General features: G+C 57.6%; 153 protein-coding genes, 6 tRNA genes, 1 pseudogene, 1 CRISPR repeat array and 2 riboswitches (2 of these 163 cut by a window edge). Of the genes and pseudogenes, 75 read left to right on the top strand and 85 right to left on the bottom strand.

The genetic code is table 11. The features are described from left to right. From RIKMI_RS13205 to RIKMI_RS0105885, 4 genes are all read right to left on the bottom strand, one after another. A protein-coding gene (locus tag RIKMI_RS13205) for an Eco57I restriction-modification methylase domain-containing protein (RefSeq protein WP_051214380.1) crosses the window boundary here: on the bottom strand, nt 1-1,412 show its 5' portion. Its footprint begins 1,366 nt before the window's first position; the window shows 1,412 of its 2,778 coding nt (coding positions 1-1,412); its start codon is at nt 1,410-1,412; the stop codon falls past the left edge of the window. Nucleotides 1,413-1,436: 24 nt separating this feature from the next. Further along, the gene (locus RIKMI_RS13200; protein ID WP_051214379.1) at nt 1,437-4,856 is read right to left on the bottom strand and encodes a helicase-related protein; all 3,420 of its coding nucleotides are present in this window, start codon (nt 4,854-4,856) and stop codon (nt 1,437-1,439) included. 160 nt (nt 4,857-5,016) lie between these two features. Then, nucleotides 5,017-6,135, bottom strand: a complete 1,119-nt coding sequence (locus RIKMI_RS0105890) for a serine/threonine-protein kinase (protein WP_084135199.1) — start codon at nt 6,133-6,135, stop codon at nt 5,017-5,019. Then, the gene (locus tag RIKMI_RS0105885) at nt 6,132-6,689 is read right to left on the bottom strand and encodes a hypothetical protein (protein WP_027290844.1); all 558 of its coding nucleotides are present in this window, start codon (nt 6,687-6,689) and stop codon (nt 6,132-6,134) included. The genes RIKMI_RS0105890 and RIKMI_RS0105885 overlap by 4 nt, the downstream gene beginning before the upstream one ends. A 426-nt stretch (nt 6,690-7,115) precedes the next feature. Here RIKMI_RS0105885 and RIKMI_RS0105875 point away from each other — a divergent pair, with 426 nt between their 5' ends. From RIKMI_RS0105875 to RIKMI_RS0105830, 10 genes are read left to right on the top strand one after another with little or no spacing between them, the layout of a single operon-like run. Beyond that, nucleotides 7,116-7,697, top strand: coding sequence for a DUF4352 domain-containing protein (locus RIKMI_RS0105875; RefSeq protein WP_169715499.1), 582 nt, complete (start codon nt 7,116-7,118; stop codon nt 7,695-7,697). Nucleotides 7,698-7,720: 23 nt separating this feature from the next. Beyond that, nucleotides 7,721-8,509, top strand: coding sequence for a hypothetical protein (locus tag RIKMI_RS0105870; protein WP_027290842.1), 789 nt, complete (start codon nt 7,721-7,723; stop codon nt 8,507-8,509). Nucleotides 8,510-8,523: 14 nt separating this feature from the next. Continuing rightward, on the top strand, nt 8,524-8,802 hold the full coding sequence (locus RIKMI_RS0105865; RefSeq protein ID WP_027290841.1) for a hypothetical protein: 279 nt from the start codon (nt 8,524-8,526) through the stop codon (nt 8,800-8,802). A 28-nt stretch (nt 8,803-8,830) separates the two neighbouring features. Further along, nucleotides 8,831-9,373 (top strand): hypothetical protein, encoded by a 543-nt coding sequence (locus RIKMI_RS14280; RefSeq protein WP_051214378.1) that lies wholly within the window; start codon nt 8,831-8,833, stop codon nt 9,371-9,373. Nucleotides 9,374-9,387: 14 nt separating this feature from the next. After that, entirely contained in the window at nt 9,388-10,167 is a 780-nt protein-coding gene (locus tag RIKMI_RS0105855; RefSeq protein ID WP_027290839.1) for a DUF4384 domain-containing protein, read from the top strand. A 13-nt stretch (nt 10,168-10,180) separates the two neighbouring features. Then, on the top strand, nt 10,181-11,890 hold the full coding sequence (locus tag RIKMI_RS13190; protein ID WP_037291590.1) for a caspase family protein: 1,710 nt from the start codon (nt 10,181-10,183) through the stop codon (nt 11,888-11,890). Between the two features lie 16 nt (nt 11,891-11,906). Then, a complete protein-coding gene (locus RIKMI_RS15025) occupies nt 11,907-12,713 on the top strand; it encodes a hypothetical protein (RefSeq protein ID WP_169715498.1) in 807 nt (268 codons plus the stop codon). A 17-nt stretch (nt 12,714-12,730) separates the two neighbouring features. Then, the gene (locus tag RIKMI_RS0105840) at nt 12,731-13,807 is read left to right on the top strand and encodes a WG repeat-containing protein (RefSeq protein WP_027290836.1); all 1,077 of its coding nucleotides are present in this window, start codon (nt 12,731-12,733) and stop codon (nt 13,805-13,807) included. Further along, entirely contained in the window at nt 13,755-14,471 is a 717-nt protein-coding gene (locus RIKMI_RS0105835) for a hypothetical protein (RefSeq protein WP_115356396.1), read from the top strand. The genes RIKMI_RS0105840 and RIKMI_RS0105835 overlap by 53 nt, the downstream gene beginning before the upstream one ends. Nucleotides 14,472-14,473: 2 nt before the next feature. After that, nucleotides 14,474-14,860 (top strand): DUF6232 family protein, encoded by a 387-nt coding sequence (locus tag RIKMI_RS0105830; protein ID WP_027290834.1) that lies wholly within the window; start codon nt 14,474-14,476, stop codon nt 14,858-14,860. 62 nt (nt 14,861-14,922) lie between these two features. Here RIKMI_RS0105830 and RIKMI_RS14585 read toward each other — a convergent pair whose 3' ends face one another. From RIKMI_RS14585 to RIKMI_RS0105815, 3 genes are all read right to left on the bottom strand, one after another. Continuing rightward, nucleotides 14,923-15,792: a PriCT-2 domain-containing protein gene (locus RIKMI_RS14585; protein WP_169715497.1), complete on the bottom strand. Its 870-nt coding sequence runs from the start codon at nt 15,790-15,792 to the stop codon at nt 14,923-14,925. A 110-nt stretch (nt 15,793-15,902) separates the two neighbouring features. Next, complete coding sequence (locus RIKMI_RS0105820) at nt 15,903-16,307, bottom strand: DUF6291 domain-containing protein (RefSeq protein ID WP_147288418.1); 405 nt, start codon at nt 16,305-16,307, stop codon at nt 15,903-15,905. A gap of 98 nt (nt 16,308-16,405) precedes the next feature. Beyond that, entirely contained in the window at nt 16,406-16,750 is a 345-nt protein-coding gene (locus tag RIKMI_RS0105815) for a helix-turn-helix domain-containing protein (RefSeq protein ID WP_037291587.1), read from the bottom strand. Between the two features lie 349 nt (nt 16,751-17,099). Between RIKMI_RS0105815 and RIKMI_RS0105810 the strand changes: the two genes are divergently transcribed. Continuing rightward, nucleotides 17,100-17,516, top strand: coding sequence for a hypothetical protein (locus RIKMI_RS0105810; RefSeq protein ID WP_027290831.1), 417 nt, complete (start codon nt 17,100-17,102; stop codon nt 17,514-17,516). Nucleotide 17,517: 1 nt separating this feature from the next. On the opposite strand, the gene RIKMI_RS0105805 is transcribed toward RIKMI_RS0105810, so the two are convergent. From RIKMI_RS0105805 to RIKMI_RS0105795, 3 genes are all read right to left on the bottom strand, one after another. Next, nucleotides 17,518-18,525, bottom strand: a complete 1,008-nt coding sequence (locus RIKMI_RS0105805; protein WP_027290830.1) for a virulence RhuM family protein — start codon at nt 18,523-18,525, stop codon at nt 17,518-17,520. A 15-nt stretch (nt 18,526-18,540) separates the two neighbouring features. Beyond that, nucleotides 18,541-20,370, bottom strand: a complete 1,830-nt coding sequence (locus RIKMI_RS0105800) for an RNA-binding domain-containing protein (protein ID WP_245584942.1) — start codon at nt 20,368-20,370, stop codon at nt 18,541-18,543. A gap of 84 nt (nt 20,371-20,454) precedes the next feature. Further along, the gene (locus RIKMI_RS0105795) at nt 20,455-21,678 is read right to left on the bottom strand and encodes a site-specific integrase (protein ID WP_027290828.1); all 1,224 of its coding nucleotides are present in this window, start codon (nt 21,676-21,678) and stop codon (nt 20,455-20,457) included. 153 nt (nt 21,679-21,831) lie between these two features. Between RIKMI_RS0105795 and RIKMI_RS14855 the strand changes: the two genes are divergently transcribed. The 5 genes from RIKMI_RS14855 to RIKMI_RS0105775 all read left to right on the top strand — a co-directional run bounded on the left by RIKMI_RS14855 (nt 21,832) and on the right by RIKMI_RS0105775 (nt 32,331). Next, a complete protein-coding gene (locus RIKMI_RS14855; RefSeq protein WP_156877455.1) occupies nt 21,832-22,434 on the top strand; it encodes a hypothetical protein in 603 nt (200 codons plus the stop codon). A 637-nt stretch (nt 22,435-23,071) separates the two neighbouring features. Then, nucleotides 23,072-24,577 carry a TolC family protein gene (locus tag RIKMI_RS0105790; protein WP_027290827.1) on the top strand — a complete coding sequence of 502 codons (1,506 nt, stop codon included), beginning with the start codon at nt 23,072-23,074 and terminating at the stop codon, nt 24,575-24,577. Nucleotides 24,578-24,590: 13 nt separating this feature from the next. Next, nucleotides 24,591-25,688, top strand: coding sequence for an efflux RND transporter periplasmic adaptor subunit (locus tag RIKMI_RS0105785; RefSeq protein WP_037292248.1), 1,098 nt, complete (start codon nt 24,591-24,593; stop codon nt 25,686-25,688). Between the two features lie 415 nt (nt 25,689-26,103). After that, nucleotides 26,104-29,163, top strand: coding sequence for an efflux RND transporter permease subunit (locus tag RIKMI_RS0105780; protein WP_027290825.1), 3,060 nt, complete (start codon nt 26,104-26,106; stop codon nt 29,161-29,163). Next, entirely contained in the window at nt 29,164-32,331 is a 3,168-nt protein-coding gene (locus RIKMI_RS0105775) for an efflux RND transporter permease subunit (RefSeq protein ID WP_027290824.1), read from the top strand. A 30-nt stretch (nt 32,332-32,361) separates the two neighbouring features. Here the strand turns inward: RIKMI_RS0105775 and RIKMI_RS0105770 are convergent, their stop codons facing one another. From RIKMI_RS0105770 to RIKMI_RS0105760, 3 genes are all read right to left on the bottom strand, one after another. Next, nucleotides 32,362-34,599, bottom strand: a complete 2,238-nt coding sequence (locus tag RIKMI_RS0105770; RefSeq protein ID WP_245584941.1) for a hypothetical protein — start codon at nt 34,597-34,599, stop codon at nt 32,362-32,364. 110 nt (nt 34,600-34,709) lie between these two features. Beyond that, nucleotides 34,710-36,896 (bottom strand): hypothetical protein, encoded by a 2,187-nt coding sequence (locus RIKMI_RS0105765; RefSeq protein ID WP_027290822.1) that lies wholly within the window; start codon nt 36,894-36,896, stop codon nt 34,710-34,712. A 34-nt stretch (nt 36,897-36,930) separates the two neighbouring features. After that, on the bottom strand, nt 36,931-39,885 hold the full coding sequence (locus RIKMI_RS0105760; RefSeq protein ID WP_037291582.1) for a LamG domain-containing protein: 2,955 nt from the start codon (nt 39,883-39,885) through the stop codon (nt 36,931-36,933). 426 nt (nt 39,886-40,311) lie between these two features. Between RIKMI_RS0105760 and RIKMI_RS13180 the strand changes: the two genes are divergently transcribed. Continuing rightward, nucleotides 40,312-42,474: a right-handed parallel beta-helix repeat-containing protein gene (locus RIKMI_RS13180; RefSeq protein ID WP_051214374.1), complete on the top strand. Its 2,163-nt coding sequence runs from the start codon at nt 40,312-40,314 to the stop codon at nt 42,472-42,474. Nucleotides 42,475-42,505: 31 nt separating this feature from the next. Then, on the top strand, nt 42,506-44,236 hold the full coding sequence (locus RIKMI_RS0105745) for a family 43 glycosylhydrolase (RefSeq protein WP_051214373.1): 1,731 nt from the start codon (nt 42,506-42,508) through the stop codon (nt 44,234-44,236). 56 nt (nt 44,237-44,292) lie between these two features. On the opposite strand, the gene RIKMI_RS13175 is transcribed toward RIKMI_RS0105745, so the two are convergent. The 11 genes from RIKMI_RS13175 to RIKMI_RS0105675 all read right to left on the bottom strand — a co-directional run bounded on the left by RIKMI_RS13175 (nt 44,293) and on the right by RIKMI_RS0105675 (nt 68,229). Next, on the bottom strand, nt 44,293-46,446 hold the full coding sequence (locus RIKMI_RS13175) for a hypothetical protein (RefSeq protein ID WP_051214372.1): 2,154 nt from the start codon (nt 46,444-46,446) through the stop codon (nt 44,293-44,295). Between the two features lie 95 nt (nt 46,447-46,541). Continuing rightward, on the bottom strand, nt 46,542-48,431 hold the full coding sequence (locus RIKMI_RS0105735; protein ID WP_027290818.1) for a glycoside hydrolase family 97 protein: 1,890 nt from the start codon (nt 48,429-48,431) through the stop codon (nt 46,542-46,544). A 605-nt stretch (nt 48,432-49,036) separates the two neighbouring features. Further along, a complete protein-coding gene (locus RIKMI_RS13170) occupies nt 49,037-51,259 on the bottom strand; it encodes a glycoside hydrolase family 3 C-terminal domain-containing protein (RefSeq protein ID WP_084135194.1) in 2,223 nt (740 codons plus the stop codon). Between the two features lie 27 nt (nt 51,260-51,286). Continuing rightward, nucleotides 51,287-51,997, bottom strand: coding sequence for an NUDIX hydrolase (locus RIKMI_RS0105725; protein ID WP_037291576.1), 711 nt, complete (start codon nt 51,995-51,997; stop codon nt 51,287-51,289). Between the two features lie 386 nt (nt 51,998-52,383). Further along, nucleotides 52,384-54,852 (bottom strand): glycoside hydrolase family 31 protein, encoded by a 2,469-nt coding sequence (locus tag RIKMI_RS0105715; protein WP_027290816.1) that lies wholly within the window; start codon nt 54,850-54,852, stop codon nt 52,384-52,386. Nucleotides 54,853-55,039: 187 nt separating this feature from the next. Further along, nucleotides 55,040-57,613, bottom strand: a complete 2,574-nt coding sequence (locus tag RIKMI_RS0105710; protein ID WP_027290815.1) for a beta-N-acetylglucosaminidase domain-containing protein — start codon at nt 57,611-57,613, stop codon at nt 55,040-55,042. 1,057 nt (nt 57,614-58,670) lie between these two features. Beyond that, on the bottom strand, nt 58,671-60,461 hold the full coding sequence (locus tag RIKMI_RS0105700; protein WP_027290814.1) for a DUF4091 domain-containing protein: 1,791 nt from the start codon (nt 60,459-60,461) through the stop codon (nt 58,671-58,673). A 127-nt stretch (nt 60,462-60,588) separates the two neighbouring features. Beyond that, the gene (locus tag RIKMI_RS0105695; protein WP_027290813.1) at nt 60,589-62,919 is read right to left on the bottom strand and encodes a glycoside hydrolase family 20 protein; all 2,331 of its coding nucleotides are present in this window, start codon (nt 62,917-62,919) and stop codon (nt 60,589-60,591) included. 641 nt (nt 62,920-63,560) lie between these two features. After that, entirely contained in the window at nt 63,561-64,820 is a 1,260-nt protein-coding gene (locus tag RIKMI_RS0105685; RefSeq protein ID WP_037291572.1) for a phosphoglycerate kinase, read from the bottom strand. Between the two features lie 222 nt (nt 64,821-65,042). Beyond that, the gene (locus RIKMI_RS0105680) at nt 65,043-66,968 is read right to left on the bottom strand and encodes a glycoside hydrolase family 97 protein (RefSeq protein ID WP_027290811.1); all 1,926 of its coding nucleotides are present in this window, start codon (nt 66,966-66,968) and stop codon (nt 65,043-65,045) included. Nucleotides 66,969-67,308: 340 nt separating this feature from the next. Next, nucleotides 67,309-68,229: a mechanosensitive ion channel family protein gene (locus RIKMI_RS0105675; protein WP_027290810.1), complete on the bottom strand. Its 921-nt coding sequence runs from the start codon at nt 68,227-68,229 to the stop codon at nt 67,309-67,311. A 316-nt stretch (nt 68,230-68,545) separates the two neighbouring features. Between RIKMI_RS0105675 and RIKMI_RS0105670 the strand changes: the two genes are divergently transcribed. The 3 genes from RIKMI_RS0105670 (at nt 68,546) to RIKMI_RS0105660 (ending at nt 70,689) form a co-directional block, all read left to right on the top strand. Next, complete coding sequence (locus RIKMI_RS0105670; RefSeq protein WP_027290809.1) at nt 68,546-69,958, top strand: ATP-binding cassette domain-containing protein; 1,413 nt, start codon at nt 68,546-68,548, stop codon at nt 69,956-69,958. A 148-nt stretch (nt 69,959-70,106) separates the two neighbouring features. Next, the gene (locus RIKMI_RS0105665; RefSeq protein WP_027290808.1) at nt 70,107-70,499 is read left to right on the top strand and encodes a hypothetical protein; all 393 of its coding nucleotides are present in this window, start codon (nt 70,107-70,109) and stop codon (nt 70,497-70,499) included. Beyond that, nucleotides 70,483-70,689, top strand: coding sequence for a helix-turn-helix transcriptional regulator (locus tag RIKMI_RS0105660; protein WP_027290807.1), 207 nt, complete (start codon nt 70,483-70,485; stop codon nt 70,687-70,689). The genes RIKMI_RS0105665 and RIKMI_RS0105660 overlap by 17 nt, the downstream gene beginning before the upstream one ends. A 70-nt stretch (nt 70,690-70,759) precedes the next feature. Here RIKMI_RS0105660 and RIKMI_RS0105655 read toward each other — a convergent pair whose 3' ends face one another. Together RIKMI_RS0105655 and folB are read right to left on the bottom strand one after the other, a co-directional pair. Beyond that, nucleotides 70,760-73,288, bottom strand: a complete 2,529-nt coding sequence (locus tag RIKMI_RS0105655; RefSeq protein WP_027290806.1) for an adenosylcobalamin-dependent ribonucleoside-diphosphate reductase — start codon at nt 73,286-73,288, stop codon at nt 70,760-70,762. Nucleotides 73,289-73,535: 247 nt separating this feature from the next. Continuing rightward, nucleotides 73,536-73,901 carry a dihydroneopterin aldolase gene (gene folB, locus RIKMI_RS0105650; protein ID WP_027290805.1) on the bottom strand — a complete coding sequence of 122 codons (366 nt, stop codon included), beginning with the start codon at nt 73,899-73,901 and terminating at the stop codon, nt 73,536-73,538. A gap of 288 nt (nt 73,902-74,189) precedes the next feature. Here folB and RIKMI_RS0105645 point away from each other — a divergent pair, with 288 nt between their 5' ends. Continuing rightward, nucleotides 74,190-75,857: a glutamine--tRNA ligase/YqeY domain fusion protein gene (locus RIKMI_RS0105645; protein WP_027290804.1), complete on the top strand. Its 1,668-nt coding sequence runs from the start codon at nt 74,190-74,192 to the stop codon at nt 75,855-75,857. 127 nt (nt 75,858-75,984) lie between these two features. After that, entirely contained in the window at nt 75,985-78,162 is a 2,178-nt protein-coding gene (locus tag RIKMI_RS0105640; protein WP_027290803.1) for a protein-disulfide reductase DsbD family protein, read from the top strand. Between the two features lie 379 nt (nt 78,163-78,541). Here the strand turns inward: RIKMI_RS0105640 and radA are convergent, their stop codons facing one another. The 3 genes from radA to RIKMI_RS13160 all read right to left on the bottom strand — a co-directional run bounded on the left by radA (nt 78,542) and on the right by RIKMI_RS13160 (nt 82,114). Beyond that, nucleotides 78,542-79,933 carry a DNA repair protein RadA gene (gene radA / locus RIKMI_RS0105635; RefSeq protein WP_027290802.1) on the bottom strand — a complete coding sequence of 464 codons (1,392 nt, stop codon included), beginning with the start codon at nt 79,931-79,933 and terminating at the stop codon, nt 78,542-78,544. A gap of 77 nt (nt 79,934-80,010) precedes the next feature. Further along, nucleotides 80,011-80,658, bottom strand: a complete 648-nt coding sequence (locus RIKMI_RS0105630; protein ID WP_169715529.1) for a WbqC family protein — start codon at nt 80,656-80,658, stop codon at nt 80,011-80,013. A gap of 13 nt (nt 80,659-80,671) precedes the next feature. Next, nucleotides 80,672-82,114, bottom strand: coding sequence for an arylsulfatase (locus RIKMI_RS13160; protein WP_084135192.1), 1,443 nt, complete (start codon nt 82,112-82,114; stop codon nt 80,672-80,674). Between the two features lie 127 nt (nt 82,115-82,241). On the opposite strand from RIKMI_RS13160, the gene rdgB reads away from it, so the two are divergent. Then, entirely contained in the window at nt 82,242-82,832 is a 591-nt protein-coding gene (gene rdgB / locus RIKMI_RS0105620; protein ID WP_027290800.1) for an RdgB/HAM1 family non-canonical purine NTP pyrophosphatase, read from the top strand. Between the two features lie 273 nt (nt 82,833-83,105). After that, entirely contained in the window at nt 83,106-85,358 is a 2,253-nt protein-coding gene (locus RIKMI_RS13155; RefSeq protein ID WP_051214371.1) for a DUF4838 domain-containing protein, read from the top strand. Nucleotides 85,359-85,590: 232 nt separating this feature from the next. Here the strand turns inward: RIKMI_RS13155 and RIKMI_RS0105610 are convergent, their stop codons facing one another. Then, the gene (locus RIKMI_RS0105610; RefSeq protein ID WP_027290799.1) at nt 85,591-87,882 is read right to left on the bottom strand and encodes a patatin-like phospholipase family protein; all 2,292 of its coding nucleotides are present in this window, start codon (nt 87,880-87,882) and stop codon (nt 85,591-85,593) included. Nucleotides 87,883-87,944: 62 nt separating this feature from the next. On the opposite strand from RIKMI_RS0105610, the gene RIKMI_RS13150 reads away from it, so the two are divergent. The 3 genes from RIKMI_RS13150 to RIKMI_RS0105595 all read left to right on the top strand — a co-directional run bounded on the left by RIKMI_RS13150 (nt 87,945) and on the right by RIKMI_RS0105595 (nt 92,253). After that, on the top strand, nt 87,945-88,709 hold the full coding sequence (locus tag RIKMI_RS13150) for a peptidylprolyl isomerase (RefSeq protein ID WP_084135312.1): 765 nt from the start codon (nt 87,945-87,947) through the stop codon (nt 88,707-88,709). 333 nt (nt 88,710-89,042) lie between these two features. Next, nucleotides 89,043-90,077, top strand: coding sequence for a phenylalanine--tRNA ligase subunit alpha (pheS, locus tag RIKMI_RS0105600; protein WP_027290798.1), 1,035 nt, complete (start codon nt 89,043-89,045; stop codon nt 90,075-90,077). A gap of 1,006 nt (nt 90,078-91,083) precedes the next feature. After that, on the top strand, nt 91,084-92,253 hold the full coding sequence (locus tag RIKMI_RS0105595; protein WP_027290797.1) for a sensor histidine kinase: 1,170 nt from the start codon (nt 91,084-91,086) through the stop codon (nt 92,251-92,253). Between the two features lie 35 nt (nt 92,254-92,288). Here the strand turns inward: RIKMI_RS0105595 and recO are convergent, their stop codons facing one another. The 3 genes from recO to RIKMI_RS0105580 all read right to left on the bottom strand — a co-directional run bounded on the left by recO (nt 92,289) and on the right by RIKMI_RS0105580 (nt 96,036). Beyond that, nucleotides 92,289-93,077, bottom strand: a complete 789-nt coding sequence (gene recO / locus RIKMI_RS0105590) for a DNA repair protein RecO (RefSeq protein WP_051214367.1) — start codon at nt 93,075-93,077, stop codon at nt 92,289-92,291. A 21-nt stretch (nt 93,078-93,098) separates the two neighbouring features. After that, nucleotides 93,099-94,694: an aspartate:alanine exchanger family transporter gene (locus RIKMI_RS0105585; protein WP_027290795.1), complete on the bottom strand. Its 1,596-nt coding sequence runs from the start codon at nt 94,692-94,694 to the stop codon at nt 93,099-93,101. A 640-nt stretch (nt 94,695-95,334) separates the two neighbouring features. Continuing rightward, entirely contained in the window at nt 95,335-96,036 is a 702-nt protein-coding gene (locus RIKMI_RS0105580; RefSeq protein ID WP_027290794.1) for an energy transducer TonB, read from the bottom strand. A gap of 138 nt (nt 96,037-96,174) precedes the next feature. Here RIKMI_RS0105580 and RIKMI_RS0105575 point away from each other — a divergent pair. Together RIKMI_RS0105575 and rlmN are read left to right on the top strand one after the other, a co-directional pair. Beyond that, nucleotides 96,175-96,248 (top strand) — tRNA-Ala (locus tag RIKMI_RS0105575). 560 nt (nt 96,249-96,808) lie between these two features. After that, entirely contained in the window at nt 96,809-97,846 is a 1,038-nt protein-coding gene (gene rlmN, locus RIKMI_RS0105565; RefSeq protein WP_027290793.1) for a dual-specificity RNA methyltransferase RlmN, read from the top strand. A gap of 1,190 nt (nt 97,847-99,036) precedes the next feature. Here rlmN and RIKMI_RS0105560 read toward each other — a convergent pair. Further along, nucleotides 99,037-101,211 carry a TonB-dependent receptor gene (locus tag RIKMI_RS0105560; RefSeq protein WP_084135189.1) on the bottom strand — a complete coding sequence of 725 codons (2,175 nt, stop codon included), beginning with the start codon at nt 101,209-101,211 and terminating at the stop codon, nt 99,037-99,039. Between the two features lie 8 nt (nt 101,212-101,219). Then, entirely contained in the window at nt 101,220-102,344 is a 1,125-nt protein-coding gene (locus RIKMI_RS0105555) for a YncE family protein (protein WP_370447797.1), read from the bottom strand. Between the two features lie 109 nt (nt 102,345-102,453). Next, nucleotides 102,454-102,679, bottom strand: a riboswitch (cobalamin riboswitch). 599 nt (nt 102,680-103,278) lie between these two features. Here RIKMI_RS0105555 and RIKMI_RS0105550 point away from each other — a divergent pair. Both RIKMI_RS0105550 and RIKMI_RS0105545 read left to right on the top strand, forming a co-directional pair. Continuing rightward, entirely contained in the window at nt 103,279-103,959 is a 681-nt protein-coding gene (locus tag RIKMI_RS0105550; protein WP_027290790.1) for a response regulator transcription factor, read from the top strand. After that, complete coding sequence (locus RIKMI_RS0105545) at nt 103,956-105,230, top strand: sensor histidine kinase (protein ID WP_027290789.1); 1,275 nt, start codon at nt 103,956-103,958, stop codon at nt 105,228-105,230. The genes RIKMI_RS0105550 and RIKMI_RS0105545 overlap by 4 nt, the downstream gene beginning before the upstream one ends. Nucleotides 105,231-105,322: 92 nt before the next feature. On the opposite strand, the gene RIKMI_RS0105540 is transcribed toward RIKMI_RS0105545, so the two are convergent. The 4 genes from RIKMI_RS0105540 to RIKMI_RS0105525 all read right to left on the bottom strand — a co-directional run bounded on the left by RIKMI_RS0105540 (nt 105,323) and on the right by RIKMI_RS0105525 (nt 113,147). Further along, entirely contained in the window at nt 105,323-106,183 is an 861-nt protein-coding gene (locus RIKMI_RS0105540; RefSeq protein WP_037291568.1) for an AAA family ATPase, read from the bottom strand. A 1,543-nt stretch (nt 106,184-107,726) separates the two neighbouring features. Next, nucleotides 107,727-109,031, bottom strand: a complete 1,305-nt coding sequence (locus RIKMI_RS0105535; protein ID WP_027290787.1) for a TolC family protein — start codon at nt 109,029-109,031, stop codon at nt 107,727-107,729. Beyond that, nucleotides 109,021-112,110 (bottom strand): efflux RND transporter permease subunit, encoded by a 3,090-nt coding sequence (locus RIKMI_RS0105530; protein ID WP_027290786.1) that lies wholly within the window; start codon nt 112,108-112,110, stop codon nt 109,021-109,023. The genes RIKMI_RS0105535 and RIKMI_RS0105530 overlap by 11 nt, the downstream gene beginning before the upstream one ends. Beyond that, nucleotides 112,107-113,147 (bottom strand): efflux RND transporter periplasmic adaptor subunit, encoded by a 1,041-nt coding sequence (locus RIKMI_RS0105525; RefSeq protein WP_115356397.1) that lies wholly within the window; start codon nt 113,145-113,147, stop codon nt 112,107-112,109. Before RIKMI_RS0105525 ends, RIKMI_RS0105530 begins: the two co-directional genes overlap by 4 nt. A gap of 170 nt (nt 113,148-113,317) precedes the next feature. Here RIKMI_RS0105525 and RIKMI_RS0105520 point away from each other — a divergent pair, with 170 nt between their 5' ends. Beyond that, the gene (locus tag RIKMI_RS0105520) at nt 113,318-114,202 is read left to right on the top strand and encodes a helix-turn-helix domain-containing protein (protein WP_037291564.1); all 885 of its coding nucleotides are present in this window, start codon (nt 113,318-113,320) and stop codon (nt 114,200-114,202) included. A 443-nt stretch (nt 114,203-114,645) separates the two neighbouring features. On the opposite strand, the gene RIKMI_RS0105510 is transcribed toward RIKMI_RS0105520, so the two are convergent. The 6 genes from RIKMI_RS0105510 to metK all read right to left on the bottom strand — a co-directional run bounded on the left by RIKMI_RS0105510 (nt 114,646) and on the right by metK (nt 118,896). Further along, a tRNA-Leu gene (locus RIKMI_RS0105510) sits at nt 114,646-114,727 on the bottom strand. A 79-nt stretch (nt 114,728-114,806) separates the two neighbouring features. Further along, nucleotides 114,807-115,061: a 30S ribosomal protein S20 gene (rpsT, locus tag RIKMI_RS0105505; protein ID WP_027290782.1), complete on the bottom strand. Its 255-nt coding sequence runs from the start codon at nt 115,059-115,061 to the stop codon at nt 114,807-114,809. Between the two features lie 31 nt (nt 115,062-115,092). Further along, a tRNA-Glu gene (locus tag RIKMI_RS0105500) sits at nt 115,093-115,164 on the bottom strand. Nucleotides 115,165-115,276: 112 nt separating this feature from the next. Next, complete coding sequence (gene argH, locus RIKMI_RS0105495; protein WP_027290781.1) at nt 115,277-116,608, bottom strand: argininosuccinate lyase; 1,332 nt, start codon at nt 116,606-116,608, stop codon at nt 115,277-115,279. Nucleotides 116,609-116,753: 145 nt separating this feature from the next. Continuing rightward, the gene (locus RIKMI_RS0105490; RefSeq protein WP_027290780.1) at nt 116,754-117,326 is read right to left on the bottom strand and encodes an L-threonylcarbamoyladenylate synthase; all 573 of its coding nucleotides are present in this window, start codon (nt 117,324-117,326) and stop codon (nt 116,754-116,756) included. A 346-nt stretch (nt 117,327-117,672) separates the two neighbouring features. Beyond that, nucleotides 117,673-118,896 carry a methionine adenosyltransferase gene (metK, locus tag RIKMI_RS0105485; RefSeq protein ID WP_027290779.1) on the bottom strand — a complete coding sequence of 408 codons (1,224 nt, stop codon included), beginning with the start codon at nt 118,894-118,896 and terminating at the stop codon, nt 117,673-117,675. 647 nt (nt 118,897-119,543) lie between these two features. Here metK and pepT point away from each other — a divergent pair. The 3 genes from pepT (at nt 119,544) to RIKMI_RS0105465 (ending at nt 123,276) form a co-directional block, all read left to right on the top strand. Beyond that, complete coding sequence (gene pepT, locus RIKMI_RS0105480; RefSeq protein WP_037292229.1) at nt 119,544-120,776, top strand: peptidase T; 1,233 nt, start codon at nt 119,544-119,546, stop codon at nt 120,774-120,776. 209 nt (nt 120,777-120,985) lie between these two features. Beyond that, a complete protein-coding gene (locus tag RIKMI_RS15020; protein ID WP_169715496.1) occupies nt 120,986-121,144 on the top strand; it encodes a hypothetical protein in 159 nt (52 codons plus the stop codon). 1,157 nt (nt 121,145-122,301) lie between these two features. Then, nucleotides 122,302-123,276, top strand: coding sequence for an ROK family protein (locus tag RIKMI_RS0105465; protein WP_027290776.1), 975 nt, complete (start codon nt 122,302-122,304; stop codon nt 123,274-123,276). A gap of 657 nt (nt 123,277-123,933) precedes the next feature. Here RIKMI_RS0105465 and RIKMI_RS0105455 read toward each other — a convergent pair. Further along, nucleotides 123,934-125,919, bottom strand: coding sequence for an LTA synthase family protein (locus RIKMI_RS0105455; RefSeq protein ID WP_115356398.1), 1,986 nt, complete (start codon nt 125,917-125,919; stop codon nt 123,934-123,936). A gap of 266 nt (nt 125,920-126,185) precedes the next feature. On the opposite strand from RIKMI_RS0105455, the gene RIKMI_RS0105450 reads away from it, so the two are divergent. From RIKMI_RS0105450 to RIKMI_RS0105430, 5 genes are all read left to right on the top strand, one after another. Further along, nucleotides 126,186-127,397, top strand: a complete 1,212-nt coding sequence (locus RIKMI_RS0105450; RefSeq protein ID WP_147288420.1) for an ABC transporter permease — start codon at nt 126,186-126,188, stop codon at nt 127,395-127,397. A 129-nt stretch (nt 127,398-127,526) separates the two neighbouring features. After that, the gene (locus tag RIKMI_RS0105445) at nt 127,527-129,536 is read left to right on the top strand and encodes an OPT family oligopeptide transporter (RefSeq protein WP_115356456.1); all 2,010 of its coding nucleotides are present in this window, start codon (nt 127,527-127,529) and stop codon (nt 129,534-129,536) included. Between the two features lie 1,355 nt (nt 129,537-130,891). Then, entirely contained in the window at nt 130,892-131,299 is a 408-nt protein-coding gene (locus RIKMI_RS0105440; RefSeq protein ID WP_027290771.1) for an acyl-CoA thioesterase, read from the top strand. Nucleotides 131,300-131,364: 65 nt separating this feature from the next. Continuing rightward, nucleotides 131,365-132,240 carry a menaquinone biosynthetic enzyme MqnA/MqnD family protein gene (locus RIKMI_RS0105435; RefSeq protein ID WP_245584939.1) on the top strand — a complete coding sequence of 292 codons (876 nt, stop codon included), beginning with the start codon at nt 131,365-131,367 and terminating at the stop codon, nt 132,238-132,240. Between the two features lie 388 nt (nt 132,241-132,628). After that, nucleotides 132,629-133,582 carry a CorA family divalent cation transporter gene (locus RIKMI_RS0105430; protein WP_027290769.1) on the top strand — a complete coding sequence of 318 codons (954 nt, stop codon included), beginning with the start codon at nt 132,629-132,631 and terminating at the stop codon, nt 133,580-133,582. Between the two features lie 89 nt (nt 133,583-133,671). Here the strand turns inward: RIKMI_RS0105430 and RIKMI_RS0105425 are convergent, their stop codons facing one another. The 5 genes from RIKMI_RS0105425 to thrS form a co-directional block, all read right to left on the bottom strand. Then, the gene (locus tag RIKMI_RS0105425) at nt 133,672-134,439 is read right to left on the bottom strand and encodes a CDGSH iron-sulfur domain-containing protein (protein WP_027290768.1); all 768 of its coding nucleotides are present in this window, start codon (nt 134,437-134,439) and stop codon (nt 133,672-133,674) included. Between the two features lie 926 nt (nt 134,440-135,365). Continuing rightward, nucleotides 135,366-135,710, bottom strand: a complete 345-nt coding sequence (gene rplT, locus RIKMI_RS0105410) for a 50S ribosomal protein L20 (RefSeq protein ID WP_027290767.1) — start codon at nt 135,708-135,710, stop codon at nt 135,366-135,368. Nucleotides 135,711-135,914: 204 nt separating this feature from the next. Then, on the bottom strand, nt 135,915-136,109 hold the full coding sequence (gene rpmI, locus RIKMI_RS0105400; RefSeq protein ID WP_027290766.1) for a 50S ribosomal protein L35: 195 nt from the start codon (nt 136,107-136,109) through the stop codon (nt 135,915-135,917). Nucleotides 136,110-136,173: 64 nt separating this feature from the next. Next, on the bottom strand, nt 136,174-136,695 hold the full coding sequence (gene infC / locus RIKMI_RS13145) for a translation initiation factor IF-3 (RefSeq protein ID WP_051214365.1): 522 nt from the start codon (nt 136,693-136,695) through the stop codon (nt 136,174-136,176). Nucleotides 136,696-136,806: 111 nt separating this feature from the next. Next, nucleotides 136,807-138,759 carry a threonine--tRNA ligase gene (gene thrS / locus RIKMI_RS0105390; RefSeq protein WP_027290765.1) on the bottom strand — a complete coding sequence of 651 codons (1,953 nt, stop codon included), beginning with the start codon at nt 138,757-138,759 and terminating at the stop codon, nt 136,807-136,809. Nucleotides 138,760-139,062: 303 nt separating this feature from the next. Here thrS and RIKMI_RS0105385 point away from each other — a divergent pair. Further along, nucleotides 139,063-139,147: transfer RNA gene (locus RIKMI_RS0105385), tRNA-Leu, on the top strand. Between the two features lie 148 nt (nt 139,148-139,295). After that, a CRISPR array of direct repeats spans nt 139,296-140,119; the repeat unit is 36 nt; unit sequence GTTGTATCTTATTAAAAATCTACATCAAACCACAAC. Nucleotides 140,120-140,249: 130 nt separating this feature from the next. Here RIKMI_RS0105385 and cas2 read toward each other — a convergent pair. The 7 genes from cas2 to RIKMI_RS0105350 form a co-directional block, all read right to left on the bottom strand. Next, nucleotides 140,250-140,555, bottom strand: coding sequence for a CRISPR-associated endonuclease Cas2 (gene cas2 / locus RIKMI_RS0105380; RefSeq protein ID WP_245584938.1), 306 nt, complete (start codon nt 140,553-140,555; stop codon nt 140,250-140,252). Between the two features lie 37 nt (nt 140,556-140,592). Beyond that, the gene (cas1, locus tag RIKMI_RS0105375) at nt 140,593-141,480 is read right to left on the bottom strand and encodes a type II CRISPR-associated endonuclease Cas1 (RefSeq protein WP_027290763.1); all 888 of its coding nucleotides are present in this window, start codon (nt 141,478-141,480) and stop codon (nt 140,593-140,595) included. Further along, a complete protein-coding gene (gene cas9, locus RIKMI_RS0105370; protein ID WP_027290762.1) occupies nt 141,474-145,172 on the bottom strand; it encodes a type II CRISPR RNA-guided endonuclease Cas9 in 3,699 nt (1,232 codons plus the stop codon). Before cas9 ends, cas1 begins: the two co-directional genes overlap by 7 nt. A 362-nt stretch (nt 145,173-145,534) precedes the next feature. Further along, nucleotides 145,535-146,194, bottom strand: coding sequence for a hypothetical protein (locus RIKMI_RS0105365; protein WP_147288421.1), 660 nt, complete (start codon nt 146,192-146,194; stop codon nt 145,535-145,537). Between the two features lie 38 nt (nt 146,195-146,232). Further along, entirely contained in the window at nt 146,233-146,886 is a 654-nt protein-coding gene (locus RIKMI_RS0105360; protein ID WP_027290760.1) for a hypothetical protein, read from the bottom strand. Beyond that, nucleotides 146,870-147,664: a hypothetical protein gene (locus RIKMI_RS0105355; protein ID WP_147288423.1), complete on the bottom strand. Its 795-nt coding sequence runs from the start codon at nt 147,662-147,664 to the stop codon at nt 146,870-146,872. The genes RIKMI_RS0105360 and RIKMI_RS0105355 overlap by 17 nt, the downstream gene beginning before the upstream one ends. A 44-nt stretch (nt 147,665-147,708) precedes the next feature. Further along, on the bottom strand, nt 147,709-148,905 hold the full coding sequence (locus tag RIKMI_RS0105350; protein ID WP_169715495.1) for an O-antigen ligase family protein: 1,197 nt from the start codon (nt 148,903-148,905) through the stop codon (nt 147,709-147,711). 102 nt (nt 148,906-149,007) lie between these two features. On the opposite strand from RIKMI_RS0105350, the gene RIKMI_RS15015 reads away from it, so the two are divergent. Then, nucleotides 149,008-149,448, top strand: a complete 441-nt coding sequence (locus tag RIKMI_RS15015; RefSeq protein WP_037291558.1) for a hypothetical protein — start codon at nt 149,008-149,010, stop codon at nt 149,446-149,448. A 115-nt stretch (nt 149,449-149,563) separates the two neighbouring features. Here RIKMI_RS15015 and RIKMI_RS0105340 read toward each other — a convergent pair whose 3' ends face one another. The 4 genes from RIKMI_RS0105340 to RIKMI_RS0105325 all read right to left on the bottom strand — a co-directional run bounded on the left by RIKMI_RS0105340 (nt 149,564) and on the right by RIKMI_RS0105325 (nt 153,406). Continuing rightward, nucleotides 149,564-150,436: a helix-turn-helix domain-containing protein gene (locus RIKMI_RS0105340; protein WP_051214362.1), complete on the bottom strand. Its 873-nt coding sequence runs from the start codon at nt 150,434-150,436 to the stop codon at nt 149,564-149,566. 144 nt (nt 150,437-150,580) lie between these two features. Continuing rightward, the gene (locus RIKMI_RS0105335; protein ID WP_027290755.1) at nt 150,581-151,840 is read right to left on the bottom strand and encodes a Y-family DNA polymerase; all 1,260 of its coding nucleotides are present in this window, start codon (nt 151,838-151,840) and stop codon (nt 150,581-150,583) included. 193 nt (nt 151,841-152,033) lie between these two features. Continuing rightward, nucleotides 152,034-152,894: a type I methionyl aminopeptidase gene (gene map / locus RIKMI_RS0105330; protein ID WP_027290754.1), complete on the bottom strand. Its 861-nt coding sequence runs from the start codon at nt 152,892-152,894 to the stop codon at nt 152,034-152,036. A 50-nt stretch (nt 152,895-152,944) separates the two neighbouring features. Then, on the bottom strand, nt 152,945-153,406 hold the full coding sequence (locus tag RIKMI_RS0105325; protein WP_027290753.1) for a single-stranded DNA-binding protein: 462 nt from the start codon (nt 153,404-153,406) through the stop codon (nt 152,945-152,947). Nucleotides 153,407-153,977: 571 nt separating this feature from the next. On the opposite strand from RIKMI_RS0105325, the gene sppA reads away from it, so the two are divergent. From sppA to RIKMI_RS0105265, 11 genes and pseudogenes are all read left to right on the top strand, one after another. Beyond that, nucleotides 153,978-155,765: a signal peptide peptidase SppA gene (gene sppA / locus RIKMI_RS0105315; RefSeq protein WP_169715494.1), complete on the top strand. Its 1,788-nt coding sequence runs from the start codon at nt 153,978-153,980 to the stop codon at nt 155,763-155,765. A gap of 254 nt (nt 155,766-156,019) precedes the next feature. Then, nucleotides 156,020-157,093, top strand: coding sequence for a tetraacyldisaccharide 4'-kinase (gene lpxK, locus RIKMI_RS0105310; protein ID WP_027290751.1), 1,074 nt, complete (start codon nt 156,020-156,022; stop codon nt 157,091-157,093). After that, nucleotides 157,050-157,934, top strand: coding sequence for a purine-nucleoside phosphorylase (locus RIKMI_RS0105305; protein WP_027290750.1), 885 nt, complete (start codon nt 157,050-157,052; stop codon nt 157,932-157,934). The genes lpxK and RIKMI_RS0105305 overlap by 44 nt, the downstream gene beginning before the upstream one ends. A 347-nt stretch (nt 157,935-158,281) precedes the next feature. Further along, nucleotides 158,282-159,190: an HlyD family secretion protein gene (locus tag RIKMI_RS0105300; RefSeq protein WP_027290749.1), complete on the top strand. Its 909-nt coding sequence runs from the start codon at nt 158,282-158,284 to the stop codon at nt 159,188-159,190. 205 nt (nt 159,191-159,395) lie between these two features. Further along, a complete protein-coding gene (locus RIKMI_RS0105295) occupies nt 159,396-161,369 on the top strand; it encodes a family 20 glycosylhydrolase (protein ID WP_027290748.1) in 1,974 nt (657 codons plus the stop codon). Nucleotides 161,370-161,481: 112 nt separating this feature from the next. Further along, on the top strand, nt 161,482-162,435 hold the full coding sequence (locus RIKMI_RS13135) for an ABC transporter ATP-binding protein (RefSeq protein WP_037291554.1): 954 nt from the start codon (nt 161,482-161,484) through the stop codon (nt 162,433-162,435). Nucleotides 162,436-162,452: 17 nt separating this feature from the next. Continuing rightward, nucleotides 162,453-163,202: pseudogene (locus RIKMI_RS13130) on the top strand (ABC transporter ATP-binding protein); the annotation flags it as partial. Then, entirely contained in the window at nt 163,199-164,335 is a 1,137-nt protein-coding gene (locus tag RIKMI_RS0105280; RefSeq protein WP_027290747.1) for an ABC transporter permease, read from the top strand. The pseudogene RIKMI_RS13130 and the gene RIKMI_RS0105280, both read left to right, overlap by 4 nt. 747 nt (nt 164,336-165,082) lie before the next feature. Next, nucleotides 165,083-166,012, top strand: a complete 930-nt coding sequence (locus tag RIKMI_RS0105275) for a tyrosine-type recombinase/integrase (RefSeq protein WP_027290746.1) — start codon at nt 165,083-165,085, stop codon at nt 166,010-166,012. An 11-nt stretch (nt 166,013-166,023) separates the two neighbouring features. Beyond that, a complete protein-coding gene (locus tag RIKMI_RS0105270) occupies nt 166,024-166,311 on the top strand; it encodes an HPF/RaiA family ribosome-associated protein (protein ID WP_027290745.1) in 288 nt (95 codons plus the stop codon). Nucleotides 166,312-166,762: 451 nt separating this feature from the next. Then, entirely contained in the window at nt 166,763-167,233 is a 471-nt protein-coding gene (locus tag RIKMI_RS0105265; RefSeq protein ID WP_027290744.1) for a deoxycytidylate deaminase, read from the top strand. 79 nt (nt 167,234-167,312) lie between these two features. Here the strand turns inward: RIKMI_RS0105265 and fsa are convergent, their stop codons facing one another. The 4 genes from fsa to RIKMI_RS0105245 form a co-directional block, all read right to left on the bottom strand. Further along, nucleotides 167,313-167,972, bottom strand: coding sequence for a fructose-6-phosphate aldolase (gene fsa, locus RIKMI_RS0105260; RefSeq protein ID WP_027290743.1), 660 nt, complete (start codon nt 167,970-167,972; stop codon nt 167,313-167,315). Between the two features lie 508 nt (nt 167,973-168,480). Next, the gene (locus tag RIKMI_RS13125) at nt 168,481-170,787 is read right to left on the bottom strand and encodes a family 20 glycosylhydrolase (RefSeq protein ID WP_084135186.1); all 2,307 of its coding nucleotides are present in this window, start codon (nt 170,785-170,787) and stop codon (nt 168,481-168,483) included. A 29-nt stretch (nt 170,788-170,816) separates the two neighbouring features. Then, on the bottom strand, nt 170,817-171,164 hold the full coding sequence (gene rbfA, locus RIKMI_RS13120; RefSeq protein WP_037291551.1) for a 30S ribosome-binding factor RbfA: 348 nt from the start codon (nt 171,162-171,164) through the stop codon (nt 170,817-170,819). A 1,084-nt stretch (nt 171,165-172,248) separates the two neighbouring features. After that, entirely contained in the window at nt 172,249-173,529 is a 1,281-nt protein-coding gene (locus RIKMI_RS0105245; protein WP_027290742.1) for a TolC family protein, read from the bottom strand. A gap of 119 nt (nt 173,530-173,648) precedes the next feature. Here RIKMI_RS0105245 and RIKMI_RS0105240 point away from each other — a divergent pair, with 119 nt between their 5' ends. The 3 genes from RIKMI_RS0105240 to lacZ all read left to right on the top strand — a co-directional run bounded on the left by RIKMI_RS0105240 (nt 173,649) and on the right by lacZ (nt 179,740). Continuing rightward, the gene (locus tag RIKMI_RS0105240) at nt 173,649-174,401 is read left to right on the top strand and encodes a porin family protein (RefSeq protein ID WP_027290741.1); all 753 of its coding nucleotides are present in this window, start codon (nt 173,649-173,651) and stop codon (nt 174,399-174,401) included. Between the two features lie 170 nt (nt 174,402-174,571). Then, complete coding sequence (locus RIKMI_RS0105235; protein ID WP_027290740.1) at nt 174,572-176,245, top strand: putative transporter; 1,674 nt, start codon at nt 174,572-174,574, stop codon at nt 176,243-176,245. Nucleotides 176,246-176,590: 345 nt separating this feature from the next. Beyond that, the gene (lacZ, locus tag RIKMI_RS0105230; protein ID WP_027290739.1) at nt 176,591-179,740 is read left to right on the top strand and encodes a beta-galactosidase, LacZ type; all 3,150 of its coding nucleotides are present in this window, start codon (nt 176,591-176,593) and stop codon (nt 179,738-179,740) included. A 112-nt stretch (nt 179,741-179,852) separates the two neighbouring features. Here lacZ and RIKMI_RS0105225 read toward each other — a convergent pair whose 3' ends face one another. After that, nucleotides 179,853-180,254 carry a DUF2721 domain-containing protein gene (locus RIKMI_RS0105225; protein WP_027290738.1) on the bottom strand — a complete coding sequence of 134 codons (402 nt, stop codon included), beginning with the start codon at nt 180,252-180,254 and terminating at the stop codon, nt 179,853-179,855. A gap of 430 nt (nt 180,255-180,684) precedes the next feature. Next, nucleotides 180,685-180,914, top strand: a riboswitch (cobalamin riboswitch). 123 nt (nt 180,915-181,037) lie between these two features. Between RIKMI_RS0105225 and RIKMI_RS0105220 the strand changes: the two genes are divergently transcribed. The 10 genes from RIKMI_RS0105220 to rnr all read left to right on the top strand — a co-directional run bounded on the left by RIKMI_RS0105220 (nt 181,038) and on the right by rnr (nt 199,711). Further along, nucleotides 181,038-183,185 carry a ribonucleoside triphosphate reductase gene (locus RIKMI_RS0105220; protein ID WP_027290737.1) on the top strand — a complete coding sequence of 716 codons (2,148 nt, stop codon included), beginning with the start codon at nt 181,038-181,040 and terminating at the stop codon, nt 183,183-183,185. Then, nucleotides 183,176-183,799, top strand: coding sequence for an anaerobic ribonucleoside-triphosphate reductase activating protein (locus RIKMI_RS13115; protein WP_037291546.1), 624 nt, complete (start codon nt 183,176-183,178; stop codon nt 183,797-183,799). The genes RIKMI_RS0105220 and RIKMI_RS13115 overlap by 10 nt, the downstream gene beginning before the upstream one ends. 394 nt (nt 183,800-184,193) lie before the next feature. Beyond that, nucleotides 184,194-185,738, top strand: coding sequence for an acyl-CoA carboxylase subunit beta (locus RIKMI_RS0105210; protein ID WP_027290736.1), 1,545 nt, complete (start codon nt 184,194-184,196; stop codon nt 185,736-185,738). A gap of 351 nt (nt 185,739-186,089) precedes the next feature. Beyond that, nucleotides 186,090-187,574 (top strand): acetyl-CoA carboxylase biotin carboxylase subunit, encoded by a 1,485-nt coding sequence (locus RIKMI_RS0105205; RefSeq protein WP_027290735.1) that lies wholly within the window; start codon nt 186,090-186,092, stop codon nt 187,572-187,574. Between the two features lie 18 nt (nt 187,575-187,592). After that, nucleotides 187,593-188,132 (top strand): acyl-CoA carboxylase biotin carboxyl carrier protein subunit, encoded by a 540-nt coding sequence (locus RIKMI_RS0105200; protein ID WP_027290734.1) that lies wholly within the window; start codon nt 187,593-187,595, stop codon nt 188,130-188,132. Between the two features lie 397 nt (nt 188,133-188,529). Beyond that, complete coding sequence (locus RIKMI_RS0105195; RefSeq protein WP_027290733.1) at nt 188,530-189,822, top strand: O-acetylhomoserine aminocarboxypropyltransferase/cysteine synthase family protein; 1,293 nt, start codon at nt 188,530-188,532, stop codon at nt 189,820-189,822. Nucleotides 189,823-190,849: 1,027 nt separating this feature from the next. Next, on the top strand, nt 190,850-194,053 hold the full coding sequence (locus RIKMI_RS0105190) for a SusC/RagA family TonB-linked outer membrane protein (protein ID WP_051214359.1): 3,204 nt from the start codon (nt 190,850-190,852) through the stop codon (nt 194,051-194,053). A 21-nt stretch (nt 194,054-194,074) separates the two neighbouring features. After that, nucleotides 194,075-195,895, top strand: a complete 1,821-nt coding sequence (locus RIKMI_RS0105185; protein ID WP_027290731.1) for a RagB/SusD family nutrient uptake outer membrane protein — start codon at nt 194,075-194,077, stop codon at nt 195,893-195,895. A 227-nt stretch (nt 195,896-196,122) separates the two neighbouring features. After that, nucleotides 196,123-196,629, top strand: coding sequence for a 3'-5' exonuclease (locus tag RIKMI_RS0105180; RefSeq protein WP_027290730.1), 507 nt, complete (start codon nt 196,123-196,125; stop codon nt 196,627-196,629). Between the two features lie 706 nt (nt 196,630-197,335). Next, the gene (gene rnr / locus RIKMI_RS13105) at nt 197,336-199,711 is read left to right on the top strand and encodes a ribonuclease R (RefSeq protein ID WP_245584937.1); all 2,376 of its coding nucleotides are present in this window, start codon (nt 197,336-197,338) and stop codon (nt 199,709-199,711) included. Nucleotides 199,712-200,865: 1,154 nt separating this feature from the next. Here rnr and RIKMI_RS0105170 read toward each other — a convergent pair. Next, the gene (locus RIKMI_RS0105170; protein WP_027290729.1) at nt 200,866-202,488 is read right to left on the bottom strand and encodes an ABC-F family ATP-binding cassette domain-containing protein; all 1,623 of its coding nucleotides are present in this window, start codon (nt 202,486-202,488) and stop codon (nt 200,866-200,868) included. 370 nt (nt 202,489-202,858) lie between these two features. Here RIKMI_RS0105170 and RIKMI_RS13100 point away from each other — a divergent pair, with 370 nt between their 5' ends. Further along, nucleotides 202,859-203,602: an ion channel gene (locus RIKMI_RS13100; RefSeq protein ID WP_051214358.1), complete on the top strand. Its 744-nt coding sequence runs from the start codon at nt 202,859-202,861 to the stop codon at nt 203,600-203,602. A 343-nt stretch (nt 203,603-203,945) separates the two neighbouring features. Here the strand turns inward: RIKMI_RS13100 and RIKMI_RS0105150 are convergent, their stop codons facing one another. The 10 genes from RIKMI_RS0105150 to RIKMI_RS0105095 form a co-directional block, all read right to left on the bottom strand. Next, a complete protein-coding gene (locus tag RIKMI_RS0105150; protein ID WP_027290727.1) occupies nt 203,946-204,545 on the bottom strand; it encodes a DUF3575 domain-containing protein in 600 nt (199 codons plus the stop codon). Nucleotides 204,546-204,595: 50 nt separating this feature from the next. After that, nucleotides 204,596-206,884: a hypothetical protein gene (locus RIKMI_RS0105145; protein WP_245584936.1), complete on the bottom strand. Its 2,289-nt coding sequence runs from the start codon at nt 206,882-206,884 to the stop codon at nt 204,596-204,598. A gap of 19 nt (nt 206,885-206,903) precedes the next feature. Further along, nucleotides 206,904-207,845: a FimB/Mfa2 family fimbrial subunit gene (locus tag RIKMI_RS0105140; protein ID WP_245584935.1), complete on the bottom strand. Its 942-nt coding sequence runs from the start codon at nt 207,843-207,845 to the stop codon at nt 206,904-206,906. 100 nt (nt 207,846-207,945) lie between these two features. Then, nucleotides 207,946-209,025, bottom strand: coding sequence for a fimbrial protein (locus tag RIKMI_RS0105135; RefSeq protein WP_245584934.1), 1,080 nt, complete (start codon nt 209,023-209,025; stop codon nt 207,946-207,948). 284 nt (nt 209,026-209,309) lie between these two features. After that, entirely contained in the window at nt 209,310-210,680 is a 1,371-nt protein-coding gene (locus RIKMI_RS0105125; protein WP_027290723.1) for a dihydroorotase, read from the bottom strand. Between the two features lie 553 nt (nt 210,681-211,233). Then, nucleotides 211,234-211,722: a pyridoxamine 5'-phosphate oxidase family protein gene (locus RIKMI_RS0105115; RefSeq protein WP_037291541.1), complete on the bottom strand. Its 489-nt coding sequence runs from the start codon at nt 211,720-211,722 to the stop codon at nt 211,234-211,236. After that, nucleotides 211,719-212,330 carry a hypothetical protein gene (locus tag RIKMI_RS0105110; protein WP_027290720.1) on the bottom strand — a complete coding sequence of 204 codons (612 nt, stop codon included), beginning with the start codon at nt 212,328-212,330 and terminating at the stop codon, nt 211,719-211,721. The genes RIKMI_RS0105115 and RIKMI_RS0105110 overlap by 4 nt, the downstream gene beginning before the upstream one ends. A gap of 94 nt (nt 212,331-212,424) precedes the next feature. Beyond that, entirely contained in the window at nt 212,425-214,032 is a 1,608-nt protein-coding gene (locus tag RIKMI_RS0105105) for a sulfatase family protein (RefSeq protein ID WP_037291539.1), read from the bottom strand. Nucleotides 214,033-214,086: 54 nt separating this feature from the next. Beyond that, nucleotides 214,087-214,566 (bottom strand): NanQ anomerase/TabA/YiaL family protein, encoded by a 480-nt coding sequence (locus tag RIKMI_RS0105100; RefSeq protein WP_027290718.1) that lies wholly within the window; start codon nt 214,564-214,566, stop codon nt 214,087-214,089. Nucleotides 214,567-214,790: 224 nt separating this feature from the next. Further along, a tRNA-Pro gene (locus RIKMI_RS0105095) sits at nt 214,791-214,865 on the bottom strand. 64 nt (nt 214,866-214,929) lie between these two features. On the opposite strand from RIKMI_RS0105095, the gene RIKMI_RS0105090 reads away from it, so the two are divergent. The 3 genes from RIKMI_RS0105090 (at nt 214,930) to RIKMI_RS13095 (ending at nt 217,862) form a co-directional block, all read left to right on the top strand. Continuing rightward, entirely contained in the window at nt 214,930-215,790 is an 861-nt protein-coding gene (locus RIKMI_RS0105090) for an alpha/beta hydrolase (protein ID WP_027290717.1), read from the top strand. 208 nt (nt 215,791-215,998) lie between these two features. Then, nucleotides 215,999-217,096, top strand: coding sequence for a sensor histidine kinase (locus tag RIKMI_RS0105085; protein ID WP_027290716.1), 1,098 nt, complete (start codon nt 215,999-216,001; stop codon nt 217,094-217,096). Beyond that, nucleotides 217,068-217,862 carry a LytR/AlgR family response regulator transcription factor gene (locus RIKMI_RS13095; protein ID WP_051214357.1) on the top strand — a complete coding sequence of 265 codons (795 nt, stop codon included), beginning with the start codon at nt 217,068-217,070 and terminating at the stop codon, nt 217,860-217,862. Before RIKMI_RS0105085 ends, RIKMI_RS13095 begins: the two co-directional genes overlap by 29 nt. Nucleotides 217,863-218,278: 416 nt before the next feature. On the opposite strand, the gene RIKMI_RS0105075 is transcribed toward RIKMI_RS13095, so the two are convergent. Next, nucleotides 218,279-218,351, bottom strand: a tRNA-Thr gene (locus tag RIKMI_RS0105075). Nucleotides 218,352-218,701: 350 nt separating this feature from the next. After that, nucleotides 218,702-219,481 (bottom strand): radical SAM protein, encoded by a 780-nt coding sequence (locus RIKMI_RS0105070; RefSeq protein ID WP_027290715.1) that lies wholly within the window; start codon nt 219,479-219,481, stop codon nt 218,702-218,704. Nucleotides 219,482-219,907: 426 nt separating this feature from the next. Between RIKMI_RS0105070 and aspS the strand changes: the two genes are divergently transcribed. Together aspS and ftsY are read left to right on the top strand one after the other, a co-directional pair. Further along, nucleotides 219,908-221,677, top strand: a complete 1,770-nt coding sequence (gene aspS, locus RIKMI_RS0105060; RefSeq protein WP_027290713.1) for an aspartate--tRNA ligase — start codon at nt 219,908-219,910, stop codon at nt 221,675-221,677. Between the two features lie 337 nt (nt 221,678-222,014). Beyond that, complete coding sequence (ftsY, locus tag RIKMI_RS0105055; protein WP_027290712.1) at nt 222,015-223,007, top strand: signal recognition particle-docking protein FtsY; 993 nt, start codon at nt 222,015-222,017, stop codon at nt 223,005-223,007. A 194-nt stretch (nt 223,008-223,201) separates the two neighbouring features. On the opposite strand, the gene RIKMI_RS0105050 is transcribed toward ftsY, so the two are convergent. The 5 genes from RIKMI_RS0105050 to RIKMI_RS0105030 form a co-directional block, all read right to left on the bottom strand. Continuing rightward, nucleotides 223,202-224,422: a DUF4857 domain-containing protein gene (locus tag RIKMI_RS0105050; protein WP_027290711.1), complete on the bottom strand. Its 1,221-nt coding sequence runs from the start codon at nt 224,420-224,422 to the stop codon at nt 223,202-223,204. A 159-nt stretch (nt 224,423-224,581) separates the two neighbouring features. Next, the gene (locus RIKMI_RS0105045; protein ID WP_027290710.1) at nt 224,582-225,253 is read right to left on the bottom strand and encodes a hypothetical protein; all 672 of its coding nucleotides are present in this window, start codon (nt 225,251-225,253) and stop codon (nt 224,582-224,584) included. 144 nt (nt 225,254-225,397) lie between these two features. Next, the gene (locus RIKMI_RS0105040; RefSeq protein ID WP_027290709.1) at nt 225,398-226,285 is read right to left on the bottom strand and encodes an ABC transporter ATP-binding protein; all 888 of its coding nucleotides are present in this window, start codon (nt 226,283-226,285) and stop codon (nt 225,398-225,400) included. Between the two features lie 127 nt (nt 226,286-226,412). After that, nucleotides 226,413-226,973, bottom strand: a complete 561-nt coding sequence (locus RIKMI_RS0105035; protein WP_027290708.1) for a PepSY-associated TM helix domain-containing protein — start codon at nt 226,971-226,973, stop codon at nt 226,413-226,415. 388 nt (nt 226,974-227,361) lie between these two features. Next, nucleotides 227,362-227,961, bottom strand: coding sequence for a hypothetical protein (locus RIKMI_RS0105030; RefSeq protein WP_027290707.1), 600 nt, complete (start codon nt 227,959-227,961; stop codon nt 227,362-227,364). Nucleotides 227,962-228,299: 338 nt separating this feature from the next. On the opposite strand from RIKMI_RS0105030, the gene RIKMI_RS0105025 reads away from it, so the two are divergent. Both RIKMI_RS0105025 and RIKMI_RS0105020 read left to right on the top strand, forming a co-directional pair. Further along, complete coding sequence (locus RIKMI_RS0105025; RefSeq protein ID WP_027290706.1) at nt 228,300-229,748, top strand: DUF4932 domain-containing protein; 1,449 nt, start codon at nt 228,300-228,302, stop codon at nt 229,746-229,748. 144 nt (nt 229,749-229,892) lie between these two features. Continuing rightward, a protein-coding gene (locus tag RIKMI_RS0105020) for a TonB-dependent receptor (protein WP_051214356.1) crosses the window boundary here: on the top strand, nt 229,893-230,686 show its 5' end (the start). The gene runs 1,942 nt beyond the window's last position; the window shows 794 of its 2,736 coding nt (coding positions 1-794); it begins with the start codon at nt 229,893-229,895; its stop codon lies beyond the right edge, outside the window.

Here is a 230,686-nt window from a genome sequence, read left to right as displayed (position 1 = left end):
GGGTCAAAATCCTCGGAGAACAAGGTCCGTAATTCCGGAGTGTCGCCCAGATAGGCGATCAGGCTCTCATCGACCATGTATTCCACGATTTCACGGGGCGTATAGAACGAACCGCTTTGATTCCGGGCTGTCTCTTGGGTCTCCGGGTTGTAAACACCCAGTAGATTTTCGAATACTTTACCGAGGAGTTCCGGATCGAGCGCGACTTGTTGTTCTTGAGGGGTGCTCTCTTCGATGGTGAAGTTATAACGTTGCAAAATCGGAAACAGGCCTCGTTCCGGATCGAAAAACAAGTTGTTCGGGATAAATGCCCGATGCCGATAACGACCGTCGGCAAAGGTCTCTGTGTTTCGGCTGAAACCGTCGTAATTATAGGCGACTCCGTCGATCGTCCGCGTCTTGTCCAGACACTCGAACAGACCTCCGTTCAGAAACGGGACTTCGGCAAAGAGAGCGATCGCTTCGTCTTCTGTCAGCGCGAAAAGTTCGTTGTACCGGTACAGGGTTTTTACATCCCTGCTTTTTCCTTTCGCAAATTCCCGTTTCTGTCCCTCTTCATCCATGATGGCCCGGTTTAATGTGGCAAAGAAGAGGTTCTGTAAGATTGCGTTGTAATAATTTCCGGACGTCCGGCTTCGGGGATCGAAATCGCGAAGGATGGACTGCAATGCTTCGGGGTCGAAGAGTCGGTCGGGTACCAAGTTTTTCTGTTTGATAAACCAGACGAACATCAGACGGGTAATCAGTCGGATGATTTTCGTTTCGATCTGTTCGCGGTCGTCCGTCGGGGTCTTCGTATTGTTCGGGAATGTGACTCCGGTTGATTCGTCGATCGCCCATTGGTACCAGTCGAAGAGTTCCCGGTAGAACTCTTTGGTAAGCGATTCGACCGAGAAGGCTTCCAGTAACGCCTTGTCGTCCTGTTCCTTATCGGCCAGCAGGGAGAAGCGGTCGACGGCCGTACGACAGTGATGCCTGGATCCGAACAGATAGGTATAACGTTTGGCCGATGTCGTATGCCCTGCGGTATCTTCCTTAAACAGATAGGAGAACCGCCATTCGCGACCGCAAGGGTTTTCGTAATGGAAGACCATAAAGGCATGGGAATAGGGGAACAGGTTACTTCGGACAAGACGTTGAATGCCGATGCGGGAGCGGGTCAGATCGGCCGAGTCACGTAAGGTGATATCGAAGATCTGAATCGGATTGAGCAGTTCCACGGTTCCGACTCGTTGGATTTTTACGATATTGGCTTTGTCGGCCAGAGCCGTTTGGCGGGCATCTCTCAATATATCTTCAGCAACCGGAAATTCTCGATAGCTCGCTCCGAAGATCGGAGTAATCACTTGGGTTGTAAACGACCGGATTCCGCTAAAGTCGTTTTCAAAAATATTTTTCAGCTGGGCTTTCATGGCTGCGGTTGGTTATGGTCGTACTTACTGTATTTCAAACAGGGCTACGTATGGCTTTCCGTATTGTTTGACCGTCTGTTCGGCGATGGATCCGAAAGCCGATTCTATCCAGGTATCGATCTCAAAATCGGCACCGAACAAAGATCCTTGTCCGCTATTGTAGGTTTTATCGTACTGCAACAGTACTTTCATGACGGTCGTATTACCGTGTTCAACGGCATATCTGGCGGCCTGCAATGCTTTTCGGGCCGATTGTGTCGTCAGTTGCTTGTTGATTTGCTGGATAATCCCCAGTGCCATCGTCATCTGTTTGGTTGCGTCGTGTGACGACAGCATCCGGGTGACATGCAGGTTGTAATGCGTGATGGCCGCTTGTTTCAACCGGGAGAAATTATCCTGTGCAACAGGTGCTTCGAATACAGCATCGTCAGGACAGCGCAGGCAGGCCATAAAATCCAGAGAAGAAACTGTTTCCGGTTTTCCGGAGGGTGGAATTTTGATATTCAACAGGCCGCGTTGTTCGGTCTTCACAGCCACCCAACCCACTCCGTCCTGTTGTCCTCGGATTTGTCCTCCGAGTTCCCGGAATTCCAAGTCCATGAGTTCCTTATAGCGTTCCGGATGGTCTTTTTGGAATGTTTTCAGATCGGCGATATACGTACTGAACGGCGACTCTTCGTCTTCCATCAGGTTGTTGAAGTCGGCCTCCGAGAGTTGTTCCAGTTCGCTAAATACACGATTGTCTTCGCCGAACATGGTGTGGAAGGCCTGTAACTTGGCATAGGCATTTTCGATCAGCCGGATCTGTTCATTACCTTGTACCGTCGGATAGAAATTGAAGACGTGGACAAATTCTTCTTTCGATCCGATTCGATTAACCCGTCCGATCCGTTGCATCAGTCGCGTGGCGTTCCACGGAGTGTCGTAGTTGAGAATGACATTCGCCCGATGCAGATTGACTCCCTCGGCAAGCACTTCGGTGGTGACGATGACATCGTAGTCGTCGCGTCGAACGGTGGCATTCGCATCGAAATTGGCTTTGATCTCCTGTTGTAACTCGTCGCGGTTGGCCGCCGAAACTTTCAGCACCCGATAACCTTTGCTCTCGATGTGTCGGGCCAAGGAGTCGAGTGTATCCAGCGCTTCGGTAAAGATGACCAGTTTGGGCCGGTCGTATCCGCCGGGATTATTGATCCGGGGATTGAACAATTCGGATTGCAGGTGCTCCTTAAAGGCATCTAATTTGGGGTCGAAGTCGTTGCGGTCCCACAGGGCGCACAGTCGGTCGATCCGTTTTTTATCTTGCAGCAGCAGGCTGAAATATTCCTCGTGCAGGTCGGAGCGTCTGAATTGTCGACTTTTCCCCTTCTTTTGAGCGATCTTTGTGCGAATGTTCCGACAGGCCGTTTCGAAGTCCGGAGCTTTGGCGAACTCAGCATTGACATCGATATCCGGACAGATGAATACACAGTCGGCCTCGAGCATGTCGATCATATTCTGCGTATACCGTTGTAGATTATGTAGCGAACGTCTGAAAGCCGTGAAACTGCTTTCGAGTCGTTTGACCAACAGGATTTGCATGATCCGGGCCAGTCGTTTCGAAATGGTCTCGACCGTCAGGTTCCGTTTTTCGTACAGCTTCTTATGTTCTTCGGATTTAAAAAACATAATAGCGGCATAGCGATAAAAGCCTAAACAATCTTTCGGATCCTGAATGCGATTGTTATCGGGTAAAATGGCGTTCATCGTTTCGGCAAAAAGTCGACATAACGAGGCATCCATCCGATATTCGAGTTTATAGGGCCCTTTGACCGTCGGGAACTTCAGCTTTTTACTATCTTCGCCATAGTGCGCCGCGATGTCTCGGCGTGTGCGGCGAATGACTAAATCGTTGAGTACATTGATCCGGATATTTCGAGCCACCTGCTGTAAAGCGGCTTGTCCGACGGGTGTGTTGCTGATCGGACGGTTGGCCTGGAATTGTCGTTGTTGCTCGGCAAAGAACGAATCCAATCGACCCCCGGGAATATTGGGCAGGGTGCTGTGATTCGGTTCTCGCTGAAAGAGATAAATCTGGTTTCTTATGTCTTGCGGCGAGTTGTTCTGAGGGGTTGCCGACAATAACCCGACATAAGGTACTCGCCCGGTTCGAATCTGAATAACGCCGATCAGATGATTCAGATCCTGATATTTTTTCGTATCGCTATTCCGGAAGTTGTGGCTCTCATCGACCAAAATCAAACCGTAGGGCTCGTATGGCAAGGGGGCTTCAAATTCATCGGCTACATCTTCCGGGAGGGTAGTATTTGTCTCTTCGTTATTCGGTATTAATGTCTCGATACTACCGGTCGTTATAAAATCCACATAGTCTGCGATGCGTTCGGGAGCTTCTTTATCGAAAGTCTCGATCGTCTGTTGCCAGGTGCTTTTGACGGCAGGCGGTGTGACAATCAACACTTTTCGTCCTCGATTCATCGCGGTGGCCTCGGCTAAGAATTTACGGACGATCAGGATTCCGACAACGGTTTTTCCCAAACCGACAACGTCTGCCAGAATGAAACCCCCGTGTTGCTTCATGATGAAGAAACATTGTTTGACGGCATCCAATTGGTACTCCAGGGCATCGTATCCGTCTGGTAAATAAGATTTTAATAGAGCGTCGGTCGACGGGTCGGCAATGTCGCCGAACTGAACTTGCAGGTATTTGATGTAGAGTTCATAGGGGGTGAGGACGCTTTGTTCGACGCGAATGGCTTCCCATCCGGCTCGACCGATAGGGCTGGGCTTTAATATCTCTTCCCGAAATTCGAAGTTCCAGTCGACGGATTGTGCCCACAGATGATCGAACCAACAAAGATGCCCTTTGCTTGCATTTCCCTCCTGAGGGCGTGCCGTGACGATGGCACCGTCGGTCTCGAGATAATTCAGCTCGGCATTGCCTTCCAACCCTTGTTTCGTGAAATTGCTGCTGCCGATAATGCCGATGCTTTTATGCTGACTTCTGAATATGTAACATTTAGCATGAAGGAAGCGGGCATCTCCCGTCTCGTCCTGTCGGTAGATCCGAATATGAAATTTCGGACTCTCTTTGTCGTCGGTACAGTATCGGATCAGTAGTTTTACGACAGCGACATACTCTTCGGCCACTTGCAGTTCTCCGATATCTCGCCGAATGAAATCTTGGGGGAAACGAGCATCATGCGTCCGGGGGTGCTGCAATTGATAGGCTCGTACGATTGGATCGCTCCCGATCAGTAATTGCACCGAGGTGCCGTCTCGTTCCAAAAAACTTTTCAGCTCATCGAATACCAGTGTCATCCCCGGGATATCCCAATATCCGGTGGCAATTTTGATGGTCGTACATTCCGGATCGGCGATACACTTTTTCAATGTATCGACCATCATGAATTTTTGCTCGGAATTGTCGATAAGTGTATTATTCATAGAGTGTTGTAGATTGACAGGCTCTACGTTTTTCGAAATATTAGTCTCAATCGGAAAACAATATAACAAATATCGTAAATTATAAGCACAAAAGATTCCTGATTTTTAAACCGCAAGCAGAATCGGAGGCTTAAAAATTAAACATTCAAACTCATAAAGTTCATAACAGTCCTGATTCTTCGTATAATTTATTGCCCACAGACTGTCGGTTCGGATTCTCATAGCGATCCCACATCTCGTGACGCATATCACTCTTCAGCCGGTCGAGCCGCTCATTTACCCGTCGGTCGATCTCCTGGATGTACCAGTCTGAGATAACCGTGTCACGTCGAATCCGATACAGTGTATCCTGCCGGACCAGCAACACCGTATCCAATCTGCGGAGCGTATCCAGCCTGACGATCGTATCGCGGGTCGCTACCGGATCTTTACCCAACGGCCCCATAAACAAGAGACCGCTCAAAAATAGTGCGAGTCCTGCAAAACCGACCCATCCAGTCCATCTTTTGTTGCGACGTTCCAGTCTCGCATCGACCCATTGGGCACTCGCCGGACGCTTTGAGCGGTCCGGCGCCGTGCACCGGCGGGCAAGCCGACGCACCGCAGGCGAAGCTAACCCCACAGCCCGGAAATCCTCCATAATTCGCCCCAGCGCATAGATGTCCGCACGATTATCGATCGCCCCATCGGCCACTTGCTGTTCCGGCGCCGCATAATGACGCGTCCCCGCCGCCCCCTTCAACACGGCATACGAACCCGCATCCGCCAGGCTGAAGTCGATCACCTTTACCTGACCGCCGTTACGGGTCAGAAGAATATTCTCCGGCTTGAGGTCCCGGTGGATGATCTGTTGTGCGTGGAGGCACTCCAGTGCCGCGCAGAGCTGGCGCAGTATCTGCACCGCTTGATTCCGGGAGAGTTTCCTGTCATCCAGCCCTTCGCGCAACGTTTGACTGTCGATATACTCCAGCACGATAGCCTGCCCCACCTCCGGCACCTGCTCCAGCCCCAGCGTCTGAATGATGTTCGGATGCTGGAGCCGGTAGCCGATCTCGAACTCCTTGAACAGCAGTTGCCGATAAAAAGGATCGGCGGCCAAGTCCGTTCGCAGAGCCTTGAGCAAATGCCAACGCCCATAGCGCAATGCCTTGTAAAACCGGTAGATCCCCGCCGGTGTTTCGAACTCGGACAGAGGGAATATCTCGGAAAAATCCCCCGAGGGGAACTGCCCCCGCATATCCCCGGGGATCATATCCGAATCGGTCACCAGAGTAGTCATACTGTGATGATTTGCACCGAGGAGAGCCCTTGACTGCGCCCGGCAATGTAGGTAAAAGGCTCGCCCGCAGGTAATGTCCCGCTGAGGTAAAGCGGATGGCCGGCGGTAAAGAGTGTCGCCCGAAACCGCGCGCCGACGGGCAGCTTGGCATGGCGAATATCCCGGACCACAAAATTCTCGCAGCCCCGATATTCGATGACACACCACCGGTCAGGCCGCCAAGTCAGTTCAAGCCGATCGCCTGCAACCAACTCTGCGGCAGTAAAAGTTTGTTCGACGATAAATCCGGAGTCCTCCTTTCGGAGCCAATCCTCCCAGTCGCACGTCCCCAGGAACCGCGCCAGAGACGAAAGCGTCGAGAGACGCGGTGCGTGCCCCTCGTTCAGATAACCCCACAGTCGTTTGAGGGTCGTCGGGCTGATGCGTTCACCTGTCTGTTCGGCAATCCGCAACGAGCACCAATCGAAATCCGTCGGCGACTGCAACCGGCGGCCAACGTGATTTTCGATAGCCTGCCGCAGACGTTCTATATCGCTGGGAATGACTATTCTCATCCATACAAAGATAGAATCATTTTCCGACTACCGGGTTTATGGACCGTTTTGGACTAATTTTCTTGCAGGATATATTTGCTCAAAATGTTTTCTTTGTACCACTGTTCAACAGCCTGCATATTTGCGATTGCGGAAAAAACGCTATATTTACGCTGAAAATATAGAGAAGACGCTTGCTCGGCTCTCTTTGAGTAACGAAACGACCAAATTCTAAACACTCAAAGCCAAAAGAGACCACAGAGCAACGAGTCTGCATCGCAAGGTGTGGGCTGTTGTTTTGTATTCCTTAGGCTTTAGGTGCTTGGTCGTACCTGTTACTCGGGAATTCTGACAACGGTACCACGCCTTCTTCTTTTTCAACCACTCTCTTTTTTACACACCCGTTCCGGGTGGTACCGACCGGACACATACAACATGTGTGTCGCTATGAAATCTTGGAATATTGTCGGCTGGGGATTAGGTATTTTGCTGATGATCTCGATTATCGAATCCCAGTGCAGCAGCTCAGGATCGAGATCGGAGAGTACATCATCTTCTTCTTATCACAAATCGTCTCGTCCTGCACCTCGAGAGGAGCCCCCGAAAACATTTCGGATGGGGGAGGCTTTTCAATTCGGCAACTATCTGTACCAAGTACACGACATCTCATACCGGGAATCGATCAGTACAGGCTGGTTTGACACCGAACGTCCACTGGGTGTCTTTTTAGTGGTTGACATAACGGTATATAACCGGAGTGGAAAAACACAAAATGTTTCTTCCACTTTATTTAAACTGAAAGATAATAACGGAAATGAATATAAAACAACCCACAGCAATTTTAAGGCCTACGAGCTTTCACCTGAAATGGAAGTGACCGGACAAGTAGTCTTCGATGTCCATTTTGGTCGAAATTACACCCTGCTATTAGCCGAAGATGACGACTTGCATTTTAACGAACGTAAGTATGCTCGCGTAAACCTCGGCGCTGCTACTGCTGATGATGGCATGCCGATGAACGAAGACTAACAAACCTAACGATTACTGATACTATGAAAACACTTTACACGCTTGCCCTTTTGGGCGTATCCTTGCAGACCCTTACGGCCACAGCCCAGCGGCCAAATGACTGGCAACGCTATGAAGAGAGTGGGCATCCGATGCCTCTGAAAGGCAAAGTCTCCGTAATCACGGCTCGCACGTACAATATGTACAACGAATCTCCGACCAGCGAAATCGAGAAAGAGCGTAAAACAGTTAGATTCAATGAATTCGGAATGATTGTTCGGGACAAAGCCGGCGCTTACTATTACGACGGGCAAAATCTCCGCACTCAAAAAGTCGTCGATGGTACTCCTATCGAACGCTACGAATACACCGTTGGGGACCGGGGACAGATACTAACGCAAACCACCCTGAAAAATAATGTAGAGAGCAGTGTGGCCAAGTACAGCTATGATGCTCAAGGGCGATTGGCGTCGATCAAGACCTACTCCGACGGTGTCCTTTTTGCCGAAGAGGGGTACACATGTAATCCGGCGGGACGATTGATCCGCAAAACCATAAAAGGCTATATGGGACCAACATGTATCATGGAAATATCTTCCACGTACACATATAACAGTCAGGGATTACCGTTACAGATCGTCTCGAAGATGAATGGCTTCAACGGTGGAGGTACGATGGCTGAAGAATGGAAATACTTGGAGTTTGACAAACAGGGTAACTGGACAAAAGCCGTTGTCTCTAAGGGTGGATTGGGGTACAATGCCCAGACTTCTCATACCCAGGCAAACAAAGAGTCCACGATGATTATTCGTGAGATTGCTTATTACGATTAACACCTTTTATTATCATGTTACTGGTTATTTTGGGCGCCGTCTTCGGCCTGATCGGCGGGTTGGCGCAAACCGCGGGAGGTTTCCTGTTGTTCAATCCTGTTGTCGGCGGAGCCGGAGCTATTGCCACCACGCTTTCGGGAGTCTGCCTCGTGCTCGGCATCCTGCAAGGGCTGCTCGCACCGAAACTATGCGGTGTCCTGAACCTGATTCTCGGCATCGTCTGCGTCGTACTCGGAAATGTCATCTCCGGCATCCTGATCGCCCTCGGAGGACTCTTGGGAATACTCAAATAATACTCACAAATCACTAAAAAACAATCCGATGAAAAAACTTTTTACCATTCTCTCACTCTTGTTGGTCATTACTGCTGCCGTTCAGCCCGCGGCTCAGGCCGGAAACAAAAACAAACAAAAAGAGGTGAAACTGCCTTTCAAAGGGAGTAAATACGAAACGGACAAGAAATATTTCCGCGCCTTCGAGAGCGGCACCAGCACCAACCAGTCCACCGCCAAGAAAATGGCCCTGCACAACGCCAAAGTGGTTTTGGCCGGCAATCTCGACGCCACCGTGAAAGCCGTCACCGACCAGTACATCAACCAGATGAACACCTCCGAGGGGATCGAAGACGCCAGCACCTTCCAACAGCAGTCTCGCGAAGCTGTTAAACAGTTGATCGGCGAGGTGACTGTTATCGACGAAAAACTCTTCGCCACCAAAGATGGCAGGTACACCTACTGGATCGCTATCGAGATGCCCAAAGAGGCCCTGCGGCGCGGCATTTCGAAGCAGATGAAAGAGAATACCAAGATCAATCAGGCCGAGTTTCAAAAGATCTTCGATCAGGAGATGGACAAACTCGACTAAATACTCCGGACGGTATGGCCAAGTTACTCCTGTTGTTGATACTGCTCGTTTTTTCAGTTTCCGCCGGGGCCCAAATCATCGAAACTTTAGGTGAGGCTCGGGTTCCCGTGGTGCATATCACTCCGGAACAGGCTCGCACACGGGCGATTCGACAGGCCAAGGAAGAGGCCTTGCAGCGGGCCGTGGGCGAGGAGGTGCTCACCTCCGAGAGCGTACTTACCGGCGGCGGGGAGCAACGACTGAGCAGCCTCAGCTCCGTGGAGAGCCGTGGCGGTATCGTCAGCGTCGAGATGCTTGAAGACCGGTTGGTCACCACCGGCAGTATGCCGACTTATTGCGTGCGGCTGCGCGCCGTCGTTCAACCCTATACGACCCGGGCCGATCCTTCGTTCGGAGTGGCAGTGACCGGTGTGCGGGGCGTTGGCTACCGTTCCGGCGAACCGCTCGGTTTCGCGCTGACACCTACCGACGGCTGCTATTTGAACATCTTCCTGTTCGATGACAGCGGAGGTGGAGCGCGGCTCTATCCCAACGCCTACGAACCGGAGCGGTTCTTCTCCGGCGGCGAAACCGTGACGTTCCCGACCAATCGGGCCATTCAATACACTCTTGAATTGGGACAACTGCAAGCAGCGGAGGAGGTCAATACGTTGGTCGTCGTTCAGACGCGCCGACGAGTGACCTATACATCGCCGAAAGTCGATTACGAAAGCGTCAGCGAGTGGGTCAGTCGCCTCGAGCCCGCCGTACGCCAAATTGTCACCGTGCCGGTGCGGATCGTCTCCGACCGGTAGAAATCGAAAAACTATGAAGCAATTATACTATCTCCTGCCCGCCCTTTGCGTGGGACTTGCCCTGCAATTCAAGCAGGCTCAGGCCCAATGGGTCTCCTCCTCGAGCTCCAGGCAATCCGTAGTCTGGCACCCGGCCGTGCCCCGACCTACGGCTCCTGCACAACTTGAAATTCGCAATATCTCTTTCGCCGATGATAATGGCAACCGAAAAATCGACGCCCGCGAATCGTTTACGATCGGCTACACCCTATGCAACACCGGGCAGGGAACAGCTTATCAGATTCGACCTCGGATTACGGTCCCTCCGACGATTGGCGGCATTTCGATTCCTGAGCCTGCCGACATTCGGGCGCTCAACGCCGGTGATACCCTGCGGATTACGCAGCGAGGATATGCCTCGGAGGAGTTGCAGGACGGCACGCTAACCGTGACGATCGCGGCAACCGAAGGGAACGGATTTATCCCTTCACCTCAAATGCTACAAATCGAGACCTACGCCTTCCGGCCGCCGCAGGTGCTGGTGGCTCAGACCCGGTTCTCGAACCGGAACGGTGGGGTACCCAAGAGTGGCGAAGTGATTACGCTCCAGATGCTGATCGAAAATCGGGGTGAATCGCCCGCTACAGCTGTTACGGCGCGATTCACGCTGCCCGAGAATATCTTCCCGGGAGATAAGACTGACTTTACGGTCGGTACGTTAGCTCCCGGCGAGCAGCGGATCGTCGAATTCCCATTCTTCACCAACCAGAAGTACACCGCCTCCAGCGTCCCGATCACCGTATCGCTGAGCGAGAGCTATGGGCGCTATGCCCAGGGAACGACCGCGACGGTGGATCTGGCCCGGTCGCTGGCCCGCAGCGAGCCGATGGTGATCACCGGCGCGGCGGCATCGGCGGTGCAGATGGGCGGCAAGTCGCTCTACTCGGACGTTGATCTGGACATCCCGCAGACCCGACGGCAACAGCCGAATCTCTTTGCTCTGGTGATCGGTAACGAGCGATACGGAGAGTACAGCCGCGAGGTGGACGTACCGTTTGCCCGGGCCGATGCCTCGGTTTTCAGGGACTACCTGACGCAAACTTGTGGGGTGAGGCCGGAAAACATCATCCTGTTGCAGGATGCCACGCGGGCGGCGATGGAGAATGCGGTAGAGCGGATCGCCGGACTGGCCGAAACGTATCCGGATCGCGAGAAACAACCGGCTGAAATCGTCTTCTATTATGCCGGTCATGGGTTGTGTGACGACCGCAAGGACGGCTACCTGATGCCGGTCGATGTGCCGGGGACGCAGGTGCGGCAGGGGATTCGCTCGGCGGATGTGTACAACAGGCTGTCGCGCAGCGGCGCGGCGCGAGTGACGGTCTTTTTAGACGCCTGTTTCAGCGGCGGGGCCCGCGGCGAACAGCTGCTGGCAGCTCGTGCGGTGAAGATCGAGCCGAACCGCGACCTGATCGCAGGCAACACGGTGGTCTTTGCGGCGGCCAAGAGCAACCAATCGGCACACGCCTATGCGGACAAGCAACACGGGATGTTCACCTATTTCCTGTTGCGCAAGCTCAAGGAGAGCAAGGGCCAGGCGACGTATCGCGAGCTGGGCGACTACCTGATCTCAGAGGTGGCGCACTATTCCTTGCGGGAGAACAATGCGGCACAGACGCCGGACATATTGGTGAGTCCCGAGGCGCAGGAGATGTGGAACGACTGGAGGCTGTCTGGAAACTAATGCGATGATGAAACTTATGCGAAAATTTCTACTGATTCTATTGCTGATATTGGGCGCGGGTTTTCGGGTCTCGGCCCAGATATCGAATGTGTCGTTCGTCCTGCGTAACGACAAGATATACGTCACTTATCAGGCCTCTATTCCGGCCTACCATTACCTCAAGGGAGTAACCCTGTCCATGAAGCTCAACGACCAGCCATTACGCCCGCTGACCCTGAATGTCAGTGGCGACTTGGGCCGCGTCGAGACGAGCGGCCTGAAAACGATCGTCTGGGACTGCTTTGCCGAGAACGGGAACCAACCGATCGAGGGTGATGTACAGTTCTACGTCGAAGGTACGATGATCGAGCGTCCGGGCTATGCGCTTCATCAAAAGGTTTATTTCGGTGAGTATATCTGGTCGCCATCGGCATTTTATGGCATTGGCTTCGGCTTTGGAAAGCGCTGGGGTGCTTATATGCGTTACCGTTTTTCCGCAGAAGAAGTTATCCCGCTGACGCGGGACTCTCCGAATACCCCGAACGGCAGCTATACGACTTACGAAACGGTTCGGCCGGGGATGACAATCGCGGCGGGGACATTCGTGCGGGCCACGAAATGGCTGCGTTTCAACGCGGGGTTGGGCTACGGCGAGAAGACGGACTTAGGTACGGCGGAACAGCTCAAGGGGTTGGCGTACGAAGTCGGAGGGACGATCCTCTTTTTCCGCAAGAAATGGCTGGGGTTCAATTTCGGCTATGCCGGTATCCTGGGGTCGAAACCCTCGGGTTCGATGCTCAAGGCCGGGGAGTTCACCCTCGGTGCTACGCTCTCTTTTCAATAACCATAATCCAGAAAACCATGAAACATCTTTTACGTTTAGTTCTTGCAGGGATCTGCCTCGTGCTCGTGGGGTGCAGCGGCCATACAGCCTCAGAAATTACACATCTTCCGTTCAAGGCGGATGAGGAAGATCGCTGGGGTATGATCGGTGTGGACGGCAAGGTGCTGTTTGAGAACGAATTCGAAAATGAGCCTTCGGCGGTTCGTAACGGCATTTTCTTTGTCAAAAACTTGGATGGTCTATACGAGTATTATACCGCCGAAACGAAGCCAAAGAGAATCAATAACAAAGCTTATTTAGCAGCCGGAGCTTTTATTGAGGATGTTGCTCCCGTCGTAGAGCCGGAGCAACCGATCTCTTTCATTCGCAGGGATGGCACTACGGCTTTTGTGCTGGATAAATACAAAAATGAACCGATTAAGGGAGCTTGGAACTTTAACGATGGCATGGCCATTATCCACACAGCCGGGGGGGAGGGGTTTATTAACCCCCAAGGAGAAATTGTAATTGAACCTCGTTATAGACAAGTACAGCCTTTTTCCGAAGGTGCGGCGGTGGTGTGGAATGAAGATAATACCGGAGCTGTAATTGATAAAACAGGCAAGAAATTATTTGATCTGAAAGATCAAAAGATCCGTTACCTTGATTATCATAATGATTTGATGGCCTGCGTTGATGTGCAAAATTTCGGAAAATATGCAACATCAGGTGAATTCCTTAAAGCCGTAGCAATTGATTACTTTTTGGATAAACAAGGCAAAAAAGTAATGAGTATTCCGTCTAACATAATTGTTTCTGGTGGGGTCGTCCATAACCATATGGTTTGTTATCAATCCTCAGAAGATAAAACATTTGCCGGGATCATGGACAAAAAAGGGCAAATGATTATCCGACCGAAATACGACGTTTCTCAATCTGGTAGTGCAGAAGTGTGTATCGAGAAAGGATTTATTTGTATGGCCGATAAAGGTAAGTGGGGGCTTATTGATTTTGACGATAACATTATCTGTCCTTTTGAGTTCGATCAGATTTTACCTTTCTATGATGGTCAACACGCTTTTTGCCAAGAAAGGGAAATATTGGCAACTGATTAATAAAAAAGGGGAAAAACAAGACCGGTCAGAGTATAGTTCGGTATCCGCAGATGCGTATTTTGCGAACCAAGTTTTTCTGAGCGACTGGATCGATACTCAGACATTTATCGAGAATCTATTCCAAAAACTGACTCCCGAGGGCTTCGGAACCCTGAAACTGGGGGCACCACTCGCCAAAGTGGCTACGCAACTAGGATTGAAAGCTGAGGATTGCCGCCAGTACAACGACGCCATAGAACTCTCTGACAAAATAGAAGATACTTACAGCGAGATAACCGTTCTCCTCTCATCGAAAACGACTCCGGTGGTACAGCCCGTCACCGAACAGGTATATCGAGGTTGGTGGGAGGGCTGGCAAACCAAGACGACAGGCTATAAATTCAATCCTCGAGCTTCGGCAGACTATATTTTGCTGAAAATAAACGCCCGGTGGCCTTTTAGTAAACATAACGGGACGGAACGACTACACCGTGCGATTGCAGAATATCTTGACACGCATAAATTTGAGCAAAGGGATTGGAATGAGGCTGTGAATGCGTATAGTTTCCCGGCTCCAAATGAAAATAGAGTATTGCTATTGCCTAAAAAAGAACAACTGGAAGAACTCGGATTGCAATTGTGGCTGATGCTTGACCTCCGAAAAGAACAAAATACCTCGAAATAACCATGACCGACGAAAAGATTTTCTTTCAACAAGGTGACGTAGCCGTCACCTCCACCCGGTTTATTACCCCGACTAAGACACACGTGATCGCCGGGATTACGGCTTTCTGCGCACAGGAGAAAAAATTAGATGCCTCATGGGCCGTTATCCTGATGGTTGCAGGTACCCTCATTTTAGCATCGGAGAGCGGTCGGAATTTCATCCCCGGTTTGGGGGCCATTTTATTGTTAAGCGGTCTGATCTGGTTGGCAATCTTGTTTTTCAACAGAACGTACGTTGTGCGGATTGAAGGTGCCTCCGGCAAATCCAACGCGTTGGAATCCAAAAATAAAGATTTCATTCTGAGCATAGTCGCGGCACTAAACGAAGCCATCGTGCACAGAGGATGACGACAACCAACGAAAAGCCCGGATAGAATGTCTATCCGGGCTTTTCACTTGAAATGTGACTTCTACTTCAACCGGATGTTGTATTTATCGCAAAGGTAGAAGAACGACCCTATCGTAGTTTTGCGATTGTTCAGACACTTCCGGTACTGCTCGTCGCATTCATCCCGATCGTACCCCGGATAGAACCGGCATACCCGGTGATAATACTCCCGACCGGCCTCGCCAAACTCCGCCGCCAGAGCATAACCCGTCTTCAGCCAATCCCGATATTCCGCCGTAATATCCGTGCGCGTCTGCTCGATCTGTTCGATCAGCCGCTCCACATTCCGGTTCGTTACCAACGGATTGGAAGACCGGTTTGTTGTCTCCGTATCTTCCACATATTTCGCGAACGGTTCGGCCTTCGTGTTGATGTAAGGATGGGGATCATACGAGCAACCACGCAGCCGGGCCACATTCCCGCACGAAGGATCGATGTGATATCCTGCGCGTTCGAACACTTCGGCCAGGGCCAGGAAATGCCCCTTGTGTCTCTCCGGGTAGAGGACTGGCACCAATACGAACAACCCCTCTCCGCTGACGGATAACGAAATGTAGGCTGCAAATCTGGCTTGGGCGATGTGGCCTTTAGCCCGCTCCCAGTCTGTGATTTGGGGATTGTCTTTGGCGTCGATATCCATGCAGATTAAGCCGCTGTGCTGTACCAGATCGTCGTTGTTGCGACCGCTGAATATTCCGCTGGGGGTGATGCACGGTAAGCGTGATTTGATCGCCTTGCGAACCTCCCCTTTCCCAGCCTGACGATAATTCCGGATGTCCCTTAGGTGAGTCGGATTCTGCAAATAACCGAATAGGTTGACCTGTTTCGGTATTTTGTCATAGTAGTTGGCAAAGTAGGATACCGTAGTATCCAAGCAATTAATTGTGTTCATTTCTTTTCTGTATTTAATGAATTCCGACAAAACCGCCGGATTAGCCGGTTTTAGTCTGTTTTTCATACACAGCCCCATTGAGGTTGTCTTCGGCATTGCCATTAGGGGGGTTATTTACCCCCCGTCTCTTTAGGTGGACGCCCTCCCTTTTTACCATGCTCGGCTCCCAGATAGCCGTATTTGGCGCCTTTCAAAGCATTCAGGTACTTCTTGTTGTTAGCATCGAGAAGCGGTTTAACGCACGTGAAAAGGGCTTGGGCGACAGCAGATAGCCCTGCCGGCGCTATGCCATTGAGCCCATATTGGAATGTGGCTTCGTAGAGCGCTAACCGTTCTTCCGGGGGGAGCACTTGTGCCGCTTCGTAATGTGATCGATAGATGACGCAGCTCTCGCGTAGGATCGGTTCGGTCGGGTTATCGGTTGTTTTCGTTTCCATCATGTTGGTTTTTAAAGAGTTTGTGTTTTTGACTGGTTCAAGGAGCGCCTCGGGGGCGTCGGTTAAGGATTTTTTCATCTGAAGAGATTTTTGAAAATGAAACTTTAGTTGATTGTTGAGGACACATCGCCAAGGCGGTGGCCGGATGCAAACCGGGTTCATAGTCTGGTATCCGGTTAGCGTTTATCCTTTTTCCGGGCACTTTGCGCAATGGCGGCACGGGCCTCGGAGCCATCCGGTCGGGACCGAAGCTGTGCTTCGGCCCATGCGATCAACTCGTCCCGACTAAAAATCAAACGCTTGCCGAACTTTCGATGAGGGATTTTTCCGTCGGCGGTCAGTTTATAAATTTTGGACGAGGAGATGGAAAATCCCGCTTGACATAAAAAGTCGATTGCACTTGGTAAATCCAGGTGATTGGAGGCTGGAGTGTCGACCGCCGGCGGCTGTCTTTGGCATTTCCGCATGGCCTGTTCCACGATCTCGGCCAGCGCCTCCGGGGTAGTCAAAATGAGTTCCATATATGAGCAGAGTTTATGATTTATTCTATCTCATATATAATTGCTAAGGAAAGTGCTACAACTGCTAAGAAACGTGATCCTGAAATTTGCAGATATTGATTATCAATGTATTATAAATCAGTCAAGCTTAATAATATCTTAATATCTATATGTACATTATTTCAGGTATAGATATTATCTTTGAAAACTAAAGAATGTAACGATGGGAACCGTACAACGTCGATTTTGTCCACACTGTGACAGATTGGTTAATTCGGTCAAAGACGGGTACGTCATGCAAGACCAACGACAGAGATACAGATGCAAGGTCTGTAACCGGACTTGGACAGACGAGAGACGTAAACCTAATTTGAAAAAAGAAACACCGGAGGAGAGAAAGAGCTATCAAGCTCAGATTTTGAGGGCTGCCGGAGTGAGTGATAAAAAGATTACGAGACTCCTTCCCGGTGTCCGGTTCCATGGTGAGGAAAAAGGGCCGAATAAGATTAATCCGAAGACTCGAGTGCTACACTGCGAACGACCAACGGCACTTGAACTTATCAATCGCCATAGCACGCTTCAGTTTGAAAATTCGAAGATAGAAATGGTGATTGTGGTTACCGAGAATGATACATTTGTCGCTACACCCAAGCGACCTCGGGAAAAACGAAAGAAATCGTATTTCAGTATGGATGATTACGAAGCCGGACCGCTTCCGAGGGAGGCGGAAGACGCAACATTTGTCTTGCAGATCGATTATCTGCGCAAAAAAGAGGAGGATGAGTGATTTACCTGTGCTGTTTCACTACGGTTTCCAGCTGCTTTAGCTCCTCGATGTCCTGCTCATCGGCCAGCCGCGCCTCATAAACTTTCCGGGTCGCATCGAACTGCTTGTACACCTGTTCCGCAGTCCGCTCCATCTGCGCATTGCTCACCGAACCACTACCGGTCAGTAACAGCTGGTCATTGAATTCAAGAATCCGATCGACGTTCTCACGCCAAAAATCCATCGTGATCACCTGCCTGTTCTTAGCCCGTAGTTCCGCTGTCTCCAGGAAGACTACCACCAGCCGATTCAGCGAGTCCAGCTCGTCCGCTGTCAGGTAATTCTTGGCTGTATAGATATCCTGCTTGCGTACTACGACTCCTTTCCAAGAGGTCAGTCCCATGTTCGGTTTCGAGGCGTCGGCCCGTTCTACGATCAGTTCCGCCGCCGTGTGTCCGGTCACGGCAAAGAGCAGTTTATTCTGCGTGGCTGCAAAAAACATTTGGGTCGCCTTGTCCGTCTTGTCATAGTCGCTGCTCAGGGCGAAGAGGTCGCGTACTTTCTGATAGAACCGCTTTTCCGAGGCCCGAATATCCCGGATCCGGGCCAGCAACTCGTCGAAATAGTCCGGCCTGCCATTCGGATTCTTCAGCCGTTCATCGTCCATCACAAACCCTTTGACCAGATAACTGCTCAGATTACGATTCGCCCACTGTCGGAACTGCGTTCCCCGCGGGCTCCGCACCCGAAAACCGATCGCGAGGATCATCTCCAAGGAGTAGAATGTAACGTTATACTGCTTGCCATCTTGAGCAGTTGTCAAGTAATCCTTGACAACTGAATCCGGACTCAATTCTCCTTCTTTCAGTATGTTAGATGTATGCAAGCTTATGTTTTGCTTCGAGGTGGCAAAAAGTTCGGCCAGTTGCGCCTGGTTCAGCCAGACATTGCCATCGCGGGCATACAACGCCACAGCGCTACGCCCGTCGTCGGTGCGATAGAGGATAATATCTTGATGGGTATCAGTCATAACATGTTAGAAAAATTATCGTTTCGCGCGGTAGCGTTGTGACGGATGTCTGGGTACATTCGGATACTCCCGTTCCAATAATCCCCGGGCAACCATTTCCGGAATAATACTATTTTTCAGATACCTTAATCCTTTGCCTACTTGTTCTGCGATTTCCTCTAATGAAAGATAATCTGTACATACTCGTAAAATCATATTTTGCAACTCATTGGGACTCAATCTAGTTCTCTTTCCGGAAGGCAAGTTAGCAACATTACTAGCAACATTACTAGCAACATTACTAGCAACATTACTAGCAACATTACTAGCAACATTACTAGCAACATTACTAGCAACATTACCAGTAACGTTTGCAAAAAAATGCTGATTGATTTTATAGCGGGTACCTCGTCCGGAGCCATGAGAGATCAAATAGCCCCCTTTGCACAAGAGTTGCAGCAATTTGGTAATATCCGAACGATGCAAGTCCAGCATCAGACGCAGACGTTCATTCGAAATCTCTCCTTCGGCACAACAGGTAGCCAGTGCCAGCAATTCATTGTTATTCAGAGTGTCCGGCTCCTCCCCGAATAATCGTTTCAATTCGTCCAGCGTTTCTTGCGACAACAGGCTCACCAAAGGCAACTCCAATACCACTTTATCGGGACGGGATATTTCCGACACGTATGGGTGTGCCAATCTGGCCTCGTTCCAGCCTGCAATGATCTTATCGACTCCACTGCCTGCCTTTTCTGCCCGGCCGATCTGCATGAACATTTTCTGTAACGACTTATTTCGGCAAACACTCTCCCCTCCGCGGTAATATTGGGTTTGAGAGATCAATAACGTTCCGGGATTCGAGAACGTAAACCGATCCTTCGTATAGGAAACCACGATATTGGCATCTTCCGTATAGTCGCAGTGAACCAGCGTATTAACCAGTGCCTCCCGAAGTGCCGTATGAGTCGGTGAGTCTTCTCGTCGGATGCCCTTCTCCAGTTTAAACGGTTTCGGCAAAAAGGCTGCTAATTTAGTATACACCTTATGGTAGAACTGGAATAAATTCGCCTCCCAGGTACCGTCCGGATACACGCGATCGGTCCACCGAACGGCCGGATCATCGCTTTGGCACTCCCGATAGTCCGGGAAATAAGCTGGTGCGCAGGCCGGATCCTGAATACTGGCCACTTTACCGAACATCAGTAACCCGGCTAATGTAAATCCTTTCTGACCGGTTTGGCGATCCGTCCGATAGCCGCCGAGTTTTTCCAACAATTGCAGGTCATCCAGCAACAGCCAGGGGTGGTGGGGATGCGACGTGGCAAATAATTGTCGATATTGCTTCAATGACTCTGCGTCGATGTCGTCCATGGAGAAGCCTTCCAGAATGCGGGCATCCTGAGGGTGCGCATTGTCCGAGTCCGCGATCATTCTCCGGATTTCACTTTCCGTGCATTTGTAATCTCCCTCGTGGTTGCGTTTGTAGGTGTTTCCGAACGGATTGGTTGTCCGATAGACCGGCATCTGCTTGCGATCCGCCCGCGGCACATTGAACAATAACAGATTGGTACCTTTATACTCCACCTCTTGCACGTCGTCATTTTTCAGTAGATTCGTGCTGATACACTGCCGATTATTGACCTGATTCCAGAAATCTTTTTTGTATTTGGCGATCTGTTCCGTCGAAAGTCCATCCGGTATAAAATGGTCTTTTTTCTCCCGAACACCCAGAATGATCGTTCCTCCCTGCGTGTTGGCAAAGGCAGAATAAGTCTCCCAAAAACTCTCCGGGAATCCATTTCGAGCCGACTTGAACTCGATGTCATAAGACTCCGAATCCTCGAACAGTCGGTCGATCTGTTCCATAAGTTCCAGATTATCGAATAAAGTAGGCTCCTGTATGGTTAATTCCGCTGCCATGAAAAAGAGATTTATACAAAACTAATCAAATTATATATCCGCCACCAAGGCCGCATTCTTCTGCCGCTCCTCCTTTTCGAACGACGCCAGATAATTCTCCGTCGTCTTCAGGTCGCTGTGCCCCAGACTTTCCGAGATGTAGGCGATATTTGCCCCGCTGCGTTTGAGCACCGTCGCATAGCTGTGCCGCGCCGTGTAAGTCGAAATCGAACCGAAGCCCAGCTCCTTGCCGATCCGGCCCATATGCAGATTGATCGCCCGCGTGAGGTATTGCGTTTTGTGCTTGCGCGTCAGCGCATCCTCGTCGCCCGACAGTACCGGAAAAATAAATGCATCCGGGGCTTGCGGGCTCCCCCGACGGTCGATGATACGCTGCATCGGCTCAGTAACTGCCACTCGAATCTCTTTGCGCACTTTCGTCGTCCGCTCCGTCTTCTGGCGAACGAAACACAACTCTCCATCTACGATATTCCGGTACCGGAGTTTCACGAAATCCGCCACATTGATCCCGTTGCAAAGGTAGAGAAACAGCCAGTAGTCCCGATACCTGGATGTCGCCTCGCTGCCGTTGTCGTAGCGGGCTATCTGCCGGATTTGGTCCAACGTCAAAGCCATTTTGCGCCCCTCGCCCTCCTGAATCTCGAATTTACCTCGGCCGAAAGGATAATCCGCCTCCCGGATCAGCCCCTCCCGTTTCGCCTGATTGACAATCGCCCGGATTGTCCGAAAATGAATACCCATCGTCGTGGCGCTCTTTTCCTCACCGATCAAGAAACGGTTATAACGCCGCAGCCATTCGACCGTCACCCGCTCCAGCGCAATTTGGCCACCAGCGAATCGCTCTACACCCTTCAGCACATTGTCATATACCAGCATATTCCCCACATTCCCGTCCGCCCGCAACGCCTCGATCTTTGACCGAAACAAATCGTTCAACGTCTCCACATCTGCTCGTTTGAGCCGGGTATTCAGAGCCTCCAGCGAAAAGCCTCCGCCCGTCAGCAGTTCCTGTACCATCGATCGGACATATTCGAACGACGCAGACAATTCTTCCCGCAGCTCCACCAAAGCTCGGGTTTTGGATTCCGCGAGCCGATCCCACTCCTCCGGCATTAGATATTTGCCCGTCGGATAATATTTCCGTTCCCGGCGATACGTAACACGCACTTTGGCCGGATAATCGCCCTTTCGGGTCGGTTTCCGGGTATCGAGGATCAGTGCGAGCACGACTCCGTCACGTGTATAATGGAACATATCAATTTGTTAGATTCTTTTGTGTGCAAAATTTTCGTTGCACACAATTTGCACACAAACATAGCGAATCCGGGGCGAAAATGAAAATCAGGATCAAAAATAATTTCATCTTATCTGTTGATAATAAATTAATTAAATAAGAAATGAAAAATGATGAAAAAGAAAGAAAATCCGGATATTCTGCCTTACAAGCAGAGGGTCGGGGGTTCGAATCCCTCAGCTCCCACAGATCAGAATAAAAAACCACTCCTTAAAGAGTGGTTTTTTGTTTTTCGGCAATGCCTGCAAATCTGTTTGCGGAAGGCTTTGCGAAAAACGAAAAATAATCTTCAGATTGAATTTTGCTTAGCTCTGTCGCCATGGACAGAGCCATCAGGGAAAACCAAGCCGGCAGCCGCAGGTAATCCTTCGGCTCCCACGGTCGATTGGCTGAAAGTCACGCTTCTCCGAAGCGTGACTTTTTGTTGGCGATTATATACAACTTTACACAAGCTTCCCGATACTCCCGTTTCGGCTCTGCGCCGGACGGCTTTCAGCCGTCGGGAGGGGGCGGCACGAGCCGAAAAATTACCAGAGTGTAAAGTATATACTTACCTTTTTGTTTTACCCGTCGCTGGCGGTTCTTGCCAAAATTCGGATGATCCTAACCGCTCCCCGCGGAATAATTTTGTTTTCTGTTCGGTAAATATTTTGTCCGAGTCGGATAAAGGCCGATCTCCTTACCCGGTCCGGTGGAGCCTGAATACAGCGCCCTGAATACGGGCAAAAGCTCCGTTTCCCTGTTCCGAACGGCGCCGTAGCGCCGACCGGGGAAGCTCGCGTTTTCATAGATCCGATCATCAGTGTATGTAGTCGGGTTCCGTTGGGGGCGTACTTGCTGTTGCCGGCAGATACGAACCCGTATAGGCCGATTCTATGAAAATCATTATAACTACCCTGTGTTTTGTCCGAAATGTCTGGATAATGATGCGAAAGGGCGGGCGGAAAATTTGTAATATCGGTTTTAAATGATTAATATCGCATATGTTTAAGAGTAAGTGTATGCGACTTTATCCCAAGCCGTGCAACGACCTCCCCGAACGGCCATGCGTTCAAACGGCTCTCTTGGGGCGATGCAAATCCTCGCAAAAACCCCGAAGGGGGCTGATCCGGGGGTGGGCGCGGGCCGAGATATACTAATATAAATAGGGTAAAGCCGTATATTATTGCTTGTTTAAGTAGGTATATACGATATTATCCCGTTTTATCAGGGAATCCGGTTTTCAATTTTTCGACCTGCACACGCTCTCCGAAACCGCAGAGCGGCATGGATGCGAAATCGGGGGGAGGAGATCGCGACCTGTTTCGGATAAAGCCGTATAACTTACCGTATTTAATTTCAATCCATATCGTTGTGAAATTTTCCCGTATCCAGTTATTTCTTTCCGGTACGGCGGTCCTCGTTGCGATTGTCGGGTGCGGCGGGCGGGTCTCGGCGCAGCCTGTCCGGCTGACCCTGCGGGAAGCGATCGACCGCGCCCAGGCCTATTCGATCGATGCCATGACGGCCAAGCATACCTACCTGAGCCAGTATTGGCAATACCGCTCCTACAAGGCCCAGATGCTGCCGTCGCTGTCGCTGAGCGGGACGATCCCGGACTTCGACAAATCGTACACTTCGCTCCAGAATGCGGTGACGGGCGAGTATAACTATGTGGACAATTACGCCATGCAGAATTCGCTGGGACTGTATCTCCAGCAGAACATCACGGCGACGGGCGGCAATATCCAGCTCTATACGGGGCTGAACCGGCTCGACCAGTTTTCGCCGGACCGCGACGTGACGTGGAACTCTGCGCCGGTGAGCCTGATCCTGAACCAGCCTATCGGCGGATTCAACCAACTCAAATGGGACAAACGCATCGAACCGGTTCGGTATGAAAAGGCCAAGTACGAATACCTCGAATCGATGGAAACGGTTACGGCCAATGCCGTGACCCTGTTCTTCAACCTGCTGGTCGCCCAGCAGGATCTGGCCATCGCCCGGCAGAACTATGCCAATACCGACACGCTGTATAAGATATCGCAGGAACGGTTCCGGATCGGCGCCATCTCCAAAAACGACCTGATGCAGCTCGAACTGCAATTGCTGAACGGGGGAATGTCGATCAATACCAGCAAACTCCGGCTGGACATGGCGGCGGCCGAACTCAAGTCCTATCTGATGTATGAGGAGCAGGATTCGGTGGTGCTGGAGATTCCCGAAAATGTGGCCGAAATCGAAATTCCGATCGACGAGGCCTACCGGCTGGCATTCACGAACACTTCGTTCGAGTACCGCAACCGGATCAGCCAGCTCGAAGCGGAAATGAACGTGGCTCAGGCCAAAGCGAACCGCAGGCCGCAGGCCACGGTGTATGCCCGTTTCGGCCTGAATCAGGTGGCCGGCACGATCGGGAATGCCTACCGTAACCCGCTGGATCAGGAGACGATCCGGATGGGAATCACCGTTCCGATTTTCGACGGCGGGGTCGCCAAAGGAAAAGTACGCACGGCATTGTCGTTGCAGGAGGTGACCCAGGCGGAGATCGACAAGGAGCGTATCGACCGGAAACAGGATATTTACCTCAAGGTCATGCAGTTCAACAACCAGAACGTGCAGTGCTCGATCTCGGCGAAGGCGGATTCCGTCGCCCAGGAGCGGTACGACCTTTCGCTGCGCCAGTTCGCCGGCGGTAAAATCAGCGTGCTGGACTTCAATACGGCCCAGAGCGAACGGAACACGGCGCATACGAGCTATCTGACGGAATTGCAGAATTACTGGAATTATTATTTCGCCATTCAGCGTTATACGTTGTTCGATTTTCTGCACCAGCGGAATATCGCCGCCAGTTTCGATGCCACTTCGCTTGAAAAATAATTATATTCTTTTTATGATGAATCCATTTCGTTACGCATACCTGCTGTGCGGGGGGATGTTGCTGGCTTCCTGTTCCGGAGGTTCCGGAAGCGGGGACGATGCCGACACGTCTGTCAATAAGAAGGCCCAGATGCAGCTCTCCAATCCGGTCGATACGATTCTGCTGAGGCGCGGCACGTTCCGTTCGCAGCTTATCAGCAACGGTAAATTGCGGGCGCAGCAGAAAAGCGACCTGAAATTCGCCGCGTCGGGCACGGTGACGTGGCTGGCTGGCGGGAACGGCGATCCGGTCGCTTCGGGCGCGGCCCTCGCGCGGGTCGATGACCGGGAGGCGCGGCTTCAGCTCGAACAGGCGCGGCAGACGATGCAAAAGGCGGATATCGATTTGCAGGATGCCCTGCTGGGGTTCGGTTACGACATCGCGGATACGTCGCGGGTGCCGGGCGAGACGATGCGGATCGCCCGGCTGCGGTCGGGTTACGACGCTGCGGCGACGAGTCTCGAAAGCGCCCGGATGGCGGTGGAAAATTGTGTCCTGAAGGCGCCGTTCGCGGGCAAGATCGCTAATCTGCAAACCAAATTGCATGAAAATCCGAAGGGGGATTTTTTCTGTTCGGTCATCAACGACCGCTCGTTCGACGTGGAATTCAACATTCTGGAGAGCGAATTGGGCAGCGTGCGGCCGGGGCAGGAGGTGACGGTGGCGACGTTCGTCGAACCTGCCCGGCGGCATAAGGGGCGGATTACGAACATCAATCCGACGGTGGACGACAAGGGACAGATTGCCGTGACGGCCAATATCCCGAATTCGGGGGCGCTGATCGACGGCATGAATGTCAAGGTGTATGTCGAAAGTTCGGTGCCGGACAAGTTGGTCGTCCCGAAAAGCGCGGTGCTGGTGCGCGACGACCGGGAGGTGCTGTTCCGCTATGACGCGCAAACGGGCAAGGCGATGTGGACGTATGTGCTGATCGAAATGTCGAACAGCGATTCCCACGTGGTGTCGGCCAATACGGACCGGGGGGCGGAACTGAACGAGGGCGATGCGGTCATCGTCTCGGGCAACCTGAACCTGGCCGATGGATCCGATGTCGAAATCAAAACCCATTAATAACCGTTCGTTTATTTGTACTGTTCAGGTTCGAGGTGACTGTTCTCTTTAACTTCGCTACGCTCGTTTTCCTCCTCGCCGCTTACCATAGCCCGTAAACGGTCTCTGGATTCGCTGGCAGCGTCGGTTGTGAACAAAGAGAACCAGAAAAACTTTTTGAGATGCCTCACGCATCTCCTGAGCCTGGCGGATGACTTATCCTTTGACGATTTGTTTTGTAAGAACAGGGGGCTGTCCTTTGTATTTGCATGAATGCCCCCTGTTCTTACAAAACAAAAAACACAGTGCAAAGGGGCATCGACAAACTGAGGAATCGCAAACCTGCTCGAAAGTTTCTTTGGTTCTTTCTTTTCAAAGAAAGAACAGTGGACTCTACACTATACGTACAAATAAACGAATGATTATTCGATAAGCTATGATTCGGAAGTTGATAGAGCGGCCGATAGCCGTAACGATGTGCACCATAGCCGTGATCGTGTTAGGGATCGTGGCGTCTCGGATGCTGCCCATATCGTTGATGCCCGAAGTGGACATTCCCCAGATCACCGTGCGCGTCAACGCCCCCAACACCTCCGCCAGGGAGTTGCAAGCCTCCGTGATCAGCCCCCTCAGGTCTCAGCTCATGCAGACCGGCCACCTGCGCGAGATCACCGCCGAAGCCAAAGACGGCGCCGGGATCATCTTCCTGCAATTCGATTACGGCGCAGACATCGATTATATCTTCATCGACGTCAATGAACGTATCGACCGCGCCATGGGGTCCCTGCCCAAAGAGGTCGAACGTCCCACCGTCGTCAAAGCCAGCGCCACCGATATTCCCGCCTTCTATCTCAACCTCACCCTAGCCGACAGCGAAGCGACCGGACGGCTCAGCGACCGCGCCCGGGAAAACAAACTGATCGAGATGAGCAACTTCGCCGCCACGGTGATCGCCAAACGGCTCGAACAGCTCCCCCAGGTCGCATTCGTGGACATGAGCGGGCGGCTCTATCCCGAGCTGGCCGTCATTCCCGACATGGCCCGGCTCGAAGCCCTCGGCGTCGAAATCTCCCAGATCGAAACGGCCATCGAAGCCAACAACATCAACATGGGCAACCTGACCGTGCGCGACGGCCAGTACCAGTACAACATCCGTTTCAACTCCACCCTCTCCGGCCGCAAAGATATCGAACAGATCCCCCTCAATATCGAAGGGCGCATTTTCCGGCTCAGCGAACTGGCTACCGTCGTCGAAAGGCCCCAGCAGCGGCAGGGCCTCGTCCTCTCCGACGGCCGGGAAGCCATCACCCTGGCCGTCATCAAGCAATCCGACGCCCGGATGGGAGACCTTAAACGCGAAGTGAGCAGGCTTGTCGATAACCTGCGGTGGGACTACCCCGACATCGACTTCACCGTCACCCGCGACCAGACCCAGCTGCTCGACTACTCGATCGACAACCTCGAAAGCAACCTGATCGTCGGCGCCGTGCTGGCCTGCCTGGTCATTTTCCTTTTCATGCAGGACTTCCGCGCCCCCGTGCTGATCACCCTGACCATCCCGCTGTCGCTGCTCGTATCGCTCCTCTTCTTTTTCATACTCGGCATATCGATCAACATCATCTCCCTGTCCGGCCTGATCCTCGGCCTCGGTATGATGGTCGATAACTCCATTATCGTGATCGACAACATCTCCCAGCGGTGGGACCGCGGCGAAGCCCTGAAAGATGCCGTCTCCACGGGCACCGGCGAAGTCTTCGCAGCTCTGCTCAGCTCCGTGATGACCACCTGTTCGATCTTTATTCCGCTGATCTTCCTGAGCGGCATCGCCGGGGCCATGTTCTACGACCAGGCGATGGCCGTGACCATCGGTCTGGTCTCGTCGCTCATCGTGGCGATGACCATTATTCCCGTCTATTACCACCTGTTGTACCGGAAACAGCATCGCCGGGGCCGCAACCGCATCCTTCAAAAAATCGGCGTGCGCGATATGGCCGGCGCCTACGAGCGGAGCCTCGTCTGGGTCTTCCGCCACCAGCGTCTGGTACTGGCCCTGGTACTCGGTTTTACCGCCGCCGGCATCTTCTTTTATTACGAATTGGAGAAGACCACGATGCCCGCCATAGACAAGGAAGACATCATCCTGCACGTCGATTGGAATCGGCCGATCACCGCCGCCGAAAACCGGCACCGTACCGAACGCCTGGTGGCGGCCCTGGGGGAAGCCGTGACGCACGCCACCGTGATGGCCGGGCAACAACAGTTCGTGCTGTCGCATACGACCGAAACGGCCGGCAACGAGACGCTGACCTATATCCGCGTCAGCGATCCCGACTCGCTGGCTCCCGTCGTGGCACGGGCGCAGGCGTTCGTCCGGTCGGCCTACCCGGAAGCGGCCTTCCGGACAGAAGAGGCCGGCAACATCTTCGACATGATTTTCGCCGACAACTCGGCCATGCTTACGGCCCGGCTGAGGCCGACCAGCGGCAGCGCCGAACCCGACAAACTGAATCCCCTGCTGGCCGCCGTGCGGGACAGCCTGCCCGGAATCCGGATCGAACCCGTCGTCTGGCAGGAACACGTCACGCTGTATGCCGACCGCGACCTGATGTCGCTCTACCGGGTCGATTACGCCGCGCTTTATTACGCCCTGAAAAGCGCGTTTAACGAAAACCGGATCATGGAGATCAACCAGGGGCAGTATTCCCTGCCGGTGTCGCTCGGGGCCGGGGAACGTACCGTGAGGGAGATTCTGGCCTCGCACACCGTCCTTTCCGACGACAAAGTGGAGATTCCCGTCAGCCTGTTGCTCACCGAAAGCCCGGACCGGGACCTGCGGAACATCGTTTCGGGAGCCGAAGGGGAGTACTACCCCCTGAACCTCGACATGCCCGACAGCCAGGTGCCCGGAGCCATGACGGCCGTGCGGAACGCCGTGGAACGCAACGACGATTTCGAAGTCAGCTTTTCCGGCGGCTGGTTCGACAGCCGGGACACCCTCCGGCAGCTCGCGATGGTGCTGACCGTCTCCCTGTTGCTGCTCTATTTCATCCTGGCCTCCCAGTTCGAATCGCTCGTCCAGCCGTTCATCATCATGTCCGAAATCGTGGTGGATATTTCGGGAGCGTTGCTGATCCTTTGGGTCTGCGGATCGAGCATCAACCTGATGTCGTTGATCGGACTGGTGGTGATGAGCGGGATCGTTATCAACGACTCCATCCTGAAGGTGGATACCTTCAACCGGCTGCGCAAGGAGGGTTACGGCGTCCTGCGGGCCGTGCTGACCGGCGGCGACCGCAGGCTCAAGCCGATCATCATGACCTCGCTGACCACGATCCTGGCCATCGTGCCGTTCCTCTTTTCGGGAGGGATGGGCAACGACCTGCAACGCCCCCTGTCGCTGGCCATTATCGGCGGTATGGTCTTCGGGACTATTGTGAGCGTCTATTTCATTCCGATATTCTATTATTACATCTATCGCAAACGTTCCGGAAAATAGATGAGCCGACAGCCGCATAATTCCGCCTTCCGGGTGATACTGGTCATGGCGACCCTTATGCTGATCGGGGCCGCCATGATCCCGTTGCTCAATATCCAGTATTCGCCCGGCATCCGCCAGAAGCAGATCACCGTGTGGTTCAACTGGCCGGGCGCGTCGGCGCGGGTCGTGGAACAGGAGGCCACCTCGAAGATCGAAGGGGCGCTGGCCGCCATTTCCGGCATCCAGGAGATGTACTCCGCCTCGTACAAGGACGGCGGTTCCGTTTCGCTCGCTTTCAAGAAAGAGGCCAATATGGACGCCGTGCGGTTCGACATATCGTCCCGCATACGGCAGCTCTACCCGTCGCTGCCCGAAGGGGTCTCCTATCCCAGCCTCTCCACCGGCATGGACGGCGAGAGCGCTTCGCCCGTGCTGACCTATACGATCAACGCCGACCTGCCCACGTGGCAGATCGAACAGTACGTCGAGAAGAACATCGCCGGGCCGCTGTCCCGCGTGGAGGGCGTCAATACCGTATCGGTTGCCGGGGCGACGCCGCGCGAATGGGTCGTGACTTTCGACCCGAACCGCTGCGCCCCGCTCGGCATCGCCGGCAGCGACATCGTCGCCGCGTTCAACACCCGGAACCGGAACGATCAGCTCGGCCTGGGCATGATGCCCCAAAACGGATCGGATACGCTCCGACAGATACGCATCGGGCTGAAACAGGCTCCGCTCCCGCCCGGCGAATGGGATCGGATGGCCGTCAAGAGCGTCGGCGGGCGGATTGTCCGCCTGGGCGACATCGCCACCGTCGAACACCGGCAGAAACTGCCCGAAACCTATTACCGCATTAACGGCCTGAACAACATCAACCTGACCGTTTATGCGGAGAAGCATGTCAATACCCTGGTACTGACGGATATTCTCAAAGAGAAAGTCGGACAGATCCGGACCGGGCTGCCGCCGGGCTACTCGATTACGCTGGCGGACGACACTTCGGTCTATATCCGGGGCGAACTGAGTAAGATATACTGGCGCACCGGGCTGTCCATTCTGATTCTGCTGCTTTTCGTCTTTCTGACCAGCCGGAGCTGGCGCTACCTGTGGATGATCGTGCTCACGCTGGGCTGCAATGTGCTGGTGGCGTTCATTTTCTACAACCTGTTCGGGCTGGAGATACACCTCTATTCGCTGGCGGGCATCACCGTCTCGCTGGGGATGATCATCGACACCTCGATCATCATGATCGATCATTACGGCCGGTTCCGGAACAGGCGCGTGTTCCTCGCCATCATGGGCGCCCTGCTCACTACCATCGGGGCGCTGAGCATCGTGCTGTTCCTGCCGGAGAGCCAACGCGAAAACCTGGTGGATTTCTGCGCCGTTATCGTCATCAATCTGGTGGTGTCGATGTTCATTTCGGTGCTGTTCATTCCCGCTCTGCTCGACAAATGTCCGGTCTATGCCGGCGCGAAATCCGGCCGGAAAAGGTTTCGGACACGTGCTAAACGGCGCGTGGCGCGGTTCACGGCCCTCTATGCCCGTTTCCTGCGGCGCAGCCGGCGGCTCAAATGGGTCTATATCGTCGTCGCCGTGCTGGGATTCGGTCTGCCGGTACAGATGCTGCCGGCCAAAATCGAGCACAAGAACGCCCCCGAACGGGATTCGACCGTCTGGGTGCGGGCCTACAACGCCACGATCGGAAGCGATTTCTACCAGCAGAAGGCCAAGACTTATGTGGAAGCGGCGCTGGGCGGGGCGCTGCGGCTGTTCGCCAAAGACGTTTACAGTTCCGATTTCTACAACGATCCGGAACGCACCAAGGTCATCATCAACGCTTCGCTGCCCGAAGGTTGTACGGTGCACCAGCTGAACGAGACGATGCGCGACATGGAGAATTTCCTGAGCGGTTTCGACGAAATCGACATGTTCCGCACCAGCATCACGGCTTACGACAACGGGCAGATTACCGTCACTTTCAAACCGGAGGCCGAAAAAACGGGATTCGCTTTCCGGCTCAAAGATTTGGCCACCACGAAGGCCATCAGCCTCGGCGGAGCCGACTGGGGGATTTACGGCGTGGGGCAGGCGTTCAACAACAGCCTCAACTCCGGCTGGAAATCGAACCAGATCGTGCTGCGCGGCTATAACTACGAACAACTGTACCGTTACGCGGAGGAGCTGGTCGATTCCATATCGGTCAATCCGCGCGTGTCGGAACCGGAGATCATGGGGCGTATCAGTTATCGGGGCGGCGACAACCGCACGGAGTTTTACCTCGACCTCAATTTCGACCGGTTCGCCCTGTACGGCCTCAGTCCGTCGGAGTACTACCGGACGCTCAGCCAGCAGGTGTACCGCAGCTCGCTCCCCTCGTTCTACAACGACGGCCAGATGGAACAGGCGGTGCTGGTTTCGTCCGAAGCGGACCGTTTCGACGCCTGGCATATGCGGAACGACATCCTCGCCGTGGGAGACCGGGATGTCAAACTCTCCGAACTGGGGACGCTGGTCAAGCGCAAGTCGGGCAACAACATCTACAAATACAACCAGCAGTACTCCCTGATCGTGGCGTTCGATTTCGTAGGTTCGTACGAACTGGCCTCCCGGTTCACCGAACGCCATGTCGAACGCCTCAAAGCGGAGCTGCCGGTCGGATACAGCGTCGTGAACAACCGGGGCGGAGGCTGGTGGGGCGACAGCGGCGGATCGCCCTACTGGCTGTTGGTGCTGGTGATCGCCATCATCTATTTCATCTGTTCCGTCCTGTTCGAATCCCTGCGGCAACCGCTGGTCATTATCGTGATGATTCCGATTTCGTTCATCGGCGTGTTCCTGACTTTCTATCTCTTCGAGCTGAAGTTCGACCAGGGCGGATTCGCCTCGTTCGTCCTGCTGAGCGGGCTGGTGGTCAATGCGGGGATCTACCTCATCAACGATTACAATATTTTCCGTCGCGGCGGCGTCGCCCCCGGGCTCGGCACCTATCTGAGGGCCTACAACCGGAAGATCGTTCCGATCATGCTCACCGTACTTTCGACAGTATTGGGGCTGGTTCCGTTCGTGGTCATCAGCCGCGAACCGTTCTGGTTTTCGTTCGCGGCCGGGGCGATGGGCGGCATGCTGTTCTCAATCGTCGCCATCCTGTTCTTCCTGCCCGTATTCCTGCCCATGAAACGGTAAACGGAGCATAAGTACGGGCCGGTCGCGGCGTTACCGGGCAATTTTGACTTTGACGGTCCGACCCGCTTTGACTTCCGCCTTGTCCTGCCACCGGAGGAAGGCGTTCTCGCCCAGCGGACGTGCGGCCTGCGTTCCGTTTTCGGCCAGGATCGTGACCGTGGCGTCGTAAGGCGTCGGATTGTAGAGGGTCAGCGTAATCGCGCGTCCGGTCGTTTCGTATTTTCGTACCACGACGTGATCGAATACATACAGGCTCGGCCGGTCCGTGCGGAGATAGATGCCCGGAATTTCGACGGCCATCAACGCGCCGTTCGTCTCGTTCCAGCCGGTCTGTCCTCCGTCGCCGCGCGAACCGCGGCTGTCGGCATCGCAATAGGTGAGGCGTTCCGTAATTTTGCCGTTGGGCTGCACTCCCTCCGCATGGGCATGGACAATGTCCCGCAGCAGAGCCGCGTAAAGCGTGTCGCCCGTGGCCCGGTAGAGCTTGAAAAGCGCGTCGCCGGACTGGGTGCAGAATCCCGGCGCGCCGTGCTTGTTCTGCGTGCTGGCCCATACGGCCCCGGTCAGGTCGGCTCCCAACTGCGCCAGCGGCGTATTTTCCGGCAGCCGGTAGCGGAACGACACCGTCCATGTGGCGCAAAGGTTGGCTAGGTCGCGGCATTGTTCCAGATAACGTGTTTCGCCGGTCGTTTCGTAAAGGGTCATCAGCGAGGTCATCAAGGCCGCGGCGGTTTCCGAATCGGCATTCTGGAGAATGTCGCCGCATCCGCCGGAGGTAAAGCCCCGCAGGGCGAAATCCCGGTAATAGCTTTCGGCGGCCTGCCGGGCGACGGTCAGGTATTCGTCGTTGCCGTAATATTTCGAGGCGAGCGCGAGTCCCCCTACGGCCATGGCGCCGCCCGTCGTGTTATACACCGCTATCCTCCCCGTTTTCAGGTCGAGATAATTCCCCCAGGTACCCTCCTTTCGCCAGGTTTCGACGAACGCGTCGGCCAGTTTCGCGACCCGCTGTTCCCATTCGGGCCGGATAGCGTCGCCGCGTCCCTGTTTTTGAAGCAGGTCGAATTGTTTGACCGTCCAGTAGAGCAGGTCGGCGTTTTTGCGGGTCAGGCCGATCCCCGGCCGCAAAGCGGCCGCATCGCGCAGCACCGGTTTGCCGTCGGCCCCCAGCACGTCGTAATAGTACCCGCTTTCGCCGTAACCCTGCGTCAGGGCGAAGTCGAAAGTGTTGGCGACGCGCCTCAGGTGCATCGTGTCGTCCAACGCCAGCATCGGCCAGGTATTGATCAGCCCGCCGACCCAGCCGTAGGACATCCAGTCGGCGTTTTCCGGGCAATAATATTCGCCCGTCGGCCCGACGTGGTAACGCTCTTCGATGTTCCGGATCATGCGTTCGTGCACCTCGCTCATCGGCATCAGGTTGCGCGGTGTGGCGGGCGGGGTATGCCGCTTGCGTTCGCGCATGAAACGCGCCAGCAGTGCCGGGACGTCCGCGGCGGGGAAATCGAGCCGCGTAACCCGGATGACGAGCGAATCGCCCTTGCGGAACGAGAGGCCCCGGTCGGGGCTGGGGCTGAAGCCGATAAACTCCGGTTTCTTTTCCCGGACACCGGGCGAGCTGATGACGAACGACGCGATGTCGCGTGCCGGCGACTCTTCGACGATCAGGCCGTGGTCTTTCGTTTCGCCGTCCGCCTCGAATCCCTGGTCGGTCAGCAGGATCGTCCCCTGGCGCCGGCCCCGGTCGAGCCAGGCGATGGCGGGCGTGGCGGCGTTGCAGACGAGCAGTTCGAGCCGCGAAGAGTCCCCGAATTCGGGGGAGAGTTGCGGAATGGGGTTCGAAGTGAGGGCCAGCTCGCGCCGGTAATAATCCGTCGCGTCCAGCCCGGTGGCATATTCGCGGTTCACGATCCGCTGACGGTTGCCGCCATAAACCGCCGAAGGGATCATGACGTAATTGTCGCTCGTCCAGCCGTAACGGTCGAAAGCGACTGCTACCCCGGCATTTTGAAGGGATTGCCGGGCGCGGAACGTGAATACGTAGACCGAATCCCCCCGGTTGGCGACGGTGGTTTCCCAGGCTTCCGAGGCGGGGTCGATCTCGTCGGCGCGGAGCAGCCTCGGCCCGTCGTAGCGGCAGTCCAGCAGCCGGAATTTCTTATCCGGGTCGGGATGCCGGGGCAGCCAGTTGTCCTGCGCCGCAGCCGGGCAGGCAAAACCGCAGGCGATACACAATAAGGCGAGACGTCCGCATATACCTTTACGCAATCGGGAACTGCGGTCGCGAAAACCGGCGCCGGCTCCGCGTCGGACGGTCTCCGGCTGTCGGGGGGAACCGGCAGGGAAAGCGGGGTAAAAACTGTTTGAATTCATGATATTCAGGCGGCTTTGAGCGTTTTGTATTTCACCGGCCGTCCGCCGGGGACCATGCGGTATAATCGCCACGTCCGGTCGTCGAGCCGTTCGAGGTGGTAACGGATTCCCGGTTTCCGCATCTCCTTTTTCAGGTTTTCCGGGAATACCTGTGCCGCGCGGGCCTCTTCCCAGGTGCGGAACGCCCGGAACAGCTCCTTTTTCAGCGGATGTTTCTCGACCACAGCTTCGCTCAGCCCCAGCATGAAGGTGGCATCCCAGGCGACGGCCTGCGACTGGAGATTCTCGACGGTCTGCACGTCCCATTCCGGGGCGAGGGTCTGGATGCCGAACGTGCAGGGAAAGTAGCTGCTGGTGAAAGCGTAACGGATATCTTTGCCTTCGATGCCCCATTCGCAGGTTTGCGGATTGAACATATGGTTGCCGCCGCCGACGTTGCAGACGCTCATGTAAAGCCATGTGCCTTCGAAAACGCACGACCCCATCACGCGCAGGTAGGTTCCTCCCATCCGGCTATACCGGTCGAACAGCCGCCGCATGAACCGTTTGAACGAATATTGTCCGTGACCCTGATAGGTGCAGCTTTCGTATCCGTCGAAATCGATGTAGCCCATGCCTCCGTCGGTCAGCCAACGGGCGTAGAAATCGGCGTACCGGTCCTGCAATTCCAGGCCGGGGACGAACCCGCTGTAACAGTTCACCTGGAGCTTGACGACCTCTTCCCCCGCCGGATGGGACGTAGCTTCGGTACCGTAGGCGCCGCGTTTCACGCCCCGCAGCGTGTAGGGTTTCGTCGGCGTTACCCCTTCGTAAACGAGCAGTTCGTCGCCGATACGCAGCACGTTGGTACGGTTGTCGTCCCAGCCTCCGGATTCGTTCAGCCAGCTCGTGTCGGCCACGCAGAGCGACGTATCGGCGGGGCCGGCGCTTTCCGTCAGCGCGGTACGTAGCACGGTGCAGAGGCCCCGGTTCGGGATCGGATGCACGTCGCTGCTGCGGGGCTGTACGAATTCGGTCAGCGTGTGCAGCCCGTAGTCGATTCCGGCGGCACGGACCATACGGGTATATTCGCTGATAGGGATCCGTCGGCCGCCGTATGTGATTTGTTTCCCGCCCCAGCGGTCGGCCGGATCGACATAGTATTCGCCCATGCCTTCGTCCTGTACGCCGCGCACGTGCAACTGCCGGGCATACGAAATCAGGCTGTCCTGCGGCCCGTACCAGGCGATGTCGGCGCAGAACGACCGCGGGTCGCGTATCCAGATGCCGTCGCGCGTCACATAGGGCAGTCCTTCGGCCAGCACGATCCGTTCGATCGTCTTCAATCCTTCGCTGTCCGGGCAGCCGTAGAGGGCGACGGCCGACCCGATGTAATCTTCGCCCGGCACCGTCTCCAGCTCCATGTGCCGGGGGGCTTTGACGGACGGGAAATCGTTGAATTCGGGGAAAAAGATCGTTTTCGGCAGCGATCGGTCGCGGGAATGGAGCGTGATCGACGAACCGAAAGCCGGTTCCAGTTTGGCGCCGTTGCCGAGCAGGTAACGGTAATACGCTTCGGGACGCGAGAAGAAGGCCACGTCGTTGATCCCGTCCCCTCCGATCCGGAACCGCTGCCCTTCCCGCAGCGAATCGGGCACCGGGAACCGTTCCGGATCGGGCGAGTGGATGATATAACTGGCTTGCGCCATCTCCCCGTCGCAGGGCGGGCCGCTGGTGGTATTGTCGTCGAGGGCGACCAGACCGATGGCGAATTCGTCGTCGCGCACGACGGAGAAGACGTCGCCGATGTATTTGGAAATGGTCGTGTTGTAGGGACCCCACGCGATGTTGTCCACTCCGTTCCGCGGGGTCAGCGACTGTAATTCCAGCCGCAGGTATTCTCCTTTCGCTTCGGCCTTGAGCACCGCTTCGGAACCATTGTCGTAAAAAAGGCTGATTTCGTCCGAGTCGGGCCGGTAGCAGGCACGCACCGGCGCGAAAACGGTCGAATCCCGCCACAGGCTCAGCAAGGCCGAAGCATGGCCTTCGGGAGCGTAGTCCCTGCCCGTGCGTACGTCCCGGAGAGTTTCGATGCAGCCCCGGCCGTCGATGCCGACGGACAGATACCGGGTGCGTAGTTCGATGTCGGCGGCGCGTGTGCCGCCCGCCGACAGGCCGAGAACCAGAATACCGGCGATCACGTATTTGAACATGGTTTGAAAGTTGGGTTAGTTTTCTGAGCAAGGGTTATTCTTCGAGCAGGAACCAGGCGTGGCCGCCGGCTTCGATGCCGACCGGCAGCGACAGCTCCTGCCGGTCGTTCAGCGGGTGGACGACGGTTTTTCCGTCGGCTCCCGAAACGCGGACTTTACGTTGCAATCCGGTGTAATAGAGCGGCAGGCGGAGGGTCTTCTCGATCTTCCTGCCGGTCGGATTGAAGACGATGACCATCCCCTTGTGGCGGATGAACGGATTGACGTGCATCATGCAATCGAGGTCGCGGCCGGTGGGCCGGCTCACATGGATGATCTCGGAAGTCAGGATGTCCCGGTATTTGCGGAACCAGTCCAGGTGCCGTTGTACCATTTCCCGGGTCTGCGGCGTATCGTACAGCCGGTTTCCTCGGACGGTGAGGTGGCAGCCGCTGGCCAGGTACTGGAACAGCTGCGCTTCGTAGCGTTCGAGGTTTTCGCACAGCGGCTCCAACCCTACGCGGGGGTCGTCGGTATAGAATCCGACCAGCTGGAGGGTCATCCAGCCCATGGTCGGCAGTTTGTGCCAGGTTCCGTCGTAGATATACTGGCGGCCGAGCAGCAGTTGCTGCTGCGGGGGCAGGTTGGCGCTGGCTTCGCGGTAGCCCATGCCGGTGGCATTCTGGCCGTTCAGGAAATACCAGTCGGGAATGGGGATATAGACCCCGCGCCGCCGCAGTTCGCGGAGTACGGCGACCTGGGCCGACCATTGCCGCCACTGCGAATCTTCGAGGCCGTCGTGGTGGGGATGGGCGGTCGAGGCGCAGGGGTCGCCGTGGTAGGGGCCGTCCATGTTGTAGGTCCGGAATCCCGTGCGGTCGAAAAATTCCCACATTTTCGGGAAATAGTCGTCCTGCCACCGGCTCGCCACGCAGACGCTCTGCCCGAAAAGGCTGCCGGGCCGTCCCGTTTCGGGGTGTACGCAATCCACCGAGTCGCCTCGTCCGCGCGAAGCGATCTGCAATTCGTATCCGCCTATGACGATCCCTTTCGAGGCCGCGTAGGCGGCGATTCCTCGCCAGTGACGGACATAGGCCGAGTCGAGATTGTCATGGCTCACGCCCGGCCATGCCTGAATGTCGAGTTGTTCGAAGCCCAGGCTGTCCATTTGGTCGATAAGGGCCGTCAGGCGGATCGAATCGTGGGAGGTGATTCCGGCGGCGATCAGCGATTCCGTTACCTGCGGGGCCAGTTTCCGGTACATCCGCCGGTGGGCCAACGACTGGCGTTCGCGGTCGTCGCTGTCGTGGAGCAGTTCGAAGGTGACGTAGGAACGGAATGCCGAATCGGGAGCGATTCGGGTGCAGGGCCCCATCGGCAGTTTGCTCACCAACAGGTTGTGGTGGGGGAACCCGAGGAATTTGTCTTCGGCCTGATTATGACTGGCCCACGTGTTGTAGTCGGGATCGGGAATCCACCGGGTGGTCGAGCCGCCCACATGGTACGCTTTCGGCGTGCCGGCGTAATGCATCAGGGCGCTGCCGCGCAGGTCGGCATTGACCAGCGCGAACGAATAGTCGCTTTCGACATGCAGCCGGGAAACCTGATCCTGATTGACGGCCAGCACTTCGCACTCCATGTCGCGGAGCAGGACGGCGCGTTTCCGGCCGTTCTCCACTTCGATCCATTTGGCGATCACGGGAATCCCGTCGTAGATTTCGTAATGGACCCGTACGCGCAGGCCGCTCGCCTCCGGCACCGCCCCGGTCGGGGTAAAGGTCATCGTCAGCCGCAAGCCTTTCGGGGGCCAGTCGGCCGGTGCCGCGTGGAACTGCGGCGTCCAGGGGTAACGCGGTTCCGGCGCGCCGGTCTCGATCCCTTCCAGCGAGAAAGCCCGCGGCGACGTTTTCATCTGCGGAAGCCACTCTTCCAGCAGGTAGGAGAGTTCGGGCTGTCCGGTCAGCCCGCCGATGTCGTACCAGATGCTGTCGATACGGATACGGGCTTCGGGTTTGACGGCCCGCAGGTATTCGGCCCCGTCGGAGAGGTTGCGGTAACTGATGCAGGCGAGGTTGTCGCCCAGATAGAACGTGCGGGAAACCAGGCCGTTGCTCAACCGGAACCGGACGTTCCCGCCTTGGTCCGGACGTTGTACGTACAGGCGGCTTTGTTGTCGAACGGGGCGGATCAGCCAGTCGTCCGTCGGATGTTCGTCGGGCAATGAGCGGACGACGGACTTGCCGTAACCCGGCGCCTCCAATTGTTCGAGCAGGGCTGACCGGAATACGGAATCTCCGGTCGGCCGACCGGCGGTTCGCGTGCCGTACAGCAACAGGTCGGCTTCGGGACGGAAAGCGCCGTCGGCGAAAGCGCTGTACCGGATTTCGTAAATGCTTCCGCGGAAAGCCTCCGTACCGCTTTCGGACACAGCCACCGAAAAGTTCGGGGCAAGGGAGGCGGACGGCAGAAATTCGCCGCTTTTGCGGCCGTCGTACCAGAGGGTGCCTTTCCCCTGGTCGATAGCGACGGCCAGATGCGTCCAGTGGCCCGGGATGACCGCTCCGATCTCGGTCTCCTGGCCGGCGCAGAGCAGCCGCCACTGCCCTTCGTGCCGGACGACCGCGTAACCGTTTGCCGCCGTGCCGTGGGATACGACCGTTTGCCGGGCGAGGGTGTCGGGACCGGCCGCTTTGACCCAGATTTCCAGTACCCGGTTCCCGTCGGCGGTACCGAGCGCCTGTTCCTGACGGTAGCCGTCCTGCCGGCCGTCGAAGAGGATGCTGCCTTCGCCCTTCAGTTTCCTGTCGGCCGGCGCGTCGGCATAGAACACGGGTTGTCCCGCGGAGCGGAGTTCGCCGCGGCCGACGGCGGGATGCAATACGGCGGGCGTCGCGGCATAAGTGACGTTTCCGGCTTTCCCGAAATTGTAATGTACGACCGGCTTGATTTCGGCCTGTGCCACCAGACGGGACAGGCTCAGAAGCAGAAAGGCCAATGCGGTTCTTTTCATAGCGGCGATAAATGAGTCCAAAAACAAATATAATGGGTGGAGCTATATTTTGCAATTTTATAATGAATTAATAATCAGTCATTAAGGCGTGGATTTACAAATAGTATCCGGGACAGTAAGCCGGTATGTGGCTGAACGATAAGGGATTTTACGGACAAGTCCGGATTTCTTCATAATGTAAAAATGACAATAACGGTTTTGTAACCTTCGATTCTGTTTATTATCAGGGGGTTGAAAGATCGGTCGGGTATGTTATATTTGTCGGGGAAAGCCCGGATTTTCCGGATTTCGTCCACGCCGTAACAAGCCTGGAAATCGAAACGTATCCCCGGAAAGAACGACCGGTGCGTTCCGGCAGAAATATCCAAAAAACAAGTCCTTCGTTTGTCCCAAGAATCGATATGAATTAACTCAAACTTTCTGCATATGTTCAAACCGTTGTTTTCACTCTTAGCGCTTGCCGCAGCCGCTGTGCAAACGCTGCCGGCGCAGCAGGTCTATCTCTCTCCGGACGGCGACGATGCCGGTTCAGGCACCGAGGCCGAACCGCTTTATTCGCTGACGGCGGCCCGCGACCTGATCCGGCGGCTGCCGGCCGGTGGCGATACGGTAACGGTCTGGATCGCTCCCGGAACGTACCGGATGACCGAACCCCTGATTTTGGACGGTAACGATGTCCGTCCCGTCGTTTTCCGCAGTCGGACGGCGGAAAAGCCGATATTCTCGGGCGGTATCGAGGTGACGGGCTGGACGCCGTGGCGGAACGGCATCTGGCGGACACGGCTGCCGGAAACGTTGCATTTCGAACAGTTCTATGTGAACGGCCGGAGGGCTGTCCGCGCCCGGACGCCGGATATCGGCTGGTACTATGTAAAAGGCAGTCGGGAAACGGTGCTCGACCGTGGAACGGGCCGCGCGCCGCAATATGCCGTGCAGCGGATCGCCGTGGAACCGGACGAATTGTCTCCGCTCCGGCGGATGTCCCGCGAGGAACTCCGGCACGCGACGGCGCTGTTTTATCACAAATGGGACGTAACCCGCAAACCGATCGACCATGCCGTACCCGATTCGGGTTGGTTTTTCATCTCCGGCGAAGGGATGAAACCCTGGAATCCGATTACGGACGGTTCGCGTTACGTGCTGGACAACTATCTCGGCGCCCTGGATTCGCCGGGCGAATGGTACCTTTCGCCCGACGGCTGGCTCTATTACATGCCGCGCGAGGACGAATCGATGGCTGCGGCCGAATGTTACGCGCCGACGCTTTCGCGGTTGCTCGTCTTCGCCGGATCGCCCGACCGTCCCGTCGCTGGCAAGGAATTCCGCAATATCGCGTTCCGTACTTCCGCCTATACGATGCCGCTGAAAGGCAACGAACCGATGCAGGCGGCAGCGGAAGTCCCGGCCGCCATCGAAGCCGACTATGCTTCGAGGCTGGTTTTCGCGGATTGCGAGGTGACGCAGACGGGCGGTTACGCCTTCTGGTTGCGGCGCGAATGTTTCGACAACCGTATCGAACGTTGCCTGATCGAAGATCTGGGGGCAGGCGGCATCAAAATCGGCGAGACGGAGATACGGATGGACGGCAGGCCGGTAACGGCACGCAATACAGTGGACAACAACATTATCCGGCACGGCGGTTATTGGTTTCCCTGTGCCGTCGGCGTGGCGGTTTTCCAGGCGGCCGACAACCGGATAACGCACAACGAGATCGCCGACATGCGCTATTCGGGTATTTCGGTCGGCTGGAAATGGGGTTACAACGACCAAAAGACCTGGATCACCCGTATGGCGGAAGACGGTACGATGCAATACGCGGAGGTGCTGGCCGGAAGTCCCGCCGTCGGCAACCGGATCGAATTCAACCATGTGCACCATATCGGATGGGCCGAACTGTCGGACATGGGCGCCGTCTACACGTTGGGCGAATCGCCGGGAACGGTGGTGTCGAATAACGTGATCCATGATATTTACTCTTACGATTACGGCGGGTGGGGCCTCTATACGGACGAAGGTTCGACGGGGATCGTGATGGAGAACAACCTTGTCTATCGCTGCAAAAGCGGCGGCTTCCACCAGCACTACGGTAAAGAGAACGTCATCCGTAACAACATCTTCGCGCTGGCTTACCAGAATCAGTTGCAGTTCACGCGGGTCGAGCCGCATCGTTCGTTCGCGTTCGAGCGGAATATCGTTCTTTCGGACCGCGGCGTGCTGCTGTCGGGTCCCTGGCGCGAAGCGGATATCGCGATGGACCGTAACGACTATTGGGACCTCAGGGCGGACACGGCCCTGCGTTTCTGCGGTCTGCCGTTCCGGGAGTGGAGGCGGATCAAAGACGCCCGGTCGGTGGTGGCCGACCCGATGTTCCGCGATCCGGAGGCCGGCGATTTCACTTTCCGCAGCCTGAAGACGGCCCGCAGGATCGGTTTCGTCCCGTTCGACTATACGCAGGCAGGCGTGTACGGTTCTGCGGAATGGAAAGAACGCGCCCGGTTGGATGAGACCGTTACCGGGGCGTTCGCCGTGGCGGTGGAAACGCGCGAAGCGCATTACAAGGCCGGAGCGCCTCAGCGAAGCGAGCAGTAAACCGGTGCAGAGAACGATAAAAAATCGGAAGATGAAAAAAATCGGTTTGTGGTTATGGGCAGTGTGTTTCTGTACGGCGGCGCACGGTGCAGGGAAAATCCGGGCGGAGGTCGCCCGGCAGCCGCGCACATTCTGTAATCCGGTCGATCTGCCGTATCGTTTCATGCTGATCCCGGAGGGGAAAGGCGCGCGGGAGGCGGCCGACCCCGTGGTCGTTCCGTTCGGGGGGCGTTATTACCTGTTCGCCTCCAAGTCGGGCGGATGCTGGCATACCGCCGACTTCGCGCAATGGACTTACGTCCCGGTTCCGGACAGCGTGCTCCCGATCGAGGATTATGCCCCGGCCCTTTTCGAGCGAGGCGGATGGCTCTATTATGCCGGTTCCGTGCCCGGCGACGCCATGCTCTACCGGTCGAAAGCGCCGGAACGCGGCGAATGGGAACCGGTGGCCCGGATTCCGTCCCGTTGGGATCCCGCTTTCTGGGTCGAGGGAGACGACCTTTATGTCTATTACGGCAGTTCGCCGGTCGATCCGATCCGAATGGTAACGCTGGATGCGAACACTTTCCGGCCGAAAGCCGCTCCGCAGGACTGTTTCGACAGCGATACGTCCGTCCACGGTTGGGAGAGGCCCGGCGCCCGGCACGAACTAAAACGACGTCCTTATATCGAAGGCGCCTGGATGACGAAATACGGTGGGAAATACTACCTGCAATATGCCGGCCCGGGTACGGAGTGGGATACTTATGCCGACGGGGTTTATTTGGGCGATTCGCCTGTCGGCCCCTGGCGGTATATGCCGAACAGCCCGACTTCGGCCAAGGAGGGCGGATTCATCGGCGGGGCCGGGCACGGGTGTCTGTTCGAGGTGGAAGGCCGGTGGTGGAAAGCGGCCACCAATTCGATTTCGGTCAAACATATGTTCGAGCGGAGGGTGTCGTTCTATCCGTCGGGTTTCGATGCGGACGGGTATCTGTGGACGGACACCTATCGGGGGGATTATCCGATGTGGCTGCCGGGCGGTTCGCCCGACGGTACAGCCGGGCCGCGGTGGGAGCTGCTGTCGTTGCACCGGCCGGTACGGGTGTCGTCGGCATGGGACGGGCATGGAGGAATGCTGGCTGCGGATGAGAATGTGCGGACGGAATGGGCGGCCCGCAGTGCCGGCGCGGACGAATGGCTGGAAATCGATTTGGGGCCGGGCTGCCGGGTGGCGGCGGTGCAGGTCAATTTCGGCGAGTTCGGCTCGGCGCTGACCGCGCGGGATGCGCGTCCGCGGCAAAGTTACGTATTGGAGGCCTCGCACGACGGGCAGCGGTGGTACACGGTAGCGGACAACAGCGAAAAGACGACCGATACTCCGCACGATTATATCGAGTTCCGCAAACCGTTCCGTGCCCGGTACCTGCGGATACGGAACGTGAAATATACGGTGTCTCCCTGTTTCTCGTTGAGGGATTTGCGTGTGTTCGGTTTCCGCCGGGGCAAAGCGCCCGGGGCGGTCGATGACCTGGCCGTTGTGCGGGACAGGGAGGACGACTGTCGGGCGGCGTTGCGTTGGAGTCCGGTACCGGGGGCCGACGGTTATGTCGTCCGTTACGGTATCGCGCCGGACAAACTTTACGGCAGTATCCGCATCCCGGACGGACGGGCCGACGGGTGGGAGATGACGGGACTGAACAGCGGGGTTCCGTATTGGTTCGCCGCGGACGTTTTCAACGGCAGCGGCACGGTGCGGGGAAAGCCCGTCGCCGCACGGTGAGCAGGCGGGACGATTGGCCGGTAATTCCGGTAACCCGCGATAGAACGGAGCTGCTTTTATCGCGTCTGTTTTTCAAAAATCGGCAGCGGCGGTTCGTCGCGTGGTATATCGTCCTTCAGCGGTTCGTCGGGAGCCGACCCGCTCAGCGAACTGCGCAATGCGCGTAGCCCCTGCATCGGCGAAAACCAGACGCTCATCACCGTTCCTTCGGCTCCCCGGTCGGGCATCAGCCGCGCATAACCGGTCATATAGCTCTCGAATCCGGCCAATGCCCGGTCGCAGATGTCCACCGCCCGTTTCCGTTCCGTTTCGGGTACCGTGCCGTCCGCGTTCCGCCGGATGGTACGCAGTTCCGTAGCCGTTCGGAACGCTTGCAGGTATTGTACCGTAGCCGAAAGCCGGTTGCCCAGCAGCATCAGGTATTTCCGGGCGGCGGGCCGGCTGCTGCCGTCGTAGAGCGATGCGACGGCCCGTCCGGCTTCCAGATAGAGCGAATCGGCACGGTCGATTTGTTGCGGCCCCATCCAGAGGAAAGGTCCGCCGCCGCGCCATGCGCCGACCCAGCAGAAACCGATATTGCCCAGATTGGCCGTGGAATAGCGATCCGCTTCGCCGATCAGGCGCATGGCCCGCTGGTAAGCGGCCGTATCGGGAATGCCCAGCCGGGCGGCATAGGCGGCGTAGAATGTTTCGGGCCGGTCGGCGATTCCCAGCGCTGCTTCGGCGGCATAACGGAACGTCGTCCGGTTCTCGGCCGTGCGCCAATGGTTGAAGCAAACCGAATTCAACTGTTTGCCTGCGGCTAAGGTATCCATTTCGCGGAGCAGCCGACCGATTCCGTCGATGGCGTTCTGTTGCAGATACATCAAACCGTCGAATTCGATCCAGGAATAGAGTTCCGTATGCGCCAGGTCGCCGGCCGTGCGGACAACCGAAGGAAAGGCGTCGGCGGTACCTTCGCTGCCGTGCGATGGCATGATCGCGACGGGATGGCCCGCCGCGGCGAGCCGTGCCAGCCGGAAAGCCGGCCCCATGAACCGTCCGACGCTGCAATAGATACCGACTTTCAATCCGTCGATCCGTTGCCGGAAAGCCGAATCGCGGTCCAGTTCGCCGATCGCCCGGCTGATGGTGCCGATTTGCCGGTAAAGGTATTCCAGATCGCTCTGCCGGTCGGCGATGCAGCCGACGACCAGGCTGTCGGAAGCGATTTCCGGGGCGAACCATCGGTTCAGGGTCTGCCGCACCTCTTCGCCGGTACACCCGGCGCCCCATCCGCCGGTCTCTTCGGTAATCAGTTCCAGATCGTCGATCTGCGGATAGGTATCGACGATCTTGCGGGCCATGCGTACCGTCTGGCCGACGGTGAATCCGCGCGGTTCGAACGAGAACTGCACGCGCAATCCCAGCCGTTCGGCTTCGGCGAGCAATTGTCCCATCCATGCGACGGCCGCCCGGCTCCGCTGCGGCCGGTCGTCGTACACTGGCTCGGCTGCCGGAATGCAGAAGATCGAATCGTTCAGCGTAGCGATCTTCTTCAACAGGGGCGAGCGGGAAAAGTTGTGCGTGTTGCCGTAGAAGAACTCTCCTGCCCACCCGGTCGTATCGGACGACACGTCGTCTTCATACCATTGGAACGGATAACTGTGCACGACCAGTTTATTGAAACGCATCCGCACTAGGCTCCGAAGGTATTCGGCCGCCTGATCGGGCGGATAGGAGGAGATGTCCATCGGGAAATTGACGTGCTGACGAATGCCGCGCCACCGCGCGCGGGGCGTTATCTCGTGCGCCGAACCGCGCGGGCGGTTCCATGCCACCGACGTAGGCAAGGTCGCTCCGGTCATATCGAACAGGATACCCAAATCTTCGAAATAGGTATAGACCGCATGCAGGATGCCGATCGGGTCGCCGGCGGTGAAGACGACTTCGCCCCGATCGTCGCACATATAACCGAATTTCCCGCTCTTTTCATAAGCCGAGTCGCACCGGAATACGAACGAAGGCTTGTCGGGCAAAGGGGTGATCCGACTCAGGGAGTCGAGCCACCGACCCAATTCCGTTTCGGCATAATCGATCGTCGCCGACTCCGGAAACCTGTTTTGCAACTCGTAAGGTTTCGTACCGCACGCCGTGGCCAGCGACAGCAGGCCCGCTGCGAACGCTTGTCCGTACCGACCGGGAACCCGGGAAAACCATGTAGTCCTCATACGGTAGATTTTTTGTGTTCGATCTGGATTTTTCGGCTATAACCGTTTTTGCGATTTCTGTCGGACATGCGGTTGGCATTTCCGGCTCCCGATCATCAGTCCATGGGCACGATGTGCCAGGCTTCGCCTCCCGACGGCTTGAGCGTTACCCTAATCTTGTCTCCGGCCCGGACGGTCTGCGTCGTTACGGCCACTTTCGTGCGGGTCGGCAGCGATTCCGGGCCGTCGGCATAACGCGTGAGGCGGTATTGGCGGCCTTTGGCCAAAAAATCCAACGTCAGGGTCAGTGTCCGTCCCGTCGTGTCGGTGACGGTGCCGACGAACCAGTCGCCAGTCGCGGCTTGCCGGGCCACGCTGGCGTAGCCGCCGATCTCGCCGTCCAGCACGACGGTTTTGTTCCATACGGTCGGCATGATTTTCCAAAGTTCCAGTTCGGGTTCCCCGCCGTAATCCGCCGGGCTGTCGTACCAATAGAGGTACTGCAACGGACTGTAAAAGACCACCGGCAGGGCCAGCTGGTGCGCCGGCGTATTCTGCACATGGCGTTTCTCGTGGCCGAACTCTTTGCGGTAGTAGTAACAATAGGTATAGTCTCCCGCGCCGCTCAGGTAGCGGGTGAAGGGCAGGGCCGTATTGTGGTCGGCGTCGGGCATCTCTTCGTTGCCGCGGATGCCTTCCTGCGTGAGCAGGTTCGGCCAGGTGCGGCTCAGCCCCGTGGGGCGGTATTCGTCGTGGATATTGACCAGCAGCCCGTATCCGGCTGCTTTCCGGACCGCTTCGTTCACCCATTCGACCCAGCGGTGGGTTCCGGTATTGACGAAGCCGAATTTGACGCCTGCGACGCCCCAGCTCCGGTAGAGCGGAAAGAGGATGTCCATGTTTTTCTCCAGTTGGCGTCTATTGACGTAAAGCAGCACGCCGATATGTTTCGTCCTGGCGTACCGGATGACCTCCAGCAGGTTCAGGTCATTGACCGGGTTCCGGTCGGGGTCCACGTCCACCGTCGTGGCGTCCGATGCCTGTACGTATTCATGGCCGTACCAGCCGGCGTCGAAATGGATATAGTCGAGGCCCCGTTCGGCGGCGAAATCGACGCACTTTTTGGCTGTTTCCGTGCTGAGTGTCATTTCGCGGATCGCTTTGCCTGGACGGATCCAGTCGGTCGAGGCCAGGGCGCACGGTTCGTTCAGGTTCAGGACGATGCCGTTGTTCTGCAACAGTTCGGCCGGCCGCCGGGCGACCATTACCACGCGCCACGGGGAGCGGGCGGGAGAACCGGTTACGACCGGAGAGTCCAATACGAGGCGTAATTTTCCGGCTTTGTCCTCCGCACGCAACCGTCCCCGTGCGTAGTTGGTCAGTCCGGCTTCCAGAACGGCGGCGTACAGGCCGTTCGGCAGTTCGGTCGTGAGGGGCAGTTCCGTTTGCAGTTTTTCGAGCGTCCTCCGTTCGCAGACGGCCTGCGGATGGGTATTGACCCATCCTTTCGTGCTGTCGGGAAAGTTGAATTCGGTCAGTTCGCCGCCGATCTTCAGGATCAGGTCTTCGGCGGGCATCTCGTAGCGGAAGGCGATCCCTTCGTCGTAAGCTCGCACGCAGAGCCGGACGTCGGATTCAGGAAAAGAGACTCGGAACTGATTGTAGCGGTCGCGGTATTCCGCCTGTTCGCCGTAAGGGGGACGCCAGACGGTGTCGTGGAGGGCGATCGCGGAGAGTTCGATTTTCCCGATATTCGGAATGGCTTTCCACGACCCGGTACCGTTGCGGTCGTCGAAGCGGAGGTTCAGCGCCGACGGTTCGACGACTGTGTCGTTGCCGGACAATACGGAGTAGAGCAGCGGCGAACCTTCGCCTGTGGTATCGGCGGCGAGGAGGACGAACCGCAGCCGGCCGCCGGGCGATTCGATTCGCGCCAGCTCCAAGGCCTTTGCGGTGGTAAGGGCGAGGATGCCTGCGGCTAACAGGACGATGTGGCGGATATTCATGAAATGAGATCTTAGCAAAAACAAGTATATACGGCTTTACGCCGATTTATTCGTAGGTCTGGTTTCTGATACTCAAGGCCGGAGCCGGCGAGGGCGGGAATGGTTGCAGCCCGGTGCCGCTCGGCGCTCGATCCGGGCTGTAACTACCCCGCTCTCCGCAAGCCGCGGCCCTATGCAAGAAACCGTACAGTTAATTTTATGGCCGGAGCCAGCGGAGGCGAAACAAGCGCAACGCAGTTGCAGGCCGCCGCCCGGGGTGGCTCCGGCCCGCCCGCTATCGCGGTACTTTTACGAATAACCCTACGATTGAAATGCCTTATCCATTCGGCTTTGCGCCCACCTCCCGAAGCGTCAGAGCCGCTTGGGCGCGAAAGCCGGCGATTCTTATGAATCGCACAAACTAAAAAACTATGGTTAATCGTCCGGCATAGCGACCGTGCCGAACCGACGCAGCAGCCGAGCGAGTTCGGATAGCCGAGGCGCCGGAAAGCAGCCGGAACGGCAACCTACCCCCGGGAGCAGGGCTGGTGCCGCTCGGCACTCGAACCGGCCTGTAACTACTCCTGACCTCGCTGGCTCCGGACCGGGAAAACCATATCCGCACATTATTGGCCGGTTAAAATTCCGGCGTGGTTGAATACGATAGGCACCCCGGTAAGTATCATTTCGTCAGCGACGGTATTGGCCCCGAACCGTTCGCCCGCATGGGGCATCCGGCCGCCGGCCCAGATCCGCACGCGGCCCGGTTCTACGACCGTTTCCCCGTTTTCATCGGTGCGCCCCAATTGTTCCGGAGATACGGTGAAAGTCACCACGCGCTTTTCGCCCGGGGCGAAGTGCATCCGTCGGATACCGGCCAGGGCGCATATCGGCGTCTCGCCTCCGACCGTCCCGCGCCGCGAGACGTAAAGTTGCACGACTTCGTCTCCCGCCCGGCGGCCCCGGTTCCGCACCTCGACGCTCACCCGGACGGAGTCGCCGACGGCGGCGGTATCGGGCAGTTGCAGGTCGGAATAGGCATAGGTGTTGTAGCTCAGGCCGTAACCGAACGGGTAGAGTACCTCGCCGTCGAAATAACGATAGGTACGTCCCTGCATGTTATAATCGCGGAAATCGGGCAGGTCGGCAGTCGAATTGTAGAACGTTACGGGCAGTCGGCCGGCGGGATTATAGCGGCCGAACAGGATGTCGGCCAGCGCGTTGCCGGTCTCCTGTCCCCCGTACCAGGCCTGGATGACGGCATCGGCATGGGCCGCTTCCCACCGGAAAGCCACGGCGCTGCCGGACATATTGATGAATACCAGCGGCTTGCCCGTCGCTTCGAGCTTTTTCATCCATTCGGTCTGTACTTCCGGCAGTTCGATCGTGTTGCGGTCGCCGCCGAGGAACCCTTTGATGTCGTCGTTCCCCGCGTCGCCGGCTTCGCCTTCGAGCAGCGGCGAGATGCCTCCGGCAAAAATAATCAGGTCGGCTTTCGCGATGGCTTTCAGCACCTCGTCCGTATCCGGCCCGTCGGCCAGCGGCCCGGTGATGCCCGTAGCGGGATAGTAGATCACGCGCAGACCCGGCTCCCGTTCCAGGGCCATTTTCAAGGTCGTGTTTTCGACCGGGAAGCCGTTGTAGTTGCCCAGCTGGGTAGTTCCGTTGTCGGCATTCGGGCCGAGCAGGGCGACGGTCTTCACGCGCCCGGGTTTTAGCGGAAGCACGCCGTCGTTTTTGAGCAGCACCATCGACTGCCGGGCCATTTCCAAGGCCTGTTTCTTATGTGCCGGCGACGAGACTACCGAGTAGGGGATCGTATCGTAAGGCACGCTGCCCTCAGGCTCGAACTGTCCCAGCCGGAACCGGATCATGAAGAGCCGCCGCAGCGACAGGTCGATCTGCTCTTCCGTAATGAGACCGCGGCGGACGGCTTCCGCCAGCGAAGCGTAATCGTTGCCGCATTCCAGGTCGGTACCGTGCAGCACCGCATCGGCCGACGCGGTCGCCGCGTCGGGGTGCGTCTTGTGGAATTTATGGAAATCGTTTACGCCCCAGCAGTCGGAAGTGACATAGCCCTGAAAATCCCATTCGTAGGTCAGGATCTGTCGCAGCAGTTTATCGCTGCCGCAGCAGGGCTGCCCTTCGTAACGGTTGTAGGCGCACATGACGCCCGACACGCCGGCTTCGCGCACAAGGGTCCGGAAAGCCGGCAGATAGGTGTCCCACAGGTCGTAGGCGCTCGCCGTTACGTCGAACGAGTGGCGTTCGGGTTCCGGTCCGCTGTGTACGGCGTAATGTTTGGCGCAGGCCGAAGTTTTGAGGTAGCGCGGGTCGTCGCCCTGGAGACCGCGAACCATGGCGGCGCCCATCCGGGCCGTCAGGTAGGGATCTTCGCCGTAAGTTTCCTGTCCGCGTCCCCAGCGGGGGTCGCGGAAAATGTTGATATTCGGCGTCCAGAAGGTCAGTCCTTTGTATTGTTTTCCTTCGTCGGGCGTCCCTTTGGCGGCGTTGTAGATGGCCCGCGCTTCGTCCGAAATGATCCGCGCCGTCTTTTCCAGGGCCGGAGGGTTGAATGTGGCGGCGAGTCCGATGGCCTGGGGAAAGACCGTGACTTTATCGCCCGATCGTCCTACGCCGTGCAGGCATTCGTTCCACCAGTTGTAGGCCGGGATTCCGAGCCGGGGGACGGCCGGACTGGCGTGCATCATTTGCGAGATTTTCTCTTCGAGGGTCATGCGGGCGATCAGCGAATCGACCTGCGGAGCGACCGTCAGTCGCGGGTCGCCGGCCGTCGCTTGCGACGGAACGAGCAGGATGGCGGTCAGGGCTGCGAACAGGGTTTTCATGGTTTGTAGCAATAAGTCGGGAATGGATCACATGGATTGCCGGAGCTGATTGTAGGCGATCCGGTCGAATTTGTAATAGTGCGCCGCGCGGTGGGCCACGTCGGTCTGTTTCTCGTCGAGCCGTACGATGTAAGGTATCCGGGCGATTTTTTTGCAGAAATTGCGGATGTCGAACCGTCTTAGGTAGATGGCCTCGTACAGCGCCCGCAATTCGGCCATGGTGAATTTGACGGGCAGCAGTTCGAACAGCATGGCGGGTTCGCTTTCCGTCCATTGGCGGATTTCGCAAAGCGCTTCTTCTGCGATTCGGTTGTGGTCGAACGGCATGGCCGGCAGGTCGCTGACCGGGCACCAGTGCGCGGCTTTGCGTCGGGCTGCCGCGCTCAGCGTGCGGTTGATCCTGCACAACGAAAGGTATGCGATGGTAATCAGGCGTCCCACGGGCCGGCCGTAGGTTTTCTCGAGCCATGCTACGTCGTCCGGGTCCATCGCCCGGTCGGGCGAGCTGAAGCACCGGAATTGCCTGAGGCTCATTTTACGGATGCCCGTCAGTTCGCAGAGCACGCGTCCCGCGGCGCTGTCGGTGTCTTCCATCTGGTAGATCAGGCTGCCGGGCAGTTTCTGGGCGGCGGTGCCCTCTTTTTCGATCAGGAGGATATTCAGTTCGTTCCCATCGAAACCGAATATCGCACAGTCGATCGATACATGGGCGTACATGTATTCCTGAGATGGTTCCATGATCGGATCGGTCGGATTGGTTCGGGTTACTGCAAATATAATTTTTTGTAGTGTAAAATGCTATACAACAGATAATTAAAAATTTTGTTACTGTATTTTATACATGATGTGTTTCTGCGTAATAAAACAGCTACGGACTGATTATCAGCCCGTAGCCGCCACCGGGTTATTGTATCTGGTCGGAAACCGAAATCGGGAAACTCCGGCCGGAGTTTCCGGTGGCACCGATACGGTGCGGGACTTTACTCGACAGGAAGTTGAAGGCCCGGAAACCGGTTCCGGCTCACCATCTTACCGGGTACGGCGATACGAATCTCGTCAAAAAGCATAGGAAGGTCCGGATCGGAGCCGAACATAGGACGTTGCCTCCGGACAGGTCGGGTTCATTAACGGATATAATCGGGTTTTCTGAACTTGATTTTCAGTTCTTTTCCGGTATAATCCACTTTACGGCGCATGATTTCGGCCTTTCCGTCCGGGCCGGGTGAGACGACCCGGATCGTGAAGGTCTGTCGGTCGTAAGCCGGTCGGAACGAGCCTTGCGCGTCCGAGACGGTCAGGGTGCCTGACCGTTCGTTCCAGGTCAGATCGACGGCCCGGTAAATCCCGTTTTCGTAATCGTAGGTCTCGTTGTCATCTTCGTACAGGGTGAAGCGGGCGTCGGCGCCCGTGTAAACCGAGATTTCCAGCTCCCGGTTATCCGCCGTATTCGCATCCTGCGCCGGTTCGCTGCGCGGGACGATCGCGCCGCCCCGCACGAACACCGGGATCGTATGCAGCGGAGCTTCGTAACGGACGGTATCCCCCGCCGGATAGCAGGCGTCCGATTGCAGGTCGAACCAGTACCCGCCGGCATGCCGGGGCAGATAGACCGGGACGGTCGTGTCGGGGGTGCCGATCCGGCCGTTCCGGTCGTGGAACATGGGGCGCGTGACCGGATGGACCAGCAGCGATTCGCCGAACAGGTAGCTTCCCGCCTCTGCGAATGTGCGGGGATCGTCCGTGAAGTCCATGACCAGCGGCCGCATCATCGTTCCTCCGGCGGCGGTTACCTGCCAGGCTGCGGAATAGATGTACGGCAGCAGGCTGTACCGCAGGGCGATCATTTGCAGCTGCGCATCGTAATACCGGCCTCCCGGTTCGCCGAAATGCCAGATTTCGCGCGGGACTTCCGTCCCGTGGGCGCGGAACAACGGACAGAAAGCCCCGAACTGGAACCAGCGCGTGTATAACTCTAAGTATGCGGAATCCTGAAGCCCTTTTTCGTATCCTCCGTCGGAGGTCGCCTCCGCATTCCTGTAATCGCCGATCTCCCCGGCTCCGGCTTTGCCGCCCGTCTCCCGGCTGACGACGCGGAAACCGCCGATGTCGGTCGTCCAGTACGGGAAGCCGGTCATGCACAGGTTGAGTCCCGCCGGAATCTGTTTGCGGAATACGTCCCACGAGGCGTAAATATCCCCCGACCAGGTGGAAGTGCCGTATTTCTGTTGTCCGGCGAAAGCCGAGCGGGTCAGTACCGATACTCTTTTGTCGCTCTGTTCCCTCAGTCGTTCGTACATCATCCGCGACAAGACCAGCGAATAGGTGTTCAGGTAACGGGCGAACGGGCCGATGGCGGTCATGCCGGCCGATTTCGACCAGTATTCCTGTCTGTCCTGGTACAGCCCGTCGCGGAACGAAGGTTCGGTGGCGTCCATCCACCAGGCGTCCACCCCTTTCGAACGGAGGCCGTTGTCCAGATAGCGCCAAAACAGCTTCTGCGCCGCGGTATCGTAAATATCAATGACTTTGTAGCCCGCCCAGGTCGGCACGTCGAACAATGCGCCGACGGAGTCCATCGCCCGGTAGACGGCTGTCTTTTTACCGACTCCCGGCCATACGGACACGGTCAGTTTGACCCGGTATTCCCGATGGAGACGGTCGATCGCCTCTTCGGGCCGCGGGAATCGTGTCGTGTCGAAAACCATGCCGTTCCACGAGTCCATATCTTCGCCCCAATACTGCCAGTCCTGGACGATATTGTCCAGCGGGATGCCCCGTTTGCGGTATTCGGCCACGACCCCGGTCAGTTCGTCGAACGACCGGTAGCGCTCTTTCGACATCCAGAACCCGAATGCCGATTTGGGCTGCATGGGCACCTCTCCGGTCAGGTGGCGCACTCCCGCCACCGCATCGTTCATGTCGCTGCCGTAGATGAAATAGTAGTCCGCACCGTCGCCGATTTCCGAGTCGAACGCGGCGACGCCTCCCTTTTCCGTAAAGGTCGTTTTGGAGTAGTTGTCCCAATAGAGGGCGTAACGGCGGGTCGAGAGCAGTACGGGACTGGCGATTTCGCGGTTGGCCTGTACGAGGTTTACGGTACGTCCCCGGTAGTCGAACGCGCCGTCCTGGTACTGCCCCAGTCCGTATATGGCTTCGTCGGGGGTCAGGGCGAAACGCTGGACGATGCGGTACCCGCCGTCCGGCCCTCCGGCGACGACAGCCCGCGAATGTTCCGCCAATATCGTGTCGCCTGTCGTTCGGTCCCTGAAGAGGATCCGTTTCGATATCCGGTCGTATTCCACGGCGAGCCGGGAGGTCCGGACGACGATTTTATTCCGGCTCCGTTTGACCCGGAAGCCGTCGAACGGGAAATCGCGGTCGTCCACCACGAGCGATTTCCGCACGTCGGACGCCGTTTCCGGGCGGGCTTCGATATGGACGATACGCGGGTCGAGGCAGGTGATCGTCAGCCGTGTTCCGTTTTCTTCGACGATGACGCTCCGGCCGTCTTTTCCTGCCGTTGCGTTCTGGCCGTGAACCGGTACCGCCGGCAGGAGGCAGAGCCAGCCGAGCAGTGCGAATGCGGTTTTCATATAAATCCTGTGTTTAGCGCGTCGTGTATTTTTCCCCGAGCAAAGAAAGCCATATTCCGGTAAAATCCAAACGGAATCGTATCGGCCGGATACCTCGTTTGAGGCCGAATGCAAATGGGGAGGGCATAAAAAACCGGCCCGGAATACGGGTTCCGGGCCGGGAAAATACGATTCATCAGTCTGCTGTCTATTCCGGGATGATCTCGAAGATTTCCATATCTCCCAGCAATTCGATCTTCGTGGCTCCGGGAGCGACCTTGACCCGGAAGAGGGGAGCGTCGATCGCCGTTTCCGACAGGACGGCACCTTCGGCGTCTGTCTGCCGGAGTTTCGGCGTTCCCTGCGGGCCGGGTTTCAGCAACAGGGTGTAGCCGGAAACGTTCGCCGGAATGCCGAACCCGAAGGTTCCGCTGCTGACGACGGAAGTCCCCGGATGTTCGTCGAACGCATAGAGCGCTTTCGCAGCCAGCGAATCCGCCGTTTCGATGCGGAAACCGAGCCGGTCGGCCCGGATGGGATTGACCTCGAACGAACGGACGGCCGCCCAGTTGGTCTTGGAGGATTCGAGCCGACGGAGCCGCACGTACCGGGCTTTTACCGGTTCTCCGTTCCAGCGGACGATATACTGCTTATGCAGGCTGTCCGTCAGCGGCAGCCATGTCCGGCCGTCTTCCGAGTATTCGAGGATGGCATGGTCGAAGTAATCCACGTCGTCTGTCGAGTTGCGTCCCTGGAGGATGTCGATTTCGGACACTTCGCGCACATCGCCGAGGTCGGCTCCGATCCAGCTGCCCGCCTTTTGCGATACGCCGGAAGTATAGAACGTCGTCGAGTCGTTGTCGAACATCAGCTTGCCCAGTACGGTTTGCAGATTGGGGAACGTACCGACGGCTTTGTATGCGGCCGGTTTTTTCCCGGCGATCTTCGCGTAGAGCGCGTCTCGGATGTCGTCCATCGTCAGTTCGTAGAAGGGCTGGAGTTTCATGGTGCCGGACTTATGGGCGTTGTACGCTTTGCGGTCCTCGTCGCTCATCAGGTTTTGCACGTAGGCCGACCAGAGCGCCGCATCGTCGCCCGCTTCGTAAAGTTTGACGAGTTCCAAGGCTTTCCGGCCCCGCGTGCCCAGTTTACCGAACTCCGCGAGCCACGGGCGCAGCTCCCGGAGCAGCTCGGCGTTGGCGCATTTCGCTTCCATCTCGGCGGGAACCCGTTCGATCTTTTCGAACTCTTTCAGCAGGGCGTCGTACTGCTCCGGAGTATAGTCGCCGATGCGGAACGTTTCGGTCTCCCACGATTCTGCGCGGCGGTAGCCCGTTTCGGTGTCGCACGAATGGATGGCGAACGTCCGGTAAGCCTCTTTCGCTTCGGGAACCAGTTCCGCGATGCCCCGCTCCCAGTTGTCGATGGGGTTGTAGGCCGCGATGTTCCAGGTGTAGTCAGCCACGCCGTAGAGCGCCAGTTTCGACGCTTCGCCGTGCTCCATCGGATTGCTGGCGAAACCGCACACTTCGTCGGCCGTGAGGGTGGTGTCCAGCCCGTAAACCGGCCCTTGCATGATGATGTGGCGCACGTAGTCGGTAACGGGGTAGTTCCACCAGTAATAGCCCGGCCGCCGGATGCGGCTGTTGAGCCATTCCATGGTCTCGGGAGTGAGGTCGCTGCACACGGCGTCGCCGGTCCAGAAGACGGCGACCGACGGGTCGAGCGTCTGTCCGTATATGCTCAGGCTGCCTTGCGGCGTCGGGTTGGCCCAGAGCTTGGAATAGTCGGTGGGGCAGACCACCAGCGGGGAGACGTCGCCCTTGGCCTGTACGAATTCGCGGTTGAGGCGGTTGAGCAGCTCCACCTGCTTCACGGGGTTCGTCCCTTCGCCGGAAATGTCGTCGAAGAAAATAGCGAACGAGCGTACGCCGAGGTCGTACATCAGTTGGAACTTATGGACCAGGTTGCCGTAGTCCTCTTCGTTCCACTTGATGTCCTGGCCGGGGTGGATCGCCCAGACGAAATCGACGTAGTTGCGGTTGCAGGCTTCCACCAGCTCGCGGATGTTCTGCGCCTCTTTTTCCGGGTAGGGCTGCCGCCAGTTCGGGCTGCTGTGGTAGGGGTCGTCTTTGGGGCCGTAGAGATAGCTGTTCATCTTGAACCGGCCGTAGAAGTCGATGAGCGAGAGCCGCACTGCGTGGGGCCAGGGCGTGCCGTAAAACCCTTCGACCACGCCGCGCAGCGGCAGGTCGGGATAGTCGTTGATCTTCAGGTAGGGCAGGCGCCGTCCTCTGTCCGTCCGGACAATCGGGCTTTCGGCGATCTGCCGCAGGGTCTGGATTCCATAGAAAACGCCCCGCTCGTCGTATCCGGTGATGGCGATTCCTTTTTTGCCGATATTCAGCGCATAGGCTCCCGACACGGCTTTGACGCCGGCTTCGGCGGCCGCTTCCGGGCCGAAGTCTGTGGTGAGTTTAACCCCTTTCTGACCGGTGGGCAGGATTCGGCCGATCTCTTCGGCGAATTTTCCCTGTTTCTCCGTCAGGCGTATCCCGCCGGAGAAGTCGAGCGTGCCGTCGGGATCGAGGGTCAGGCTGTGCGGCGTGGGATTGATAATAAGGCCTTTGTGGTCCAGTTTCTGTCCGGGGACCATCAGCACGTGCTGCGATTCCGATCGCTGCGAGGAGAGGTCGAATCCGTCGTTTTCCTGTGCCGAAAGGGGACCGCAAACCAGCAGACAGGATGCCAGGGCGGTCAGCAGGATGCTCTTTTGTGCCATTGTCGAACGGTATATGGTTATGGTTATTATGCCGCCGGTTTCTGTGCCCGGCGGCGCTTTGTTTTCGCCAAGATAACATTTTAATTCGGTTTACGCTTCGGCTGCCGTCGAATTCGTGCGGAACGGAGCGGTTGCCGTCGCGGCGCGTTCGGTCTTCGGGGCGGGCGCCGTTTCCGTGTCCGGTTCCAAAAGTAGAGGCTGCGGCCGATAAAAGAGTTGTCCCGGATCAAAAAACGACGGCGATTGTTACAATTTAGGCAAGTATAACTTAACCCAAAACCGTGCGATGATTTCCCTAATCGGTCCGGCGGCGTCGTTCGGCGCAGGGGCCCGGGACTTTGCCAAGGGGCGGGCGCAGGTCGAGAACATCTGAAAACCAGTCATACAAATAAAACCGATTAAGTAAGTATATACGACTTTACCCTATATCATTGCACGCTTGATTTTCAGGATATTTCGGTCCGCGCCCACCCCCTTAAGCAGAGAAAGCCCCGGTCCCCTGTGCCGAGCGGCACCGCAGGGCCGTTTAGAGAGATCCTTGCCCGATTTTGGGTAATGTCGTATATACTTACCAGCGATTATATACTTTGGTCTACCAAACCTATTCGGGGGCAATTCCCCTCCATCGGCTTCGCGCCGGACGGCTTTCAGCCCTCGGAGGGGGAGGCGGCGCGAGCCGAAAAAGTATCGACGAAAACCAATTGGTATATCAAAGTATATAATCGGGCGAATCGAATAAGGTAAAGTCGTATATACTATGCCCCCGACTGATTTTTCGATTCGCGCCGGATCCTCCGGGTCTTTTGCGCGGGTTTGCATCGCCTCGTGCCGGACCTTTTCGACAAAAAGAACTCCCGGCCGGAGTACCCGGCGGCGCAAGGCCGAATGGGGAGATTCTCCGACCAATTGGGTACATGAAAGTAGGGAACCTCCTTTTTATTCCGGGCGAGCGCGGGGTATGGCAGCCGGTTCCGGGGAGGGATGTCGGAGAGCGCGGTAAAAGAGCGGGGCGGGGAAGAAACCTTCTTCCCCGCCCCGCTCGGTATCCGTTCTCGGGTCAGAGCGTGTTGAGCAGCTCTTGCAGTTGTACCAGCATCGCCTCCGGTTCCATCTGCGATTTCTTCAGCCCTTCCGGCGTGAAGAGGGCTACCGTTTCATCCAGCTCTTTCAGCCCGGCATCGTTCCCGTTCGCTTTCAGTTCGCCGCGCAGCAGGCGGATTTTTTCGGCGTTCTGGATTCCCTCGATCAGCCGTTCGAAGCGGATGCTGCTCCGGTTGCCCGGATAGACGATGTAGCAGTCGCCCGCGGCCCAGGTGCGGAATCGGGAGTCGCGCAGCGGATCGGCCGTCCAGCTGTTGTATGTCCAGCGCAGCACGCCGTCGTAATCGCCGGCTACGGCGTGTACCGGCAGCCACGCGGCTTCGGCCGGGTTCGAGAAGGTGAACGTGTTGGGGAAAGCCTCCGTGCAGCAGATATAAACGGTGCTGATCTGACCGTTTTTCTCCCGCTGGGCCTTGACTGCTTCCGGGAATTTGTGCGTGTAGGGGATACTGAGGTCGTACAGGTCGGCCTGGATTTCGTCGTGGTAGTTCCCGGCCAGCGTGATCTTGAATTCCGGATCGGCTTTCCGGATAAGCTTGATCGCCTCCTGCATCGCTTTCATCGGACGTTCGTCCATCGAGATGGCGGTCTTTTCGAACCACCCTTTCCCGCGCAGGTGGCGCGAGAAGTCTTTGAGGAACGGCAGCCAGTAAGCGGCATAGGCGCTGTCGCCCGGTTCGGCGTTCACGAACTGCACGCGGCTGGTGGCCTGGTCGAAATAGTCGAAGCTCAGCGCCCACGGGATCATGGTGTAGCAGTTGATCTGTCCGTCTATGCCCGCTTCGTTCAGCATGAAATCGACCCATTTGTCGAACACGGTGTAGTCGTACTTCCACGAGCCGTCTATTTTCCGCGTCTTGCCGATCATGCTGTCGAAATGGTCTTCGGTCTGTCCGGCCCAGGGTTTGTGCATGATGGAGGCCGTCACGACCTTTTGTCCGGCGGCGGCCAGCCTTTTCATCAGCGGCAGCATGGCGTCGAAGTGTTCGCGGCTCCACAGCGGCACCTGGTGGTAACGGGCTACGGAGTAGGGGTTTTGCCACAGGTCGAGGTGGAATTTCCAGTCGGCCGGTTCCGGCAGCGTGCGGTTCACCACGCCGATCTCCATCCGGAGTTTCATCGGCTTCAGGTTTTTGCCCGAAACCGTCAGCGTCCCTTTATAGGTGCCGGGCGCGGCATCCTGCGGCACCCGGACGTTCACCCAGATCGGCTGGGCCGAGCAGGGTTTCAGGTCGCGGACGCTCACCGTATCCAGCACGTCGGCCACGACGGAGGAATCCCAGTCCGCTTTGTTCGGCCGGTGGCCGCAGCCGCCCCCGCCGCCTTTGTTCAGCTCGTCGGTCATTACGTAACGCACGAAGCTGGCTTCCACGGCCGAAGCGGGGATCGTCACCCGGCCGCTGCCGCGCAGGTCGCTGACCGTAACGGTCACGTCGTCCAACGCTTCGGCGGTCCACAGCACGGCCTGGCCGTTCACCCGTTCCCCTTTCCAGGCTTTGGCGCGCCACAGGGTGTTGTTTTCGACCTTCGGGACATCCAGCTTCTTATAGCGGGTATCGGTGTCGCCCCAGCTCAGGCCGACCGGTTTCTTGAGCGCGTTCCATACCTCCGCCCCGTCGTGGGGTTTGGTGTCGGTCAGTTCTTCGTAGTCCCCCAGCGGGTATTTCTCCGCCATGGCGGCGGTCTGCGCCGAGACGCATAAAGGTCCCCCGAAAAGGAGGGCGCATAACATCAGCGTATATTTCATCTTGATCGTCGAATGGTTGATTTGAATACTTGCGGGCTGGCCGTAGCCGGCGGGGCAAAACGGGCACCGCGGGTTGCAGTCCTCCGCCCGGGACGGTTGCGGCCTGTGGGGTCGCAACCGTCAGCGTTTAGTTCAGGCTGATTTCGTCGATAAATACGAACGCCGGGCTGCCTTTGCCTCCGTGCCAGGCCGGCATGCTGTGTTCCGGCTTGACGATGATTTTCACATAGCGGGTCTTGACCGGATCGAAAGTCAGGGCATGTTCATAGACCCCGTTGCGGTCCTGTTCGCCCATGGCCGGATAGTCGGCTTCGGCCACCGTGCGGAATGTCTTCCCGTCGTCCGAAACCGCCACGCCGAAATAGCGGGCGTCGAAAACCCAGTCGCCTTTGGCCACGCAGGTCTCGATCTGCGCCTGCGAAATTTCGGTCGGTTCCAGCAGGTCGATCACCGCTTCCATGTCGTTCTGCCAGAAAGCGATCCAGCGTCCCGTCTTGTAGTTGTCGTTCCCTTTGAGGCCGTCCGTCAGCGTCGCGGCTCCTTTATATTCATATTGTTTGTTGATCGGCTGGAGCATCGTAATCGGCTTCATGCTGGCCTTGTTGAAGAAGATTTCTTCCGAGAATACGCGGCTGTTGCCGTTCGGCCGCACGACCACGGCTTTCAGCGTGCAGGGTTCCTTGATTTTCAGCGTATCCGTATATTTCGGCGACGCGGCCGTGGGGTCGGTGCCGTCCAGCGTATAATGGATGTCCGCGCTGTCGATGGCCAGCAGGGTTACGTCCAGCGCCCCTTCCGCCGGATTCGGCAGGAAAGAGACGTTCACGTCGAAGACGTGTTTGGCGTAGTTGTACCCTTCGAGGTCGTAGAGGCGCACCAGTTGCGGCAGCCGCGCGAGGAACGAGTCGTATTCCTTCAGGCTCGGATCGGTCCACTGCACCTCGGCCAACGCCGCCATGCGCGGCAGTTCCATATATTCCACCTGCCGGAAATTCGGGATATATTCGGTCCACAGGTTGGCCTGCACGCCGATGATGTGAACGGCCTCTTCCGGGGTCAGCGATTCCGGCACCGGTTCGTAGCCGTAAACCGATTCGAGCGGGATGTAACCGCCGATGGCGATCGGTTCCTTTTCGGTGTCCTGGCTCTGGTAATAGTCGAAGTAGAGGTGCGACGACGGGGTCATGATGGCGTCGTGTCCCATTTTGGCCGCTTTCACGCCTTCGGCTGCGCTGCGCCAGGCCATGACGGTGGCGTTCGGAGCGAGGCCCCCCTCCATGATTTCGTCCCAGCCGATGATCTGCCGGCCGTGGTCGTTCAGGAATTTCTCGGCGTGGCCGATGACGAAGCTCTGGAGCTGTTGTTCCGGGCTGTGTTTGCCGTCAGGTTCGATACCCAGGGCCGCGATCCGGGCTTGGCATTTCGGGCATTTTTCCCAGCGTACTTTCGGGCATTCGTCGCCGCCCACGTGGATGTATTCGCTCGGGAAGATTTCGATGATCTCGCCCAGCACGTCGTCGATGAATTGCAGGGTCTGGTCGTTGCCGGCACAGAGCACATCGTCCGAGATGCCCCACTGTCCCCAGACTTCGTACGGGCCGCCGGTGCAGCCCAGTTCCGGGTAGGCGGTCAGCGCGGCCTGCATGTGGCCCGGCAGGTCGATTTCCGGGATCACGGTGATATACCGTTCGGCGGCGTAGGCCACGATCTCGCGGGCCTCGTCCTGGGTATAGAACCCGCCGTAGGGGATGCTGTCGTACTCGCCGCTGTTGTGGCCGATAACGGTCGCTTTGCGAACAGACCCTTTTTCGGTCAGTTCCGGCCGTTTTTTGATTTCGATGCGCCAACCCTGATCGTCGGTCAGGTGCCAGTGGAAGCGGTTCATGTTGTGCAGGGCCAGCATGTCGATGAACCGTTTGACGGAATCGACGCCGGTGAAGTGGCGGCTCACGTCGAAATGCGCCCCGCGGTAGGCGAACCGGGGCCAGTCGTCGATTTTCACGGCGGGCAGCAGCACGTCGCCCCGACCGACGGGCAACGACTTACGCAGGGTCTGGATCCCGTAGAAAACCCCGGCTTCCGACGCTCCGGCGATGGTCACGCCGCCCTTGCCCACCGTCAGCCGGTAGGCTTCCGGCTGCTGTGGGTCGAGACCCAGCGTCAGGACGATGTTGCCTTCGGCATCCGAAAGGCCGCCGTGGGTCATCTGGAGTTTCAGGCCGGTCATCTGGCCGATATAACCGGCCAGGAACGCGGCGTTTTTTTGCATTTGTTCGTTCCCTTCGGGATAGACGATTTGGGTGTTTTCGCTCAGGCGGAAACCGGGTTCCTGCGCCTCTTCGATTTGCTGCGGCAGCGGGATGACCTGGTAATCGGCCTGCTGAACGGAACCTCCGGAGCAGGAGGCCAGCATGCCTGTCGCAAGGGCCGTTCCCAGTAGTCGGTGGATGGTTTTCATTCGGTATGGATGTTTTCGGTTAGTAATTTCTACGGATTGTCATTACGGGAAGGCGGGGCATACCCAGCCATTTTACAAAGCTAACGAATTTTTGTATAAAGATAAAGGTAAATATATACGACTTGACCCAAAACCGGGTAATGATTGCCCCGAACGGCACCGCAGTGCCGTTCGGCATAGGGAATCGGGAGTTTTCTTTGTCGTAAGAGGGCGGTACGAACCCGAAGTACGATGAGCATCGAATATGCTGTAAGGGTAAATTTCGTATATACTTATTCAGATATTAAAGCCGGAGCCGGCAGAACCCAAACAGGCGGGCACCGTTGCCGGCCGCCGTCCGGAGTGGCTCCGGGCTTTGTGCCCGGGGTTCGCATCGCCTCGTGCCGGATTTTTTCGATAAAAAGAACTCCCGGCCGGAGCGATCCCGTCGGGTCTTTTGCATGGGTATGCCATACTCGATTCAGGCGGCACCGCAGAGCCGATAGAGGAAAATGGTCGCCGCCCCTGTATTCGGTAATATACAATCGGGTTGCCGGATCCCGTTTCAGGCTTGCCCCGTCGGGAATCGGGCGCTCAGAAAACAACGAGGGCGTTTCCCGTACGGGAAACGCCCTCGCCCGATATCCGGAAGTGCCGGGGAATTATTTGCGGATCGCCGCAACGCCCGGCAGCTCTTTGCCTTCCATGTATTCCAGCAACGCGCCGCCGCCGGTCGATACGTAGCTCACCTTGTCGGCCATGCCGAACTTGTTGATGCAAGCTACCGAGTCGCCGCCGCCGATCAGCGAATAGGCGCCCTTCGCCGTAGCTTCCACGATCGCTTCGGCGATCGCTTTCGAACCGTCGGCGAAAGTGTCGAACTCGAACACCCCTACCGGGCCGTTCCACAGGATGGTTTTCGATTCTTCGATAACTTTCCGGAATTTTTCGGCGGTTTTCGGGCCGATGTCCATCCCTTCCCAGCCGTCCGGAATGTCGTTGGCCGGGCATATCTTGGTATTCGCGTCGTTGCTGAAAGCGTCGCCGCATTTGGCATCCTCGGCCAGCACGAGGTTCACGCCGAGTTTTTTGGCCTTTTCGACGATCGCCAGCGCGGTGTCGAACTGGTCTTTTTCGCAGATCGAGTTCCCGATCTTGCCGCCTTGTGCGGCCATGAAAGTATAGGTCATGCCGCCGCCGAGGATCAGGTTATCCACTTTCTCCATCAGCGATTCGATGATGGTGATCTTGGTCGATACCTTCGAACCGCCGAGGATCGCCGTGAACGGTTTTTTCGGGGCTTCCAGCACGCCGTCGATCGCTTTCAGCTCGCCTTCCATAATGTAGCCGAACATCTTGTCGTTCGGGAAGAATTCGGCGATCAGGGCCGTCGATGCGTGTGCGCGGTGAGCCGTGCCGAACGCGTCGTTGATATAGCAGTCCGCATACGAAGCCAGCTTCTTGGTAAACTCTTTCTGAGCCTCTTTCACCTGGGCTTTGGCGGCTTTCTTTTCTTCGTCCGTAGCGTCTTCTTTCAGCCCGCGCGGTTTGCCCTCCTCTTCGGCATAGAAGCGGAGGTTTTCGAGCAGCAGTACCTGTCCCGGTTTCAGAGCGGCCGATTTTTCGGCAGCTTCGGCACCCATGCAGTCTCCGGCGAAGTCGATTTTCTGGCCGAGCAGTTTTTCGATGATCGGGATGATGTGTTTGAGCGAGAACTTGTCTTCCGGTCCCTTCGGACGTCCCAGGTGCGACATCAGGATCGCCGATCCGCCGCCGGCCAGCACTTTCTTGATGGTCGGAATGGCCGCCCGGATACGGGTATCGTCGGTTACGTTGAACGATGCGTCCAACGGTACATTGAAGTCAACGCGGATAATCGCCCGTTTGCCTGCGAAATTGTAGGTGTCGATTGATTGCTGCATGATGGTTGTTTTAGGAATGTTCTTTTTCAGTTGGTTGCGTGAATGATTGTTAGTTGATTCACAGCTACAAAGATATGGATATTTTTGGATATTATTACATCCGGGGGCCATTACCTCTTCTTATCGCCGTTTACGGCGGGATTTCGGACGTATCCGCTGCTATCCGGCAGCGGCTCTCCTGTCGGAAAATCATCCGTCGCCCGTTTCCCGATTCCCGGACAATCAGCGACGTTCGAATTTGATCAGGTAACCGCCGCCCGACGGCAAATCGAGCTCCAGTTTCCGGCCCGGTTTCGTATCGGCCGTGCTTACGACGATCCGTCTGCGGTCGTCCGTAGCGTCCGCAGCGGTCGTCGTCCGGTAGCGGCCTGCAGGCAGGAAATCCAGCGACAGGTCGCCGGAGAACGGTTTTTCGCCGTTCAGCACCGCCAGGTACCAGACATCGCCTTTGCGCCGCGCGACAGCCGCCAGCTCCCCGATCCGGCTCTCGGCGAGGACCCGCGTTTCGTCCCACTCGACCGGCACTTCCTCGATGAACCGGCGCCCCGGACACGCCAGCATGTCTTCCATATCGGCCGCCAGAATCAGCATCGGCGAGGTAAACATATAGATAGAAGCCAACTGGTGGGCGAAAGTCACCGAAGGCGGGCAGAATCCGCGGAAGTTCAGCGGCGTATAGTCGGCCGGGCCGGCCAGCCAGCGGGTGAAGGGCAGCACCGTATTGTGGTACGGCCACGGCGGACCAGGCGCCCAGGTGTCTTCGCCGCCGACAGACTCCAGTCCCCGGACGGCCTCTTTGGCCAGCAGGTTCGGATACGTATGATTGTCGCCGGTCGGTTTGTTCACACCGTGGAAGATGACCATCAGCCGATTAGCGGCCGCCTCTTTCAGAATCGCCTCCATCAGATCGACCGTAAACAGGTTCTCGGTGTGGAAAAAGTCGATTTTCAATCCTTTGACGCCGATTTCGCTGCATTTTTTCATAAAACCGGCTCGCTCGTCGGCATCCGCCAGTCCGATGTCCGTTCGGTTTCCGGCCCGCGGCGAAGAGGGCCTCCAAACCCAGATATCGATCCCTTTGGCCGCGGCGTAATCGACCAGTTCTTTCAGCATGTCCCATTTGGAACGGCCGCCGGCATCCCTCTCGGTTTCGGGCCAGAGTTCCCACCCGTCGTCCACGACGACGGACTGCAAACCCAATTCGGCCGCTCCGTCCACATATTTTTTGTGGTTCGCCACGCTGAGCCGGTCCGGGCCTTCGGTCAGCCAGGTGAAAACCGAACGACCGGGGCGGATCCATTCCGTATCTTTCCCCTGTGGGAAAAGCGCCGGGTCGGGACGGTCGGAAACCGCCGCGATGATTCCGTTATTCACTAGCCCGTCCAGATCTTCGGCCAGCATCACGATGCGCCACGGCGTCACGATCTCGTCCGCCCCTTCGCGAGGAGTGGCGATCCAGGGCCAGTCGCGTACCTCTTCGTGCCAATATTTCGCGGGCGGCAACCCGGTAACCACGCCGGTCTCCAGATGCCCTTTGTTCTCCACATAACCCCACTGCACGCGGTTCCCCGTGCGGCCGTAAAGCACGGCGCCGTGGTAGTGGAACAGGTTGGCTTCGGTAAGGGCGGCATAAGTGCCGTCGGGAAGTCGGAAAGTGGCCGGCGGAGCGAGCAGCTCACCGTCCACGGCGTCGATACCGCGTTCCTGGTAGGCTTGTATCCACCCGTACTGGAACGGGCCGCTGGCATACCAGACGCGGGTTCCGGCCGGGAACGTGCAGGCCGTCTGTTCGCCGTATATGCAGCGGGGGCCGTCGGCGGGAATCCGGTAACGCAGGGCGACGCCGTCGTCGAACCGGCGGGTATCGACGAAGTAGGTCTGTCCGTCGGTACGCTCGATGGTGTAAGTCACGCCCTTGCCGGTCGAATCCGTCGCAACGATCCGGGCCTCCTCGCCGAGCGGGTTACGGTCTACATTCAGCCCCAGCGGGGAGGAAGAGACGACGGTCCTGCCTTGATATTCGACATCGTAACACAGGCGCCCTTCGACGACATTCAGGTTCAGTTCGGCTTTTTGCGCCCATAGGAGCGCAGGGGCCAATGCAAACAGAGCGGCGCACGTCCGTGCCGCCGACCGATAAGTTTTCATACGGGAAAAGGTTTGGGTTCGAGTCGCTTACAAAGATAAGGATTCGCCGAAAAAATGCAACGGCACCGTATTTCCGGGGGTAATTATCCAAAGTCATGCTATGATCTCCCCCAACGACCCTGCGCCCAAGCGGTCTGCCGCTTCAGGGGTGGGCGCAGGCCGAAAATAGCTGAAAACCAGACATACGAATAAAACAAAGTAAGGTCGTATATACTTACCTTTCCGGGAAAACAACGTCGGCTGCGCCTCTCCGGAAGTCCGTTCGGAACAGATCTCCAAATAAAACGGCGGATCCGGTACGAAACCGGAATCCGCCGCCGACCGGAAAAAGGGATATCCGTCATTCGTTCCCTTTATACAGATGCACGTCCATCTGCGGGAAGGGAATGTTCAGCCCTTTCTGCGAGAATGTCTTGTACACTTTTTCATTCATGTCGAAAAAGACATTCCAATATTCCGACGAATCGACCCAGGCCCGTACCACGATATTCACCGAACTGTCCGCCAGCGCCGTCAGGGCGATAAACGGCGCTGGCTCCCGGGCCACCCGCTCGTCGGCCGCCAGCAGCTCCGCGATCGTCGCCCTGGCCAGGTCGTAATCGTCGCCGTAGGCGATTCCGAACGTCCAATCCACCCGCCGCCGGGGTTCGCGGGAATAATTGTTGATAATCCCTGTCGAGACCGGGCCGTTGGGCAGCAGGATCGTCTTATTGTCCACCGTATTCAGCACCGTATGGATCAATTGTATCTCTTTGACCGTACCGGCCTGCCCCTGGGCTTCGATATAATCGCCCACGCGGAACGGACGGAACAAGAGAATCATCACCCCGCCCGCGAAGTTCTGCAATGTGCCGCTCAACGCCATCCCGATAGCCAGACCGGCCGAAGCGAAAAGGGCGATGAACGACGTGGTGTCGATGCCGAGGATCCCGATAATGATGATGATCAGGAACAGCATCAGCGTGATGTTCACCAGGCTCATCAGAAACGCCCGGAGCGAGACGTCCACTTCGCGTTTGGTCATGATCCGGTTCATGATCTTGCGCACGCGCCGGATCAGCCAGCGGCCGATCCAGAAGATTACCAGCGCGATGAGGATTTTCAGGGCGATATTGACGACTCCGCTGGTCACGGTCTTGATCAGATCTTCTCCCGACATGTGGGACAGAACCGCCAGTTTCTCGGCAAAGGTCGTTTTGACGCTGTCGGCCTTCTCGATCACGGCGGGGTCGGGTTTCAATTGGGTTAAAAAAGAAAACATAACCATAAAATTAAGGAATTATCCCTTTTCGTGTTATCGCAAGAGGGGCTTGCTCCTCGGAGTACCCCGCAGCAGTTGGGGTTAAAAAAGCCAAGAGTTCCCGGGTCAGCGGTCAGCCCGGAGCCTTCCATAGCGGAGGCCCGGTGCCGCTCGGCACACGGCCCGGTTCGCAGGCCGGCCTGCGAACCGGGCACTGCTCTCGCGGGAAGATTCCGGCCTGCTTTTGCAGGTCCGGCCGATCCGTTTCGAGGCAAATTTAAGGATAACCTCCGTCATTTTGCCTAACTTCGGGCCGTTTTTCAATCTGTCAAAAGCCATGCCGGACTCCGTCATCACCCTCGAAAACGGGCTTCTGAGCGAAGCCGCTTTCCGATTTGCCGAACCTGCCGATTTCCGGATGGAACCCGGCGAGCACATCGCCGTTACCGGACCCAACGGCAGCGGCAAAACCACGCTCGTCGAGACCCTGCTGGGCCGCCGTGCCCTGTGCGGCGGACGGCTGCGGTACGGCGTTCCCGGCGGAAACATCCGTTATATCGCTTTCCACGAGACCTACAACCGCGCCGAAGACGGCGAATATTACTACCAGCAACGCTGGAACTCCTGCGACAACGAGAACGCTCCTCGCGTCGGCGAACTGCTGGGCCTGCTGGAAAGCGATGCCGGCCTGCGGGACGAGCTGTACGACCTGCTGGCTATCCGTCCCATGCTGGACAAACCCGTCATTCTGCTTTCCAGCGGCGAACTGCGCAAATTCCAGATCGTCCGCATGCTGCTGACGCGGGCCGAAGTGCTGATCGTGGACAATCCGTTCATCGGCCTGGACACGGCGGCCCGCGGGCTGCTGAACGAACTGCTGCGGCGGCTCGCCGGCATGACCGGACTGCAACTGATCCTCGTCCTGTCGTCGGAGGAGGACATCCCGCCTTTCATTACCCATGTCTATCGGCTCGAAAACCGGAAAGTGGGGCCGAAAACTCCGAGGGCCGCCTTCCGGCCCCGACCGGTTCCGGCGCCTCCGGCGGTCGTTCTGCCTCCGGCGGAGAACGAACCGCTGCGCTGTACCGAAACGGTGCGCCTTAGGGGGGTAACGATCCGTTACGGCGACCGGACGATACTGGATTCGCTGGACTGGACGATGCGCAGCGGCGAGAAATGGGCGCTCGCCGGGCCGAACGGTTCGGGGAAATCGACCCTGCTGAGCCTGATCAGCGCCGACAATCCGCAGGCGTACGCGCAGGACATCGTCCTGTTCGGCCGTCAGCGCGGGACGGGCGAGAGCATCTGGGAGATCAAACGGCATATCGGTTACGTGAGTTCCGAAATGCACCGTTCGTTCCTGAAAGAGATTCCGGCCGTGCGGATGGTCGCTTCGGGTTACTTCGATTCGCTGGGCCTGTACGAGACGCCGACGGCGGCGCAGCTGGCTTCGGCCGGCGCCTGGCTGGAGACGTTCGGGATCGGCGGTTCGGCCGGCCGTTCTTTCCTGCGGTTGTCGAGCGGCGAACAGCGGCTGGTGCTGCTGGCCCGCGCGTTCGTGAAAGACCCCGACCTGTTGATTCTGGACGAACCGCTCAACGGGCTGGACGCGGCGAACAAAGAGCGGGTGAGGGCGATTATCGACGCTTTCTGCGCCCGGCCGGGCAAGTCGCTGATCTATGTCTCGCACTACGAAACCGACCTGCCGTCATGCATCGGCCGCCGGCTGGAACTCAGACGGAACGGCTAACGGTACAACGGTTTCGGGTTGTGAGACGCCTTGCCTGAAGATACGGTTGTAATCGTCTGTTTCATAGAAAAATCGGACGGGTTGTTGCAAAGCCGAGGAATGTCAAATACATTTGACATTCGATAAACCGCTAAATTGTCGGCTCGCTATGAAAGACTATCACTATCTGTTCATCTTGCCCAACTGCTTCAAGGCGGTAGGGTTAATTATTGCGGCAGTCGCGGCAATCGCTTCGGTTGTATTGGACATGAATCCGCTCATGCCCCGAACCTTGCTTTCAGTATTTATTCTGGGCTTGTTGTTATTCGTTCTGGCCAAGGAGAAGCGCGAGGATGAGATGATTGTCCGTGCCAGGTACGTATCCGTGATGCATGCGTTGGTGGTCGGGGTTTTCATTGCCATTGTCCTGCCTCCGCTTATGCTTTGGATGAAATCTCCCTTGGCGGTGGGTGTGCAGGAGCTTGCGTTGGCGGTTCTGTGTATTTATATCGTTAATTTTTATTGGTTTCTAATACAATCGAAACGTGAAAAATGCGATTAAGACTGAGCGGGCCAGGAGCCATATGACTCAACAGGAACTTGCGGACAAAGCGGGTGTTTCGCGTCAAACGATCAACTACATTGAGACGCAACGTTACGTCCCCTCGGTTATTGTCGCGTTGAAGATTGCGGCGGTTTTCGGGCAGAGGCTGGAGAGTCTCTTCTTTTTGGAACATGAGGATTGGGAGTAATTGAAACCGCATGAAACAAAAAGTCCGGACGACGACCGTCCGGACTTTATAGATTAGCGCCGCGGAAAGGCTAACCGCATTTGGAGTGCCCGCAGTTGGTGCAGACCAGGCAGCCCTCCTGGTAAACCAGGCTCTCTTGTCCGCATTCCGGGCATTTCTTGCCGCCCTTGGGCTTCGTCCCGTTCGGGATATATTTGTGCAGCGCGCGCGCCACCCCGTTTTTCCACGTATTGATCGTGTCGCTGTCCAGCCGTAGCGACGAAACGAGGTTCACCACGTCGATCGGAGGCATACCCGTGCGCAGCACGCCCGAAATCAGCTTCGCATAGTTCCAGAGTTCTTTGTCGAACAAGCGCGAGATGCCCCCTACGGTATTCACATACCCGTACTTGTCCTTGTATTGGAAATCGTAACGTTTGACGCCGTCCTTTTCGATCACCTTGATGATATTGCCTTTCTTGACGGTTTTCGGGAAGTAGAGCGCGTCTTCGTCCACCTTACCGGTAAAAATCTCGTACGGCTTGTGGTTGTAGAGGCCGACGAACGCGATCCAGTCTTCCGCGCCGTTTTTGAACCGGATGACATCCGCTTCGAGCGATACGGGACGACTGGTTGGAACCCCCTCCTCCTCTTTCTTCTTGTCTTTCTTGACCAGCACGCCGGCGCGGCTGCCGTCGCGATAGACCGTCACTCCCTTGCAGCCCGACTTCCAGGCCGTCTTATAGACTTCGTCCACGAGCGCTTCGGTCACGTCGTTCGGCAGGTTCACCGTCACCGAAATCGAGTGGTCCACCCACTTCTGCATGGCCCCCTGCATCTTGACCTTGGCTACCCAGTCGATGTCGTTCGATGTGGCGTTGTGGTACGGCGATTCGGCGACCAGCTTGTCCACCTCCTTGTCCGACAATTTTTTGATCTGTTCGTCGGTCAGCCCTTTGTTCACTTTGATCCACGTCAGGAAGTGATGGTGATAGACATTATATTCCTCCCACGAATCGCCCACGTCGTCCACGAAAGTGATATTCACGTTCTTGTCGCTCGGATTGACCTTGCGGCGGCGTTTATAGACCGGCAGGAACACCGGCTCGATGCCGCTCGTGGTCTGGGTCATCAGCGAAGTGGTCCCGGTCGGGGCGATGGTCAGCATCGCCACGTTGCGGCGCCCCTGTTTCACCATCAGGTCGTAGAGTTTCGGATCGGCCTCCTTGATGCGCAGGATCATCGGATTCCGTTCTTCGCGTTTGGGGTCGTACATCTCGAACGCGCCGCGTTCGCCGGCCATTTCCACCGACGCGCGGTAAGCCTCGACAGCCAGCGTCTTTTGAAGGTCCGCGGCGAATTCGATCGCCTCGTCCGATCCGTAGCGCAGGCCCAGGGCGGCCAGCATGTCGCCCTCGGCGGTGATTCCCAGCCCGGTACGGCGCCCCATCAGAGCTTTGCGGCGGATTTTCTCCCACAGTTCGCGTTCTACGCGGCGGATATCCTTGTCTTCCGGGTCTTTGTCGATTTTACTGATGATGGCCTCGACTTTCTCCAGTTCGATGTCGATGATGTCGTCCATCATGCGCATCGCCTTGCGCACATGCTTCTTGAACTTGGCCGTGTCGAATTTCGCCTCTTTCGTGAAAGGCTTGTCCACATAGCTGTACAGGTTCAGCGCCAGCAGGCGGCAGCTGTCGTACGGGCAGAGCGGAATTTCGCCGCACGGGTTGGTCGAAACGGTGCGGAAACCGAGGTCGGCATAGCAGTCCGGCACCGATTCGCGGATGATGGTATCCCAGAACAGGACGCCCGGCTCGGCCGATTTCCAGGCGTTGTGCACGATCTTTTTCCAAAGCGCCGCCGCATCGATCTCGCCCGATACCATCGGTTTGTCGCCCGTGATCGGAAATTGCTGTTTGTACGGTTTGCCGTCGATGGCCGCCTGCATGAACTCGTCGTCCACCTTGATCGAAACGTTGGCTCCGGTGACTTTGCCCTGTTCGAGCTTGGCGTCGATAAAGCGTTCGGCGTCGGGATGCTTGATCGAGAGCGAGAGCATCAACGCCCCGCGCCGGCCGTCCTGGGCCACTTCGCGCGTGGAGTTGGAGTACCGTTCCATGAACGGCACGATACCCGTGCTGGTGAGCGCGGAGTTGAGCACGGGACTTCCCGTCGGCCGGATGTGCGAGAGGTCGTGCCCCACGCCGCCGCGCCGTTTCATCAGCTGCACCTGCTCCTCGTCGATACGGATGATGCCGCCGTAGGAGTCGGCCGGTTTTTCGTGCCCGATCACGAAACAGTTCGAGATCGAGGCGATCTGCAAGTCGTTTCCGATCCCGGTCATCGGGCCGCCCTGCGGCACGGCGTACCGGAATCCGTCGAGCAGTTCGCGGATTTCGGCCTTGGTCATCGGGTTCGGGTACTTCTTCTCGATCCGCTCCAGCTCGGAGGCGATGCGCTCGTGCATCTGGTCGGGCGAACATTCGTAGATTTTACCGAAAGAGTCCTTCAGCGCATACTTGGTGACCCATACGGTAGCCGCAAGCTCGTCGCCCTTGAAGTAGTCGCGGGCGCCGGCCACGGCCTCTTCATAGGTGTATTGTTTGAGTTCCTGCATGGTGTATTTAAACTATATATTTTCGATATTGTATGCAAAGATAGCCCCTTTTCCGGAGCCGGGGCCGCTTGCCCGAAAAACTTATTAACATTTAGTTAATACATTGTATTTATGAGCGTTGCCGGATGCGCTGCGACTTTTATCCGAAACCGGGCAATGATTCCTCTCAACCGGCCGGCGCCGCTGGGCCGATAGCGGAAAATCGCCGCCGAACAGGTTCGGTATACTACCGGATTGCCTGAAATAGTTACCTGTTTTGCCATTCGGTCGAGACGCTGACTTTCTCCACCGGACCGCCCAGCGGGGGAGCCATTTTGGAGACCTTCAGCCGCAGGGACGATATGGCGGGGAAACGTTCCCGGAGCGTCTCCGCGATGCGTCGCGAGACGTGTTCCAGCAGGTGAGACGGAATCTCCATCTGTTCGCGGACGCACTGGTATACGTCGAGGTAGCTGACGGTCGTTTCGAGTTCGTCGGTCAGGGCCGCCCGTTCGCCGTCCACGTCGAAAGAGAGGTCTACGCGGAAACGGTTGCCGACGACCTGTTCTTCTTCATAGTGGCCGTGGAAGGCGTAGAATTCCATGTTTTCCAGTTCGATGGTCGTTTTTTTCATTTCTCGGTCGTTTTTCGATTGCAAAGCTACGGCTTTTGTTTGCATTGTGCCGGAGGGAACCGTTCTCTTTTTGAAAAAAGAGGCCCCAGAGGGGCTTTCCGGGCTGTAACTACCCCGGTCCGGGCGTGTCTGGCCTCCGGCCCGCAAAACCCGCCCCCGGCGGATTCCGGATGCGTTAGCATCCGCGAAAGTCTTTTGCGGAGCTTTTCTGAAGAAAAGCGACAGTTCGGTGCGGGTACATACATATAAAAAGCCGTATATTTGTACGATATATAAAAACTTAAACGTATGGAAAGCCCCGAAAAGCTGAACTTCATAGAAGAGATCATCGAAAAATCCATCGCCGACGGCGAACCGCGGGTACACACCCGCTTCCCGCCGGAACCCAACGGTTACCTGCATATCGGGCACGCCAAGTCCATCTGCCTCAATTTCGGTCTGGCTAAGAAATACGGCGGGAAATGCAACCTCCGTTTCGACGATACCAATCCCGTCAAGGAAGACGTGGAATATGTCGATTCGATCAAGGAAGACATCCGGTGGCTCGGTTTCGAGTGGGCCGAAGAACATTACGCCTCGGATTATTTCGAACAGCTTTACGAATGGGCCGTGGAACTCATCCGGAAAGGTCTCGCCTATGTGGACGACCAGACGCAGGAAGAGATCCGCATCGGCCGCGGGACCGTTACCCGGCCCGGCGTGAACAGCCCGTGGCGCGACCGCAGCGTGGAAGAGAACCTGCGCCTGTTCGCCGAAATGCGCGAAGGCAAATACAAGGACGGCGAAAAAGTGCTGCGGGCCAAAATCGACATGGCCCACCCGAACATGCTCCTGCGCGACCCGCTGATGTACCGCATCATCCACTCGCACCACCACCGCACGGGCGACAAATGGTGCATCTACCCGATGTACGACTACGCCCACGGCGAGAGCGATTCCATCGAGAAGATAACGCACTCCGTCTGCACCCTCGAATTCGACGTGCACCGGCCGCTCTACGACTGGTTTATCGAAAAACTCGGTATTTTCCCCAGCCGCCAGTATGAATTCGCGCGGCTGAACCTGACTTACACAGTGATGAGCAAGCGCAAGCTGCTCCAGTTGGTCAAAGAGGGCTACGTCAGCGGCTGGGACGACCCGCGGATGCCTACCATCAGCGGTCTGCGGCGACGGGGTTACACGCCGGAATCGATCCGCATGTTCGCCGAAAAGGTAGGCGTCGCCAAACGCGACAACATCATCGACCTGGGGCTGCTCGAATGGTGCGTGCGCGAAGACCTGAATAAGACCGCCCTGCGGCGCATGGCCGTGCTCAATCCTCTGAAAGTGGTCATCGCCAACTACCCCGAAGGGCAGACCGAGTATGTCGAATGCGTCAATAATCCCGAAGATCCCGAAGCCGGGCGGCGCAAAGTGCCGTTCAGCCGCGAAGTCTATATCGAGCGCGACGACTTTATGGAAGAACCGCCGAAGAAATTCTTCCGCCTGCGGCCGGGCGGCGAAGTGCGCCTGCGCTACGGCTATATCATCCGGTGCGACGAAGTGATTAAAGACGCATCGGGCGAGGTCGTCGAACTGCGTTGTACCTACGACCCGCTTTCGCTGGGCGGCGGTTCGTCCGACGGACGCAAGGTCAAGGGCATCATCCACTGGGTGTCGGCCCCGCACGCCGTACCGGCGGAGGTGATGCTGTTCGACCGCCTGTTCGCCGCCGAGAATCCGGACGAAACGGCCGAAGGCGGCACGTTCCTCGACAACCTGAACCCCGATTCGCTGAAAACGGTGCGTGCGTGGTGCGAACCGGCCCTGGGCGAAGCGCAACCCGGCGAAAAGTTCCAGTTCGAACGGCTGGGTTACTTCTGCGCCGACACCGCCCCCTCTTCGGCGGGCTGCGTGCCGGTGTTCAACCGAACGGCGACCCTCAAAGACTCGTGGGCCAAAATCGCAGCGAAATAAAAACTGCTGCCCGACGCTCGTCCGAACGGTTAAAACTTAAGACCCGCGCCAGCGGGGAGCGCCGTGCAGAACGACCGGCCCGAATATCCCCGCGCCTTACCTTGTTTCACATACACTAAGTAACATTATGAAATTCAGAAATCTGATCGCCTCCCTGCTGCTGGGTATCTTCGGCACGGCGACCGCTGCGGCGCAGGTCGAAAACCCGGTGAGCTGGAAGTTCTCCGCTTCGGGACAACAGGCGGAAATAACCGCCACGATCAGCGGCGAGTGGCATATGTACGACATGGGCCCCTACGACGGAGGGCCGAACGCCACGACTTTCACGTTCGAACTGCCGGAGGGCGTAACCCTCGACGGCGGGATCGTCCAGGTAACCCGGCCGACTCGCGTGCAGGACGAGATCTTCGGCATGGAGATCGGCTACTTCGCCAAATCCGCCCGGTTCGTGCAGAAATTCAACGTTTCGCCGCAGCTCGCCGCCGCCGGGAAACCCATCGCGATCAAAGGGAATGTCGAGTGGCAGGCCTGCGACGACCAAAGCTGCCTGCCGCCGACCGATGAAGACTTTACGGTGACGATCGTCCCGACGGCGACCGCCGCCGAGACCGCACCGGTCGCCGACACTCCCGCAACGACCGGTAATGCCGATCCGAACGCTCCGGCCACCCCGGATCCGACGGGACGGATGGTGAACGACGACGCGATGGCGGTAACCCCCGATTCGTCCGCAGCCGTAACGACAGCCGCTCCGGCCGCACCCGGCGAGGCATCGTTCGAAGGCTTGCAGCAGAACGAAAACAAGAGCTTCTGGAGCATCATCATCGAAGCCATCCTGTGGGGATTCGCGGCTCTGCTGACCCCGTGCGTCTTCCCGATGGTACCGATGACCGTCAGCTTCTTCATGAAAGGGAGCGACAACAAGGCCAAAGGGCGCATGATGGCCTCGTTTTACGGGATTTCCATCGTAGCCCTTTATACACTGCCCATCGCGGCCATTATCCTCATCACCTACTTCGTGGGCGGGGATTCGGTAACGGCTGATATTTTCAACTGGCTGGCCACGCACTGGCTGCCCAACGTGCTTTTCTTCCTGATATTCATGATTTTCGCCGCTTCGTTCTTCGGAGCGTTCGAGATCACGATGCCCTCGAAACTGGTCAATAAGAGCGATTCGAAGGCCGACAAGGGCGGTCTGGTCGGGGTCTTCTTCATGGCCCTGACCCTTGTGCTGGTGTCGTTCTCCTGCACTGGGCCGATCGTGGGAACAGTCCTGGTGAAATCGACCCAGGGGGCCATCTGGGAGCCGATCTTCACGATGCTGGCTTTCTCGGCGGCTTTCGCGCTGCCGTTCACCATTTTCGCCTTTTTCCCGTCGCTGCTCAGGAATCTGCCCAAATCCGGAGGCTGGCTCAACTCGGTCAAAGTGGTGCTGGGCTTCATCGAACTGGCCCTGGGGCTGAAATTCCTCTCGGTGGCCGACCAGACTTACCACTGGGGGCTGCTCGACCGAGAGGTCTATATCGCGCTGTGGGTGGTGATCTTCACCCTGCTCGGTTTCTACCTGCTGGGCAAAATCAAGTTCGCGCACGACAGCGACACGAAATACGTGAGCGTGAAACGGCTGTTCCTGTCGATCGTCACCTTCGCGTTCGTGGTCTATCTGATTCCGGGCATGTTCGGCGCACCGCTCAAGGCGCTGAGCGGCTACCTGCCGCCGCTCTCCACGATGGACTTCAATCTTTCCGCATCTTCAGCGGATGGTGTGTCTGGATCCGGCGCAGGTGCCGTGTCGTCGCTCGACCGTTCGAAAATCGAAGGCGGCGCGCCCAAGTACAGCGATTTCCTCCATCTGCCGCACGGCCTGGAAGGTTTCTTCGACTACGAGCAGGGGATGGAATACGCCAAGGCGGTGGGCAAGCCGGTGTTCCTCGATTTCACGGGCCACGGCTGCGTGAACTGCCGCGAAATGGAGGCGAACGTATGGAGCGATGCGACGGTGCAGAAACTGCTGCGGGACAACTACGTCATCGTCGCGCTGTATGTGGACGACAAGAAACAGCTGCCCGAAGAGGAGTGGGTGACCACGCCGGACGGCAAGGTGCGCAAGACGCTGGGCAAAATCAACGCGTCGTTCCAGATCGAACGGTTCGGGATCAACGCGCAGCCGTACTACGTGCTGTTGGACAACGAGGGGCGGCCGCTGGTGACGCCGCGGTCGTACGACCTGAATGTGAACGGTTTCATCAATTTCCTGGAGTCGGGCCTGAAAGCCTACGAAGCCCTGCCCCGGTCGGCCAGATAACGAACCTGCCCGACCGTTACAGTTCCGGCTTTTCCCGAATACCGAAGGCGTCCCGCAAAGGACGCCTTTTCCTTTTTCCGAACAGAAGACGATCCCGGGCACAGACAGCTATATTCCATAGGAATTACCCCGGTTTATGCCCATGCCTGATTCTCGACGCCCCGATTATGTACATGGGAACTACCGGTAGTTTTGGCCGATGGTTTTTCGGCCCGCGCCGCCCCCTCGATTGGTGCGGAGTCCCGGCCCTGCGGTGCCGCCCGGCACCGCAGGGCCGATCAGGGAGAACTACGCCAAGGCCGGGAAGACGATGACTCTAAACAATTGTCTCCCACAGTCATAGCGGGAATCCTCTCCTTTCGGTTTTCGCTGTTCGTCTTTACGGGCGATTGCCGAACACCCGCCGGGCCAGCTCGTCCACCCGGTTCACATAGATGATTTCGATCCCTTTTGGCGCATGGTTCAGCGCTTTGCGGGCGTAGCCCGAAACCACGACGGTCCTGAATCCCAACCGGGCCGCCTCCGAAACGCGTTGTTCCGTCCGCGACGCCGGACGCACTTCGCCCGACAGCCCGACCTCGCCTGCGAAACAGATGTCCGGGTCGAGGGCGATGTCCAGCCCCGACGAGATGATCGCCGCGATAATGGCCAGATCCAGCCCCGTGTCGGCCGCCCGGAAACCGCCCGCGAGGTTCAGGAACACGTCTTTGGTCCCCAATTTGAATCCCAGCCGTTTTTCGAGCACCGCCAGCAGCATGTTGAGCCGTTTGTAATCCACGCCGGTGGCCGACCGCTGCGGCGTGCCGTAGGCCGACGTGCTCACCAGCGCCTGCGTTTCGAGCAGGAAAGGCCGCACGCCTTCGATCGTCGCCCCGATGGCGATGCCGCTGAGCGGCTCGTCGTAATGCGAGACCAGTATCTCCGACGGATTGTCCACCTCGCGCAAACCGTCGTTCAGCATTTCGAACACCCCGATCTCGTTCGTGGCCCCGAAACGGTTCTTGATGCTGCGCAGGATACGGTAAGCGTTGTTGCTGTCGCCTTCGAACTGGAGCACCACGTCCACGATATGTTCCAGGATTTTCGGCCCCGCGATGGAACCTTCCTTGGTGATGTGCCCGATCATCAGCACGGGCACCCGCGTCTCTTTGGCGTATTTGAGCAGCATGGCGGCGCACTCGCGTACCTGGCTGACGCTGCCCGGCGAGGATTCGACCCGTTCGGAATACAGCGTCTGGATAGAGTCGATCACCACCAGTTCCGGTGCGGTTTCGGTCAGCTGCGTGATGATATTTTCGAGCGAAGTCTCGCTCAGCAGCAGGCATTGCTCGTTGCTCACGCCGATGCGGTCGGCCCGCATTTTGATCTGTTCGGGACTCTCTTCGCCCGACACGTAAAGGATCGGCGTATCGGCCATCCGCACGGCGATTTGCAGGGCGAGGGTCGATTTTCCGATACCGGGTTCGCCGCCCAGCAGCACGAGCGATCCGGGCACCAGTCCGCCGCCGAGCACACGGTTCGCTTCGTGGTTGAGCAGGTCGATGCGTTGCAGGGCGCTGCGTTCGACCCGGTGCACCGGTATGGGGCGGTTGCGTTCGCCGGAGGAGGCCGAAGCGCTGAAGAAGTTGTTGGTCGTCAGGGGGCTGCTCTTGGCGGCGACGATCTCTTCGGTATAGGTGTTCCAGGCTCCGCAGGCGGGGCATTTGCCGACCCACTTGGGGGATTCGTTGCCGCAGGCGGTACAGAAATAGCTTTTTTTCAGTTTTGCCATAAAACGGGTGTTCTTGTTAAGCGCCACATCTTCAGGGGTGCTCGCGAAGGGCGCACACGGGGGAGGTCGAGGGGGGATTATTCCCGTGCCGCGACGCTCTCCCGAATGATCCGCCCCGCGCCGGGGCCTTCGCAGAAAAGCAGATCGACGGCCGAAAGGTTCGGCGCGAAAGGGATGCGGTCGGCGAAGACCTGGTAATATTCCGGAGCCGAGAACGTCGGGTCGGGCCTTTTCAGCCGCGGTTTGTGCGAGATCACCTCCCGGAAGTCGCCCGCCCGTACCGCTTCGTCCGGCGGCACGGGCGGCCGGTAGGCTTCCGTGAACCGCAGCGTGTCCGGCAGGCCGAACAACTCCAGCAGCAACCGCGTCAGCGCTTCGTTCAGTTGCCACAATGTCTGCGGCCGGTACGCGCTGTCGTAGAAGGGCGCCAGCTTTTCGGCGTAGTGGTCGAAATAGGGGGCCGCCGAATAGGCGGCCTGCAAAGTCCGCCAATGTTCCCGCTGCCAGGGCAGTTTGTAATCGATCCGCACCGCGCGGATCGGCATCTTGGCCCGGTGGTCCCACTCCACCGGCACGCTCAGGGTGCGTACCCCGGCCGCCGTCATCACTTCGGCCCGGTTGCGGTAGGTCTGCTTCTGGAAATTTTCGTACGCTTCGATCCTCGCCCCCGCCGCCAGCTTGCCGAAATACTGTATGTTGCCTAAATAAGCGGTCGTAACCAACACAGTCTGCAACGGTTTAGAAGTTCCAGGCCGAATTTTCCGACACGGTGCGCGAACGGTCCATGATCGCTTTCAGTTCGGTGACTTTGCCCGGGTATTTCGATGCCACGTCGCGCAGCTCCTTCGGGTCGCGCGAGAGGTTGTAAAGTTCGTATTTCACCTTCGACGGGTCTTTCGAAAGTTGTTTGGCATTCAGCCGGATCAGTTTCCAATTGTCGCGGATCACGGCCTGTTTGCCTCCCTCCTCGTGGAATTCGAAATAGAGGTAGTCGTGTTTCGGCTGTTCGCCCTCTCCCGTCCATTCCGGCAGCATCGAGATGCCGTCCACGCCTTCCGGCACGTCGGCCCCGACGATGTCGCACACGGTAGGGAGAAAGTCCCAGAACGCCGACACATGATAGCTCACGCTGCCCGGCTCGATATGACCCGGCCATGCTACGATGAACGGCGTGCGGATGCCCCCTTCGTACATGTCGCGTTTGGTGCCGCGGAACAAGGCGCTGCTGTTGAAATAGTTGGGGTCGTGGCCGCCTTCGACGTGGGTGCCGTTGTCCGAGCTGAAGATGAAAATCGTGTTTTCCAGCTGTCCCGTTTCGCGCAGTTTGGCCGTCAGCCGTCCGACGTTGTCGTCGATGCGTTTCACCATGGCGGCGAAAGCGGCCCGCGGCTGCGGTTGTGCGCCGTACCAGCCCCCTTCGAACGGCGTTTCGAGGAATTTGCCTTCGAAGGGCTTCATCTCCTCTTCGGGCAGCACCAGTTCGGCATGGGGCAGGGTGGTGGCGAATTCGAGGAAGAACGGCTTGCCGGCGGCGACGCTACGGTCTATGAAAGCCAGCGCTTTCTGCGTGGTCAGCTCGTCGGAATACTGCGTGCCGTCCAGTTCGATTTTCGTACCGTTTTCGTAAAGTTTCTTCGGATAATAGTGATGCGCATCGACCTGCGCCTGATGGCCGAAAAAGTAGTCGAAGCCCTGGTTTCCTACCCCTCCTTCTTCCGGATACCCGCCGAGGCCCCATTTGCCGGTGATGCCGGTGGCGTAGCCTTTCGAACGAAGAATCTCGGCCACGGTCGTCTCTTCGGCCGGCAGCGAATAGTCGTAGACGGTGCCGTCTTCCAGCGTGCGGCTGTCGTTGCCGCGCACACCCGCATGGCCGGTGTGTTTGCCGGTGAGCAGCACGGCGCGGCTGGGGGCCGAAACGGTGGAGCCGGAGTAGTGTTGCATGAATTGCATGCCGGCGCGGGCCAGCGAGTCGATATTCGGGGTCGGAATGGTCCGTTGGCCGTAGGCGCCGATGTCGCCGATACCGAGGTCGTCGGTCAGCACGAATACGATGTTCGGGAGATTTCGGGCTGCGGTATCGACCGGCGCGGGAGCGGCTTTCCGGCCTTTGCCGGCCGCGGAGAGGGGCAGGGCGGCCGCCACTGCCGTCAGGGCGGCCCATTCTGGAATGTGTTTCATGAAGATCCGGATTGTTTTTAATCCGCAAGATAACGAATTTGTGAGAACATCGGGACGGTCGGGGGCGTTTTGGCGACGATCGCGTCTCTTTTTCACTAACTTTGTCCGAAATCCATACCGAGAGCATATGAAAATCGTTTTCGCCACGGGCAACCGCAATAAGCTGAAAGAGATACAGGCACTGATCGGCAGCCGCGCCGAACTTTCGACGCCGGCCGACCACGGCATTACGGAGGATATTCCGGAAGACCGCCCCACGCTGGAGGGAAATGCGTTGCAAAAGGCGCGTTATATCTATGAAAAGACAGGTTTGAATTGTTTCGCGGACGATACGGGGCTGGAGGTGGAGGCACTGGACGGCGAACCGGGCGTTTATTCGGCGCGTTACGCGGCGGTGAACGGCGCGGGAGAGGGACATTCGTCGGCGGACAACATGGCGCTGCTGCTGGAACGCCTCCGGGGCGCGGCGAACCGCCGGGCACGGTTCCGAACGGTCATCGCGCTGATCCTGGAGGGCAGGGAGTATCTTTTCGAAGGGATCGTGAACGGCGAAATCACCGAGGAACGCAGCGGAGCGGAGGGGTTCGGCTACGATCCGGTGTTCCGTCCGGACGGCTATGCCGAAACGTTCGCCGAAATGCCGCTGGAACTGAAAAACAGCATCAGCCACCGGGGACGGGCCACGGCGAAACTGATCGAATTCCTGTCGGCTTTGTAAAAAAGCGCGGCCGGCGGAGAGACAGCCGGCGGTCCGTTTTCTGCGGCTTTACGCCGCTTGATAAATCCGGCTTTATGGAATAACCGGCGCAGCGGGTAATCGGACTTCGCCCCGAATGATGGCCCGCATCCCCTCCCGACGGCCGGTCACCTTTCGGCGCGGCGCGAAAGGGGGCTTCTTCTACCGTTATCCCCGATTGGATAAAACCGCATATATTGACCCCGGCGTATGGATACGCTTACCCGAATAATTAACCTAAACCGACCCGAACCGATGAAAACCTTTTCCGTCCTGTTGGGGGCAGCATTGCTGCTCTGTTCGTGCGGCGGCACGATCCGCCTGGCCGACCGCGGCCGCAGCGACTACCGCATCGTGGTGGCTTCCGACGCCGACAGCCTCACGCGGCTGGCGGCAGAACGTTTCCGAACTTATTTCCTTCGTATTTCGCAGGCCGATTTGCCGGTGGTGACCGATGCCGAGGCGGCCGTGCCCCGCGAAATCGTTTTCGGCCCGACGAACCGGACAGCCGGGGATACGTTCGAAACGGAGACGCTCGGCGCGGACGGTTTCGTGATTTACACCGACGGCCCGGCGCTTCATGTGACGGGAAACACCTCCCGCGGAACGCTGAACGGCATGTACACCCTGTTGGAAAATTACCTCGGCTGCCGGAAATATTCGGCCGAAGCGGAGGTGATTCCGCAACGGGAAGAGGTGGCCCTGCCGGGACGCATCTACGACCGTCAGGTACCGGTCATCGTTTTCCGGGACGTCCATTACCGCGGTACGAACGACCAGGGCTACATCGACTGGCACAAACTGAGTCACGACACGACGGGCGGAAAACCCGACTGGGGTTTCTGGTGCCACAGTTTCGGCCAGTTGCTTCCGGCCGACGAATATTTCGGTACCCATCCGGAATACTTCGCGCTGGTGGGCGGCAGCCGGGCCGCGACGCAGCCCTGTCTGTCGAATCCGGCGGTGCTGGAAATCGTGTGCGACAACCTGGCCGCAGCGATGGCCGAAAAACCGGAGGCCCGTTACTGGTCGGTCAGCACGAACGATAACTTCGGCTACTGCCAGTGTCCGCTGTGCGCCGAGGTCGATTCGATCGAGGGTTCGGCGACCGGTTCCGTGATCCGTTTCGTCAATCAAGTAGCCGAACGGTTCCCCGACAAGGTGATCTCGACGCTGGCCTACCAATATACCCGTGCTGCGCCGAAGGTGACCCGGCCGCTGGAAAATGTCAATATCATGTTCTGCAACATCGAGTGCAACCGCAGCCAGCCGATCGCCACGGATTCGACCAGCGCCTCGTTCCGCCGCGACATGGAGGAGTGGGCCGCTCTGACGGACAATATCCTGGTCTGGGACTATGTGATCCAGTTCAAAAACCTGGTCAGTCCGTTCCCGAATTTCCACACTTTGCAGCCGAATATCCGTTATTTCGTGGATAACCATGTGGTGGCGATGTTCGAACAGGGGAACCGCGAGGTAGGCGGCGAGTTCGCCGACCTGCGTGCCTATCTGGTCTCCAAACTGATGTGGAATCCGGCGGCCGATGCCGACTCGCTGATGAACGATTTTCTGGACGGTTATTACGGTCCTGCGGGAGGCCATATCAAGGAATACATCGACCGGATTACCGATAACCTGATTCGGAGCGGGAAACCGCTTTCGATTTTCGGCGCTCCGACAGACGGGGCGGACAGTTACCTCTCGCCCGAAAATCTGGCGGTTTACGAAGCGTGTTTCGACCGTGCCGAGGCTGCGGTCGCAGACCGGCCGGAGTATCTGAAGCGGGTGCGGATCGCCCGCCAGCCGCTGCGCTACGCGGAGCTGGAGCAGACGAAGCTCGACCCCTACGGGCCGCACGGTATCTATGTGAAGGCTGAGGACGGGACGTGGAAAACCAATCCGGAGTACACGAAAAAACTGGAGGATTTCGTAGCCCTGTGCAAAGAGGAGGGGGTTACCCGGCTGTCGGAATGGCACACTACGCCGGACGAGTATCTGGAGATGATGAGCCGAATCTCGGTCGTGCGGCAGGAGGGCAACCTGAGCTTCGAGAAGCCGGTGACGCTCTCCCCGGCGCCTCACCCGAAGTACGGACGGGATGCGGACAAGATTCTGACGAACGGCATCCGCGGCAGCAACGATTACAAGATCCAGTGGCTGGGCTGGGACGTGCCGCGTTTCGAAGCGGTTGTGGACCTCGGTTCGGAACAGGAGATCGCACGGGTGACGGCGACCTATTTCCAGGCGCTTACGGACTGGATTTTCTTCCCGAAACAGGTTACGTTCTATGTCTCGGCGGACGGAAAAGATTATGTGCAGACGGGCATGGAGGCGCAGCCGGAGGTGAATCGGGCCGTGGCGGTAGGTTCCCGCGCGTTTTCGAGTGCGGTGGGGCGTAAGGCCCGTTATGTCAAGGTGGTAACGGACGGAGTGGGGACGTGTCCGCCGTGGCATCTGGGGGCGGGAGGCAAGGCGTTCGCCTTTATGGACGAAATCGTCGTGGAATAGATTCGGAAGGGAATGCCTGCTGCGGCGGCCTCGCTGGGGTTTTCGCCGAGTATAACAGCCTTGAGCTGAGTGAAAGGTAAATTCGTCGGTTGGCCGGCGGCATACCGTGAATGGTATGCCGCCGGTCATGTTTCCGGCCTCGTGCGGTTGACTCCGCACGGGTGTCGAGGAGGTAGCCGCTTTTTACAAAAAGCGGCAGCGCGGTGCGGGTAGCGAGAAACGAACGGTTACGTTAGAACCGGCGGGAAGAGAAGAGCGTGTAGCCGAAATTGAAGACTACCTGCCAGTCCGATCTGCCTGAACTGAACTTGTTGAGCGTCAGCGATGCCGGCCCGATGAACGTCTGGTAGACCAGCGATCCCCCGAATACGAACTGCGTGCGTCTGCGCAGCCGGTTCCAGATGTCCCCCTGCCAGCCGTGATCGTAGACCACCTCCTGCGGGACGAACGCGTAGGCGTACGATTTCAGGTAGAAATTATTGATGATGTTGAACACCGGGATCACGCCCGCCGCGGCATACGACCGCGACCGGAATTCCGGCATGAACATCGTCCGCATCAGCGGGATCGGCTGAAAGGCCGGCAACGACATCGCCGTCGCTAACGGATTGTCGAAATCCGGATGGTTCGTCACCGTCGCCTCTCCCAGGAAACCGAATGTGAACCACTTCGAAACAGGCAGGTACCGCTCGTACCGGTACCGTACTTCGAACCAGTTCCGGTTCCGTGTCCTGAACATAGGCGAAGCCCCGGCCAGCGTTCCCGGGTAATAACTTTCCAACCCTTCCGTGAACCGCACCTGAAGGATATGCTCCGTTCCCAGGTTCGGGTAAAGCGTATAGTTCAGGGATTGTTTCTGTACTTCGGCCGACAGGCTGGCATACGTGAAACTGCTGCGGTCCGGCTTGTCGGCCGAGGTGAACTGGCTTCGGAAATAATAATCGTCCGTCACTCCCAGCGTCAGGCGGCCGCGGAACGCGGCGTTTTCCAGCACCGGGATCGCGATCGAAGAGGTCAGCGTGTTTTCGTTCCGGGTCCGGTAACGCCAGTCCTTGCCCCGGTAATACCGGTTCATGTGGTTGGCCTGGTAGTCGTAGTTGTCGTACGTGTAGCTGTAATCGACATAGAACGGAAAATTCGTATAGATGTCGTGGCGCCCGCCGACCTTTACCGAATTGTAGAACGTTCCGAAAAAGCCCTGCACCGCATAGGTCGATACGTTGCGCCCTACGGTGCGGTAGCTGAGCGCCGCGTAGCCCTGGTTCAGCGCGGTGGACGAAATGTTGCCGCCCAGCGAGAATTGCATGCTCGCCTGGGTGTGCATGGTCAGTTTCAGGCGGAAAAAGCCCGTCTCCGGGTTGTAGGTCACCTCCGGAAATTCGCCGGTGAATACTCCCCCGGCCAATACCTGCATATATTTCCGTTCGAAATATTCCATGTCGAACAACTGCCTCGGCTTGAGTCCCAGCTGGCGGTAAACGTATGCCGTCTGCTTCGGGGTCAGCCCTTCGACGTCGATCTGTTCGAAGACCAGCGGTTCGATCTTCTTTTTGAAGGCTTCCCGTTTGGCCGTTATCTCGTCGTCGGAGACGCGCCGGGCGATGCGCTCCCTGATAAGGGGCATCTGCCGCATGGCGTCTTCGTATCCCCGGGCGATGATATAGCTGGCCTTGTCGTAGTCCAGCACCCCGACTTCCTTGAATCTGCGCCGGATTTCCACGTCGAGGCTGTCCGGCAGTTCGTAGTCCGTTTTGCTGGTGGCCATTACGCTGACTTGCTGTACGATGTTGTCGGCCGAAGGGTTTTCGTAGTTCGATGCGCAGATGCCTCCGATCAGGATGTCGGGACGGAACGCGGTGTCGAGCGGCTGCCAGGGGAAATTGTCGTACAGGCCGCCGTCGAACAACACGACGGTATCCTGCGTGAGGGGCTTGAAAACCAGCGGGATCGTCATCGAGGCCCGGATGGCGAACGGCAGGCTTCCGCGGTCGAATACGACCGTCTCTTTGTTGTAAACGTCCGAAGCGTTGCAGCGGAAAGGCACCATCAGGCTGTCGAAGTCGTTTCCCGCGGCGGCCGAAGCCGGAAAAAGCATCCGCACGAAGGCCAGGTCGAGCTGGTAGGGCGAGACGATGTTGGTCGGGAGCTGTATGGCCGACGATTTGACCGCTTTGGGGTCGATTTTGACCGAAACCATGGTCGGGGACGGTTCGAATTTCTTGAAATAGTAATTGTTGTCCAGGTCCGAGCTTTTGGCCGACAGCCAGTGCTGCACGGTATCCGTGATGAAGAACCGGATCATTTCGTCGGGCGAGTATCCGGCCGCATACATGCCCGCCACGATGGCACCCATCGAGGCTCCGGAGACGTAGTCGATCGGTATGTTGTTTTCTTCCAGTGCCTTGAGAATACCGACGTGGTAGAGGCCCTTGGCCCCGCCGCCGCTGAAGACGACGCCCACACGCTGCCCCCGTGCGCCGCCGGCCAGCAGAAGAATCAGCATAAGTGTGAGAATTCGCTTCATGGTTGCCTGCATTTTGCCCGAAATTTAATAAATTTGCTTTTTAAAAATCATATTCCGTGCCGATGGTAGAACAAAACGTGAAATTAGGACAAAAAATCCGCTGTTTGCTTGCTGCGGTATCTTGTTGTTTGCTGGCTTTGCCCGGGACGGCCAAAAAGAAGACGCTCGTTGCGGGGCAGGGGGCTCATTACGAGGTGGCGATGAAAACTTCGGAAGGGAGTATCCGTTTCCGGCTTTTCAACGATACGCCGAAGCACAGGGATAATTTCGTCAAACTGGCGGAACGCGGCTTCTACGACAATGTGCTGTTCCACCGCGTGATCCGCGATTTCATGATCCAGGCGGGCGATCCGGAGAGCGTCGAGGCTTCGCAGGTGAAGGTGTACGGCAATGCGGATGCGGGCTATAAGCTCGACGCGGAGATCGTGCCGCGTTATTACCATAAGCGGGGGGCGGTGGCTGCGGCGCGTGAGGGCGACGAGGCGAATCCGTCGCGGCAGTCGTCGAGTTCGCAGTTCTATATCGTGACGGGCCGGGTGCAGAACGACAGTACGCTGACGGCGGCCCGGAACAAGATCGCGGAACGGGCGGCGGATCCGGAGGGGGCACAGATTACGGCCGAACGCGAAAAGGTGTACCGCACGGTGGGCGGAGCACCTCATCTGGATGGCAGCTACACGATTTTCGGCGAAGTGGTGTCGGGCATGGGAACGGTAATGAAAATTTCGAAACTTCCGACGGATTCGCAGGACCGGCCCAAAGGGGAGGATGTCTATATCAAAAATGTGAAAATCAAAACGGTCAAAGACCGCAAACGCGATAAATAATTCCGTTCGTTTATCCGTACATTGCGGGTAGAGTCCACTGTTCTTTCTTTGAAAAGAAAGAACCAAAGAAACTTTCGAGCAGGTTTGCAGCGCCTCAGTTTGTCGATGCCCCTTTGCACTGTGTTTTTTGTTTTGTAAGGACAGGGGGCATTCATGCAAATACAGAAACAGCCCCCTGTCCTTACAAAACAAATCGTCAAAGGATAAGTCATCCGACAGGCTCAGGAGATGCACTAGCATCTCAAAAAGTTTTTCTGGTTCTCTTTGTTCACAAAGAGAACAGTCGCCTCAAACCTAAACAGTGCGAATAAACGAAGGATTTAATATACGATGATGATACAGAAGATAGAAGCATTGCTGGCCGAAGTGGAATCTTTTGCGCCGAAGACCCTCGCCGAAGTAGAGGAATTCCGTATTCGGCTTTTGGGAAAGAAAGGGACCGTTACGGCCTTGTTCGAAGAATTCAAAGCCGCCCCGTCCGATCAGAAAAAATCGTTGGGTCAGGCGATGAACCGTCTCAAGACAGCGGCGATAGATAAAGTCAACGAACTGAAAGCGAAGCTCGAAGAGCTGGCATTCGCTTCGGTGGACGCCTCTTCGCTGGCCTTGGACATGACCCGTCCTGCCGGAGCCGACAAAGTGGGGACCCGTCATCCGATCTCGTTGGTGCGCAACCAGATTCTGGACATTTTCCAGCGTATCGGTTTCGTACCCGCCGAAGGCCCCGAGATCGAAGACGACTGGCACGTGTTCACCGCCCTGAACTTCCCGCCGGAACACCCCGCCCGGGATATGCAGGATACATTCTTCATAGAAAAAGACCCCGATATCCTGTTACGGACCCATACGTCGTCGATTCAAGTGCGGGTGATGCAGACCCAGAAACCTCCGATCCGGGTGATCTGCCCGGGCCGCGTATTCCGTAACGAAGCGATTTCCTACCGTGCGCACTGCATCTTCCACCAGGCCGAGGGGCTGTATATCGACGACAACGTTTCTTTCGCCGACCTCAAGCAGACCATTCTCTATTTCGCGAAAGAGATGTTCGGCGAGAAATCGGAAATCCGGATGCGGCCTTCGTATTTCCCGTTCACAGAGCCTTCTACGGAAGTGGACGTATCGTGCAACCTGTGCGGAGGCAAAGGGTGTCCGGTTTGTAAATATACGGGGTGGCTCGAAATCATGGGCGCCGGAATGGTGGACCCCAATGTGCTGGAGGCATGCGGAATCGACAGCCGCAAATATACGGGTTTCGCGTTCGGTATGGGAGTCGAACGGATCGCGATGCTGAAATACGGGGTCAAGGACTTGCGCCTCTATTTCGAAAACGACCTGCGCTTCCTCCGCCAGTTCACTCCGGTATTCTGAAATAGAGGTCCGGCTAACATGGGCAACGGTTCGGGAAATCATACGATTAAATAGAGTGGCCGGAGCCACCCCCGGCGTAGGCCTCCTATTTAAACTTAGGTTTAATAGTCATGTCTTTCGCCGACGGGCGTTTGTTCTTTTCTGTCCGCTTATGCCGCAGGGCTTCGGCTGTGCCGGACGCCTCATGCCGGCGGGCACTTACTTTTTTACTTGCGGTTTCCTCCTGGCGCCTCGGCCATTCGTGCACCCGACGCTGCCGGTGAGAGCAGTGCAAGCCGGCTTAAGCACTGCCGAACGGCGAGGAGGAAGGCGAAGCCAACCCCGACGGCTCTCGGCTGCTGCGTCGGTTGCGCGACCAAAAGTAAGCAAAGAAGTTGCCGGGAATGCGATTCCCCGTTCCCGACTCACGTCGGCCCGGAAAATCGCACATTCCCGGGCCAGCAATCTCTGCTCGACTTCAACATCAATTGTAAGAAGCCGGAAAAAGTATTTATTTAAGCCTACGATTTTTATTAATGCGATTCTTCAGAATCGCCGGCTTTCGCGCCCAAGCCGCTTTGCGGCTTCGGGGGGTGGGCGCAAAGCCGATAAATGAGGTATTTTAACCGTACGATTAAATAGGATGGCCGGAGCCAGCGGGGCCGCAACAAGCACCGCGCAGTTGCAGGCCTACGCCGGGGATGGCTCCGGCCTGACATCCAGAGACCTTTATATAAAATCGTACGATTTAACAGGCAGGGCAATAATTTGCGATCTTTAGGTCGCGCGGGCCGCAGTCTATGGCCCTGTAACAAAGAAACGCAGGATTAAATTGCGCCGCTGTTCCGGTTGATTGCCTTTGGATACAGGCCGGGGCGGCAGATGCGGGAGTGCCTGTTCGGGATTCGGTAGCGCATAGCGGAGACAGTCATGCCGGATCAATACCCGGCGGACGAGGCGGTGAAAGCCCGTCGGTTTTGCGCCGGGGGCAACTTGCGGGAATAATCATATAACTCGTTTCATCAGGATGCGTAAATTTTCGATCGGGTATCACGGGAAGATGCTTTTTATCATCGTCGGGTTCGCCATCGGCGTGACCTCGCTCGTCTATTCCAACTACCTCGTCGGGAAACTGCGCGACAAAGAACGGCACGAGATACACCTGTGGTCGTTCGCCGTCGGCGAGACCGTCAAGGCAGCCAGCAGCGGCAACCGGCATCAGGCCGAGATACTCGCCCGCATCATCGATTTTTCCGAAGACATCCCCGTTATCGTCTGCGACGATAACCTGCGCGTCATTCAGAACCGCTTGATCGATCCCGCCGTCATGGCCGATCCCGAACAATTGGCCGACAAGCTCGAAAGCATGCGTTCCGGCGGTCGCGACCCGATCGAAATCCCCACCGCACAAGGGAGCATTATCCGCGTCTTTTACGACGAATCGCCGTTGCTCAAGTCCCTGCAATATTTTCCCTGGGTACAACTCAGCGTATTCGCCGTGTTCATCGGTTTCGCCTTTATCGCTTTCCGTTCCTCCAAACACAGCGAGCAGAACCGCGTCTGGATCGGGATGGCCAAAGAGACCGCCCACCAGCTCGGCACCCCCACCAGCTCCCTGCTGGGCTGGCTCGAATACCTGCGGAGCCAGGAAGGAGTCGAACCGTTCGTGGTGGACGAGATGAACAAAGACCTGACGCGCCTGCTGAAGGTCGTGGACCGCTTTTCGAAGATCGGCGCCACGACCAACCTGGCGCCGAGGAATATCTACGAACTGGTCGCCGGTGCCGTATCTTATTTCCGGACACGGATTCCGAAAAACGTGACGTTGAATTTCGCGCAGTGCACCTCCGAACCGATGCAGGGGATGGTCAATGACGCGCTGTTCGAATGGGTGGTGGAGAACCTGCTCAAGAACGCGCTGGATGCCTTGCAGGGCCGGGGGGCGATCATCGTCCAGCTCTCCCTGCGCGACGACAAATGGATATGCATCGACGTGCGGGATACGGGCAAAGGGATGCCGAAAGCCAACTTCAAACGTATTTTCCAGCCGGGTTTCACTACCAAGACGCGAGGCTGGGGGCTGGGGCTGTCGCTCAGCAAACGGATCGTGGAGGAGTATCACCACGGGCGTATTTTCGTGCTCGATTCGGAGATCGACAAGGGGACGACCATGCGGATCATGGTACGCAAACTGTAACTCTCCGGCGGAAGAGGCCGGCAGACGATTTCCGGTCAAAAAATTTCGGAAAGGATACGCAGGGAATTGACGTTATAGATCGCGTCGGTATGGAAACCGTAGAGGTCGGTCAGTCTTTCCAGCATCGACACGCGTTGCTCGCGTGCGAGGCCTATGGCGGACAGTGCGTCCGCGGTACAGCCGTTGAGGGTATGGAACAGGGTGGCTTCGGCCGGAGGCATGACCAGCGTATGGGCGGGAGGGGTCGCCGTATAGATACCGTTGCGATAGTCCAGCGAGCGGCCGGGTTCGTAGTTGTCCCGGGGGGCGTAGCCCATGTATTCCGTGAGTCGAACCAGGAACCAGAGGTGGAAGTTGGCGACGCCTTCGCCCATACCGTCCAGTTCGGCGACGGATTCTTCGACGAAACGGTATAATCCGGGATCGGGCTCTCCTTCTTTAATCAGTCGGTAAAGCAGTTCCGAGAGGAACAGGGCGATGGTGCTCTTGACGATGTTGAACGGCATGTCGGAGAGGCAGAAGGCCATCTGGGGTTGGTCGATATTGTGCAGCTCGCCTCGTCCGGCCCATGCGTCGAAGTCGAGGATGAACAGGGGCTGGTAGAGCCCGCGGCCGCTGTTGCCGGCGCTGATTTTGGCGATGTAACTGCGACGGCCGTACGGTGCGGTGAAAATATGGACGATGAGTTTCCGCTCGCCGTATTTCATGGAGTGCAGTACGATACCTCTGGCTTTATACCGACCGCGGGGCGTGGCTGCTTTCTGCCCTTTGCGGGGAGGAGCGGCCGCGGGCACGCCGGCCGGAAATGCACTGTAATCTGACATTGCGTTCTGCCGTTCGTTCGTTTATCCGATGACCATGGAAACGATTTGGATACAGATAATCAGCAACACCATCGCCACCGGATAGACCGTCGCATAGGCTACGCTCACCGCGCTGCTGTCCGACATCGAATCCGCCGCCGCCAGTCCCGGCGTGCTCGTCATCCCCCCTGTCAGCGTTCCCAGCAGATCCAATATATTGACCCGGAAAAAATACCGTGTTACCAGCGTAGCCACCACCATCGGCAGCAACGTAATAAAAAATCCGCCGATAAAGAGCGACCAGCCGCTGTCCATAAACGTAGCGACCAGTCCCCGACCCGCCGCCGTCCCTACATTGGCCAGGAACAGCAGCAGTCCTAACTGGCGCAGCAACTGGTTCGCCGAACCGGACATCGTCCAGATCACCGGTCCCGTTTTCCCGACCGCGCTCAGGACCAACGCCGTCAGCAATACCCCTCCCGTCAGACCGAACGAGAATGTGAAACTGTTGGAAAAAGAGAGCGATATTTTTCCCACGATCACCCCCAGGGCGATACCCAGCGCAATAGGCAGGAAATCCGTATCCGAAATCCGTTTGCCCTCGTTGCCGATTAGCCGGAGCACTTCGTCCATCGTATCCTTGCTCCCCACCAGCGTCAGTTTGTCTCCGAATTTGAGCGCCAGCGACGGCGACGGCGAAAGGTCGATTCCCGCCCGGCGGACCCGCGTCACCACGCAATGGAAATTCTGTTGCAGGTTCAGGCTGCCCAGCGTCCGGTTCACCAACGCTTTCGCTGTCACCAGCCCGGTCTGCAATTCGACGTTGTCGCCGAAAGGCAGTTCGCCCTCCAGCCGTTCGCCGACGAACTCCCGCACTTTATCGTGCGACAGCGGCGTCCCCACCGCTTTCAGCAGGTCGCCCTCCTGCAATACCGTATGCGCTTTCGGCAGGATCGACTCTTCGCCCCGCTGGATACGGGAAATCACGGCTCCGGTATGGAGGCGCAGCTTGATGTCCTGCAATTCGCGCCCGACAATCAACGGATTGGTCACGCGGTACGCGTGGGCCACAATATCCGGATAGAGTTCTTTCTGGTCTGCCGCCAGCTTAGCCTCCTCGTCCTTTATGTTGATCTTCAGGAGGCGGGGCAGAAGTTTCACGAACAGGATCACGCCGATTACGCCGAACGGATAGGCGATACCGTAGGATATGGCGGCATTGTCTCCGGTGATTTCGCGGGCGGTGGCCAGACCGGGTGTACTGGTCAGGGCCCCGGCGAGCAGGCCGGCGGTATCGGAAGCGTCCAGATCGAAGATATATTTCACGGCCAGTGCGGTCACGGCGGCGGTCAGCACCAACACGGAGGCGATGCCGGCCAGGGTCTTGCCTTTGCTCTTGAAGGTGCTGAAAAAGCCTGGACCGGCCTGTATTCCGATAGCGAAAATGAACAGGGTCATTCCGAAGTTTCCCAGCTCGGCGGGCACTACGATGCCGAAATGTCCGAACAGCAATGCCACGAAGATCACGGCGGATACGTCGAGGGTGATCCCTTTGATGCTGATACGCCCGACGATAAATCCGAGGGCGATGATCACGAAAAGAACGAAAATGGTGGAGCTGAGCAGGGAGCTGATCATCGGTTGGCTATTTTCCGCAAAGATAGGCATTTTCCCCGTTTCCGCCCGAAACCTCTATCCTGCTCCGTGATAACGTTCGTTTGTCCGGCAGAGTACTGTTCTTTTTAACATCGCGGCGCTCGTTTTGTCTCCGGATTGCCTGAGGGTTTTCTCTTTGCGTCTCGGTCATGAACAGAGGGGATCGGAAAGCCGGCGGAGCCGTCCGACTCCCGAATCGGCCCGTAGCTGTTCTGACGGCCGGGATACTAAAGAAGAAAGCGGGGCAGGATTTTCTGGGATGCTGTTGCATTTCCCGAACTTGCCGGGGATCTTTCCTTTGACGATTTATTCTGTAATGGATAGGGGGCCATGCAACAACATTTAAAGCTCTTTATTCAGAAGAAAGCAAGTTGCACGACTTACCCTCTCTTTTTTCTGGCATATTATTGAGGATGTCCGACTGGGGTACAAAAAAGAGCGTTGAGTTCGTATAAACTCAACGCTCTTCTTAATTCTCTTATTCTCTTATTCTCTTATTCTCTTATTCTCTTATTCTCTTATTCTCTTATTCTCTTATTCTCTTATTCTCTTATTCTCTTATTCTCTTATAGGGGGCGCCGTAAATACTATCTATCCCCCCCGCCGTCTGCTCCCTCCCGGATTATTGAAGGACGAAGTTGATCGGCACCTGAACATATACGCGCACCGGCTTACCGCGGTTTTCACCGGGTTTCCACTTCGGAGCGCTCTGTACGACACGGATCGCCTCTTCGTCGATCAGTTTATCGACCCCGCGCAGGATGGTCACATGGCTGATCGAACCGTCGCGTTCCACGACGAATTGCACGGTTACTTTACCCTGCGAACCGTTATCGATGGCTGCCGGCGGATAGACGATGTGTTTGCCGCACCACTGCGCGAACGCATTGACATCCCCTCCCTGGAAAGTCGGCATGGTTTCGGCGATAATCACCGGTTCTTCTTCTTCGATTTCGCCTTCACCGGTGTAAGTACCCCCGAAGCGGGTAACGTCCACGGCCAGGTCTTGGGTAACGTCCAGGTCGAGGATATTGACAGTCTGCTCGATCTTGGCATCGTTCTTCACCACGTTGAGCAGGTCGGAGAGTACGACGGCCTGGGTTTTCATCGGCGCCGGCGGACGCTTGTCCTCCTGAACCGTTACTTCCGTCATTTCGGTTTCAACGGCCATTACGGGTTCCTGTTCGACGACTTCGATGACCCGTTCTTTCTGGCTCCAGCTGAACAAGGCGATACATGCGGCCAGGGCCACGATGATACCGATCTCCAGAAAATAACTTTTCTTGTTCTCCAGATCGGCTTTCGGCGATTTTTTGAGTTCCATATGGTTAGTAGTGGTTTATGCGTTACCGGGGGCTATGATTACCGATACAAAGCTATGCGTTTTATTTGGAAAATGCAACACTGAGCGAACGCGATATTTGGCGGATTAAAAAAAATCCGTATATTTGTCGTGCAAAACGGGGGATTAGCTCAGTTGGCTAGAGCGCTTGCATGGCATGCAAGAGGTCACCGGTTCGACCCCGGTATTCTCCACACGATCCGCCCGTTGCGGGCAAAAGCCTTACCTGGTTCAGGCAAGGCTTTTTTTATGGACGGTCCCGATCCTATACCGGGGCTGCCGATTCGGGTACTTCCGGATCGTTTGCGGTCGGATATCCAGGATTCGGAAAGCGGCGCGGAAACCTCTGCCGACGGCCGTATCGCCTGAAAGAGAGCCGGAAAACCGGCTCGATCGACCTGTCTTCCTGTCGATACGCGCCTCGCGACGCTTTGCAGGAATCAGTGCTGCGTTCGTTGCCGGCAATGCTTTACAGGGGCCGCGGCGTGGACAGGCAGGAAAAATAAAACGCCGGACGGAAATCGACTTTTTCATTCTGACGAATCAATCATACATAGGATGAATCGTCCGTGTAGCGACCAGCCCGAACCGACGCAGCAGCCGAACGCCATCGAACTTGTTCGTATGGCCGAGGCGCCAGGAGGAAGCCGGAACGGCAACCCACCCCCCGGCGAACCGATAAAATTCAAGTTCCGCGTCCGGGCTGTGTCCACTAACGCAAAACTTATTTTTTAATCATACCTTTACATCCGGTATGGACATCGATGCGAAAAAGTGGCTTTCGGGCATGTCGCCCGCCGAATTGGGAACCGTCGCCGCAGATGCCGGACTCCGTCCTTTCGCCGCGCGGCAGATAGCCGACTGGCTCTATAAAAAACGGGCGGCCGACATCGCGGCGATGACCAATCTTTCGCTCGCCGCGCGGCGACGATTGGACGAATTGGGCTATACGGCGGGGCGGATCGAACCGTGCGAGGTGCAGGTATCGAAAGACGGCACGAAAAAATACTTGTTCGCCACCCTCGGCGGGCGGTACATCGAATCGGTTTACATTCCGGACGGAGAACGGGCGACGCTCTGCGTGTCGTCCCAGGCTGGTTGCCGGATGGGCTGCCGTTTCTGCATGACGGGACGGCAGGGGCTCCAGCACCACCTGACGGCGGGCGAAATCGTCAATCAGGTATTGGCCGTTCCGGAGTCGGAACGGCTCACGAATATCGTCTTCATGGGGATGGGCGAACCGATGGACAATCTCGAAAATGTGCTGCGGGCGGTGGATATCCTGACTTCGGACTGGGGGTTGGGCTGGAGTCCGACCCGCATCACGGTATCGACGATCGGCGTGATACCGGCCATGGAACGGCTGCTGCGCGAAACGAAAGTGCATTTGGCGGTCAGCCTGCACGACCCTTTCGACGAGGAGCGGCGCGAGCTGATGCCGGTACAGAACAAATATCCGATACGCGAAGTGACGGCCGCCTTGCGGAATTTCGATTTCTCGCACCAGCGGCGGCTAAGCTTCGAATATATCGTCTTCGGAGGGGTGAACGACTCCCCGCGCCATGTGGAGGGGCTGGTTCGCCTGCTGAAAGGACTGGACTGCCGGATCAACCTGATCCGCTTCCATGCCATACCGGACAGCCCGCTGAAAGGGGCTTCGCCGGAACGGATACGCTGGATGAACGGGGCGTTGAACGCGGCGGGTATCACTACCACGACACGTTCTTCGCGGGGCGAAGATATTCTGGCGGCCTGCGGCCTGCTCTCTACCCAGTCCCATAACCGTCGCTAAACATATAGGCTTTGATATGCCTGCCGTTTTTTAGCCGACGCTTTTTCGGCTCGCGCCGGATGATCCGGGCCTTGCACCGCCTCAGGCTGCAAGGTTGGAGCCGATCGGGCAATGTTCCGTTTACTGACACATTCGGTATGGCAGGGTATATAAAACTGTACCCGATTATCTATCGGGTAACTATATACTTATCCAAAGCTGTTTTGAGAAAAGCATTTTAACCGTAGGGTTCGTGTAAAGTAAAAATTCTGCGATCCTTAGTCGCGTGGACCCCAGCCCTTTGCAAACATAAAGTTTAACCCTACGTTTCTTTGTAATGGGCCGCAGGCTAATATAAACGTTGCGATTTTAATGTACGGTTAAGAATAAATTTCCGCGTTAGCGGTCAGGCCGGAGCCACCCCCGGCGAAGGCCTGCAACTTGCAAAGCTCGTTGGGCCTCCGCTGGCTCCGGCCTGACTAAAGGAGAACATTGTAATAAACCGTAGATTTAAAAATACTTCCGGCTTTTTATATTGGTATCGAAACAGGGGCGGAGACTGTTGGCCCGGGAATGTGCGATTTCCCGATCCGACGGGAGTCGGGAGCGGGGAATCGCATTCCCGGCGACTTCTTTGCTTTCTTTCTTGGTCGCGCAAGAAAGAAAGTGCCTCCGCGGCATGAGCGGGCGAAGAAAAAACAAACGCCCGTCGGCGGCAGACATACATTTAAACCTACGGTTTTCCTTTATGAAACCTCGGCCTGCGGGGAACGCCGCAATCGTGCGAGCGATTGATTCTGCGGCATTCTGCACCGGGGCGGATGCAGGCCGACGCTCTTCGGGACACCCCGAAGAGCGAACAACACGAAAAGGATAATTCCCGTCCTGATTATATACTTTGATACACCGAACATGTTCGGCGGTAATTTTCCGCTATCGGCTCTGCGGTGCCGCCGGGCACTCCGACCGGGAGTTCTTTTTGTCGATATAGAGTCCGGCGCGAGGCGGTGCAAACCCGGGCAAAAGACCCGAAGGGACCGCTCCGAACGAAGGATCAAATAAGCAGTATATGCCCGACTTTACGTTGAGGCATTACCTGCATATTTGATTTTCAGCAGTTTTCCCGATCCGGACGGAAACGGGCCGGAGAAAGCGAAAAGGCGCTCGTTTTCCGTAGGCAGACAAGACCGTAAGCGGGAAAAAGAGGTGGCTCAGCGGTCGCCCCAGCGCGGCGAGAAACCGATAAAGAAGCCGTAATTGCGCCGGGCCATGGGGCGGGAGAGCACCGATTCATACTCTTCGTTGAACAGGTTATTGACGGTCGCTTTGACGGAAAGCCGCGCCCAACGGAACGAAAAGCGTTTTTCGAGCGAAACGTCGTTCATGAAATATGGAGCCAGTACGCCGAACCGGGTGGCCGTTTCATTGCTCGAAGTCGTATAGCGTTCGCTGTACCAGTTCCATTTGTAAAGCAGCGTCCACGACCGCCACGAAAGCGTTCCCGTCGCCGAGGCCGAATAGACGGGGATATAGACTAATTGTTTGCCGATCGACTCGTCGGCCCAATTCTGCGGGTCTCCGTGGTTGATCGAACGGGTGAAGGCAAAATTGCCGTCCAGCGACAACCGCCACTCCCCTCCGAGCAAAACCGCGAAACGAGCTTTCGCCTCCAGCCCGTATGCGTGTACTTTCCGCACATTGACCGGCGACCAGAATCCTTTGAAAGTCGGCAGCCACGCGATCCAGTCGTCTATCCATGAATTGTAGGCCGTTACTTCCGCCCGCAAGCCCGTCCGGTGCTGTTTGAGCACCGGGTCGCCCAGCGTGAATTCCACCCCGGCGTCGTATGTCCAGCCCCGTTCGCTCCGGAGCGTGTCGTTGCCGCCCGGCATGAAATAGAGGTCGTTGAGGGTCGGATAACGGTAGTTCCGGGCGGCGGAGACTTTCAGCAGCACGTTCCCTTTCCGCGACAGGAGGAAATCGGCGAAAAAGGCCGGGATCAACGGCGTCGCGTTGCTTCCCCACAACTCCTCGCGCAGGTCCAGTCCGACGCCGAACCGTTCCGTCGGGCGGTATTTCACGCCGACGAGTCCCGACAGCTCGAACCGGGCTTCGTCGTAACCTACGGCCGATTTTCCGCCCGAAGGGGTGTTTACCGTCCGGTCGGAACTCTGTACGAAATGCTGGTTGGCAGTCGCTTTGGCCGTGAACAGCCATTTTCGTCCGAGGTAATAGTCGGCGCCGAATTCGCCGTAAACGGTATGCACGTAACTTTGCGAACGGATCATCTCCACCAGCGGCTCGTCGCCGCCCGGGTCGCCCCAATAACGGTAACGCATGTCGGTATAGGTGTAGCCGGTCCGGGCCGCCAGTTTCAGGTTTTCGCGGATCCGGTCCCAGGTGGCCACGGCGCGGAGCGTCCGTTCGTCCTGCCGGTTGCGGCTGCGGCTGTCGGTCTTGTAATCGACGTTCAGCATCGGGATGCCGCGCCGCGAGGCGAGGTACCAGACCGAAAGGCCCCAGCGGTTGCCGCCCTCCGTGTCGCAGAACAGATCCTGGACGACATGGAAATCCCGGTAATCGCCGTTCCGGTTGCGTTCTTCGGGATAACGGAAGCCGGAGATATGGCCGTTCCCGTCCGTTTCGTAGATCTTTTTGCGGTAATTGGTATATTTGAAATCGTTGTCGGACGAGACGTAATAGACCCGCGTGGAGGATTGCCAGCGGCGGTTCCCCCAGGTGAAACGCAGAAATTCGTCGTAAGTATCGAAGCTGCCGATACCCTGTATGTAGTCCAGACCGAACCCTTCCCGGCGGGCGGGGCGTGTTCCCAGCGCCACGGCTCCGCCGAGGCCGCCGCCGGTGATGCCGACCGAGCTGGCCCCGTGGTACAGGCTGGCGTCGTCGATCAGGTAAGAGGGGATCAGCGAAAAATCGACCATACCGAGCATCGGCGAGTTGAGTTTCATACCGTTCCATGTTACCTGTGTGTGCGAAGGGGCGGTGCCGCGCAGCGAAGCGGTGGCGAGCGTGCCGCGTCCGTAGGATTTGATGAAGACGGAGGTGTTCTGCGACAATACGTCGGCGAGCGACTGGGTGATGTTTTCGCGCAGGGCCGTCGTGTCGAGCGGGGTTTTCTGCGCCCCGATGTCGCGCAGGGCGCGTTGCGCCCGCACCGTTATCGGGTCGGCACGCAGGGTGCGTTCCTGAGCGGGGGCATTCGAGACAGAGAGCGAGAGGAGCAGGAGGGCTATTATTCTGCCGCCGTTCGTCCTCGGGCGCGGCGCGTCCCGGCGCCCTCTGCTGCGGTCGCTGCGTTCCGAAGCCGCCGTTGCCGCAGGGGCTGACCGGAGGGGTTTCTGCCGATTGTTATATTTATGCTGCATCCCTATCTCTACTTGAAACAAAACGCCCCCGGCGTGATTCCTACCCGGAACGTATCGACCGCCGCGCCCTGCGGCGTAAAGCGGTAAACCACGCCCGGCTGTACATAGTCGATCGCGTCGGCCACGTAAACCTCCGACGAACGCGGATCGACCCCCAGCCCGTAATAGATCGTCCCGTCGTACGGAATGAAAGGGGCCGACGGCAGGCTCTCCGCCTCCACCGGCATCCGCCAGACGCCCCGGTCGATGTAGTAGAGCGTGTCGCGCGTCCCGTTCAGCGTCACTTCCGACGGCGAGTCCCCCATCGGCAGGGGGAATTTCCGTTCGATCCGCAGGGTTTTCGCGTCGATCCGCCAAAGCGCCGGAGCCTCGTATCCGAAGGGGTTGCCCTCGTAACCGCCGTCGGTGGCCGTCCATAATTTGCCGTACTTGTCCAGCGCCAGCGAAGTCGGCTGGATACCGACTTCGACCGAATCGACCAGTTCGTCGCGCCGCGCGTCGATCGCCAGTATTTTGTTGTCGTACGACCAGCAGTTGGTGAAAACCGTATCGCCCCATTGCACCATCTGTTCGGCCGAACGGTGTCCGGCCAGCGGGATATGGCCGGTAATTTCGAGCGTGCGGGGATCGAATACCGTGATGCGGGCGTCGTAAAGGTCGGTGACGTAGGCTTTCGTGTCGTTCACGAAATGCACGTAGCGCGGCGAGACCAGACCGGTGAGGGTGCCGACCACGCGGAAAGTGTCGGTGTCGATCACGAAAACCACGCCGGAGTTATTGACCACTAAGTAGCCGTGTTTTTCGTAGATCGTCATCGACTGGGCCACGTCGCCCAGCGCGATGCCGTTTGCCCGCGAAAACACTTCGTTCATCGCCCGTTTCTTGCTGGGGACGTAGTAAGACAGCGTGGCGTTGCCGTACATGAAGTTGCCTTCGCACAGCACGAATACGCCGTCCCCGGCGGGAGACGACCCGCCGAAATCTTCTTCTTCCATCGGGCCGTAGTCCATGCACGAACCGAGGCCGCACAGGACGGTCAGGCAGATCGCTATCCGCCGGACGATTCCGGCGGCGGTTCGGCGCCGTATTTTTCCGGCGGTTTCGAAAGCCGGGAGGCCGGTAAAAAGATTCATAAGCGGTCGCAATGCCCGAACCGGCCGCCGCGGGGAAAAGAAAGAAACATGACGGAACGGAAGACGGGGTTCCGGTGATGTTCGAGCCTATTCGCCGTAGGTCGCCGATCGGAGTGACAGGGCGAGGGCAGGTCTTCTGACTCGTTCCGGTCCCGACGCCTTCCCGGTCCGCGCGGGCGGGCCAGTGGCGGAAAAGTCGCGACCGACAGGCTTTCCCGTCGGGGAAAAGCCGGAACTCACAGCAGCGGGAACTGTCGCCGATTCGCACGGCGTTCCCTTTCGGAGCCGGTTTTTAAACCGGCTCTTTATCCGGGGCCTGCGCCGGAGCCTGTCCGGGCGGGCCGTTACGGAACCTTCGCGGGGCAAATGTAATGTTTTTCAGGCGGAATCGCCAACCGGACGCGGCAACGAACCGGGAAAACCGGACGGAAAATTCGGTTTGTTTTCAGATTTTATGCTTTCTTTTGCATACGGGAAATCGGACGGTAACGCCGGCCCCGGGAAAGATCGCAGGCGATTATATATTTCCGTGTACCAGCCGTTTGTCGGCTCGCGCCGGACCCTCCTGGTCTTTAGCCCGGGTTTGCACCGCCTCGCGCCGGACTCTATATCGACAAAAAGAACTCCCGGTCGGAGTGCCCGGCGGCACCGCGGAGCCGATAGCGGGAAATTACCGCCGAATCGGTTTAGTACACCAAAGTATATAATCAGGTATAAGGTAAATGTATACGACTTTACCCTATATTGTATGCACAGTTGATTTTCAGTATATTTCGGCCCGCGCCCACCCTCTTGGGCAAAAGCGACTCCCGGCCGGAGTGCCCTGCGGTACCGCAGAGCCGTTTAGGGAGATCATTGCCCGATTTTGGGTAATGCCGGATATACTTACCCATTGAAAAACAGATAATCGGGAATCGTATTAAAAAACCGATCGATGAAGATACTGATTGTCGAAGACGAAATGTCGTTGCAGGAGGTGATCCGCCGTTCGCTCGAACAGGAACGGTATGTGGTCGAAACGGCTTCGGATTACGAAAGCGCGTTGGAAAAGACCGCGGCGTACGATTACGACTGCATATTGCTGGACATCATGCTGCCCGGCGGCAGCGGGCTGGAGCTGCTCGAAAAACTCAAACAGATGCGCAAGAGCGAAAGCGTCATCATCGTCTCGGCCCGAGATTCGCTGGAGGATAAGATCGCCGGCCTGGAGCTGGGGGCCGACGATTACCTGCCCAAACCGTTCCACTTGGCCGAGCTGCATGCCCGCATCCGGAGCGTCATCCGGCGCAAAAGAGGTGGGGAGATGACCATCGAGGCCGGGAACGTGTGTATCCGTCCCGACCAGTTCCGGGTCAGCGTGGGAGGCCGGGAGTTGGAACTGAGCCGCAAGGAGTACGATATCCTCTCCTATTTCGCGGGTCGTCCGGGCCATCTGGTGAGCAAGACGACACTGGCCGAGGCGGTGTGGGGCGACCATATCGACCAGGCCGATAATTTCGATTTCATCTATGCCCAGATGAAGAACCTGCGGCGCAAACTCAAGGAGGCGGGAGCGACGGCCGAGATACGTTCGGTTTACGGGTTCGGGTATAAACTGATCTGCACGGAGGAATGAAACTGATCTGGCGGCTGACCTTTCGCATTTCGTTCGCCCTGTCGCTGCTGCTGGCCGGGTGGGCCGTCTTTTTCTATGTCGCCGTGATCGACGAGGTGAACGACGAGGCGGACGATGCGTTGGAAGAGTATTCCGAACGGATCATCCGCCGTCATCTGGGCGGAGAACCGCTGCCCGCTGCGGACGACGGCACGACGACGATTTATTCGGTCGTCGGCGTGGACGCGGCTTATGCCGATCATTACGGGCCGGAGCGGTATTCCGACGACGAGGCGTATATCCCGGCGTTGGACAACGAGGCGCCGGTGCGGGTGCTGAAGACGATTTTCAGGGATGCGGAGGGCCGCTATTTCGAGCTGACGGCCGCCACGCCGACCATCGAAAAAGAGGACTTGCAGGAGGCTGTTTTCAACTGGGTGGTCATTCTTTACCTGTCGTTGCTGCTGTCCGTGGTGTTCATAGGCGGCTGGGTGCTCTGGCGGAGCCTGCGCCCGCTGTATGTGTTATTGAAATGGCTCGACGCATACACCGTGGGCGGCAGAAATGCGCCGCTGGACAACCCGACTCGCGTTACGGAGTTCCGGAAACTGACCGACGCGGCTCGCCGGTCGGCGGAACGTACCGAGCGGCTGTTCGAGGAACAGAAGCAGTTTATCGGCAACGCTTCGCATGAGATGCAGACGCCGCTGGCCGTCTGCCGTAACCGGCTGGAGATGGTGGCGGCTGATCCGGATTTGCCGGAACGTCAGTTGGGCGAGGTCTTGTCGGTGTTGCAGACGCTGGAGTCGCTCACCCGGCTGAACCGCACGCTGCTTTTGTTGAGCAAGATCGACAACGGGCAGTTCCCGGAAAGCGAAGAGGTTTGCCTGAACGATGTGCTGGAGAGCCACCTGGAGGCTTATGCCGAGATCTACGGCCATCGCGGGATTTCGCTCCGGGTGGAGCGGCAGGGCCGGATGCGGTGTGCCATGAACGGTTCGCTGGCGGAGATGCTGGTGACCAATCTGCTCAAGAATGCTTATGTCCATAACCGGCCGGGAGGTTCGATCTTCATCCGGATTACGGACCGGTCGCTGATGTTCGCCAATACGGGCGATCCGTTGCCGTTCGACCGGGCCGACCTGTTCAAACGTTTCCGGCAGGGCGGCCGCCGCGAAGACTCTACGGGACTGGGGCTGGCTCTCGCGGAGTCGATCTGCAAACGGTACGGAATGGAGATAACTTATGCTTATGCGGACGGTGAACACCGATTTACGGTCTCACGCCCCTGACGCCGGAGTGGCTCCCTGTCGAAAACCGGGTACGGGCCGATCGGATGAAAGCCATATGCGCCCTGTATCGCCGTGGGGTAAGCCTTGTCTGTTTACCCCTTATTCCGGTCGATGGGGCGCACCAGTTCGCTGATCTCCGCCACGCGGTCGGTCCAGCCGTTCATCACCACCGCCGGCGAATGGGTCGCCAGGATCAGTTGCAGGTTCGGGTTCAGGCTCCGCACGTCTTCGATCAGCCGGCGCTGCCAGTCGAAATGCAGCGAGATTTCCGGCTCGTCCATAATCATGATAAAATCCCGTCCGCCCTGTACCAGCACGTTGGTCAGGATAATCAGGATCTGTTTTTCGCCCGATGAAAGCTGGTAGGGCTGGATGGTGGTACCGTAGCGGGTTTTGAATTGCAGGGTGTCGTTTTCGCGGTTCACCTGTTTGCCGGTGGATTCGAGCAGCGCGTCGATAATATCGAAATATTGCGTTTTCCGTTCTGTCAGGGCCTGGATTTCGCCGGCGCTTCTGCCGGCCTGCAGGGCGGCGATCACCCGTTTGCCCATCTCCAGCTGATAGCTCAGGTAACGGTTCTGGAGTTTGTAAAGTTCCCAGTCCAGATAGGTGGCCACCGTACCGTCGGAGAGCTTGTAGATCGCTTCGCTCTCCTGGAGGGTGGTGTCGAAGGTGCTGATAACGGATACGTTATAGACCGACGGATCGAACGGCCGCTCGGAACTGACCGCCGTGCCGTCCGTGAATTCCACTTCGATGGACTGCATGCGGCACCGGTGTCCGGCCGATATGGTTCCCAGCGTGAACATGTCGCTCAGGCACCGCAGCACGGTGCTTTTCCCGCTGCCGTTGCTTCCGGCCAGCACGTTCACTTCCGGGGACAGTTCCCACGAAAGGTCGCAGACGTTCCACAATCCTTTGACCTCGATTTTACGTATATATACCCCTGTCATCGCTTTGATGTGATTCGTGAAAATACAACCTGCGCGAAATGCGCTTTCGGCCCCTGTCCGGAACCTGTTTTCGGTTTTCCGCAGCTGTCGCTGCGACTACCCCCTGCGCTGCGCGATCGTTCCCGGCCTGCAGCCTCTATTCGCGCTTCGCATAAAATGAAGAAGCCGGGAGTATTTAGTTGAAGCTGCGATTAACTATTATGCCCGGAGCCAGCGAGGCCCCAACGAACTGTGCGAGTTTCAGCCGTTAATTTCGCTTCGCTCGTGCCCTCCTCGCCGCTCGGCCATTCGTGCAACCGACGCTGCCGGTGAGAGCAGTGCAAGCTGGCTTAAGCGCTGCCGAACGGCGAGGAGGAAGGCGAAGCCAACCCCGATCGCACTCGGTTGCCGCGTCGGTTCGGGCTGGCCGCTGGACGCGAGTGATGAATCGTACGACTTATAAAATCGGACGCTGGGGAGCGACCGCAATTTCGGGTAAGTTACAGTCCGGTCGGAATACCCGGCGTCGGCGGGCCTCAGCGGTGGGAGGCCCGCCGACATGCAAATACAGCGTGAATTTACGATTTTTATTGTTTTAATTCATAAAAATCGCCGCCCATATCGGACGTTTTACCCGTAATTAACACATATTACCCGGCAAAACCTCAAACACGACCTTCCGAATTTGCTGCCTCTGCCCGATAACCGAAACACCCCCACTAAGCGGACTCCATATTACGGGAACCCGATTAGGTAACTATATCCGACTTTACCCTAATTTACATGCATATGTGATTCTCTGTATATTTCGGCCCGCGCCACCTCCTTAAGCAGAGAAAAGCCCCGATCCCCTGTGCCGAGCGGCACCGTAGGATTGTTTAGGGAGATCATTACCTGATTTTGGATAAGTCGTATATAATTACCTACGATTTTGCCCAAAGCCGTGCAGCGGTCTCCTCAGTCGGTTTTGCGGCACCGCCCGACACAGGGGATCGGGGCTTCCGTTCAAGGGGGCGGACGCGAGCCGAAATGCACTGAAAACCAGATATACTTAAATAAGGTAAACTTGTATATAGTTACCCCCGATTATATACTTCGATAGGTAAGTATATTCGACTTTACCCTAATTTACATGCATATGTGATTCTCTATATATTTCGGCCCGCGCCCACCCCCCGAAGCGGCTACGCCGCTTGGGCGCAGGGCCGTTTAGAGAGATCGTTCCCGATTTTGGGGTCAAGTCGTATATACTTACCCTTCGATATACCCATTCGTTTTCGTCGATACTTTTTCGGCTCGCGCCGGACCCTCCGGGTTTGCACCGCCTCATGCCGTCCGGCGCGGAGCCGACCGGGGAAACCTGTATTTTCCTATATTCGGTATATCAGTGTATATAATCGGGTACGGGAATGGCCATTTATAGCGGTCTCCGCAGCGGGAAAGCTGCGCCGACCGTCAGGCGGGATACGCGGCCGCGGAAAACAGCATTGCGGTATTTCTCTGGAAGCGGCTGCGGCCTTGCTTGTCATTAAGCAAGACCGCAGCCGCTTGTTCGCCGAAAAATTCACTGTCCCGTTATCAGGCGATATTTCGCCAGCTTCACCCGGTAATCCGCCCCGGCGTCCGTCAGCTGGTCGCGGCTTTGCTGCAACAAAGTCTGCGCGTCCAACAGGTCGCTCAGCGACACCGTTCCCGCCCGGAAATAGTCCTCGTTCAGCCGCAGGTTCTCCGTCGCCGAAACGATCGACTTTTCAGCCAGCCGGATCTGTTCGTAAGCCTCCCGCAACTCGTCCCAGCATCGGACGATCTCCACCTGCATCAGTTCCACCGACTCCCGCCGGTCGTTTTCGGCCTGAAGACGCTTCATCCGTTCGCGTTTGACCGCATGCGAACCGCCCCACCAGCCCGTGATCGGCACCGACACGCTGGCGAACACCATCCCGAAATCATTGCCCTCTCCTGCCAGATCGTGGTATAAATATCCTGCTCCCACACCCACCGTCGGCATGTTCTTTCCACGCGTCATGCGTACCTGCTGTTTCGACGCCTCGATCTGCTTGTCCAGCAGCTGCGCCTCCGGTCGCGACTCGGCGGCTCCGGCCGGATCGGCATACCACTTTTCCGGCGCCTCCGGCATTCCCGTCCCCTCGGCGGCAATTTCGAACGGTTCGGCCAACGGCGCCCCGACGTACTGGGCCAGCAACAGGCGGGTCGCGCCGATGCCGTTCTCCACTTTCAGACGGTTGCTCTCGTTCTCCTGCTGTTTAAGCTCCACCCGCAGCAGGTCGTTGCGCGTGGAGATGCCCGCCCGAATCGCCGTCTCCACATCGTGCCGGATCTGCGCCAGCTGTCTGTCCGCCGCATCCAGCGTCTCCAGCTTGCCCCGCAGGGCGACGATCTGCCAGAAATAACGTTCGACCGTCTCGTTCACTTCGCGTTCCGACACGCGGAGTTTCAGGTTGCCCGTCTGCTCGCCGATGCGAGCCAGCCGGTTGCCGGCGGCCACCTGCCGTCCGGCGAAAACCGGTTGCAGAGCCGTTATGCCGCCTATCAGCCCGTGCTTCATCATCCCCATCGACAACGGCGGCAGCTCCAGACCAGGAATCGGCAGGTCGAGCGGCACGGAAAGCCTCAGCATGTCGTGACTCGCCGTGAACGCCATCCCCGCCGCGCTGACGGTCGGGAAAAAACGGGTAAACGCCTCTTTACGGGTCTGCGCGGCGATCTGCACATCCAGCAGGCCGTTTTTCATCTTATTGTTGTTTTCCAGCGCCAACGCCTTGCACTGTTCCAACGTATAAGTCCGGGCGTGCAAAGAGACCGGCCCGCACAACAGCGCGGCGGCGAGGAACAAAAGGTTACGCTTCATAGGGTTTCTTTTTGAGCTTTACGTTTCCGAAAATCTTCCAGTAGGTTACCGGCAGCACCGTCACCACCAGCATCATCGATACTACGGTGCCGAAACAGATCACGATACCCATCGGCGTCCACAGCGAACTCCGGCTGATAATCATCGGCACCACGCCGACCGCCGTGGTCGCCGAAGTCAGGAAGATCGGCAGCATGCGCCGCCGCCCGGCATCGTAGGCCGCGTCGCGGGCCGGGATATGTTTCCGGACCCGCAGGTCCTCGGCATGCTGGAACATGATGATCGCATTGCGCACGATGATCCCCATCAGGCTGATCAGGCCGAGCACGCAGGTCAGGCCGAACTCCGTATCCGTGAGCCACAGGCCCGCCGCAGCTCCCAGCAGGCAGAGCGAAATGGAGACCAGCGCCACCACCGAAATGCTTACTTTCTTGAAATTGAGGAGCAGGAACAGGAAAATGATGAACGCCGCCGCCGAAATGCCGCTGATGATCGGCCCGGTGATCTCGGCGTCGCTCTCTACCGATCCGCCGTACTCGTATTCGACCCCTTCAGGCAACGCTTGCGCTTCCGTCAGCTGTCTGACGGCCTTGAACGCCTCGCCCTCGTTATGGCCCCTGCGAACGTCGGCCATTACGCTGAGGGTACGCACCCCGTTGCGGCGCACGATCTGCCCCTCGCTCCAGGCCGGTTCGACCGCAGCCACCTGGCGCAGCGGTACCGAAACGCCCGGAATGGCCGTGGCGATATACCGGTCGCCGATCTTGTCCAGCGCCTCGTCGCCGGCCCGCTCGTCGGCTTTCAGCACCACCGAAAGCGGATAGTCGCCCTCCCAGAGCGTTCCCGCGGGAAAGCCGGAGTAGCAGGCGGCCACCTCGGTCTGCGCCGTCATCCGGTCGATGCCCAGACGGGCCGATTCCACCGGGTCGAGCCGTACCCGGACGGTCGGAAGCGGCTCCTCGTAGTTGGTATGCACCCACACCAATTCGTCCATCCGCCGCATCCCGGCCATCAGCGTGTCCGCCGCCCGCTTCAGAGCGGCGATATCGTCGCCGCGGAAACGCACTTCGATCGGGGTGGTCAGGTTCTGGTAGTCGAGCTGCTTGAATTTCACATAGGCGTCCGGGAACCGGTCGGCCCATGCGTTCGCGTATTCGTCCAGCAGGCTGCGGGTGGCTTCGACCGACTGCGTGTTCACGATGAACTGCGCATAATGCTTCGACGGCAGATTCGGCGCATAGGTCGCCTGGAAACGCGGCGAAGCGGTACCGACAAACTGGGTCACCGACTTGACACGTTCGTCCGAGGATAAGGCCCGGTAAACGCTGTCCGCCACGGCTTCGGTCCTCTCCAATGCGCCCCCCTGCGGCAGGAAGATTTCGACGGCCAGCTGGTCGCGGTCGGCGAAAGGCATCATCCGCACTTTCAGCCCCAGCAGGATGAAACCCGCGAGCACGACGGTCATCACGCCGCCGAAAACGGTCAGTTTAGGCCAGCGGAACGTCCAGTCCAGCGCATGGCCGTACCAGCGTTGCACGACATCCAGCATGGTGTGCCGCCGCACTCGCTCCGGTTCGCGTTTTTTCAGCCCCTTTTTGATCAGCACGTACTCCAGGAACGGGATGAACACCATGGCCAGCACCAGCGAAACCATCAGCGAAATGGTGACCGTCCACGGGAAGTCGTTCAGGAAATCGCGGAACTGGCCGGTCATGGTCACCAGCAGCGGGAAAAAGATGATGCAGATGCAGAGCGTGGCCAGAAAGATCGATCCGAAATAGTTTTTAGCGCTCGCGATGGCCGCGTACCAGCGCGACATCCCTTTGTCCAGGTTTTCGAGATAGGCGTCCACCACGATGATCGAATTGTCCACGATCATCCCCAGCACCATGATCAGGGCCGCCAGCGTGGCGGTGTTCAGCGGGATTCCGGTAATATACATGATTCCGATCGAGATGAAGATGCTGATCGGAATCGAAGTGGCCGCCACGATGGCCGACCGGAACGGGAAAAGCACCATCATCACGGCGATTACCACCACGATGGAGACCAGCAGGTCGCGCACGAACGAGGTGACCGACTCGTCCACCACTTTGGGCTGGTCGGCGATCCGTTCGATTTGCACGTCCTCGGGCAGCGTCTGCTGGAAAGCCGCCAGCACTTCGTCCACCTCTTTGCCGTACTGCACGATGTTGTTCCCCTCCCGCATCTCCATCGAAAGGATCACGGCTTTGCGGCCGTTGTTGGTCACGTAGCTGTCCGGGTCGTCGTATTCGCGCACGATGCGGGCCACGTCTTTCAACCGGATCACGTTTCCCTGCGGATCGCTGTACACGATCTGTTCGGCGATCTCGTATTCCGAATCGTAGGTCGGGGCGAAGTGAATCGGCAGTTCCTGCCCGCCGGTCTCGACCGAACCGCCCGTGGTGGTGAACCCCTGGGCGAAGAGCCGCACCATCAGCGCCCGCTGGTCGAGGCCGTAAACCGCCAACTTGTCCGGGTCGAACCAGACCGTGATCTGTTCGTTCTGCAAGCCGTAACGCCGCAGGTTCGACACCGACTCGATCCGCCGCAGACGCCCTTCCAGATCGTCGAGATACGTTTGCAGTTCGCGGTAGGTCTTATCCTCCGATTGCAGGGAGATCAGCAGCGCGGAGGTGTCCCCGAAATCGTCGTTCACCACGAGGGCCAGCACGCCCGAAGGCAGCTGCATTTTGAGATTCGCCACACCGTGCTTGATTTTCGACCATACTTCGTCCTTGTCGCGCACGTCGTCGTTCAGCTCCACCATCGCGTAAACCATCCCGTCTTGCGACAGGGTGTAGGTTTTGGCTTTCTTGACCTCTTTATACGTGAACAGGAACCGCTCCAGCGGTTTGGCCAGTTGTTCCTCGACCTCTTCGGAGGTGGCTCCGGGATAGACCCCGACGATCAGCCCCTGCCGGATCGTGAAGGGCGGGAACTCCTGCTTGGGCATCACCGCCAGCCCGTATATGCCGAGCGCCACCATCAACCCCACGATCAGCAGCATGATCCGGTGGTAGCGCATGGCGGATTCTATGACTCCGTTCCGTTTCATAACACTTCGACATTCGTTCCTTCACTCACTTTCTGATAACCGTCCGTGATGACCAGTTCGCCGTCCGTCAGGCCGCCCGTGATCGCGACTCCGTCCCCGGTCAGCGCGCCGACCGTTACGGGCGCTATCGCCGCTTTGCCGTCGCGCACGCACCAGACGAAACGGTCGCCCCGCCCGGTCACCTGCACGGCGCGGCTCGGCAGCACGATGGCGCGGGCCGAAGTATCGCCCTCCAGCGCCACGCGGCACACCATGCCGGGCATCAGTTCGCCCCCCGGATTGGGCAGCGGTATCCTGACTTCATAGGTATGGGAAACCGGATTGGCCGTCACGCCTTTCTCTTTCACGACTCCGTCATACGTCCTGCCTCCCAGCGCGGCCACGGCGATCCGGGCCTTCTTCCCCGGCTCCACGGCGGCGATTTCGTTTTCCGGCACCGGAATTTTCACCTTGACCGCATCGGTTTTCAGCAGCGTGCAGACCGTCTGGCCGGGCAGCACGTTCTCGCCCGCTTCGACAGCCCGCTTGCCGATCACCCCGCCGAACGGGGCGACCAGACGGCTGTCTTCCAGGTTCTTCCGGGCGACCTGTTCCATCGAACGGGCCTGTTCCAGTTTGGTCTGCGCTTCGACGTACTTGATTTCCGGCAGGCTTCCGTTGTCGTAGAGCAGCTGAAGGCGTTTCATGGCGTCTTCGGCCTGCGCGAGCGAAGCCTGCGCGCCGTTGTACACGCTTTGCAGATTCCGTTCGTCGAGCCGGGCCAGCACCCGGCCCTGCCCCACGCGCTGGCCCTCGTCCGCCGTCAGCGAGGCGACGGTACCTTGTACGGGAAAACTGAGCGCGGTGGCCGACTCCTCTTCGATCACGCCGATATATTCGCGGTCGGCGGCACCCTGTTCGTCCGCGACGACAGTTACGGCTCTTACGGGCACGGCTCGCTCCCCTGCCGTCCGGGGGCCGGAAGAGCATCCTGAGGCCGCCATCGCTCCGGCGGCGAGCAGGAACAGGCGGCAGGAAATGTTAAGTCTGGATGTCATGGTTCTCTTGTTTCGTTTGGTTCTTTATCGCAAAGTTGAAGTAAAAACGCTCCGGTTTAAAGTACCGGAGTCTGACGGTGATGTTCCAAAGGTCGGAAAATCGGACATACCGTACCAATCACAACTTCCGAATCTCTATATTTGACCCATAATAAAGGATATTCAGAACAATGACAGGACTGACGAACTTAACGATCGCCCAGCTGCGGCAGACGGTGGGCTACGAGGACGGCGGCGACGAGGATGTGATGATCGTCTCTTCGGACAAATCGACGGAATGGGAGCTGTTCCGTTATCCCTGCCGGCTGGATGCCGTGGTGGTGGCCCTATGTACCGCGGGCGAGGGGCGGGCGACGATCAACCTGAAGGAGTGCGACGTATTGCCGAATACGATCGTGGTGAATTTTCCGGAGAATATCATCCGGATCGACCGGGTGAGCGACGATTTCCGGGGACATATCGTCATCGTATCGCTGAAGCTCCTGCGGGAGGCGCGGCTCGACCTGAAAAACAAGATCTCGGTATTCATGCATCTCAAGAATCATCCGGCCCACCGGCTCGACCCGGAGGTCGCCCGGCATCTCCAACGGTTCTGCGACCTGATCCGGGAGTGTGCGGAGGATGCCGGGAGCATGTTCCGCAAGGAGATCGTCACGGGGTTGGTGGGAGCGTTCCTCCACAAGTGCTGCGATCAGCTCAATAACCTGCCTTTCGATGACGAACGTTCGGTCAAAAGCCGCCGGGAGATACTCTTCCGGCAGTTCATCGAGTTGCTGACGCTGCATCATAAGGCGGAACGGAGCGTGGGGTTCTATGCCGAGAAGATGCATGTCACGCCGAAATACATGTCGTCGCTGATGAAGGAGGTCACGGGCCGTTCGGCGGCGGAATGGATCGACGAGTATGTGATCCTGGAGGCGAAAACGTTGCTGAAATATTCGGGACTGAGTATCCAGGAGGTGGCTTACGAGCTGAATTTCTCGACGCAGTCTTTCTTCGGCAAGTATTTCAAGCAGCATACGGGTATGTCGCCGGGACAATACAAGATGCAGTAGCAGGAGTCGGCCGAAGTCTATGTCTGTTGAAGTCGTGCCGGGCATATCGGTTCCTGCAAATCACTGTCTGCCCGGAGAACGGCAAAGCTCCTCCGGTGTAGCCGGAGGTGCCTGCCCATGTTCACCTTATTTGAATCCGGTTATATTGTAACTGCGATATACCTAATGTATGAAGGATCGATCTATTTTCCGGTCGGCTCGGAGGTGCCGCGGGACCCGGAAGCGCCCGGAATAGTGGGCACAGACCGAAATAAGCTGAAAACCAGGCATCCGGAACTGGTAAGGTCGTATATACCATTATTTTCGGCCGCACAAATCCCGAAGCCGCTTGAGGCTTCGGGGCAGGACGGGTTGGGGAGACCATTGCCCGGTTTCGGATAGGATCGCAGACTGCCTATGATAAAAAAAAGAGCAGATAATACATTGATTATCTGCTCTTTTCGTACCCGGAGCCGGGATCGAACCGGCACGGATCGCTCCATTGGTGTTTGAGACCAACGCGTCTACCAATTCCGCCATCCGGGCAATAATTTACCGCCATTCATAGTGACTATGACGGCGGTAATTCATATTATATTTTTATTCTCCCCCCCCCGCGGGATGCTTATGCCAGCGCATTGACTTTCAGCTGCAAGGAACTTTTCAGGTTCGCAGCCTTGTTGCTGTGGATGATATTCTTTTTCGCCAGTTTGTCCAGCATGGCCGTCACTTTCGGCAGCAGAGCTTCGGCGGCAGCCTTGTCCGTCGTGTTGCGCAGCGCTTTCACGGCGTTGCGGGCGGTCTTGTGGTAATATTTGTTGTGCAGACGACGGCTTTCGGTCTGGCGGATACGTTTTTGAGATGACTTGTGGTTTGCCATTACGTTTAAAATCTCTGTGTTTTTACTTTCGTAGCCCCTAGGGGAATCGAACCCCTCTTCCAAGAATGAAAATCTTGTGTCCTAACCGATAGACGAAAGGGCCATCCGTTTCGTGTCCTCTCCGGCGGTACCCCGGATTACGGACTGCAAAGGTAAATACTCTTTTTTATTCCGCCAAATTTTTAAGCGCTCTTTTCCGGCGAACGTCCCCGCTGTCAGCGCGTCAGCTCCTCTTCCGCCCGGATGAACCGGTCGAAATCGAACTTTTCCAAGGCAGCCGTCATCAGGGCGTTTACCCGATCCAGGCAGAGGTTCCCGATGCTTCCCGCGTGAGTGTGGTGCACCTCGCGGCTCGGTTTATAAGTGCCGTTTTCGATGTCCAGCCCCACCCGGCGGTACGCCTCGCGGAACGGCACGCCGTCCAGCACCAGCTTATTGACCACTTCCACGCTGAACAGATAGTCGTATTTCGGATCGTCCAGAATGTCGGTTTTCACTTCGATATGCCGCAACATATAATCCGCCATGCCGATACACTCTTTCAGCGTCTGGATCGCCGGGAAAAGCACCTCTTTGAGCAGTTGCAGGTCGCGGAAATAACCTGTCGGCAGGTTGGCCGTCATCAGGGCGATTTCGTTCGGCAGCGCCATCAGCCGGTTGCACTTGCTCCGCATCAGTTCCCATACGTCCGGGTTTTTCTTGTGCGGCATGATGCTCGACCCGGTGGTCAGCTCCGGCGGGTAGGCGATGAACGCGAAATTCTGGGACAGGAACAGACAGTTGTCCGTCGCCAGCTTGTTCAGCGTCGCGGCGATCGAAGACATCGCCTGCGCCAGCACGCGTTCGGTCTTCCCGCGTCCCATCTGGGCATAGACCACATTGTAACTCAGCGTGTCGAAACCGAGTAGTTCGGTGGTCATCTCGCGGTTCAACGGAAACGAAGAGCCGTATCCGGCCGCCGATCCCAGCGGATTTTTGTTGCAGACGCGATAGGCCGCCTCCATCATCGTCAGGTCGTCCACCAGACTCTCGGCAAAAGCTCCGAACCACAGCCCGAAGCTCGACGGCATGGCGATCTGCAAATGGGTATAACCCGGCATCAGCACCCCTTTGTGCCGTTCGGCCAGTCCCTGAAGCGTGTCGAACAGGCATTTGGTACCCATGACGATCCGGTAGATCTCGCGCCGCAGGTAGATCCGCAGGTCGACCAACACCTGATCGTTCCGCGAACGCCCGCTGTGTATCTTCTTGCCGGTGTCCCCGATTTTCCGGGTAAGCATCAGTTCGACCTGGGAATGGATGTCTTCCATATCGTCCTCGATACGGAATTCGCCGGCTTCCATCTCCTTATATATGGCTTTCAGTTCGCGCTGCACGTCGGCGAGTTCGGCCGCGGTGAGCAGCCCGATGGTTTCGAGCATCCGGGTGTGGGCCAGCGAACCGAGCACGTCCGCTTCGGCCAGGTACATGTCCATCTCGCGGTCGCGACCGACGGTGAAACGATCGACTTCGGCCGTTGCGCAGTTGTTTTTCTGCCAGAGTTTCATCAGTTCCGAATTATTGTCCTTTCGCAAAGGTACGATTTTTTTAATAGGGCGCGGTCCGCAGAGTCCCCGGGCTTTAGCGAATTACCGGTCTCCGCAGCGGGGGAGGGAGCACAGACACGGGGGACGAAAATACCGCCGGCGTTTTTCAGGCCCGGATAATGGTAAATCCTCCGTCCGTATCGAGCTTGATGATGGACGAAGATTTATGTGTCGCCGTAGCTTCTTCCATCTCCGGAGCGACCGCCAGATCGACCCCCTCCCGAATGGCATCGGATATTTCGTTATAGGTCGCGGGAGTCGTCGCGCCGCTGAGGTTGGCAGAGGTCGAAACGAGCGGCCGTCCCAACTTATGAATCAGACGTTTGCAAAATTCGTTCTGCACCAGTCGGATCGCGACGGTCTTTTCCGGCGGCAGCAGGTTTCCGGCCAGTCCTTGCCCTCCGGGCAGGATCAGGGTCAAAGGGGTCGCGCCGTCGGCGGCTTCCCACAGTTCCCAGGCTACGGCCGGCACGTCGCGCACCCACCGTACGACTTGTTCCGGCCGGTCGAGCAGCACGATCATGCTTTTCGCGTCGTCGCGCCGCTTGAGGGCGAATATCTTCGCCACGGCGGCTGCGTTCGTGGCGTCGCACCCGATACCCCATACGGTATCGGTGGGATACAAAATGATCCCGCCCGCTTTCAATACGGCCAATGCCTGCCGAATCTGCTCTTCCATAAATCGTCTGTTTTTTAACCGTTCGTTTATTCTGTACTGTTCAGGTTTGAGGCGACTGTTCTCTTTGTGAACAAAGAGAACCAGAAAAACTTTTTGAGATGCTTCGCATCTCCTGAGCCTGGCGGATAACCTATTCTTTAATGAGCTTGTTCTGTAACGGACAGGGGGCATCGGGTAACGACATTAATAGCCCCCTATCCGTTGCAGAACAAAGAAGTCTGCAAGAAAAAGGTTTCCGATAAACTGAGGCGATACAAACCTGCTCGAAAGTTTCTTTGGTTCTTTCTTTTCAAAGAAAGAACAGTGGACTCCACCCTCAACGTACAAATAAACGAACGATTAATAATTAGAGGTTGAATGCTTTGCGCAGTCGTTCCGCCTCATCCAGTTTTTCCCAGCCGAAGAACTGGATACCATTCTCCACGTACGGTTCGCGGCCGAAATGTCCGTACGCCGCCGTCGGCGAGAAGATCGGATTTTTCAGACCGTAACGCTCCACGATCTTCGCCGGCCGCAAGTCGAACAGCTCCGCGATCTTCGCCGCGATCTGCCCGTCCGTCAGCGGCACCTTCGCCGTTCCGTACGTATCCACGAACACGCTCACCGGGCGGGCGATACCGATCGCATACGCCACCTGCACCAGCACCTCCTCCGCGATGTCCGCCGCCACCATGTTCTTGGCGATATGGCGCGCCGCGTAAGCCGCCGAACGGTCCACTTTCGACGAATCCTTACCCGAGAAAGCCCCGCCGCCATGAGCGCCGCGCCCCCCGTACGAATCCACGATAATTTTGCGGCCCGTAAGGCCCGTATCGCCGTGCGGCCCGCCGATCACGAATTTTCCGGTAGGATTTACATGTAAAATGTAATCGTCATGGAGAAGACTGAGCAACAGATGATTGCCTCGTTTTTCCAGCGTTTTTCCGACCCGGGGCATCAGGATATTCCGCACGTCGGCCGCAATTTGCTCCTGCGTCGCGTCGGGATCGTGCTGCGTGGAGATGACGATCGTATGGATACGCTGCGGTTTGCGGTTGTCGCCGTACTCCACCGTCACCTGCGACTTGGCGTCCGGACGCAGGTAAGACATCACGCCCGTACGCGGGATTTCGCGCCGGATATCGGCCAGCTCCATCAACAGGATATGCGACAACATCAGCGAAGCCGGCATCAGCTCCTTGGTTTCGTGGCATGCGTAACCGAACATGATCCCCTGGTCGCCCGCGCCCTGCTCTTCTTTCTGTGCACGTTCGACCCCCTGGTTGATATCCGGAGACTGTTCGTGAATCGCCGACAGCACGCCGCACGACTTGGACTCGAACATATAGTCGGCATTGGTGTAACCGATACGCTCGATTACGCCGCGCACCGTGTTCTGGATATCGACGTAAGCGTTCGATTTCACTTCGCCGCTGACCACCACCAAACCGGTTGTGCAAAGCGTTTCGCAGGCCACTTTGGATTCGGGGTCGTTTTTGAGGAATTCGTCGAGAATGGCGTCCGAAATCTGGTCGGCCACTTTATCGGGGTGTCCTTCCGACACCGATTCCGATGTAAACAGGTATCCCATGCGTGTAGGTTTTTGCTGTTAATGATTTTTCGGCATACGACCGGGACAGGAATCGGAAGTGCGCGGGCCACGGAAACGAAAGAAAAGCGCACGGAAGCCCTCGGGCCGGGTTCGGAAATGTGTGCTTTAGCATTTTTTCTCGTGGTTGCAATCGACCAAATCTTTCCACGGTTCGGTTCGTCCGTCGGAACGAACGGGACAAAGGTACGAATTATTATGGGGAAGTATATACGACTTTTTCATTTTATCCGTGTATTCGATTTTAAAACTTTTTCGGCCTGCGTCGGACAGCCTTCAGCCGTCGGGAGGCGGTCGGCGCAGAGCCGAAACATATAATCAGGTACGACTTGATCCTGTTGGAAGTCCTCCTGGTTCCGGATAATTTCGAACTGCCCCTCCCCGAAGCGATTCCGACTCCTGAACGAAAACCGGCGATTTTAATGGATCGCATCAATAAAAACCGTAAATTCACGCTTCGTTCCCGTCCCGGCAGGCAGGCAGGGACGGCTGAGGCAGAGATGACGTATCGGGGGAAGTTTTCCGCCCCGCTTCCGGAAACCGACAGGACAGGACCACCGCGTGCAACCGTCTCGTCCCGGCATGACGAATCGTACGACGAAAAACGTTTGAAATTAATCTCTATAACCATGAAAGAAAAACTGTTGGAACGGCTGTTGCGCTATGCGTCGTTCGACACTCAGAGCGACCCCGAAAGCGAAACCTTTCCCTCTACCGCCAAACAACTGCGGTTGCTGAACCACCTGTTGGAAGAGATGATCGCCCTCGGACTGGAAGATGCGGAGATCGACGAACACGGATACGTTACCGGCACCGTTCCGGCTACTGCCGCGTGCGCCGCTCCGGTGATCGGGTTCATCTCCCACGTGGATACCTCGCCGGAAATGAACGGCGCCGACATCCGCCCGCAGATCATCGAAAATTACGACGGCGGGGAGATTCTCCTCGAAGGGGCCGGGCTGACGATGAGTCCGAAAGACTTTCCCGAACTGCTGGACGTCAAGGGACATACGCTCGTCACCACCGACGGCACCTCGCTGCTGGGAGCCGACGACAAGGCCGGGGTGGCCGAAATCATGACCGCGGCCGAATACCTGATGGCCCATCCCGAAATCCGGCATGGCCGGATCCGGATCGGCTTTACGCCGGACGAAGAGATCGGCCGGGGCGTCGATTTCTTCGACGTGGCACGGTTCGGAGCGCAGGTGGCCTACACGATGGACGGCAGCGGCGCGGGCGAACTGGAATACGAAAATTTCAACGCGGCGTCGGCCAAAATAGCCATCCGGGGCCGCGGCATCCATCCCGGTTACGCCAAAGACAAGATGGTCAATGCGATTCAGGTGGCCTGCGAATTGAACGCCCTGCTTCCGGCCTGGGAACGACCCGAACATACGGACCGCTACGACGGCTTTTTCCATCCGATCTCCATCCGCGGAGATGTGGACAGCGCGTCGATGGAGTACATTATCCGCGACCATTCGAGGGAGGAGTTCGAACGGAAAAAGGCGGTGATGGAGGCGGCAGCGGCCTATATCGACCGGCGTTACGGCACGGGAACGGTAACCCTCACGCTCAAAGACCAGTATTACAACATGCGCGAAATGGTGGAACCGCATCCCGAAATAATCGAAAAAGCACGGCAGGCCATGCTCAGGGCAGGCGTGACGCCCGTAGTAAAACCTATCCGGGGCGGCACGGACGGCGCCCGGCTGTCGTATATGGGGCTTCCGTGTCCGAATATTTTTACGGGCGGGGCCAATTTCCACGGCCGGTATGAATACTGTTCGTTGGATACGATGCTGCTGGCCGCGCAGACCATCGTAAACCTGGCGCAGCTTTGGTGCGAGGAGGAAAAGTAGACATCGCTGACAGTATGCAGGGCCGCGAGCCACCTGAGGGTGGCTCGCGGCCCTGTTTCGTCGCTCCCGGTTGGCGGAGCTGCCGTGTACGACGGAAAGACACGGATTCCGATCCCCGGCCGGTTCTGTTTCGTTTTCCGGCACGACGGAAAATTTGCACGGCTTTTGCCTGAATATCGGGAACCGTGTCGAACTAAAAAACGGAAATTATGAAAGAGGAAAAGAAAACGGGATGCTGTTCCTGCGAAAAAGATTTCGAGAAACAGGTGAAAAAGACGGTGGATGCAGTGGAAAAATACACCGGAACAGACCACGAGAAGAAAAAAGCCGAAGTGGAGGCCGCTTTTGCGGAAGACAAACGGCGATAGTATTTTCGGAACCGCCCGAAATCCCGCATGCGAGAAACGCATGCGGGATTTTTTATTTTCGGCGGTATGATTTTTCGCAATTCGGCAAATATGACGATTTTACCCTGCCGCGGGCATAATATTTTCGGAGTGTCCGGCAGTGCCGCCGGGCGCTCCAACCGGGCTGTAACTTCCTTGAACTGCGGTCGCTCTCCGGTATTCGACCTTTATAATTAATCTTTCAAATAAGTACTCCCGGCATTTTATTTTGTGCCGAAGTACGAGTAGAGGCTGCTGCTTCGGAAAATCGCACATTCCCGAGTTGGCAGCCTCTGCCCACTAAACGAACGGGGAAAGGGATATGTAACCGTACGGTTAAAACTAAGTTTCCGCGTCAGCGGTCAGGCCGGAGCCACCCCCGGCGGAGGGCTGCAACCTGCGGTTTTGCCCTCGCTGGTTCCGGGCTTTAGCCTGTATTAAAAGTAGGTTTAAATGTACTGTCTTTCGCCGACAGGCGTTTGTTTTTCTTCGCCCGCTCATGCCGCGGGTGCGCCAGTTTCTCCGGACGCCTCATGCCGGCGGGGCACTTGCTTTCTTGGGCGGGCAAGAAAGCAAGCAAAGAACCCGCCGGGAATGCGATTTCCCGCTCCCGACTCCCGTCGGATCGGAAAATCGCACATTCCCGGGTCTGCAGCCTTTACCCGCACTTTGATGCCAATGTAAGAAGCCGGGGGTACTTTGTCAAAACTACGGTTTCATGGCCGGAGCCAGCGGAGGCGAAACAAGCGCAGCGCAGTTGCAGGCCGCCGCCGGGGGTGGCTCCGGCCTGACCGCTGACGCGGAAACTTGTTTTTAATTGTACGGTTTTTAATTTCCGCGATCCATAGGAATCGCCGGCTTTCGCACCTAAGCGGCAGAGCCGCTTGGGCACAGGGCCGGTTGGGAAGATCATTGCCTGATTTTGGGTAAAGTCGTATATAGTTACCGTATTTTATTCGGTTTTTATCGGGAGCCGCGGAAAAACGTACGCTCCGCAAACCGAATCCCGCAACGGTGCCGCCCCGTTCCGACGCCGCACAAAGAGCAGAAGACATACGGAGAATCGGTAAGATTCTGTTTTATTTTATAAAAAATCTTTATATTTGGGTTACGAAAACAATCACATAAACCAATAGCAAATGAAGCAATTAGCAGTAGGGATCGACATCGGGGGGACGAACTCGGTCTACGGGCTGGTGGACCGTGAAGGAAACATGTACGGCGAGGGCGTAGTACCCACCAAGAACTACCCGGATTTCGACCAGTACCTCGAAGAGCTTTATATCGGCATCCAGAATCTGGTCAAGAATCTCGATGGCGAATACGAAATCATCGGTATCGGCATCGGCGCCCCGAACGCCAATTACTACAACGGGACCATCGAATATGCGGCCAACCTTATCTGGCAGGGAGTGATTCCGTTCGTCGAGAAGATGAAACGCTACTATCCGACGATCCCGGTACTGATTACCAACGATGCCAATGCGGCGGCTATCGGCGAAATGGTGTACGGAGCGGCCAAGGGAATGAAAGACTTCATCGTCGTGACCCTCGGTACCGGTCTCGGAAGCGGTTTCGTCGCCAACGGCCAGTTGATCTACGGGCACGACAGTTTCGCCGGCGAGCTGGGACACGTGATCGTGAACAAGACGGCGAGCGCACGCGTCTGCGGTTGCGGACGCAAAGGCTGTCTGGAGACCTACGTGTCGGCGACCGGCATCAAACGCACGGCTTTCAAGCTGTTGGCCGACCATATCGAAGACAGCGAATTCCGCAATTACAGCTTCAACGAACTGACGGCGGAAATGATTACCAAAGCCGCGCTGAACGGCGACCGGCTGGCGATCGAAGCCTACGAATATACGGGTATGATTCTCGGGCAGGCGCTGGCCGATGCGGTGACGATCACCTCGCCGGAAGCCATCTTCCTGTTCGGCGGACTGGCCAAAGCGGGCAAATACATTTTCGAACCGACCAAAAAATACATGGAGATGCACATGCTCTCAAACTTCCGCAACAAAGTGAAGCTGCTGCCGTCGGGCATCGACGGGAAAAACGCGGCCGTGCTGGGAGCCTCGGCACTGATTTGGCAACAGCTCGAGGGAAGCAAATAAACCGGGCACGTATATATTTTCCATGAGGGGACGGCTCCCGAAAAACTGTGCCGGCTCAGCGCCTGACGGCTTCCGGCCGTCGGGAGAACGACGCGTGCCGACAACACAGGCATCGTGAACCGGGCATATAGATGCCGGTTTTATTTCCCGACATAAAAGGGCGGTATTCGATTGAGAATACCGCCCTTGATATTTTTGGTCCCGGCAATCGTTTTACCGCCGCCCGCCTTGTCGGATCAACTTCAACGTGCAGTCCAACACTTCGTCCGTCGGGACTTCGCAGTCGGGCAGCGTACCGCGTATATCTTCGTCCGTCGCACCGGTCTCATAGAGTTTACGCGAAGAGACACCGTATAAAAGTCCGGTATTCGGGAGTTGGAAAATATATTTCGGACCGGATGCCGCCGACATGCCGCCGGTTTCCTCGCCTGCGATCGCCCCCGTGTAGAAACGACCGAACGTCCGGGGCGATAAGAATGCCGACGAAAAATTCGGTGACTGGTCGGCACCCGGATTTTCCGGTAACGTTCTGCTTAAGCAACGTACGTTTCGGGTATTTGGGGCGTTCCTGCGGAGTGTGCCCGCTGGCGCGGTGTATACAGCCCCGACGTTTTTCATATGTTCCGGCTCCGCCCGGAGGGAACCGGCGCGATCCGGCTACCGGACGACGAAATCGCTTTTCTCCAGGCGTTCGTAATAGGTCTGGAGCAGCGCCTTCATCCGTTCCACCTGCGCCGTATCGGGTTCCGCGCCCTGTTCGATCAGGTTATGCCGCTCCAGCGGGTCGCGTTCCAGATCGAACAGGTGCGTCACCTCGTGTTCGTCGAAGAACATCGCCGTCGAGTCCGTGATCCACTGGAACGACTCGTTCAGGTAATTGATCGCGAACGCCCGTTCCGAAACCCGCGCGGAATCCGCCCGTATTTCGAAAATATCCTGCCCGTAAGCGAAATAAGGCTTGTCGTAGCCCGTCAGCCCCAGCAGCGTCGGCATCAGGTCGATCTGCTGCGCCACGTGCGGGTCGTCGCCGCGCAGCGAACCGTCCGGCGTGTAGAGGAAAAAGATAATGTGCGAGTTGCCGGTCGGCGCTTTCGACTCGTCGCCGTACACCTCGCTCGACACATGGTCGGCCGTGAAAACGAACAGCGTGTTTTCGTACCACGGCTGCCGGCGGGCGTAATCGAAAAAGTCGCGCAGCGAACGATCCGTATAAGCCACCGGCCGCTGCACTTTCGTGCGTCCTTCCGGCAGCATGTTTTCGTACCCTTCGGGCACGACGAACGGGTGGTGAGACGAGAGGGTGAAGATCGTGGCGAAAAACGGTTTCGGCACAGTGTCCAGTTCGCGGGCCATGTACTGCATGAACGGGCCGTCCCAGATACCCCAGTAACCGTCGTAATCGCGCCGTCCCATCTTCGCTTCGTAATCTTCGCGCGTGCGTGCGTTTTCCACTCCGGACAGCTTGGCATAGGCTACGAATCCCATCGACTTGTTTTCCGACCCGTTGAAGAACCAGGTCGAATAGCCCTCTTCGCCCAGCAGGCGTCCCAGGCCCCGGGTCTCGCCCAGCGATTGAGGCGTGACCACGAACGGGGTCTTGAACGACGGAATGGAACTCAGCACCGAAGGCAGCGCGTCGATCGACTTGCGGCCGTTGGCATATCCCCGACGGAAGAGGTACCCCTCGCGCATCAGCGAGTCGAGGAACGGCGTATAGCTCGCTTCGCCTTTGTACAACTCCGGGTTGAGGTAAGCCGAATGCTCATAGCTGAAACTTTCCAGCACGAAAATCAGGATATTCTTGCCCCGCTGCGTCCCGAACCTGTCGTGGCGCAGGCTGTCGGCCGCAGGGTAGCGGCAGGGCGAGAACCGGGCGGCGAGTTCCCGTTCGTCCGGGAAGTAGCGGACGTAGCTGATCTTCTTGTTGCTGATCGTGCGCAGGATACAGAACGGGTTGCTCAGCACCACCGACGCTTTGGCCGGCGAAAGGGCGTACTGCGCCGCATTGCTCATGGCGATGGGGCGGATGGCGTGGCTCAGGCCGCCCCGCATGCCTCCCACCAGCAGCACCGCCGAAACAAGGGTCATGAGCGATCCCGTCAGCACGAATGCCCAGCCGGACCGGATCCGCACCGGGGCCGGTTTTACCAGCCGATACAGCCGGACCATACCCCAGACCAGCACGATGGCGATTAGTACCAGATACCAGTTTTCGCCAGCCGCTTTCCAGAGGATATGTCCCGTATTGTCGTTGTCGGCGAAGTGCAGTTCGTCCACCGTCACCCGTTTTTTGGCGTAATGGAAATAGACGGTATCGGCCAGGTTCGTCAGCACGATGACGATCCCCGGAACGAGCCATGTCCAGAACAGCAGGCGGCGGTACCACTGCCGTCCGCGGGCGCGCAAGGGGAGCAGCGAGAGCACCGTGAACAGACAGTAGCAATAACAGACGCCCGCCGTATCGAAAAGCAGGCTGCCCCGGACGAGGGCCGGAACCTCGGCCCGGGTCATCGGCCCCAGCGTGTCGGTGTTGAGCAGGTAGAAAATAACGCGCAGCAGGAAAAGAAGCGCATAGACGATCAGCAGCCGCCAGGCGAGGACGGTGATGCTGTTGTGCAGCCACGGGCGCAGTCGTTCGTTCATCTTTATGCCTCGGAAAGGATAAAAGCATGAGGGACGACTGCCTGCACTTGAGGTACTAAGAGGAACCCGGCCGCGGACAGAAGCCCCCATGCCGTATGGTTCGTACAAGTACAATACGGACATGTGGCTTTCTGTTCCCGCGGCCGTGAAGTCTCTTAGTTTTCAAGTGCGGAACCTGAAGCTGTTATGTGTTTTCCCGGTATGTCGTTTCTAACGTATGTTCCGGATATCTGGTATTTTTCGGTTTCTTTCGGGGCAAAGGTACGATGTTTTCCGACGTACTGAAAAAAGAGTATCTTTGTCTCAAGTCCCGAACCGACTTCCGGGACATCACTCCCGACCATCCGATGCACAGGCTCGCCGTATTGCTCAAAAAGGAGTTCCTCCAGATCTTCCGCGACAGGTTCATGCTGCGGGTGGTGCTGCTGTTGCCTGTCGTGCAGTTGCTGGTGCTGCCGTTGGCGGCCGACTACGACATCAAGAACTTCCGGATGGCGGCCATCGACCGGGACGGTACTCAGTCGAGCCGCCGGTTGCTGACCAAGTTGCAGGCCGGGGGGTACTTTTCGCTGACGGACGCCGTGCCTTCGTGGACGCAGGCCGAACGGCTGATCGAACGGGGCGACGCGGACATGATCGTCGAAATCCCGGCGGACTTCGAGCGAGACATGGTGCTGGGCCGCAGTCCCGAAGTCTCGGTCCACGTTTCGGCCATCAACGGCCTGAGCGCGGGCGTGGCGGCCGGCTATGTCAATTCGATCGCGGGGGACTTCGCCGCGGAGTTAGTCGCCGAAGGAGCGCTTCCCGCGCCTGCGGCGACGGCGAAATATCCGGTACAGGTAAATATGGTCGCACAGGAGTGGTACAATCCCAGGTTCGATTATAAAACGGTCATTGTACCGGGCATTCTGGCTCTGCTGATCACGATCGCGGGGCTGTCGATGACGGCGCTCAACTCGGTCAAGGAGAAAGAGCGCGGAACGATCGAACAGCTGAACGTGACGCCGATGAGCCGCACGCGTTACATGCTGGCCAAGATGATTCCGTTTTTCCTGATCGGAGTGGTGCAGTTCACGATCGGGCTGGCGATCGCCCGGACGGTTTACGGCGTTCCGATGGTCGGGAGCATCGGGGTGTTGTACGGCATCGTCGTGCTGTATCTGGTCGGCGTCCTGTGTCTGGGATTCGTGATCGCCAATTTCTCGGAAACGCAGGTGCAGGCGATCTTCCCGACTTTCTTTATCATGATGATCCTGATTCTGATGAGCGGCCTCTTCACGCCGGTAGAGAGCATGCCGGAGTGGGCGCAGCGGGCGGATGCGGTCAATCCGGTGGCCCATATCATATCGGCCGTCAAGATGATCCTGGTGAAAGGGAGTTCGGCGGCGGATCTGTTGCCCCATTGGATCGGACTCGGCCTGTTCGCCGCGGCGATGGGGGTACTCTCGGTAGTCACTTTCCGCAAACTCCGGGCATAATCCGATCGCCGGGAAGGCGTTTTGCCGTATTCGATGTTTCGCCCGGACCGGAAGGCGGAGAAGGGCCGGACACGGCTGCGCCGCCCGGTGCGGAAAACGAACCCGCAGATAATCAAACCCGTAATACTGATGGAACGAAACGACCCGAACAACGAATTGTCGCAGGAAGGGCAGACCGTCGGACTGCCCGAAAACGCCTACCGCGAACTGGCCCCCGGCGAAGCCTATGAACCCGTGATGCGCGAAAAGGGATCGAAACCGAAAGAAGTGACCCCCTATTCGGTGATTTTCGGCATCGTCATGGCCGTCGTTTTCTCCGCCGCTGCCGCCTATCTGGGGCTGCGCGTCGGGCAGGTCTTCGAAGCCGCCATTCCGATCGCCATCATCGCTGTCGGCGTGGGGAACCTCACCGGCCGTAAAAACATGCTCGGCCAGAATGTCATCATCCAGTCCATCGGCGCCAGTTCCGGCGTAATCGTCGCCGGAGCCATCTTCACCCTGCCCGCCCTCTACATTCTGGGGCTTGACGCCGCTTTCTACCAGGTGTTCCTCTCCTCGTTGTTCGGCGGGATTCTCGGTATTCTGTTTCTGATTCCTTTCCGCAAATACTTCGTGAAGGACATGCACGGCAAATACCCCTTCCCCGAAGCGACTGCCACCACCGAAGTGCTGGTCAGCGGCGAGAAGAAGGGCAATCAGGCCAAACTGCTGGCCGTAAGCGGACTGGTCGGCGGGCTGTACGATTTCGTCATCGGCACCTTCGGCTGGTGGACCGAGACCGTCTCGACCCGTATTTGCGGCTGGGGCGAAGTCCTGGCCGAGAAAGCCAAGATGGTTTTCAAAGTCAATACCGGCGCGGCGGTATTGGGACTGGGTTACATCGTCGGCCTGAAATACGCCGCCATCATATGTGCCGGCTCGTTCACCGTCTGGTTCGTGCTCATCCCGTTCATCAGCCACTTCGCCGACGGGCAGACCGTCGCCGTGGGCGAAGGCGTGACGGCCCTGCTGGGCCAGATGACGCCGGAGGACATCTTTCGGAACTACGCCCGCCATATCGGTATCGGCGGCATCGCGATGGCCGGCGTGATCGGTATCATCCGTTCGTCGAAAATCATCCGCCAGGCCGTAGGACTGGCCGTCGGCGAACTGAGAGGCAAGAAATCCGCCGCTGGAGAGGACGACCGCCGCACCCAGCGCGACATCCCGATGAAGATCATCCTCGTCGGACTGCTGGTCACGCTGGCGGCGCTGTTCATCTTTTTCGCGCTGGGCGTGGTGCATAACCTTACGCTGGCATTGATCGGGATTCTGATCGTTTTCGTCATCGCGTTCCTCTTTACGACGGTGGCGGCCAATGCCATCGCCATCGTAGGCAACAACCCGGTGTCGGGGATGACGCTGATGACGTTGATCCTCAGCTCGCTGATCCTGGCGGGCGTGGGACTGCACGGTACGAGCGGCATGGTAGCCGCCATGGTGATCGGAGGGGTGGTCTGCACGGCGCTGGCGATGGCCGGCGGTTTCGTCACGGACCTCAAGATCGGCTACTGGATCGGTACGACCCCGGCCAAACAGGAGGCCTGGAAATTCCTCGGCACGGTGGTCTCGGCGGCGACCGTGGGCGGGGTGATGATCCTGCTGAACAAGACGTACGGTTTTACGGGCGAGGGGGCGCTGGTGGCGCCGCAGGCCAATGCGATGGCGGCCGTCATCAAACCGCTGATGGAGGGAGGCGCGACGCCGTGGCTGCTTTACGGGGCGGGGGCTGCGCTGGCGCTGATCCTGACGATGATCGGGGTGCCGGCGCTGGCGTTCGCGCTGGGGATGTTCATCCCGCTGGAACTGAACACGCCGCTGCTGGTGGGCGGCATCGTAAGCTGGTTCGTGACTACGCGTTCGAAGGATAAGGCGGTGAACACGGCGCGGCGCGACCGGGGCACGCTGATCGCTTCGGGTTTCATCGCGGGAGGTGCCCTGATGGGGGTGGTGAGCGCGATGCTGCGTTATTTCGGTTTCGACTGGTTCGCGAAAGGCTGGAACGGCACTGCCGGGGCCGAGGTGCTGGCGCTCGTGATGTACGCGGCACTGATCGGCTACTTCGTCTGGGACAGCAAGCGGGCGAAAGTCGGAGAGTGATATTCGCGTGCGGGGGAATGACTTTTGTGAGATTATCGGACTGCGAAGTCCTGTGGAACGGATGGGCCGCAGGCCTCGCTGCGTAAAAACCCGGTATCGTCCGGGCGCGGAAGTCGGATGGGTAAAGCATGGTAACCGTATGGTTATTTTTTTATTCGGGTCGGACGCCCGGGAAGCCTCGGGTAGTTACAGTCCGACTGGAGTGCCCAGCGACACCGGGCCTCCCGTGGGGGATGTGTCCGGCCCGCACGCTGATATGGGAATCGAATTTAATCGTAGGGTTAAACTGTCACTCCTTCGGTTTTGCGCCCGTCCCCCGAAGTCGCAAAGCCGGCGATTCTGAAGAATCGCATGACCTGCAAACTATGCGTTAATCTTATCTGCCGGAGCCAGCGCGGACTGTTTGCAGGCCTGCGCCGGGGGTGGCTCCGGCCTGACTAAGGGAGAACATTGCAATTATAAAGTACTCCCGGTTTCTTACTGGGTGTCGAAGTACGGGTAAAGGCTGCCGACCCGGGAATGTGCGATTTCCCGATCCGACGGGAGTCGGGAGCGGGGAATCGCATCCTCGGCAACTTTTTTGCTTACTTTTTGGGTCGCGCAACCGACGCAGCAGCCGAGAGCCATCGGGGTCGGCTTCGCTTTCCTCCTCGCCGTTCGGTAGTGCTTAAGCTAACTTGCACTGCTCTCACCGGCAGCGTCGGTTGCACGAATGGCCGAGGCGCCAGGAGGAACCGAGCAGCGTACCGAGACCAGAGGCCGTTTACGGACTATGGCGAGGAAGCGCGAGGAAGCCGCCGGCAAACCGTAGATAAAAAAGGAGATGCCCCGCCGGCATGAGGCGTCCGGAGAAGCCGGCGCCCCCGCACCGGCGGGCGGCGGAGCGCGTAAGCGCGAAGCCGCAGTAAGCCCATGAGCGAGAAGCTAAGCCCCCATGCCAATGGCGGCGCGCCCCGGAGGGGGGCGTGGGCGCGCCGAAAACGACAGAGCGGCCAGCAGAATCCCCGGCCAACGAGTAGCTGAGCCCCCGCGCCAGCGGGCGGGCCGCAACCTCTCTCGCGGAGGCCCGCCATTCGCCGCTCTACGCGCCGAAAGTTGCGACTGCTCCCGAGCGTCCGGATTTTACAGATAACCGTACTGTTGTTTGCCAAGAGTCGCAGCCTGCAGTTAAGTTAATAGGGTGCTTTCGGCCCAGCCCCCGTACCGAGCGGCTCCGGGCCTCCCGTGGCGCGGACCGGGATTATCTGAAGACCGGATATGCGTATAAAAGGGCAAAGCCGCATTTACTTCCCGGTTCGGTATGGCTCCGCGAGTACGGTTTTAAACGACATATGTTAAACGGTAACCAGTATTATATGATCACGACACCGATCCAGCTCCGCTTCAACGACATCGATATCCAGGGGCACATGTACAACGGCCAGTACCAGCACATCTTCGACCTGGGTAAGAACGAATATTTCGAACGCGTGCTCGGCATCGAGCACATGGACGGCGAGCAGACGGTCGTAACCGCCAGTTCGACCACTAACTTTTATGTCCCTGTGGGGATGAAAGACAGTATCGTCATCCGGACGAGCATCGAACGGGTCGGAACCAAAAGTTTCACCGTCTTCCAGCAGATGGTGGACCGGAATACCGGAACCGTCAAGGCCGACAGTCGGACCGTGCTGGTCGGCTGGAACGCGGTCGCCAAAGAAAGTTTCTCCATTCCGGACCAATGGCGCGAAAAAATCGAACGCGAAGAACACTTTACCGAATAAATTGCCTACCTTCGCGGTGAAAATTACGGATTTACCAAACATTATCCCCATGGGTGACGATCCCGGTGAGAATTACTGCTGTATCCTACCTGAATACGCTGCCGTTCATCTACGGCATCGAACAGCGGGTGGCGGTCTCCTCTTCTGCGTCGCGGCGTGCCGCGGTTCCGGAAGCGGGACGGTTGCTTGCAGGGGGGGATATTGCGCTCTCGCTTGAGGTACCGTCCCTCTGTGCGGCTTCCGCTATTGCGGGAGATACGGACATCGCTTTGGTGCCCGCGGCGGCCGTTCCGCTGATTCCGGGTTTTTCGTTTTCCTCCGTTCCGGCTCTCTCTCCGGACGGATTTACTCCTCAGGTTATTACGGATTTTTGCATCGGCGCCGAAGGGCCGGTCGAAACGGTCGTCCTGTTGTCGGACACGCCGCTGTGCGACGTGCGACGGGTCTATCTCGATTCTCATTCGCGCACTTCGGTACAACTGGTACGGGTATTGGCGCGGGAACATTGGCGCATCGGGCCGCAGTGGGTCGATTTTGCGGATTGCGGATCGGCTGCCGCTGCGGGCCGGGGGCTGGAATACGGCGAGGCGATGGTGGCGATCGGCGACAAGGTGTTCGCCCTGAAAGCGGCGCACCGGTATGCCTATTGTTTCGATCTGGCCGAGGAGTGGGCCGCCCTGACGGGCGGGCTGCCTTTCGTGTTCGCGGCGTGGGTGGCCTGTACGCGGGCGGGGCTGGAGTATGCCCCGCGTCTGAACGAGGCGCTGGCTTACGGGGTGGAGCATGTCGCGGAGTCGATCACGGAAACGGTCAATCGTTCGCGGGATTTCGATTTCGACGAGGCGTACCGCTATCTGACCCGTTCGATCAAATTCTCCCTGGATGACCGCAAACGCAGGGCAATGCGCCTGTTCTGGGAAAAAATCATATCGCCCGGCTGACTCGACCCTTCTGTCGCCGACTAATTAATCGTTCGTTTATTTCGTGCTGTTAGGTTTGAGGGTACTGTTCTCTTTGTGAACAAAGAGAACCAGAAAAACTTTTTGAGATGCTTGCGCATCTCCTGAGCTTGCCGGATACCCTTTCCTTTGAAAGTCTTATGTTGCCATTACCGGGGGCTATTTAACATAGTTAGATCTGATTAGCCCCCGGTAATGGCAACACAAAGAAAATTTCAATGCCAAAGGACTACGGAGCTTAAGGCGAAACACAACTGCTCGAAAGTCTTTTTGGTTCTTTTTCTGAAGAAAAAGAACAGTTGTCTCCAAAAACCTAAAACAGGGCGAATAAACGAACCGTTTATTAACGATTAACAGAGGAGCGAGTGAAATGATCATATTGTATTTGAAATCGATCAACAAGATCATCCGCGATCCCGAGCCCAAAGTGTTCGAAGAGCTGGGGTATGATGACCTGTTGTGGATCGACCTGGTGGTTCCGACCGCCAAAGAGCGCAAACTCGTAGAGAACTTCCTCGACATCAACCTGCTGACCCGCCAGCAAGCCGAAGAGATCGAGACCTCGTCCCGGTACTCCGAACTCGAAGACTCCATCATCTGCAACACCAGTTTCACCATACTCAGGGAAGGAGGGTTCGAAGTCGAGACCGTATCGTTCATCCTCAGCGAAGGTCTGCTTGTCTCCGAGCGGAACACCGACCTGCGTACTTTCAGCGAAGCCAGCCGCAAGATACAGATGAACTACCGGTCCTATACCACCGGTTATCACGTACTGATTTCGATCCTCGAAGCCCGTATCGACCTCGACGCCGACATGGTCGAAATCATCTCGCGCCGCATCGCCGCCCTCAATGCCGTCAATAACGACGTGGACAAAAGCGTCGATAAGGAAGTGCTGCTGGATATCAACCGGTTGCAGGAGAACACCATGATCCTGCGCGAAAGTATCTTCGACCGTCAGCGGCTCCTGTCCGGCATCCAGCGCAGCGAACGGTTCCCCAACGATATTTACCCGCGCGTCACCATTATGATCAAAGACGTCGGGTCGCTGCTCAACCACGCCGATTTCAGTTTCGAACGGCTCGAATTCCTCCAGGACACCTTTATGGGTCTTATCAATATCGAACAGAACAAGATCATCAAGATGTTTACCATCCTTTCGGTGATCTTCATGCCGCCGACCCTGATCGCCGGTATCTACGGGATGAACTACCGCCTCGCCCCGTTCGACGAATGGGAATACGGTTTCCAGTTCGCCATCGGGTTGATGTTCCTGTCCATCGGGCTTACCCTCTATTTCTTCAAACGGAAAAGATGGATGTAGCCCCGTTGTCCCCTGTCGGTTTCCCTTCGCCAACGCCTGTCCCGTAAGCAAAGGACAGGCGTTTTTTTCGGACTGTCAGCACGCGCGTTTCAGAATTCTTCGCCGTCCGGTTCGTGGGGCAGGCCGTCGCGGAACTTCATCGAAGCGTGCGTGCCGTCGCAGAAAGGCTTGTTCGATGACTGTCCGCAGCGGCACAGCGTTACCCGATTCCTCACCTGATAGGTGTAGCCTCCGGCATCCGTTACCGGTATTCCGCCGCGTACCCACAGGCCCGCGCTGCAACCGATCGCCGGGTCTTCCACGAGGTTGATTTCCGGGCCGGTTTCCAGCTCGTAGGGCCGCCCGCTCTCTTTGTCCCACGCCTTCAGCCGACCGGCCGGGCAGTGGTTCGCTTCGTAAACGGCTATTTCCCGGGCTTTCGGATCGTCGGAGGCTTCGGTCAGGTTCCACACGCGTCCGTAAGCGTCGCAAAAACGGGCGAATGCGCAGTAGCGTTCGTTGTCGGTCAGATTCATGGTCGGGCCTTCGATCGTTTCGGCGTCGGCGAGCAGGGGACGGTGCGGAGCCGTGAGCGTCGGGTCCCAGTCGTCGGCCTGCGCATGGCTGCCGTCGCAGTAAGGCTTGCGTTTCGAGTGGCCGCAACGGCAGAGGGCGACCGGGTCTTCGCCTGTTTCGTAGGGATGTGCCGAGGCTTTATAGGTCCAGGAGTTGCCTTCGTCGTTGGGCATGATGAATACCTGGCGGATGGGAATCTTGCCCCATACGAGATAAGGGCCGTCGGCGGTGATGTCGATGTGCAGACCGGGGGTTATTTCGGGAGTCCCCGGTTCGTAAGCGTTTTTCTTCGTGTCTTTCATATTTCTGTCCGGTTGTGTTTTCAAACGGTAACTATATACGGTTGTACCCTGTTTTATACGTAGGCCTGACTTTCAAGATATTGCGACCCGCGTTCTTCTCGGGAAAAACTCCCGGTCTCCTGTGCCGGGCGACACCGCAGGGCCGTATGGGGAGACCGGAGCCCGATTGGGGTAAAGGCGTATATAGTTGCCTTTCGAATAAGTATAGTGCTATCGTTACAGTTAAAACTCGAGTTCCGCATCAGCGGGCGGTTGCAGCTGTTGTCGGATCCGTTTTGCCTGCGGGGCATTCTTATGGAAGGCTTCGTCCATTCGGAGGTTTTGAGGCTGCGCGTATCGGTTGTTCGTATAATTTTGCCGGAATCTTCTGTGGGGTCCGGAGTCGGTTCCTTTCGCCGTCCGGTTGCGGAACTACGGCCGGTCCGTGCGCCGGGAGGCTGCGGAATGGGTCGAAAAATGACCGGGCGGGTTATCTCTTCGCCCGAATGCAGGGGCGTCGTATCTTTTGCCCGGTTCGTCCGTTACGCAGGCTTTCCACGGCGGGGCAGACGGGGGAAAGTATCGTTCCGGAGTTATCGCAACCTTTATGCCAACCTGATTTTTACCGTGATATAACGACAGTTTTCGTCGGCGTTTTTTCGGCTCGCGTCGGATCCTTTTGGTCTTTTGCCCGGATTTACATCGCCTTGTGCCGGACCGTTCGGACAAACAAGAGCTTTCGGTCGGAGCGGCTCCGTCGGATTTTTTGCCGGGGGGGCATATTCGATTCAGGCGGCACCGCAGATCGATAGAGGGAAATTACCGTCGAACAGGTTCGGGGTGTATCGAAGCAGGCAGCCAGATAAAGGCAGGGGGGAAACGGAATCTTCCGTTTCCCCCCTGCCTTTAAAAAAGCTGCGGCCCCGGATTCCGGGGCCGCAGGCGCACTATTTAACCGTTTTGATAATTTCGGCGAAAGCCGTCGGATGATTCATTGCCAGGTCGGCCAGTACCTTGCGGTTCAGGGCGATTCCTTTGGCATTGACCTTACCCATGAATTCGGAGTAGGTCATTCCGTTGGCGCGGACGGCAGCGTTGATACGCTGGATCCACAGGCCGCGGAAGTTGCGTTTTTTGTTCTTGCGATCACGATAGGCATAGGTCAGACCTTTTTCTACCGTGTTCTTGGCGACGGTCCATACGTTCGAGCGCGAGCCGAAATTGCCTTTGGCGAGCTTAAGGACCTTCTTGCGGCGAGCCCGGCTGGCTACCGCGTTTACACTTCTTGGCATAACGATGCTTTTTTCGACCGGCCGGCGATCGTTTCGGCTGGGCCTGGACGATGCTTGGGGAACCCCGGAGGTTCCGCCGGGCGCGATCTTCGGTTTGAAATAAAAGGACTACGGTTCCCGGATTTCGATTAACGAGGCCCCCGGACAACCGCTTCAGGGCCTGCTTTTACGATCAATCGTAAGCGTTTCCTCTCCCATGCGGGGTTATTTGACCAGCATCAGCTTCACGGCGGGCGTGTCGATGGCGCTCATGGTTCCCGTGTGGGTGAGGTTGCGTTTCTGTTTGGTCGTTTTTTTGGTGAGGATATGGCTTTTGAAAGCGTGTTTCCTCTTCACTTTGCCGGTGCCGGTCAGCGTGAAGCGCTTTTTGGCGGCGGCGACGGTTTTCATTTTCGGCATGGTCGAAATTATTTAATGGTTAATAGTGTTCCCTCTATGACATACCTGCCGTATGGCGCGGATGCTATTTTTTCGGTTTCGGGGCGAGCATGATGCTCATGCGTTTGCCTTCGAGCTTGGGCATCTGTTCCACTTTGGCCCACTCTTCGAGGTCCTGCGTGAAGCGCAGCAGGAGGATCTCCCCCTGATCCTTGAAGACGATCTGGCGTCCGCGGAAGAAGACGTATGCCTTGACCTTGGCTCCCTCTTTGAGGAAGTTTTCGGCGTGTTTGAGTTTGAAGTTGTAGTCGTGGTCGTCGGTCTGGGGGCCGAAGCGGATCTCCTTGACGACGACTTTGACGGCCTTGGCTTTGATCTCCTTGGCTTTCTTCTTCTGCTGGTAGAGGAACTTCTGGTAGTCGATGATGCGGCATACCGGCGGTTCGGCCTTGGGCGAGATTTCCACCAGGTCGAGTTCCTGTTCCTGCGCCATGCGAAGCGCTTCGGCCAGCGAATAGACATCCGGCCGTTCGATATTATCGCCCACAAGCCTTACTTGCGGTGCCGTGATCTCCCGGTTGATTCGGTGCGGGTTCTCTTTCTGCACGCGTCCCCGGAACGGGGGCCGCGGCGATCTGGGGCGGGGTGGTAGTGCTATGGTTGTGTCCTCCTTGAGTTATGGTTGGTTTTCGGTAGGCTGACAGCAAATTGCGTGCCGTCAGATGTTGTCGGCGATCGGACGGATCTCTTCCGCCACTTTGTCGGCCACCATCCGGGTGAAGTCCGGCAGGGTCATCGCTCCCCGGTCTTTGCCTTCGCCCTGCATGCGGACCGTAACGGTGTCGTTCGCCTGCTCGGTCTCGCCGACGATCAGCAGGATCGGCGTCCGTGCCAGCTCGTTGTCGCGGATCTTGCGGCCGATCTTTTCGTTGCGGTCATCGACGCGGGTGCGAATTTCGCAATTATTCAACAATTTAGCAACTTTTTTCGCGTAGTCGTTGTACTTTTCGCTGATCGGGAGCACGACGGCCTGTTCGGGGGTGAGCCACAGCGGGAACTTGCCGCCGGTGTGTTCCAGCAATACGGCCACGAACCGTTCCATCGAGCCGAACGGGGCGCGGTGGATCATGATCGGGCGGTGCTCCTTGTCGTCCGACCCTTTGTAGGTGAGGTCGAAACGTTCCGGCAGGTTGTAGTCTACCTGGATCGTTCCGAGCTGCCATTTGCGGCCCAGCGCGTCTTTGACCATGAAGTCGAGCTTCGGTCCGTAGAAGGCGGCTTCGCCGAGTTCCACAGTGGTCTGAAGCCCTTTTTCGGCGGCTGCTTCGATGATGGCGGTCTCGGCTTTGTGCCAGTTTTCGTCCGTACCGATGTATTTCTCTTTGTTGTTCGGGTCGCGCAACGATACCTGGGCCGTGAACTCTTTGAAGTCGAGGGTCTTGAAGATGTAGAGCACGATGTCGATCACCTTCTTGAATTCGTCCTTGAGCTGGTCGGGGCGGCAGAACAGGTGGGCGTCGTCCTGGGTGAATCCGCGCACGCGGGTCAGCCCGTGCAGTTCGCCGCTCATCTCGTAGCGGTAAACCGTCCCGAATTCGGCCAGGCGCACGGGCAGGTCTTTGTACGAGCGCGGTTTGCTGCGGTAGATTTCGCAGTGGTGCGGGCAGTTCATCGGTTTGAGCAGGAATTCTTCGTTTTCGTCCGGGGTATGGATCGGTTGGAAGGAGTCCTTGCCGTATTTGGCGTAGTGCCCTGAAGTGACGTACAGGTCTTTCATCCCGATATGCGGGGTGATTACCTGTTCGTAGCCGTATTGTTTCTGCACGCCTTTGAGGAAGTTTTCGAGCCGTTCGCGCAGGGCGGCCCCTTTCGGGAGCCACAGCGGGAGACCCTGGCCCACGCGGGGCGAGAAGGTGAACAGTTCGAGTTCCTTGCCGAGTTTGCGGTGGTCGCGTTTCTTGGCCTCTTCGACCAAGGCCAGGTATTCGTCCAGCATCGATTTCTTGGGGAAAGTGATGCCGTAGATGCGGGTCAGCATCTTGCGTTTTTCATCGCCGCGCCAGTAGGCGCCGGCCACGGCGGTCAGCTTCATGGCCTTGATGGGCGCGGTGCTGGGAATGTGCGGCCCGCGGCACAGGTCGGTGTACGAGCCGTTGGTGTAGAACGTGATGGTGCCGTCGGTCAGGTCGCCGATTAGTTCGCATTTATACTCGTCGCCTTTTTTCGTGTAGGTGTCCATCGCTTCGGCTTTGGACACTTCGCGGCGGACGAAGCGTTGTTTTTCCCGCGCCAGTTCGAGCATTTTCTGTTCGATTTTGGGCAGGTCGCTTTCGGTGATGGGGGTCGGGGAGTCCACGTCGTAGTAGAAGCCGTTGTCGATAGCCGGTCCGATACCGAATTTGATGCCGGGGTAGAGCTGTTCGAGGGCGGCGGCCAGCAGGTGCGACGAGGAGTGCCAGAAGGCGTGTTTGGCCTGGGGGTCGTCCCATTTGTGCAGTTTGATTTCGGCGTCGGTGTCGATGGGTTTCTGCACGTCCCAGCTTTCTCCGTTCACGGTGGCGGCGAAAGTTTCTTCGGCCAGCCGGGGGCTGATCGATTCGGCGATCTGGAGCGGAGTGGTACCCGCGGCGAACTTACGACTGCTGCCGTCGGGGAAGGTGATGTTGATCATACCTTTGGTTTTTGTTTCTGTGTTCCGTTGGAAAACGTATGAATTGCAAATTTAGGTATTTTTCCCGGTTTCGGTGTGTGGGGAGGCGGTCTGTGGCGGGTTTTTCTGTTTTTTTTGAGGAATGGGTTTGCACGGAACCGAAAAAGCGTTACCTTTGTGCCGCTGTCCGCAGGGTAGCAGGGTTCGGGCCAGTTTGTAAAGACGGTGCGGCTGAGGGGGGAGCGGTATGGAGAGTTGCATTGTCGGACGTTTTTTTCGAGCGGAACGAATTTCCTTGGCGACAGGGAATCTTGAAATAGAATTGCCCAGGTGGTGAAATTGGTAGACACGCTACTTTGAGGGGGTAGTGCCGGTTTACGGCGTGCAAGTTCGAGTCTTGTCCTGGGCACAATGGAGCCGCGTTGAACGAAAGTTCGACGCGGCTTTTGCTTAGTTTCCTGCCGTCGGACGCTTTGCGGAGCCGTCTAAGTTTCCGGCATAATCCAAAATTCTACATCAAACCACAACCTTCCAGTATCGCACAAGCCGAATCGACGGTTGTATCTTATTGAAAATCTACATCAAACCACAACGCTGGAATACCAATAGTACGTATTAAACCGTTGTATCTTATTAAAAATCTACATCAAACCACAACCTTCGCTTCGAAAGTAAACTCACGAGATTGGTTGTATCTTATTAAAAATCTACATCAAACCACAACGTTTGCCTCCGTAGGGTTCTCGGATTTTTGGTTGTATCTTATTAAAAATCTACATCAAACCACAACTATAGGGCCGACGGGACGCAGTATGTCCGAGTTGTATCTTATTAAAAATCTACATCAAACCACAACACAATCTGTTACTCATACACAGACGGCATTGTTGTATCTTATTAAAAATCTACATCAAACCACAACCGTGATACAGGGCCGTCAGCGATTCTTTCGTTGTATCTTATTAAAAATCTACATCAAACCACAACCAACGACGGTGCCACTTGCAACGACCCGGAAGTTGTATCTTATTAAAAATCTACATCAAACCACAACATCAGTCCCCCTCTGCCCGTCGCAAACAGGTTGTATCTTATTAAAAATCTACATCAAACCACAACAGAACTATGGTACTTCCGTGGCTAAGGATGGTTGTATCTTATTAAAAATCTACATCAAACCACAACTTTGATAGAAGAGTACTTACAGAAGCGCGGTTGTATCTTATTAAAAATCTACATCAAACCACAACAAATGGTGTTAAACACAATATTGCCAGAAAGTTGTATCTTATTAAAAATCTACATCAAACCACAACCGTGTGAGTTATCCTTCCGAACTTCCTGAGTTGTATCTTATTAAAAATCTACATCAAACCACAACGCCGGGACCGTTAAGGGTTGTTAATTAGTGCTTTATAGCCTTTCTTCGGCTGTGAAAACCAAAGCGGGAAACGCCGGCGAAGCCGATTTGATGCGTTTTTCTATTTCAAGGAACAAATTTAACCAATTTCTCAGAAAAGTTCCAGTTGCTGTGGCATGTCCGGTTTGGCGCACTCGGTCTTGCCCCAGAAATTCAGGATGTCGCCGTATTGTTTGTCCGTTACGGCAAGGATACTCGTATAACCCGAAGGAGGCGTCGAACGCCGCACCCGTTTGATATGTACCTGCATGTTCTCTTTCGATGCGCAATGCCGGACATATACCGAGTATTGCATCATCGTAAAGCCGTCTTTTTCCAACGCCTTGCGGAATTGCGCCGCATGGCGCCGCTCCGTTTTGGTGTTGGTCGGCAGATCGAAAAAGACGAACAGCCACATAATCCGATAGGCATTTAGTCGTAGTTCCGGCATGGGGTTACTCCAGCAGAGGGTACGAAATTTTCTTGCGTGTCCCGGCGAAACACCCGGCCAGCGAAGCCGAAGTGATGGTAAGTCCTATATCGAGCGGTCGTACTACCTTGTCGAAACGTGTGTCCGTGAATAGCACCCGTAACAGTTCGCTTTTCGCCTCCTGCGTCAGATGCCGGTGCCCTTGTCCGTAAAGGTCATACACCCGTTCGTCTACATAGGGGCGGTAGGGTTCCATCAAATCGTCGGCTAACGGAAAGCAGTTGTATCGGTTCCGATGAAAAATACCGAATGCCGGCAGCAGTCCCGATCCCATGAGCGCCCGCGCCACGGCTGCCCGCAGGATCGTGTAGCCGTAGTTGAGCAGAGGATTGGGCGGCAGCCCTTCGCGGGAACGGATAAAGCCGGGACCGAATAATTCGGTCCAGTAGATACGGGCGGCAATCCCTTCGCGATTGTCAGCATCCGCGCTCCTGACATTCATGTAATGGGGTTTCAGTTTGTTGCCGTCGCGGCCCAATTTGTTCAGCAGGGCCGCCTGGTTGCGGATTTTGGCTTCGACGATCTGTTTCCATATCCCTTTTTTGAGCGGCTCGCTCGCTTCGATCTGATCCCGGTAACTCTCGCCCTGGGTTGTGTTGGAATCCAGGTTCAGCAGCATGGCGTTCGGCATCCGGTTGTCGCCGCAGAATATCACCGCCGCGTTGTTATCCGACAGGGCGTTGAGCAGCGGCAGGGTGACGGAGGTCTGTTGGTGTTCCAGCACCACGAATCCGATGTCTTCGACCGGTACGCTTTTTTGCGCGTCGGGGGTCTCGCGGGTACGGATGACCATCTGTCCGTTCCGCAGGCTCAGGCAGTGGGGAGTCGAAAAGAAAAGGGCGCGTTTCAGCATGGCGTCTCGTGTTTGAAGATGATTTGCCCGGTAACGGTCAGTTCGAAGTCGTAACCTTCGACGTACATATCGAAACTGGAAGGGCTTAACAGGAGTTTCGGGTGGGGCTGCTGGTAATCGACCGACGAGTAGCCGTTGGTCAATGCTTTTGGGGCGGTCGTCCCGAATTTCTCCGCATAGTCGGTTTTCAGTTTGTCGTCGTTGCGGGCTTCCTGGTGGAACATGAATGCAGTTTGGCCGTTCTTTGCCATTTTGGTGACCTTATATAGCCGCTTGGCAAGTTCTTTGGGCGGGCAGTCGTACAATTCGGCGGGCGAATTTTCGTAGAAAAGCACCATCGTACCCGTCTTTAACAGATACTTGAGCGGATGGCCGTTCGCATTCGTGCGCGGTACCAGGTCGGGACGGGCCGTGCGGTCGGCGCTGGCTTTGAAATATCCGGCAGCGTCGAGCAGGTTCACGATCTCGAACGAGCGTTTTGTCCTGCCTTTCGAGTCGGTCCCTTCGTAGATCGCCATGCAGTAATTGCCGTCGTTGGCCACGTGGTAACGCCGTTTGTATTCGTGAACGGAGAGGTCGCGCTGCATTTTGTCCCACGGCAGCGGCTGGGTGATATTGGCGAAGATGCGTACCCTGCGGATCGGGACTCCCTTTTCGCGGTTCATCCAGATCGTGTGTTCGTCGGGATTCATCGCCGTCTTGAATCCGACTTCGCCGATCGCCTCCTTGATGCGTGCCTTGACGGTTTCGTCCACGATCTTTTCGACATCGGCCGGCTGCAAGTCGCCGATCGATTTGCGGATCACGTAGCGGAGCTTGTCCTGGTGCCGTATCGCTCCGTAAAAAGTGTCCTGATGCAGTCGTCCCCGCGCCGTATCGCCCTGTTGGCAGATCGGCCGTCCGGCGGCGTCGAGCTTCACCCTGCCCCGTACCCGAAGTTTTTTCCGGGTCTGTTTGGCCATATTGTCCGGCGTATGGTGCGAGACGAGCAGTTCGTCGGCTACGGCTTTGACATCCTCGGTAAAGGTCGGCCACGGCTTGTCGAAACGCGGCCTAGCTCCCGCCCCGTAGCGGTACCGCTCTTCATCGGCGGCGTACCGGGCCCAGCGGTCGTATTCCTTAGGGCCGATGCAGGCGATCGTGATGGCGTCGATGCAGTGGTGTACATGATTTATGCGCTCTTTGCGGGCGTATTCTTCCTGCAATCCCCACATTTTACGGAAAGCGTCGGTCGTGGAACCTTTGACGATATAGATCCGCCTGAAAACCGTTTTCAGGTAGAGCCGTGCATACTTCCCGATGATCCCGATATCGACCCCCTGCCGGTTGCTGAAACCTTCCGGGATTTCGGTCATGGCGAACCGTTCGTATTTTCCGCGCCAGTAATCGCGTTGCATGCGCAGGTAGTGGCGCCGTTGGATGGCGCTGTCCCTTTCCTCTTTCGTGGGGGCGTTTCTCCCCTTTCGGAACTGGGCCTCGATCTGTTTCTGCAACGATTCGACCTTTTCCCGCCATCCGAAACTTTCGATCCGTTCCAGGATTTCGGCACGGTTCGACAATTCGGCGGGCAATTTCGTCCGTTTGCTTTCCCGGTTGAAACGGCTTTCGCAAAGCGTTTTGTTCATCTGCGAATCGTCGCCGCCGCGGGCGCGCGGCAGTGTATGTTCGATGTCGAAACCCGGAGCCGATCCGATAAAGTCCGAAACTCGGATCTGTTTTCCGGTGTAGGGGCAGACGTGTTTCTGTTCTTCCCAAAGACGGTATTTCAGAATGTCGTCCTCCGAAGGCTCGATGGTCAGTCCCGTTTCTGCGGCGTATTGCGCCCGGATTTCGTCGGCATATTTCCGATTTTCGGCTTCCCGTTCGCGCTGGTATTGCTCGATGGCTTTACGTTGGTTGGCGTCGTTCAGGCCGCGGGCGAATTCGATCCGGATTTTCGTGTCGGGGTCGATCTTGCCTTCGCGCAGAAGCCGGTTTACCAGGGTCCGGAGCCGGAACAAAGCCCGCATCGCCATCGGGTTGCGGATCGAAGCGGTGCGCGGCGATCCGAGCAGCAGCAGTCCCTGCGCGTCGGGTCGGGCCGCCCGGTAGGTCTCGATCATCGAGGGGTGGTAGAGCCGGTTCAGACGGGCCGGGGGGACGCCCTGGTCGGTCAGGTAGTCGTCGATGCGACGCTCTTTCGAGTCGTATTTGACGTAGGGTTCGCGTCGGGATTCGAGGGTCAGTTCGGCGATGTCGCGCTCGATACGAAGACGGCGGGTTTCGTCGGCATACGTCGCCGGCGGAAGCACGGCTTTCAGGTTGGCCAGGAATACCGCCTCGTCGTAACGGTAGCCGCGGCGGAGATAAGGCAGTATCTTGTTGATCGCGTTCAGACTCAGGGCCGCGTAGTCCTGCGGCAGACGGATGGCGGCGAAAGCCTTGGCCTGTTCGTCGGCGAGCCGGAGCTTATCGGCCGCCCACGCCCGGAGCCGCTCTTCGTCGTCGAACGAGAAAAGCGCGTGCCAGATGTCGTTCAGCACCTGTTCTTCGCTCTTCCCCTCGCCGAGCCGGTAGAGCCGGCATATTTCCGGGAGCCAGTCGTCGCCGAAGAGGGCGATGAGCGATGCCGTTACGGGGCAGCCGCTGACGGTGGCGGTACGGGCGAAGTTGAACCGGTAGGGGGCCTCGTTGCGGTCGCCTTGACAGCCGTATTGTCCTTTGCCGGCGATCCTGCGGGCGATCTCCTCGAAATCGAAGTGCGGCTTGCTTTTGCGCAGGAAGAGCGGCAGGATCGTTTCCGTTTCCAGCCGCGTCAGGGGCCGGGGCGTGTCGTCCCCGGGCGCCGTCAGCCGGATGTTGTTGATGAACGAGCGCATCCGAAACTCCTCGAATCGCGGATGCGAGACCGGACAGCGGCTTTTCTTACGCTCGAAGGTGCATTTGCCCACCGATCCTTTCTGCGATTTGAGCGGTCGCTGGAAAAAAATCGCACGGTGCAGGGCTTTCCGCCACTCTTCGGGCAGGCGCTGCCGTTCGCAGATGGCATTGAACTCGGCCAGATAGTGTTTGTTGCGCGAAGTATATCGCTTGCGGATCTTCTCTTTCCGCCGGTACAGTTGGTAGAAATATTCGCCGAGGTAACGGCACCCTGCTTTCTCCATCTCGGCCGACAGGTTTTCGATGCCGCTCTGTACCGCTCCTTCTTCTTTTCCGTTGCCGGCCTCCTTGCGGTTGCTGAGGAATCCGCGCCGTTGCGCGAGGTGGTAGAGGGCGCGCCCGAGCGCATGACGATGCCGCTCGTCGCTGAGGTCGAGCGTCTCGGTCAGGGCGCGGTAGCGGTCGTGGTAGGGATTCCTCTCGGCGTTGTCGTCGGTACGCTGCCAGCGGAGGAAAGCCGCGTCGAGCGGATAGCGTTTTTTCTCCCTCCATGCTTCCAGCTGCTCTTCGGTCAGCGGAGGGCACAGACCGTAGCGGACGAGCACCCGGAGCAGTTCGATTTTTCTCAGACGGCGCCGGAAATAGCGACGCCGCAGGGCTCGTGCGTCGGTACGATCCTGTACGGCCGGTTTTTCGTTGTTCTTATCGCGTGCGACGCCCTCCTGGAAGATATGTACACCTTTGTCTTCCAGGATATATCCCGTTTCGGTTTCTTCGACGATGGCCCATCCCAGCGAGTTGGTGCCGGCGTCCAGGCCCAATACTTTTGCCATAAAAGAATGGTATTTTCAGTGAAATTAATAAAATGTGTGAAAATTCCGTTCTTTTTTGGTATATTTGAGCCGTAAGAACTCTACATCTTACCACAATAAGGCTATATGCCGAAGGTTTTCAACCTACCTGTCTCCGCGTACTCCGTGGAGACTTTTTTATTGATACGGGATCGATGCGGGTTGCGGACGGGGAATGCTGCCTGACGGGGCGCTGCCGGTGCTGCCGGGAGCATGTGCCGGCAACCGCTCCGAAATAGAGTGGGGAGGTGACTCGAACGGAAATAATAGATCCAGTAAATGTGTATACTGGTTGAACTTATATGCAGTCGTAATATGGACGCATCCGCGGTTATTCCGTCTCTTTACTTCGTCGGACGGTGCGGGCTTTCCTGCCTTTTCTTGAAATAGACCTTTCCCTCTATCGCCCGCATATATTTCTGCCGTCGGGCGTAACCCTCGTCGGTGAAGAACCAGACGAAATCCAGAAAGGTGTGCCCTGTCCGGATCAGATACATCCTCACGCAACGGGTATAGAGGGATCCGTCCCGCTCCATCGGTTCGATCGGCAGTTCGAGCAGAAACATCGAATCGGCGTTGAACGGTCGAACTGCCTGACCGGTCATTACGGTTACGTGATCTTCGAAACGAGCAGTGTCCTGTCCTTGCGAAATATCCAGCAGATCATATTTGATCCAACCTCGGTAATTGCTTCCCGTCCCGTAAGCAACGCTGTATATGACCTCGCATTGCAAGTCGTCCGACTGAAGCAGGAGGCCGACCTGACAGGATCTGGCCCACCGTTTCACCGAGCCTGTTAATGAATCGGATTTCCCATTATTGTCCCATTTCCAGAGATAGATTTGTTTTTGCGCGATATGAAAATCTCGAGGTATCTGCCGGACAACATGAGTCTGTCTCGAAACCTGTCTGGCGGCTTTGACTGCGGAAACCGTTCGGGCCGACACATGGGGGGCAATCCCTATTACGATCGCTACCCACATCAGAAAAACCAATTTTTGCATGGTCGGTTTATTTCGTAACCTTATAGGCGGATAACATTTTATCGTTCTTTCTTGAAATAGACCTTTCCCTCTATCGCCCGCAGATATTCCTGTCGTCGGGCGTAACCCTCGTCGGTGAAGAACCAGACGAAATCCAGAAAGGTGTGCCCTTTCCGGGTCAGATACATCCTCACGCAGCGGGTATAGAGGGATCCGTCCCGCTCCATCGGTTCGATCGGCAGTTCGAGCAGAAACATCGAATCGGCGTTGAACGGTCGAACTGCCTGACCGGTCATTACGGTTACGTGATCTTCGAAACGAGCGGTGTCCTGCCCTTGCGAGATATTCAGCAGATCGTTTCGGAGCCACGATCGATGGTTGTCGAATCCCAAGGCGACGCTGTATATCACTTCGCATTGTCGGTCGTCCGATCGGAACAACGCACCGACTTGTCCGGTTTTACTGAAACGTTTCCACGAATCGTTTAAGGAATCGAACGTCCAGGAATAACCGTATTTCCAGAGGTGGATGAGCTTTTGTTCGACACGGAACCCCCGGGGTATCCGCCGAATGACACGATGCCGTTTCGAAACGAATCTCGCCGCCCTGATCGCAGGGATGACTTGTGCCGACACATCGGAGATGGGGCCCGTTAGGATCGCTCCCCAGATGAAAATCCATTTTGGCAGAATCGATTTATTGCCGAACTTCATAGGCTGATATCACATCTGAAGGGTCCACCAAATCCATAGCACCGTTCTGGGGGTCTGTCACCCAATGCGTCCCATTGCTGGTTCCTCCATAGATAACGGCGTGGCCGGTCGAATCGTTGACCTTATGGTTTAGAATGACGGCTGAGTTCTTTTCATTGTACTTATAGTTGTCTCCCTGGATGTTGACCGGAAATGAGGATACATTATTTGGGCCATAAAAGTGTTTGAGTGTAGATTCCATTTGACTACTCGGCACCCCGCTTCCGAAAGTGCTGTTAATCCACGAGTTCGCCGAATCGTATGACGGTCCGAAACCCATCATGTCGTGTATCCACCCGAAACAGGAAGCGACGCAATCGCTCCGGGTCGGCTCTTCCAGCGGATCTCCTTCGCCGGGTATCAATTTGCGCGGCATTATGCTCCTCGCGGTCAGATGTGCAAGAATTTTGGCATTGCTGTTTTCGATCGTTTGAGTCAAAAAGGCGAAAACCTCCGGCGAAACGTTGATTTCATCCGCCGAACGGACATTCGCTTCCCATAGGCCGCTCTCTTTCGAAAGTTTCACCCGTTGAGCCAGCTGCATGATTACCTCCCAATCTTCGTCGGACGCAATGCCTGTGCCGTCGTAGCCGGTCGTAAAATCCAGATACGGTAACTCGGTTTTGTTCATGGCGCTTCGGGGTGCAGACAATTCTTCCTCGAAACTCTGTTTCTGGCAGGAAGTTACCGACATTGCTGCCGACAGACAAATCGTCATCGACAGGACGGTCAGTGTCAAACCGTTTCGTAATGTCTCTCTTTTCAGGGTTACGGGGATTTAGGTTATTGAACTTTATTCGTCGTATCGACTATTCGGCGCATCTCATGGCGGATGGCCGTAACGGTCGCAGACGGAATTTTCACCTCCTTGGCCAGTATTCGTTTCGCCAAGTCGTACGCCTTGTTCTTCCGTTCGGTTGCCTGATAGATCGTAACCAATTTATACAGCGGCATAAACCGCGAAGGGCACATCCGGGCCGCCTGCGCGAAATGCCGTTCCGCCTCGTCATACCGTTCCAGTTTGAAAGCCGCATCGCCCCGCAGCAACTCCACGTGATAGTCGGCCCATCGCTCGCTGCACGCCTCGGCTATCGCCAGACTCTCGGCATATTCCCCCGCCTCGTTCAATACGTATGCGTAATTATACAAAAAATGCCGATCCCGGACAAGTTTCGGATACGACTTTTCGTACAACGGCAGCGCATTTGCCGGATCCCCGACAGTGGCCATACGGTCGGCACGTTGCCAGGCATATTGATTCCGCATATCCCGGAGGGCGAATACGCACAGCGTTGCTGCCGCCCCGATTGCTAAAAAGCGAGGCAACAGGCGGGATAGCCATGAACATCCGAATACGATCCACAGGCTGAACAATGCCATTGCCCAAGTGAAAGGATAGAAAAACGGATACGAAAAAATGGCGAAAATCCCGATTGCCAACAGGCACGAACCGGCCGCCCGGATTATAGGATCTCCTCCGGCTGCCCGGCGGTACCTCCGTACGATCGCCGCGCCCGACACGATCAACACGAGCAGGCCGAGACACCCGTAATCGACCGCCGCCAACAGGTATTCGTTGAACGGGTGATGGACCGAATCGGCCAGCTGCGCGTATGGACTGTCGGGATGTGTTCGGAAATAATCGGCCTGGTAGTTCATATATTCGGCTGTGAACCCTCCGGGACCGTGGCCGAAGAGGGGTTTGTCGATTATCATCTCCAATGAACAACGCCAGACGAGCAGCCGTCCGTCGGCGGAATCCTTTTTCAGGAGATAGAGTCCCGCCAGCAGCAAGAGCGCCAGCAACGGTACGCTCTGCCGTAAATATTTCCAGCGTCTGACGGCACCGGAAACGCGGACCGCCAGAACGATGACGGCGCATAGCATCCCGGTACGGGAGCCGGACAGAATGATTCCGACGATGACCGGTATCGTGGCGGCGACAGCCGAATAACGCATCGTCCGGCGTTCCTCATTCAAAAATGACAGTATGAACGGCAACCCGCAGCATAAAACTGCCGCAAAGCCCGCCGGATTGTCGAAAGTACCGGTTACGCGGAATCTTCCATAGGGGGGCCATAGTTGCATGAATTGAAGTATGCCTGTGACAGCCTCTGCGAGACAGGCGGCACCGATGACGACGGCGCAAAATCGCGCCGTCTGTCTCCGGCATCGGTCGCAATCGGTATGGCCGGCAATAGCCGCAACCGTCAGTACCGCCGCGATACCGAATGCGAATGCGTACCGCTTGGGGAGTATCCGGCTGTCGATAAAAGCGTCGGAGGTCGCCAGCAGAGTACCCGCGCAAAGGCCGGCGAAAGCAAGCGGAAAAAGATGATTTCGAAGCATAGGCCGCATTGCCGCATTGACCGAGACGATACCGTGCCTCCGGTTTTTTCAGCCAATTTACCGCATTTATGCGGTATCTGGTCCCGGCGCCTGAATTTTTATACCCCTGCGAGTCCGATTTCCGGCGGTTCGATCCGGTTCTTTTCAAACGAGATATTCATCGTGCGGCGCTAAAAGGCGGCGTTCCGATATACGGCACTTGTCCGGCAGGTCGTCGGACGAAATGTCCGTATGGTTGCCGTTTTGTGTTCCCTCCGTGAGAAAGGGGCACGCGCCCGGTCGGAAGCGGTCAGCTGTTGCGGTACTGTTGCGGACTCATGCCCACGTAGCGTTTGAAATATTTGCCGAAAAAGGATACGTTCGGGAAATTCAGCGAAATGGAAATTTCCTTGACCGGCATATTGGTCGATTTGAGCAGCGCTTTGGCATCCATGATGACCACCTCCGCGATCAGGTCGGCCACCGTCTTGCCCGTTTGTTGTTTGACCGTCGTGCAGAGGTGTTGGGCCGAGAGGCGCATCTCGTCCGCATAGAACGATACCCGGCGTTCTCTAGCATAATGTTTCATCACCAACCGCAACAGTTCTTTGCATATCTCCTCGCCGCGGCTCAGCCGGCGGTTCCCGTCTTCGCTTTCCGCCTTTTTGTACATGCCCGATATGCCGTACAGCAGCGATTCCAGTATGCACCGTTGTATTTCCGGATGGATCAGCATGTCGCCGGTGAACATTCGGTGCAGGAGCGAGAAGAGGTCCTTGTAGATGCCGGCGGCTTCGGTTGTCAGCGGCAGCACGGGATTTTCGATCATGACCGGAAAAAAGTCCATCGTCGATTTGAGCAGGTTCACCTTGCCGACGAAACGGGACGAGAAACCCACGAACGAAAGCCGGAAATCGGTACCCGAATCGTGGAACTGGATCACGCTGCCCGGCGCCACGACGATGAAGTGGTTTTTCCTGATCCGGCACTCTTTCAGGTTGATCGTGGCCGTCAGTTCGCCGTCCGTACAGAGGACGAAGATGCCGGCTTTGATCTTGCAGGGGATGTTGTACCACCCCAACACCTCCGGGGTGATGTCCACCCAGGCGAAAAAATCCACGGGCAGGTCGATGTCCGGCAGCCGGTCGGAGGAGGCGTTCAGGTCGAGTAATCGGTTTTCCATCGCTCTTTAGGTTAATAATCGACCATAAAAATAGCACAACGGTTCCGATTTTCGTCCGTTACCGGAAAAACGGATCGCTTTTTACGCGGAACGGAGCTTCGTCTCCGGTCGTAACGGGCCGGCGACCGACCTCGGCGGTCGGTTTCAGACTTTGATTTCCGGCAGTTCGTCCCATGAAGTGGTATAGTTCGGCGAGACGTGGTTACGATTGGTTTTTACCGGATCGAACCCTTGCGCGGCGGTGACGAGCGTGTGTCGGCCGAAGCGGCCGTTCACTTGGTCGAGCGCTTTCATCAGCCGGGTTTGCCGTCCCCGGTCCGAGGGGTCGAACAGCGAGGTCTGCACGGCCGCGCGGGGGCCGATCCCGCTGAGGATGACTCCGGCTTTCTTGTATCCGAATCCCGGCGTGAAGATGCTGCGCAGGGCGCGTTCGGCCAGTACGGTCAGTTCCAGCGTACTGTCTGTCGGCGTCGGCGGCGACAGGATACGGTTCGCGTACTGTTGGGGAAGCTCCGGGCGGTGACGGTTGGTGGCGATGAAGACCTGCACTTCGCTGCAGACGCTGCCTTGCCTGCGCAGTTTTTCCGCACACTGGGCCGTGAATAGGGCCACCGCCCGGCGCAGGTCGTCCGGATCGGTCGCTTCGGCGGCGAAACTGCGCGAAGTGCATATCTGCTGTTTGGCGGGCGGCGTGTGTTCGAATCCGATGCAGGGTTCGCCGCGGAGTTCTTTCCAGGTCCGAAGGCCGGCAACTCCCATGCGGTGGCGGATCCACTCTTCCCTGGCCTGTACGAATTGTCCGGCGGTGAGGATGCCGGCTCCGCGCAGCATCGGGCCGTGCCGCCGCCCGATGCCCCAGATGTCCTGTACGGGAAATGTCCGCAGTACTTTGGCGATGTCTTCCGGCCGGTACATCAGGCAGCTGTCGTGCAGTTTCGGGTACTGTTTGCAGAGTTTGCTGGCTATTTTGGCGAGCGTTTTGGAAGGAGCCGTGCCGATACTGACCGGGATGCCGGTATGACGGCGCACGGTCGAGGCGATGCGGCGCCCCAGTGCGGATAGTTCGCCGGTCGGTATGCCGGACAGGTCGAGGAAAGCTTCGTCGATGGAGTAGACCTCGGCGGCGGGAACCAGCGAGCGGAGGGTGGTCATCACTCGGTGGGACATGTCGCTGTACAGCGCATAGTTGGACGACAGCACCTGCACGCCGTGCCGCCGGATGAGGGGGGAGGCCTGGAACAGGGGCTGGCCCATTCGGATGCCGATGGCTTTGGCTTCGTTCGAGCGCGAGATGACGCACCCGTCGTTGTTGCTCAGTACGACGACGGGGATGCCTTCCAGCCGGGGCGCGAAGACGCGCTCGCAACTGACGAAAAAGTTATTGCAGTCGGCCAGTCCGTACATGTTTCGGGTCGGGTGTCGTGCCGTGCGGCGGCACGGCGGGCTGTTTGTTGTGCAGGCGCATAAGATCTCACCCCGAATCGGGAGATGGTCTCCCTGTTCGGTTCTGCGGCGCCGCTCGGTGTGCGGGCCGGGCTTCAACTTCCGGCTGAGAACCGGAGAATAACGGACGGCAGTGCGCCGCTCGGCCCGGAAGCTAATGCGTGAGGACCTTTACGCCCGACTCGGTCATGACGAACGTGTGTTCCCATTGCGCGGAGGGTTTGCCGTCGCGGGTACGCACGGTCCATCCGTCCCGCTGATCGACGGTGACGCGCCAGTCGCCCATGTTGATCATCGGTTCGATGGTGAAGACCATGCCGGGCACGAGCAGCATCCCGGTGCCGCGGCGGCCGTAATGGGCCACTTCCGGCTCTTCGTGGAATTCCAGCCCCACGCCGTGCCCGCACAGGTCGCGCACGACGGAATAGCCGTTCTTTTCGGCGTGCCGCTGGATCGCCGCGCCGATGTCGCCGACGAATCCGAACGGTTTGGCGGCTTCGGCTCCGATGTGCAGGCATTCCCGCGTCACTTCGACCAGCCTCCGTTTCTCGTCGGACACTTCGCCGATCATGAACATGCGCGAGGCGTCGGAGTAATAGCCGTTCAGGATGGTCGAAACATCGACATTGACGATGTCGCCCTCTTTGAGTATGACTTTGTCGCTGGGGATGCCGTGGCAGACCACTTCGTCGATGGAGGTGCACACGCTTTTTGGGAATCCTTCGTAATTCAGGGGAGCGGGTACGGCTCCGTGCGAGACGGTGTAGTCGTACACGAGCCGGTCGATCTCGGCGGTGCTCATGCCGGGCCGGATGCGTTCTTCGATCAGGTCGAGCACGCCGGTATTGACGATTCCGCTGAGGCGTATCCCTTCGATCTGTTCGGGGGTCTTGATGAGCCGCCGCGGGGGGACTTCATGTCCCCGCTGGCGGTACCAGGCGATTCTGCGCTCCGTGTCGTCCGCGATGCGGGACGGGGCGGGGGCGCTGTCGTGTCGAAAGTTTATTTTAGGCATAGCGCGAAGGTACGAAAAATAGCTTCCCGCTGTTCCCTGCCGCGGGCGGCTCAGAAGGGCAGGTCGTCGGCGTCTTTGGGCAGTCCGGGAACGGTGTTCTGCGCCTCTTGCCGGCTGCCGTAGGCGGGGTGTCCCGGTTGCGGCCCGCCGCGGTGTTCGCCGTAGTTGCCGTCGTTTCTCCGTTGCCCGCCGAGCAGTCGGATTTCGTCGGCCAGGATTTCGATGGCGTACCGTTTGTTGCCGGTGGCTTCTTCGGTCCATTCGCGCGACCGGATTTTCCCTTCGACGTAAACCTGGCTCCCTTTGCGGATATATTTCTCGGCGAAGTCGGCCTGACCGCGCCAGAGGACGACGGTGTGCCATTCGGTGTGTTCGCGTTTTTCGCCGGTGGAGGAGTTGTAGATGCGTTCGGTGGTGGCGATCCTCAGCCGTGCCATTTTTATGCCGGTCTCCAATGCGCGTACTTCCGGCTCGGCGCCTACGTTCCCGATCAGAATAACTTTATTGACCATATCTGTCTGTTTTTTGCGATAGTTTGATTGTTATACGATTTCCGAAGATACTGATTTATTCGCATTCTTGCGCCTGTTCTCCCGAAAAAATCGTATCTTAGCGCAAATTAGTATTTTAACCGTTCGTTTATCTGTACTGTTCAGGTTTGAGGCGACTGTTCTCTTTAACTTCGCTACGCTCGTTTTCCTCCTCGCCGCTTACCATAGCCCGTAAACGGTCTCTGGATTCGCTGGCAGCGTCGGTTGTGAACAAAGAGAACCAGAAAAACTTTTTGAGATGCTTGCGCATCTCTTGAGCCTGGCGGATGACCTTTGCCTTTGAAAGTTTGTTCTGTAACGGATAGGGGACTTTAATATCGTTATGCCCGATGTCCCCTATCTGTTACAGAACAAAGAAGTCTGCAAGAAAAGGTTTTCGACAAACTGAGGCATTGCAAACCTGCTCGAAAGTTTCTTTGGTTCTTTCTTTTCAAAGAAAGAACAGTGGACTCTACTCTCAATGTACGGATAAACGAACAGTTAAAGGGATAGATTTGTGATGAATAGTTTTTTCAAGACCTTTTTTGCCTGTTTGTTGGCCATATTTGTCAGCGGCATTGCCTTTGTCATATTGAGTTTCATGATGCTCGCCGGATTGATAGCCGCCATCGGCGGTATCGGTTCCGGAAGCAAGAGCGCCGGTCCCGTACATCCCCACACCATATTGCGTATCGACCTGGCGCAGCCCATTGTGGACAAATCGAAAGGGAGCGCCATCGACCTGTTCGATTACAACGAATTCAGTTTCCGCGAGCAGACCACCCTGTACGAAGCCGTCGCCCTGATCGGGAAAGCCGCCGAAGACCCCGTCATCGACGGCATCTACCTGAACGTGCCCATGGCCATTCCCTCCTCCGTTTCGACCCTTTACGAACTGCGTCAGGCACTGGCCGAATTCCGCGAAAGCGGTAAATTCGTCGTCTCCTATGCCGACGTCTATTCCCAGGACGGGTATTACCTCGCCTCGGCCGGCGACAAAGTATATCTGAACCCCCAGGGCGGGCTGGCCTGGCAGGGGCTGGCCTCCAACGTGATATTTTACAAAGGGCTGCTCGACAAGCTCGGCGTGCAAGCCGAATTGATCCGGCACGGCAAATTCAAGGGAGCCGGCGAACCCTTTATTCGAGAGCAGCTGAGCGATGAAAACCGGTTGCAGATGGAGTCCATGACCCGTTCCGTCTGGGACTACCTCGTCAGCGAGATCGCCGAGAGCCGGGAAATCGCAGCCGACAGCCTGCAAAGCTACGCGTCGCGGCTGGCCGTGGCCACCCCCCGCGACGCCGTGCGGCTGGGATTCGTGGACAGCCTTTACTACCGCGATCAGATGACCGACGAACTGGCCCGCCTGTCGGGGCAGGATTCGACCGGCGAACCGAAGATACTCCCTCTGGAGGATTACAAATTCGCCGGCCGCCGGAGCGCGGGACGCGCGACGATGGGCAACGCGTTAGCGACCGACGAGATCGCCCTGGTGTACGCCGACGGCGACATCGTGGATGCCGGCGACCGGAACAAACAGATCGTCGGGAATGCGCTGGCCGAGACATTGGCCGAAATCCGCAAGGACGACGACGTGAAAGCGGTGGTGCTGCGCGTCAACAGCCCCGGCGGGAGCGCATTAGCGGCCGAGATCATCTGGCGCGAGGTCAGCCTCCTCCAGCAGGCGAAACCCGTGATCGTCTCGATGGGAAATTACGCCGCTTCGGGCGGATATTACATCAGTTGCGGCGCGGAATATATCGTAACGGCCCCGACCACCCTCACCGGGTCGATCGGCGTGTTCGGCCTGACGTTCAATGTCGGCGAAGGGGCGCGGGAACACCTCGGGCTGACCGCCGACGTGGTGAAAACCAATCCTGCGGCCGACCTCGGCAATATGTTCCGGCCGCTGAGTCCGGCCGAACGCCTTTATATCCAGAACGGGGTGGATACGGTCTATGCGCGGTTCGTGGAGTTGGTGGCGAGGGGCCGCAATCTGACCGCGGACAGCGTGGACGCGATGGCCGGCGGCCGCGTGTGGACCGGCGTGCAGGCGATGGAAAACGGACTGGCCGACTGCACCGGAACGTTGCGCGACGCGGTGCGGATCGCTGCGGAACATGCCGGGCTGGAACCGGGCGATTATGCCGTCCGGCAGTATCCGGAGCCGGAAACCTCGTCGTTCGCTTCGATCCTCGGATCGCTGACCGGTTCGGCAGTGGCGAAGATAACGGGCGGCGGCATGCCGCCCCTTGGCGCCGAAGCCCTACGCGTCCGCGAAATGGTGACGGATCCGGGCATCAAGGCGCAGGTACCGTATCGGATCGAGATGCAATACTAAGAGTCGGAAAGACTGCGGCGAAACGTTCCGCGGCGCCGATCGGGGGAGTTCCGCACTCTATGGTGGCCCTATACGGCTTTACGCCAGTCCCGTCGGCTCCGTTCGGCCCGGTACCGGACGGATTCCGGTTGCCGGGGTATGGCGGCGCGGGCCGAAAGAATAAAGCAGTGCAAACATAGCGTATACTTACTTGGATGTATATAACCGGGAAATCATATATATTTACCCGTTAATAAATCGGAATCTTGGGACTGTTGGGTAAAATACTGGCCGCGCCGCTGGCTTGGATATACGGAGGGGTGATCGACATCCGGCACAAGCTCTTCGACTGGGGAGTGCTCAAGAGCCGGGAGTTCGATATTCCTGTTATTTGCGTGGGCAATATCACTGTGGGGGGTACGGGCAAGACGCCGCATACCGAACGGCTGATCGAAATGCTGGACGGCGAATTCAAGGTGGCGGTGCTGTCGCGGGGGTATAAACGCAAGACGAAGGGATTCGTGTTGGCGGCGGTAAACAGCTCGTTCAAGAAAATCGGCGACGAACCCAAACAGATCAAGCTGAAATATCCGCATATCCCGGTGGCGGTGTGCGAAAAACGGGTGGAAGGGATCGAGAAGCTGCGGTCGGCGCATCCGGAGGTGAACCTCATCATCCTGGACGACGCCTTCCAGCACCGTTATGTCGAACCGTGGGTCAATATCGTGCTGATGGACTATAACTGTCCGGTTTACGACGACTACCTGCTGCCGATGGGACGCCTCCGCGACCGGCGTGCCCAGATCGCGCGTGCCCAGATCGTGATCGTGACCAAATGTCCGGACGACATGAAGCCGCTGGATTACCGGATCATGAGCAAGCACCTCGACCTGTATCCTTACCAAAGCCTCTATTTCACCCGTTTCGCATCGCAGGTTCCGGTGCCTCTCTATCCCGCTTTCGGGCAGGAACCGACGCTGAAACGGGGTACGCCGGTCGTGGCGATGGCGGGTATCGCCAATCCCAAACGATTTGTCGAAGACCTCCGGAAAGACTACGATGTGGTGCGGACATTTATCTTCGGAGATCACTATACATTCAAAATGAGGGATATACATGCGGTCGAAGCGGCTCTGGCATCGTTGCCGGCCGAAACCGCCGTGGTGGTGACCGAAAAGGATGCCGTGCGGCTGATGAACAGCCGCAAGATCAGCGACGATTTCAAACGCAGGCTCTATTACAGCTCTATCCGCGTGGAGTTCCTCGAAAACAAGGAGTGCGATTTCCACAGGCAACTGGATCAATATGTCAGAGAGAATCAGAAATACAACATGCTTCATCCGGAGTAGGCTCAATATCGCTCCCCGGCGTTATTTTACGGATATGCCGGGCGGAACGGTCGAAAGCGGAGGGCTGCCGGCGCCGGAGGTGGGGATTGTCCTCGGTTCCGGACTGGGAGCGTTGGCCGATACCATCGAGGTGATCGGAACGCTGGATTACGCGGACATTCCCGATTTTCCGCGCTCCACGGTCGAAGGGCACAAAGGACGGTTCATTTACGGCCGGCTGGGCGGGAAATACGTGATCGCCATGGAGGGGCGGGTGCACTATTACGAAGGGTATCCGGTCGGGGAGGTGGTGCTGCCGGTACGGGCCATGTGCTGTCTGGGGATCGGGACGCTGATCGTGTCGAATGCGGCGGGCGGCTTGTGCCCGTTGTTCGAAACGGGGGACATTATGGTGATCGACGACCATATCAACTTGATCCCGAATCCGTTGGTGGGACCTAACGATCCAGCCCTCGGCGTGCGGTTTCCGGATATGGGCGAGCCGTACGACAGGCGGTTGATCGCACTGGCGCATGCGGCGGCTATGGCGCAGGGAACGGTGCTGCGGCAGGGGGTCTATGTCGGAGGTACGGGGCCGAGTTACGAGACGCCGGCCGAGGTGCGTTATTTCAGGGGGATGGGAGGCGATGCCGTGGGTATGTCCACGACGCCGGAGGTGATCGTGGCGAGACATCAGGGGGTGCGCGTGCTGGGATTTTCGTTGATTACCAATGTGCTGAAAGGGGAACCGGCGCAGCCGTGCGGCGCCGGAAAGCTGACGCACGACGAGGTGATCGAGGCGGGGAACCGCGCGATGCCGAAACTGTGTGCGTTAGTACGCGAAATCGTGACCAAACTGTAGCCGCCTGCGCATTATATCGGTGCGTTCTTCCGCAGATTGCGCCCGTTTCTTGGATGGGAACGGGGTAATTACAGCCCGATTCGAGTGCCGAGCGGCATCGGGTCTTTGCGGGGCGAGGCTGCGGCCCGCATGCTGATGCGGAAACTTATTGTTTAACCATACGGTTAATTATCCGCGTAGCGGTCAGCCCGGAGCCACCCCCGGCGAAGGGCTGCAACCTGCGGTTTTGCCCTCGCTGGCTCCGGGCGACAACATATAAATTTAACCGTACAAATAAATACCAGGCATAAACCGTATACGTTTCCGAACCGTATATACCTGAAAACAGCATAGATAACAATAAACTTATGAAAAGATATTTTCCCATCGGGGCGGCGGCCCTGTTCGCGGTATGGGGAACATGCTCCTGCACGCGAGGCCCGCAACCGGACGCCTACGGCAACTTCGAAGCGGTGGAAGTGATCGTGTCGGCGGACTGCAACGGCAAACTGCTGGAATTCAACGTAGACGAAGGTTACCGGCTGCGGCGGGGCGAAATCGTCGGTTGGGTGGACACGATGCTGTTGGTCCTGCAACGCAACCAATTGCAGGGCGAGATCGCCGTGCTCCGGGCGCAGCTTCCGGAAAAAGAAAAACAACTGGACGTAACGCGCGAACAGCTGGCGAAAACGAAACACGAATTGGCACGCTTCAAGGCGCTGGCCGACGCCGACGCTTCGACAGCCCAGCAGGTCGACAACCTCTCGTACGACGCCGAGATCCTGCAAAAACAGATCGACGCCCAGGAATCGAACCTCGACATCCAGACACGCACCCTGCTGGCCCGGATGGAACCCCTCCGGCAACAGATCCTGCAAGTGCAGGACCGGATCGACAACGCCTATGTGGTGAACCCGGTGGAGGGGACGGTGCTGGCGAAATACGCCGAACAGCATGAACTGGCGGCGATCGGCAAACCGCTCTACAAAGTGGCGAACCTGGACACGATGATCCTTAGGGCCTACGTCGAAGAGCCGCAACTCGCCTCGATACGGATCGGTCAGGAGGTACGGGTAACGGTGGACAGCACCTACGCCGGGGCTGCCCGTTTTACGGGACGCATCGGCTGGATCGCGGACAAAGCGGAATTCACGCCCAAAGTGATCCAGACCAAAGACGAACGCGCGAACCTGGTTTACGCGCTGAAAATCTACGTAGCCAACCCCGGCCCGCTGAAAATCGGCATGCCGGCCGAAGTCTATTTCAATGCCAAATAAACTTTGATAACTATATACGATTTAATCCTAATTTATATGCGTGCTTGATTTTCAGTATATTTCGGCCCTCGCCACCTCCTGAAGCAGAGAAAAGCCCCGGTCCCCTGTGCCGAGCGGCACCGAAGGGCCGGTTGGGAAGATCGTTACCTGATTTTGGGTAAATTCGTATATAGTCGCCTAAATTTTCCGAAAAGATTCCGCCCCCATGAAAACCCTGTCGAAACTCATCCTCGCCGTGCTGTGCCTGTTGCCGGTCGGCCACGGCCTCCGCGCGGCCGAGAACCCCAAACCGTTCGTCGTCCCCGAAATCCGGCAATGGTCGGGCGGGAAAGGGCGTTTCGTCCCCGGCCCGGACGCCCGGATCGTCTGCTCCCCGGACCAACCGGAAGCGTTGCGCATCGCCCGCCTGTTCGCCGCAGACTATGCCGAAATGTTCGGCCGGGCGCTGCCCGTGGCGCTGGGCAAAGCCTCGCCCGGCGACTTCGTACTCGCTCTCTCTCCCGACAAGGCGTTGGGCACGGAAGGCTACTCCGTCCGCACGACCGACCGCGCGGCCCTCTCCGCCCCCACTCCGGCCGGGCTTTACTGGGGCACGCGCACCCTGCTCCAGATATCGGAACAGGACAGCGCCCGTTCGCTCCCGAAAGGGACGATCCGGGACTGGCCGGACTACCCTTTCCGCGGCTTCATGATCGACTGCGGCCGTAAATTCATCCCGATGGACTATCTGGAAGACCTGACCCGGATCATGGCCTACTACAAATTGAACGTCCTGCAAGTCCATCTGAACGACAACGGCTTCAAACAATATTTCGGACACGACTGGAACAAGACCTACGCCGCGTTCCGGCTGGAATCCGACACCTTTCCCGGCCTGACCGCCCGCGACGGGTCGTACTCCAAAAAAGAGTTCGCCGACTTCCAGCGACAGGCCGCCGACCGTTTCGTGGAGATCATACCGGAGATAGACATTCCGGCCCACTCGCTCGCTTTCACCCATTATAAGCCGGAAATCGGAAGCAAAGAGTACGGCATGGATCACCTGGACCTGTTCAATCCCGAAACTTACCGGTTCGCGGACGCCCTGTTCAGGGAGTATCTGGCAGGCGACGACCCGGTTTTCGTCGGTCCGCGCGTGCACATCGGCACGGACGAATATTCGAACGCAAAGAAAGAGGTGGTCGAAAAATTCCGCGCCTTCACCGACCATTATATCCGTCTGGTGGAGAGCTACGGCAAGCAGACCGTCGTGTGGGGCGCCCTGACCCACGCCTCCGGCCAGACGCCGGTCAAAGTCGAGAACGTCGTTATGAACGCCTGGTACAACGGATATGCCGATCCGGCGGCCATGATCGAACAGGGCTACCGGCTCGTCAGCATTCCGGACGGTCTGGTCTACATCGTGCCGATGGCCGGCTACTACCACGATTACCTGAACGAACCCTACCTTTACGAACAGTGGACGCCGCCGCATATCGGGAAAGCGGTGTTCGAAGAGCGGCACCCCGCCATCCTCGGCGGCATGTTCGCCGTCTGGAACGACCATGTGGGGAACGGCATATCGGTCAAGGACATCCATCACCGCATTTTTCCGCCGTTGCAGACCCTGTCCGCCAAGATGTGGACGGGCGAAGCGGTCTCCCTCCCCTATGCGGAATTCGACCGGCGGCGGGCCGCCCTGAGCGAAGCGCCGGGCGTCAATCAGCTGGCGAGGATCGGCACGGCCCCGGCGCTGGTCTATGAACGCGCCGAGGTACGTCCCGGCGACAGCTCCGCCTACCCGGAGATCGGTTACGACTACACCGTCAGCTTCGACATCGAGGGAGCCGACGAGAAGCGCGGAACCGTCCTGTTCCGCTCCCCGAACGCCGTATTCTACCTGAGCGACCCGATCCGGGGCATGCTGGGTTTCGCCCGCGACGGTTACCTGAATACGTTCCCCTACCGGGTGAACCCCGGCGAGAAGGCCCGGATCCGGATCGAGGGGGACAACCGATCCACGACGCTGAAAGTGAACGGAAAAACCATCGACGTCATGGATGTGCAGAAACGTTACTACAACGGCGGAAAAGATTCCATGAATTACGTGCGCACGCTGGTCTTCCCGCTGGAAAAGGCAGGCGACTTCGACAGCCGGATCAGCAACCTGAAAGTGTACAACCACCGCGGGGACGAATAGCCGCCCCGCCCGACAATCTCCGGGAACGCCCGGCCGCAGAAAAACGGCTGCCTGACGGTCCTGCGCGGACGCCGGCAGGCATGCTCCCGGAACCCAAAGAACGACTCCACACATGATCGAAGCGGAAGGGATATCGAAAACCCGGGGCGGCACCCCCGCCCTCGACGACGTGTCGCTGCACGTGCCTCAGGGCACCATACACGGACTGATCGGCGCCGACGGCGCCGGGAAAACCACCCTGTTCGACATCCTCGTCACCCTGCTGCGGGCGGACAAAGGCACCGCGGTCGTCGGCGGGTACGACACCGCGACCCGGTGGCGCGAAGTCCGGAAAACCGTCGGCTACATGCCCGCCGCCTTTTCGTTGTACGGCGACCTTTCCGTACGCGAGAACCTCGAATTTTTCGCCCGCATCTACCGGCAGCCCGTCGAAAACATCGTCTCGCTGGTCGGCGACATCTGGCGTCAGATAGAACCTTTCGCCGACCGGCCCGCCGCCAAACTGTCCGGCGGGATGAAACAGAAACTGGCTCTCTGCTGCGCCATGATCCACGACCCGGCGGTACTGATGCTCGACGAGCCGACCACCGGCGTCGATCCCACCTCGCGGAGCGAATTCTGGACGGCCCTGCGCGGACTCGCCGACCGGGGGAAGACCGTATTGGTCTCCACCTCGTACATGGACGAAGCCGCCAAATGCGACTGTATCACTCTGCTCCACCGCGGCACGGTGCTGGACACGCTGGCTCCCGGCCAGGTCGCCGGGCATTACCGGGGCACCTTGTACGAGATCGGAGCGGCCGACACGGCGCACAACACCCGGCTGCTGCGGCTACTGCGCGGATGGTCGCTCAGCGGCGGGTGCTACTCGTTCGGCGACCGGATCCACCTGGGCATGCCGCTGCCCGGCATACGGACGGAAACGGTGGTCAGTTACCTGCGCGGCCAGGGCACGGACACTTCGCTGATCTCGGTCTGTCCGGTGCGTCCGACGGTCGAAGACCTGTTCATACAACTCACCTCCGGCGCCGAAACCGAAGATTCACTGAAAGCGGACAATCCATGACTCAGGAAGGAAAGAATATCATCGTACAGCATCTCACCCGCCGGTTCGGAGATTTCACCGCCGTGGACGACCTGACGTTCGGAGTGGAGCGGGGCGAAGTGTTCGGCTTCCTCGGTGCCAACGGAGCGGGCAAGACTACCGCGATCCGGATGCTGTGCGGCCTGCTGAAACCGACTTCCGGCCGGGCCGAGGTCGCAGGATACGACGTGGCCCGCCGGCCGGAACAGGTCAAACGGCGCATCGGCTACATGAGCCAGCGGTTTTCGCTCTACGACGATCTGACCGTCGGCGAAAACCTGCAACTCTTCGGGACGATCTACGGGCTGAGGCGTGCCGCGCTGCGGGAACGGACGGAAGAGATGTACCGCAAACTGGAAATGGAACCGTTGAAGAACCAACTGGTGGGCGGCTTGCCGCCTGGCTGGAAACAGAAGATCGCCCTCTCGGCGGCGATGCTCCACCGGCCCGAAGTGCTCTTTCTGGACGAACCGACCGGCGGCGTCGATCCGCTGGGGCGGCGCCGGTTCTGGGAGTTGATCCTCGACGCGGCGGACGAGGGGACCACCATCCTGGTGACGACACACTACCTGGACGAAGCGCTCTACTGCAACCGGACGCTCATCATGGCCGACGGTCAGATGAAAGCGCTGGACAAGCCGCGCACGCTGATGCGGGAATACGGAGCAAGGGATATGGACGACCTGTTCGGAAAGCTGACCCGAAGCACGGCGGTACCGGACACAACCGCGAAGGAGGGCGAAGCATGAAAAACGGCAGTTTCTCGAGTTTCGTCGCCAAAGAGTGGCGGCATATCCTGCGCGAACGGCGGACGCTTGTCATGCTGTTCGCCATTCCGTTGGCGCTGGTGCTGCTATTCGGTTACGTGATCTCGACCGACATCGACCGCACGCCGATCGCGGTGCTGGATTCGTCGCACGGCGATCCGCTGACACGCCGACTGCTCCGGAAACTGACGGCAGCCGATCAGTTCCGTATCGTGGACGAGGTGCGGCGGGAGACGGATATCGACGCGGCTTTCAAGAAAGGCACGGTCAAGATGGTGGTCGTTATCCCGTCCGGGTTCGGTTCGGACGCCCGACGGTACGGGGGAGCGCAGGTACAGCTGGTGACCGACGCTTCCGACCTGAACGTCGCCACTACGATCATCGGCTACGCATCGGGCATCGTGGCCGACCTGAACGCGGAGCTGAACGCCGCGCAGGGTCTTTCGCCGGCCGCCGACGCCCCGCTGCGGATCAATGTGCGGATGATGTACAATCCGGAACTCAAATCGGCCTACATGTTCGTGCCGGGCGTGATCGCCATGATCGTCATGATCGTCGCGGCGATGATGACTTCGGTGACGCTGGCCCGGGAAAAGGAGACGGGCACGTTGCGGTTGCTGACGGTATCGCCGCTCAAGGCCCGGACGATCGTATTGGGCAAAGTGGTCCCCTATTTCGCGCTGACGGCGGTCAATACGGCGCTTATCATGCTGCTGGGTACGCTCGTCTTCGGAATGCCCTGTTACGGGAGCGTGTGGGGCGTGGCGTTGCTGTGCTCGCTGTTCATCCTGTCGGCCATCGGGTTGGGGATATTGATTTCATCGCTGGTCAAGACGCAACAGTCGGCCCTGACTTCGTCGCTGCTGGGGCTTCTGCTGCCGACGATGCTGCTGTCAGGCTTCATTTTTCCGCCGGCCAACATGCCCGTCGTGCTGCAATGGATATGCCAGGCCGTACCGGCGACATGGTTTATCGAAGGCGTCAAAGGACTGATGCTCAAGGGACAGCCGGTAACGGACGTATGGTTGCCGCTGACGGTATTGGGCGGAATGACGGTGTTGCTGATCGGATTGGCCCTGTGGATGTTCTCGCGCAGGGAGCGCCCGCAACCATAATCCGTTTCGGGGGCGGACGTGCGACCGGCTGCCATCCCGTTTCCCGAAAATCGGAAGAGCGGACTCCGATTCACCGCCCGGAGTCTGTTATTTTATCGGACGGACGGCGTCTGCCTGGTGAGAAAGACGACGGAACGAACGGAAGATTGTACGGGTAAACAGTACCGGGAACCGTTGCGCGGCTGAAAAACTGCATTTCAGTTTATTCCGCGGCAACGGACAGACCGGCCGTCTCCCTGTCGGGAGACCCGGTGCCGCCGGACGCTCCGATCCGGGACTTGCAGCCTCTACCCGTACTTCGACACCCTGTAAGAAGCCGGGAGTGTTTTTTAAACCTACGATTAATTGTCCGCGTAGCGGTCAGCCCGGAGCCACCCCCGGCGAAGGGTTGCAACACTCGCAAAGCTCGTTTGGCCCTCGCTGGCTCCGGGTTTTGCTTACCTGGATTAATCGTACGATCCTTATCGATTCGAAAAAATCGCCGGCTTGGGCGGTACCGCCGGGCACTCCGACCGGGAGTGGGCTCCGATGGAGTGGGCACAAAGTCGATAAGTCGTTCGATTAAAAATTCCCGCGCCAGCGGGCAGGCCGGGACTACTCCAAACTACGATTTCCCCTGAGGCGGCCGGGAGTGATAAATGGCTGTGCGGATTTTCGGAACTGTCCGTATTCGACCGGTTACCGTTATCGCCCGCCGGAGAAGCACAAGAGAGCCGGTACGTTTTCCGCTCCGCAAAGAATTTCCGTATGACCGATTATATCGAACGATTCGGACGCTATATGGAGGCCGAGCGACGCAGCTCGGCCTCTACCGTCGATATTTATACCCGCGACCTGCGCGGGTTCGAGGCTTACATGAGGGAGAGCGGAGGCGCACCGGACGGTATGCTGGAACCGGAGACAATCGGTCTGAAAGACGTACGCGGCTGGGTGATGCGCGAAGTGGAAACCGGAACCGCCGTCGGCAGCGTAAACCGAAAAATATCCACCCTGCGTTCCTTTTTCCGTTACCTGATGCGCGAAGGCGTGGTCACGAAAAATCCGGTGCATGACGTCAAAGCGTTGCGCAGCGGCCGCCGGTTGCCCGTTTTCGTCGAACAGAGCCGGATGGACCGGCTGGTCCGGGTATTGGAAGAACCCTCCGAAGAGTTCGCCGCCGAACGGGATGCGATGGTCGTACTGATGCTGTACGCCTGCGGGTTGAGGCGCTCGGAGCTGGCATCCCTGACGCTCGAAAGCCTCGACCTGGCCGGTCGTACCGTACGGGTGATGGGCAAAGGAGCCAAAGAGAGGCAAATTCCGCTGCTCCCAGATACGGCATCCCGTTTGGAACATTATTTGACGGTACGGGCACAGGAAAAGATTTGCGAAGGAGATGAAAATTGTTTATTTTTATCCAACAAAGGTAAAAGGCTTTCCGCAACGGGGGTCTATACGATCGTGAGAGGATGCCTGTCGTCGGCGGGAGTGCAGGGCAAACGTTCGCCGCATGTATTGCGGCATACGTTCGCTACCCATCTGATGCAGCACGGCGCTTCGGTCCGAATGGTACAGCAACTGCTGGGACACGCTTCGCTGGCCGCGACGCAGATATATACCCACAACACGATAGAATCCCTGAAAGAGACGTATAACCATGCCCATCCGAGGGCGCATTTAAACACTAAAGAAAAGTAAGGAGGAAAGGTATGAACATTCAGATTCAATCCGTGAAATTCGACGCAGACCAGAAATTGCTCGATTTCGTACAGCATAAAGTAGGTAAACTGGACCGCATGATCGACAACAGCACGGGGGCGGAAGTGACGCTCAGGCTGGACAAGGACGATACGGCGGGAAACAAAGTCGTGATGCTGAAACTGTCGGTGCCGGGCAACGAACTCGTGGCCGAACGCCGCAGCAAAACGTTCGAGGAGTCGGTGGACCTCTGCGTGGACGCCATCAAACGGCAGATCGAACGGTATAAGGAAAGGTAATGATATACGGCTTTATCGGATCATGATCTCCCCGAACGGTCCTGCGAAGCCTCCCGGCACAGAGGGCCGGGAGGCTTCTCCGAGGGAGGATGCCCGCAATAGATTGAAAATCGGGTGCACCTATAAGAGGGTAAAGTCGTATAAATTTACCTAAAGGAAAACGGAAGTATCCCTATTCGGCTTGTTCCGGTTTCCGGAAGGCTGTCTCGGTCGCAGGCAAGCTCGCAGGCGTGCAGGGGGACGCGTGCCGAGACATCGAAAGCCGGGAGCTAAATATATGAAGTACAAGCCTGAAAGGGATATTTCCGAAGAAAAATAAACCGGCCTTTATAGTTATATTGGTCTGTTCGGATGTGAGGAGAGAACCGTTCTTTCCGTAAATTTATGGACGGAAAAAACGGTTCTCTGCCGTTCGAGGACGAGTTACGGGACGAAAGGCCAACGATTCGTTATGGGATACCACGAACAGAAACAACGGTTGCTGGACAGCCGTTATATCCGTATGGCCCGCATTTGGGCCGAAAATTCCTACTGCGTGCGGCGGCAGGTGGGGGCGCTCATCGTGCGCGACAAGATGATTATTTCGGACGGTTACAACGGGACTCCGCAGGGGTTCGAAAACGTCTGCGAAGACGAAGCGACGGGGCTGACCAAACCGTATGTGCTGCACGCCGAAGCCAACGCGATCACCAAGGTGGCCAAATCGAACAACAGTTCGTTGGGGGCGACGCTTTATGTTACGGCGTCGCCGTGCATCGAGTGCGCGAAACTCATCATACAGGCCGGTATCCGGCGGGTAGTGTTCTGCGACGATTACCACTCGCGGGATGGAGTGGAGCTGCTGGAGCGGGCGGGGATCGAGGTCGTGCAGGTTGCCGAAAACGGCGATTGTCCGGTCGGGGATATTTCGGGAACGAAGTAATACCGGCCAATCGATTTGAAAAAGGAGAGGCGGGCCGTACGACAGGCCCGCCTCTGTTGTCTTCCGTATATGCTGCGGATCAGCGGAGTTTCTCGCTGTCGCGCACGAATTGTTCCAACCCTTTGTCGGTGAGCGGATGCCGCAGCAGTCCCAGTATCGCTTTGAGCGGACAGGTCGCCACGTCGGCGCCGACCTCCATACATTCGATGATGTGCCGCGTGTGGCGGATCGACGCGGCCAGCACTTGGCAGTCTTTGTCATAGCCGTAGGTTCCGAAAGTTTCCACAATGGAGGAGACCAGTCCGATGCCGTCTTCCGAGATGTCGTCGAGCCGGCCTACGAAGGGCGACACGTACGATGCGCCGGCTTTGGCTGCGAGCACGGCCTGTCCCACGGTGAATATCAGCGTACAGTTGGTGCGGATGCCGTGGTCGGCGAAGTACCGGATCGCCCGTATGCCGGCTTCGGTACAGGGCACTTTGACCACGATGTGCGGGTGCAGTGCTGCCAGTGCGGTACCCTCGGCGATCATCCCGTCGTAATCGGTACTCAGCACTTCGGCGCTCACGTCGCCGTCCACGATTTCGCAAATCCGACGATAATGGGCTTCGACGGCTTCCTGTCCTTCTATCCCTTCTCTGGCCATCAGGGAAGGGTTGGTCGTCACGCCGTCGATAATACCGAGCGCAGCCCCTTCCCGAATCTGTTCAAGATTGGCCGTATCCAAAAAAAACTTCATAGTCTGTAATTTTCGTTCGTTTATTTAGGTCACCGCTTGACTTCAATTAGTGGCAAGCGGAGCGAGCTGCAATAAGGCTGGGAGCGAGCAGCTGCGATTCGAAGAATCGCCGGGCCTGCCGCCAAGCGCCTTTGGCGCTTCCGCCCGTGGCGGCGGCCCGAATAAAGCAGGAACACCAACGATTACGAGCCGGAATCCAATACGCGTATTCGTGCCGGGCAAGGGGCTGTAACTACCCCTATCGCGGACATCCGTTAAGGCGCTGCAATCGCTCATTAGGAGGGTCCGGCGGTACCGTCCGGCCCGCACGGCTCGCTATACTCGCCGCCTAACTCGGCACAAAATAAATCCGGCAGTTAGTGTTTAGGTAAGTATATACGATTTTACCCAAAATCGGGTAACGATCTCCCTAAACGGCCCCGCGCCCAAGCCGCTCTGCGGCTTCGGGAGGTGGGCGCAGGCCGAAATATACTGAAAATCAAGCAATATAGGGTAAAGTTGTATATACTTACCAGTGTTTAAATCCGGTCAGCGTCCGCAGGGCCGTTTCGTTCGGCGACGCCCATTTGAGCGAGAGCATGCCGCCGTTATTCATATCGAAATACTCGACTCGTATTTTGTGCCAGCCCCCGGCCAGCGCCCGTTGCGCCGTCAGGCGCGTATCCCCGTGCGGTCCGTCGTTGTCGATCAGCCGCTCGTCGTCCACATAGAGCATCGAACCGTCGTTCGACGTCAGCGCGAACGTATAAACCCCGTCCGCAGGAATCTCCACATACCCTTCGTACACCAGCCCCAGCCAGCCCTCCAGCCCGGAAGGGACCCCCACGCTGTCCAGCGTATAATTCCGTACCACCTTCGCCTCCCCGATCTCCGCACACTTGCGGCCCTTGAACTCGCGGTAAACCATCCGGATGCCATCCTCCATTTTTTTCTCCGGCAAAGCCTGTGCCGGAGAATAGTCCTCCTTGCGGTATTCCGCCGTCTGCATCGCCCCCGCCGTACCGTCCGGGCGGAACGGGCGGAAAATGAATTTCGTCGATTCCGTTATCGTGATCGGGCCGGTATAAAGGGGCGATTCCGCATTCGGGAAACTGCCGTCCGTCGTGTACCTCACCCGTATGTTCGGCAGGATACACTTCGCTTCGACCACGGCCGTATCCACGAACACGTTGATATCGTTGAACCCGGTCAGGTCCGGAACCCGGTAATTGATGCCGCGGCGGTCGAAATAATCCGCCTGCGCCACGAAGCGCCTTTGGAAATCCTCCCAATCCTTGGCTTCCGGCTGTACCCAGGCTATTTCGCTGTGGGCCAGCAAACGCGGCAGTATCTGGTACTGCATGCGCCGCACGCTCGGAATCCGTTCGCACCACGTATTGGCCTGTATGCCCCGGATGTTCGCTTTTTGCTGCGGTGTCAGGTTCCAGTCCGCCCGATAAGTCGTCGGTTCGGTATCGTATATCCGTTTCAGATCGCGGGCCTGCTCCGCAAAGTCGAGGTAAAGCAGGAAATCCGGACAGACGATCACCTTGTTGCCCTGCGCGGTCGCCGTAACCACCGCTTTCGGCGCCCAGTCGCGCCACCAGGTGATCGTAGCCGTCGGCGAGAGTCCGCCGTCCACGATTTCGTCCCAGCCGATCAACTTCTTGCCGTTGGCGTTGAAATGGCGTTCCATGTCGTGCACGAACCACGCCTGAAGCTCGTTTTCATCCTTCAGTCCGTATTTTCCGATTCTTGCCTGACAATCCGGACACGCTTTCCAATTCGTCTTTTCGACTTCATCCGCCCCCAGGTGCACGTATTCATACGGAAATAATGAAAAGACCTCGCTGTACACGTTCTTGGCGAACATCAGCGCGGAGTCTTTTCCGGGGCACAGCGGCGACGAAAAACTCTCGCCCCAGCTCGACTCCCCGTTGCAGGTGATCCACGGGTAACCCTGCTGCGCCCCCATCAGGTGGCCCGGCATATCCAGTTCCGGAATCACGTCGATTCCGCGCGCGGCGGCGTAGGCCACCACCTCGCGAATCTCGTCCTGCGTGTAAAATCCGCCGTACAGCGTGTCCCCGTTTTCGATCCGGGTCAGCTCCTGCGGAATCAGCAGGTCGGGATTGTCTTCCTCGGCGGCCATCCGCATGCACTGCCGGTCGTTCTTGTCGAATTTGCGCCAGGCCCCTTTTTCTGTCAGCAACGGATACTGTTTGATCTCGATACGCCAACCCTGGTCGTCGGTCAGGTGCCAGTGGAATTTGTTGAGCTTGTAGATCGCCATCAGGTCGATGAAGTCTTTGACCTGATCGGCGGTATAGAAATGGCGGCTCACGTCGAGATGCGCCCCGCGCCAGTCGAATCGCGGAGCATCGGTAACGCTCACGTAAGGGATCCGGCTGTCTTTCGGATCGACCGGTACCAGCTGCCGCAGGGTGGCGATCCCCATCAGCACGCCGCGGGGAGTGGCTCCCTGAATGGCGATGCCGTTCTCGTCGACGGTCAGGGAGTAGGCTTCCGGATTGTCGTTCGTCAATCCGAGCCGCAGGTCGATATTCCCCTTCTTGCCGGATTGCGCGGGTTCGAGCTGGAGAGCCGAGGATGCTTCCAATGCTTCGGCCAGGTATCGGGCGGCAGGAGCCAGCGACGAGTCGGCGGAAACGGTCATACCGCTTTTGAGTTTGAATACGCCTTCTCCTTCGGCGATCGAGACGGGTTTCGGAATGACGCGGATCTGGGGAACGGGCGTCTGCTGCGTGCCGCATGAAACGGCGAGTATCGTTCCGCCGCACAACGCGGCGAATCTGGAGAATATGCTGACGGTCATCGGTTCGGGCGGTCTGGAATGATAATCGGTTATTCCTGAATGAGTTTTTCGATACGGTCCACGTATTCGAGCGAGTCGTCGATCGCGAAAGCGATCTCCGGTACGGTACGGAGCTGGTTCTTCACCCGTTTGCCGAGTTCGTAGCGGATCATCGACGTATTGTCTTTCAGGGTGCCAAGGGTCGCTGTCCCTTTGTCGAACGGGAATACGCTGAGGTATATTTTCGCAAAGGTCAGGTCGGGGCTGACGCGTACCTTCGATACGGTCACCATCGAACCCTGGACGAGGTGCCGCGCCTCTTTCAGGAAAATATCGCTGATGTCTTTCTGTATTTGTCTTCCGACTTTCTGCTGCCGGGTCGTCTCTTCTCTCTCCATCTCGTATGTCGTTTGTCGGTAAAGTTAATGAATATTTGCAGTTTCGCGGCAATTGCCGTCGGGTTTCGATCCGTCCGTTGCTGCGGGGCATGTTTTTCAGGCTGTTGCATCGGACCTCCGCCGGAAGGGGCCGCGGCCCGTGCGTGACTCCGTTTCCTTAATAATATCCGCTTGGAATACGCCCCTTTGTCAGGCCGTCGTCGGGGAGACTCCGGCCAATACATAACCGTATAGTTTCTATTTTCCGCGATTCTCAAAAATCGCCGGCTTTTGCGGTATCTCCGGACACTCCGATCGGGAGTTGGCTCCGATGAGGTGGGCGCAAAACGAAGGGTAAAGTATTTTAACCATACGGTTATTTTTCATTCGGGTCGGGCGCCCGGGAGGTCTCGGGTAGTTACAGTCCGGCTGGAGTGCCCAGCGGCACCGGGCCTCCCGCGGGGGAGGCCCGGCCCGCCCGCTGACGCGGAAACTTATTTTTAATTGTCCGCAGTAGCAGCCGGTCCGAACCGACGCAACAGCCGAGTGACATCGAACTTGTTCGTATGGCCAAGGCGCAGGGAAGAAGCCGGAAAGGCAACCCACCCCCAGCGAACCGACGCTGCCGGCGAGCGACATGGGGTTGGCTTCGCCTTCCTCCTCGCCGTTCGGCAGCGCTTAAGCCGGCTTGCACTGCTCTCACCGGCAGCGTCGGTTGCACGAATGGCCGAGCGGCGAGGAGGGAAACGAGCGAAGCGAAGTTAACGGTTGCAACACTCGCAAAATTCGGTCTGGCCTTCGCTGGCTCCGGGCGACACCGTAGGAATTAAATGTACGGTTAAAATACTTCATTTATCGGCTTCGCGCCCACCCCCGAAGCGGCAGAGCCGCTTGGGCGCGAAAGCCGGCGATTCTTTCGAATCGCATCAATAAAAATCGTCCGGTTAAAAATTTCCGCGCCTGCGGACTGACAGAAAGGGAGTCCTGCTCAGTAATCGCACGTTGGATGCTCGATTGTCCTCCAGCCGCATTTACTCCGAAACCATGCAACCTTTTCGGGCCGGCGCGGCATCGTTCTCCGATTCGGGCCGTATATACCTAGTTCCTATTTGTAAACCCCGCGTGCCGCGTCGTAGGCGATCCATGCCTGCACCAGCCGCAGGGCGTTCGTTTCGGCATTGATCCGGGCCTGCGCTTCGTTGTTGAATTCCGTCAGGTATTCCGAATCGGTGATGACGCCGCCTTTGAGCCGTGCCAGCGCCTGTTCCCTGACGGCGGTCCGCGCCGCCACGATCTGCGGGTCCAGCGCCGTCACCTCCTGCAGTTTTTCGATGTCCGTCCGGTATTGCGCCGTTTCGATCGAGACGTTCCGTTCGAAATCGCGCTGTTGCTGGTCGATGTCCCGGCTCATGATCCGGTTGGCCCGTTTCTCCTTTTGCGTGGCGTCCCAGCCGGTCAGCGGCAGGTTGAACCGTACTCCCCCGATGGCCATCGGAGCGAAGTCGCGGTCGAGAAAATTGTAACCCGGCCGGCCGTAGCCTCCGCTGGCGAAGAGCGAGAGTTTCGGGTTCGAACGGCTGTTCAGCAATTTGTCCTGCATGTCGAGCTGGTCGCGCTGCCGCGCGTACAGCCGCAATTCCGACCGTTGAGAGATGTCGTCGGCCGAAGGGCTGCCGGCCGGTACTTCCGGCACCTTCAGTTCCGTCGCCGCCGTGATGTCGAGACCCGTCAGGGAGTGGAGAGCTTCCGCCAGTTTGTCGCGCGTCCCTTGCAATTCGGCCCGCTCCTGTTCCAACTCCAGCATGCGTGCCGTGAGGGTCGCCCGGGTGGCTCCCGTGGCCGTTCCGTGGGCGATCTGCGCCGTTACGGTCTTGATGTCCGCGGCCAGCGTTTGCCGCATCAGATCGTTTACCGCCAATCGGCGGTCGGTCAGCAGGATGCCGAGATAGGTGTCGTTGATCCGGTCGCGCAGGCGGTCGAGCTGTACGTCCAGCGAAGCCGTTTCCGTTTTTTCTGCGGCCGCATTGACCCGTTTGGTGTTGCGCACGCTGTTCCCGCCGTAGATGACCTGGTTGAGGTCCACCGTCGCTTTGTATTGGTCGAGCGGCAGGTCGATCGCGATGGGCAGCGGCAGGTCGTCCGGGAACCGCACCGTTTCGTTCTGGTAGCTGGCCTGGGCGTTGATTTCCAGTTGCGGGACGAGGGCCGACGATGCCGCCTTGTCTTTGGCTTGCCTTTTTTCGCCGGCCAGCCCCTGCCGGACGGTGAGCGGCGAGCGGGCGACGGCCGCCTCGCGGCACCCTTCGAGGGTCAGCACGGAAGACTGTGCGGCCGCTCCGCCGACGGACAGCGACAGAATCAGGGCCGGAATCGCGATTTTTATCATAGAAACAAGGAATTCTAACGACAATGTTACGAAATCTGCAGGAGATTTCAAATTTAACATTAACTTTGGGAAACTCCGACAGCTTGTACGACTACTAACTCAAAACATTCAGGATAACCATGAAATTCAGATCCATGTCGCTCGTTTTGGCCGCTGTGCTGTTTTCCGTCGGCGGGACATATGCCCAGCGCGGGCGCACCGTTACCCCGTTCACGCCGCGCGTGACGGATTCCACGGGCAAGAAAGTCTACGTCCAGCCGCAGGAGGTGCGTAAAAGCCGTATCGCCATTACGTTCGGTTACGGGTATTCGCCCGTCACGTCGTACGACAGCTACGCCAACAAGCGGTTCCCTTTCGTAGAGAACAATTCGCCGGGCGCGACGGGGGTGCCCGACGGGCATATCACCGGTAATTTCGGTACCGTCAGCGTGGGGATCAACTACGAAATCACGCCGTGGCTGGAACTCAACGTGCCGTTCGTCTATTCTCACAACAAGGGGCGGCAGGAGTTCCGCGACATCGAGCAGAACGGCCAGAAGGACGACTGGTTCACGATACTGCCCAGCCTGCGCGTCAATTGGGTGCGGAACAACTGGCTGTCGGTCTATACGCGTGCCGGCGTGGGCTTCGGCCTGGGGAACCGTTGGGTATCGACCGACCAGGACCAGTCCGCCAAGGCGATTTTCGCTTACCAGGTTTCGCCCGTGGGGGTCGAAATGGGCAAAGGGAATTTTTGTTTCTTCGTCGAAGGGGGATACGGTTTTACCGGGGCGGTGACCGCCGGGATCAAACTCAAGGTCGGCAAAGTGCTCAAGGACGGCCGCACGAGTACCGGCCGCCATGTGAACTGGTACGACAAGTACCTCCACTGATACGCTCCGTGCCGGTGAAGGCCGGGCCGGGTCTGCCGCCCCCGCTTCCCGTTCGCGGAAGCGGGGGCGGCCCGTTTCCGTCTTTTTGTCCGGAAAAGAGACGGAACCGGATTTCCTGAAAAATAAATAAAAGAGTACCTTTGTTGCCTTAAATTTCTTTCCTGAAAATTATGGAATGGATCAATAACCTCTTTTTCGGCGGAGGCGTAGCCCACTCGATTCTGCTGATCGCGTTGGTGATCGCCGTGGGTATCGCCCTCGGCAAAATCCGGATAGCCGGCATCTCGCTGGGGATCACCTGGATCCTGTTCGTAGGTATCGCCCTGAGCCATTTCGGGATGCGGATCGACCCGTCGACCCTGCATTTCGTCAAGGAGTTCGGCCTCATACTGTTCGTCTATTCGATCGGTCTGCAAGTCGGTCCCAGTTTTTTCTCGTCGCTCAAGAAAGGCGGCCTGACGCTCAATATGCTGGCCTCGGCCATCGTGTTCCTTGGCGTGGGGATCGCCTATATCCTGCATGTGGCCACGGGCATACCGATTACCACCATGGTCGGGATTCTCTCCGGCGCCGTGACCAACACCCCGGGGCTGGGGGCCGCGCAACAGGCCTACAGCGACATGACGGGCATCAACGACCCCTCGATTCCGCTGGGTTATGCCGTAGCCTATCCGCTGGGGGTAATCGGCATCATCGTCTCGATCATGGCCATGCGTTTCTTTTTCCGCATCAAACTGGACAGGGAGGCTGCGGCCGCGAATCACGGCGACCATGACGACACGGGGGCGCAGCGTATTTCGATCGTGCTGGAGAATCCGGTTATCGCCGGACGCACCGTAGGCGACATTTCCGGTCTGATCGACCGCACGTTCGTCGTCTCGCGCGTGTGCCACCAGTCGGACGGGCGCACGGAGATCGCCAGCAACAGCACCGAACTGAACCTCGGCGACAAACTGTTCGTGATCGCCGCCCACAAGGACGAGGAGGCGCTGGTAGCCTTCCTCGGCCATAAGATCGACATGGATTTTTCGGAATGGGAGAAACTCGACAGCCAGTTCATCTCTCGGCGGGTGATGATCACCAAGCCCGAACTGAACGGAAAGCGGCTGGGCGACCTCAGGTTACGCAGCACATACGGCATCAATATCACGCGGGTGAACCGGGCCGGGGTCGATCTGGTGGCCAACCGCAACCTCCAGTTGCAGATGGGCGACCGCGTGACCCTGGTGGGTACCGAAACGGGCGTGGCCGAGGCGACGAAAGTGCTGGGCAACTCGATGCGCCGCCTGCGCGAACCGAACCTGATTCCGATTTTCGTGGGTATCTTTCTGGGGGTTTTGCTGGGAAGTATCCCGATCATGCTGCCGGGTATCCCGCAGCCGCTGAAACTGGGGCTGGCCGGCGGGCCGCTGATCGTTTCGATCCTGATCAGCCGTTTCGGACCGCAGTACAAAGTGGTGACCTATACGACGATGAGCGCCAACCTGATGCTGCGCGAAATCGGCATCGCCCTGTTCCTGGCGGGCGTGGGACTGGGTGCCGGCGAAGGTTTCGTGGAGACGATCGTGGACGGCGGCGGTTACAAATGGATCGGCTACGGGGTCATCATTACGATGGTGCCGCTGTTGCTGGTCGGCGTGGTCGGACGGCTGTTCTACAAGATCAATTATTTCACGCTGGCGGGCCTGCTGGCCGGGAGTATGACCGACCCGCCCGCGCTGGCCTATTCGAATGCCGTGGCGGGCAACGACCTGCCGGCGGTGGGATATGCCACGGTCTATCCGCTGACGATGTTCCTGCGTATCCTGACGGCGCAGCTGCTGATCCTTTTCGCTGCGGCGTAGAAGGGAGCGTAGAGAGGGGGGGAGAAGGAGTGGGTGTAGAAGGAGTGGTGCAGGGGTGGGGGCGTCCCCAAAGTAATATCCGACGTTAGATATATTTTCCCGAATGGTAAGTACATTCGGTTTTGCCTGAAGTCGGATAATGATTCTTTCGATCGGCCCGGCGGTGTACCGCCTGAGCCGGGTACGGCAACCCCCGGCAAAACCCCGACGGGGGCACTCCGGCCGGGAGAGGCGTTGTCCGGTGTCGGGTAAAATCGTGCGTGCTGACTATAAAAATCTTATCTTTGTTTCCGGTGGTCTGTCCGTCAGGCCGCCGGATTTTTTTAACCCAACCAGCATAGCTTTATGAAAAGACCCATTTCGAGCCTTGCGGTCCTTGCGGCGGGTGCCCTGCTCGCATGCGGAGCGGCCCGGGCGCAGACCTTCACCGAGTGGCAGGACCCATCGGTGAACGAGATCGACCGGGCGCCCATGCGGGCCTCCTATTTCGCTTACGAGACCCCGGAAAAAGCGCAGGCGGGCGACCCGCAGGCTTCCGACCGTTATCTGTCGCTGAACGGCAAATGGAAATTCTTTTTCGTCGAAAACGCCGACCAGCGCCCGACCGATTTCTATAAAACCGATTACGATTCCAAAGGATGGAACACGATTTCCGTACCCGGCATCTGGCAGGTGAACGGTTACGGCAACCCGGTATATATCAATCCCGGTTATCCGTGGAGCAGCATCGAACGGCCCAATCCGCCGCATGTTCCCTCGCAGGACAACTACGTCGGCTCCTACATCCGCGAAGTGACCGTTCCGGCCGATTGGAAAGGCGACGCGGTTTATATCCATTTCGGGAGCGTGACTTCGAACCTTTACCTCTGGGTGAACGGCCGTTTTGTCGGTTACAGCGAGGACAGCAAGCTGGGCGCGGAGTTCGACCTCACGAAATACCTCGTTCCCGGACGGGAGAATAAAATCGCGTTCCAGGTATTCCGGTGGAGCGACGGCAGTTACCTCGAAGACCAGGACTTCTGGCGGCTCAGCGGCGTGGCGCGGGACGTTTATCTGTACGCCCGTCCGCAGACCCGCCTGGGCGACATCCGCGTGGTGACCGACCTTGACGGACAGTATAAGGATGCGACCCTGAAAATCGACGCCGAAGTGGTCGGGGCGACGGGGGCGACCCGCGTCGATGTGTCGCTGACCGACCCGTCGGGCAAGACCGTCGTGTCGCAACAGGGATTGAGGCCCGCGAAAGGGGCCGTGAAACTGGAAATCCCTGTGGCCGACCCGTTGAAATGGACGGCCGAAACGCCGAACCTTTACCGGCTGCTCGTTACGGTCGCGGGCGGCAGCGGCAAGGCGGTGTCGCAGGAATATATCCCCCTGAACGTCGGTTTCCGTAAAATCGAAGTGAAGAACGCGCAGGTGCTGGTGAACGGCCGCCCGGTACTGTTCAAAGGGGCCGACCGCCACGAAATGGATCCGACCTACGGCTACCATGTGCCGCGCGAAACGATGCTGAAAGACATCGAAATCCTCAAAAAATTCAATTTCAACGCCGTGCGGACTTCGCACTATCCGAACGATCCGTATTGGTACGAACTGTGCGACAGGTACGGCATCTATCTGGTGGACGAAGCCAATGTCGAGGCGCACGGCATGGGGTACGGCAAGGAGAACCTGGGCAGCGACCTGCGGTTCGAGAAAGCGCATATCGAACGGGGGTCGCGGGTGGCGATCCGGGACAAGAACCACCCGTCGGTGATCTCCTGGTCGCTGGGCAACGAATCGGGCGACGGCCACAACTTCCGCGAAGAATACAAGTGGATCAAGGAGTACGACCCGACGCGGCCGGTGCAGTACGAACGCGCGCTGTGGGACAGCAAGGCGCCGCATTACAGCGACATCTGGTGCCCGATGTACACCGGGGTGGCCGAGATGGAGCGCCTCGGCCGGAACCAGGATAAGCGGGTGGACGGACGTCCGGTCATTCTTCAGGAGTACGCGCACGCAATGGGCAACTCGCTGGGCGGTTTCAAGGAGTATTGGGACGTGATCCGCAAGTATCCCAACCTGCAAGGAGGCTTTATCTGGGACTTCGTGGACCAGGCGCTGCGCGGATACGACAAGGACGGGAACATGATCTATACCTACGGCGGCGACTACGGGAAATATACCGTGTCGGACAACAATTTCAACTGCAACGGCCTGGTCAATCCCGATCGGCAGCCCAATCCGCACATGTACGAAGCGGGGTACGTGCAGCGTTCGATCCTGACCTCGCCGGTCGATTTGCAGAAAGGCGTCGTAGAGGTTTACAACGAGAATTTCTTCATCGACCTGTCGCGCTATTATATGGTATGGCGGCTGAAAGCCGACGGAACGACGGTACGGCAGGGGATAGTCCTCGACCTGAACGTCGCGCCGCAGCAGAAAGCGCAGGTCGCCCTGCCGGGATATTCCGTTCCGGCCGACGCGAAGGGCGAGCTGATGCTGGATGTGGAGTACCTGCTGAAAGCGCAGGACGGCATTCTGCCGGCGGGGACGGTCGTGGCTTACGAACAGATGGCGGTACGTCCGTATGATGCCTGGAATGCGGCGGTGGCGGCTGCGAAAGCGGCCCCGAGTATCGAACCGAACACGCGGGCGATCGTCGTGGCGGCCGGAGACAATAAGATCTATTTCAACCGCTGGACGGGGCTGATGACCGATTACACGATGGACGGCAGGGAGTTGGTGGAAAAAGGCTATGCGCTGCGGCCGATGTTCTGGCGTGCGCCGACCGATAACGATATGGGGGCCGGGCAGCAGAATCGTTTCGCGCTGTGGAAAAACCCGGAGATGAAGCTCAAGTCGATCAAGGATTCCACCCTGGCCGACGGGAATATTCGGATTACCAGCGTATTCGAGTTGCCGAAACTTTTCGCGACTTTGACCATCGACTATACCATTAACGGAGCGGGCGAGATCGCGGTGAGCCAGAAGCTGACCACGGATCCGACCCAGGAGAAGATGCCGAACCTGTTCCGTTTCGGCATGGAACTGACGATGCCGGAGTCGTTCCGCACGATCGATTTCTACGGACGCGGCCCGATCGAGAACTATATCGACCGTCAGGGGGCGGCGAAGATCGGCCGTTATACGCAGTCGGTGGACGACCAGTACTGGGGTTACGTCCGCCCGCAGGAGAGCGGCAATAAGACTGACCTGCGCTGGTGGAAACTGACCGATGCCGACGGCGCAGGCCTGCTGATCGAGTCGGACGCTCCGTTCGAGGCGTCGGCGTTGCCGTATGCGATGGAGGACCTGGACGACGGGCCGGCGAAAGACCAGCGTCATTCGGGGTCGCTCGTGAAACGCGATTTCGTGACGCTGAATATCGCTTCGCGGCAGATGGGACTCGGTTGCGAGGACAGCTGGGGCGCCTGGCCGCTGCCTCAGTATCTGTTGCCTTACGGGGATTATGAGTTCGATTTCGTACTCAGGCCGGTGACGCGCCGGTAGTCCGGCTCTGGCGGCCTGTTCGTCCGGTTTTTCGGAAATGAGGGCAGGGGGATGCGAAACGGATTCGCATCCCCCTTTCGTATTTCAGCCGCGTGTCCGAAATCGGGGAGGGTCAGTTCCTCTCTTTTTCGGCCCGGTCGAGGTGGTATTCGAGGGCGCGGACGGAGATGCGCATCTCCTGGATCGAGATGCCGAGCGAGACGATCAGCAGCAACAGCGCCACGCCGAAAGTCCAGACGGCGGCGGCCTGCATGCCTATATAGACAAGGAGTGTACAGACGACGCACAGAAACAGGCTGCCGACGCCGAAAACCTGCATGGAACGGGACAGATAGAGCCGTTTGCGCAGGTTCTCGATCTGTTTCCGGGTTACGGGGGTCGGGTTTTGGTCGTGCTGGGCGGTCAGGTTCCGGATCACTTGCGCATAAGCCAGAAATCGGTTGGTGTACGCGAGCATCAGCAACGAAATGGCCGAAAAAAGAATCGAAGGGGTGGTGAGTGTCAGTTCTTCCATAATTATTGGTTTGAATCGTTCGTTTATCTGTACTGTTCAGGTTTGAGGCGACTGTTCTCTTTGTGAACAAAGAGAACCAGAAAAACTTTTTGAGATGCTTGCGCATCTCCTGAGATTGGCGGATGACTTATCCTTTAATGATTTGTTTTGTAAGGACAGGGGGCTGTCCTTTGTATTTGCATGAATGCCCCCTGTCCTTACAAAACAAAAAACACAGTGTAAAGGGGCATCGACAAACTGAGGCGTCGCAAACCTGCTCGAAAGTTTCTTTGGTTCTTTCTTTTCAAAGAAAGAACAGTGGACTCCACCCTCAACGTACAAATAAACGAACAATTAAAATTAACGGACAAGAACCGCGCCGGATTATATCGGTGGATAGAATGTTGATAACTTTTCAACCGAAAAATTTCCCGTAAGCAGAAAAATCCCATCTTTGTTCACGGTAAACGGTTCCGACCCCGGCTCCAGGCAGCCGGCAGTAAGATTAAAAGGGAACCCTGTGAGAGTCAGGGACTATCCCCGTAGCTGTAAGTTCCATCCAAAGGCCGTGCCGTCCGGTAAACGGACGCCGAAGCCACTGCGCAGATTCTCAGCAAAGAGCGCGGGAAGGCCGCACCGCCCGGAACAAGTCAGAAGACCTGCCGCGAAACCGCCATATGAACCGTAGCTTTCGGGAGAAAAGCCGGTGAACAGGCGTCCCTTTCCGCTCCGTGCGGCGAGGATGCTTTCGCATCATCCGTCCCCGCAAGCTGCCATTATCAACCTTAAAACCATTCGTAAGAGATGAACGGCAGCAACACACCCGACCGGATCGTCAAGCGCGACGGCACCGTCGCGGTTTTCCAGCCCGAGAAAATCGAACAAGCCATCTTCAAGGCCATGCGCGCCGTCGAGGCGCCCGACCGCAAAGCCGCGCACGCCCTCGCCGAAGAGGTCGTCCGCAAAATCGCCGACGAACATCGCCTCGGCACCCCCACCGTCGAACAGGTACAGGATACCGTCGAACAGACCCTGTTCAACCACGGTTACTTCGCCCTGGTCAAAGCCTACCTGCTCTACCGCAAACAGCACGAACAGCTGCGCAGTTCCAAAGAACTGCTCTCGAACCTCGACGTGATCGACGACTATCTCTCGATGGCGGACTGGCGCATCAAGGAGAGCGCCAACTCCGCTTACTCCCTGCAAGGGCTGAACCAGCACATCTCCACCATGATTACGGCCCAGTACTGGCTCAGCCGTCTCTATCCCGACAGTATCGCCGAAGCGCACAAAAGCGGCGCCCTGCATATCCACGACCTCGGCTTTCTGAGCGTCTATTGCGTCGGATGGGATCTTAAAGACTTGTTGCTGACCGGTTTCCGCGGCGTGGAAGGAAAGGCCCAAAGCTCCCCGGCCAAACATTTCCGCACCGCGCTCGGACAGGTGGTCAATTTCTTCTATACCATGCAGGGCGAGGCTGCGGGGGCGCAGGCTTTCGCCAACTTCGACACCTTTCTCGCCCCTTATATAAGGTATGACAATCTCGACTATGAGCAGGTGAAGCAGTGCCTCCAGGAATTCCTGTTCAACCTGAACGTACCGACCCGCGTGGGGTTCCAGACGCCGTTCACCAATATCACGATGGACCTCGTGGTACCCGATTTCCTGAAAAACGAGCCGGTCGTGTGGGGCGGCGAGGTGCAGACCGTGACCTATGCCGATTTCCAGCCCGAAATCACTCTGCTGAACCGCGCTTTCGCCGAGGTAATGTGCCAGGGCGATGCCTCGGGCAGCCTCTTCTCGTTCCCGATTCCCACCTATAATATAACGCCCGACTTCGACTGGAACAATCCGGATTACGAAGGCATCTGGGAGATGACGGCCAAGTACGGCATTCCTTATTTCTCGAACTTCGTCAATTCGGACATGAAACCGGACGACGTGCGGAGCATGTGCTGCCGCCTGAGGCTCGACAAACGCGAACTGATGAAACGCGGCGGCGGCCTTTTCGCGGCCAATCCGCTGACCGGTTCGGTGGGCGTGGTGACGATCAACCTGCCGCGGCTGGGCTACGAGTCGTCGTCCGAGGAGAATCTCTTCCAGCGGCTGCGCCACCTGATGGAACTGGCCAAACAGAGCCTCGAAATCAAACGCAAGGTGATCGAACAGTACACGGCCAAGGGGCTGTATCCGTATTCCAAATTCTACCTGCGCCACGTGCACGACCGGTTCGGGTGTTATTGGAAAAATCACTTTTCGACGATCGGGATCAACGGCATGAACGAGTGCTGCCTGAATTTCCTCGGCGTGCCGCTTTCCAGTGCGGACGGTCTGGAATTTTCCAAGAAGGTGATGAATTTCATGCGCGACGTCCTGGCCGAATTCCAGGACGAGACGGGCAACATCTACAACCTCGAAGCGACGCCGGCCGAAAGCACGGCCTACCGTTTCGCCAAGCTCGACACGGCGCAGTATCCGGACATCATCGTGGCGAACCACGAACAGTTCAAGTCCGGTGCGAAACCTTATTATACCAACTCGACCCACTTGCCGGTGGGCTATACGGACGACCTGTACGAGGCGTTGGAGATGCAGGACGAGTTGCAGACGCTCTATACCGGGGGGACGGTGTTCCATGTCTTTACGGGCGAGAACGCCATGACGGCCCAAGCGGCCAAACAGATGGTCCGCCGCGTGACGGACACGTTCCGTTTGCCGTACATCACGCTTTCGCCGTCGTTCAGTATCTGCCCGTCGCACGGCTACATGGCGGGCGAGCATTTCACGTGTCCGAAGTGCGGGGCGCAGTCGGAGGTGTTCAGTCGGATCGTGGGTTACATGCGGCCGGTGAGCCAGTGGAACGACGGCAAACGGGAGGAGTTCGCGGATCGCAAACTGTTCGACCGGAGTGTCTTGTCGTCGGCTTCTTATCGTTGTGCGTCATGCGAATAGGGGGATTTCTGAAACAGAGCCTGATCGATTGGGAGGGTAAACTCGTGGCGGTAGTCTTCACCAAGGGATGTAATTTCCGGTGCGGCTACTGCCACAACCCGTCTCTGGTGGTGCCGGAGTTGCTGAACGATACGCCGGATGTGCCTCAGGAGGAGGTCTTCGCCTATCTTTCGGCGCGGCGCGAATGGCTGGACGGGGTGGTGGTCACGGGCGGCGAACCGACGCTGCAAAAGGATCTTCCGGATTTCCTGAAACGGGTGCGGGCGTTGGGATTGCGGGTCAAACTGGATACGAACGGGACGCATCCGGAGGTTTTATCTGAACTGTTTCGGGAAAAATTGGTTAATTTTGTCGCGCTGGATGTCAAACATTTCGTCGCGCGGGAGAGCTATGCCCTTGTGACGCCGACGGTTACGGAGGCGCAGGTGGAGGCGGTACGCTGTACGCTGGAGTTGCTGCGCGCCCACGGGGAGGTGGGCCGCCAGTTCCGTACGACGCTGATCCCGGATGTGCATGCGCCGGATACGGTGCGCCGCCTGTCGGAAATGTTCGCTCCGGATAAAATCCGGTTCCAGGAGTTCCGTGACGGAAACCTGGTCCGTGATTACATTTAACCGTTCGTTTATTTGTACGTAGAGGGTAGAGTCCACTGTTCTTTCTTTGAAAAGAAAGAACCAAAGAAACTTTCGAGCAGGTTTGCAGCGCCTCAGTTTGTCGAAAATCTTTTCTTGCAGACTTCTTTGTTCTGTAACGGATAGGGGACATCGGGCATAACGATATTAAAGTCCCCTATCCGTTACAGAACAAACTTTCAAAGGCAAAGGTCATCCGCCAGGCTCAGGAGATGCGCAAGCATCTCAAAAAGTTTTTCTGGTTCTCTTTGTTCACAAAGAGAACAGTCACCTCAAACCTGAACAGTACAGATAAACGAACGTCTATTGTAATCAGGTTTTCGGTACCGGAGGCAGATCCGGCAGCGATAGTCAAGTAAAGAAAACCAGAAAACGAATGGGAAAAGCATACGAGAAATTCCTGGCGCGCCAGGCAGCGCTGGAAAAGCAGTACGATGCGAAATATTACGAAAAGCAGCATAACCGCGGCAAGCTCACCGCCCGCGAGCGGATGGAGCTGCTTTTCGACGAAGGCACGTTCGAAGAGGTGGATGCTTATGCCACCCCGGCCGCAGCCGGAGGTTTCGGCAAATCCACCAACGCCCTGGGCGACGGCGTCATCACCGGTTACGGGACCGTCGGCGGCAAGCAGGTCTATGCCTTTTCGCAGGACTTCAACGTGCTGGGCGGGTCGCTCGGCTCGGTGCACGCCGCCAAGATCGTTAAGATTCAGAGCATGGCCCTCAAGACCGGTTCGCCGCTGATCGCCCTGATCGACTCCGGCGGAGCCCGTATCCAGGAAGGGATCACCAGCCTGAACGGCTATGCCAATATTTTCCGTCAGAACGTCCTTTCGTCGGGCGTGATTCCGCAGATTTCGGCCATCATGGGGCCGGCGGCGGGCGGGGCTGTCTATTCTCCGGCCCTGACCGACTTTATCTTTATGACCGAATCGACCAGTTACATGTTCGTGACCGGGCCGGACGTCGTGCGTCAGGTGCTCAACGAAGAGGTGACGGCCGAGGAGCTGGGTGGCGCTTCGGTGCACTCGACCCGCACGGGCGTGGCCGACTTCGTGTTCAGCGACGACGAAAACACGATCAAGGGGATCAAGATGCTGCTTTCGTTCCTGCCGGCCAATAACATCGAGAACCCGCCGTTCGTAGCCACCGACGACCCGGCCGGCCGGGCGGAAGAGGCGTTGCTCGACGTGGTGCCGGACGACCCGGACAAACCGTACGATGTGCTGGAGGTGATACGGATGATTACGGACCACGGCCGGTTTCTGGAGGTGGGGGCGGGGCATGCCCGCAATATCGTGACGGGGCTGACCCGCATCGGCGGTTATGTGGTGGGGATCATCGCCAACCAACCGAAAGTGATGGCCGGCACGCTGGATATAGACGCTTCGGTGAAGGCTGCGCGTTTCATCAATTTCTGCGACAGTTTCAATATTCCGATCGTGACGTTCGAGGATGTGCCGGGGTTCCTGCCGGGTACGGACCAGGAGCATGCGGGGATTATCCGTCATGGGGCTAAGTTGCTGTATTCCTATACGCGGGCGACGGTACCGAGAATCACGGTTATCCTGCGCAAGGCTTACGGCGGCGCTTATATCGTGATGAACAGCAAGGGGATCGGGGGCGATTTCTGCTATGCCTGGCCGACGGCGGAGATCGCGGTGATGGGGCCGGACGGGGCTACGGCGATCCTCTACCGTAAGGAACTGGCTGAGGCGGAGGATCCGGCGGCGCTGAAAAAGGAGCTGTCGGCCAAGTACCGCGAGGAGATCGCGAATCCGTATGTGGCGGACGAAAAGGGCTTTATCGACGAGGTGATCGACCCGCGTTTCACACGCGAAAAAATTGTCAATGCCCTGAAAACGCTGGAGAAAAAGTCGGTGAGCATGCCGCGCCGCAAACACGGCAATACGCCGCTTTAACGAATATCTGTTTTTAACCGTTCGTTTATTTCGGTACGTTGATGTTTGAGGGTACTGTTCTCTTTGTGAACAAAGAGAACCAGAAAAACTTTTTGAGATGCTTGCGCATCTCCTGAGCCTGTCGGATGACTTATCCTTTGACGATTTGTTTTGTAAGAACAGGGGGCTGTCCTTTGTATTTGCATGAATGCCCCCTGTTCTTACAAAACAAAAAGCACAGTGCAAGAGGCATCGACAAACTGAGGCGCCGCAAACCTGCTCGAAAGTTTCTTTGGTTCTTTCTTTTCAAAGAAAGAACAATGGACTCTACCCTCTACGTACAAAATAAACGAACCATTAAAAAGGAAATATATGATAAAATCGATATTGATAGCCAATCGCGGGGAGATTGCCATTCGGATATGCCGTACCGCCAAGCGGATGGGGATCAAGACCTACGTCATCCGCACGACCAAGGAACCGAATGCCGTTTACTTGGATTTCGCCGACAAAGTGATCGACTTTCCCGATACCGACGGCACTGTGCCCGAATTCCTGGACATCGACAACCTCGTCAAGTTAGCCGTTGAGAACAAAGTGCAGGCCATGCATCCCGGATACGGATACCTGTCCGAGAACGCCGATTTCGCCCAGAAATGCACCGACGCCGGCATCAAATTCGTAGGCCCCCCCGCCAAGCTTATCAAAGACATGGGCGACAAGATCATCGCCAAAGAGATCGCCGCCCGCAACGGCGTTCCTATGCTCCAGGGCAGCGAAGGCAGCGTGAAAGACGTCAAGGAAGGGGTGAAGATCGCCAAAAAGATCGGCTATCCCGTCATTATCAAAGCCGCCTCCGGCGGCGGCGGGCGCGGGATGCGCATCGTGCATAAACAGAGCGAAATGGAACAGATGTTCCATGCCGCCTCGTCCGAAGCGCAGAGCGCCTTCGGCGACCCGTCCGTCTTTATCGAGAAATACCTCGAAAATCCGAAACATATCGAATTCCAGGTAGTGGCCGACGCCCACGGCAACGTGGTGCACCTCGGCGAGCGCGAATGTTCCGTGCAGCGCAAGCACCAGAAACTGCTCGAAGAGGCTCCCTCTTCGGGGCTGGATGCCGCCCTGCGCAACAAGATGGCTCGCGTAGCCGTGAAGCTCGCCAAAGGCGCCGGTTACGAAAGCTTGGGAACGGTGGAATTCCTGCTCGACAAGAACAAGAATTTCTATTTCATGGAGATGAACACCCGCATCCAGGTGGAGCATCCGATTACGGAAGCCATCACCGGGCTGGATCTGGTGGAACTCCAGCTGCGTATCGCTTCGGGCGAGAAACTCCCCATCCGGCAGAGCGACGTGAAACTGAACGGCTGGGCCATCGAGTGCCGCATCAACGCGGAAGACGTACAGGCCAACTTCACCCCCTCGATGGGTGTCATCAAACAGTTACGGCTGCCGCAGGGCGACAATATCCGGATCGATACCGGGATCGTGCCCGGCTCGGAGATCACCCCGTGGTTCGATTCGATGATCGCCAAACTCATCGTGCACGGCAAAGACCGCAAACAAGCGATCGAACGTATGCTGTCGGCCCTGGAGCGGTTCCATATCAAGGGCGTGAAGACGACGATCCCGTTCTGCAAGGCCGTGCTGCACAATGCGGCGTTTTGCAGCGGCGATTTCGACACTTCGTTCATCGAGACGAAACTCGAATCGCTCGTTTACCGCGAACCGGACGAAGAATTGATGGCCGCGATGCTGGCCCTATACCAGTACACGCACGAAACGGTGCCGGACGTAGGGCCGGAAACGGGGATCGACCCGTGGGTGCTCAACCGCCGTATCCGCAACTTGTAATTCTTAGCTACCGAGACCATGACAACGAAGAAACCGAGCAATACGACCAAACTGATCTCACTCAATACCGATACCAATGCGGAATATGAGTTTTTGGTTAAGAACAATTACGAATACCGTTACCGGCGGGGATTGATCCGGATCGATCTGGTGCAGGAGGCGGACGGAGTGAACGTGCTTTCGTGCAACGGGCTGCGCTACCCGTACGAGATCACGCAGCAGAGCGCCAATACGTACAGTATCACGCTGAACGGGGTGAGTTACAATTTTTCGGTGGAGACGCCGTTCTCGCTGACCCGCAAGCGGATGCTGGCGGCCAAGGCCGGCCTTTCGAAAAAAGAGGTCATCAAGGCGCCGATGCCGGGCAAGATACTCGACGTGTTCGTTTCGGAGGGGCAGACGGTGGGAAGCGGCGAATCGCTGCTGGTGCTGGAGGCGATGAAGATGCAGAACACGATATCGACGCACATGAAGGGTACGGTGACGAAGGTGACGGTGGTGCCGGGTAAGACGGTGGGCAAGGATGATGTGCTGATCGAGATCAAAGCGGAGAAATAGCCGTTCGCTTTTAACCGTTCGATTATTTGACAGGAGGAGATAATAGGTTCAGCGATGCGTAAGCATCGCTCGTCCCGCCGCGGTCACGCGGACGCCGCCTGCGCAGGGCGGTACCGTATTGTTTGCGCTGAGGCACCCATGCCCATTCTGCGGGTTTTGCGGCGAGCCGGGCGAGCCGCGCAGGTCGGAACCGCCCCCGGCGGAGGACTGCAACTTCGCTTCGCTTGTTTGCCTCCGCCGGCTTCGCCCTTGAAGAGGGCATGCTTCTTGTAATTTGGGGATCATTTGCAAAAGACGGTACAAATCCAGGGGAAACCTCCGACCGGTTCGATGCGTATCGCGCTTTCCGAAGGACCGTCGCTATCCCACCCGGTAACGGGACAATACAGTAAAGAATATGGAAAAGAAATTCAAACGCGAAACCCTGTGCGTGCAGGGCGGGTGGCAGCCCAAAAAAGGCGAACCCCGCGTGCTGCCCATTTATCAGAGCACGACTTTTAAATACGAAACCAGCGAGCAGATGGCGCGGCTGTTCGACCTCGAAGAAGCCGGGTATTTCTATACCCGGCTCCAGAACCCCACCAACGACGCCGTAGCCGCCAAAATCGCCGCCCTCGAGGGCGGCGTGGCCGCCATGCTCACCTCCTCCGGGCAGGCCGCCTCGTTCTACTCCGTCTTCAATATCTGCTCTGCCGGCGACCATTTCGTCAGCGCGTCGGCTATCTACGGCGGGACCTTCAACCTCTTCGCCGTGACCATGAAAAAGATGGGTATCGAGGTTACCTTCGTGGACGGCGACGCTCCCGCGGAGGAGATTGCTCGGGCATTCCGACCCAATACCAAGGCCCTGTTCGCCGAAACCGTCTCCAACCCCGGTCTGAACGTGCTCGATATCGAAAAATTCGCGAAAATCGCGCACGAGCACGGCGTGCCGCTGATCGTGGACAACACCTTCCCGACACCGATAAATTGCCGGCCGTTCGAATGGGGCGCCGACATCGTGATCCACTCCACCACCAAATACATGGACGGCCACGCCGCCGCCGTAGGCGGAGCGATCGTGGACAGCGGAAACTTCGACTGGGAAGCCCATGCCGACAAGTTTCCCGGCCTGACCGCCCCCGACGACTCGTACCACGGGCTGACCTATACCAAAGCCTTCGGTAAAGGCGCCTATATCACCAAAGCGACCGCGCAGCTGATGCGCGACCTGGGGTCGATCCAGTCTCCGCAGAACGCTTTTCTGCTGAATATCGGGTTGGAGACCCTCCACCTGCGGATGGCCCGCCATTGCGAAAACGCGCAGAAAGTCGCCGAATACCTCGCTTCGCGTACCGACAAGGTGGCGTGGGTCAATTATCCCGGCCTCCGGGGAAACAAATATTACGAACTGGCGCAGAAATATATGCCCGGCGGGACATGCGGCGTCATCACGTTCGGCCTGAAAGGAGGGCGCGAAGCGTCGATCCGTTTTATGGACAGCCTGAAGCTGGGGGCTATCGTGACCCATGTGGCCGATGCCCGCACCTCGGTGCTGCACCCCGCGAGCCATACCCACAGGCAGCTCACCGACGAGCAGTTAGTTGCGGCGGGCGTGGCTCCCGACCTGATCCGTTTCTCGGTCGGGATCGAAGACGCCGGCGATATTATTGCCGATATCGAGCAGGCCTTGGAGCGAAGCGACAGATAGTATCGGATGCGTTGCCGGCCGTGCGTTGCCGGATACGCCCGGTGGCCGGGAGCGCGGATAGCGGCTGAAATACAATAAGCCGCTGTCTTTTTGGTCCGATACGGGTATCTGCCGAACGGGTCGAACGACGAAGGTAGCTATATGCGACTTTACCCCAATCGGACAATGGTCTCTCCGCACGGCTCTGCGGTGCCGCCCGAACCAAATATGGTAAACCTTAGCGAAAGCCCCGACGGAGGTTGCTCCGGCCGGGGCTTTTTCTGTTCGGGAGGGCGGAAATCAGTTGAAAACCGGGCATACGTATAAAAGAGGGTAGAGTCCTAGTGTTGCCCTATTTTACATTGCATCGTTCTTTCGGTTTGCGCCGGACCGTTCGGGTCTTTTGTCCGGTTTTGCGTCGCCTCGTGCCGTCCGGTGCCGAACCGAAATGGGGTTTGTATCCGGTCGGATATAGTCGTCCACTTATTCTATGTAATTATCGTCGATTTATCTGTGAAATCATGCGGAGGCGCCGGAAATTTCCGGCGCCTCCGCTTTTTTATATCGTCGTTTCCGGGAAATATTACTGGAAACGCCTTGTCTTTCCGTGTTAAAAACCGTTCGGTTTTTCCGACAATGCAAAATACCGTCTGGAGCCGGAGTTTATTTGTCGAATAGAGAATGATATTTTCTTAGTAAAGAAATTTTTAGACGCAGATATTTGCATAAATAAAAATATGGTGTATATTTGAAGTGCGATGTAAGAAAAACCGAACGGTTATAAATACAATAAGTCAAAATCGTTATCGGTGTTCATATTTCCGAAACGTATCGGTAATCTAATATTCAGGTTTAGCTAACGGGTACCTAACACGGCGCCTCTACTTTTGTCCTCGCAGCGGGGGCGGCAGGGAAGCGAAAAGCATTTGAAAAGGGTTTATATAAGAACTTATCCCCGAACCGGACTCCGGCCCTTAAAAGCCGGAGTAAAAGAAATCCCATCGAATACGATATATACCCCAATTAACAAACCCAAATAAAAACCTGTATGAAAAAAATTTACCAACGTTTCAGGCGTATGCAACTTTCCGCAGCGGGGTTGTTCGCCGTCCTGTTCGCCCTGGTGATGCAGCCTGTCCCATTGCAGGCGCAGCAGGCGCCGACCCGTCCGGTCAAAGTGACCGTGGTCGATCCGCAAGGTCAGCCGGTAGTCGGGGCAGTCGTGGTTCGCAAAGGCACCACCGACGGCAAGACGACCGACGCCGACGGCGTCGCCACGCTTTCGGTACCCTCCGGAGCCGAACTGGAAATCCGTTTCGCCGGTCTTAAACCGCAGGTAGTCAATGTCCGCGACCTGAAAGAGATCGCCGTGCAGATGGAGACCGACGCGCAGGTCGCCGACGAAGTGGTCGTTGTCGGTTACGGTACCCAGAAAAAGATCAACGTCTCCGGTTCGGTGGCCGTCGCTCCGACCGAGATGCTCGAAAGCCGTGCGACGACTAACGTGATTTCGGCTTTGCAGGGTACCGTGCCCAACCTGAACATTTCGACGTCGAGCGGGGCCATCAACTCGGTTCCGAGCATCAACCTCCGGGGCTTGCAGAACCTGAACGGGCGCCAGACTCCCCTGATTATCATCGACGGGGTGGCCGCCGATACCGAAGAGTTCGCTCGCCTGACCGCCAACGATATCGCCTCCATTTCGGTGCTGAAAGACCCTTCGACCGCCGCCATTTACGGCTCGCGGGCCGCGTTCGGCGCCATACTGATCACGACCAAAAACGGTTCGGGGCGCGTCAAGGTCGATTATCAGAGCAATTACGCATTCCGAAGCCTGGGGCGTCTTCCGGCGGTAGTGACCGATCCGGTGGAGGTCATGACGTATGCCAGCATTTTTGCGAAGGGTTGGTACAGCCAGCTGTACAGCGACGAAGAGATCCTGTATGCCGAGAACCACAAGAAAGACCCGGCGAACTATCCGGCGCAGTATGTGGATAAAGACGGGTACTTCAAAAACCTCGGCCAGACCGACTGGTTCCACGAGGTTTACGACAATCTCGGTTTCCAGACCACCCAGACGCTGACCATTTCCGGCTCGGCCCAGGACCAGAAGGGCAAGACGGTACGTTACCTGCTCTCCGGACAATATTCGCATGTGGACGGTATGCTCCGCAAGGGGAACGACTTCTTCAACCAGTATAACTTCCGTACCAAAGTGGATTACGAGGTGACCAAATGGTTGCAAATCGGGAACAATACCAATTTCTTCGATTTCAATTACGACCAGCCCACCACTGTGGCCAGCCACGGCAACGGTACGTTCTTCCACAACGTGAACCGTACCCGGACGATGAGTACCGTGTATAATCTGGACGGCAGCTACACTTCGGACGGCGCCGAGATGATCGGCCGTCTGGAAAACGGCGGGCGGACGGTGAACCGCAATCAGATGTTCCGGACGATCTTCACCGCCAAAGCGACGATCCTCAAGGATATTTTGACGGTGAATGCCGACGCTTCGTTCATGAAGTACGATGCCCGGACCCGCGCCTGGGATGCTCCGGTCTATTATTTCGACCGTCCCGACGGCGCGGCGATCCAGACCGGATTCCCCTCGCAGTCGTACGCTTCGGCCAGCAACAGCCATACCTACACGAATATTTACAACGTGTACGCCAACTATGCGCAGACGTTCAACGAAAAACACGCGCTTTCCGCTACTGTCGGCTTCAATCAGGAATATTACAAGAACGACAATATCTCGGCTTCCCGCGACCAGCTGATTACCCCTTCGCTGCCCACGATCGGGTTGGCGACCGCCGAAACCCCCAGCGTGGGGCAAGGTATTTCGGACTGGGCCACGCGCGGGCTTTTCGCCCGTGTGGGTTATATCTACGATGACAAATACGTTTTCGAGATGAACGGCCGCTATGACGGGACTTCGCGTTTCCGGCACGACGACCGGTTCGTCTTCAACCCGTCGGGGTCGTTGGCCTGGATCATTTCCGAAGAAGGGTTCTTCGAGAAGGCCAAGAATACGGTCAATCTGCTGAAACTCCGCGCTTCGTACGGTACGGTAGGCAACCAGAACGTCAGCAACTACGCCTATCTCGCGACGATGGGGCACGGTACGATGAGCACTATTCTGGACGGTGTCCAGCCGGTTTATGTGTCCGCTCCGGGACTGGTGTCCGCTTCGCTGACCTGGGAACAGATCCGTACGCTCGATGTGGGCGCCGAGGTCAATTTCTTCAATAACCGGCTGCAACTCTCGGGCGGTTGGTACCGCAGCTGGACCGAGGGGATGCTGACCGGGGGACAGGAGCTGCCCTCCGTGCTGGGTACGAGCGTGCCGGACGAAAATGCCGCCGACCTGCGCACTTCCGGTTGGGAACTCAACGTGAAATGGCAGGATCAGTTCATGCTGGGCCGTCATCCGTTCCGTTACGATGTCGGTTTCGTGTTGGGCGACAGCCGGACTTTCATCACCAAATACGCCAACCCGACCAATTCGCTGGGCAGCCTGCGGGTCGGCCAGGAGGTCGGGGAGATCTGGGGCTTCGTGACGGAAGGTTTCTTCCAGAGCGAAGAGGAGATTAAAAACCATGCCGACCAGACTCCGGTGCTTTCGTACCCGGGTACCCGCGGCCAGGGCGTGGGCGACATCAAGTTCAAAGACCTGGACGGCGACGGCGAGATCAACACCGGCAAAAGTACGTTGGACGATCCGGGCGACCGCAAGATCATCGGGAACAGTTCGCCGCGTTACAATTACAGTGTGACGGCCGGTTTCGAATGGGCCGGGATCGATTTCCGCGTTTATTTCCAGGGGGTCGGGAAACGGGATTACTATCCCAGCACCAGCAACCACTATTTCTGGGGGATGTATGCTCAGCCGTGGGCGAACCTGATGGTGGACAACCTCGATTACTGGACGCCCGAAAATCCGGATGCGTATTTCCCGACGCCGAAATCCTATGCGGCCGAGACCAGCGGCAAGGAACTGGGCGCCACGCAGACCCGTTATTTGCAGGATGCCGGTTACTGCCGTCTGAAAAACATCACCATCGGTTACACCTTCCCGAACAAATGGATGGAAAAGATAGGCATCCGTAATCTGCGCGTTTATTTTTCGGGCGAAAACCTCATCACGTGGACCAAGCTGCACAAGAGTCTCGACCCGGAAGGATTGGACGGCCTGGTTTACCCCTATCAGAAGACTTATTCGTTCGGCCTGAACCTCAGTTTCTAATTCATCTACGGCATTTTAATTATGAAAACCAAATACATATTGCTTTCGGCGCTCGGCGCCATGGCGATGACGGCCTGCAACGATGAGTTTCTGGATCGTTATCCGCAAACCGATATTTCTTCGGAAGGGTTTTTCAACAGCGTGGAGGACCTGAAGACTTATACCAACGGATTTTACGACTATATCGGCGCTTCGTACGACGATATTTACACCGATAACACGGGTTTCTCCCAGAACGACGCTACGCTGAAAAACCTGATGAAAGGCCTCGTCCGGCCGGACAATATCGGCAGCTGGAGCGGGAATTACTCCAATATCCGCAATATCAATTTCCTGATTGTCAATGCCGACCGGGTGAATGCGGAACAGACGGACATCGATCATTACGTGGGGCTTGCCCGTATGTTCCGTGCTTTGCAGTACGTCTCGCTGGTGAAGTCGTGGAACGATGTGCCGTGGTATGACCGGCCGCTCGAAACGGACGACATCGACGAACTCTACAAACCGCGCGATTCGCGGGAGTTCGTTATGGGGAAAGTGCTGGAAGACCTGAAATTCGCGGCCGAGAAGATTCCGGAAGGGACGAGCAAGACGCGTATCACCCGGTGGTCTGCGCTGGGGTATCTGGCGCGTGTCGCGTTGTACGAAGGCACCTACCGCAAGTATCATGATGAGCTGGAATTGCAGGGTACGGCCGAGGAGTGGATACGGATTGCGAAAGAGGCTGCGTGGACGATTATGGACGAAGGGGGATTCTCGCTCGGACCGAATTACACCGACCTGTTCCTGAGCACCAACCTGGACAATAATCCCGAAATCATCCTCTATAAGGATTACGACAAGGATCTGGAGGTGCGCCACAATGCTTCGTCGCTGTTCGACTACGCCCATGCGCTGAGCCGCGACCTGATGAACGAGTATCTGTATATCGACCCGGCCACGAACGAGGCCAAACCGTTCAATCAGGTACCGGGGTATGCGACGATGAACCGTCAGGAGGTTTTTGCCAACCGCGACCCGCGTATGCGGCAGACGATCGCGCCGGAGTGGTTTATCCCGCGGAACTCGACCGACTCGGCCCGTATCAAGGTGGAGCTGGGCGGTTATCCGCAGATCAAGTTCTATCCGCTCGATGTCGCGCACGACGGCTGGGGCAACGCGTTCAACGACCTGCCGATGATCCGTTATGCCGAAATCCTGCTGATCTATGCCGAAGCGTGCGCCGAGTTGGGCGAACTGGACCAGACTGTGCTTGACCAGACGGTCAATCTGATCCGGCAGCGTGCCGGGGTTCCCGCCCTGTCGTACGCACAGGCCAATGCGAATCCGGATGCGGACCTGATGGATAAATACCCGAATATTCAGGCCGCGGCGCGGGGCGCTGCGCTGGAGATACGGCGCGAACGCCGTATCGAACTGGCCTGCGAAGGGTTCCGTTACGACGATGTGATGCGTTGGAAATGCGGTCAGTTGTTCGCGCGTCCGGGGCAGGGTATGTGGCTCGACCATATCGGCCTGATCGACATGAGCGGCAAGGCGGGACGTTCGCGTCCGGCGGATTTCGTCGATACGGGCGTGTTCTTCGACAAGGAACACCAGAAACAGTGGTTGGCGGACAACGGTTATCCGGCGGATTACATCGAAACGCACGGCGTGACGGTTTATTACATGGACGACGATGCGGTCTTTTACCTTTCGGAAGGCGACCACGGATATGTGATGGTGGCGACCGAAAAGGACGGCGGGAAAGGCGAGTTCATCGAACCGAAGTATTACTATCGTCCGCTGAATCTGCACGATCGCACGATCAATCCGAACCTGGACGAAACGATTTTCTGGTAGGCTGACCGGTCGTATCGATCTGAGAACAGGCGCGGGCTGAAGTTTGGCTTCAGCCTGCGTTTTCGTTTTCCGGGAGGGGAGGCGGGCGGTTTCTCCGGCGGATATATGCACTCCCCGGACATTATCGCTAATTTTGTACTTTTCAGGCATTCGCTCTTTCCCCGACGGGGGTATTCCGCAGCCGGAAGAGCGGGATGCCGGCCGGGGGATATTCAAACAAAAACGATATGCAGAATTTTGCGGCCATAGATTTCGAGACGGCCAACGGCCGGCGGTCGAGTATCTGTTCGGTGGGGCTGGTGGTCGTCAGCGGCGGGGAGATCGTGCGGCGCGTGCAGCGTCTGGTGCGTCCGACGCCGAATTATTATTACCGTTATTTTACCGAACAGATTCACGGTATCAGCGATGCGGACACGCACGATGCTCCGCTTTTTCCGGAAGTGTGGGAACGGGAGGTGGCGCCGCTTATCGAGGGCCTGCCACTGGTGGCGCATAACGCTGCTTTCGACGAAAGTGTACTGAAGGCCGCCCACGAGGCGTACGGCATGAATTATCCGGCTTCTTACCGGTTCTACTGTACGTTGCGGGCGGCCCGCAAGATGTTTCCCAAATCGTTGATCGGGAACCATCGGCTGCCGACGGTATGCGAATTCCTCGGCATCCCGTTCGACCGGCACCACGACGCGTTGGCCGATGCCGAGGGCTGTGCCCGCATCGCTGTCAAAATCCTTTGATTCCTCTCGGCTCGATATGCGAAATGCAAACGCGAGGATGAAAGTTGCGTAATGAATGATGTCCGTCGGTGAGATACCTATCTCCGAAGCCGGATGGAGAGCGCCCGAACCGGTTTTGCGGTGCGGCCCTGCGCTGCTCGGTATTCGAACCGACTGTACCTATCGCCTCTATTTTCCACAGGTTGCGGCCATTCAAATAACTGTAGGTTTAAATGCAAGGCAACGCTCCTTGCCTTGTCCGAAACGGTATCAGGCCCGAAAGAGCCGTGTTTGCGGCGTAAGTATGATGAAGTCCGAACCGATTTTCGGCGACTTTTTTACCTCCTTTTTTGGTCGCGCAACCGATGCAGCAGCCGAGCGCCATCGAACTTGTTCGTATGGCCGAGGCGCCAGGAGGCAACCGCAGGTAAAAAAGAAAGTGCCCCGCCGGCATGAGACATCAGGCGGGACCTGCGCCCCGCAGCATGAGCTGGCGAAGAAAGAGCATGTGTCTATCGCACCAGACACAAAATTAACTCTAAGATTATTTTAAATCTCCTTTTTTTGGGGGGATTTCCGCCCGCTATTCCTCTGCCCGCCGAATAAATTCCGTATCTTTGATTTCATGCCGGACAGGATAGGCCCCGGATATCCTCGCGAGAGCGGACTTCGGCCGGATATCGCGTGTTTTTACCTATCTTTGAGGCGGATAATTGAAAAACGATAGATGTTAAAGAGACTGAAAAAGAAGTTGGGACTGGAGAAAAACAGTCCCGTGCAGGCCGCCGGGAGCGAAGCGGAGGCCGTGAGCGGTGATCGCCCGAATATTCCCGAAGTGGCGGTGCGCGAGATCAAACGCATGCTGTTCGAGGCTTTCGCCGACCATCCCTCGCGCATTTACGACTCCAAAATGGCAGCCAAACAGATCGGCATCCAGGGCAACGACGGCCGCAAGATGGTGCACGACCTGATGCGCGCGATGGCGGCCGAAGGCGTGTTCGAGAAAGTGGGCGCCGGACAGTACCGGCTCGTGCGCAAACAGTTGCCGACCAAAACCGGCAAAGTGGACATGACCGCCAGCGGAATGGCCTACATCATCGTCGATGACGCCGCCGAAGACGAAAAGGATATCATCGTCGAACCGCGCAACACGCACCATGCCCTGCACGGCGACCGGGTGCGCGTGGCCATTATCGGCCGCCGCCGCGACGGACGCATCGAAGGCGAGGTGGTAGAAACGCTCGAACAGGGCAAACGTACGTTCGTAGGACGCATCGAGATTTCGGAAAAATACGCTTTCGTCGTCATCGATTCGCGGACGATGCCGGCCGACATTTTCGTGCCGCTGCGGGCGGTGAACGGGGCGGAGAACGGCCAGAAAGTGATCGTACGGATCGTCGAATGGCCCGAAACGTCGAAAAACCCGACCGGCGAGGTGGTGGACGTACTGGGAAATTCGGGCGACAACAACACCGAGATGCACGCCATCCTGGCCGAATACGACCTGCCCTATCATTTTCCGGAAGAGCTGGAAAAGGCCGCCGACAAGATCAAGGCGGGCATCACTAAAACCGAAATCAAGAAGCGCAAGGATATGCGCGGGGTAACCACTTTCACGATAGATCCGGCCGACGCCAAGGACTTCGACGACGCGCTCTCGATCCGTCAGCTCCCGAACGGGAATTGGGAAGTGGGCGTTCATATCGCGGACGTAACCCACTACGTGCGTCCGGGCGACGCCATCGACGCCGAAGCCGTGAACCGGGCCACGAGCGTCTATCTGGTGGATCGCACCGTGCCCATGCTGCCGGAAAAACTGTCGAACGACCTCTGTTCGCTCCGCCCGAACGAAGAAAAACTGACCTTTTCGGCCGTTTTCGAACTGGATGACGAAGCGAATGTGGTCGGCGAATGGTTCGGGCGGGCGGTGATCCTCTCCGACCGACGGTTCACCTACGAGGAGGCGCAGGACGTCATCGAAGGCAAGGATACGGCCGAACCGCTCCGCGAGGAGGTACTGACGCTCGACCGGCTGGCCAAGAAACTGCGGGCCGCCCGGTTCAAAAACGGGTCGATCGGATTCGAACGCGACGAGGCGAAATTCGTGCTGGACGAACACGGCAAACCGCTCAGCGTCTATTTCAAGGAGATCAAGGATTCGAACCAGCTGATCGAGGAGTTCATGCTGCTGGCCAACCGCAAAGTGGCCGAATTCATCGGCCGCAAGCGGCCCGGTCAGCGCACCGAACGGACGTTCGTATACCGTATCCACGACAAACCGAACGAAGAAAAGCTGGCCAATTTCAAATCGTTCATCACCCGTTTCGGCTATAACTTCAAGGCCGAAAAGGGGAAAGCGGTAGCCAAGGAGATGACCAAACTCCTCGCGACGATCAAAGGCAAGAAGGAAGAAAACCTCATCTCGACGCTGGCGATCCGCTCGATGGCCAAGGCGGTCTATTCGACGACCAATATCGGTCACTACGGGCTGGCGTTCGACTATTACACGCATTTCACATCGCCGATCCGCCGCTATCCGGACATGATGGTGCACCGCCTGTTGCAGCATTACCTGGACGGCGGTAAAAGCGAGGATAAGGAGGCTTACGAAAAGTTGTGCGACCACTCTTCAGCGATGGAGATCCGCGCTTCGGACGCCGAACGGGCTTCGATCAAGTACAAAATGGTCGAATTCATGGAAGACAAGTTGGGACAGGAGTTCGACGGCTCGATCAGCGGGGTGACCGACTGGGGAATCTATGTGGAACTGACGGAAAACAAAATCGAGGGAATGGTGGCCCTGCGGGACATGACCGACGACTATTACGCTTTCGACGCCGAGAACTATGCGGTGGTGGGGCACACTACGGGACGCCGGTTCATGTTGGGCGACGAGGTGCGTATCCGTATCAAGCGGGCCGACCTGGGACGCAAACAGCTCGATTTCGAAATGGTCGGCATGATTGATTTCCACACGCGGAAACTCGACCGGTTGCCGGCAGCTTCGGTTTCGGACGACGGGTTGGGAGCGTCGGCGTCCGAGGCGCGGCGTGCCGCGCGCGGCGCCAAATCCCGTTCGCGCGGCGGCAAAAGAAAGCGGTAACCGGTATTCGATTCCGAAATGTTTCGGGGCGCAATGGTTCGGCGGATTCCCGGATAGCTGTCGGGGCGAATAATCGCAAAATGAGACATATGCCGTTGTCTTTCAGTTCTTAACCTCGGTACTTCTTGCGAATTCGCAGATACAGGGATACCCTCTCTGCAAATTCGCAAGAAGTACCGAGGTAATGACAGGGGGCAAAGTACCCGAAAGGCAAGGCGCTTTCCCGATTTCTTTCGGGGTGCCCCAAAAGCGCCCCGCGGCACGGGCGGGTTATGCAGACCGATCGAACCTCCGGCGGCAAACCTAACAAGAAACTTACGGTTTAATTGTATGTCTTTCGCCGGTGGGCGTTTGTTTTTTCTTCGCCTGCTCATGCCGCGGGTTCTTTGCTTTCTTTCTTGGTCGCGCAAGAAAGAAAGCAAAGAACCCGCCGGGAATACGATTCCCCGCTCCCGACTCCCGTCGGAACGGAAAATCGCACATTCCCGGGTCGGTAGCTTCTACCCGTATTTCGACACCAATGTAAGAAGCCGGGAGTACCTTATAATTGCAATGTTTTCCCTTAGTCAGGCCGGAGTCACCCCCGGCGCAGGCCTGCAAACAGTCCGCGCTGGCTCCGGCAGATAAGATTAACGTATAGTTTGCAGGTTATGCGATTCTTCAGAATCGCCGGCTTTGCGGCTTCGGGAGTGGGTGCAAAGCCGGAAAAGTACAACAGTTTAACTGTACGGTTTTATTAAGTTTCCTTTGGCAGCCCGGAGCCGGCGAAGGTACACTAAACATATTCGGCGGTCATCTTCCTTTATCGGCTCGGTACCGGACGGTTTTTCTGCCATCGGGGCGGTGCGAGCCGACAGGGGCAAAGAAAAAAAGGGGCGCACCGGGCGGAAAATCGGTAAACCGGAAACGCTGCATGACCGGAACGATTCCGGCCGGATCAAAAAGCAACAGGGCGTTGAATTTAAAAAGCCAACGCCCTCGTTGTCAGTATAATGCGTTCGTTTCAGGAGTTTCAGCCGACTGTCGGAATCGGACAAGCCCGTATGGACATGACCGGTATGCGATTCAGGTATGCCAGGATTCCGGCATGCCGTTCGTACTTCGCCCGCACCGCAGGCGGTCAGACGATATGCGCCCCGATACACCGGGGCGGATTATTCGCCCTTGTAGAGTCGGTCGAGCTGGGCTTGGATTTTCTCACTCAGGATGTATTCGTCGTACTCCATATACTTGTCCACCATGCTGTTCGGCGTGATTTCGATAATGCGGTTCGCCACCGTTTCGATGAACTCGTGGTCGTGCGAAGTCATCAGCACGATGCCGGGGAACGAGACCAGCGAATTATTGAATGCCTGGATCGACTCCAGGTCGAGATGGTTCGTCGGCGAATCCAGGATCAGTGTGTTCGGGTTCTCGATCATCATCCGCGCGATCATGCAGCGCATCTTCTCGCCCCCGGACAGCACGCTCACCTTTTTGTAAACCTCCTCGCCGCTGAAAAGCATCTTGCCCAGATAGCCCCGCAGGAAAAGTTCGCTCGTGTCGGGCGAATACTGTGCCAGCCAGTCGATGATCGGGAGGTCGGAATGGAAGAATGCCGTATTGTTCACCGGCAGATAAGCCGATTTGATGGTCACGCCCCATTCGATCATGCCCTCGTCCGGTTGCAGGTTGCCCGTGATGCACTCCAGCAGGGCCGTTACTGCCCGCGGCTCGCGCGAAAGAAAGACCGCTTTGTCCCCCTTTTCGATGGTGAACGACAGGTTCCGGAACAGGGTCTCGCCGTCCGCCGTGGAATAAGTCAGTCCGTCCACCGCGAGGATTTTCGTGCCCGGATCGCGTTCGGGCTGGAAAATGATTCCCGGATATTTGCGCATCGAGGGTTTGATCTCCTCGATATTGAGCTTTTCGAGCATCTTCTTGCGCGAAGTGGTCTGCTTCGACTTGGCCACGTTGGCCGAGAAACGCTGGATGAACTCCATCAGCTCCTTTTTCTTCTCTTCGGCTTTCTTGTTCTGCTGGGCCTGCTGACGAGCGGCGAGCTGGCTCGACTGGTACCAGAAGCTGTAATTTCCGGCGAAAAGGTTGATGTCACTGTAGTCGATGTCTATGGTATGGGTGCTCACGGCGTCGAGGAAGTGGCGGTCGTGCGACACCACGAGCACCGTGTTTTCATAGTTCGAAAGGTAGTTTTCGAGCCACATGATAGTATTGACGTCCAGGTCGTTGGTCGGCTCGTCGAGCAGCAGGTTGTCGGGCTTGCCGAACAGGGCCTGCGCCAGTAGCACGCGCACTTTCTCCTTGGCGTTCAGGTCGCCCATCAGCGAGTAGTGCAGCGATTCTTTGATACCCAGCCCGCTGAGCAGCTCGGCCGCGTCGCTTTCTGCGTTCCATCCCTCCATTTCAGCGAATTTCTCTTCCAGTTCGGCGGCTTTGATGCCGTCTTCGTCCGAGAAGTCTTCTTTGGCATACAGGGCGTTTTTCTCCTGCATGATCTCCCACAGGGGCTGGTGCCCCATCAGCACGGTGTCGAGTACGGTATGGTTGTCGAACTCGAAGTGGTCCTGTTTCAGTACGGAGAGCCGTTCGCCGGGGCCGAACGAAACGTTGCCCCGCGTAGGATCCACCTCGCCGCTGAGCACGCGCAAAAAGGTCGATTTGCCGGCTCCGTTGGCGCCGATCACGCCGTAGCAGTTGCCGGGGGTGAATTTGAGATTAACGTCCTTGAACAGGACTCGTTTGCCGAATTGTACTTCCAGGTTCGATACGGTTATCATCAGTCTCTATGGGGTTGGGCCGATCCTCCGTGCGGATTTCGTTTCGCTCCGATTCCATGGAACGAATATCCCGAAGGAACGATAAATTAACGAGGAGCAAAGATACCCAATTATTCGGCAATCGCCTCATCCGACCGGCAGGAGAAAAAGGCCGGAGCGGTTATGGGATGGCGGGGAGAGTCGGCAGTTCCGTCGGATCGTGTCCGGACGACCTGCGGCCTTAGGCGTCGCACGCATAGCCAGAAGACTCAGGAGGCGGTAGCCGGGCCTGCCGTTTTCGTCCCCGTTTCTTCGGCCCCCTGTTTCTCCGTATCCGACCGATTGGCACCGTTTTTGCGTCGTCGTTTCCCGTTCACCAACGTTAAGGAATATGAAGACACTCCGCGACCGGATCATCGACAAACGCATCATCGACTGGCTCAATATTCTCGTGCTGCTCGGCTCGCTGGCCATTATCGCCTCGTTGTCGTACGACATCCTGACGGTGGGCCGTTACCGGCCCGACAGTCGGATGACCCTCGGCATACAGCTCGTAGTCTGCTCCATCTTCATTCTCGATTTCGCAGTCCGTTGGGCCATCAGCACGCGAAAGGGGCGTTTCGTGCTCAACAACATCATCCTATTGCTTTTTTCGATCCCGTATCTGAATATCATCCAATATACCCAGGCCGATATTCCGCACGAGCTGCATTATCTGCTGGGCTTCGTCCCGTTGTTGCGCGGGGGATACGGGCTGGTGATGATCACCCGTTGGTTCACCCGGCGCAGCGCCACCAGCCTGATGGTGTCGTACCTCTCCATTCTCGTGGCGGTAACGTATTTCACCAGTCTGATCTTTTTCGTGGCCGAAAGAGGGGTCAATACCGGCGTTACGACCTATTGGGATTCGCTCTGGTGGGCCTGCATGGATATGACCACCGTGGGATCGGACATCGTTGCCGTGACGCCGGTCGGCAAAATACTGTCTGTCTTTTTGGCGGCGGCGGGGATGATGATGCTTCCGATTTTTACGGTCTATATTACCGACCGGGTGGTGAACAGCCGTTCGCGGGCGGCCGGGAAACGGGCGCCGGAACCGGCTGCCCAGGACACTTCCGCCCCGGATGTATCGTAAATGCGGGGGAGTCTCCGGCCTGGCCGCTATTGCGGGGCTGAGAAGTTGCGGGATACTAACGTACAGTTGTTTCTAAAACCCTGCCGATATCGGGCAGGAATTATCCTTAGCCCTCGTTGGTTCCAGAAGGTATATATAACCGTACGTTTCTTTATAATGGGTCGCAGCCTGCGAAGAACGGGAACGAGCGCCGCGAGCGAGCGGGCCTCCGCTGCGGAAGGCTGCGGCCCGTGCGACCTAAAGGTCGCAAAGCAAGTCCCGGCCGGCAGCCTCTACCCAATACAGGAACAGGATTAAAATTTGATGAATACATTTAACCCTACCGTTACGTGGGCCGAACGGTTCAGTCGAACGTAAAGCTGAACGAGACGCCGATCCGGGTCGGGCCGAAATAATTACGATGGCCGCTGCCGAGAGATGCGCCGCAGCGTTTTTGTTCATACCGGTCGTAATCCGACCTCAGATACCCCAACCCCGCAGTCGCCTCGACACCCCATCGTTTCCCGATGGCCCACCGATACCCGTAAGAGACGCCCGCCCCGTACAAATCGCCTTCGTACCGGCGTCCTCCCAGCCCGAGAAATCGGATTCCGCCGACATTGAAATCGGCATACAGGGCGTGCACCCCCACGAAATGACCTCTGAAACGCCGACCGAACCAATAACGTCCCTCGGCCTGCGCCAGCCAGAACTTGAATTTGCGGTTCTCGCTCAGCACCCAGGGGTTATAGGCTGCCGAAACGTCCAGCGTGATCTTCGGAGCCAGTCCCGCTTCGAATCCGGCGTTGAATGAGGCCGCGGCCCAGTAGAGGGCGTTCGTCTTGACCGCAAAACGGGGCGCCGGCCCCGTCTCCGCCGCACGTTCTTCGGCGGAAACCGTTTTCAGCGGCAGCAGCACCAGGCATAACGTGCCGATTACTCCATACAGACAGTTCGCTTTCATAGCTTCGAATTTACAAAGCCGGGCCTTCCGCACCCCGGCAGGATGTCCCGTCATATCCCGCTGCACACCTGTTCCACGATCCAAGCCCAGAGATTGGCCGTCAGCCGGTCGAAATCCGTCGTGACGGTCCCGTCCGCATTGGCCTGCGAACTCAACTGTCCGTTCTGGGAAAGGTTGGCATCGCCGTGATAAACGATGCGCTCCGCCAAATCGGCGCCGACGATCATCGCTTTTTCATGTCCGGTTGCCGCGCTGACGACCAGCGGCGTGACCGTCGCCGGGTAATCGGAACAATATGCGGCGTAGCCGTCGGCGCGTGAGATCGGCGCGTTTTCCGCCACTGTGCCGAAAGGCGTGGCGAAGAAACGTTTGTTCCCGTCGGTCTGCGCGGCGCGTTTGAAATTGCTTCCGATATTGTTCAGGTAATAATATTGCCACGTACCGTTTCCCGTCAGGTACTGCCGCAGTTTCGCATTGGTCGATTCGGTATCGGTCCCCACGATGAGCACCCGGTCGGAGGCAGCCCGGAGCCAGGCGAGCACGATTTGGGCCAGCTCGTTGGAAATTTGCGAATTGTAGGTCAAATAAATGACATCCTGCGCATTGATCGCGCTTTTGACGCTGTTGAAAATCTCCTTGTCGGATGCACTTCCCGTCCCCGTGGCCTGTATCTCCGAATTCGACACTTCCGAGAAAGAGAATCCGCCGATAATCACGGTACCGTCGGGCGAAAAATTCTTTTTATTGTCCAGTATCCGGCGCAATGCGAGGCCGCTGGCCGTGGAAGGCGTGCTGGAACCCAGATCCCCGACCTCCTTGACCGACAGTACGCGGACGACCCGTTTCCGGTATCGTTCCGGACTTTCCTGCGTCACGGTAACGTTCAGCGTCCACCGGCCGGCGGTGATCCGCAGCCGCGACGATGCGGACACCGTGCTGCGGTTGTCCTGTGTCGTAGTGAAAACCAGGTGCGTGGTCGTTTCTTCGTCGGAAGCATCCCGGCCGATCGAAACCGTGAAACGGCTGTTGCCCGACAAGGTAGCGCCGACGCCCGACACCGCCGTGCCGACAGGATTTCCGGAACTGTCCAGCCACTGGATCGTGTAAGGTATCGTCGCCTGTACGTCCACTTTCCTGCTCTTTCCGGTCAGATAACCCAGCGTCACGTCCCGGGACGATACCCCGATGTAGTTATCGCCTTCGAAATACATCTCGGTCGTAAAGTCTTCCCAGGCTTCGACCTCCGCGACGATGCTCGTCGCCCGGTTCGTCGCCGCCAGCTCGGGACTGTTCCAGCCCGGACCGGTCACTTTCCGGATCCGGAAAACGTATTTGTGATTCCTCAGCACCTGTCCGAACGGATGCCCGTCGAGGCCGGGATCGAAATCGATCCGGTAATACGAAGGCTGGGACTGGCCGTCGTAATACCCCCCGACGACAATACAGGTCGCAGCGGTCAGTTGCGCTGCCGGGTCGGATTCGGCGGCCGCTTCGGGAGTATAAATCCCAGTGACCGACAGGGGGTCGGGTTCGGCGGCCGGTACCATCGTCGGGCTTCCCGATTTCTTCGCTCCCGGGAATACCGAAGGTCCCGTAACACGCGGGGCTTCGGGCGAAAGGGCTTCGTTCGGAACCAGCTGCACCTTGTCGTTCGCGCGGTAGAGATATACGCTTCCGATCCGGAAAGGCCGCGAATCGGCAGCCAACTCCTTGACTATGTCCGTCCGGGCCACGGAGCGCAGCATCCTGACCTGAAAACTGTTGTCGGCCCCGGTCTGCAAGCCCGACGGAATATCTATTTCGCCGGACATGGGCAGGCTTTCCGCAATGCCGACGAAAGAGAGGCCCATCCCTGTCCGTACCTCCGATTCGCTGCTCCCGGGCGATGGCGCGTAGTTTTCGAACGCATCGCCGTAGTTCCCGGCGAGTACCAACCTGACCGGTTTGGACGTGCTGACGAGCCGCGCTTTGAACTGGGTCGTGCTTCCGGCTGCCGTGAGCCGGTCGCCGGCCGTCATATAGCGGTAAACGTAACTGCCGTTCTCCTGTTCGAAGACGAGCACCATGACCTCCGCGATCCGGTTTTCGGCCTCTTCGTCCGCCTGTCCGGCAGTCCGGGCGGTTTTCCGGGGCAGCGTGGGCTGCGGCAGACTGACGGTCAGGCGCACTGTCGCTTCATCCCCCGCCAGGCCGCCGTCCGGACTGTCGTCCAGCGGGGTCTTGGTACAGGCGACGGCCAGGAGGCAGGCCCACAACAGCGCGAGCGCCGTTCCTGCCCGGCGCATGCGCCGGCTGCCGTATCCGGCTCCCACCCCTGATCTGTTTTCATATCTGTTCATGGTTTCCTTTCTTTTGCGGTTACCAGCTCTCCCACTGGTAGATTTCGTTCCACGGAGTGATTTCCGTACGGACAGTTATTCCGGCGCCGGCGCCTAAGTCGATCAGCAGATTGACCGTCCGCCCGGCCGGCAGTGCGATCGGTTTCCCGTTCCCGTCGTCTTTTGCCGAAGCGATCAGCCGGTCAGCCGCCCGGCCGGCAGCCTGCTCATAGACATCGACCGTCACTTCCCCGGCGGAAGCGCCGGAAGGGCCGGTATGGATCAGGTTGAAAGTGCCGGGTGTCGAGAAGTCGCCGTAACTGTCGAATTCGCCCGGTCGTCTCAGGACGGCCGCGCCGGCGGCCGGGTTGCCTGCGAAGTCGTAACCGTCGGAGGGTATCCGTACCGTCAGGTAGTAACGGTCTGCCGGTACGGTTGCGTCCAATCCCCGGACGGTAATATGCATCCGGGCATTTTTACGGGTGAGCGTCACCTCTTCCGGCGACGGTCCGGCGACGGGCGCAAGCCGTATCCGGCCGAAAAACAGGTCGTCCGGGGAACTCCGGTATCCGCCCTCTTCGCTGAGCAGCGAAACGGCCCGGCTTTCGAGCCGGTTCCCGTCGGCCGGAACATGGAGCATTTGGCCCGCGCCCGCATTGGCCCAGACCGATACCGTACAATTGCCGGACAGGCCGCCGGACAGGTGTACGGGCGTATGGTGCACGATCCGGTCGTTATCGACGGAGAACCGCGCGGCATATGCGCCGTCGGGCGAAAACAGGTACAGTTCGGCATCGCCGGCGTCGCCGGTTTCGGTAATATCCCTGCCCGTGGCCTCGTCCACGATCTTCAGGACGACGAACCGTTCCTCCGGTTCCGGAAGACAGCCGCTCCGTTTGTCGCGGATACATCCGGCCAGCAACAGGCACGACAGGCACAAGACCTGTCCCAGAAGACGGGTGTGGTATGGCGTAAGGTTCACGATCGGTCGGTTGGGAATAACCGGCCTCCGTCCGAAAGAGGAGGCCGGCGGGCCTCTTCCCCCGGAGGAGAAGCCGGCGGAGCGCATCGCTCCATCGGGTTTACCATTCTACGTTCTGGATCAGTTCCGTTTCCCAGGGCTGGGGTTCGACGGTGACGGTGAGCGATGCCGGATCGGCAGGCACTTCCGGATCGGAACTGCCGCCGCCCAGCCTTTTCAGTTTGACATTGACCGTATAGACGTTGTTGCGCAGGATGAATTTCCCGTCGCTGGTCGCGCCGTCGCTGCCGACTTTATCGTTGATCCGGAAGGGGAAATAGGTCGTCTTCCCGTCATAGGTTCCGACCAGCGTGAGGAGCGTGGCGTTATTGTCGTCGTTGTCGCTCGGCAGCACGTAGAAATAACGGTTGGCATAGTCGCCGGTCGTTATGTTTTCCGCCAGGTAAGACTTTTCGACGCTTTTGTCGCCGGCCATACCTCCGTAAAACAAATCCGGCGTATAGGCCACGGACGGAATGCCCATCAGGGCCGAACCGCGGGCTTTCATAACCGCTACCCGTTGCAGGGAAAATTTAGCGGGATCGTGTCCCGCTTCAGGTTCGAGCGTGATGGTGCCGAGTTTGACTTTCGCGACGACCCGGCTGACGGGTATCGTCTTTTCGGTCACGGTATTGGCCGACAACGTCGCCGTCTCTTCGCCGCTCATGAACAGACCGTTCGTTTCGGGCGATTGCGAATCCAGGTTGATGACGTTTTTCGGATCGGCGAACCAATCGTAATTAATGCCGTCGGGAAACGTAATACCGTCGGGGACATTGGCCGCTACGACGATTTTTTTCGGACCTGCGATGAGGCCGGTAATGGTCTCGGAAAGGGCGTCGGAGGCGAAGGCCTGCTTCTTGTCCAGAGTTCCGTTGTCGTTGAATACGAATACGGTAACGTTCTTCAGCCGGTTTTCGGCCGCTTTGAGGGCGTCCGCTTCCGTGCTCCCGGTCGGCGCAACGGCGCGGCCCTGGGCTGTTTGTCCGCTGAGCGTAACAGTCAGGGAGGCAGTTTCGCCGGAGGGCGGCACGGCACCTTTGTCTTTGTTGCAGGAGACTGCCAGAACGGCAAGAGCCGACAGACCGGCACAGAACAACCATAAACTTCTTTTGCGGATGCTGATCATATTTGTTTTCATAATTATTTGGATTTAATTATACTGTCGCATATAAAAACTCACATCGGATACTCTATGCAAAAAGCGGTGCATTTTTCGTTTTTTCGATGTTTTGATTGAAAATATTTTCTTCGGCGACAAAACAGGCGCTCTCCTTTTTCAGCCTGCTCGACGAAAACCGGAGATACATCGGGGCGGGAACCGGCCTTGCCTATGATGAACCGCCCATGCCTCGAAAAAACAGGCGGCGGACAAGCCTGATCGCTTGTCCGCCGCCTGTACCGCAGCCGTTTCCGGCTTTACGTCTACCGTCCGGCGTCGAAAACGAGCCGTTGTCCCCGGACGGCGGTATCCACGCCGGTTTCCGCGGCATAGACTTTACGTCCGTTCACGAATGTGGCCCGTACTTTCGCCGAAAGCGTCGAACCTTCGAAGGGCGACCAGCCGCATTTATACAGGATACGTTCGCCCAGAGCGTCGTTTTCGCGCGTTACCGTCCAGGGCGAGTTCAGGTCTACGATCGCGATGTCCGCGAAATAGCCCGGGCGCAGGAAACCCCGCTCCCTGATCCGGAACAGGCGGGCCGGCGCATGGCACATCCGTTCGACGACCTGCGGCACGGTGAACACGCCGTCTGCCGCCAGCGTCAGCATGGCGGGCAGCGAATGCTGTACCAACGGCCCGCCGGAAGGCGCTTCCAGGTACGGTTTCTGCTTTTCGGCCAGCAGATGGGGGGCGTGGTCGGTCGCCACGATATCCGCCAGTCCGCTGCGCACGGCGGCACGCAGGCTGTCGCGGTCCGCTGCCGATTTGACGGAGGGGTTCCATTTGATGAAGTTCCCTTTATCGGCGTAGTCTCCTTCGCCGAACCAGAGGTGATGGACGCAGACTTCGTTGGTCACGCGTTTTTCTTCCAACGGTTTGCCGGAATCGAAGAGGGCCAGTTCCCGGGCGGTGCTCAGATGGAGTACGTGAAGCCGCCCGCCGTATTTATGGGCCAGTTCCACGGCGTGCGCGGTGGAACGGTAGCAGGCTTCCGCGCTGCGGATCACCGGGTGCATGGCTACGGGAACGTTGTCGCCGAACGCCCGCCGGGCCGAGGCGAGGTTGGCCCGCACGGTCGCTTCGTCTTCGCAGTGGGTCGCCACGAGGGCGGGCGACAAACGGAAGATGTCGGCCAGGGTATTTTCGTTATCGACCAGCATATTGCCCGTCGAGGATCCCATAAAGACTTTCACGCCGCAGATCCGCTCCGGATCGATGCGTTCGATCTCGGCGATGTTGTCGTTGGTCGCGCCGAGGTAGAACGAATAGTTCACGACGGATACTTCCGCGGCCCGGGCATACTTTTCTTCGAGCAGTTCGAGGGTCGTCGCCGGGGGGCGGGTATTGGGCATCTCCATGTAAGAGGTCACTCCGCCGGCGGCGGCGGCCTGCGATTCGGTGGATATTTCGGCTTTTTCGGTCAGGCCGGGTTCCCGGAAGTGTACCTGGTCATCGATTACGCCGGGCATGACCAGCGCTCCCCGGACTTCGCAAATTTCTGCGGCGCTGTCCCGTATTTCGGCGGGGCATTCCCCTTCGCCTATGGCTCCGATCCGCTCGCCGTCGATGGTAAGCCATCCCCGATACGATTTTCCTTCGTTGCAAATCAAGGCGTCGTCTATCAGTATCATAACCTTCTTATTTTTGGTAAGGTAAGTATATACGATTTTACTCAAAATCGGGTAACGTTCTCCCTAAACGGCCCTGCGGTGCCGCCGGGCACTCCGGCCGGGAGTCGCTTTTGCCCAAGAGGGGTGGGCGCGGGCCGAAATATACTGAAAATCAAGCGTGCATAATATAGGGTAAAGTCGTATATACTTACCTTCGGTAATTATATACTTTTTACACACTATCTATGCTTTCGGTTCGCGTCAGACCCTCCGGGTCTTTTGCCCGAGTCTGCACCGCCTCGTACCGTCCGGCGCAAAGCCGAAACGGAGCTGTCGGGCAATCGGTGTAAAATCGTATATGGTCACTTTATTTTTAATCCGTTCGTTTGTTCGCACCATTGGGTTCGAGCGCCTTCCTCTTTTTGTTCATAACCGACGCAGCCGCCGGGAACCATCGCGCTTGTTCGGATGGCCGAATCGCCGGGATAAAACCGTCGGGCAAGCCGGAAAGCAAAATGAGCGCAGCGAAGTTCGATAGAATCGCATCCCCGAACATCAAAGATCGAGGGGAGCGTCATATCCCGGCCGGCACGCGTTTGCATTTCCCGGAGAGGTGTTCGATATCCAGCCGCAACACCGTTGTCCGGGCGAACGATTTGCGCATGTAAGCATCTTCGGCATCGGCCAGTTCCGGATTGTATTTCGCCCGCAGCGCGAGCAGGGCTTCCCACCGTTCCGTATCGTCGCCGACAGGCCCGATGCGGCCGAACGCATGCGCCGATTCGTACGCCGTAGTATAAGGGAGAACCTGCGTGCGCCCCACGACGCAAAAACTCACCCGGCCGTTCGCCGCGACCGCGTCTATCTTATGGCCTTCGGGAGCGCAGTGGAAATAGAGGCAGCCGCGCTCCCGCAGATAAACGTAGCTGATCGGAATCCCGTAGCCGTATCCCTCAGGCGAGCACATGGCCAGAAAACCGTATTCCCCGGTCTCCAGCAGCCGTTCCGCCGCCGGAATGTCGAGCAGGCGGTCCTGCCGCCGCACGGGTCTGAAATCGGTCATATGGATCTTTTTTTTAACTCCCGGCCGGTCAGTTTCCTTACCGGTACGGCGTGTCCGCAAAATTTCTCGACCGAGCGCAGCAGGGCCTCCGTCCGTCCGGCCCGGATGAATGAAGCCTGTCCGGTTACCGTCTTCTCGCCCGACTGCCAGAAAGCTATGGCGACGGCATATTCGCTGCCGTATTCCAGCACCACCAACAGGTCGTCCCGCCAGTCCTGCGGCTGGATGTAAGTGCGGCTGCCGGTCAGAATGGAACATGCCGCCAGGTGGTCGCTTCCCTCCTGTCCGTTCAGGGCCGAAACGACGACGGCCGGATTGATCCGGCTCTTCATCAGCTCGGTCAATCGCCGCAGTTCGGCCGTGTCGGGTTCCGCCGATGAAGCGAACGCGGCGGATAGGAAGCCGGCGGTCAGCTCCGCACGGGGAATTTCGACCACCGTCGCCTCCCGCAGACGGTCGTATCCGGCGGTACCGATCCCGCGGATATAGGCCAGCAGACCGCTGTCGGAAACGAATAATTCAGCAGCCCGTTCGTCTGCCGCCATCTCCTGCATCTCTTCGGCCAGTTCGGTCGCCGCCTGCAACCAGACATTTCCGGCAGGCTGCATGTCGGTCTTACCGCAGGCGCAGAAACACAAAACTCCGACACTGAGGCAGAGCCGGAGTAAAACAGTTCGTATCGACCTCATGGAGCGGGAAATCTTACTGCCGGTCGGCGGTTTCACGCACCTGTTCCAACAGGGCGGACAGCTCGGCCACTTTCTCCGGATACCGGGCCGCGAGGTTGTTCCGCTCGCCCATATCCTCCACGAGGTTGTACAGTTGCGGCTCTTTCGAATTGCCCAGTTCGATATTCACATTGCGGTCTTTGGCCGCCCCGCCGCTCGGCGCGATGTATTTCCAGTCGTCCACCGTGATCGAAAGCGTGCCCGCGTTTTCGACGATATGGGCACGACCTTTCTTACGGTCTTTGCCCAGCCATACGTCGAGCTGGTCGCGGCTGTCCGGCGCCTCGCCTTCGGAGAGTGCCTGCCCCGTCAGCGCCGCCAGCGAAGCGAACCAGTCCACCTGCGATGCCGCCGCATCGCTCACCTTGCCGGCCGGGATCCGCTTCGGCCACCGTGCGATGGCCGGTACACGCGTACCGGCTTCGAAGATGCTGTATTTACCGCCCCGGAATTTGCCCCAGGGTTTATGGTCGCCCAGCAGCTCTACCGCCCGGTCCTGATAACCGTCGTCCACCACCGGGCCGTTGTCCGACGAGAGGATCACCAGCGTGTTGTCCGCGATTCCCAGCGAGTCCAGCGCATCCAGCACCCGGCCCACCGACCAGTCGAATTGCAGGATCGCGTCGCCGCGCGGCCCCATGCCGCTCTTGCCGACGAAACGTTCGTGCGGCGAACGCGGCACGTGGATGTCGTTGGTGCAGAAATAGAGGAAAAACGGCTTTTCGGTACCGGTTTCTTTCGCTGCCTGCTGCGCAGCTACCGAACGTTCGATAAACCGTACGGCGCGGTCGGTAATGGTGTCGGCGATGTTTTCGTCCACCCACAGGGCGTCCCCGCCGCCGGTCATATAACCGATGCGGCCGATGCCGTTCACGATGGCCATGTCATGTCCGTGGCTGGCCTTCATTTTCAGCAGTTCCGGGTTCTTGCGGCCCGTAGGTTCGCCCGGGAACGGTTCGCTGTAACTCACGCGGATCGAATCCTCCGGGTGGTTCTCCAGATCCAGTCCCACGACTTTGCCGTTCTCGATATAGACGCACGGCACGCGGTCGGCCGTCGCCGCCATGATATAGGAGTAGTCGAAGCCGATGTCTTTCAGGCCCGGCGTCACGGCGCCGTTCCAATCCTGCTGCCCGGCCTTGTCGCCGAGGCCGAGGTGCCATTTGCCGACAGCGGCGGTGGCGTAGCCCGCCCGCTGCATCATTTCGGGCAGGGTTCGGTGCTGCGGGGTGACGATCATCGCGGCGTCGCCCGGGGCGATGCCCGTTCCGGGCTGGCGCCAGGCGTATTCGCCGGTCAGGATACTGTACCGCGCGGGGGTACTGGTGGCCGCCGTAGCATGGGCATTGGCGAAACGGACCCCCTGGGCGGCCAACCGGTCCACGTTGGGGGTGGAGATGGTGTTGAACGAGCCGTTGCAGGCGATGTCTCCGAAGCCGAGGTCGTCGGCCAGGATAATCACTACGTTCGGTTTTTCGGGGGTTCCCTTCTTCGTTTTTTGTCCGGGCGATGCGGCCTGCGCCCCGGCGGTGCACAGGGCGAGCGAGGCCAGCAGGCTCAGGTTGAGTTTCCGATCGGTCATCTCTTGCTGTCTGGGTTAATGATTACGCGGGATTCGTTACGGCGCGAACGCGGCCTATTTCGCGTCGGCCTTGATTTTGAAGATCGCCTTGCGGGTGCCGCCCTGTACGCCTTCGGGGCGGATCAGCGGCGCATGCGCGTCTTCCGGAAAAAAGACGACGAATTCGCCGGTCAGGACGGTCGCGACGCTGGTCGGCAGGTCGTTATAGAATACGATATCTTTCCCCGCGTCGAATGCGCTCCGGGGATCGGTGCAGGCCGCCCGTTGCGCCCAGCCGAAACTTTCGGTACCGGAGATCATCACCTGCAGGTCGATATAACGGTCGTGCGCTTCGAGCAGCGCCTCTTCGGGCCGTTTGAGCCGATGGTCGCCGACCATGACGAAAAGGTCGTCGCCCTGAACGGTATGTCTGCCGTCGGAGGCGGGGTCGGCGAATTGGTCGAGGTGGCTGTATAGGTATTCGAACGCTTGGCGGAAAAGGGGGTGCAGACTGTAATATCTCTCGGCGCTGCGCCCCAGGGAGTCGTGTATCATGTCGTCGATTCGAGTTGGGAAAACAAATATAGGGATTTTACGGGGAGAAATGAAACCTCGTTACCGACGGAGGAATTCCGCCGGGGTGAGAAGATCGGTTTCGCTGCACCCGTTTTTCTTCGCGCCTGCGGCGGGCGGGTGCCGCTGGGCACTCCAGCCGGGCAAAGGGCATCAACGAAAAAAGCAGCCGCATAAATGCGACTGCTTTTCAGGAGGAATCCCGGTCGGGGTGAGAAGATTCGAACTTCCGACCTCCACGTCCCGAACGTGGCGCGCTAACCGGACTGTGCTACACCCCGAAAATTCCGAGTGCAAATATACGGCAATTATCCTTATATTTACAAACATTTCGGTAACTATTTTATGAAAAAATTAACTCTGTTCTTTGCCGTCGGCCTGCTCCTGTTCTTGAACAGCCTGTCGGCCAGTACGTTGAAACAAGAATGCGCGATGACCAGCCGGATTCTCGGCCACGAGGTCAAATACGCGCTGTACCTGCCCGACGGTTATACCGAAAGCGACCGGGACTATCCGGTGCTCTACCTGTTGCACGGCCTGGGCAACGATTACCGGGCCTGGATACAGCAGGGAGAGGTGCAGACCGTCGCCGACCGGGAAATCCGCAGCGGCCGGGCAGCGCCCATGATTATCGTAATGCCCGAAGCCGGGCAGAGCTGGTATGTGAACAGTTACGACGGGAAGACGCGCTATGAGGACATGTTCGTCCGGGAGCTGATCCCCCATATCGAACAGACCTGCCGCGCCCGAACGGAAAAGACGTTCCGCGCCGTTGCCGGCCTGTCGATGGGCGGTTACGGTTCGCTTCTCTATGCGATACGTTATCCCGACCTGTTCGCCGCCTGCTGCCCGATGAGCGCGGCGGTCTTCACCGACGGGGAACTCGAAAACGGCGGCGGCCCCTTTGCCGATCTGTTCGCCGGCCTTTTCGGGCCGGGCGTCACGACCGACCACTGGCGGCGGAACAGCGTGCTGGAGCTGGTCCGTTCGATGCCCGACGACCAGCGCGGCGCCGTGCAGTTCCGGATCGACTGCGGCGACGACGATTTTCTTTACCGGGGCAATTCGATGCTCCATATCCTGATGCGCGAACGGAATATCCCGCACGAATACCGGGTGCGGGACGGCGGACATACGTGGACATACTGGCGCGAATCGCTGCCCGCCGCGCTCGCTTTCGTATCGCGAAGTTTCCGCCTGTCATGATAATCGGCAATATGCAAATATCTCTTTCAGGCTTGTACTTTTATAGAGTTCCCGGTTTTCGATGTTTCGGAGCGCGTCCCCCTGTACCCCCTGCTGTCTCGCCCGCGGGCGAGACAGCAGGCCGAAGACCGGGTGTGAATGTTAAGATAAGGTAAAGCCGTACTATACTTATCGAATTTTTTAGATAAAAATCATTATCTTGCGAGCGATGGAACACGAGAACCGGAATCGGGGATTGATGATCGCCATCCATGCCATCGCATGGGGGCTGATGTTCGGGTTTCCGCTGCTGTTCACACAGGGCAGCGGGCAAACGATAGACTGGGTGGGGTACACAGGCTATTGCATGGTGCCGCTGAGTTTCATGCTGGTCTTTTATACCAACTATTTCGGCCTGATCGGGCGGCTGCTGTTCCGGCGCAGGGTGGTGGGATTCGTGGCGGCCAACGCGGTGCTGATTCTGGCGGTCGTCCTGTTGATCCACCTGTGGTTCGAATTTTTCCGCGTCGTGGTACGCGGAGAGATGCCTCCGCCGGAAGACCGCGGACCGCACCTGCCGATGGCGGTGTTCATGCTGCGGGACGTATTGCTGCTGGGGCTGACGGCGGCCCTCAGCGTGGCGATCCGGGTGACGGGCGACTGGTACCGCACCGAGTCGGAGCGGCAGCAGGCGGAACAGGCCCGCACGCAGGCCGAACTCCAGAACCTGAAAAGCCAGCTGAATCCCCATTTCCTGTTCAACACGCTGAACAATATCTATTCGTTGATCGCCATCGGGCCGGAGCGGGCGCAGGAAGCGGTGTTGCAGCTGAGCGGCCTGCTGAGGCACGTGCTGTACGAAAAGAACCAGGATTTCGTCCCGTTGGAAAAGGAGCTGGCTTTCGTGCGGAGCTACGTGGAACTGATGAGCCTCCGGCTGCCGGGGACAGTGAAGTTGCGGGTGAAGATCGCGGACGCGGCGGACGCCGGGGGCAGAATCGTGGCGCCGCTGCTGTTCATCACGCTGATCGAAAACGCTTTCAAACACGGCGTGTCGGCCGATGCGCCGTCGTTCGTGGACATCGCCCTGGAAATTCCCGGCGGAACGGACTGGGTGAAATGCCGCATCGTGAACAGCTATTTCCCGAAACTGGACAACGACCGCAGCGGCTCCGGCGTGGGCCTGGAAAACCTCCGCCGCCGGCTGGGGCTGCTCTATCCGGGCGGCTACACCCTCCGGACGGAACGCGAGGGAGACCGGTTCGTGGCTGAAATGACCGTAAATTGCAGGATTCGATATGATGCTGAATTGCCTGATCGTCGATGACGAGCCGTTGGCGCTCGATCTGTTGGAAAATTATGTCGGACGCACGCCGTTCCTGCAATTGGCAGGACGTGCCGGAAGCGCGCTGGAGGCTCTCCAGTGTCTGGACCGGGCCGGGCGGGATTCGGCAGAGGCGGTCGATCTCCTCTTCCTGGACATCCAGATGCCGCAGCTGAACGGGATCGAGTTTTCGCGGTTGCTGACCGAGCGCGGCGCGGGCCGCACGAAAGTGATCTTTACCACGGCTTTCGAGCAGTATGCGTTGGAGGGGTTCCGCGTGGATGCGCTGGATTATCTGCTCAAACCGATCAGCTATACGGAGTTCCTGCGGGCGGCGATGAAGGCGCACGACTGGTTTCTGAAAACGGCGACGGGAGCGGCTCCGGAACCGGTGCCGGTTCCGAAACGGGACAGCATATGGGTAAGGGCCGATTACCGGCAGGTGCGGATCCGGCTGGCCGACGTGCAATACATAGAGGGGGTAAAGGATTATGTCCGGATATGCCTGGCGGACGGTTCGCACGTGATGACGCAGATGAGTCTCAAGGCGATGGGGGAACAGCTTCCGGGGGACGAGTTCGTGCGGGTGCACCGCTCCTATATCGTCCACATGCCGGAGGTGAGGACGATCGAACGGGGGCGGATCGTTTTCGGCAAGGTACGCATCCCGGTGTCGGATTCATACCGGGACGAATTCATGCGGATGCTGGCGCAGCGGGCTTTTATCGCGCCGAAAGCCGGGGTCGGGGAAGCGTCGCAAGAAGCCTGAAAACGGCCGGAGGTTTCTGTCCGGGGGAAATATCAGGTACTTATATACGAACTGCACGGCAGAGGATCGCGCGATTCCGATTCTGCGGTACCGTCGGCCGTTCCGGCCGGGAGTTCTCTCTGTCGTAAAGGGGCGGCGCAGGCCGAAAAAACGCCGGTGAAAACTGCCGGTGCATCAAAGGATAGAATCGGGGAATCGTATATATTTTCTTTATAAAACAGCTTTCGGTCCGCCCGGCAGACATCTTAGGCGACGCTGCCGAACCGGGACGGTGCACGAATCGGAAAGAGAAAGATCGAGAGGCGCCGAAAATCGCTTGTCTTTAATAATCCTACGATTTTCGGAGAGACCGCGCAAAGACCTGACGAAAAAAAGCCCCCGCAGCATATGCCGCGGGGGCTTCCGGAAAATCCCTGAGCCACAAGCCAGGCTCGAACTGGCGACCTTTTCGTTACGAATGAAATGCTCTACCGACTGAGCTATTGTGGCGTTTACGGATGCAAAGATAATCATTTTTCTTTAACTCCCAACTCTCGAAGCCGGTTTAAAAAGAACGAATATCTCTTGGTAACGATATACGACTTTCCTCTGTTTGATATGGATACCTGGTTTTCAACTTCTTTCGGTTTGCGCCCGCTCTCTCGGAGAAAATTCCCGGTCCCCAGTGCGGGGGCGGCATCGCCGGGCCGGTCGGGAAAATCATTGCTCGATTCGGGTGAAGCCGTATATAGCGGCCTTATTTTTTACCGGCCTTTAGCCAGGGCGTCGGTACCGCTGTGCGCGATGTCGTGTGCGAACCGGATCGGGGTCGGCCGGGGAAGAGTCTCGGGCAGGCCCGGTTATCTGGCCACGGAGGTGATGATGTCCATGTCCAGTTTCCGGATGCGGGCGGCTATCGCTTCCATCTCTTCGTAAGAGACTTTTTGCAGGTCGTCGGCGGGCGTGTTCCGGTCGATCGTGTAGAGCATCACTTCGGAGGGATGGATCCGGCGGATGGCGTCCAGATAGGCTTCCACCTCTTCGGGCGTGGTATTGTCGATATGGTGTCCGCCGTAGTCGCCGCGCAGGAACATGGTCTGAACGACGAGGCAACCCTGGAATTCCTGGAGCAGTTCGATGATCCGGGCGACGGTACGGTCGTTCCGGGGCTGGTTGATATGCCGCATGGTGGCGTCGATGGCGGAGTCGAATTTGAGGATATTCCTGTCTACGCGCAGCAAGGCTTTGCGTACAGCTTCGCGGTCGATCATCGTGGCGTTGCTCAGCACGGCGATTTTGGTCGCGGGGGCGTAACGGTCTCTGAGGGCGAGGGTGGCGTCGATAATCCGGTCGAAGTCGGGATGCATGGTGGGTTCGCCGTTCCCTGCGAAGGTGATGACGTCGGGCAGTTTCCGCTCTTCGCTCATGGTTTTCAGCTTCGCTTCGAGGGCGGGAATAACTTTTTCGTAAGGATTGAATGCGCCTTCGCCGTGCGCTCCGTTCCAACCGCATTCGCAATAGATGCAGTTGAAGTTGCAGAGCTTGGAGGCGGGGGCGAGCAGATTCACTCCCAAGGAGGTGCCGAGCCTGCGGCTATGAATCGGCCCGACTATAATGCTGTCGAACAAAAATGTATCCATCTGTTTGATTATTAACTGTTCGTTTATTCTGTACTGTTCAGGTTTGAGGCGCCAAGAGGAAGGCGAAGCCAAACTTTTTGAGATCGTATCTCCTGAGTTTGGCAGGTGCCCTTTTCTTCAGGATTTTTCGGTCGGAACGACAGCCCGTTGTTTTGCGGTTCGCAGAACCGCCGGCCTTGTCGCCCTGGCGCTCTGCGCCACGGGGGGAGGGCGACAGGCCGAACCTCAAGTTTAGGTGCAGGCCGTCGTTTCGGACAACAGTATTCCGGAACCCGAAGCGTGCAGGTTGCCTTGGTTTTCCTCTTTGTTTCGGCTCTTTGGTTCTTTCTTTTCAAAGAAAGAACGGTTGCCTCCAAAACCAAAACAGTACGGATAAACGAACGACAAAAAATATGTATCTTTGAGTTTTCAAAATTACTCGAAAAAATGTTCAGAACAGCAACTTGCGGCGAACTTCGTTTGGCCGATAGGGATAAGGCCGTCATTCTGGCCGGGTGGGTCCAGAAAGTACGCAACCTCGGCGCGATGGTATTTATCGACCTGCGCGACCGTTACGGCATTACCCAGATCACCGTGGACGAGCACGCTCCGGCAGAGCTGAAAGCCGTCGCCGAGAACCTCGGACGCGAATATGTGGTTCAGGTCAGCGGAAAAGTCACCGAGCGGTCGGCCAAAAATACGAAAATACCGACCGGCGAGATAGAAATCATCGCAACTGAAATAAAAGTACTGAACGCCAGCGAGGTGCCTCCCTTTACCATCGAAGAAAATTCCGACGGCGGCGACGACCTGCGGATGAAATACCGATACCTCGATTTGCGTCGGGCGCCGCTTCAGCGGGCGATGATGCTCCGCCACCGGCTGGCGCAGGAAATCCGCAGATACCTCGACGGACAGGGTTTTATGGAGATCGAAACGCCCTATATGATCAAATCGACCCCGGAAGGGGCACGGGATTTCGTGGTACCTTCGCGGATGAATCCCGGCGAGTTTTACGCCCTGCCCCAGTCGCCGCAAACTTTCAAACAGCTTCTGATGGTATCGGGTTACGACCGTTATTTCCAGATCGTGCGCTGTTTCCGCGACGAAGACCTGCGGGCCGACCGCCAGCCGGAGTTCACCCAGGTGGACTGTGAGATGGCTTTCGTGGAACGCGAGGACGTGTTGGAAGTGTTCGAGGGGATGATGCGGACGATGTTCGACAAGACGCTCGGCATAACGTTCCCCGGGGATCGATTCCCGCGTATGAGTTGGCGCGAGGCGATGGAGACTTACGGTTCGGACAAACCCGACATCCGTTTCGGGATGAAGTTCAACGATATGACTTCACTGGCGAAAGGGCATGGCTTCGCGGTGTTCGACAGTGCGGAGTATGTGGGCGGGATTTGCGTTCCGGGTTGCGCGTCCTATACCCGGAAGCAGTTGGACGGCCTGACGGAATTCGTGAAGCGGCCTCAGGTGGGGGCCAAAGGGTTGGTTTATGTACGGCGCGAGGCGGACGGCTCGTATAAGTCGAGCGTGGACAAGTTTTATCCGCAGGAAGCGTTGGCGGGATGGGGCGAAGCGACGGGCATGCGCCCGGGCGACCTGCTCCTGATTCTGGCCGGGCCGAAAAAACAGACGCTGGCGGCTTTGTGCGCGTTGCGTCTGGAGATGGGCGACCGGTTGGGCCTCCGGCCGCACGATACGTTCGCTCCGTTGTGGGTGGTGGATTTCCCGCTATTGGAGTGGGACGACGAGACGCAGCGCTATTATGCGATGCACCATCCGTTCACGTCGCCGAAAACGGAGGATATGGAGAAGTTCTTTTCGGGCGACATGAAGGCGCTGGGCGATGTACGGGCGGAGGCTTACGATTTCGTGGTGAACGGCGTGGAGGTCGGCGGAGGGTCGATCCGTATCCACGACGGACGGGTGCAGAGCCGGATGTTCGAGGTGTTGGGTTTCTCGCCGGAGGAGGCGCAGGCGCAGTTCGGGTTCCTGCTGGGGGCGTTCAGGTACGGTGCGCCGCCGCACGGGGGAATCGCGTTCGGCTTCGACCGCATGTGTTCGCTGTTCGGCGGATCGGATTCGATCCGGGACTTTATCGCGTTCCCGAAAAATAACAGCGGACGCGACATGATGATCGATGCGCCGTCGCCGCTGGCGGAGGCGCAACTCGAAGAACTCCGCATCGCTGTCGCTAAACCGGAATAATAACCGTTCGTTTATCTGTACTGTTCAGGTTTGAGGCGACTGTTCTCTTTGTGAACAAAGAGAACCAGAAAAACTTTTTGAGATGCTTGCGCATCTCTTGAGCCTGGCGGATGACTTTTGCCTTTGAAAGTTTGTTCTGTAACGGATAGGGGACTTTAATATCGTTATGCCCGATGTCCCCTATCCGTTACAGAACAAAGAAGTCTGCAAGAAAAGGTTTTCGACAAACTGAGGCGCTGCAAACCTGCTCGAAAGTTTCTTTGGTTCTTTCTTTTCAAAGAAAGAACAGTGGACTCTACCCTCAATGTACGGATAAACGAACGATTCAAATAGAGAAATGGGTATATTCGACATATTCAGGAAGAAAGACTCCGGTCAGGCCGAACGGGCCACTTTGGAGAGCGGGTTGGAGAAGAGCCGCGAAGGGATCTTTTCCAAGATTTCCCGGGCCGTAGCCGGGAAATCGAAAGTCGATGAAGAGGTGCTCGACGAATTGGAAGAGATTCTGATCACCGCCGACGTAGGCGTGGACACCACCCTTCGCATCATCGAACGTATCGAAGCCCGCGTAGCCCGCGACAAATACCTCGGCACCGACGAACTGAACGCCATTTTGCGCGATGAAGTGACCGCCCTGTTGGCCGAGGCTCCCGCCGCGACCACCTCGTCCGATCTCGGTTTCCTGTTCGAAAAAGACAAGGCAGGGAATCCTTTCGTGCTGATGGTCGTGGGAGTGAACGGCGTGGGGAAAACCACCACCATCGGCAAACTCGCCGCGCGGCTCGCGGCAGCCGGTAAAACCGTGTATCTGGGGGCCGCCGATACCTTCCGCGCCGCAGCCATCGACCAGCTCGAAGTGTGGGCAGAGCGGGCCGGAGCCAGGCTGATCAAACAACAGATGGGCGCCGATCCCGCCTCGGTCGCCTTCGACACCCTTTCGGCAGCCAAAGCCGCCGGGGCCGATGTGGCGATTATCGACACCGCCGGCCGTCTGCACAACAAGGTCAATCTGATGAACGAACTGACCAAGATCCGTAACGTGATGCAGAAAGTGGTCCCCGAAGCGCCGCACGAAGTCATGCTCGTTCTGGACGGTTCCACCGGGCAGAACGCGTTCGAGCAGGCGAAACAGTTCTCCGCCGCCACGCAGATTTCGTCGCTGGCGATCACCAAGCTGGACGGTACGGCCAAAGGCGGCGTAGTGATCGGCATCTCGGAGCAGTTCCGCATCCCCGTTCGGTATATCGGCGTCGGGGAAGGAATCGACGACTTGCAGGTGTTCGACCGGGAGCGTTTCGTCGCGTCGCTGTTCGGCGGACGTCGGGCCTGACCGGAGAGGGCGGATGCCGGAGAGCGATTTTTGCGAACCTCCCGCAGCCGAAACATATATGCACAAGCGGAGGGCCGCCAATCAAGGCGGCCCTCCGCTTTTATCGTTGGTCCCCTATATCCGGACTTTACCTAAAACAGCACAGTAATCCTCGTGCGGCCCGGTTTCGGGAGGAATACTCCCCCTGTCTGCCACTATTTCCGGGAAAAGAGCAACAGACCGATAAAGGCATACAACCCGCATACGAGGATAAAGAGGCATTGAGGGGCCTGCCGTACGGGATTGGTCTTGCGGATTACGCAGAACGCGGCGGCCAACACCAGCCCCAGGATCAGCGCCCAGGCGGATATGTCCGTTACACGCGGCACGACTTCGGTGTCCGAACCGGAAGTGAACGAGAGCCGGAACGGAAAGACGAACTTCCCGGCCTTTTCGAGCGCCGTGGGTTCCGGAGCCGGATAATGCAGCTCTTTCAACCGGCCGAAAGTTTCGCCGTCGATGGCATAGAAATGTTCCGCTCCGTCCGTATCGCTGACCTTCACTGTCCAGTCGAACGGGTTGCCCACGATCATGACACCCTGGCGCGTCAGGTCGAGAGGAGGGATGGCCACGGGGTGCAGGGCGTAATCCCCGGTGGTCAGCGCGTAAAACTGTCCGGCCTTGTCGGTCAGGAAAGCGAAGTACTGGCGGCCGCGGTATTCCGTGACGAATATCTGCGCGACCTCCAACCCTTCCGGCAGCTCGACGGCCCGGACGAAAGGCCGTCCTTTCGTCTGTTTGAGGTGGAAGAGTTTACCTTCGTTGTCGGTGATGAAAAAACCTTCGTCGTATTCTTTGCGCGTGGTCGGGTTCCCGGCGATCACCCGTGCCGGAAAAACGAACCCTTTTTTACGCATCATTTCGGTGAACGCCGCGCTTTTGTCGGCTTTGACGGTATTGGTCTCGCAATCGATGAAGGTAATGCCGTTCCGGTCGATCCGGAACACGTCGTCCGACGCTTCGAGATCGACGCGGCCCGACATGGATTCCAGCAACGGATAGATGCCGGGGACGTTGGCATTCACCTGCCTCGGCGAGCTGCGGAACATGAAGTTGCCGGCCTGGGCCAGTTTTGGAGTGACCGCCACGCCCCGGATGCTGTCCGGGAACCGATTGTCGGAAATCAACTGGCGGTAATAAAAGAAAGGCAGTATGCTGTCGAACTGTTTATCGGTGAAACGTCGTCCGGCGGCGTCTTGATATTCGATGCCGCGATCGGTGGCTTCGAGCCAGGAAAATTCGCCGCTGACGGAGCTGTACAGCGTGAACGGTGCGCTCGGCGAAGCGCCGCCGAGAAGACCGTAGGCCCAGGGCAGGGTCCATGCCAACAGAACGGTGGCGATGAAGTACAGGAGTATTTTGCTTGTTCGTATCATCGGTGTAATGGTTTTACGGTTGGGTTAGCTATTCGGAACGCAGCCGGAGCCAGCGAGGATTGCTTGCAGGCCTTCGCCGGGGGTGGCTCCGGCCTGCGCGGCTCACTACGTTCGCCGCAAGCTCCAGGCCGGTTTCCCTATACGAATAACCCGATATAATCAGTCCTGTTCGCCGGTTTTGAACCGGTAAACGGAAAGCATGCCGAGCAGGCTCAGCAGCAGGGTGAAAAGCGTCAGGCCCGGCAGGAAAGCGTTATAGGCTTCGGGAGCGGGGGCCAGGAAGAAGATACGCAGTACGCCGGCGCCGACCAGCATATTGAGGATACGCCGCTTCCAGGTCGGTTCCAGGCAAACCCAGGCCGTCAGGAAATAAGCGGCCAGACCGGCCGCGTACCAGGGTAAGGCGGTGAGGACGACGCGGGCGAACAGCTCGCGGGCGACTAACGCGTCGAAACAGATGCCGATCAGCGCGAGGCTGACCAGATACGTGACGCAAAGGGCCAGCGTGCCGTACAGCAGCATGGATGCGACCATCCGGTAATGCGGGTATGGCAGATGCAGGGTCAGTTTCAGGCGGCTCTGCTGCATTTCCGGCACGAACTGGAAAACGGCCATCAGCAGGCCTGCCAGCAGGGGCAGGTAGGTCAGCAGATCGACGAAAACGGCGTCGCGTTCGAGCATGACTTCCCAGAGGTGCACTGCGCCTTTGAATTCGATAATCCGGCTCACGTTCAGCAGGCAATATCCCGTGAACGCGGCCAGCAGGAGGGTCGAGAGCAGGAAATACCAGCGGGTCTTGATCCACTCTTTGTAAAATATCGCTTTTTCCATGTATCTTTTGGTTGGGCCGTATCCGGAGTTGTATGTGCGGGCGCGGAACATCCGGTCGATTGCGTGTTTTCGATTTTCGGGCCGCTCCGTCGCCCGCGGCAGCTTTACTGCCCGGAGCGGCCCGCCGCTGCCGCGGGATTCAGGCTAATATTTTCCGGTCAGGCCGATGAAAGCGTCTTCGAGGCCGACGCGGCGGCTTTCGAGACCGGCATAGGGTACTTTCTGCGCGTCCAGTATCCGGCGGACTTCCTCTTCGGGCAGGAACGAAAAAAACTCTCCGCTGTTGCGGATCGCCGACGGATGGTAGATCCGTTCGTCTTCGGGCAGCGGCCCTTCGGCGGTCATCGTGAAGGTATATTGCCGGACGGTGTCGAGCAGTTCGCCTACCGGTTTCTGAAGCAGGATCCGGCCATAGTCGAGCATGATGCAGTCATCGATCAGCCGTTCCATGTCCTGGATGATGTGCGAGGTGAGGAAGACGGTCTTGTTTTCGGCTTTGGCGTATTCGCGCAGGTATTCGATAAAGAGCCGCCGGTAGCCGGGGTCGAGACCCAGCGAAAAGTCGTCGAGCACGAGCAGGTCGGGATTCTGGGCGAGGATCAGGCCGAGGGCTACCTGCGACCGCTGGCCGCACGACATGCGCGAAATGCGCTGGCCGGGCGCGACGTGCAGTTTGTCCATCAGTTCGTAATAGGCCGCCCGGTTCCAGCGGGGATAGAACGGGGCGTAGAATTTTTCGATCTGCGCGATGCTCATGAAGGTGTACTGGATGTGCCCTTCGATCAGCAGACCGATGTTCTGCCGGGTACGCGGATCCATCTCTTGGATATTCTCGCCGAAGATGTAACACGCGCCGGAACGGGGTTTGAGGTATCCGCTCAGGATATTGATGGTGGTGGTTTTACCTGTCCCGTTTTTGCCGAGCAGCCCGAGAATGCGGCCCCGGGGAACGCCGAAACTCAGGTTTTCGTAAATGAGCCGTTTCCCGTAGTAGTGGGTCAGGCTACGGCACTCTATGATGTTGTCTGTCATATGTTTGAATTTATCGATTCAGGCGGTTCGCGGAACCGCGCGGGCCGAAGCCTCCCCCGCGGAGGGTATCGAGCGGCACCCGATCCGGACTGTAATTGCCCTAATTTCCGCAGGCTTCGCCCCTACCCTAAAAGAAGAACAGGAACGCCAACGGGAAAAGCAGTCCGGCGAGCATTTCGATGCCGCCCCAGCCGAGGAATCCTTTGCGCCCTTTCATCATGGTGAATCCGGTGACCGTAATGAGGATCAGGGCGATGCCGAAGATGTCGGAAAAAACGGTCCACCAGCGGCCGGGGTTGTAGTGCAGGCGGCTGATGGCACTGAAAAAGGGACGCCGTTTGAAGGCTTCGTATTCGGCTTGGCCGGTGCCGAGGTCGGCCACGACGCTGGAACCTCCTTTGAGGAAAACTTTCAGGGTGCCTTCTTTCGGAAAGTAGTGCTTGGTATAGGCGTTTTCTTCCCCTACGGGTTCCAGAAGGTTTTTTCTGACCCACTCTTCGGTGATGCCGCTGCGGGGCGGAATGCCTCCTTCGACGGCGAAGGTATGCCGGCTGATGTCGTAGTTGCTGTTGAAGGTCGCTTTATGATTCAGGGCAATCCCGGATATGGCGTAAATCAGAATCACGCCGGCGAAAAAGTACGAAAAGTCGCGGTGCAAACGACGGCTCGCTTTCCGTACTCCGGTCATAAATGACGATGCCATCCTTTATATCTTAATTTCTTAATCCGTTCGTTTATCCGTACATTGAGGGTAGAGTCCACTGTTCTTTCTTTGAAAAGAAAGAACCAAAGAAACTTTCGAGCAGGTTTGCAACGCCTCAGTTTGTCGAAAACCTTTTCTTACAGACTTCTTTGTTCTGTAACGGATAGGGGACATCGGGTATAACGATACTAAAGTCCCCTATCCGTTACAGAACAAGCTTTCAAAGGCAAAGGTCATCCGCCAGGCTCAAGAGATGCGCAAGCATCTCAAAAAGTTTTTCTGGTTCTCTTTGTTCACAAAGAGAACAGTCGCCTCAAACCTAAACAGTGCGAATAAACGAACGGTTAAAAGTTATGATTTACGAGAGAGGGGATTATTTATTGATCGTGTAGGAATCTCCGTCGATATAATAGAACGAGAGGTACTCCTTTCCATCCTTGGCCTTCCGGTCAGCGATGCGCTGGCGGAACGCCGCGATACGATCCGCAGCCGAAACCGCTCCCGTCGCCTCGCCGCGCGCCTTTTGTTCCGAGTCGCAGCCCGCGCCGTTTGCGCCGTGCTGTTCAGTGGTTTGAGTTTTCACCTGTTCCTCCCATTGCGAGAGATACGCTTCGTCGATACGCTGTTCGCGTAGGATGCCGTTGATCGTCAGGATATTATTGACCACATCCTGCGGAAACTTCCCGATTTTTTCGCCCGCTTCCACCCGGATCGTTTTCGTGTCGTCGCTGCCCATCAGGAAAAGTTTGCCGCCCCCTTTCGAGCAGATATGCGTGCAGATACCCTCTACGACGATCGGCTGATCCACCAGCGTTTCGGCGACGGACAGCAGCGAATCGAGATCCATCGTCTTCGTCGCAACCGACTGGTTTTCGGTCGTTTCGGCCGTACCGGCGTTTGGGGTGCCGTTTCCGCAAGAAGCGAAAGTCAGTGCGCCGGCAAGGGCGAGCGAGAACAGAATGTGCTTTTTCATGGTATGGTTGGTTTTAATTGGTTTCCTATGCGGCTCCGGAGAGCGACCTTTCCGGGCAGGTTGCCTTACCTTGTGCGTCCCGGTTCGGACATACCTGCGCGTCGGCAAAGGTAAAATACCCCTTTCGGGTAGGGAATCCCCAAATATGGGGATAAGTACCTTCGGATATCCTAATAAATGGCTATCCCGGAAGTGTCTGATTTTTTGACATCCGGTGTCTATTTTTTAGACACTTTTCGACAGGTGATGTTCTTGGATACTATTGATTAACAGTATATTGGTATGAATGGCATCCGAATTGCCCGATTCTGTTCCGTCGAAATATATGTATTCGTACCATGAAAAAGATCGTTTTCCTGTTTACCGGCTTGATGATCGTCCTCGGGGCTGCCGCAAAGCCCAAAGCGACGGCTACGACCGGCGTTTCAGAACCCGCGGTGGACCGGCGGGTCGAATTGATGACCATCGTCGCCCGGCTGGCCGGCTATCCGGAGTATCAATCGAAATTCACTCCCGCATATACCGATAGCCTTGACGCCTGGTTCGCCCCCTATAAAGAGCATCCGGCCGTGGAGTATATGAGAATGATGCGCGAAAGGACCGGGTTGAGTTACAATGCCGTGCCTATTATGGGCGTTTATCTGACCGATCCGCCGCATCTGTGCCCGCGGCTGCCACTCACCGAGATGCAGCCGGAAAGCCGATGGGGAGTCAAATACGGCACGAAATTCATTAAGCTGCTGAACAAATTCTACAAAGAGGCCCGCTGCGGGGAGTTTTTCGCCCGACAGGATTCATTATTCACTCAGGTGGAAAAGGCGTTCGGGGATGTTTTCGCCGAAATCGATATGGGCTGGTTCGCCCGTTTTTTCGGTAAAGAAGCGCAAGGAGGTATGGTGCCGGTCGTCGGCATGGGTTTCGGCGGAGGCAATTACGGGGGCGATATCGTTTATCCCGATTCGACCGTCGATCGGTATGCTTTTATGGGGTCGTGGGGCATGCGGGACGGAAAGCCGTATTTCGATCCGGAAATGTTCCGGAATACCATCGTGCATGAATTTTGCCATTCGTTCGTCAATCCGGCTTTGGAGGGCGACGCGGAGCTGGCGCGGCCTGCAGAGCGGCTTTTCTCGGCTTATGCCGAACCGATGCGCGCGCAGGCTTACGGGGATGGGAAGACGGTGCTGAACGAGACTTTCGTCCGTGCGGCAGTGATCCGTTATCTGATGGAGCAGGCCGACACGGCGGCTGTCGATAAAGAAATGTGGATGCAGATCGGCCGCCGGTTCATCTGGATGCCGGAGGCGGTGGAACTGTTGGGCGAATATGAGGCCGACCGGGAGAAATATCCCGATTTCCGCAGTTTCACGCCCCGTATCGCGGAATTCTGCAATGAGACGGCGGCGCAGATCGACACTATTCGTGCCCGCCGGGCGGCTGAGAAAGAGCGCATGAAAGCCAACGCCCTGCATGTCATAGCCATCGAACCCTTCGGCAACGGAGCGCAGGATGTGGACCCGAAACTGACCGAAATCACCATTCGTTTCGATAAACCGCTGGTCGGACGAGGCTACGCTTTTAATGCAGGGCCGGGCGGCGAGGCGACGCTTTTTAAGTTCGACGTTAAAAACTACTCCAAAGATAAAACGGCACTGACCCTGGCGGTCGAGCTTGAACCGAACCACGAATACGAACTGGTGGTGCTACACGGCCTCAGCTTCGTAACGCCCGAAGGCATCCATATGCTCGAAGACTATCTGGTTAAGTTCCGTACCCGAGCCGAGTGACGCCGGAGTCGGCCGGCAGTACGATTTCTGCGAGGCGGTCCGGGCCTCCCCAAAAGTGGGGAGGCCCGGACCGTTTTATCCTCATATATGGCGATTGCGGCGGCTGGAGGGCGCGAATATCTTTGTGCCGCTATTCGAATAAAGATGCCCCGGTTTTTCGTTTCCATACTGCTCCTGTTGGTCGCCCCCGGCGCCGCGGCGGGAGCCATTCTGCGGGGTACCGTCGCCGATGCCGCTACGGGGCAGCCGCAGGACTACGCGCTGGTACAGCTTTTCCCGGCCGGGAGCAGTTCGCCGCGCGGGGCCATTACCGACGCGCAGGGTGCATTCGTCTTTTCCGGCCTGCAACCCGGAGACTACCGGGTTAAAGTCGCTTTCGTGGGGTTCCGGGATTGGGAACGTACCGTGCGGATCGCAGGCGACACCACGTTGCGGATCGGGCTGGTGGCCAAGCCGCTGACGGCGCAGGAGGTGGTGGTGACCGCCAAAGAGTCGAAAGGGGCCACCAGCGCCTCGCGCATCGACCGGCAGGCGATGGAACATATCCAGCCGTCGAGTTTCTCGGATTTGCTCTCCCTGCTTCCCGGCGGTATGGCGCAGACCCCCCGGTTGGGCGCTCCAAACCTGATCAAGTTGCGCGAAGCAGGCAACAGCAGCGACGATTACGACATCTCCTCGCTGGGGACGGCGTTCACGGTGGACGGGGTGCCGATCAGCACCGACGCCAACTTGCAGGCCGTACCGGGGTCGAGTATCGATAATTCGCTCGTCTCGCGCGGGCTGGACATGCGGGCCATCCCGACCGACAACATCGAATCCGTCGAGATCGTGCGGGGCATCCCCTCGGTAGAATACGGCAACCTGACCAGCGGGCTGGTCAATATCCGGCGGCGGGCGACCGCCACGCCGTTCGAAGCGCGATTCAAGGCCGACGAATA

Origin of the sequence: Rikenella microfusus DSM 15922 (assembly GCF_000427365.1) — a bacterium.
Classification (GTDB): Bacteria; Bacteroidota; Bacteroidia; order Bacteroidales; family Rikenellaceae; genus Rikenella; species Rikenella microfusus.
The sequence above is the reverse complement of the archived record's forward strand: the minus strand, read 5'-3'. Positions and strand labels throughout refer to the sequence as shown.

Excerpts from the sequence above, each read along its gene's own strand:
- RIKMI_RS0105030 (WP_027290707.1), bottom strand. The coding sequence starts at position 227,961 with ATGAAAAAGCACATTCTGTTCTCGCTCGCCCTTGCCGGCGCACTGACT.
- RIKMI_RS0105680 (WP_027290811.1), bottom strand. The coding sequence starts at position 66,968 with ATGAAAACTTATCGGTCGGCGGCACGGACGTGCGCCGCTCTGTTTGCA.
- RIKMI_RS0105785 (WP_037292248.1), top strand. The coding sequence starts at position 24,591 with ATGATGAATCCATTTCGTTACGCATACCTGCTGTGCGGGGGGATGTTG.
- RIKMI_RS0105305 (WP_027290750.1), top strand. The coding sequence starts at position 157,050 with ATGTCAGAGAGAATCAGAAATACAACATGCTTCATCCGGAGTAGGCTC.
- RIKMI_RS0105040 (WP_027290709.1), bottom strand. The coding sequence starts at position 226,285 with ATGACAGACAACATCATAGAGTGCCGTAGCCTGACCCACTACTACGGG.
- rdgB (WP_027290800.1), top strand. The coding sequence starts at position 82,242 with ATGAAAATCGTTTTCGCCACGGGCAACCGCAATAAGCTGAAAGAGATA.
- RIKMI_RS0105665 (WP_027290808.1), top strand. The coding sequence starts at position 70,107 with ATGAAAGACTATCACTATCTGTTCATCTTGCCCAACTGCTTCAAGGCG.
- ftsY (WP_027290712.1), top strand. The coding sequence starts at position 222,015 with ATGGGTATATTCGACATATTCAGGAAGAAAGACTCCGGTCAGGCCGAA.
- RIKMI_RS0105710 (WP_027290815.1), bottom strand. The coding sequence starts at position 57,613 with ATGGCACAAAAGAGCATCCTGCTGACCGCCCTGGCATCCTGTCTGCTG.
- RIKMI_RS0105090 (WP_027290717.1), top strand. The coding sequence starts at position 214,930 with ATGAAAAAATTAACTCTGTTCTTTGCCGTCGGCCTGCTCCTGTTCTTG.
- RIKMI_RS0105190 (WP_051214359.1), top strand. The coding sequence starts at position 190,850 with ATGAAAAAAATTTACCAACGTTTCAGGCGTATGCAACTTTCCGCAGCG.
- rbfA (WP_037291551.1), bottom strand. The coding sequence starts at position 171,164 with ATGGAGAGAGAAGAGACGACCCGGCAGCAGAAAGTCGGAAGACAAATA.
- RIKMI_RS0105555 (WP_370447797.1), bottom strand. The coding sequence starts at position 102,344 with ATGAATCTTTTTACCGGCCTCCCGGCTTTCGAAACCGCCGGAAAAATA.
- RIKMI_RS0105830 (WP_027290834.1), top strand. The coding sequence starts at position 14,474 with ATGACCGACGAAAAGATTTTCTTTCAACAAGGTGACGTAGCCGTCACC.
- RIKMI_RS0105110 (WP_027290720.1), bottom strand. The coding sequence starts at position 212,330 with ATGCAGCCTGCCGGAAATGTCTGGTTGCAGGCGGCGACCGAACTGGCC.
- RIKMI_RS0105580 (WP_027290794.1), bottom strand. The coding sequence starts at position 96,036 with ATGGAACTCAAAAAATCGCCGAAAGCCGATCTGGAGAACAAGAAAAGT.
- RIKMI_RS0105035 (WP_027290708.1), bottom strand. The coding sequence starts at position 226,973 with ATGACCGGAGTACGGAAAGCGAGCCGTCGTTTGCACCGCGACTTTTCG.
- RIKMI_RS0105520 (WP_037291564.1), top strand. The coding sequence starts at position 113,318 with ATGACAGGACTGACGAACTTAACGATCGCCCAGCTGCGGCAGACGGTG.
- cas1 (WP_027290763.1), bottom strand. The coding sequence starts at position 141,480 with ATGCTGAAACGCGCCCTTTTCTTTTCGACTCCCCACTGCCTGAGCCTG.
- RIKMI_RS0105425 (WP_027290768.1), bottom strand. The coding sequence starts at position 134,439 with ATGAAAGACACGAAGAAAAACGCTTACGAACCGGGGACTCCCGAAATA.
- RIKMI_RS0105220 (WP_027290737.1), top strand. The coding sequence starts at position 181,038 with ATGAACGGCAGCAACACACCCGACCGGATCGTCAAGCGCGACGGCACC.
- RIKMI_RS0105105 (WP_037291539.1), bottom strand. The coding sequence starts at position 214,032 with ATGACCGATCGGAAACTCAACCTGAGCCTGCTGGCCTCGCTCGCCCTG.
- RIKMI_RS13150 (WP_084135312.1), top strand. The coding sequence starts at position 87,945 with ATGGTAGAACAAAACGTGAAATTAGGACAAAAAATCCGCTGTTTGCTT.
- RIKMI_RS0105700 (WP_027290814.1), bottom strand. The coding sequence starts at position 60,461 with ATGAAATATACGCTGATGTTATGCGCCCTCCTTTTCGGGGGACCTTTA.
- RIKMI_RS15020 (WP_169715496.1), top strand. The coding sequence starts at position 120,986 with ATGAAAGAGGAAAAGAAAACGGGATGCTGTTCCTGCGAAAAAGATTTC.
- RIKMI_RS0105675 (WP_027290810.1), bottom strand. The coding sequence starts at position 68,229 with ATGTTTTCTTTTTTAACCCAATTGAAACCCGACCCCGCCGTGATCGAG.
- RIKMI_RS0105180 (WP_027290730.1), top strand. The coding sequence starts at position 196,123 with ATGCAGAATTTTGCGGCCATAGATTTCGAGACGGCCAACGGCCGGCGG.
- RIKMI_RS0105890 (WP_084135199.1), bottom strand. The coding sequence starts at position 6,135 with ATGACTACTCTGGTGACCGATTCGGATATGATCCCCGGGGATATGCGG.
- RIKMI_RS0105280 (WP_027290747.1), top strand. The coding sequence starts at position 163,199 with ATGAAAAACGGCAGTTTCTCGAGTTTCGTCGCCAAAGAGTGGCGGCAT.
- RIKMI_RS0105365 (WP_147288421.1), bottom strand. The coding sequence starts at position 146,194 with ATGCAAAAATTGGTTTTTCTGATGTGGGTAGCGATCGTAATAGGGATT.
- RIKMI_RS0105300 (WP_027290749.1), top strand. The coding sequence starts at position 158,282 with ATGAAAAGATATTTTCCCATCGGGGCGGCGGCCCTGTTCGCGGTATGG.
- RIKMI_RS0105135 (WP_245584934.1), bottom strand. The coding sequence starts at position 209,025 with ATGAAAACAAATATGATCAGCATCCGCAAAAGAAGTTTATGGTTGTTC.
- RIKMI_RS0105715 (WP_027290816.1), bottom strand. The coding sequence starts at position 54,852 with ATGAAAACCGCATTCGCACTGCTCGGCTGGCTCTGCCTCCTGCCGGCG.
- RIKMI_RS13155 (WP_051214371.1), top strand. The coding sequence starts at position 83,106 with ATGAAAACCTTTTCCGTCCTGTTGGGGGCAGCATTGCTGCTCTGTTCG.
- RIKMI_RS0105840 (WP_027290836.1), top strand. The coding sequence starts at position 12,731 with ATGAAACATCTTTTACGTTTAGTTCTTGCAGGGATCTGCCTCGTGCTC.
- RIKMI_RS0105145 (WP_245584936.1), bottom strand. The coding sequence starts at position 206,884 with ATGAACAGATATGAAAACAGATCAGGGGTGGGAGCCGGATACGGCAGC.
- RIKMI_RS0105200 (WP_027290734.1), top strand. The coding sequence starts at position 187,593 with ATGACAACGAAGAAACCGAGCAATACGACCAAACTGATCTCACTCAAT.
- RIKMI_RS0105325 (WP_027290753.1), bottom strand. The coding sequence starts at position 153,406 with ATGGTCAATAAAGTTATTCTGATCGGGAACGTAGGCGCCGAGCCGGAA.
- RIKMI_RS0105185 (WP_027290731.1), top strand. The coding sequence starts at position 194,075 with ATGAAAACCAAATACATATTGCTTTCGGCGCTCGGCGCCATGGCGATG.
- RIKMI_RS0105265 (WP_027290744.1), top strand. The coding sequence starts at position 166,763 with ATGGGATACCACGAACAGAAACAACGGTTGCTGGACAGCCGTTATATC.
- argH (WP_027290781.1), bottom strand. The coding sequence starts at position 116,608 with ATGAAACTCTGGCAGAAAAACAACTGCGCAACGGCCGAAGTCGATCGT.
- RIKMI_RS0105465 (WP_027290776.1), top strand. The coding sequence starts at position 122,302 with ATGAAGCAATTAGCAGTAGGGATCGACATCGGGGGGACGAACTCGGTC.
- RIKMI_RS0105225 (WP_027290738.1), bottom strand. The coding sequence starts at position 180,254 with ATGGAAGAACTGACACTCACCACCCCTTCGATTCTTTTTTCGGCCATT.
- RIKMI_RS0105445 (WP_115356456.1), top strand. The coding sequence starts at position 127,527 with ATGGAACGAAACGACCCGAACAACGAATTGTCGCAGGAAGGGCAGACC.
- RIKMI_RS0105070 (WP_027290715.1), bottom strand. The coding sequence starts at position 219,481 with ATGGATACATTTTTGTTCGACAGCATTATAGTCGGGCCGATTCATAGC.
- RIKMI_RS0105360 (WP_027290760.1), bottom strand. The coding sequence starts at position 146,886 with ATGAAGTTCGGCAATAAATCGATTCTGCCAAAATGGATTTTCATCTGG.
- RIKMI_RS0105775 (WP_027290824.1), top strand. The coding sequence starts at position 29,164 with ATGAGCCGACAGCCGCATAATTCCGCCTTCCGGGTGATACTGGTCATG.
- thrS (WP_027290765.1), bottom strand. The coding sequence starts at position 138,759 with ATGATCAACATCACCTTCCCCGACGGCAGCAGTCGTAAGTTCGCCGCG.
- RIKMI_RS13160 (WP_084135192.1), bottom strand. The coding sequence starts at position 82,114 with ATGAAACACATTCCAGAATGGGCCGCCCTGACGGCAGTGGCGGCCGCC.
- RIKMI_RS0105545 (WP_027290789.1), top strand. The coding sequence starts at position 103,956 with ATGAAACTGATCTGGCGGCTGACCTTTCGCATTTCGTTCGCCCTGTCG.
- RIKMI_RS0105595 (WP_027290797.1), top strand. The coding sequence starts at position 91,084 with ATGCGTAAATTTTCGATCGGGTATCACGGGAAGATGCTTTTTATCATC.
- RIKMI_RS0105835 (WP_115356396.1), top strand. The coding sequence starts at position 13,755 with ATGATGGTCAACACGCTTTTTGCCAAGAAAGGGAAATATTGGCAACTG.
- RIKMI_RS0105585 (WP_027290795.1), bottom strand. The coding sequence starts at position 94,694 with ATGATCAGCTCCCTGCTCAGCTCCACCATTTTCGTTCTTTTCGTGATC.
- RIKMI_RS0105765 (WP_027290822.1), bottom strand. The coding sequence starts at position 36,896 with ATGTTCAAATACGTGATCGCCGGTATTCTGGTTCTCGGCCTGTCGGCG.
- RIKMI_RS0105870 (WP_027290842.1), top strand. The coding sequence starts at position 7,721 with ATGAAAACACTTTACACGCTTGCCCTTTTGGGCGTATCCTTGCAGACC.
- RIKMI_RS13190 (WP_037291590.1), top strand. The coding sequence starts at position 10,181 with ATGAAGCAATTATACTATCTCCTGCCCGCCCTTTGCGTGGGACTTGCC.
- RIKMI_RS0105125 (WP_027290723.1), bottom strand. The coding sequence starts at position 210,680 with ATGATACTGATAGACGACGCCTTGATTTGCAACGAAGGAAAATCGTAT.
- RIKMI_RS0105685 (WP_037291572.1), bottom strand. The coding sequence starts at position 64,820 with ATGCAGCAATCAATCGACACCTACAATTTCGCAGGCAAACGGGCGATT.
- RIKMI_RS13100 (WP_051214358.1), top strand. The coding sequence starts at position 202,859 with ATGAAGACACTCCGCGACCGGATCATCGACAAACGCATCATCGACTGG.
- RIKMI_RS0105760 (WP_037291582.1), bottom strand. The coding sequence starts at position 39,885 with ATGAAAAGAACCGCATTGGCCTTTCTGCTTCTGAGCCTGTCCCGTCTG.
- RIKMI_RS0105430 (WP_027290769.1), top strand. The coding sequence starts at position 132,629 with ATGATCATATTGTATTTGAAATCGATCAACAAGATCATCCGCGATCCC.
- RIKMI_RS0105610 (WP_027290799.1), bottom strand. The coding sequence starts at position 87,882 with ATGAAGCGAATTCTCACACTTATGCTGATTCTTCTGCTGGCCGGCGGC.
- rplT (WP_027290767.1), bottom strand. The coding sequence starts at position 135,710 with ATGCCAAGAAGTGTAAACGCGGTAGCCAGCCGGGCTCGCCGCAAGAAG.
- RIKMI_RS0105530 (WP_027290786.1), bottom strand. The coding sequence starts at position 112,110 with ATGAAACGGAACGGAGTCATAGAATCCGCCATGCGCTACCACCGGATC.
- RIKMI_RS0105745 (WP_051214373.1), top strand. The coding sequence starts at position 42,506 with ATGAAAAAAATCGGTTTGTGGTTATGGGCAGTGTGTTTCTGTACGGCG.
- metK (WP_027290779.1), bottom strand. The coding sequence starts at position 118,896 with ATGGGATACCTGTTTACATCGGAATCGGTGTCGGAAGGACACCCCGAT.
- RIKMI_RS0105885 (WP_027290844.1), bottom strand. The coding sequence starts at position 6,689 with ATGAGAATAGTCATTCCCAGCGATATAGAACGTCTGCGGCAGGCTATC.
- RIKMI_RS0105535 (WP_027290787.1), bottom strand. The coding sequence starts at position 109,031 with ATGAAGCGTAACCTTTTGTTCCTCGCCGCCGCGCTGTTGTGCGGGCCG.
- RIKMI_RS0105210 (WP_027290736.1), top strand. The coding sequence starts at position 184,194 with ATGGGAAAAGCATACGAGAAATTCCTGGCGCGCCAGGCAGCGCTGGAA.
- RIKMI_RS13135 (WP_037291554.1), top strand. The coding sequence starts at position 161,482 with ATGATCGAAGCGGAAGGGATATCGAAAACCCGGGGCGGCACCCCCGCC.
- RIKMI_RS14855 (WP_156877455.1), top strand. The coding sequence starts at position 21,832 with ATGAAAAAGAAAGAAAATCCGGATATTCTGCCTTACAAGCAGAGGGTC.
- RIKMI_RS0105295 (WP_027290748.1), top strand. The coding sequence starts at position 159,396 with ATGAAAACCCTGTCGAAACTCATCCTCGCCGTGCTGTGCCTGTTGCCG.
- RIKMI_RS0105735 (WP_027290818.1), bottom strand. The coding sequence starts at position 48,431 with ATGAATATCCGCCACATCGTCCTGTTAGCCGCAGGCATCCTCGCCCTT.
- RIKMI_RS0105240 (WP_027290741.1), top strand. The coding sequence starts at position 173,649 with ATGAAATTCAGATCCATGTCGCTCGTTTTGGCCGCTGTGCTGTTTTCC.
- RIKMI_RS0105235 (WP_027290740.1), top strand. The coding sequence starts at position 174,572 with ATGGAATGGATCAATAACCTCTTTTTCGGCGGAGGCGTAGCCCACTCG.
- map (WP_027290754.1), bottom strand. The coding sequence starts at position 152,894 with ATGCCTAAAATAAACTTTCGACACGACAGCGCCCCCGCCCCGTCCCGC.
- RIKMI_RS13125 (WP_084135186.1), bottom strand. The coding sequence starts at position 170,787 with ATGACCGTCAGCATATTCTCCAGATTCGCCGCGTTGTGCGGCGGAACG.
- RIKMI_RS0105450 (WP_147288420.1), top strand. The coding sequence starts at position 126,186 with ATGTTTTCCGACGTACTGAAAAAAGAGTATCTTTGTCTCAAGTCCCGA.
- RIKMI_RS0105045 (WP_027290710.1), bottom strand. The coding sequence starts at position 225,253 with ATGGAAAAAGCGATATTTTACAAAGAGTGGATCAAGACCCGCTGGTAT.
- RIKMI_RS0105815 (WP_037291587.1), bottom strand. The coding sequence starts at position 16,750 with ATGGAACTCATTTTGACTACCCCGGAGGCGCTGGCCGAGATCGTGGAA.
- RIKMI_RS0105490 (WP_027290780.1), bottom strand. The coding sequence starts at position 117,326 with ATGGAAGAGCAGATTCGGCAGGCATTGGCCGTATTGAAAGCGGGCGGG.
- RIKMI_RS0105335 (WP_027290755.1), bottom strand. The coding sequence starts at position 151,840 with ATGTACGGACTGGCCGACTGCAATAACTTTTTCGTCAGTTGCGAGCGC.
- RIKMI_RS13180 (WP_051214374.1), top strand. The coding sequence starts at position 40,312 with ATGTTCAAACCGTTGTTTTCACTCTTAGCGCTTGCCGCAGCCGCTGTG.
- cas2 (WP_245584938.1), bottom strand. The coding sequence starts at position 140,555 with ATGTGGCTGTTCGTCTTTTTCGATCTGCCGACCAACACCAAAACGGAG.
- RIKMI_RS13170 (WP_084135194.1), bottom strand. The coding sequence starts at position 51,259 with ATGAAAACCCTGTTCGCAGCCCTGACCGCCATCCTGCTCGTTCCGTCG.
- RIKMI_RS0105525 (WP_115356397.1), bottom strand. The coding sequence starts at position 113,147 with ATGACATCCAGACTTAACATTTCCTGCCGCCTGTTCCTGCTCGCCGCC.
- RIKMI_RS13095 (WP_051214357.1), top strand. The coding sequence starts at position 217,068 with ATGATGCTGAATTGCCTGATCGTCGATGACGAGCCGTTGGCGCTCGAT.
- cas9 (WP_027290762.1), bottom strand. The coding sequence starts at position 145,172 with ATGGCAAAAGTATTGGGCCTGGACGCCGGCACCAACTCGCTGGGATGG.
- RIKMI_RS0105440 (WP_027290771.1), top strand. The coding sequence starts at position 130,892 with ATGATCACGACACCGATCCAGCTCCGCTTCAACGACATCGATATCCAG.
- RIKMI_RS0105670 (WP_027290809.1), top strand. The coding sequence starts at position 68,546 with ATGCCGGACTCCGTCATCACCCTCGAAAACGGGCTTCTGAGCGAAGCC.
- RIKMI_RS0105875 (WP_169715499.1), top strand. The coding sequence starts at position 7,116 with ATGAAATCTTGGAATATTGTCGGCTGGGGATTAGGTATTTTGCTGATG.
- RIKMI_RS0105695 (WP_027290813.1), bottom strand. The coding sequence starts at position 62,919 with ATGAAAACCATCCACCGACTACTGGGAACGGCCCTTGCGACAGGCATG.
- RIKMI_RS0105640 (WP_027290803.1), top strand. The coding sequence starts at position 75,985 with ATGAAATTCAGAAATCTGATCGCCTCCCTGCTGCTGGGTATCTTCGGC.
- RIKMI_RS15025 (WP_169715498.1), top strand. The coding sequence starts at position 11,907 with ATGCGAAAATTTCTACTGATTCTATTGCTGATATTGGGCGCGGGTTTT.
- folB (WP_027290805.1), bottom strand. The coding sequence starts at position 73,901 with ATGAAAAAAACGACCATCGAACTGGAAAACATGGAATTCTACGCCTTC.
- RIKMI_RS14280 (WP_051214378.1), top strand. The coding sequence starts at position 8,831 with ATGAAAAAACTTTTTACCATTCTCTCACTCTTGTTGGTCATTACTGCT.
- RIKMI_RS13175 (WP_051214372.1), bottom strand. The coding sequence starts at position 46,446 with ATGAGGACTACATGGTTTTCCCGGGTTCCCGGTCGGTACGGACAAGCG.
- RIKMI_RS0105550 (WP_027290790.1), top strand. The coding sequence starts at position 103,279 with ATGAAGATACTGATTGTCGAAGACGAAATGTCGTTGCAGGAGGTGATC.
- RIKMI_RS0105780 (WP_027290825.1), top strand. The coding sequence starts at position 26,104 with ATGATTCGGAAGTTGATAGAGCGGCCGATAGCCGTAACGATGTGCACC.
- rpsT (WP_027290782.1), bottom strand. The coding sequence starts at position 115,061 with ATGGCAAACCACAAGTCATCTCAAAAACGTATCCGCCAGACCGAAAGC.
- lacZ (WP_027290739.1), top strand. The coding sequence starts at position 176,591 with ATGAAAAGACCCATTTCGAGCCTTGCGGTCCTTGCGGCGGGTGCCCTG.
- RIKMI_RS0105820 (WP_147288418.1), bottom strand. The coding sequence starts at position 16,307 with ATGAAAAAATCCTTAACCGACGCCCCCGAGGCGCTCCTTGAACCAGTC.
- rnr (WP_245584937.1), top strand. The coding sequence starts at position 197,336 with ATGTTAAAGAGACTGAAAAAGAAGTTGGGACTGGAGAAAAACAGTCCC.
- RIKMI_RS0105050 (WP_027290711.1), bottom strand. The coding sequence starts at position 224,422 with ATGATACGAACAAGCAAAATACTCCTGTACTTCATCGCCACCGTTCTG.
- RIKMI_RS0105805 (WP_027290830.1), bottom strand. The coding sequence starts at position 18,525 with ATGACTGATACCCATCAAGATATTATCCTCTATCGCACCGACGACGGG.
- RIKMI_RS0105795 (WP_027290828.1), bottom strand. The coding sequence starts at position 21,678 with ATGTTCCATTATACACGTGACGGAGTCGTGCTCGCACTGATCCTCGAT.
- recO (WP_051214367.1), bottom strand. The coding sequence starts at position 93,077 with ATGTCAGATTACAGTGCATTTCCGGCCGGCGTGCCCGCGGCCGCTCCT.
- rlmN (WP_027290793.1), top strand. The coding sequence starts at position 96,809 with ATGGACATCGATGCGAAAAAGTGGCTTTCGGGCATGTCGCCCGCCGAA.
- RIKMI_RS0105725 (WP_037291576.1), bottom strand. The coding sequence starts at position 51,997 with ATGGAACCATCTCAGGAATACATGTACGCCCATGTATCGATCGACTGT.
- RIKMI_RS0105455 (WP_115356398.1), bottom strand. The coding sequence starts at position 125,919 with ATGAACGAACGACTGCGCCCGTGGCTGCACAACAGCATCACCGTCCTC.
- RIKMI_RS0105655 (WP_027290806.1), bottom strand. The coding sequence starts at position 73,288 with ATGCAGGAACTCAAACAATACACCTATGAAGAGGCCGTGGCCGGCGCC.
- RIKMI_RS0105025 (WP_027290706.1), top strand. The coding sequence starts at position 228,300 with ATGAAAAAGATCGTTTTCCTGTTTACCGGCTTGATGATCGTCCTCGGG.
- RIKMI_RS0105085 (WP_027290716.1), top strand. The coding sequence starts at position 215,999 with ATGGAACACGAGAACCGGAATCGGGGATTGATGATCGCCATCCATGCC.
- RIKMI_RS0105645 (WP_027290804.1), top strand. The coding sequence starts at position 74,190 with ATGGAAAGCCCCGAAAAGCTGAACTTCATAGAAGAGATCATCGAAAAA.
- RIKMI_RS0105100 (WP_027290718.1), bottom strand. The coding sequence starts at position 214,566 with ATGATACACGACTCCCTGGGGCGCAGCGCCGAGAGATATTACAGTCTG.
- RIKMI_RS0105195 (WP_027290733.1), top strand. The coding sequence starts at position 188,530 with ATGGAAAAGAAATTCAAACGCGAAACCCTGTGCGTGCAGGGCGGGTGG.
- fsa (WP_027290743.1), bottom strand. The coding sequence starts at position 167,972 with ATGAAGTTTTTTTTGGATACGGCCAATCTTGAACAGATTCGGGAAGGG.
- RIKMI_RS0105340 (WP_051214362.1), bottom strand. The coding sequence starts at position 150,436 with ATGGAAAACCGATTACTCGACCTGAACGCCTCCTCCGACCGGCTGCCG.
- RIKMI_RS0105800 (WP_245584942.1), bottom strand. The coding sequence starts at position 20,370 with ATGGAACAGATCGACCGACTGTTCGAGGATTCGGAGTCTTATGACATC.
- RIKMI_RS0105150 (WP_027290727.1), bottom strand. The coding sequence starts at position 204,545 with ATGAAAGCGAACTGTCTGTATGGAGTAATCGGCACGTTATGCCTGGTG.
- RIKMI_RS0105275 (WP_027290746.1), top strand. The coding sequence starts at position 165,083 with ATGACCGATTATATCGAACGATTCGGACGCTATATGGAGGCCGAGCGA.
- pheS (WP_027290798.1), top strand. The coding sequence starts at position 89,043 with ATGATACAGAAGATAGAAGCATTGCTGGCCGAAGTGGAATCTTTTGCG.
- RIKMI_RS13115 (WP_037291546.1), top strand. The coding sequence starts at position 183,176 with ATGCGAATAGGGGGATTTCTGAAACAGAGCCTGATCGATTGGGAGGGT.
- RIKMI_RS0105170 (WP_027290729.1), bottom strand. The coding sequence starts at position 202,488 with ATGATAACCGTATCGAACCTGGAAGTACAATTCGGCAAACGAGTCCTG.
- rpmI (WP_027290766.1), bottom strand. The coding sequence starts at position 136,109 with ATGCCGAAAATGAAAACCGTCGCCGCCGCCAAAAAGCGCTTCACGCTG.
- RIKMI_RS0105270 (WP_027290745.1), top strand. The coding sequence starts at position 166,024 with ATGAACATTCAGATTCAATCCGTGAAATTCGACGCAGACCAGAAATTG.
- RIKMI_RS14585 (WP_169715497.1), bottom strand. The coding sequence starts at position 15,792 with ATGAACACAATTAATTGCTTGGATACTACGGTATCCTACTTTGCCAAC.
- RIKMI_RS0105865 (WP_027290841.1), top strand. The coding sequence starts at position 8,524 with ATGTTACTGGTTATTTTGGGCGCCGTCTTCGGCCTGATCGGCGGGTTG.
- aspS (WP_027290713.1), top strand. The coding sequence starts at position 219,908 with ATGTTCAGAACAGCAACTTGCGGCGAACTTCGTTTGGCCGATAGGGAT.
- RIKMI_RS0105855 (WP_027290839.1), top strand. The coding sequence starts at position 9,388 with ATGGCCAAGTTACTCCTGTTGTTGATACTGCTCGTTTTTTCAGTTTCC.
- RIKMI_RS0105560 (WP_084135189.1), bottom strand. The coding sequence starts at position 101,211 with ATGCAGCATAAATATAACAATCGGCAGAAACCCCTCCGGTCAGCCCCT.
- RIKMI_RS0105115 (WP_037291541.1), bottom strand. The coding sequence starts at position 211,722 with ATGACCGATTTCAGACCCGTGCGGCGGCAGGACCGCCTGCTCGACATT.
- RIKMI_RS13200 (WP_051214379.1), bottom strand. The coding sequence starts at position 4,856 with ATGAATAATACACTTATCGACAATTCCGAGCAAAAATTCATGATGGTC.
- radA (WP_027290802.1), bottom strand. The coding sequence starts at position 79,933 with ATGGCAAAACTGAAAAAAAGCTATTTCTGTACCGCCTGCGGCAACGAA.
- RIKMI_RS0105540 (WP_037291568.1), bottom strand. The coding sequence starts at position 106,183 with ATGACAGGGGTATATATACGTAAAATCGAGGTCAAAGGATTGTGGAAC.
- RIKMI_RS0105245 (WP_027290742.1), bottom strand. The coding sequence starts at position 173,529 with ATGATAAAAATCGCGATTCCGGCCCTGATTCTGTCGCTGTCCGTCGGC.
- RIKMI_RS0105205 (WP_027290735.1), top strand. The coding sequence starts at position 186,090 with ATGATAAAATCGATATTGATAGCCAATCGCGGGGAGATTGCCATTCGG.
- pepT (WP_037292229.1), top strand. The coding sequence starts at position 119,544 with ATGAAAGAAAAACTGTTGGAACGGCTGTTGCGCTATGCGTCGTTCGAC.